The following is a 230686-nucleotide window of genomic DNA, read 5'->3' on the forward strand; positions in this document are numbered from 1 at the left end:
GTGAATAGTCAAGCTATTTGGCAGGGAGTGCTGGGTGAAATTGAAGTTTCAATTCCGCCATCATCATTTTCGACTTGGTTTAAGTCGACTGAGCTTGACATTATATCTGATAATGAGGTGGCTGTCCTATCACCCAACCCTTTCGTGTTGACACAACTAGAGAGACGCTATTATCAACGCATCGCTGACGGTTTGAAACGAAATGGCCTTGCGGTCTCGACGATTCATTTTCGACCCAAAAAAACAGCTGCTCGAAAGCAACGCCTCAGCCGCGATGAACCAAATTCAGCGGCCGCCGCCCAACCGATCATTAAGCAGTCTAAAAAATCAGTAACCAACCTTAACCCGCGCTACACCTTTGACAACTTTATCGTCGGCTCAAGTAATGACCTGGCGCACGCCGCTTGTCAAGCGATTGCCGCTAACCCTGGCACCAAGTATAATCCGCTCTATTTGTATGGCGGTTCGGGGCTTGGTAAAACCCATCTGATGCAAGCTGTTGGTAATGAGATTATCAAACGCCAACCCTCCGCTCGCGTATTATATACCACTACCGAGACCTTTGTCAGTGAATTTCTCGACTCGATTCGTTTCAAGAAAAAAGGATTTTCCGACAAATATCGTAACGTCGATGTCTTGATTGTTGACGATATGCAGTTTATCGCCAACAAGGAAAAGACCCAAGACGAGTTCTTTCACACCTTTAACGACCTACACCAAAACGACAAGCAGATCATCATCAGCTCTGACAAGCCGCCGAAAAGCATCCCCACCCTAACCGACCGCCTGCGCAGTCGCTTTGAGTGGGGTATGACAATTGACGTGCAGATGCCTGATTATGAAACTCGCTGTGCTATCGTTACTGCTAAGGCTGGCCTGAGCAACATTGAATTATCCGCCGACGTTGTCGAATACCTCGCCACCAATTTCAAGACTAATATTCGCGAACTTGAAGGGGCGCTCAATCAACTCCTCGCCTACGCCGAGATGCAGAACATCACACCCGATGCCGAAACCGCCGAGGGATTACTTGGTAATATCAAGCGCTCTCGCCCGCAACATATCACCGCCAAACAAATTATTGACAAAACCGCTCGCCACTTTGGCGTTGAGGTCAAGGATGTGTGTTCGCCAAGGCGCGATAAATACATCATGCAGCCACGCCAAATTGCCATGTACCTGCTGCGGAGCGAGCTCAAGATGAGCTTTCCAAAAATCGCCCAGGAGCTTGGCCGCAAAGACCACACTACTGCTATTCATTCGGTTGACAAAATTAGCAAGGAGATACTCATCAGCGTCAATATTCGTGAACAAATTAACGACATCCGAGACAAGCTCTATGTGTAAAACCTGGGTAAAACGTGCGTATAACCAGCGACAAACGTGTGAACGACTATCCACTAATCTAGTTGTTATCAAATGGGCCAAGCAGCATCACGTGGACAATCAGCGTCTTATCCACGACACCATACCCAGCAAATCCACCGTCTTTTCCACTGACACAATGCTACTATTACCCCTGTTTGAGCACAATATTTACCCAGTTTCCACAGCGCCTATTATTACTAATTACTGAATAAAATTAAGAAAGGATTTATAATAAGAATATGAAACTCACCGTCACCCAAGAAAACCTCGCCAAAGCCCTCGCTAGCGTTGGGCGCATCGCCGCTAGTCGTAACGAACTAGCAATACTGAACAATATTTTACTACGAACCGATGGCTCTCGGCTAGTCGTAGCGGCGACGAATCTGGAGATCGCCTCTACCCAGTATGTTGGCGCCAGGGTCGAGAAGCCCGGCTCGATAACTATCCCAGCTCGACTGGTGAGCGAATTCGTCGCCAGCCTGCCGAGTGGTACGGTCGAATTGGAGGTCAAGGACGAGCACCTACACCTGACCGCAGACAAGTTTTCGTCAGTTATCAATGGCGTCGTGGCGGATGAGTTTCCAGAGCTACCGACGGTGGACGAGCAGACGGCAGTGCGACTGGATATGAGTGCCGATGAGCTAAAAAAGGCAGTTTCGCAAACCATTATTGCGACGTCTAGTGATACCACGCGGGCGGTGTTGACTGGTGTGTATTGGCATACCTACAACAGTGAGTTGTATCTAGCGGCTACGGACGGTTATCGGCTAGCGGAGAAACGGCTGATGAAGTTTGATGGCGAAATTGCGGCCATCGTGCCGGCATCGACATTGCAGGAAGTACTGCGGAGCCTCGACACCGAGACGAGTGATGTGAGTTTGTTTTTTGATGAAACGCAGGTTGGGTTTCGGACGGATCACTTAGAAATTGTGAGTCGGCTGATCGACGGTAAATTTCCCGACTATCGTCAATTGATCCCTAAGCTCGCCGAGACCGATGTGGCGATCAAGAAGGCTGATTTCCTGCGTATTACCAAGGTTGCCAGCCTCTTTGCGCGCGAATCGGGTGGTGGTATCACCCTCAAGGCTAGTCACGAGCAAGCGCTACTATCAATCCATTCAATCGCTTCGGAACTCGGCGAGAATACTTCTGAGGCCAGCGCCGAGGTGTCGAGTGACGGCGAAATTACGCTTAATTCTCGCTATCTGATCGAGTCACTTGGCGCTACTGATGGCGAGACTGTTACCTTCTCGTTTAATGGTAAACTGTCGCCATGCGTCATCCGCGAGCAGACCCCTACGCCAGATTGCATGCATATTGTTATGCCGTTGAAGCGCTAGGCTAGTTGAGCGATCGACCATCTTGAGTAATAGTAATTCGTCGATTATTATCGTAATCAATAGTGATATTGTAGGCTAATTTATCCTCGACGGTAATAGTAAACGATAGTGTATTTTTTCCTGTTGATGTATCGCGTGTAATATTTTTTATCGTTGTTTGCGTGGCGATGCGCGATAGCCTATGGTCATAAGAATAATCACTCATGATTAGCTTTTCAATGTAGTCAGTGTCATTGCCGGTTAGTTGGTCGGATAATGAATTGCCGTACTGATCCTTTTGGCCGCTCCAGTTGACAACCAGATGCGGACTTCGTAGTCCACGCATTCGCGAAAAGTCATCATTACAGCCAAAATAACCGTATATTAGCTGATCGGTTGGTAAACATGAAACGGTTGTGCCATATTGATACTGAGCATCATCGTCAAGATTGGTCTTTTGTGACCACGTATATTCAACGAGATACGACTGCTGTAGGCTTTTAATATCAACAATGAAGTTAACAGTGTGGATATCTTTTGCTTGATCATGAGTTTGCTTAAACGACCCGTCGCGGATAAGGATGTCTTTGATGGAGTTGTTTGGTAAATCACCCGTGTAGTTGTTGCGGATGGTAGTATATAATGCGTGACGAATTGTTTCGAGGGTTTTAGCGTCGGTCGGTTTACCATTTGTATATGTACTGAGATTTTCGATATGCATTTCTCCACCAAGAGGGTTGCGTAGCAGTAGTATATAAGCAACCGTAGTGATAATAACAACACCAATAAACCCCAAGATAATGAAAATTAGTTTTTTATTATAGTGCAACATTACCGCCACCTCTACTTGTATTTGCTCCAACATAGCTCGCCACTGCTGACATATCAACTTCTGGTAGGCAAACTCATCCGGAAGATGTCCGAGCCAAGTTTTTGGATCATTAACCTTACCCGTAAGGATAAATCCAGATCCGCCACCTCGTTGCGTGCCATCACCGCGGCCCTTACCTGAATTACCACAACTTGCGTGGCCAACGATGACATTATCGCCCTGAATGCCGAGGACAACTCCGGTGTGACCATAGCGTCCACCAGACCAACTAAACACAGCGCCGACTTTTGGTGTTTTACCGGTCGGTAGCTTTCGAGCATTTCTTAAGTGCTTAACAACGTGTTCGCCATTACCTGTGGTGCCGAGGTTTTTTGTTGAAGTAAATTTTTCAAGGAAGAATACAGAGAACGACACACAGTTTGATCCCCCACCATTACAAGTATTCCACAAGTAGTCACCCATAGCTTTGCGGCTTTCATTATTTTTATTTTCGCCGTAATTCATCATGAATTTCTTCGCTTGCTCTTCGTTGAGACCGCCTTCGGAGATGGTGCCGCCTCCACCTCCACTACCGTCACTACAGTTAGTGGCAGCACCAGAAGCGGCAGCGGCCGCGCTAGACGGATCTGGTTCCCAACTCATAGCTTTCATGGTATAAGCTACGCGAACTATAGTCTGTGGAATGCCAGCACCAAAAAATTTCTTTACCATAATAACAGCAGCAGCTGCGGCGTTGCCTGATGCTACCATCTCAGCTAACACGTTTTTACGTGAAGTTGGTGCAAGGTTCTGGAGTTGCCACCAGACGATAGCTAGTTGCACCTCGAGACTGGTAACATCACCCTGGACGCCAGCCTGCTGTTGCCAGTAGAGGACGGCTACGCCAGGGTCCCATTGGGCGATTCCCCAGGCATCGCCCATACCAGCCGGTTTACTCGGGTTCCACGGGTGATACTTACCGCCGGCCTTGAGCGGATTTGGCTCGGAGCCTTTATTTTGACGAAGAATTGGGTTACCTTTTGACTCCTGATATAAATTACCAACGATTGCTGCTGCAACAAATTTTGGCGCACCTTTGGATATAAAGTAATTAAATGCTTTCTTTAGATTATCTTCGCCGACTAGCTCGCCTGCCGCCCCACTCGCTGACTGTGCGGCATTTGGTGAACAGTTTGTATCCTCAGAATTATTGCTAAAAAGAATGTTGTTGTCTTCAAATGTTGCCCGCAGCTGATCGGTATTTAACTCGGCAAATACTGGTGAACTCCCAAAAAGAAGCGAAATGATTGATATAATAACAGCGACTCTTTGAAAGGCTAATTTTCGTTCCATAATTTTCTCGCTCGCTCTCTTGCGTTATCTGGTAATGTGTTACCGCTGGTTGTCTGCCACGCCTCTTTGCCGGTTGAGTATGCGATGAGCTGCAAATTGCCGTGACCATCTTTCTTTAATATGACATATAATGTGCGCGATGGGTTGTTGGTCGCAATATTGGCGGCAATTGCTTTCAGAAAAATCCACTCATTTTCGAAGTCAATTTTTTCGAGAAATGTTTGTCGCGGTGTTGTCGTAACTCGCAGGTCAGCAAAGGCAGCGGAGGCTGATTCGCGCAACGTTTTTTCTGGGATTGTGAGGTTTTTGGTTGACATTGGATTTAGCGGGGTGTTGTTGTGGACAACAACCAAGACAATGGCGGCTATTAGCACGATCACTGCCACGCATAACCCGGCCATAATTATCAACGACCGCTTATCGTCACGTGGTTGCCGGGAGTAATAATTCATGTTATCTATCACAATGTTACTGGCTCCCCGCTTGCGGTCCGAATGGTGACGGCGTTATCCGCGATAGTAAACTGTACAGCATACGCGGCGGTGTTCTTAACGGTCACGGTGAATGATATTACCTTTTCGTTAAAAACCACATTAGTGATCGTCCCAGACACAAGGGCATCAGAGGTCACATGTTTACTTACGTAGTGGCGAAGAATTGCTACAACGAGCGAATTTTGGGTGTCATCATTGATGAATGCGGCTAGTGTTTTATTGGCACTATTCTTCGTATCCCACCCACTGAGGACTAACTGCTGTGTGGTTGGCTGGCCACTGCCACCGGTTGGTCCCTCGTACTGCCCACCTCCCGACCGGGTAGAGCTATCATTAGATGACTGCGGCGGAGTCGATGGGTTGGTTGGTGGTAGCAGCAGAATGACGACAACGACCGAGGCGGAGAGTATGATGAATGATAACGTAGCGATAATTGCTGTTTTGTGTGCTAAAAGAAACTCTCTCACGTCGCCCGCCCTCCAACCTTTTTCGGTCCAGTGATCACCCACATGCCTGTTGTGCCATCATCCTCTTCATTTTTACCTTTATCTGCCTTTTCACCAAAGTGAAATTCGCTCGCCGCAAAACCAGCTTTATTTTCGGTGTTGGAGCGCTTATTCGGGTCACCAACGAGGAACTTACCATCAGCAGTCTTTCCGCGAATAAACATAATGTGACCACCACGAATAAACGGTGTTTTTCCACCAACCGATATGAGAACCAGGCCACCCTCGGACAGGCCTCTTGAGGCATTCTCGGCGCTTGGCTGTACTGCCTTAATCGTGACGCCAAATTTATCCTTAAATAGCTGGGCCTTACTTTCCCATATCCAATTCGAACCACAGCGTCCGCCACCCCTCTGGCCATCGTTTTGATAGAAAAACTCAGCCATTTTTTCTGGATCAACGGTTGTATTGCCGACAGTCGAGACAATAGCAGCCATAGAGGTTGGCGCGCAGCCACACTCACCAATATTACCAATGCCGTATTTTTTATTCTTCCACGGCTCTTCTGACTGATAGTACATCTTGATCTGGTCGAGATTTTCGCCAGTTTGGGAGTTTGAGGCGTTATTAGACTGATTGCTGCCAACAAGTTCCTCGTCGTCTTCACCGTTGATGGAGTTTTGGATCTGATAATCCATTAAAAAGACGGAGATGGCGGCGAGGGTTCTGCTGTCGGCGGTGTCGATTGAGCCAAAGTCGGTGTCGGCGCTTGTTTTGCCATTTTCGCTTTCGACAACAGGACGATAACCGCCACTGGAGAGTTTGCCAGTACTTTGCCTGGTACTAGATTCATCGAGAACGCAGCCGGTCATATTGGTCGAGTATTCTGCTGAGCTGACATCGCTACAAGATTCAATAAACGATTTTAGCGGCGTATTGTCTTTTATATATCCTTTACTGACCAATGCCTCAATGTCGTCTTCTTTTTCTATATCAACACTTTCATCAATCCACCCAGCCTTTGCCAGGATCTCTCGTGCCTCCTCAACACCCATATCATCCTGCTGTTTAGTGAAGCCCGTACACCCAGCGCCGGCAAAGTTCACTGCCGGGGTAACGTCGCGGCCATTAACCTCGGACTTTAAGCCAAAGTCTTCGGCATAACCACAGTAATTTGCCGAGTAGTTATCGCTCGCGTTGGCGGCGGTTCCAAATGAAAGCGCCATTGCTGGGAGGCGGATAATATTAGAGAAGATTGAAGCAAAAGAATTATTGTAACTGCCAGATTGGAGCATCATCTGACGTAAGTTAAAGGTAAGGCTACCAAGGAATGTGTGGCGGCTGGAGGTGTCGAATGGGCTGAGCGAGGCGAGGTCGTATTCACGTTGTTGTCGCTCGTTAGCGAGACGAACTTGATTAAAACTAGAGAGGCCTTTTTTAGATAATACCGGCAGATGTTTTGCTGAATTTGCTGCAGCAAAAAATGCACCAGCCGATGTTCCGAGCATGTCACCAAACTCCCTACCCTTGGCATTAGCAATATCATTATCACCGACGATGGCTTTAAAAATTGCCTGAACTGCTGCACTTGTGGCTGCTTTGGTTATTTCGCCTACAATGACAGAGGTGATCTGAGAGATTGCGAAATTACCCACTGCCTTGACAATACCACCGATAAGTGTCGGCGCTGCTAAGGCTGTCGCTGCTGCATCGACGGCCATAGCAGAATACATAGCCTGATCGCTCATGATGACGTTGCACGCGCCCTTGGTGGCATCTTTGTATTGATACATTGCCTGGATGGCTGGGTGGCGACGAACCTTAAGCCCGGGGGCAAACTTTTCAGATAGCGGAACTTTATTTTTATTGACACCCATAGCGGAGAGCAGAAGTGGTGAATCAAGAGCCGACTCGGCTTTGCCATTGCTGCCTTTGTGGCGAGAGGTCAACATTGTACCAACGAATTCCATACCGGCAGCAGTCATTGCGAAACGCGGATCAAGGCCTGAAGCTTTTTGTTGTGATCCCGGCGAGAGAACCATATTGGCTATTGGTGGAATAAGTGCTGCCATTTGCGCTCCGGCAACACCTCCAACAACAAAATCAGGTATGTGTCCGGCGATACAGGCGCCTGTTGCGAGGGTATAGGCCGAACCAGCACGCCGCGCACGCTTTAGTTTTTTATCGGCATGTGCTTTGGCTTTGTTGCCCGACTCTTCAATGTCTGATTGGTTTATTTTATCATCAGCACGATATTCTTCGGATGGGGTCTTCTTTTTTTCACCGTCAGAGCCTGTTGAGCCTTGATTTTGTCGGTTATTCTTTTTGTTTTCTTCGGCCCATGTGGCCGCTCCTCCGTTTCGTTTTATACGCTTAAACTTACTAAAGAACTTTTTGGCGAGATATTTACTTGACCAGACACGAAACCGCATATTAAATGCACCCGATCGACCAAGAACCTTGGCGGCAAGGCCGCGGTTTTCTTTAGCGCTTAAAAAACCAGGCAAGTCTTGAGCCTTGATGTGTTTGCCGTCAACAATAAATTTTTCGGGGTTACCATCGGGGTAGCCAAATCTTTTCAGGTTAAGCGGTTTGCCTTTAGTATCGGCCGCCACGACACCGTGCTTTGCGAGACGGCGTAAACCTTTATTTGAAATCGTGCCGGCCTTGCACTTCATCTTTTTACTATTGCAAACGCCGGGCTTTGTGATCATATTCGCCAAGTTTTTTGCGAGACGTCGTTCAGAGACAACTGAACTAGAATCGTTGCCAAGAGTTAGGTTTTCCATGAGATTGATGAGCATTGATGCCGGACCAAACACCGAAGCCAGCAAACCACCACCAACACCAAATAATATCATTAAACCAGCGATACCGCCGCGTTTTTTAGCAAGAGCGATGAGCTTAGCGGCTTGACTTTTGGGCATAGTTCGATTAGATTTTTCTGGTTGATAAAAACCACTTTGTGGTCCTTGATTTGCAGTACCATTCTCTTTGTCTGTTATTTTTTGCGCGGCATCTTCAACACCGGTATCTCGATCCGACCGGTAGCTGAACTGGTCACCGTCAAGGCCATCATCCCTTAAACCAGCCTCTATCTGGTCAAGTGCTGCCTGCTCACCAGCATTCAGTCGCTCCGATGAATGCTCAAACGGATTTGCTCGCCCATCAGCATCGGAGTCGGTCGTGGTGTCAAATCGTGGCGGTCTTGTTTTTGTTGCCATATGCCTCCAATTATACTACACTGCCCCGTACCCGCCGAGCGGCGTTTCTGATGGTAGTTGGTGTCGAGAGATCGGCGAGGTGTTGATGAGTTCGTATTCGGTATCACTGGCCTGAATCTGGATGTGAACGTGGTTTTGTCCGGCAAAGAATAGCCCCTGCCCCACCGGGAAATTGGCGAGGCGTTTTTGCTCCTCCTCGGTTAGTTTGAAGACACTGGAAAGGACATCAACGGCGCTGGTTGACTGCTTGAGCAGCAGCTGCATCGACGAGTTAGCGACAATGGCTCGGCCCATCTTGCTACCCATAAAGTCCTCGACGTCCTGGGTGATGGTCGTGAGACCGAGCTGGTATTTGCGGGCACGCTTGGCGAGAGAAAATAGGAAGTTGGCTGAGTCGTCGTAGCGCATCAGCTGCCACGCCTCATCGACGATGAGCATGCGCCGTTTCTGGTCGGTACGCGTAATATTCCAGATGTGATTGAGCACAATATACATGGCGATCGGCCGCAGTTCGTCCTCGAGGTCACGGATATTAAAGACCACCATGGTGTTATTGATATCAATATTTGATTGCTGGCTAAAGATACCGGCGAAAGTACCGGAGGTAAATTTGCGCAGCCGCTGAGCGAGGCTTGGCCCGGTGCCGCCCATATGAAGCAGCGTATCGTAGAGGTCGGCGATAGTTGGCGGTGTCGAGTGATGTGTCAACGGGTCAGCGGTGATGCCGACGCGGGCGTAGGTGTCGATCAGCGCCTGGTCAATATCAGCCTCTTCAGCGGCTGTCAGTCCAGCGATAATCTGCCCGCCCGCCGTCGTCTGTGAGCCACCCAGCATCTGCCGCAACAGTCCATGCAGCGTCACCAAATTCGCCCTCAGTGCATCGTCCGCCTCATCAGTATCAATCACTCGCGGCAGATCAAACGGATTGATACGAGTATCACTATTGAGGCTCAGTCGAATATAGCTACCGCCGACGGCGTCGGATAATTTCTGGTATTCGTTTTCTGGGTCGATAATCACGATGTCTGAACCAAGCATCATGCTGCGCAGCGCCTCTAGCTTCACGGTAAACGACTTACCAGCACCAGATTTAGCGAACACTACCATGTTGGCATTCTCGAGGGAAAAGCGGTCAAAAATCACCAGACCATTATTGTGCATATTGATACCATATAACACACCTTTGCCGTCGGTCAGGTCGGCCGAAGTAAACGGAAAGCTGGTAGAAATGGCGCCGGTATTCATGTTACGGCGAACCTGGAGCTGGTCGGTTAGCTGCGGAATGGTGCTATTGAGGCCCTGCTCTTGTTGGGCCGAGGCAACCTTAGAGAATACCAGCTGCTGGCCAAAAATTGTCTCGATCTTGTGCTGGATAAAGTTGAGTTCATCAATACTGTCGGCATAAATCGTGATGTAAAGGCCAAAGCGGAAGAACTTTTCCGAGCCGATCTGTAGCTGGTTGCGCAGTTCCTCGGCATCCTGTAATGCCGCTTCCATCGCTGGGTCGCGCACCTTGCCCTTCTCAGAATTAATGCTGAGGCTAGCCTCGAGCTGAGTCACTTTCTTGCGTAAGTTGTTGAGCACCACCTGGGTGTCAACTGGATAAATGAACATGCTAATATCTAGCACCTCGTCGATGTTGATCACCGAGCTGAGCCAACCGGTGTATAACTCGCGCGGATAGCCGTAGACGTACATGGTGCGCCCATACTTTGAACCGAGGCGGAAGTGGTCGGATTTGAGCTCGAGACTGCTCGGGGCGATGAAGTCACGCAGGGTTCTCACACCGGTGAGAAAAGCCTGCTCAACCTCGGCCTGCTCGCGGGCCCGCTGTTGGGCGGCGATATCAATGGCGTCCAGCTTCTTTTTTCTAGCCATGTCGTACTCCTCCATATCCATGTGGCGATTCGCCTCGTCCCTTGCGGACATAGGTCGTCGCTAGTTCATCGGCGCCAACGCTCAATGGTTGTTGCGGTGCCACGTCAGGGTTGTATGAACTGTAGAATAATTCGCCCAGCTGTTTGGTATTAAGCTGCGCGCTCTTTACGCCCATCTGAAACAGCCCGCTCATTACTGAATCAACTCGGTTCTTGATTTCATCCTTGGCCTTTTCGTAGGCGGTCTGCTCGATCTTGGTGACGGTGTTGTCTTTCTTGCCGCCGAAGAAGCTGTCGAACAGACCCTTGGCCTGCTGCTTGATAACTTGCATGTCGCCGCTCTGATAATACGGCACAACGATATAAAAATCCTTGTCCATAATATTGGCTTCTTGGGCGAGGACATCGATGAAGTTGATATAGTCATCCATCAGCACGTTCAGGAGCATATTGTCTTGGTTGCGGCGGATGTCAATCAGGCGGTCGATATACGGCCCGATGTCAACGCGACGCGAGCGAATGAGCACTTGAACCGGAAAATATAACGAATTAAGGAAGTTTTGGTAGCTAAACTCAATTCCTTCACGCTCGCGGCCACTCATCAGATCGAAGTTGATTGACTGACATTGAACAATCGCCCGAAAGCTGCCGTCATTCATGATAATCATATTCTCGCGCATCTCAGAAAATAGCAGCGTGTTCTGGGTGCTGGTCGGGCCTTTTTGTTGAGGTTTTGCCTGACTGGCCGGCTGCTTGGCGGGCTGTTGCAGGGCTGGTTGTGGCTGGTTGGACTCGGGTGCGGGCGGCAAGTTGGGGGTCGGTTGTGCCGCGGGTTGCGTGCTTGGCGTCGGCTGGGTTGGCGTTTGGGGTAACTGCTGCGGCAGTGGGCTGAATTGATCAGGATACTGGGCGTACGGTGAGGTTGGTTCTGCGGAGACTGGGTCAGGCCCAGAGGCAATGACCCCCGGCATGGTCGGCGGATTTGACGGCGCACCAAACTGTGGTGCAGCGGCTGCATCCGGTGGATAGTGATATGGTTGCTGTTGCTGATCTGGTTGCATAGACATCCCACCTAGTGAAGCGAAATCACGACTTCCTTATCATGTTCTTTTTGGATGCGACCGGCCTCTCGTTGGAGCGAGGCGACCGACAGATCGCTGTGATTACGCGCTAAGTCCATTATAGCAGGCGAGATGGGTGCTGTGCTAGGGGGCGCCTGGTCGGTGTGGGCCGTCGCGGTCGTCTGCTCGCTGATGGGCGTGATGATGGACTGCTGCATAGTTGGATAGGGGTCGAAGGTCGAGGGTTGCGGCGAGAGGGCTTGGTCGTCTTGGGTAGTCGGGGTGGTTTGGGCTCGCTGCATTTGCTGGACAATGTCATCATGACGCTTTTCGTCGGCCCGCTCAATCAGTGTTTCAAAGGCACGGGCTGTCTTGCTGCTTGGGTCGAGCGGGTCTTGGGCGGTTTGGGCCTCGTTGTACCAATCCGCCTGCATCGAGCTGTTCATCACCGAGCTGTTTGGATTATCGACACCGCGCACCGACCAACCGTGCGTGTCCACCAGCGTCGCCAGATATGACAGCCGGCGATTGACCTCGGCCTGGTCATACCCCTTGCCGTATTGCTTTTCCTCAACTCGCGGGGCGATCACCTCGACCATTCGCTCAATGCCATCGGCTCGCCACAGTCGCTGCTTGGGCTTGAGAATGAACGAAATAACCGCTGCGAGGTAAACCTCCATCGGCTGATCCTTGCGCAGCGGCAAGGCTAACGCCCCAAAAAACAGCGCAACCGGCACCGGGATAATCGCCAGTGGCGGCAGCACCGAGAACAGCCCCCACGCCAGCGCAATCATACCGATCGCGACGATCAAGAAAATAAACTGCTTGAAACTAAACGGCCCGAGCAGCTTGTCTTCAGCTTCCACGTCCTGGGGAACTTTGTAGACGGCCATTGGGTATTATTATAGCAGATTAGCTTAGGTTTCTGTTGGCGGCAGATACGAAAGGGCCGCCTCCATTCGCTTAATTGCACCGATACTTTCGCCAATACGACCACTATATTGTGGAGTCGTCCGTACTTCATTTATTCGATCGCGCAGAATCTGAAGATGCTGTTGTGAAATTTGTCCTCGGAAGTTCGAATTTTCAATCATATCAGCCAGGGTGTTAAGATAGACGGCGTCTTGCGTGACCAGGCCTTCGGTCGACAATTTATCCTCGCTAAGCGCCTTGATGGTCGTTTGGGTGATAAATTCTTGGCCAGACCACGGCATATTATTAATCTTAATCTTATTAGCAATTGAAGATCCAATCCAGAACGGTCGTGCCGGGTTGTTCTTGAGAGCGTCGCCAGCTTCTTGGGCAAGGGCATCGTCAAGGTGGGCAAAGTCAAGCTGGCTGGTCAACGACTTGATAGCCTTAATATTCTTACCGCCAAGAACACGACGAAGTGACGCAGCCTTGACATCCCTGGTAACGGTAATGCCTTTGACCTCGCTACCGATAGCACCAAGAGCCATATCTACCATGTCAAACTCATCGGCATTGTATCGATCAAGCAAGCGATTTGCGCTCTCGACGCCTTCGTTGTAGGCATTGCTGAGTGTTTGTTCTGCCATGGCAATCGCTCGATCGGCACCGCGACTGTCACCGAAGTATATTTGTTCGACTTGTCCAGCCAGATTGCGCATCGTCTCGTTTTCTTTCAGTTCATTTGCCCATCGATCATCGGCAACACGCTGCGATGAAGCGTTCTGCAGGCCCTGGAGAGCCACTTGCTGCGCCGCTCCTCGGGCACGCTCCAAGCTTTCTTGGAATGACGAAGACAACTCATTGGTCTGGGTAGGCTTGAGTGCCCGCATCGACTTATAATAAGTGTCAACCGCTCCCTTAGAAGCCTCAGCCTGCTCAGACCATGATTGTGCTTGTGCGTATCGGTCAAAGGTGGCGGAATTAGACATCAGATGATTGCCCCAAGCGGCCTCTAGCCGACCCTCGATAGCCTTTTTGTCTTCGTTAACCATCCGTCGGTATTGATCAATCTTAGCATAGGAATCAGTCCCCTTTCGTATAACATCAGATTGATCTTGCAACTCTTTGAGCCTATCCTTACGATTTTGTGATGACTGCGCCAGCCTGCGTCGCCATGCCGTTGGGGTAAATTTGCTGTCTGGACGTTTGTTGAGTTTTTTGCGTTTCGTAATCTCGCTTTGCTCTTTTGCCCAGTTCTTAGATCGGTCGAATAATCCCTTACTGCGGTCATTGACGAGACCGGTGAATTTGCCAAGGAGTCCGCCGCCCAACTTGATCATCAACGGTGTTAGGGCGAGTGGCGCGATCTGGACCGCCATACCGAGGATATACATCACTGCCCCGTTCGGGCCCGCGGCGTTTTGCATAATGACTGAGCCCGCCAGCTGTGCCCCACCGAAGGCTGCCGCAAACCCCGGGAAGAATATCAGCATCGTCAAGAAGATATCCTTCCACTTATCAAACCACTTTTCTGTGCCTGGCAACAAGTAAGCCACAAAAGCCAACGGCGAAATGATAATCAAAATAACGATCAACGCCTGACGGGCGGCCATAATGATAACAACGAGAAGGATAACGAGTCCAATACCGCTCAAAAGTGGCACAATAAAAGGAAGTAGCTCGGCCCGCATGACGATTCCGGCAGCCAGCGCCGCACCGCCGGCGGCATCTCCCAAAATATGGAAGGTGACCTCTTGCCAGGTCATGGGTTCAGATGCTGGTGCAGATCCGCCCAGGGTGGCGACTGTGTTACGAATATTCATGAACATGTCTTGGAGTGCACTTCCGGCGATGTTTGACAGGTCGAGGAGTATGGCGCAGACGTGGAACGACAAATTGACTAGTACCGCCGCGACAATTAAGCGAGGCAACATCTTTTTGATGCCATAATTGGAGATGCCCATAGAAGTAACTTGTGAATAAATAATGACTATGAACATGACGATAAAGATACCGTTGGCGATGTTGCGAACGATATTCCAGGCTAGAAAGATGCCACTGGTCTGATTACCCGTCTGAAGCGGCGGCACCACGAGAAAGCTTTTAAGCACCCCAAACATCCAGTCGATGGAGCTAGCTAACCACGCCGAAACGGGACAAAGGATCCAGCCGATACCGCCAGCAACTTCACACGAAAACGCAGAGTTTTGGCTCGGTGGGTCAATTGATAATGTGGTTGATTCTTTCTTTGTGTAAGTGTTTGGCGAAGTGTACGTGAATGTTGTTAGGGACACTGAGGTCATTGATCCGAGATCGCCTGTTGACGGAAAGTGAATGACGCGGACGTCTTGATTATTGGCTACAGTTTTCTTTGACATGTAGACCACTTGGTCAGACCCTAAGTTGAGGGCTTTTAGTTTGTCGACGTCGGAAACTCGCTCAAATGTCTCGTTGTCGTAGGATATTTTGCTACTATCCCACTTCGCGTCCGCCGCCAGCGCCTGGCCCGAGGTTACGACCGTACTCAAAAAAACACTGACTAGGAGGCCCACCGCCAGCAATATAAACCATTGCAACCATCGCATTGACGATCGCCCTTGTGAACGTAACCACTCCATTACCAGCAATGGTAGCATTTTTATAGAGAAAAGTCAATAGTTTCTAGCTGGTGGCAGGTGGATTATTGTTTCGATTATTGCGATTATTTTGATTATTTGGCGGTGCTGAAGGTGGGGATTGTGGTGGAGCTGGCCCTCTGCCTGTTCCGGCAACGAATGTTCTCCCCGTCGGGGTGTCTGACGGAATTGCTTCGGTAATATTGTTTGACGGTGCAGTATCGTGAGGTATTCTGATCTCATTAGTTCCTGTGCCGCCGTTTCGTATATTCTCAAACTCGGCACGAGTGCTGCCTGATATTGAAGTATTAACGCGCTTATTATCCAGCAATGAGGCTGCCCGTTCGGCAGAAATACCAACCATCCTCTGGCTTCCCTTGGTAAACTCGGTTTCACCAGCAATCTTAACTGCACCAGATGCCTGTCGTGCCAGTTTTTCATCGCTTAATCCGTTAAGCCCCTGGGCGGTCAACTCAGCCATTTGTCGCTGGCTAAAGCTAACTGAATTTACACCATGTTGCTCCATTTGATCGATGGCGTTCGTACCCATCTCGAATAGCCCCGCGTGATACTCCTGCATATCGGTAAGCGTTTCTGCCATGCGGCGGTTACTAATAGTTCCGCCACTTTGGAGGTAATCATACATCTGCTGGGCGCCGTGTTTGCCGGTTGATGCGAGCTTTTTAGAAGCAACATACTTGAGCATTTCATTATCTCCTGCACCCCTCAGCGCAGCGGCGGCATCACCGTTGTACTGATAGTCGAGCATGCGCTTTGCTGTCTCGCGCTCTTCGTCATCAACGGCATCTTGACCTTCGGCAGCTAGCCTCCTACCCAAATCTCCTCCGATCCAGCGATTGTTTGTAAGATCACTTTCATTGAGCGCCTTGCTGCGTTCGGCGCTTGCATTTCTTCCAATCCAACGCATCTTGTCGAGAACTCCACTGCCCTTCCAGGCCCCGGCTCGTATAAGCTTTTTGCGGCGTGCTATTTGCTTCTTGCGAAAATCTTGCATCTGACCAAGTCGTGAATTGGCATACCTATCTTTTGCCCAGTTTTTGGCGCTGCCACCGAGGCCACCGAGGCGACCGCCGGCGTTGTTGATGTGCTGGCCGATTGCCCCAGCGACATCAATGGCTTTTTTGAGGACACTCCACACGGCGATGAGCGGCAGAACTTTGATGAGCTCGCCAACAATCTGCATGACCGTATTGTCGGCATCTGTAGCCCCTGCTTTAACAATTGATCCCGCCAATATACCGCCACCGAATAGCAACCCAACGATTGGAAAGACCATGAGTAGCCCCACAAAGGTTGAGCGCCATTTACTAAAGAATTTTTCGGTGTTTGGTAGCAGAAAGGCAACAAAAGCCAACGGTGAGATAACGATAAGGATGACGATGAGAGCCTTGCGGGCGATCAACAGGGCGGCAATAGTCACCATGACGACCAGTCCGGAAACAAGCGCTCCGATTAGAACCGCAAGAGCGAGAACTGCGGCCGTAGCCCCAGCGAGGACGGTTAATGCTATGCCTCCCCAGGTTTCGCCTCCCTGTCCTGACTTTAGGACACTATTAGCAGCACTAATACCGTCACCGATACCACCCAGGCCTGCTCGCAGGCCGTAGCCGAGGATATTAGACAGGTCAACGGCAATTTGACAGATGTAAATTGATAAGTTCACCAAGATTGCGGCGATGATGAGCCGTGGCAGCATCTTTTTGATGCCGTAGTTCGAGATGCCAAAGCCGGTGAGCTGAGAGATGATGATTGCCAGAAACATAATGATGAACGCACCATTGGCAATGTTACGCATAATTCCCCAGGCTGCCTGTACTTCACCCCCAGAGGCAAGATCCGGCTCAATCTTTAGAAAGTTGTCAGCGATCATGGCGAAAGCCGCGTCTGCTATACGCGCCATAAAATTAATCACCGGGCAGACGAGCCAGCCGAGCTCCTTAACGGCGCAGTCGGGTCTGTCGCTACTACTATTCTCGCTCTGACCGGATGGGGGGTCGGCGGTTATATTAGAAAGAGAGCTTTTTATATCATCTTCAGAATACCCTGATTGTTTTTTCAGACAATCAACATATTCACTAGAGTTTGCCACGTTGCCATTTGATGGCATCTTGTCCTTACAAGCGTTCATCCAGCTGTCAACCTGGCTTTCACAAATTTGTTGTGCAGGTCCGCCACCACGTGACTGGACACACCTCTTTATGAGGGCGCTACGAATAGCCTTACGGGTATTTTCAGTAGATTCGGTTTTTGCCAACTGTGCCGCCGCTCCAGCGTTATCTGAAGCCCACTTGGCTATTTCACCGCAAGACATTCCGGAGTCTTTTGGTGGCTTATAGGGTTGCTTAAGGCCGCTGTAGAACAGTGGCATAAGACCCTTAAGCCTTGTTTCTTTTGGGATATAGAAGAGTCCTTCGGCCGCCGTACCATCAGTTAAAGCAACATTTACCCGTGTATTGAACTCGTGTTTTAAGAGGTCTTTTATATTGCTTGGGGCGCCTTCGCCGCTCGTAAATCCTCGCCACTCGGCCTTACAGCCAGTTTCTTGGTTTGATAAAAGTACTGCCATGGCCATGGAATAATTGACGAGTGCTGAGTCAAATTTGAGGCTTTTGCCGGTCTTTTTTTCGAGGACCCCAACGGCATATGTACCCCTGTCCTTTGGTATATTCCATCGATTGCCACTGTATTCTGGTTTGTCTATATTGCCGAGACAATCTAGATTAGCGTTATCTCTCCATTCTCCCTTGAGAGCACAAAACATCTCAGTAAAAGAGCTATAACCAAAGATCTCTCGTGCTGCCGAAGTCATCTCTTTACAATCAAACTTTCCGTCTTTGGGATCGACCACACCGCTGACGATAGGGGTATTGCTGCCAATATTCCAGTCGCCACTCGCAACGTTCTGTGGAGTTAAGTTATCACCAAACCCTTTAGTTCCTCGGGCTTCGATACAGCCACCTATGCCAAGGGCAATGGCGCGTTGCTTGACTTGGGTAAGGTATGGCGAATAGCTAAGTTGTGTTCGAGCTGCGTTAGCAGTCGGCGACAGCGCAAAAAACGTCATGAGCATCGGAACGACTAATAGTGCGGCAAGTCCGATTAGAACGGGGCGAATACGTTTATGCGAGGTTTTCTTTTGCGCAAGCATTATGTATAGTATAGTATCACGCTTATACTATGATTTCAAAAGAGAGGCTCCGAGTGGCCTCTCTTTTGAGGTGTTATTTAATTGTGGCGATACGGCCATGCCTTTTAATTAATCGAGAGTAGACTTAAGATCGCTAACCTCGTTGTCAACGATTCGCCACAAGCCATTGTCTATCACAACCCTCCAAGCCATACCAAGAATTGTGCCGGTGGTTTCTGCCTTGGTAAAAATCTGGAGCCCTTCTGTTGGTAGCGCTTTACCAGTCTTTGTATCCACAACGGGTTTGGCACTACAAAACCTTGGCTTAAGAATCGGAAACATATTTGAGCCGGGCACTTTATGTTCGTAGCCCAACTTTTCTTTCTCGTCTTTAGCCGCTAGAAGCGTCGCTATGGCCTTTTTGCCGTCGTACTCTGGGCCTGGTATCTTTCCATTGCGCAACATATCGTTCAGGACGGATATTCTTAACTCGGGATTGCCATAGATTGCCGCGGATGCTACATATCTTGCAAAGTTAGGGTCCCACGGGCCAACATCAAAAGCCGCGACCACAGGAAGAAATAGCTTGCCCGCGACTTCTTCGGGGGAATCTGTTGGTGATGCGGGTTTTCCGTAAAATTCACCAGGTTTAATCCCCGTTGATGGATTATATAAACTATTATTTGGGTTATGTATGATTCCCCACGCCTCTGCAAGAAGAAACTCTTCCCTACATGGTAACAAGCGCTCTTCGTCCGTAAGTCTAGCAAACCCTTCGGGGGTCATGTTTGCATACTTTTCTCTAACCTGCTTATATCTTTTTTCAGCCAAGTCTTTTGGATCAATAGTCTCAGACGGTGATGGTGAGGCGGATGGTGACTCTGATGGTGAGGCGTTCTGTGTAGAGTAATCTGGGGGAACAGCTGTCCGATCTCTTTCACCCCCACAACTGACAAGCAGCATAGCTACTCCAGCTGCTCCGCCAACCAGTCCGGCCAACACTCCGCGACGAGATAAGTCTTTTGTTTCTAATGAACTACTTGGGTCATGGTTGTGCTTTGCCATAACGCTTGGAGTCCTTTCTCTGGCCGGTGGCCAGTCATAGAGTAGTTTTAATCCACCTCAGAGTAGATAATTAGAACTCTGAATAGCATCATTGTAACACATTCTGTATATTTAGCAATACCCCACAGCCATAAACAAATAAAAATAGCCCTTAATTCTACAAAGAAACGGGCTGCTAGGTGACAATATTCTGATTCTGGCGCGCCCGACCGGATTCGAACCGGCGATCTCCTCCGTGACAGGGAGGCGTGATAGGCCAACTTCACTACGGGCGCATAACCTCCCGTATGATAGCAAACTTTTATGGCTTTTTCAAGAAATCGTTTGCATTTTTCCTGCCACTATTTTACAATTTAGGGTAAGAGATCCGTTATGACAAAAAGAAATATTTTCATCACCGCTATCTTTCTCGCAACTGTTATGTGTGGCGTCGTGCTGTCTGGCATACCTGTGTTCGCTGATACTGAATGCGGCGGCGCAAAGACCTCGATCATTAATTGTGGCGGTGCGACTGGCGATACTGCTATTCTCGGTATCATCAAAATGGTTATCCAGATCATGACTGCTGGTATCGGTATCTTGGCGGTCGGTACGGTGATATATGGCGGCATTCTCTACTCTGCGTCTGGCGGTAGCCCAGACAATATCAAAAAAGCCAAAGAGCTCTGGGTCAACACTGCCATCGGTCTCATCATATTCGCGTTTTTTGTGGCTATCACTAACTTCCTGATCCCTGGGGGGGTGTTCTGATGAAGCACATTGTGATCGCGCTGGGGCTGATGATCGCGGGGTCGTTGATGTTGTCGGTGGTTCAGGCAACACCGGCCAGCGCAGCTTGTGGCGGCAACATCTTGACACTCAAGCCGTGGTACGACGGGCTGACCAAGTCGGATTGTAATCTCAAGGCGATTGTCGACAATAACGATAAGCGCGCCCAAAACGACCCGGGTAATTACGCCACGCTCAACGGCTTTATCTGGCGGGCGATATTGAATGTTGTCGAGGATCTGTTGCAGCTGGCGGGCTTTGTGACGGTCGGCTTTGTGATATACGGCGGCTTCTTGTACTTGACGAGCAATGGTGAGCCGGGACAGATGGCCAATGGCATGAAGACGGTGATTAATGCGGCGATCGGCCTAGTGATTGCTATTGCCTCGGTGGCGCTGGTGAATGTCGTGGCTGACGGATTGGGGTTGCCACGGTCATGATGCGATTTGTAGCCGGTGTATTGGGGTCGCCAGATTCGCTGGGCATTCCGACGAACAGTGCTTCGGCGGATGCACTGGGTAACATCCTCAATACGGTGTATTTCTTTGCCGGGGCGATCGCGATTTTGATGTTGGTGCTGGCCGGTATCAATTACGCCAATTCGGGCGGCGACACCAATAAGCTCACCAAGGCGAAAAACACCATTCTCGGTACCATTATCGGCATCATTATCATCCTCTCCGCATTTCTCATAACTAACTTTGTCATCAGTGGCATGAAAGGATCGGCAATATGAAAAAACTCATAGTCATTATCGGCGTGATAGCGGCGCTCATCGCCCCGTTGGTAGTCACCTCAAGTGTATCCGCCCAGAGTGTCGACATTTACGGTGCCTGCTCGGGCTCCAGCGGTGAAGTCTGTAAAAACCGTGGCGCGACGGTGCAACCACTGTTCAAGAACCTCATCAATGCTATCTTGCTCATCCTCGGCGCCATTTCTGTCATCATGATCATCATCGGTGGCTTTCAGTATGTGACCTCGGCCGGCGACTCTAATAAGGTTAAAACTGCCAAGTCGACCATTATGTACGCGGTGATTGGTGTCGCCGTAGCGCTTCTATCGTATGCCATTGTTGATTTTGTGTTTGGCAAAATATAAGAAAAAAGGAGAAATGTATGAAACGATATAGAAAAACCCTCGTAACCGCCGTCTTGTCATTAGCGGTTGCTGCCGTGGCTGTCGTCATGCCGATCGCCCTGCCATCCGCGTCGGCCCAATTTAAGAGCGGTTTGGATGCAGCTCGAACACAGGAGATGAGCACGAAGCCTATTGGTACAACCATTGGCGAGGTGGTTAATATCTTTCTCTACTTCGTCGGTGCGGTGGCGGTTATTGTTGTGATCTGGGGCGGTTTTCAGTACATTACCTCGTCAGGCGATAGCCAGAAAGCGACCACTGCTAAAAACACCATCATGTACGCGGTGATCGGTATCGCTGTAGTGGTCATGTCGTATGCCATCGTTAACTGGGTCTTTGGCTTGTTTAAGTAGCTAAATGATGATAGAATAACAGCTGAAATGACATTAACCCTAAACAAGGAAGCAATAAATGAACAAACTTAAAGTTATCATCGCTGGTGTGCTCGCTGTGACGGTGCTGGCATTTGCGACAGTGCCGGTGGCGAACGCACAATATAACCTTAGAAATGGCGCAGATGCCGCCAAGGGCGACGGTGCCGCTAACGGTGTTGATAGGCCAAATGATCTTGTTAAGAATGTTGTCAATGGCATCCTCTACTTTGTTGGTATTCTGTCGGTGATTATGTTGATCTGGGGCGGCATCCTTTACACGACTTCATCTGGTGACTCGAGTAAGGTGACTACTGCTAAAAATACTATCATGTACGCGGTGATTGGTCTGGTGGTGGCGATCTTTGCTTATGCTATCGTTAACTTCGTACTGGTTACTTCCACTGGCGTTGGCTCGTAGGGATCACGTTAGGTCTTTATAAACCCCCGGCGCTTCCGGGGGTTTAGTTTTTATTGCGGTTTTAACAATTAAACGCTGGTTCGTCTTTTGAATTAGAGAACCTGGATTTTCTTGGCACGTTCTTGTTTAATTTTCTCAAAAGTGATGGTGAGCACGCCGTCTTTGAGTTCGGCCTTGACGCCTTCTTCGTTGACCGCGACGGGCAGCGCCAGGGTACGGCTAAATTCGCCCCAGTAGCATTCTTGGATATGCCAGTTCTTGACATCGGTCTCGTCGCCGCTTGATAGGGTGCCGCTGATCGTGAGGATGCCGTCCGAGATGCTGACATCTAGGTCGTTACGATCAACACCAGCCGTCCGGGCTTTGATAATAAGTTCGGTTTCTGACTCAAATACATCGACCGCTAGCTGCCCCATCAGATCATCGGCCTCATCCTCCCAGTCATCCTCAGGAGCGGGCGCTGCAGTAGCCGGTGTTGCTGCAGGAGCGGCTGGTTGTGGTGCGTCGTTAGCCAGATCATCATTCAAGAAAGCTGCAGTTAGCTCATCCTCAATTAACAAATCGTCGTTTTTGCGTGCCATGTTTCCTCCGCCTTTATAGGCTGATTGACAATATCATCTATTAGTATAACGGTTATGTGCGCTATAATCAAGAGTGAAAGGCGAAAAAGCGAAAAATGCCTATTGATACGCTATTATCATATATCGCGCCACATTATTGTTATGGTTGTGGTGCAACTGGCTCGCTTTTGTGTCGGTCGTGTCTTGAGGCGGTAAAGCGGCATCATTGTCGAGCCTGCGTTATTTGTGGACAGCCGTGCGCCAGTGGCAACGTGTGTCGGCGACATGCCCTGCCCTACGAGGCGCTAGACTGTGTGCTGTGGCGGCGAGGTGCGGTGGCGCGGCTGATTGATGATTATAAGTTTCACCGCGTACGTGCCGCCAGTAGGGTGTTGGCTAGGACCCTAGACGAATTGCTCCCAGAATACGAGGTCTCGACGGTGGTTGTACCGGTGCCGACGGCTCCTGCCAATATTCGTAAGCGCGGCTATGATCATATGTTGCTGGTTGCTCGGCAATTTGCTCGGCGGCGGGGATTGAGAGTCGAGCGACCCTTGGTCAGGCAGACGAATGTGACGCAGCATTATGCTCGCTCGGCGGCTGAGCGTCGAAAGCAGGCGCAGCAGTTTTTCCGGGCGCGCAGTGCTCAGGCCGATGTTCCCTATCTGATCTTGGATGATATTTTCACCACTGGCTCAACGATTACAGCGGCGGCCCAGACACTACGAGCGGCTGGCGCGCGGGACATTCGCGTGGGGATTGTCGCTCGCCATGGGAACGATAAAAAGGCTGCTGCAAAGACGCCGCCACATCCTAGTCGTGATGATACGAACCGCCTCGAGCGATCTCTTGGGCGCGGTACAGCTGCTCGGCGAGAATGAGCCGTACCAGCTGGTGCGGAAACACCAGGCGTGATAGTGACCAAACGATGTCGGCTCGCCGGTGAAGCATCTCGGTGACGCCATAGGCCCCGCCAATGATGATAACGATGTGCTGATCGGTGTGATCGAGAATGAGCTGCGATAGTTCTGGCGAGCCCAGGTTGCGGCCGCGCTCGTCGAGGAGGATGACGAAGTCGTGCGGCTTGAGGCGAGATATCAGGCGTTCTGACTCGTCCTGGCGCGCTCTGTCGCTGATTTGGCCGGAATGTGGGATGATGATCATTTCTGCGGCGAATGGCGCTCTAAGGCGCTCTAAAAAGCGCTTAATGCCTGGCTCTACCCAGGGCTCGTGCCGCTTGCCAACGGTGAGGATGGTAATTTTCATGTGCGGGCTTTCGGTGGGGCGTTATTATCATGCAAGATGGCTTCGGCGGTTGTCTTGGCGATTTGGTGGTGGACATGGGTGGTCGGATGGCCCACGTCGTCACCTCCAGTTACCACACCAAGACCAAACGTGGCGCAAGCATCGACGTTCTTTGGCGGCTCGACCAAGGTGATCCGCGGTTCGTGCATGCCAGCCACAACGTCGCGGATAGCTTGATTGACCGTCTCGATAAAGCTGGCGACAAAATGTCGGTATCGTTATTGATAATCGTTGGACAGATGTCGCGTGGCTGAATGGGTGTGGTATAGAGGTTGATGTATAGCTGGGCGTTGGGGGCATGTTCAAGGATAGAGCGGTAGGCTTGCTCGAGCGACTGACGATATTCGTCTGAGTACAGTCGGCGAAAGACGTCGATATACATCTCGCTGCGCGTCCCGCATCGTTCGTGCAAACAGGCGTCGAACACTACGTTGAGGTCAGCCATGTTGGCGCCAAGTGTCAGTGTGACGATATCGGTTTCGGGGCCAAGGGCATTGATCTGTGGTGGCTGGTCGTCAAACTGCTGGCCGGAGATATGCTCTGGCCCGGCGCCGCGACAGGCTACGAGGGTAATGTTACCCGGGGGAATGCCAGACGCTTCGAGTTGCCGCGCATAAGCTTCTGGTGAGCGCCGGCACTCCTTTGTTGTGTCGTCGTAATTTCCCAGCCCTGCCCCACTGGCGACTGAATCGCCCATGCCGACGACGTAGGTGTGCTTCGCCTGCTCGGGCGAGATGCTCGGGCGGCTGGACGCTGATAGCGCTAATGAAGCGAGGGCCGCTATAGTAGCGACCCCCCGTTTGGCTAATGTTTCTAATCTTTCTTTCATGATGTCGTGTCTGGCGGAAGGGGAGGGATTCGAACCCTCGGTACGTGTTAGCGCACGCCGGTTTTCAAGACCGGTACCTTCAACCACTCGGTCACCCTTCCAATTAATCGTAGCGACTGGATTCTGGCGGAGAGAGAGGGATTCGAACCCTCGATGGGTTGCCCCATACCGCTTTTCGAGAGCGGCCAGTTCAACCACTCCTGCACCTCTCCAAATAAAAATGGTACACCCGGCACGATTCGAACGTACGACCTTTGGCTCCGCAAGCCAACGCTCTATCCAGCTGAGCTACGGGTGCATACAGCCTTTCGGAAATCCGATTGGCTATAACAAAAATATAAAGAACTTTCAATGCCAGTGGCAATGAACTTTTGTATTCTAGCACACCTGTTAGCTCGGGGCAAGCTATAGCCTGATGATCCGAATGAGCTTCTCCAGTGCATCTGGCGCGATTTCTTGCATCGGCAGCCGCGCCCCCAGCATGTCGACAATGGCCTCGCCTTCGGCCTCAGAAAAATAGATGGTCAGTGCTGGCGAGAACCGCTTGACCGGTAGTAAAATCGCCGAGTGTTGATCACCGTCTTGGCCCAGCCCAAAGGCCCGAAACTCACTAAAATCATACAAACGGTCGGCGACGTAAACGCCCTTGGGGCTGATGGCGTAATTGACCATCACCGATGGCTTGGATCGAAGTAGTACGAGCGCCACCGCCATAATCGGCAGCAAAATCGCGAACGTCCAGCTATTAAAAACAAAGATCGCCAGCGCCATCAAGGCAAGCACCACGAAACTAACAGCAACATACCAGCCGGTCGTACGGTGAGCCTGCACGCCCTCGGGAGCCTGCCAGGCGATGGGCTGCGATAAGTCAATCATCGGCTGGGCCGCGTCTTGCTGGGTGTTTTCGGTGTCGGTTGCGTGTGGCTGCTCTTCCATATGTCTAGTATACCATGAGCGGTATGATCTGCTATACGTCGGTAGAGTTACCACCGAGACCAATTACGGTATTGAGGACAAATTGAATGATGGCGTAAGCAAATAGGGCGATGAGCAGACCAATGACCGCATAGAGAATGGTGTTCTTTGCCGAGGTGACCGCGTCTTTGTTACCACTAGAAACAACGTAGCGAAAGCCGCCAAAGATCAACATTACCACAGCGAGGATACCGATGAAATAGAGCATGATGTTGATAATTTTTTTCACCAACGAGCTGTCACCGTTAGTTAAGTTGGTTGGCACGCCGTCGCCACGCGCGTCATTGATGCCACGAGTAACACCGCCCTCGCCGAGTGCGAACGCTGGAGTGCTCAAAACTACCGTGCCGACACCGATGGTCAACATGATACTAACGATACTTGCGAAAAACCTCTTCATGCGCGTTATTATCCTCTTTCTTGGGTTTATTGTCAAGTTTTGCGGCCCGCCTGCTAGCCACAGGGCTAGCCAGGCCACTACTTCTATGATACACTATTTTTGGCTCATGGAGGAGTACCCAAGTGGCTGAAGGGGACGGTTTGCTAAATCGTTAGTACGGAGAGATCTGTAGCGGGAGTTCGAATCTCCCCTCCTCCGCCAGAGTTATGCCGCTCTCGTCTCGGTTTATCCGGGACTTATTTTATTTTGTCAGTATGCGGAATGGGTGTCGATCGGGAATTCTGGACAGACGGCACCATCTAAATCAGGAAATATTATTGACAAATTAAAAACCTTATGCTATTATCCTAACATTGCTATGGTTAGGTCCATAGAGATAAACATAAAAATAATATGAAATATTTATCACACATTCTCACTACTGCCACCATGGCACTCGGCCTATCGACCAGCCTCGGCGTGTTTTTGCATGACACGAATGTTGACAAAGCAGTTATTTCTGCGTGGCGGGTTATGAAAGATGCATATCAGGTCGATGACGACCACCACGCTAAGCCGCATTCCTCACCGCATACTCACTCTGACCATCATGACTTTTCGGGGGCGCTAAAAGACGGGCAAACCCACCCGCGGACGACGCCGCGCAGTGCTGATCGTAAGCACCTACACACCAAGCTTGTCAGCCGCGGTGGCGATGGTGACATTGACGGGCATCGACTGATGGTCGATCCGATTAGCGTGAGCTGATGACTTCGAGCTCACTGATAAAGCGCTGGATGAGCTTTTCCTGCTCGGCTAGCTGCTGGCGAGTTTCCTCAACGAGATGGGCTGGTGCCTTTTCGATGTAGGTTGGGTTATCCAGTCGTGCTTGGAGGTTAGCCAGGGTTCGCCGCGCCTCGCTTAGCCGTACTTCCAGATCGGTCTGGTGCTGATAGAGCGTCTTCTCGTCAATATCCAGCCACGCTTCCCTGTTTGCTGCCGCTAACCTAAGGCCCCGTGGCTGGTCGGTGTGTGCAATTGACTCCAGGCGCATGAGGTGTTTGATGGTGTCTTGATTATCGGCGATGAGGCTGTCATTACCGTATAACAAGCGGTATTTCTTATTGCCCGGCAGTTCAGCGATCACCCAGCGGCCTTCGGCGACCAGCGTCTTTAGCTGCTCAAACTGCTCAGCGGCGATGGGGTCGAACTTCTCTGGGGTTGGCCAGTGGTCACGCATCAAAATGCCATCGGTGTAATTAAGCGTCTGCCAAATCGTCTCGGTGACGAATGGCGCGAATGGATGAGCGATTTTCAGGCTGGTCGCTAGCGCCCATGACAGCAATGGGCGGTTGATAGCGGTTTTTGACGATTCGATGTACCAATCAGCTAAGTCGTCCCAAATAGCGTGATAGACTGTGTCTGCAGCTTCAGAAAAGCGGTATTGCTCCAGGCGGACGGCAACGTTATTAGCGGCGTCGTTCAGCTGGCGGATAATCCAGTGGTCGGCCGGTGTCTGCGGCTCTAGGTCAACGATTTGGTGTTCGTCGCCGATTTGCGCCTCGACGAAGCGTGCGATATTCCACAGCTTATTACAGAAATTACGGGCAGCGATGACCGCGCCCTTGTTAAAGGCTTGATGCTGGGCCGGCGCCCGGCCAGCGATTATACCCATGCGGGTGGCGTCCGAGCCAAATTCTGAAACTAGCTCCATTGGGTTGATGACATTACCTTTGGATTTGGACATTTTTTGATTATGTTCGTCGTTGACCATACCGTGCAGATAGACGTCCTTGAACGGTAGTTTGCCAGTGCGGTACAGGCTGAGCATAATCATGCGCGCTACCCATGCCCGCATAATGTCCATGCCAGTTTCCATCAGGCTGGTTGGAAAATATTTGGCTAGTTCCCCGCCGTTTAGATAATCGGTAACAATGTATGGCCACTGCCCAGACGAGAACCAGGTGTCAAAGGTGTCTTCTTCTCTGATATATGTTGTGCCATTTACAACTATCTTTCGTTCGTCAGTGCGGATGTTGAATATCCAATCGCGCGGGTCGCTTTCATTGACAAATGCTGGAATCGGGATACCCCATGGGATTTGCCGGGAGATATTCCAGTCTTTCAGTTGTTTAAGATAAGCGATGAGTTCTTTGCGCTTAGCGGCTGGATAAAAGGTAATCTCTTCCCTCTCTAAGGCTTCGATGGCTGGCTGAGCCAACGGCTGCATTTTAATAAACCACTGCTCCTTAACCATCGGCTCAATCACGCTGCCGCATTTATAACAATGTCCGACGGCATGTTCAATGTCTGTTTCGCCGCGGCGCAACTCCAAAGATTCCAGAGCTGCTAAGACACGAGTGCGGGCTTCTGCTGGCGTCAGGCCTAAGAATTGCGGCGGTACGTTGACCATGGTGCCCTCTTGGCTGATGATTTGTTTGAGCGGCAGATGGTGGCGCTGGGCCATCTCGAAGTCGTTCGGGTCGTGTGCCGGTGTAATTTTCACTGCGCCAGTGCCATAGTCCATATCGACGTACTCGTCGGCGATAATCGGGATTTCCTCGTCGGTGATTGGCAATAAAATTCGTGTGCCGATGAGGTGTTTGTAGCGCTCATCGTCCGGGTGGACGGCTACTGCCACGTCGCCCAGCATGGTCTCTGGCCGCGTGGTGGCGACTACGATTTCGCCGATTTTATCCAGCGTCGGGTAAGCGATTTGCCACAACTTCCCTTTTTCATTTTTATGTTCAACCTCAATGTCGGCGAAGCTGGTTTGGTGTTTGGTGCAATAATTAACGATCCGCTCGCCGCGGTAAACTAGCCCGTCATCCCACATCTTTTTGAATGTCTCGTACACCGTAGCGATGACTTTATCGTCCAGCGTAAAGGTTAAATGCTGCCAAGAAGCGCTGACGCCCAGAGCGCGCAGCTGCAACTCCATGTTGCCGCGTTTTTCTTCCACAAACTTCCAAACCTGGTCGTATAGTTGTTCACGTGAAAAGTCAAAGCGGCTTTTCCCCTGTTTGGCTAGCTCTTTTTCATAAACTACCCATGTCTCAAAGCCAGCATGATCTGCTCCAGGAATAAATACCGCGTCGTCGCCCTTCATGCGGTGATAGCGGATCATAATATCCTTCAAATTCATGTCTAGGGCATGGCCAATGTGCAAGTTACCATTAGCGTTGGGCGGCGGCATGACGATGGAGTACGGTTTGCCGGTGCCGGTCGGCTCCAATGCACCGCTGGTTTCCCACATGGCGTAAATATTTGGTTCGTAATCGTTTGGGGTGTATTGTTTGGCTAGTTGCATGAATAATTCCTACTTTTCACGTGAAAAGCGAGCATCGCTACCGTCAAGATTTTTCACGTGAAAACTCAGACAATAGGCGTAAGATATCTCTCCACGCGGTTATATTACCAAGCCAATTATACCACAGAAAAAGGGGCGGCAAAACCGTAGATAATGCCTGGTTAGGGGCGTTTTAACGCAGCGTTTGGTAGGCGCGGTACAGCCAGTAGCGGCTGCGCTGTAATGGCAAATCCCAAGCGCCGGCAAAGGCAACGTCGTGTCCGCCAAATGAGCGTTTGAACTTAGTGAAGCCAGTCCACGGATGGTTTTTGTCGGCGCCGTCGGGGGCAATGCCGTAGAGGTCAGCGGTGGTTAATCCGCGCTGCTGAGCGTTAATAATTGCCTCGGCCAGCAGGGCAGTGCCAGCGTTAAGTTTGCGGTGAGCTGGGTCTGATGAGGCGCCAGCGTGGGCGTAATATAGCGTGTCGCTGCTGTGGTAAAACAGGGCAGCGGCGATGGGCTGATCATCAAGCGCGGCGTAATACAGCGTGGCCGCGCCGAGCGGGAAGAGAGTGGCGGCTTGCTGGCGAAAATAACTATCAGGATGTGGCGTAATGCCGCGCTGCCGGGCGACCTGGTGGACAAATTTCAGTAAGATATCAATGTCGTGCGGGTCAGTCGAGCGGTGGACGGCAACGCCTTTTTTATGATAATTGCGGTACACATTACGAACTGGCTGCGCCATATGGGCGATCAGCTGGTCTTGCGGCTGAGTCAAGTCAATGACGTGCGAGTGCTCGGGCTGGAGCTTTTGGTAGGTGACTTTTTTCCAGCCGTGAGTTTGCAGATAGGCGGTAAACGCGCGGTTGGTTGGCTCAGCGCGCAGGAAAGTAACGCAGTGTTTTTTACCAAGCTGAGCTAGGGAATCAAGAGATGCCGCTAGCGAATGTTCGTCATCGGCAGTCGGGCCATACGGGCAGTACAGGCGGGAGTTGCCGGTGCTGCGCTCCAGGATAGCTAGATATTCCCAGCCCGGGCCGCTATTGCGAAAGGTGGTGCGCCCGAGCGATTCTTGAAAGGTTTGCCAGGCGGTTGATTGTAAAAAATGTTGGTTCATGTTGTAATCCTCACAACGTTAGATTGCTGTCATTGATAAACTTGGCTGCACTTCCAGGTCGTACGGGTCAGCCGGCGGGTCGATTTGAGTACGGAAATAGCCGAGCGCAGCGATCATGGCGGCATTGTCGGTGCAGAGCTGGATCGGTGCATATTCGATGTCGATTGGCAAGACATCACGCAGTTGGCGGCGTAATTCTTGATTGGCGGCGACCCCGCCGGCGATGACGACGGAGGCGGGCTGGAAATTGTCATAGGCTTTCTTAGTCTTGTCGACCAGGGTTTTAACGGCGGTGTACTGGAAGCTGGCTGCCATATTATGCCTCAGTTCATCGTTTACTAGGGCAGGAAGCTCATGCGACGGGAAGGTGAAGTCTTTGCCCTCTTCGCGCTGAACAGCTCTCAGAACGGCTGTCTTGAGGCCGGAGAAGGAAAAATCGTACTCGCCGGCGAGTTTGGCGATGGGCAGGTGAAAGGCGTGAGGATCACCGAGCTCGGCTGCCTTGGCGATGGCCGGGCCGCCAGGGTAGGGCAGGCCAATGATTTTGGCGACCTTGTCGAACGCCTCGCCGACGGCATCGTCTTGGGTCTGGCCGATGAGCCGGTAGTCGCCGTGATTCTGGAAAAGGACGAGCTGCGAATGCCCGCCAGAGACGATGAGGGCGAGGAGGGGGAAAGCGGGTTGATGATATGGTAAAGACAGCACCAAATCGCTAGAATTAACAACGGCTTCCGCACGCCGAGATGCTTTCTCGTCAGATTCTTTGGCGACTGCATTGAGGACGTCGCCAACCTCAGCAATCATCTTTTCGGAGTACTCTTTACGGGTGGCTTCGCCAGCCCGTGGCGTTCGGCTGACGGGGCTTGGCGCGCCCATCACAGCCTCTTCAAAGACGACTGCTGAGGTTGGCTCGACAGTTTTTGACTTATCAATAATATGGCGAGATCCTTGTTTTGTAATGAAATTAGCATACACATGCGCCTCGACGTGGTGTATCTTGTAAAGCGGTTTGTCGTGAATGATGGCGAGGGTACGGGCGGCGAGAGTGCCGATGAGCAGCGAGCCGATCAGCCCGGGCGCGTAGGTGACGGCGATGGCGTCGATATCGTCCCAGGTGCAATCAGCGTCGGACAGGGCTTTTTTGATGACCGGGTTAATAACCTCCAGATGGCTGCGGGCGGCAATCTCCGGGATGACGCCGCCGTATTCGGCATGGATGTCGATTTGGGAATTGACCACATTAGAAAGCAAGCGTTCGCCGTTTTCAACGACCGCCGCCGCTGTTTCGTCGCAGCTAGACTCGATTCCCAAAATCCTCATTTGCTTTTATTATAGCAAATATAAGTGGTAAAATAGGGACATGAAAGCCACATTGGTGAAGTTTGTGAGGAAAGTGCTGCCGGGCGGGATGCTGCGGCGGTTAGAAAATGGGTATCGGCGGTTGCGCGTCAAGCTGGTTAGCGCGCGGTATGGTAATCCGTCAAAGCACCTCAGGGTGATCGCGGTGACTGGGACGAATGGCAAGACGACAACGTCGTGCTATATCAATGAGATTTTGAAAGAAGCTCATTTCACGACCGCGATGTTCACCACAGCGGTGATCGAGGTGGCGGGCAAGCGAAAACTCAATGACCTCAATGCCACGGTGGCGAGCACAGCGCGAATGCAGCGGTTTTTCCGCGACGCCAAGCGGGCGAACGCTGACTACGTGGTGCTGGAGGTGACGAGTCATGCGCTGGATCAGCACAAGCTGGACGGCGTGCCGATCGAGGCGGCGGTGATGACGAATTTGACGCAGGATCACCTCGACTATCACAAGACGATGGAAGAGTACGCGGCGGCCAAGGGCAAGCTGTTTCAGCTGCGGCCGCGGTTTATCGTGCTCAACCGCGATGACGAGTGGTATGATTATTTCAATCAGTTTGTCGCCAGCGAGCAAAAGATGACGTATGGCCGAAGCGTGGAGGCTGAGGCAAAGATTACCCACGTCAAGTTGTACCGCAAGGGCACCGAGGCCGACGTAGTGCTGGATCATCAGACACACTTGGAGTTGGCGACGAATCTGCCGGGCGAGTTCAACGTGATGAATATGACGGCTGCGACGACGCTGGCGTATTTATTGGGCGTCAAGCTGGAGGATATCCAGGAGGGCGTAGCCAATGTCGAGGCCGTGCCGGGGCGGTTTGAGCGAGCGGTTGAGGGTCTGGGCTATGACGTGATCGTTGATTATGCTCATACGCCGGATGCGCTGGAAAAACTGTTGGCGGCGGCCCGCGGCATCACCAAGCAGCGGGTGATCTTGGTGTTCGGGGCGTGTGGCGATCGTGATCAGGGCAAGCGACCGATTATGGGTGAGATCGCGGCGCGTGGGGCGGATCGGATTTTCCTGACTGACGAGGAGAGTTATAACGAAGATCCGGAGCAGATCCGGCGGATGTTGATGGAAGGAATTGAGCGCGGTCGTGGCGACGCGAAAACGACGGAGATTGCCGATCGGCGTCAGGCGATTGAGCGAGCGCTCGGCTGTGCCAGGAAGGGCGACATGGTGCTGATCACTGGCATGGGTCACGAACAATATCGGATCGTCAATGGCCAGCGGCTGCCGTGGAATGATGGCCAGGTGGTGCGCGAGATCGTTGGTCGGGAACGGGCGGCGTGAGGTATGCGGCTACTATTGGTAACCAGAGGGATTCCCGGCTCTGGTAAGTCGACGTTTCTCGCGGAGCAGGGGCTTGATAATTATACGTTGTCGCCGGACGTGATACGGCTGATGCTGGCATCGCCGCAGCTGACGCTTGACGGGCAAACGACTATGCCGTCGCGTCAGGATGCAATGGTGTGGCGGTTGCTACACGAGATGCTGGAGCAGCGGATGACGCGGGGTGAGACGACGGTGGTTGATGCAACGCACACGACGCCAAATTATTTCAAGACGTATGGCGAGCTATGCCGGAAATATCGCTACCGGCTGGTGGTGATTGATTTTGCTGATGTGCCGCTGGCGGTATGTCAGCAGCGTAATAAAGAGCGGCCGAGCTATAAGGTGGTGCCGGGTAGCGTGCTTAAGCGTATGCATCGGCGACTACAGCAGAGTTCGCTGCCGAAATGGGTGACGGTGGTGCGGACGGCTGAGGAGGTGAATCAACTGCTTACTAATCAGCCGGAGAACGTTGATAGGTATCGGGCGATTCATCATATTGGCGATGTGCAGGGGTGTTTTACGCCGCTCAAGGAATATTTCGGGCGGTATCCGCTTCGGGATGATGAGCTGTATATTTTTGTCGGTGACCTGTTGGATCGCGGCACGGAGAATGATGCGGTGATGCGATTTGTTTGTGACGAGTTACTTGAGAGGCCAAACGTACGGTTCGTCGAGGGTAATCACGAGCTATATCTCTGGCAGTGGGCGACCGATCAACCGGTTGCGGCGCGGGTATTTAGCGAACAAACCCAGCCACAGCTGGAGGCGGCAGGCATCGATAAGTGCAGGGTAGTGCGGCTAATGCGGCGGATGGATCAATATATTTTATATCAGTTTCGAGGTCAAACGGTCTTGGTGACGCATGGTGGACTTAGTACGCTGCCGGAGCGGTTGCCGCTGGTGGCGACCAGCCAGCTGATCCATGGCGTGGGGGCCTATGACGAGGTTGGGGCGGTGGATGATGCATTTTTGGCGCAGACTGATGACGCGACGTTTCAGATTCACGGGCATCGCAACAGGCAAAATTATCCCATGCACTACAACGAACGGTGCTACAATTTAGAGGGAAAGGTTGAGTTTGGCGGCGAGCTGCGAACAGTGCGGTTGGACGAGAACGGCATGACGCCGATTGCTATTCGAAACCAACAGGCAGCAGCGCGGCTGTATCCAGAAAACGCAGCGTTCCTAAGCCAGCTGCGGCAGAATCGCTACATTCGTGAATCAATCCTGCCAGGGGACATCAGCTCGTTTAATTTCAAGCCCGAGGCATTTTATCGCCAAGCATGGACGACGCAGACGATGCGGGCGCGCGGACTGTTTCTCAATACGCTGACGAACGAGATCGTGATTCGGGCCTATGATAAGTTTTTTAACATTGGCGAGCGGCGCGATACTGAACTAGCGGCGCTGGAGCAGACGATGGCCTTTCCGGTGCGGGCGTGGGTGAAGGAGAATGGCTTTTTGGGGTTGGTCGGGTATGATTCGGCAGCGGGTGGGCTGGTGATGGCGTCAAAGTCAACGACCGAGGGTGACTATGCGGCGGCCTTTCGGCGAGAGTTTTTGGAGCAATTTCGAGCCAAGCTACCGTCCATCACTGATTATCTGCGCCGGCATAATGCGTGCCTATTGTTTGAGGTCGTGTTGCCGCGATTTGATCCGCATATTATCGCGTATGAGTCGGATCAGCTGGTGCTGCTCGATATCGTCAAGCGGCAGGTTGCATACGAGGCGGTCGACCGGCAGGAGCGGGAGCGATTTGCGCGTGAGATCGGGGCGAACAGCAAGCGTCTGGCGGCGGAGTTTTCGTCGTGGAGGGAGTTTGCGGCGTGGCTCGATCAGCTTCAAGGCATGATGTATCAGTGGCGGGGCGAGTGGATTGAGGGCTTTGTGCTCGAAGATGCTGGTGGTCATCATGTCAAGGTCAAGCTTGATTATTATACCTTTTGGCGGCAGATGCGAACAGCGCTGGAGGCACTGCAGGCTGGTCGGCGGCCATCAACGAGGCCCGATTGTCCTGATCCGGCGCTGGCAGCCCGGGTGATTGAATATATGCGGCAGCTACCCGCCGAGGACTTAGCGCGGATGGACATTATCGCGCTGCGGCGACGGTTTAAGTAGGTGAGAGGTTGGTTTCTTGTTCTACGCAGGGCGGTCTGGTACAATTTTGACATAAGCATAACGGAGGGGGCGCTTATGTGGAAACGTATTATTAGTGTTATTGGGGCTACGTTAGCGGCGTGCATCGCGGTGCCGGCGATAGCTGGAGCGGCTTCTGAGTATGATGACATTATTGATAAAGTCTCAACAAAAACACTAATTCATCATATTGATAATTATCATGGCAAGACCTGCGGAAGTCCTGATGACGATTACGCGAAGAAGTGGCTGTTTGCCTTTAAGCAAAAGAGATATTATTCAGGCGACCCCAAAGATCATCAGGCGGCGGTAGAAAGTTTAGAACGCGCCATATCGTCGCCAAAGGGTGCGTAAGCGGTTGTTTATGAGCAGAATAACAAGCATAACAATACGTCAAACCCGTATTTCATAAAAGTTTTTTGGACAGAGGACGGTAAGGATGATTATACGTATCGTTTTTATAAAAATCATCAGACAAGCGGGATTGCTCTAGCGAGAAGGGAAAGTAGTCAGTCAAAACTTTATGTTGCCACTGTGGCCAGTCCTAAGTTGGTTTTGGGAGGTAGTAATTGTGCCCCTGAATATTTATGGGGACATAAACATTCGCAGGCTTTTATATTTGATATGAATATATCTGTAGAATCAAATAAAAAACTCTTTACGTCTACGTTTTCTGTTGATTATCCAAGTGGCTATGCAGGCCCCAAATTTCCGGACAATCGCTCAGCGATCGGATGGTGGCCAGACTCGTCTCAATATGATGATTTTACAGACAAAATAACAGTAAAAAAATTAATAAATTACATAAATTATCACAAGAAATTTTGTGCACCGTCAGACTATTCTAACAGTTGGTTTACAGCGTTTAAGTATCCCAATATTCCTGACAATCATAAGTATCATAAAAGTTATATGGCAAGTCTCGAACGGGCGATGGCGACAGGAGCGTATGCTGTTGCCTATGGACAAGTTACAGTCAACGGTAAAACAGTAGACCCTCATTTCATAACGGTATTTTGGTCAGAGAGCAGAGATGATTTCTACATCAAGTTTCTCGGTGATGCTCCATATAGAACTGCCTTCATTACACATAAATGGGGTAGCAGAGCAGAGTTGCATGGCATGATCGCGGGCAGTGTTAAACCGCTCCAGGCGCGCGGCGGTTGTGAAGTTGAGTTTTTACAGGGAAATTATCTAAATGGCTATGTGCCTACTGCTCGGTTTAACGAGTCGTATATGCCGTTGAGCGGTGGTAACGATATGAAAATCTTCACCTCAACCTTCGACGTCGAATATCCAGACGGTTACAAGGGTAAGCCGATTCCTGGCGATCGACGCAATGTTAAGTATCTCGCTCTCGGCGATTCCTTCTCCAGCGGCGAAGGCGACACTGATAAAAATCCAGCGACCGGTCAGAAGTATTATCGCCAGTGGACGGATGTGAATGAAGATAGGGCGAAGGGTGCGCCAAGGGAAAAGTGCCATGTCAGCACGCGTTCGTATCCGTACAAGCTGGCGAACTGGATGGGGCTGGGTAGCGGCCCGTCGGCAGAATGGGCATCGGTTACGTGCAGCGGGGCGACGGTGTACGACATGAATTGGGATAGTTCGGGCGGCTATGAAGGGCAGGGCAACCCGCTCGGACGGCTGCATGGTTATGACAATAAAGGAGTGTTGCAGAAGATGGCGCTCAACGAGATGATTCCAGGGCGCGTCAAGCAAATCGAGTTCGTAAAGAAATACCAATCAAAGGTGATCACGCTGACGGCGGGCGGGAATGATGTGGATTTTGGTGGGAAACTAGAAACCTGTGTGGGTTTATTTTCTCCGAATGACTGTATGTGGGCAAAGGTTAAGAATCGAAGTAGATTGAAGAATGACCTAAAGGGTCAGTTTGATAGGCTAAAATCCCTGTATGAGGAGTTAAAAGCTGCTACGAACAATAGGGCGAAGATCTACGTACTAGGCTATCCTCAATTTATAAATGGTGCTCCAGGTGCTCCGTGCGTGAGCACTTTTAATCTAAATCCTCGTGAACGAGAGATGATTACTAATTCAGTTATGTATTACAACAGTGTTATTCGCCAAGCGGCAAAGGCAGCTGGAGTCAAATATGTTGACATTGAAAATGCCTTTGGCAACCATTGGCTATGTGGAGACAAAGATAATCATGTAACGGCAATAACAAATATATTTGGAGCAAATGGCAATGAGCGACAAGAAAGTTTTCATCCAAACAGTAGGGGTCACGCCGATATTGCCCGCGCCTTCAGAAACGAACTTGGTGGTACTAATCCGATAGACTACAAAATATGCAAAGACGGTAGAATAAGCTGCCCTGACACAAATGCGACCAAAGACAAAATACCAGATATTCCCTATTTCAAAATGACAGATGAACAGGAAGATGTCAAATTTATTCATTACCAACTATCAACCGGACAAGCCGTTAAGAAACAGAGTGAGAATTTGATGTTTGCCCCTCTTAAAATCACGACCGGTATCAATTTATTCAAGCCAAATTCGAAAGTCGAAGCTAACCTTTATTCTGAACCAACGAACCTCGGCGATATTGACGTCAAAGATAATGGTTCTATTGAGAAATCTTTGAAGATTCCTGCCAACATCCCTGCTGGCCACCATACTATTGTTGTTTCTGGTGAATCGTCAGCGGGCGAAAAGATCGAATTATATCAAACAATTCTCATCAAAGGTCCAAACCCAGATGATATTGATGAAAATGGTACGCCAGACAAACTCCAACCCTGCGGAGCTTTCGCTCAAGCCGCCAACAAAGACGAAGACCTTGACGGCATCGACGATGCCTGCGACCCTGAAATCACCGACCCCATCCTCTATACTGCTCGCAATGGTAAACCAGAGCTTAACGAAGATAAAGAAGATGATAAAGATAATAATATTTCAAAAGGCATGCCTATAGTTTTGGTAAAAGACATAAACGAGAAGTGCTACGCTTTGGGACCTGAAGACTACTTGTCGCCTGTATTGAGGCCAGGATCAAACGGTTACAAACCACGAGGATTAATAAAATTAAATAGACTACCGAAGGGGGTGAGTTGTGAGAAATAAATTTAGGTGCAATGATTTGGTAGCTACTTGGTTGCGGTGATAGGTTGATTAACTAGTGTAGCCGATTTATCATGAAGGGGTAGGTTATGAAAGATGATGTAGCGACGACGGACAAGCCATACTTAAGCGATACAGTAGTAGTTTTGCTGGTAGTCGCACCGATAGCTTTGTGCGTGCTGCTCTTTATTGTGGCGAGGTGGGATACGTGGTGGATTCGTGAATATCATGTCATCGAGATAGCGGCAATGGCGCTGCCGATGCTGTTATCGGCGGCGGGAGTGTGGATGGTGGTGTGGCTGCGGGGTGTATATAAACTCTGTGCGCTGAGCAGCCTCGCGGTAGCGGCGTTGTTCTGGCTGGCGTTCCTCTATAAGCTATCGCAGTGATTTTTTACGACTCTGGCGGTACTTGGTGCGGCGATTGATAGTCATAAGAGATGTTCCGCAGATGAAAAGCGGTGGCATACAGAACAGGTATACGAATTCCCCGAGTCCATCAGCCAGAAAGCAGTTACCTGTAGAAAATCCGCTGCCGCAGTGCCCGGGAATACCCCACCCGCCGATTGTCACATCGAGAAGCAGTATCAGTATTGCGAGGTAAAACAGAATACCCGTTATGACGAGCGGCCAGCGATTGCGTAGATTCTGGTGGCGGGCGGCGGTGATTGACCGGTCCGTTATCCCTATCATCAGCAAAGTGATAAGCATGGCCACCATGAACCACATTGAGTCGTGCAGATAGTAATCATAATAATAGTCAGGCGGACCAAATTGGTCGGAGTTGAGCTTGTGTAGGTGGTCATTATGGGCAGTTGCAAGTACAAAAACGAGAATTGTCAGACCGTAAATAAGCCAGCGCACAATGCGGGTGGCAATTGATTTTTTTGATGTGGCATTTTCGGTCATCAATGGTTGCTTTCAAAAAACTTCCGTTTCTTTTCGAGCCACGCGTCTGATTGGCGGACGAGTTTTTGGCTATCCGCGGGGTTTTTGAGAAGCGGCTTGATAGCCTCCTCGAGGTAGATGCCGCCCTGAGAGCCCTTGAATAGGAGGGTGGTATCACTATTGGCCAAGCGGGTGAGGAGTTCAGTAGTGTCAGTGGCCTTAGTAAACGAGGTGACGGTGCAGCTATTTTGCCGAGCAACTGGAGCGAGAAATTGCTCGGCCAGGCGGCCGACGGTGATGACGTGATTGAGCTGCTTTGGGTCGCATAGCGCGCCAACGGCGGCGTGTTCGGCAGCCGTGGTCTGGCCCAGCTCGTTCATGTCGCCAAGGACGGCGATTTTGGTTTTGGCGGGCAGCTGGTAAAGTGTCGTCAGGGCAGACTTTACGGCGAGGGGACTGGCATTATACGAGTCATCGATGATGGTTGCATTGTTGATGCCAGGCAGGATATTCATGCGGCCGCTGACTGGCGTGAAATTCTCGAGCATGGTCATCACACATTCGATGTCAAGCCCCAGCTCTAAAGCCACCGCCGCCGCGCCGCCGGCAACGCGGAGTTGATGCGTGCCGACAACAGGGATGATGAATGGACGCGAGGTCTGGTCGGCGTGGATGAGCTGGCACTGAAAGCCCTTGCCGCTGGTAAATTTACCGATAGCCATCTGGTAGTCGGCGCCCGGCTCGGTGCCGTAGGAAATGATTTGGCCGCAATCGGCGAAGTCCACGAGCTCGGGGCGAATGTCATCGCGGTTGTAGATCACTTTTTCGCTATATTCAGCGAGGGCAAATTCCTCGCGGGCGACGGTTTCTAGTGAGCCAAAAAACTCCATGTGTTCGGGTGCGATGGCGGTGACGATAGTGATGTCGGGGCGAATATAGCGGCCAAATGCAGCCATTTCACCGGGGTGATCAATGCCAAATTCTTGGACGATAACGTCGAGGTCGTGCTGGTGGCGGGCAGCGCGGCGGGCTCGGCCCAAGACCGATAACCAATTCCATACCGAGCGGGGGTTCTGTGGTGAATCGACACCGAGAATTTCCAGCGGCGCGCTAAACTCGGCATTGAAGTTGCCGCGGTTGGTGCGGACTTTGTAGCTGGAGTTCAGGACGTTGACGAGAGTTGATTTGGTAGTAGTTTTGCCGACACTGCCGACGACGGCAACGAGCTTGATGTGCGGATTATGCAGGAAGAATGTAGTGACAGAGCGGGCGAGAATGCGCGAGATGAGGGTTTTGAAGAGTCTCATGGATATAGTATAGCACTTTTCAGTGGGTATAGTGAATCAGGGACTTGATTTTTTATCAAGTTTATGCTAATATTCACCGTATGGGTAGTAAAGAAAAATTAACAAGTCACACTGATTCTATTACAACCGGCCTAGAAGATAATGAAGCGGTCTTAAGCTATCTCGATGGGGGGGTACTTGAACAGCAAGGAACTTGGGATGCTCCTATTGGTAGCGAACTCAATGGTCGGTGGAGCAGAGAGTGGATATTGTCAGCCTACCTTGATCTTACAGATGCAATGATTCAGCGTTTTGGAGGCTATAAAGGCGAGCAGCCAGACTTTGTGCCAGATGAGGTGTTGTTTTTAGATAAGTCTGCTAGACCTGTTGCGTGGCTTGTCGATTCATTATGGGAAGTAATGGCCGATAAGGAGACAAAAAAGCCTCATTTTGATTTTATTCATATTGATCGTAAAGAGTGGTGGGCACGTGTCGGTCGTCCGCTAGTTCGTGAAGAAAATCGTGACCCACTTGAGTTTAATGTCAATGAAATTTCTGACGAAACCATTAGTGCCATTCGTGCCAAGTTTGTAGTTGGTGATCTGACGCCTGATAACTATAAGACCGAGGTATGGAAATTACCCACTACACTTGATGGTAAAAAAGTGTTAATCGTAGATGAGATTAAAAGTAGCGGTGCAACAGCTTATATGACTCAGCAGTTACTGTCTCGCGCAGTCCCAGATGCTGAGTTTACAAATGAATATTTTTGGTCTGTGCCATACAGTGAGGGAAAATCTATAGAGATTGATAACAAAGATGGCACAAGATCGGTGCAGCGTCAGATGTATAATACACCGGTGTGGTACGATAAAACCTCACCGGCCGGAAGGGAGGTTTCGGACCCTTCTTTGGGAGTAATGGACAGGCTGTATCATGAAAATCCTACGCAAGAAAACCTGAGAAGGCGAATAGCATGGTTCGTTGAAAGTGTAACACCAGAAGATGTCGGCGCTGATGTCGATGAGAGGACGAAGCGGCTGAAGAGGGATATAGCCACGCTAAGCTATTTGAGCATCAATGATTTTATGATGACGCGCAGTGATACGAGAGCGAAGAGAAAAGCAGAATATCTAAAGAGCAAACAGGGGGCATCCTCCGGAAATAAGAACAGTAATCTGCTACTGCGTAAGCATAATAAGGGTATTAGAAAGGCTCAGAAAATAAGAACCGTTTAAGCCTGTAGTTGTCTTAATTCTCCTACTATATCGTTGTGTGTGTCATCATATATTGTTAGAGAGAAGGGTGCTAACTTAATTTCATGACCAGAGTCACTGCTGTCATCTTCTGGAAATATTGCGACTCCCTCATAGTGTATGGTTTGCTCAAGTCGCATTGAACTAGTAACTTCGAGGGCTACATCGCCTAGTCGAGTTTTAACACGGGTAGGCAAGTCATGTTCGTTGTGCTCTATCACGCGGAGCACCTCCTGTACGTACCTAGAAGCTTTTCTACCGTCTGGAGTTGTTGTTTTTTCTAAACACATCTTGTGAATTCTAACATAATATATCTATAAAGTCAACAGCATGCCCTTACATATCTTATAAGATCAAGTCTTGTCGACATTGGGGTTAAATAGATAAGACTTTTATCGTTTCCGAGCGGTAGCACTTGCCTGGTTTTGGGCATTGATGACGACATCTGCAAGTGATTTGAGCTGATTAAGATGTAACCATAAGAGGTTTGGTGGAAATGAATATTCTACCATTCCGTCTGGATTCCGTATCAATACAGGTCTTATGTCATGCGGAGTTCTTTCTTCTAGGTCTGCGAGAAACGTTATAGTATCGGGGTTGCCACTGTCTATTTTGTCCTTAAAATATTCCAATACAGCCCAATAAGGAGCAACTAATTCATCTGCATCTTTTCTGCCACATTCAGATAATACTTGATAACGTTGTTGAGTTGCTTCTATTGCGCACATGAGCCAGCCCGCGGCAAGTTGGTGTTGTCTTTTTGTTACCTCTGGTGTTTCATATATTTGGTGTGCTTCAGTTGTAGCAACATACTTCATGAGTTTTATCATATCAATTTTTATATAAAATGTCAAATATTCTTGTAGGTGTTTAAATTCTTTGTAATCAAAGCCAATCCCGATACGCTGTATTAGGGCGGCATCGTGATATTAGCCACTGTGACGAAGGAGCAATATAGAGCCTTTGGATTTTATGGGGGTGCTGGTTCTATCTTCTAGCACTCGCCCTTGACGAGTGCTAATTTAGTGCGGTACAATGGGTGTATTGTTAACGAAATGGAGGATGATATGGATACACCTATCAAGCCTCTCGGCGACCGCGTGGTAGCGGTGCGCGAGGAGGCGAAGACGCAGACGGCCAGCGGATTATATTTGCCGGATAGTTCAAAAGAAAAGCCGGTGGTGGCTGAGGTTAAAGCAGTTGGCGGCGACGTCAAGAATGTAAAAGTGGGCGACAAAATTGTTTACAAGGAATATTCGACCACGGATTTGAAAATAGACGGCACGGAATATTTGATCGTCCGCGAGGAAGATATTTTAGCAACGGTTGTTTGAGAAAAGAGGAGTTTTTAGTATGGCAAAAAAAGTTTTTTACGATGACGATGCGCGCGCTCGCGTGTTGGGCGGTGCCGAGGCGCTGTATAACGCAGTTAAGGTAACCTACGGACCAAAGGGCCGCAATGTGGTGATCGCCAAGGGGTTTGGCGGACCGACGGTGACGCACGACGGTGTGACGGTGGCGGAAGGCATTGAGCTAGCGGAGAACGACGATGAGACGCTGGGTTATAAGGTCGGCGCTGATTTAATCAAGCAGGCAGCCAAGAACTTGAACAAGCAAGCTGGTGACGGTACTACGACCGTGACGGTGCTGACTTATTCGATTTTGAAGGAAGCTAACCGGCTAATCGCAGCGGGCCATAACCCAATGGAGCTGCGCAAGGGTATCGAGCAGGCCGGCGCGGAAATCGTCAAAGAGCTAAATAAATTAGCGGAGCCAATTGAGGGCAAGTCTGAGCGCGTGGCGGAAGTAGCGACCATTTCGGCGGGCGACGCGGAAATTGGTAAATTGATCGCTGGTGTTATCGAGAAAGTTGGCAAAGACGGCGTAGTGACAGTTGAAGCTGGACAAGGCTTGGAGTTGGAGGCTGAGGTCGTTGAAGGCTTTAGTCTAGACAAGGGCTGGGTCAGCCCGTTCTTCGTCACCGACACTGGTCGGCAAGAGGCGGTTTACGAAAAGCCGGTGATTTTGATTACCGATAAGAAAATTTCTAGCGTGCAAGAGTTCCTGCCAATGTTGGAGAAATTGGCACAAAGCGGCAAGAAGGACGTGGTGCTGATCGCTGATGAGGTTGAAGGCGAGGCGCTGAGCATTTTGGTACTGAACAAGCTCAAGGGTGTATTTAATACCGTGGCGGTCAAGGCACCAAGCTTTGGCGACCGCCGCAAGGAGATTTTGCGCGACATCGCGGTGCTGACCGGCGCAACGGTGATTTCTGAAGATCATGGGTTGACGTTTGAGAATGCTGGCCTGGAAGTGTTGGGTTCAGCGCGCAAGGTGATTGTCGGTAAAGACGAAACCACTATCATTGAGGGCGCGGGCAAGCCATCTGGTGTTAAGGAGCGAATTGCTGAGATTAAATCGCTATCCGACAACGCCTCCAGCGAATACGAAAAAGAACAGTTCGACAAGCGAGCAGCTGCTCTGAGCGGCAAGGTGGCAGTCATCAAAGTCGGCGGCGCGACCGAGACCGAAATTGACGAAAAGAAGTTCCGTGTGGACGACGCCGTGGCAGCCACCAAGGCAGCCTTGGCCGAGGGAATCGTCGCTGGTGGTGGTGTGACGCTGGTAAACTTGGCTAGTGGCCTGAAAGTGAGCGGTGCAGACAGCATCGCGGCTGGTCGGCAGATTCTGAAAGACGCCCTGAAGCAGCCGTTCCTGCAGATTATGCGTAACGCTGGCTTGAACGCCGACGCGCTCCTAGCGCAAGTCGAGGCGGGCAAGGCTGGATGTGGTGTTAACGTGATGGATCCGGAAGCAGGCCTGGTGGATGTCAAAAAAGCTGGTGTCATCGATCCGGCGCGCGTCACCAAGGAAGCAGTGCAGAACGCAGTATCCATCGCCTCAACCGCAGCGACCATGGGTGCACTGGTCGTCGACATTCCAGAGCCAGAAGCTCCAGCTGCACCTGGCGGCATGCCGGGTATGGGGATGATGTAAGACCCTTGCCTCTACCAGCAAAATGTCCCGTATGAAGCGGGACATTTTACATTGCTCATGTGGGTATTGAATGACTTTGAGCCTGTGCTAGATTGTTCTCGCGGCTGCAGTCTCAGCTCTGCGACAAGAAATCAATTTCCTTGATAATATCAAGCAGCGCCTGCGCTTTGCGGGTTTCGTCAGGGATGGCGACGGCAGCTTCGTGTGCCGGGGCGATCAGCGAGGTGTCGTCAGTCGAGCGCAGCAATAGGAGGTAGGTGTCGAACTTTTCCTCGGGCGAGACGTTGAGCTTGCCAACCAGTGGCCGAAGCTCGCTGAGGGCATTTTGCTTGATATCATCAAGCGACATATCGGTCGGCGTGGCATATGACCGACTAGTGCTGTCGGTGGTTGGCCGTGGTGCTGATGCGGCTGGCCCGGGTGCGGCGCTGGTTTGTGGCTTGGTCGGGCGGCTGGTCGTGTCAGCATCCTGAGCGCCGGTTTCTTCAAATCGTAGATTGTCATCACTGCCACCAGAGACGCCCGCCAGCACGCTAGCTAGATCTTGATCGCTGTTGACTTGTCCGCTGTCTTGAATTGTCATACCCCACCTCTTTTCACATTACGATTATGCTTGCTTTCTATGCTATACTGTAACACAGGAAAAGGAGGAATTTCAAGATGCTTGACGATAAAAATCTTTTAGCGCAGCGCGATCCGGGTAGTACACGAACGAGTGCGGTGGCGGTAACGATGCAGACGGACTTTGCGGCCGAGGTAGAGTCACCGGCGAGCCCCGGTGAGGTGGCTAATGTGGTGCTGGCGGGTATGGGCGGCTCGGCGCTGGCGGCGGATATGGTCAAGGTGCTGACGGCGGATCGGGTCACGGTGCCGCTTGAAGTGACAAAGGGTTATCAGCTACCGCATTTTGTGAATGAAAAAACACTAGTTATTGCTATCAGCCACTCGGGAAACACCGAGGAGACGATAAGTTGCTATCAGCAGGCTCGTCAGCATGGCTGTCAGTTGGCGGTGATGGCGACGGGCGGAAAATTGTTTGCGGCGGCCGAGGCAGATAATCTGCCGCGGGTGCGCGTTCCGTCGGGCGGTCAGCCGCGGATGTCAACGATTTATCATTTGCGCGGGCTGCTAAAGCTGCTCAGCCAGTTTGAAGTGATCGACGATAGCCTGTACCACGCGGTCGCAACCAGTGGTGCGTGGCTGAAGGATCAGCTGAGCCAGTGGGCTGAGGAGGCGCCAACGGCGGATAATTATGCCAAGCAACTGGCGCTCAAGCTCGTTGGTTCGACCCAAGTGTTTTATGCGGGCGAGTTGACATGGCCGCTGGCGTATAAGTGGAAGATTAGCTTTAACGAGTCAGCGAAAAACGTGGCGTTTTGGAATCAATATCCGGAGTTCAGCCACAATGAATTCATCGGCTGGTCATCACATCCGGTCGATAAGCCGTATAAGGTCGTGGATTTTCGGAGCAGTCTTGAGCGTCCGCGAATTCGGGAGCGGATGGAGCTGACCGATCGGTTGCTGTCGGGTATGCGCCCGAAGGCCGAAGTAGTCGAGCTACAGGGCGAGACGCTGCTCGAGCAGCTGCTGTGGGGTCTGGCGCTGGGTGAGATAGTCAGTATCTATGCGGGTATTCTCAACGGGGTCAATCCAGAGCCAGTGGCATTGGTGGAGCAGCTAAAGAAAGAATTGTCGTAATCAATTTGATCTAGAACATGAAAAGCGACGCCCGAGGGAGATGGGGCGTCGCTTTTTATTTTAGAACCAGGTGGATTTATTAGTGGCGCAAGCTCTCAATCGGATCTTTACCGGCAGCGCGGCTGGCTGGATAGATGCCAAAGAGCATACCGATAATCAAGGCTCCACCGATGGTCAGGGCGGCTGCTTGCCATTCGAGAACTGGGGTGAATGGCAGATACATACCAAGGAGGAATGACGCGCCGAGACCGATAACGTAGCCGAGAACACCGCCAAATAGACCGATGATGGCTGATTCGATGAGGAATTGGGCGACAATGGTGCGGTTGGTGGCACCAACGGCCTTGCGGATACCGACTTCGCGCTGGCGTTCGGCAACCGAAACTAGCATGATGTTGGTGATGCCGATACCGCCAACTAGCAGCGAGATGCCGGCGATGACCGCCATGGCTGTTGAGAGCGCGTTCACTAGGTGTGAATTTGGTGCGGTGATGGCCTGACCGACCAGGGTGTGGTAGTCGGTATCGCCCTGATGCTGCTGGGCGAGGACCTTTTTGGCGGCATCAATTTTAGTTTGCAGCGCCGTACCGTTGTCAGCAGTGATGAGGATTTGCTGGATTTGGGCGGTGTTTTGTGTGAACTTTTTACTAACGGCTAGTGGCAGGATAATGGAGCGATTAAAATCAACGCCAAGGTAACTAGGCGCAGTTTCCGGCTCGTCGAGGACGCCGACGACTGTGAGTGTTTCGCCGCGGAGCTTGAGGACGCTGCCGAGGGATTTTTCAGTGCCGAATAGGTCAATTGACAGCTGTTTGCCGATCACGACGCCGTTGGCTTCGTCGATGAACTGCCCCTCGCGCAACTTGAGGCCGGCGAGTTTCGCCAGCTCACCCGAGCTACCGATAATGGTGATGCGTTCTAGTTTGGTCTTGCCGTCCGGTGTCAATAAATTAGCATGAAACGTTGCCAGTGGTGCGGCGCTGTTGTTGGTCGCCTTGGCAATTTCTCGGGCGTCCTGTTCGGTCAGTGTGTTCACCATTTGGGCGGCGTGTCCGGAGCTGAGTGACAGCAATGAATCTGGCCGCGCCTCGCTACCAGACCGAATTAGCGCAGTAGTGTCAGAGATCTTGGCGGATTGATCACCAAATAGGCGGCTCGTGCCGGTCAGCAGCGACAAGATAATAGTAATGCTGGCGATGCCGACCATGATGCCAAAAATCGACAAGTAGGTGCGGACTTTATTTGACTTGAGCGATTCAGTCGCGTTCTCGAAGTGATTATTGAGGAGCATTTTCATGACTTTTTCGTAGCTTTCCGTTCTTTTTTGGCTGGTTTCTTCGTTGATTTGGCGGCATCAGTTTTTGCGTCGTCGGCTTTATCGGACTTAGGGGCGGGTTTCTTTTCGGTTGGCGTGCTAGAACTTTTTGCAGTATCAGGGTCAGCTGATTTTTTACTCTGTTCAGTAGTTGAAGTGGCGCCAAGCGGTCGCTTTGGCGGGAGGTCATCCGGGGATTTCACTGGGTCAGCTGGTTTGTCGGGCATAGTCGCTATGGCCGGCTGTTCAGTTGTTTGCTTCTCGGGAGTGGTTTTTGTTGGCTCGGCTGGCTTGGCTTTTTCCTCCGACTCATCTTTTGCGTCCTTGGTGGTTGCTGTATGTGATGGAGTCGATTTAGCTGGAGTTGCTGGCTGGTCATCACCGCCCAGCTTTTGCTTAAAGATCTTCTTGATATGATGGGTGTCGGTATCAATACGCCCATCGAGCATAGAAATCACCCGGCTGGCATAGGACAGCAGTTCTGGATTGTGCGTCACCATGATAATCGTGTTGCCTCGGCGGTGAATATCGGACAGCTCCTCCATGATGATGTGGCTGGACTTGGAATCGAGGTTGCCGGTCGGCTCGTCGGCTAGGATGATTGATGGACTGTTGACTAGTGCTCGGGCGATCGCTACACGCTGAACTTGACCGCCGGATAATTGATGTGGCAGATAATATTCGCGCTCGCCCAGATGGAAGTTGCGTAAAATCCGGCTGGCTTCTTGGAGGCGCTTGGTTTTGCTGATGCCTTTATAAGTAAGCGGCAGGGCAACATTATCAATCACCGTCAGGCGTGGAATGAGATTGAAATGTTGAAAAATAAAGCCGATATCGCGAGAACGAATCGTGGCGTGGTGTGTCGCTGTCAAATCCTCGACCGATTTATTGTCAAGGTAATATTCGCCCTCTGACGGGTGGTCGAGCAGCCCGAGGATGTTGAGTAGGGTCGTCTTGCCGCAACCGGATGGGCCAACGATGGCGATAAACTCGCCCTTTTTGACCTCGAGATTGACATTGTCCAGCGCCACCTGCTCGGCGTCACCAAAGCCAAATCGTTTCGTTACATTAGTAAGTTTAATTCGCGTTGAAGGATCGTTCATCATTGCTTTTTATTATAGACAAAAAGCCGCTCCGGTTGCAACCGCTAGCGGACTTTCTGTTATAATATGCATCACGGAAGGATGCAGGAGTGGTTGAACTGGCACGCCTGGAAAGTGTGTAGGCTCTTCACGGGGTCTCCGGGGTTCAAATCCCCGTCCTTCCGCCAGGGGAGACGTACTCGCCCCTAGGGTTTCTAATTAATTTACAATACTAACATCCATGCTCGAAGCTTTCTACCACCGCCATCGCCGCCTCGTCAAGTGCGCCATTGTCGCCGCAGTTGTTGTGCTCATTTATATTGGGGCAGGCTTTCTCATTACGCTGCACCCTAATTACAAAGTTTATGAGCCACGCGAAGTATTCCTCAGTCGCTTTGATATGTCAACGGTCAAGGCCGCCCGCGTTATCCACTCAGAGCACCCATTTCTATATATAACCCGCGGCGAGCATCCGTACGGCTCGCTATTTGGTGTCATTACCGATGACTCCATTCGTCGGCGCCTGCTGACCATCCAGCCCTTCGCCAACTGCGCTCAGCCATATCGCTGCACGGATTGGAAATCGTACAAAGAAATCGGCGTGGAGCTACCATTTGTTGGCATGCGTAACGAAGTGGCCGGTTCAGCACGACCGACGTTTGATGCTGCGACCAGCAGTGATGCTAAATGCATCCTCCGCTATGCTCCCGGCGACCGACCACTAGACGTCACTTCTAGCAGAGAAGCCTTTTGCTTCCTGCCACGAAGCGGAGAGTTTGTGTATGATTTTATGGATACTGCTCATACAAGACGTCGATATTAGCGAATGACCATCCATAACCACGGACGATACCCTCGTTGATATTGCCTTGAGGGCGACCATGAACGACCACCTTTGTGGTTAGTGGGTGGAGAGTAATCAGTTAGCGAGTTGCTTTCATTGTAAAATTAACAAAACCTCTTGTCGCGCCACATCTAGTGCTTTATCATAGTATACATACACTAAATGTGTAGAGGGTACTAAACAAAAAGCAAATAGACGAGAGGTGTCAGTCGCCACCGCAGAGAGGTCGGCGGTAGTTTTGCTGAGCATCAAGGAGGGAAATAGGTGCAACAAATTAACGTCGTCAAACGCGATGGGACGAAAGAGCCGTTTGATGCAAATAAAATTAATGCGGCAATTTTAAAGGCCTGCGACGGGCTGCCAGATCAGGTTTCTAAGGTGGTGCAGGTGGCGACCGAGCTGCAGCTGACGCTATTTGACGGGATTACCACCGAGCAGCTCGATCAGGCCGTCATCCAGACGACACTACAGAATGTCAAGGATGATCCAGATTATGATAAGATCGCAGCGCGATTATTACTGAAAAATATTTACAAAAATACACTAGGTGATTACGAGACAGCAGACGAATTAAAGAAATTGCATGCACGGGAGTTTCCGAAGTTTGTTAAAGCGGCGGTCAAAGATGGCTTACTTGATAAGCGGATGAGCGACGGGCGATTTGATTTGAAAAAATTGGGCGAAGCATTACAGCCAGAACGCGACAATCTCAGTAAATATCTCGGTGTGATGACAAATAAAAACCGCTATGCCTTGCGCAAACAAAGCGGCGATCCGCTGGAAACACCGCAATTTACGCATATGCGCATCGCTATGGGACTCAGCTACAATGAGCCAGATCCAACTGCGGCGGCGATTGAATTTTATGAGCACATGAGCAAATTAGAATATCTGCCGGGCGGCTCGACACGGGTCAATGCCGGCGGCTCCTTCCCGCAGCTCTCTAACTGCTTTTTACTAAATGTCGACGATGACATGGAGTCAATTGCCAAGAGTGTGCGCGATACGATGTTTATCGCCAAGGGCACTGGAGGCATCGGCATCGGTTTTACCAAGTTGCGGGCAGCTGGCAGTCCGGTCAAGACAACCAACACTGAATCAACCGGTCCAATTCCATTTATGAAGATGATCGATACGGCACTGTTTGCGGTTAGTCGTAAGGGCAAAAAGGCGGGTGCGGCAGCCATTTATATGGAGAATTGGCATCTTAATTTTGGGCAATTTATTGATCTGCGTTCTAACTCTGGCGATCCGTATATGCGCACGCGCTTTGCCAACACCGCGGTATTTATCTCTGATGAATTTATGAAGCGGGTGCAGAAAGATCAAGATTGGTATCTGTTCGACCCAGCGGAAACGCCAGATTTGCCAGAGTTGTATGGTGAAGAATTTTCCGTGCGCTACAAAGAGTACATCAAGTTGGCTGAAGCTGGTAAAATGCGCGTCTTTGAGAAGACATCAGCTCGCCAGCAATTTAAGCAGATTTTGACTAGTCTGCAGGCCACTAGCCACCCATGGCTCACCTGGAAGGACACTATCAATGTGCGGGCGCTGAATAATAACACCGGTACAATTCATTTGTCCAACCTCTGTACGGAAATTACCCTGCCTCAAGACAAGGATAATATCGCCACCTGTAACTTGGTTAGTATCAATCTGTCAGCGTTTTTGCGTGAGGATAAGACATGGGACTGGGAGCGGCTACAAGAGGCAGCACGGGCAGCAACGCGCCAGCTCGATAATCTGGTGGACATTACCCAGACGCCAATTCCAGAGGCGATGCACTCAAATCAGCAGACGCGGGCAATTGGTATCGGCGTTATGGGCTTTACCGATGTGCTGGAAAAGCTCGGCTACTGCTATGAGTCAAACGAAGCGTATGAGTTAATTGATCAATTGACGGAATTTATCAGCTACCACGCCATCGACCAGTCGGCGGATTTGGCGGCTAAGCTCGGCAGTTATCCGACATATAACGGTAGCGGTTGGAGCAAGGGGCTGCTGCCGATTGATACACTGGATGCATTGTCTGATGATCGCAAGCTAAAGGTAAAGATTGATCGCAAAACGCGCCTGGACTGGGATGGTTTGCGCAAAAAAGTAAAGAAAGGTATGCGTAATGCGACGCTGATGGCTATCGCCCCGACCGCTAACATCGGTCATGTGGCGGGTACGACGCCGGGGATTGATCCGCAGTTTGCCCAGATTTTTAGCCGCTCAACACTGAACGGTAAGTTCTTAGAGGTAAACAATAATTTGGTGCGTGACCTTAAGAAATTGAACTTGTGGGACGAAATTAAGGAAGAGGTTTTTGCAGCACAAGGCGACATTCAGCACATCGACGCCATTCCGCAAAAACTGCGCGACGTCTACAAGACTAGCTTCCAGCTCAGCCCGTATGCGTTCATTGAGGTGGCAGCCCGGGCGCAGAAGTGGGTGGATCAGGCGATTAGCCGCAATATGTACCTTGAGACTCGTGATATTGATGAATATGTGGAGATTTATTCTGAAGCGTGGCGACGCGGTTTGAAAACCACCTATTACTTACATGTTAAGCCACGCCATCAGTCAGAGCAGACCACAGTGTCGGTGGAAAAACTAGCAGAACAGAAGATTCGAACTGGTGCTAAAACGCGTGGTTTTGGATTTGCCAAAGTTAATAAATAAAATAAAGGAGGAACGATATGGAAACATTGCCAGGAATTGAAGGAGCTGATCCATCGGCAGAAACACCGGATACAAGCTGGGGCAATCTACAATACTATGTACAAGAGGCACTGCCCGGCACTGTACAGGATGAATTGCCGATTGAGGAGGTAGCATAATGGGAATCTTAGGTTCAGGCCTACGCGACGGTTTATCACTGCATCCAATTCGCTACCCATGGGCATACGATTTATACAATCAGGCAGTGGCTAACACCTGGTTTCCTAACGAGGTGCAGTTGGTGCAGGATTTGGCGGATTTTGAAAAATTATCGGACGAGGAAAAGCACGCGCTAAAAACGGTGATTAGCTACCTCAATCCAAACGAGTTATTGATCAACAAATCGCTGGCGTTTGGTATTTATCCATATGTTAACGCCGCTGAAGCACAGCTATATCTGTCAAAGCAAATGTGGGAAGAAGCCAACCACTTTATGACCTTTGAATACATTATTGAGACGTTTCCGTTTGATCGTGAGGAGATTTACGCGGCGGGCTTTGGCAAAAAATCATTGGCCGACAAGGCAGATTTCCAGAATAAGCACCTCGACGTCATGCTTGATCCAAACTTGGATATTTACTCTTTGGAGGGTAAGAAAGATTTTGTCCGCTCACTGGTGGCCTATAACATCGTGCTGGAGGGCATTTGGTTCTATTCGGGCTTTATGGTCGGCATGAGTTTTCGTCAGCGTAACTTGCTGCGCAATGTCGGTACGTTGCTGGATTGGATCACCAAGGATGAGAATCTGCACTTAACCTTTGGTATTAACTTGCTGCTGACTATTTTGGACGAAAACCCAGGACTGCAAACCCAGGAATTTGCCGAGGAAATTCGTGGGCTTATCCTGCAGGCGGTTGAGTTGGAGAAAGAGTACAACAAGGATATGCTACCAAAGGGCATCTTGGGCCTAAACGCTGATTATGTTAATCAATACGTCATGCATATGACTGACCGCCGCTTGGTTGAGCTTGGTTTTGAGCCAGAGTACAACGTCGCCAACCCGGCCAAGTGGATGGCTACGGCAAATGACACTTTGGAGCTCGTCAATTTCTTTGAGAGTACCAATACTAGCTACGAAGTAAACACCACGAAATAACTACTATGGACAAAATTACAACAGATATTTTAGACACCGTGGAAGTTGGCGCCTTGGCAACCGTCAATCGTGACAGAACACCATTGATTACACCACTTCACTTTGTTCGTTATAAAAATAACAACATTATTTGGATTTCTGACCGACAATCTCGTCACGCTGTTAATGCCTATCGCAGCGGTGTTGTCGAATTTGTGGTTTGGAACGATCAAAAGAGTGCTGTCTTTTTGACAACAAAAGTACGAGAACTACCAGAGGAAGAAGAGGCGGCGGCTTTGGAGACCTACGCCAATAAGTTGGGCGACTTTATGCCGCGCGTGGAAAATAGACAAATTTACATCATGCCAATCGGTAATCTTGATGAAAAAACTACAACAGGAAGTTGGCGGCACTATGTTGCATAGGCGCTACATATAGCGTATTATAAGCGTAAGCGATACTAAATATATAGAAAGACAGGAACATGAACGCAAGTCAAATTATTTCTGACGACATGACTTTGGAAGAAAAATTGAATGCCATTGACGCGGCGATGAAGGCAGCGCAGGCGGTGGCGGACGAGCAGGCTAAGGCGAGCGGGGGCGTCGCTGCGCCCATTGATCCGGCAAATCTGACGATTTGCGATGGCTGCGAATAGAAATAAAAGGGCGTCAATTCGGCGCCTCTTTTAATTAGAATAATGGAGAAGCAATGACGAGGAAATTTATTTTCGTAACTGGCGGCGTGCTGTCAGGCGTTGGCAAGGGCATCACGGCCGCCAGTATCGGTGCGGTGTTGCAGGCCAAGGGCATCGCCGTGTCGGTACAAAAGTGCGATCCGTACCTGAATGTTGATGCCGGACTATTGAACCCGAAAGAGCACGGCGAGTGCTTTGTGACCAGAGACGGCGCTGAGACCGATTTGGACCTGGGACATTATGAGCGGTTTTTGGATTTGGAATTGACGCGGAAAAACACTACGCTGTCGGGCCGATTGCTGCACGATTTGATCGCCGATGAACGGGCTGGTAAGTTTGGCGGCCAGACGGTACAGATGGTGCCGCATTTGACTAACTCTATCAAGGCGGCTATCCGCGAGGCGGCCGAAGGCGACGTCCACATCGTGGAGATTGGCGGTACGGTCGGTGACTACGAGGGCCTGAGTTTTATCGAGGCGATCCGCGGTTTTGCGCTGGATGTGGGACGGGAAAATTGTCTATTCGTGCACGTGGTGTATGTGCCGTTTTTGGAGGCGTCGCACGAGTATAAGACCAAGCCAGCTCAGAATGCACTGGCGGATCTTCGCGGTTTTGGGATTATGCCGGACGTGGTGGCGGTGCGGACTGAGGGCCATGACAAGCCGCCGCGCAGTATCGGCGAAAAAATTGCTATTTCATCTGGCGTGCGCCGCGAGGGAATTATTATGATGCCAAATGTTGACATCGTGTATGAAGTGCCATTGACGGTGCACCGTGATTTGGGCAAGCTATTGGGCGAATTTACCGACAATTCAGTGGAGCCAAATTTACAGCGGTGGAAGCGTCTAGCTCGGCGTGATACTACTGAATATGCCAAGCGGGTAACCGTCGGCTTGGTGGCTAAATACATTGATAATTCTGATACCTACTTGTCGGTGACTGAGGCGCTAAAGTCTGCCGCTTGGGCGAACAAAAGCGAGATTTCTATCAGGTGGATTAATGCCGAGACAGCTGCTGAGGCTGATTTTGCCGGCGTTGACGCTATCGTGGTGCCGGGTGGTTTTGGTACGCGCGGCGTGGAGGGCAAGATCAAGGCGGCTGAGTATTGTATAAAAAACAACAAACCATATTTAGGAATTTGTCTTGGCCTGCAGGTGGCGGTGATTGCGGCAGTGCGTTTGGGCGGCGTAGCAAATGCTAACAGTGAGGAGTTCGGTGCTGAGCCTGGCGCAAATGTGGTGTACATCATGGACGGCCAGCAGGGCAAGCAGTCAACCGGCGGGACGATGCGCCTCGGCGATTATCCAGCGGTGCTGAAATCTGGGTTGCTCGTTGCTAAAATGTACGGCAAGACAGAGGTAATTGAGCGACACCGCCACCGCTACGAAGTGAACCAGGAGTTTATTCAGGCGATTGAGCGGGGTGGTTTGGTAGTTTCCGGTACGTCGCCGGACGGTCAGCTGGTGGAATTTATTGAAGCGCCGCATCATCAGTATTTCGTAGCTACGCAAGCTCACCCTGAATTTAAGTCGCGCCCGTTCCGCCCGCATCCGCTGTTTGATGGATTGATCCGGGCCGCCTTGACAAAGTAAAAAACTTATGCTAACATACGGCCAGATAGTACCTAAAACAAAAAGGAATAAAAATGGCTGAAGAAACAATTGAAACACATGATCCGCTTGACGGGACGACGTTGAGTCATGACGATGCCTCGGCGCTTGGGTATGTTTTGCGTCACGTCAAGGGTTCGAGCCCGAGTTCGGTGACGCTGCTGCAGCTCGAAGAAATGAGTCAAGAGTAAAACTGCTTGTCGTCTGCTATACTGGAAGGTATGGAACAGATTATTTCTCAGGTGGTGAAGCAACGTTTTGATCAAGATGTATCGGTGCAATTGACGCGTCCTGATCCAAAGTTTGGTGACTTTGCGACGAATGTGGCGCTACAATTAGCCAAGCCGTTGGGTAAAAACCCGCGTGAGATTGCCGAGGCAATCGCCAAAGAGCTACGCGGCCACCAGGAACTTAGCGAGGTTAGCGTGGCTGGGCCGGGCTTTATCAATGTGAAATTGAGCGATCAAACGGTGCTGGAGTCGTTGAAAGTGCGGCCAGCGACTAATCGTTCAGGCCAAACGGTCGTTATTGAGACTAATTGTCCGAATCCGTTTAAGGCTATGCACATTGGCCACGCGCTGAATGCGATTACCGCCGACACTATGGCGAATTTGTTGGCGGTTGATGGCGCGGCGGTGCACCGGGTGAGTTATCATGGCGATGTCGGCACGCACGTCGGCAAGAGTATGTGGGCGATTTTGCGCGAGATTGATGGCGATGTCAGCAAACTAGACGCTATTCCGGCTGATAAGCGCAACGAATTTATGAGCCGTATGTATGTTGAAGGCGCACGGGCAGCTAAGGAATCGCCAGAGGCACGGGCGGAAATTGATGAGCTGGCCAAGCAGTCTTTCGTGCTGGATGATCCGCTGTATAAGCAGGTGTACGAGATTTGTAAGGCGTGGAGCTTTGATGAGATTGATGCCAATGTGGCGCGGCTGGGAAATGTACCAATTGAACGGCGTTATGTCGAGAGTGAAACCGAAGTGCCAGGCAAGGCCTTGATCAAAGCAAAAACCCCAGAAGTCTTTACCAAATCAGATGGTGCGTATATCTTCAAAGGTAGCCAATACGGTGCGTTTGACAATGTGTTTATCGGTTCGCATGGCAACGGGTTGTACGGTGCGCACGACATGGGGCTAATTCAGCTGAAGCACCAAGCTTATCCAAATCTGGACCTGTCGATTACGGTCAATGGCGAAGAGCAGGCGGCGTATTTCCGCGGGGTGATCGCGGCTAGTGAATTGGCGATTCCAGAACTGAAGGGTAAATTGTTTAATTATGCGACTGGCCTGGTCAAATTAACAACCGGCAAGATGAGTTCGCGTACTGGTGAAGTGATTACTATCGATTGGTTGTTTAACGAGTTCAAGAAAGCCATTACTCAAGCTGGCGGTGAGCCGACTGACGAGGTGGTGGCGGGTGCGCTGCGTTATCAATTCTTGAAGGTGAAAATTGGTAGCGACGTGGTATTTGATATCAACGATGCAGTCAGTTTGACTGGCAACACTGGCAGCTATTTGCAATACGCGCATGCTCGGGCACGGGGTATTTTGGCGAAATCCGAGCAAGCGGTGGCATTTCCGAAGGAGCTGTTTGACGAAGATCGGCTGCTTGTTAGGAAATTGAGCGGATATGCGGAGGCGGTTAACCGCGCTACTGAGAGTCTGGAGCCGCACCATGTCTGTACCTACCTATTCGAGCTAGCACAAGAATTCAACCGCTACTATGAGAAAAATCAAGTTGTTGGCAGCGACAAAGAAGCACACCGCGTCGGCTTGGTAGCGGTGTATGCTGACATCTTGAAGGCGGGGCTTACCGTTCTTGGTATCATCGCCCCTGATAAGTTGTAAAATTTGAGCAAATATTGTATGATACATCAGAGATGGAAGAGTATCTTTCTGCTAATTTGATGACGCCTAAACGGCAATTAGTTAAGGCCGAGTCAGGACTACGGCGTGAGTTTTTATTAGATTCGCAGCAGCTGAAATTAATTCGTGCGGTGTATGAACAGTCTCCGCAGACGTTTGATGATGCGACGAAGGCAGCGGTTGACATAGCACGGGTGGTACGATAAACGGTGGATTTTGCTCCGACTTTGGCTAACTCACCGCTACTCGATGCAGTTGAAGTTGCCAATCGTGAGGCTACAAACTGTTTTGGCCATGTCATTATTGCCTCAGAATGTCTGGAGCAGCTCGGCATTGAGCATTTTGTCAGTTATGCGAATCAGCACGCCATGGTGACACTATTTGATCGGAGCAGTGAGCGAGCTTTTTTGCTGGATGTAGCGACGGAGGAGTTGTGCTGTGATATGACTGGCGTAATTGGCAGCGGTGCGCCCAACCCGCTTGACCAGTTGGCGATGGGTGAGTTGCGGGCAGTGAATGCGTTTTTTTCAGAGGAACTCTTGAAACGACTACCGCCGTCGATTGATAGGCAAAAGTTTATGAGCTCAAGGCCATGGCTGTCATTTGATGCTATTGATGCGGCACAATCTCACGAATATAAGCCCCGAAATCGGATATTACAGTTCTTAACATTACCCTCAGTACCGGGGCGTATGTTGTTGATTCAGCAGTATAATGCTGCCCGACGAGCGGGGTCGGGCGACATTGAAGCAGCAAGTGAAGAGCTGTCAGAATTATCAGGGATATATCTTGATGTTGATTCGCGAAATGGCCTGAAAGAAGTTGATGAGTTGTGCCGTCGGCTAATATCGGCGGGAAAATATGACGAAGCAATTGATTTGGCGACTATGGTGGACGAGAGCCTGGTCCCAGACGACAAATCGAAAAATAAGTTATTTTTGCCAGATATCATGCGAAAAATTGCTAGACAGACAGGAAACAAGGAGCTTGCCTGGCGGGCTATTAAACTATACGGGGAGAATCCACCAAATAGCCTGCGCAACGGTAAGCTTGCTGCAGCCAGAAAACTTTTAAATAATTTGTAAAGTTTTATGCTACAATCAAGATGTTACTTAACGTAAAGGAGTTTTTATGGCAGAGAAGAAAGTAGCCAAGAAGGCGGCTACCAAACAGACGACTACTAAGAAATCGATTGTGAAAAAACCAAGCGTGGCAGCGCTGAAAGAAAAGGCAGCGGCGGTCAAGGGCCATGGCGGCGGTTTTATGACATTTATTCGCGAGCAGGGCGTGGTTGGCTTGGCTGTCGGTCTGGCGATCGGTACAGCGGCTGGCGATACCGTGAAAAAGTTGGTGACAGCGTTTATCGACCCGCTGGTGCAGCTGATTGTCGGCTCGCAGGAAGGTCTACAGGCGGCATCATTCTCTGTTGAGATTGCTGGTCGTAAGGGTGAGTTTCTGTACGGCGCATTCGTTAGCTCGCTGATCACTTTGTTAGCGGTGGCGTTTGTGGTGTATGCAATTATTCACTTTTTGAAGCTGGATAAATTAGACAAGAAAAAAGACTAATTGGGCCTTAAAAACAGATCCGCCGGATAAATACGGCGGATTTTTTATGTAAAACGATTTATGCTGGAACAAGATGCGTACCGTACTCAGGGCTAGGAAATCAGCGTGCCGACTATCTCGCCGCGAGCGGCCCGGGCGATGTTGCCGTCGGTGAGCAGGTCGCAGATGACAACTGGGATGTGCTCGTCCATAGCCAGGCCGATAGCGGCCTTGTCCATGACGGCGATATCGGGGTTAGTGAGGACGTCCTGATATGATAGCTGATCAAGTTTAACAGCGTCTGGAAATCTCACCGGATCCTTATCATATACGCCGTCGACTTTCGTTGTTTTGATCACAATGTCGCACTGCATCTCTAGGGCGAGGTTGAGAGCGGCGGTATCAGTAGTCAGGAAGGGCCGGCCAGTGCCGCAGGCAACGATGACGATACGGCCCTTTTTGATATGACTAAGAGCACGGCGGAAGGTGTATTGGTCGATGAATTGATTGACCTCAACAGTAGAGAGCGCGCGGGTCGGTAGGTCGGCGTCATTAAAAACGTCGGCTAGAGCGATGGCGTTCATTAGAGTAGAGAGCATGCCGATATTATGGGCCGAGACGGGCTGGATGCCGTGACCAATGATTTGGTTGCCGCGGACGTAATTGCCGCCGCCAACCATAATGACGACTTCGGCGCCGGTTTCTAGCGCTGGTTTAATTTGTTCGGCGATCCAACGAGCCCGCTTGGGATCGAAGCCGCTGGCGAACTCGCCCTGGAGCTGCTCGCCGGAGAGTTTGAGAAGGATACGTTTGGTCATGGTATCAGTGTATCATATCTTGGTTTCTTAGCACCGACCTACTCTATTATTAGATGAATGGTTAGTAATAATGACGGCGGTTAGGGCGGTTTATTGTGTCAGAGGGTAGTGGTGGGGAGCACCATCAGATCCATTGATCTATTGACTTTCCCCCCTAAATCTGCTACCATTCAAAACATAAGCTAGTCGGTAGCAAAAATGCCGACCGTCGTATCCCCCCCAGAAAGGAACCACCACAATGCTCAAAAACCCAAACCGCCCACCAGCACCCTCCCCTGAGTCTCTCGGCCCAGAGGCTGCAACCTCCTCGTCATATTCCCTAGACTCAGACGATCGCTTCAAAGGAAAGCTTAATGCCAGTGACCTCGACGCCAAAGCACTCTTTGATCCAGCCCGACGAAAGCAACTGGAAGAAGCTCAACTCGCACAAGATGACTTGGAAGCCTATCTCAACCAACGCCCCGACGAATACGGCAAAGATCCAAATGGCAACCTACTTCCATCCGAAGAAGACCTCTATAACCAAACCCTCAACGAAGCACGCCGTGAGCGTGAGGCCACGAGTCTCACTGACCTCGCAACCGCTGCCGGAGAAGCCCTTGCTCGTGGCGACAAGACTATGGCTGATGATCTCCAAGACGAGATCCTCCAAAGACTCATTGAACGAGCCGAAACCTACGATCTAAGCCAAGAAGCCATCGACCAACGTATCCGTCAGCTTACTAAGATCATGGATAACGCCGAAAATGTCGCTAAAGAAAAAGCCACCAAAGCAGCCACCCAGCGAACCCTTTCTTTCCCAGCTACACCTCAAGCCCCAGAGTCTGCCCCGGTGACACAGTCCGAGCCAACCCAGACCGTGCCAACAGCTCCGGTGAAGCCGGTGCGGCCACGATCACCGCTACAGACTTCATCAGGGCCAGGTTTGGGGTTGGGACTTCCTCCGGTCCCATCTCGTGCATTAGCGTCACCAACGACTCCGCCACAAGATAGTGTAGAGTCAACACCGCTACCACCAGCCCAGAGTGCGCCGGGTGAGGGAGGCGCATTGAACATGCCGCCCACTTCTAATAAGGAGCTAACAATAGGAGAAATAACAGAACCAACCCTCCCAGCTCAACAGAGTCCAGAGAGGGTTAGTGAGGATGTTAAGCTTATCACAATAGAAGAGGCTGCGCAGATAATGCAGGCTGCGCGTGTGTTAAACGGAAAAGATGCCTCCTCCGAGCTTACGCTACTCCAGAAAGACAAGAAAAGGAAAGAGGCCCTTAAGTGTATTAAGGTAATTATGGGTAGGCTTGAAGGCCTACCGCTAATTGGTGAAGATCCTGATAAAACTAACCGTAAGACGGGCTCTATCCCAAGCAGGCTTTTTGAGCAGATAACTAAGGCTGCGCAGGCATTAAGCATATTTGCCACTTCTCCCGAGGAGAGGCGAGAGGCGATGAGAATCATTCGGGAAACTGTGGACGCTCTTGACAGCGGTGTAATTCGGGCGGGAGAAGTTGATACTGAGTTTGAAGGGCTGAGGCCGAGCAATATAGTGCGAAAGGGGCCAGAAGCTCCGCAGGAGTCGGAATATATGCCGGTTCCAGGGAGTAGCAATAGTGTCATTTTAGGTGATACGGTGACAAAGAGGGAGGGTGGTGTTCTCGGTGGTCTAAAGCGGGCTTTTGAGTCGCTACGAGAGCATCCTTATTTCAAGAATTTTCGCCGGCTTGTTGTCACGGATAAAGATATTTATGAGGGTAGAAATTCTTATGTAGATCGTCTACAGTATTCTCCTGCTGATTTGAATCGTGGATTGGCTGCTGGTGCGCATAGCATTGATAAGGCAGCAAAGATAAATAGGGAATTCCCAGACAGTAGCGAGCAACCTAGTAAAAATGAGGATAGTTTGATCTCACTACCGAGTTCAGGGGTTTTTGGTGTTTTTGATGGAGTCGGTGGTGAGGTAGGAGGCAGGGGGGCATCTCATACTGCTGCGCGAGTACTTGAGCGGAAGTCGTCTGCAATGAGCAAGATTAAACAAACTACTTCCGAGGACGTTGTGGAGTGGATGAGACGTTACTTCTCTGAGACAAGAAATACTTTAGATAAAAGTACGCGAGGTGATACGACTGGTGTCGTCGCGCGGTTGTATATTAATGAGACCGGAGACCCAATGATATGTATAGGCCACCTCGGCGATAGCCGTGCTTATATTGTCGATAAAAACGGTTGGGCATCGCGGCTGACAAATGATCATGGTTATAAAAACGTAATTTATAAGGCCATAGGGGAAACTGATTCAACAAGAGCGGATATTGTCATTGTTCCATTTGCAGAGGGCGATCGCTTGGTACTTGTAACTGACGGTGTCACCGGTGACAGATATCCTGATTTAATGTCGACTGATGCAGTTGGTCGTATAGTGCATAGTTCATCATCACCCAAGAAAGCTGCTGAGCAGCTTGTAAAGGCATCTACAAAGTTGGATGACACGACCGCCATTGTGATTCAGCCCCCTGAATCTGCAGCTTCATTATTTTAATTACAGTTAGGTTAAGGACACTACCAAACGTTTAGTGCGAGGTGTTTTCTCGAGATTACTACGACGCCAAAAAGTGGTAAAATAGAAACATGAAAGCGAAATTCAAACCGCAGCGGATTTTGTGGCTGGACATGGAAATGACGGGGCTAGATCCGGTGGAGGATTTTCCGATTGAAGTGGCGATGATTGTGACCGACTGGGAATTCACCGAGGTTGCTCGTTTTGAGGGTGCTGCGCATTGGTGCAGCAAGAAAATGCAGGCACGATTTGATAAGAATAAGTCGTTTTGGTATGGCGATGGTGCGGCTGCACGAGAGCAGCTGATGGCGCAAAACAAGATCACCAAGACAACCAAGGCGCAGCTCGAGCGCGATATTTTGGCATTTTTGGATGAGCATTTTGATAATGCACCAATTTTGCTGGCGGGTAATTCAATTCATCAAGATCGGCGCTTTATCGACCATTGGTTCAAGAAATTTTCAAAACGTCTCCACTACCGAATGCTGGATGTTAGTGCCTGGAAGGTGGTGTTTGAGGGCAAGTATGGCAAGAAATTTGCCAAGCCAGAGGATCATCGGGCGCTGGAGGATATTCGCGGTAGTATTATGGAGTTAAAATATTATTTGAAAAAGGTGAAGAGCTAGGTCTACCAGCTGGCATATTCATGGTCGCTGAGTTATTTGACAAGAGTGCACTTATCTGATAATCTCCTGATAAAAGGAGTTGACGGAAATGTGTGCAATGAGTTCTGAGTTACAGCAATATATGACCGGGCTAACGAATGAGATTTCGCGCGGTCATTTTGATGAGGCTGTGCGGCTTGGTGAGAAAGCGCTGGCGATGAAGGAGTTGCGTGATGAAGGTAATGAGTTGTTACTGGGGGAGGTATATCGCAACATGGCCGCCGCGAGTGATCGTTTGGGTCGAAATGATGAGGCGCTTGAATATATTGATCAGGCATATGATATTCACGATACAGCGGTCAATGAGAATTCTGGAGTTGAGACGCTACGCGAGCGGTCGGCCACGGCATCATATGTTGGTATATTTGCATTAAAGGCGTATCTATTGGCAGATAGTAGGGATGAAGCGTTGGCAGACAGGGCGCGACTCATGACGCGGCAAGCTGAGCAGGACATGGCAAAAGTAAATCAGCTTTCTAAAGAAGAGGACGCTGACCAGTATGAGATAAATATGGCATCTCGCTGGGGTATGACCGAAAGTCTAGTGGGTGACAAGCAGCGAGGTTTGGCGTTGGCGGGCCGGGCAATCCGATCAGCGTGGCAATCAGAGCGGAATCAGCAAAAGGGCTTGACTGGGCGAGATGTCCTCAGGGCGCGAACACGAGCAGCGCTTCGTGGTATGGCGGCTGTGGCGGTAAATGCCGCAAGTCGATTTGGCGTGACGCGGGGTATGGCTGAGAAAATTGCTCTTAAGACATTGTGATTGTATACTGAGAGCATGACCCATAAACAATTTGAAGAGTTCATCCTCAGTTTGCCCGGTGTGTGGCTGGATTATCCGTTTGGTGAGGATGTCGCGGTATATAAATTTGGCAAAAGCAATGAGGGTGTGGGGAAGATGGTGGCGCTAGTGACGGAGGGCTCAAAGCCACTCAGAGTTAGTCTGAAGTGCGATCCGCTATTGGCTGAGAATCTCCGCGAGAAGTACGAGACGGTGCTGCCGGGGTATCATCTGAATAAGAAGCACTGGAACACCATCATTTGCTCGGGGCAACTGAGTGATGAAGAAATTTTTGATTTGGCGCGGCTAAGTTATCAGCTGGTGGCGGAGTAAGTAAGGCAGCAGGGGTTAATCGCTGAGAAAAGTAGCGCTGATTTGTTCCAGCTGGTGACAGAGTGAATAAAACTTATGATTTTTCCGAATCACCGGTGATCGCCATGAGCTGCTTGCGCACGTTGGTGAGGTCGGAAATGGTTTTCTCGAGAAAGTCAATTGTGCTTTTGCTGCGCGATCCCTCTTTGATACGATTCATCATCAACAGTGTGTCGGCCAGTTCGGTATTCATGGTGTAAGCATAAGTGTTGTCGAGATCAGCGTTGAGATAGGCCTCCTCAAATTTTTCCTCGAGTTTTGTTGGTGGGTCGAGCGCGGTGATGTTTTTGAGGTCTTTTTTGACGTCGATATTCTGGGCAGCGGCCGGTGTCTCGATGGACTTATTGGCAGTGGTGAGAACGGCAGTGAGCGAGCTATTAGCGTCTTGGAGCTGGCTGGATTTGAGGCGGGAAGTAAATTTCTCGGAGACAGTTTGGAGTTTTTGCAAGCGGGCGACGAGATTGGTTAATGAAGGGCCGCGGGAAGCGTTTTGGGCGGCATTAATAATAAAGACCAGACCGAGCAGCCCGATGATACCGAGAACGAGCAAGATAATCTTTGACTTTTTATCAAAGCCCTGCGGCGCTGGCGGTGCAGAAATTTGATTGAGATAATCGATACCGGTTGGCACGTCATAGTCATTGTGTGGCTGCATACACCCATTAAAGCATAAACAACAACAGAGGTAAAGAGTGATATAATAAAAATTATGAATGATGCCAAGGAAGAGGTGCGGGCGCGGCTGAATATTGAGGATGTAATCGGCGAATATGTTCAGCTGAAGCGGGCGGGTCGTAATCTGAAGGGGCTCAGTCCATTCACTGATGAGCGGACGCCAAGTTTTATGGTGAGCCCGGAAAAACAGATTTGGCATGATTTTTCTTCGGGTAAGGGTGGCGATATTTTTACGTTCGTGATGCTGGTGGAGGGGATGGATTTTCGCCAAGCGTTGGAGCATTTGGCGCGCAAAGCGGGCGTGGATTTGAGCTTGTTTTCCCGCGGTGATGGACGGACAGCCAAGCGGCGAGCGCGGGCGCGTGAGGCACTGAAATTAGCAGCGAATTTTTATCAGCAAAATTTGGTGAAAAATTCGGCAGCACGAGAATACGCGGTGAAAAAACGGCGGCTGAATCGGCAGACGATCGGTGATTTTATCATCGGCTATGCGCCAGATCAGGGCGATGCGCTGACGAAGGCGCTGGAGAAGCGGGGGTTTTCGCGCCGAGAACTGGCTGACGCAGGGCTGGTTAATCGGTTCGGCGGTGATCTGTTTCGGGGACGGCTGATGGTGACTTTGAGCGATAGCAGCGGCGAGGTGGTCGGCTTTACGGGGCGAATTATTCATGATGATTCGCGCGCGCCAAAGTATTTGAATACGCCACAGACATTGCTATTTGATAAATCGCGCCATATTTTTGGGCTGTATCAGGCGAAAGAGGCGATTCGTAGGAGCGACGCTGCGGTGATTGTCGAGGGGAATTTGGATGTGGTTAGTAGCCACCAAGCCGGCGTCAAAAATGTGGTGGCGACGGCAGGGACGGCGATGACGCTGCAGCATTTGAAGGCGCTGAGCCGGCTGGCGGGGCGGATTCGTGTGGCGTTTGATGGCGACCGGGCGGGCGTGAGCGCAACGGAGCGGGCGATCAATTTGGCGCAGGAAATTGGCGTGGAGCTAGAGGTGGTGAGTCTGCCGGATGACGTAAAAGATCCGGACGAATTGATCCAAAAGGATGCGTCGTTATGGAAAGCGGCGGTTGAGCGGGCGCAGCCAGCGGTGGACTGGGTGATTGCTCGGCACGCTGAAATGGAAGATTTGGCGACGGCCGAAGGCAAGCGGCGATTTTCGACAACTGCATTGAGAATCGTGCGCAGCTTGAAAGATCCGGTGGAACAAGAGCATTACTTGGCGGTAATTTCTAAAGAAACTGGCGCTAGTCTCGCGGCACTGCGAGCGAAGCTTGGTGCTGAGAGACTGGCGCCGCCCGCTCAGCTCAAAAAACCAAAGATTGAAAAGGTGACTCCAGGTAAACCTCGTGATGAATTAGCGGACATCGTCGTCGGTCTGGCGCTTAGTCAGCCATCAACGCGGCGCTGGGTCGGGGCGCTTGAGGCGGCAAGCTTGGACGAACCAGCTCGAGCAGTGGTGACGGCGCTGCAGACTGAGCCGCTACTTGATCGAGAAAAATTGCCACGCCCCTTGCAAAAATTTGAGCAGTATGTGAAAATAGTACAGTTAAAAAGTGAACGCCGCTACATGGACTGGGAGCCAGAAGCTCTGGACAGTGAAATGGCGCGTTTGGTAAAGCAATTGATACGTAAACACCGCGACACAAAAAAACAACAATTATTAGAAGATTTGCGTGAGGCTGAGGAGCTCAGCGATGAGGCGCGGGCGCGCATCTTGCGGCAGCAGCTGAACGCACTGATTAAGGAGAATGCGTGAACAACGACCAGCAATACACCCCGACCAATGACGATCCACTCGAGCCAGATTTGACGGCGGTACATGATGACGAGGAGATAGAAGACCTCGAGGCGTTGAGCGCTGGTCAGTATCTGGATGACATTTCGGACGATTCGGTGCGGCTGTATCTGCGTGAGATTGGTAAAATCCCGCTGTTAAGTTCGGATGAGGAAATGGAGCTGGCGCGGCGGATCATCGAGGGTGACAAAAAGGCCAAGGACAAGATGGCTGAGGCGAACATGCGTTTGGTGGTGTCAATTGCCAAGCGGTACTCGGGCCGTGGGTTAGATTTTTTGGACTTGATCCAGGAGGGAAATACTGGCTTGCTGCGCGCCGTGGAGAAATTCGATCCGGACAAGGGCTTTAAATTTTCGACCTACGCGACGTGGTGGATTCGCCAGGCGATTACCCGGGCGATCGCTGATCAGGCGCGGACGATTCGCATCCCCGTGCACATGATCGAGACGATTAACAAGCTGGTGCGGACGCAGCGACGGCTTACCCAGGAGTTAAACCGCGAGCCGACGATGGAAGAATTGTCCAAGGAAATGGACATGGAGCCGGAAAAAATTGAGTATATCAACAAAATTCGGCAAGAGACGTCGAGTTTGGACGCCGGTATCGGGCGTGATGGCGACGAGGAAGATTCGGTGCTGGGTGATTTTATCGAGGATGAAGATACGATTTCGCCAGAAGAATCAGCGACCAATCAGCTGCTGAAAGAAAAGGTCGCCGAGGTGCTGTCGAGCCTGTCTGATCGCGAGCAAAAAATTGTGCGCATGCGGTTCGGGCTGGACAATGGCGGCAAAAGCCATACGCTTGAGGAAGTCGGCCAACAATTTGCCGTGACGCGCGAACGAATTCGCCAGATTGAAGCCAAGGCTTTGGCGAAGCTAAGGAAGCACAAAGACGCCAAGAAGTTATATGAGTATTTGAGCTAACTATCGTCCTTACCGCTGCTTAGCTACTGTTTTGCCGCGGACTAATGTGTACCCGGACGGGACCTTTCGTAGATCCAGTGGTGGTATGCCTCCTGTCTCTACTGGCTTCGTGAAAGAACGGGATTCCATGGGTGGTGTTTGACCTGATTGGTCAGCTTCGCCGCCGCTTGCCTGCATGGCGGTGTCACCTAGATCTCTCACCGTTTTCTCCGAGAGCGTTTCGGTGTTTAATGTTTGTTCAGGTGTAGATAGTTCTGCTTTGCTCAGAAATTATATTATAGCACATAACATACTTTTATGCAAGTATGAACGATACAATAGTATCCTTTAACAGGGCTCAACACTGCTCGGGCACCTTACAAAAATGCTCGTGGTGAGTGATGGCCTCCAGCTGAGCGTACAGCTCATCCAAACCGCGGTCATTTGTTACGAAATAGTCGGCAATGGCGATTGGCCCGCCTTTTTCCAAATTTTCAATTTCCGACCAATCACGTTGGTCAACTTCGCGTGGCTGCATCGGCCGCTCGGGGCGTTTGGCCATGCGTTGATAGCGCAGGTGTTTTGGTGTGACAACGGCGATGACGGACATCTGACCAGGGAATTCGTGCTTGAGGATTTTATATTCACTCCAGGTGTACAAACCGTCCAGGACGATGAGTTTTTGACCAGCGTCAATCAAGTCATGTGCGGATTTGACGACGCGCTTGACGACGAAATCTTTGCCTTCGCGTCGGCGAATTTCCTCGCGGAATTTTTGCTGATTATCCCAGGTTGGTTCGATGCCAGCTTCTTCCATGGCTTTGTAGATGATGCCACCAAAGTAAATTTTTGGAATGCCCTTTTTGGTGAAATATTCGACCGCCGAACTTTTGCCGCTACCAGCCAGACCGACCAGGGCGATAATTTTTGCGTGTGGTTGTATCATGTTGTTAGTATAGCAAATTTGCTATACTGAGTATATGAAACGTTTGGCGGTCATCGACGGAAAATCAGTTTTTTACCGAGGGTATTATGCCATGCCGGGGCTCAGTACGGCGGATGGTACGCCGACCGGCGGGGTGTATGGATTTGTAAGTTTGGCGATTGAGCTGATCAAGAAATTAGAGCCGGATTATGTGGCGGTGGCGTGGGACAAGCGCGGTACTAATATCCGCAAGCGGCGGGAACTATATCCAGAGTACAAGGCGGGTCGCAAGCCAGCGCCTGATGATTTTTATCAGCAAATTCCGATTTTGATGGAACTACTGGACGCGTTCGGCTGGCCGCTGTATGAACTCGATGATTATGAGGCGGACGACATCATGGGTGCGTTTGCCAAGCAAGCGGAAGCGCGCGGCGTGCAGACCTGTCTGCTGACGTCGGATTTGGATGCGCTGCAATTAGTGTCGCCCCTCACCAAAGTCTACGCCATGAAAAATGGCCTGAGGAACATAGAGGAATTTACGGCGGAATATTTTGAACAAAAATATGGTATTCGGACGGATCAGTTTTTGGATTTGAAGGCGCTAAAAGGTGATTCGAGCGACAATTTGCCGGGTGTGCCGGGCGTTGGTGAAAAGACGGCGGTGAAATTACTACAAGCATATGACACGCTGGACGGCGTGTATGCGCATGTGGATGAGCAAACAGGCGCTCTACGGACAAAGCTAGAGAACGGCCGCGAGTCGGCGTATTTGACCAAGCAAGTGGCGGAGCTGTGGACGGACGCGCCGGTGGAGCTGGACTGGGAGGTGGCGGATGTTAACGACTGTGACTTTGCGCAGGTGGCGGAGATCTTGCGGAAATTGGAGTTCCATTCGCTGATTGGGCGGCTGCCAAAGACAATGCAGGCGTCGGATGAGGCAGTGGAGACGGCGGAGTTAGAGCTGTCACGTGTCGAAGACTTGCCGACTGAACCATTGTTTGAAACGGAAAATAGTATCTATATTGATCTATCGGAGCCGGACACGGTCTATATTAATTCCAAGCCTGGCGTGGCGTGGCGGGCCAAGATGAGTGAGATTGGTCAACATGTTTGGCAACTGTTGGCGCAGGGCGTGGTGATTGCGGCGGACGTCAAGGAGTTGTATCATGCGCTGGATGCTCACGGCGTGACGGTGCGGTTTCATGAGGTCTGGGATGTTGGGCAGGCGGCGTTTTTGATCGATCCGCTGAGGCGCGATCGTAGTTTAGCGGCGCTGGCTGGTGATTTTTCTGAGGATAATTCCGTGTCGCGACAGCTGGCGTGGCTTCGTCAGATTTACCGCCAGCAGCAGGATTATATGGCGACGCATCAGCAGATTGCCCGAGTGCTTCGCGACTTTGATTTTCCGGTGATTTGGCCGTTGTTTCAGATGGAAAAGCGCGGTATGAAGCTGGACACGGCACTCCTTGAACAGATGGGCGAGGAGCTGAGGACGGAGGTGAGTCAGCTTGAACAACAAATGTATGCGATGGCTGGGCGCGAGTTCAATGCCGCTAGTCCGGCACAGCTGTCTGAGGTGTTATTTACCAAACTGCAGCTGCCGACAACTGGTATCAAAAAGGGCAAAACTGGCTATTCGACGGGGCAGAAAGAGCTGGATAAACTGCGCGGGTGGCACCCGATCATTGAGCTGATTGAGCGGTATCGGGAGCTGACTAAATTGATCAGCACCTACATTGAAGCGCTGCCGAAGTTGGTGGCCGAGGACGGGCGGATTCACACCACCTTCAACCAAGATGTCACCAGCACCGGGCGGCTGAGCAGCACCAATCCTAACCTACAGAATATTCCGGTGCGCACAGAACTGGGCCGGAAAATTCGCCAGGCGTTTGTGCCGAGTGAGGATAAGGTCTTCGTTGGCGCGGATTATTCACAATTTGAGCTGCGGCTGGCGGCGGTGTTGGCGGGCGACGAGCAGTTGATTAACGATTTTAATAGTGACGTGGATATTCATACCAAGACGGCGGCTGAGACCTACGGCGTGCCGATGGCTGAGGTGACGAAATTGCAGCGCCGCGCGGCCAAGGTGATTAACTTTGGCGTGCTGTACGGTATGAGTCCGCATGGCTTGGCGGCGGCCACCGGTATGACGTTCACTGAGGCGAAACAGTTTATTGAACACTATTTTGCGGTGCGCCAGCCAATCCGCCAATATCTGGATACAATTTTAGTTCAAGCGCGCGAACAAGGTTTTGTCGAGACTTATTTTGGCCGGCGGCGGCCCACACCAGACGTTAAGTCGAGCAATTTTATGGTGCGTTCAGCGGCCGAGCGGGCGGCGATGAACATGCCAATTCAGGGAACGGAAGCGGATTTGATGAAACTGGCGATGATTCGGTTGGAGGACAAGTTGGCTGGGCTGGCCGAGCCAGTCCTGCAGGTTCATGACTCGATTTTGGTGGAATGTTTGCCGGAAGACGCTGAGCGAGTCGGTGAAATCATGCGCAGAGAAATGGAAGGTATTTGTCCAGAACTGCCAATTCGATTGAAGGTTGATATTGAAGTGGGGTATAATTGGGGCGGTCTATAAAAAGGAGGGTTAGACTAGTGTCTGGATTTAAGGCTCGTGAAGCAACATTACAAAATTTATTTGATAGTGGCGACTATGATCAGTTTGTAATTCCGCATTATCAACGCAGCTATGTGTGGGGCCAGGACGAATTGGAGAATTTCTGGAATGATTTTATTGAACGCAAGGAAGTGGGACAGCTTTATTTACTTGGCTCAATCATTGTCAGTAGGACAAAACAAAAACGTTCTTTTGGGGTTGTGGATGGTCAACAACGTCTTATTACGAGCTCGGTGTTTATAACAGCCTTGAAAGATGTTTGGAGCGAAAAGTTTGGTCGTGATGAAGAACATTTCTCTTTAGAAAGATTTATTAAAAAGAGGGTATTAGGTAGCAATAATGCCATCTTTAAGATAGATGTTGCGGGCAGCTTGAAGCAATGCTATATTGACATGATTATTTCAGGAAGTACTAAAAAGGAGTATAAGAATGAAGATCAGAAAAATCTTCATCGTGCATATAATTACTTCAAAGATAAGTTACGTGACTCGTATGATGCAAATAAAGCTAATGATAGCCAACGGAAGAAGCTACTGCTACAAAAACTTGAGAACCTCCTAGATACCAATCTAGTGCTGGTCACTCTTGATGATGAGGACGATGCTTACGAAGTGTTTGAGGGGTTCAATGCTCGTGGCGTAGATCTTTCTATCTCGGACTTGTTTAAAAACCTTTTTCTACAAAAGATAAAAGGGACAGAAGAAGAAAAAACAAGAGCGCTTGAAGAGTGGGATAATATTATTCAGATAGTTACAGAATTGCGGATTCCAAAGTTTACGATCAATACGTTTATTAGGTACTATTGGATAAGAAACCACTCGTTTATAGGCGAGCGTCAGCTTTACAAGAAAATTAAGAAAGAAACGAAGAACTATAGGGAATTGCTTTCTGATATGTATCAGATTGCGGAATCTTTACGGGTATTATTTAATGGATCGCCTTATGAGATAAGGGATTTTCTTGGACACCCAGAAGCAAAAGCAGAATATGCAAAATCTATCAGTGACTCATTATGTGCTTTGAGGGTTATGAATACTCAGAGCTATATGGTTTGGCTAATGTCTATAGCAGCTAAGCGAAATAAAGAGTTTATTAGTCTTAAAATGTTTGCTCGATCGCTTGGTCAAATAGAAAGGTTTTCATTTAGGTATTTTGTAGTTTCAAAATTACCAGCAAATCGTGTTGAAAAAATGTATGCTAAATTTTCAAATGAATTATTTAAATTGTCCGATACTCGAGATAAACAAAGGATAGCAACCTTATTAGATAAGGAGCTTTTGAGTAGAATTGAACAAGATAAACTTCTACCTCCACGAGAGCAGTTTATTGCTGATTTTGGTTTATTGTGCCTAAAATCTAATAATAAAAATCTTGTTCGGTACATTTTAACTCAAATAGAAAATCAGTTAAGCAGCGGCGAGAAGGGCGTTACTCAAGAAGTTGTTACAATTGAGCATATTATGCCCCAGAGGTTAAACAAGGGGTGGAATATATCGCAAACCGATCATAAAAACTGTGTTAATATGCTTGGTAATTTGACAATCCTAAAAGGTGCGTTAAACTCATCTGCAAGCAATAAAGCAATTAACGAAAAGGTTCGTCATTTTAAAGATTCAGACTTAAAGATGAATGGTGATTTGGTTGATCTAATAAATAAAAAAAGCGACTGGGGTAAAGACGAAATAATAGAAAGACAAAATGCTTTTGCAGAAGCATCTGATTATATCTGGTCTGTAGATAAAAGATAAATACTGCCCTAAGTAGAGTAATATTAAGGTATTAGTATGCTAATCTGACTGTACTAAATAATGTAGGATATCCCCGGTGACTAGTGCAAAAACCTAATATTATGGTATAATCAACCCATGAGGCGTACGTATAATTCGTTTAATTCTTTTTCCCGGTTTGTGCCGATTTTACTAGTCATTATCATCACCATCGTGACCATTGTTGCGATTATCAGCATCAGCCGGTCGATATTTGGTGGCGACGAGCAAAAACAGCAGCAGGAGACGACTGAGCAGAAAAAAAGCGACTTGCTACAAACCGACGAGAGCCGAGCGGTCAGGCTGACAGTGCGTGGCCCGATTGTCGCTAATGAGAAATTCCGTTCGTATCAAATAACTATTGCGCCGTCGTCGCGGGTGATGACGACGTATGAAGGCTATGTCGAGAAGCAGCTGAACACCAAGCAGCTGAATAATAACGCCAAGGCCTATGAAGAGTTGGTGTACGCACTGGACAAGCGCAAGATGATGGAGGGCCGGCAGCTGAGCGATGAGCAAAATGACCTGCGCGGTATTTGTGCGACAGGCAAGGTGTATAAATTTGAATTGTTGATGAATGGAACAGCGATCAAGGCACTATGGACGTCAGATTGTGGCGGCTCCAAGGGATCAGCCGTTGCTAATGTCGAGGAAATCGTCGATATGTTTATCAAGCAAATCCCTGACGGTAGCAAAATGGCCACCTCTATCGGGCTGTACCAGCGGGATACGTTGTTCAAGTTTTAGGAGCGTTCTATGCCGGAACTTCCCGAAGTTGAGACAGTTCGCCACGGGTTGGCAGAGTTACTGCCGGGCCGAGCGGTGGCGCGGGTGTCAGTGTTTGATTCGCCAAAAAGCTTTCCGAATGCGCCGGCTGATGTTGAACAATTTTTATATAGCGCGTGCGTAACGGCGGTGCGGCGGCGGGCAAAGGTGCTGATGATTGATCTGGATACGCGCTATTCGCTGGTGGTACATTTGAAGATGACGGGGCAGTTGGTATTTCGTCAAGGCTCTCGCCATGGCGCTCGGGTATCCCCAAAAAAATCTCGGGACCCACGTAACGTTGCCCACAATTTTTCTACGGATACCGCTCGCGAGATCGACGACTTTGCTGGCGGCCATCCGAACGATAGCTTGATTGGCGAGCTGCCAGATCGGTCGACGCGGGTGCAGGTTGATTTTGTGGATGGGTCACGGCTGTTTTTTAACGATCAGCGCAAATTTGGCTGGGTGAAGTTGCTGCCGACTGATGAGGTGAAAAATTTGCCGTTCATGCAAAAAGTTGGGCCGGAGCCGCTTGATCCTCAGACGCGCGCCGAGGATTTCATCCAGCGGATTCGCCGCCGCCAGAATTCGATGATCAAGCCAGCTTTTCTTGACCAGACAGTGATCGCCGGGGTTGGTAATATTTATGCTGACGAGGCGTTGTGGGCGGCGCGGATTCATCCGCAAACGCGGGTGAAAAATGTCAGTGATCAGCAGCTGAATACATTATTTACTGAGCTACGGCGCATCTTGCAACTCAGTATTGATCAGGGCGGCTCGACTGATAAAAATTACGTTGATGCCGAGGGTCGAAGGGGGAATTATCTGACATTTGCTCATGTGTTTCGCCGCGAAGGCCAAGCCTGCCATCGCCACCCCGACCAAGAGGTCATTAAGCTAAAAGTCGGCGGTCGTGGTACGCATGTGTGTCCGGTGTGCCAGAAGCCACCAGTATTTGACAAATAGTTATTTATAGTGTATATTACAGGAATATGGCAGGAATAGATCAACCACCACGCAATGGTCAATTTGGTAAAGAGTCGGATTGGGAGCGGTCGGAGATATTGGGCGATCCAGATGACATGGATACTGAACTGGCGGCCCTAGTAGAGAAAGCAGAGCATGCTTCTGAGGTTAGAGATAATGTTGCTTTTTGGATCAATAACATGCTAGAGAAGCATGGCGTGAACACAATTTATCAGCTGGGATTGAGTGATGAAGAGTCGTCCAAAAGAGAGGATGCTGTCTTTGAGGTCTACCGACAAGATGTAGAAAACGGTGATTTTAGCAAGCTAGATATTTCAGCTCTTGATGAGTGTCGAGGTGATGAGTTAGCACTGGCCGAAGCAATTGATTTGCAGCTACAAGTTTACATTGAAAAGCGTATTGCGAGTGAAATGTTCGTGATGATGTGTGTGTCGACTGAGCTGGATTCTCAACGCGTGATGGATGGCACCGAGAAAACAGACATGATCGCAGACCATCTGCTGGTGCTTGATGAGACGTCCCACTCGCCTTGGTTTGGTTTTCTCAATGAAGCACTTGGTGGTGAGGATGTTTCACCAGAACAGGTGGAGCGGGTAATGGATGCTCAGACTACTGCTAATAAAACAGGCGATCCATATGAGAAATCTCGTGAGTTTTATGACCGCATATTTATGGAAACTGGCGGTGGGCTTTCTGCGGTGCAAACAGCATTGGTAGCGTATGATATTGCTGGCCTTGCTATGAAAGAGATGACTGATCAGGCTAGTGGCGGGGAATACGCATACTGCATAGAGAAATTGCAGAGTATTGGCTTATCTGATGAGCAAATAACTACATTGATAGCTGCATATAAAGAGATTATGCGAAGGCCGCCTAAAGCGGAAGAATAAATCAGTACACCGAAAGGCATGGCCTAAGGGGGTGTTTGGTATAATTAAGTCGTGATCTATCTCTTTCACGGCGACAACGAATTTGAGAAACGGGCGGCGCTTGCGGCGCTGGTTGGTGATATGGAGGTGGTGCGGCGCGACGGTGAAGAACTGACGGCCGCCGAGGTCTGTGAGCTGGTGATGGGGCAGAGTCTATTTGCCGCTGAGCAGGTAGTGGTCATTACTGATGCGAGTCAGAATACGGCACTGTGGCGTGATTTACCGGAGCTACTCGGTGATACGGCGACTATGGTTATCCTTCTGGAGACAAAGCTTGATAAGCGCACAAAAACGTATAAGTGGCTGAAAAGCCATGCCGAGGTAAGGGAATATGCTTGTTTCACTGAACGCCAAAAGCCGCAGCTAAGTGCGTGGTGTGTTGAGCGGGCCACGGTGCATGGGGCCGTGTTGACGGCGGCACAGGCGACGACACTAATCGATCGGCTGGGGTTTGATCAGCTACGGCTTGATCTGGTGTTGCAGCAGTTGGCCTTGGCTAGCGAACTGAACGATGAGCTAATTAATGTACTGGTGCCGCTGGCTCCGGCTGAAAGTGCGTTTGAGTTGTTTGCGGCAATGCTGGATGGTGACCAGGGAAAAGTGCGCGCGATCACCGCCTATCTCGAGGCGGAGAGCGGTGATGATGGGGCGTACCAGACGCTGGGGCTATTGGTTTCACAATTGGTGCAGCTGAACGCGTTGGTGCTATCTGGTGGTAACACGGGGGCGGTGGCTCGTGATTTTGCGGCCCATCCGTATGCACTGCGAAAGATAGCATCGTATGCAGGGCGGATAACGCCGGTGCAACTTGCGGTAATTAATTCTGCCTTGGCGCAGGCTGATGAACATATGAAAACGACTCGTGTGTCGCCGTGGCTGTTGGTTGAGGTGGCGCTGGTTGATATTGCTGGACACATAAAATAGTAACAATACTCCCGCCGGCCGACGGGAGTATTGTTTATGCAAACGTGAATGGTTATTTAGTCTCTTTGGCAGCTGGCTTTTTTGCAGCGGGTTTTTTGGTAGCGGTTGATTTTGCGGTGGTTTTTGCTGTCGTCTTTGCTGGGACTTTGGCGGCGGGTTTTTTGGTCGCTTCAAGCTTCACGCCGGCTTTTTTCGCGATAGCTGAGAGGGTACTCTTGCGCCGGGCAGCAGTATTTTTCTTCAGCAGGTTCTTCTTGACAGCGGTGTCAAGTTCACTGTGAGCAGCGGCTAGCGCCTCAGCACTCGGCTCAGCCATGAATGCCTTGACGGCTGACTTGATGTCGCGCTTGATACCGATATTGCGCTCGCGGCGTTTTAGGGTTTGTTTGGCCCGTTTGATGGCGGATTTGATGATTGGCATAGATTTCCTTTACCTCTATAAATTTGTTTCGCTAATCAAGGATGGATTATACAGAAAAACCCAATAAAAGTAAAGAGTGGCTCGCATTGACGATAATCTATTGACTTTCCTGAAATGCTTATGTATAATGTGACTCAACGGTATAAACAAAAATAAACAGGGACACAACAATGGCGAGCCAGTCACAAAAGCAGCAGATCATTCAGAGCATCAAAGATGTGACTAATATCTTGGTGACGGTGAGCGCTGATCCATCGGTGGACGAGCTGTCGGCAGCGCTGGGGCTGACAATTTTCCTAAATAAACTGGGCAAGCACGCCACGGCTGTTTTTAGTGGCAAAGTCCCGCCGGCGATTTCGTTCCTCGAGCCTGACGAGACGTTTGAAGCCACGGCGGACAGCCTGCGTGATTTTATCATCGCGCTTGATAAGGAAAAAGCCGACCATCTGCGCTACAAGGTGGTTGATGATGCAGTGAAGATTTTTATCACGCCGTACCGGGCGACAATTACCGAGGCTGATCTAGAGTTTTCGCAGGGCGATTATAACATTGAACTGGTGCTTGCGCTTAATGTTGAGAGCCAGGATCATCTCGACAAGGCGCTGACGGCTCATGGCAAGATTTTGCATGATGCGGTGGTGTCGACGGTGACCGCCGGTATGGTGAGGAGTAGCCTCGGGACGGTTGACTGGCATGACGATAAGGCGTCAGGTGTCAGCGAGATGCTGGTTGACCTGATCGATGAGTTACGAACACCGAAAGTAACCATGGATGAGCAGATCGCAACGGCGTTGCTGACAGGTGTTGTGGCGGCGACGGAACGGTTTAGTAATAATTTAACATCGTCGCGGGTGATGACGTTGGCGGCAGAGCTGATGGCGGTTGGCGCGAACCAGCAACTGATTGCTACCAAGTTGGCCGAGGGGCAGGCGATTAAAGCCGAGGAGCACTCAGAGTCAGAGCAATCAAAGCAAGCGGCTGATGCAGCTGATGATAAGACGGATGACGACGATGGCCAGGATGGTGCTAATTTTAAGGTCGAGCGGGGAAAACGCTCAAAGCCGGCTGAGTCAAAAAGAGATGATGGTGCGTTGTCAATTAGCCACGAGCGGCGGGGTAGCCTTGATGATGTGGCCAAGCAGACTCGGGCCGAAGAGCAAGATGCGGCGGCCCGTGTGGCCACGGCGCAGCTTGATCGCCTTCGAGCAGCGTCAGTGACGAGCGGACGGAGTAGTACGCCATCGACATCGCAACCAATCAGTGCGTCGGTGTCGGCTGAGCCAGAAACGGCCACGCCACTACTAGGTGGAACGCTGAACGCGACGACGGAGCGGGCGGCTGAGGATAAGCGCCGCGATCTTGACACTGATCAAAACAAGACCATCTTGCATCACGGTACCTATGTCGGTGCGTCGCGGCCGGCCCTCGGCGAATCGCCGTTGAATGCCGCCATGGGGAAGTCTGATGAACCGCTGAGCGTTGACCCGTTTGCGACCACCAATAAGGACGAAGCGGTCATTGCCGCACTAAAAGAGGAGACGCAGGCGCTGGCTGACAAGCAGACTCAATCTACCGCGCCGCCATCGCTGCCAAATTCTGAGCGCGATGCCCGCGCGGCAATTACCGAGGCGCTGGCTGCTGCACCACCGCTTGAACCCGCAGCCTCGCCCGCTCCGGTGGTTTCATCTTCGCCGCTACCGACAGTGACATCTGCTCCGGTTACGCTCGCTGATATTGAGTCTAATGTGATGCATGGCCTGCCACCGCTGCCTGATTTCTCTGACTTTTCAGGATCAGGCTTGCCACCGCTGCCACCAGCTCCGATCGGTACTGCAGACGGGGGACTGCCAGCGTTGAACACACCGCCTTCAGCACCGTCCGCCCCTGTACAGCCGCGCACCTTTAATCCGTCCCAGTTCCAGATCCCGGGGCAAAAATAGCCCATGGACGAGGTGCTGCTCATTGATAAGCCGGCTGGTATAACGAGTTTCGGGGTAGTAGCGCGGTTGCGGCGAGTGCTCAGCCAGGCGGCGGGCAAGAAAGTGAAAGTTGGCCATACTGGTACGCTTGATCCGTTCGCTACGGGACTGATGATTATCGTGACGGGCAAGAAGTGCCGTGAGGCTGATACCTTTACGAAGCTTGATAAGTGGTATGAAGCAGAAATCATGCTTGGCGAGACGTCGACGACCGGTGATCCTGAGGGTGAACTGACTCGCGTGTCGGAGCGGCAGCCGCCTCGCAGTGAGGTTGAAGCGGTACTCGGTACGTTTGAGGGTGAAATTAAACAGCGCCCACCGATATTTAGCGCCATCAAGATCAATGGCCGTCGGGCCTATCAGCTGGCACGTCAGGGTCAGCCGGTCGATATGCCAGAGCGCACCGTGTCGATCTACGCCCTGGAGCTTGTCGCGTATGAGTATCCTCGTCTGGTGATTCGAGCGCATGTTTCGAGCGGTACGTATATTCGGAGCTTAGCGGTTGATATTGGTCAGAAGCTGGAAACAGGGGCCTACTGCCGCCAGCTGCGCCGCCAGGCTATCGCTGAATATGACGTCGCTCAGGCAAAACCATTAGCGGATTTTGGGATTTTGTCTTGAAGTGCTATTATCAAATCATGGGTAGGCAGACAGGTTTTACAATCGTTGAACTATTAATTGTGATGGTCGTGATCGCGATTTTGGCGACCATCGGTATTGTGGCGTATTCGGGCGTGCGCCAGGACGCTACCGATACCAAGATCCGTTCCATCGTCAAGATTGCTGGGGATGCGCTGCAGATATATGATACACAGAAGCGAACACTGCCGTCAGGACAGGGGACGTTCAATAACGCTAATGGCGTTGACTCGCTTGTACCACAGTATATCCAGCCGGGGTATCGCGAGGGTGTCAGCAGCAAGAACGCGTCAAATCCAAACGATATTTTTGTTTGGTATCCGTGCAAAGATACCTCTGGCAAGATAACAGGTATTGCGGTATTTGCAGCTCTAAATTCCGCCAAGCCGCAGGAGTCGGCCCAGGTTAATGCGGTCAAGGCGACCTGCAACATTTCGAGTGCAGCCGTGCCGACTACCGGTAAGCCAGCGTATAATTATGTACAGACATTTTAGCAGTGTAGTTGATTTGCGTTTTTAGTGTAGCATTGGTATAATGACGAAGCTATGATTAGCAAAGACGATAAAGCGAAAGCAATTGCTTTGACTCAGGTCAATAAGGACGACGTCGGTAGCCCGCAGGCACAGGTGTCGATCTTGACGGCTCGTATCAAAGAGGTCACCAAGCACTTGAAGGCGAATAAACACGACTTCATGGCGCGCCGTGGCTTAATCCAGATGGTTGGCAAGCGCAAGCGCCTGCTAAAATATCTGGAGCGAACTGATTTTGAGAGTTACAAAGCGGTTGTGGCTGCCCTGGGTCTGCGTAAATAGTCGCGCCGGGTAGTTGTACGGATATCCACCTTGATATATCACGAGGTGGGTATTTTTATTTAGCGCGGTGTGGCTACAAAAACCGTCCGACCGTCAGCCGCGCCACCAAGGGTGCATGAATAGAGGGTGAGCTGTGGTTTGTCAGTTCGGTTTTCGATGTGAACGGCATTCGGCTTGACATCAAATAACTGGGAGATGACGTAGGTGTAGCGCTTGCCGTGGTAGTCAATGATTATTTCATCGCCAATGCGCAGCTTATCAATATTGTAGAATGGCGATTTTTGGATGGTTTGCTGCGGCGTCAGGCCCATGATAAATCGATGGGCCGACAAGACGAAGTTGCCGCCGTCGACTGGATTGCCATTCTCTGGCCGACGCCACCAGGCACCCCGCTCCATAATTTCGGCGCCGCCAGTAGCGTACGGCACGTTAATATCAATTTTAGGAATATAGAGGCGGTCCTCGGTGATGCTGGTTTCCGGCGTAGCGGCGAGGAGCTGGGTGGTTTCATTGCGTACTGGGTCAATGAGCTGAGCGCGAAAGAATGGACTAAACACTGTGATGAGTGTGTAGCTGCCGCCAGCGATCAGGACAAGAGCCAGACTCATACTGAGCCATCGGCGGCGGTTTTTGGCGTGGATTATCTGCTTCACTTGGTATATTGTAGCATGAGCGGGTCAGCCTAGTAGTATGGGTCGTTGTTTCATCAGCATGTGCCGATCTGTTTGACGGGGCGCTGATTGACTTTTTATAATTTTTATGCTAAATTACAGAGTATGAACGAACACGCACCGCGGGCTGATAAATTACCATCAGATGTGGCTGACCAAGTGATGAAGGTTAGTGAAGTTCTGGCTGCTGTTAGGGAGCGGATTGGTCCGTCCGGTGAATGGTTGAGTGATGACTTAGTGCATATCGAGGGGCAGTTGGACCCAGAGTTACGCGCTTATGATCATAACCCAAGATTTACAGATGCGGATGACTTTTGGAAAAACGGTATGGATCCGTCGCAAGACGGCTCTGATACGTCGAGTAAATTTGTTAATAATTTTTGGCAGTACTTTTTTCCGGATGAAATGTTTAAGGATGACTTGTTGGGGCCAACGGTCCTGAATAAACCGCCGCGAAAGCTGCTTAAAGAAACAGGAGGAGAACTCCTCGCATCGGTTCAGCGGCTGTTTGGGATGTTATTTAAGGATACCAATATTGATAGTCACAAACTTGCTGCCTTGGAGTCAGCAGCTGGTGAGGAGCACCTTACCGATCTTAAGGAGGCAATGTTTATACTCTATGAGCTGGCACTGCGTACGGTTACTCAACAAAATGTTATTGAGGCTGAGTGCTCAAGTGCGCATGAGTATTTGTGCAAATAGGAGTTCGGTATGGTAAGAAACATAAATGCAGAGCCATCAAGGATAAGTCGGCGCGGTCTGTTGTTTGGTGCGGCTGGAGCAGTGGCGGCTACGGCTGGTGGGCTGCTTATGAATCGTGGCGATGAAAGTCAACGGAGAGTATCGGTAGAGACGAATGCCTCGAAGCTTGACCTTGAAGGGGCGTATGAGATATATGATCAAGCCCGTGACATGTTTCGGCGATGTATTGAGGGTGCGCCTGTGTTTACGAGCGAAATGCCGCCGATATTACCACCACCCGCATCGGTATCTGTCTCTCGAGGCGGAGGTAAGCGCGGTTTTATGACGGGGAGTGCGCTACTGCGTAAGGCCGGTCATTCTGAGCGAGCAGTGATAGGCACGGGAGTCTCTTCGGATTTGGGTGATGATAGTAGGGTGCGCGTAGCCGTCGCGTTTGAATTGTTGTCAGGTAAGCCCGAAGCTAAGATCGCTGAGCTGATGGCGGTTTGGGGAGTATCGAGGCGAGGGTTACCGACAGAACGTGCCTTTCGGGATATACTGTATGAAATTGATCCGGAAGAGCTGATGCTATCCTTTGTGCCAGTATCTCAGAGGCAACCGACAGCGCCAACTAGTGAGCAGCCGTATGAGTGGACTGCTATGCTGCCGGGAATGGAGAGTTTTAATGTGATACAACAAGTCATTGGTGCGGCTGGCGGTAGCTCACCGGAAGTGTTGTTACCAACGCCAAAGGTTTTGGACCGAGTAAGTGAGCAGCTCGCTGCGGTTCGGGATGCGTTTGGTCGGGCCGGCTTCCTATAAAGCATGCGGCCCTGTGATATAATAGAAAGTGCGAATATAACCCGCAGACGGTGATGGATGTGTGGTGTGTTGATAATAAACCAGCACGCGTACACCTGTTACTGTCTTTGCGAGAAAGAGAGGATCTATGGCAATTATTAATCCAAGTGGTAAGGAGATTTTTAGCGTTACCACCGAGCTGTGCGGCCGACCGCTGACGCTGGAGGTCAACCGCGTCGGTTTTCGGACGACTGGCAGCGTGCTGGTGCGCTATGGCGATACAGTGGTACTGGGCAGTGCCCAGGTGGGCAGCCGGCCGGTGCAGCTGGATTATTTCCCGCTGTCGATTGATTATGAAGAAAAGTTTTATGCGGCGGGTAAAATTTCTGGCTCGCGGTTTATCAAACGCGAGGGCCGGCCGAGCGACGAGGCGGTGCTGATCGGTCGGTTGATTGACCGTCCGATTCGGCCGCTGTTTCCAAAGGGCTACCGTCAAGAGGTGCAAGTCGTGGCGACAGTGCTGAGCATGGATCCGGATTTCCGTCCGGATGTGGTGGCGATGATTGCGGCGTCGAGCGCCTTGATGCTGACCGGCACGCCGTTTGACGGACCGGTGGCGGGCTTGCGGGTGGGCCGCGTGAATGGTGAGTTTAAGGCCTTTTTGACACCAGAGGAGCGTGAGCAATCTGATTTGGACCTGGTGGTGGCGGGTATCGAGAGCGGCATCACCATGGTGGAGGCTGGTGCTAAGGAAGTGTCAGAAGAGGTGATCGTCGACGCCATGGCCTGGGCGCACCAGATGATGCAGCCAGCGATTCAGTTGCAGCGCGAACTAGCTGCCAAAGTGGCGCCAGCCGCGCAAGAATATGAATTAGTCTTACCCGACGAAACAATTCAGCAGACGGCTGATGAGTGGGTTGATGGTAAATTGGGTGAGCAAATCCGCCGGCCGTATCCGGAGCGCAACGAAATGATTAGCAATATTCGTGCTGAATTTCATCAAGCGATGGCCGAAAAACTTGGCATAGGCGAAGAAGAATATAACGAAGTTCGCAATGATTATGACGAGGCGTTCACGCTGGCATTGCACAAAGATGTTCGCCGCGGTATCGTCGAGGATAATATGCGTCCAGACGGCCGCAAACTAACTGAAATTCGCCCGTTAAGTTCAGAAGTTGGTTTGCTGCCACGAGCACACGGTTCAAGCTTGTTTACCCGCGGCGTGACGCAGGGTATGAATATTGTCACCTTGGCGCCGCTGAGTTACGCGCAGCTGGTTGATACTATGGAAGTTAACGACGGCGAGCGGCGCTACATGCATCATTACAATGCGCCGGGCTATACGGTTGGCGAGGTTAAGCGGATGGGCAGCCCGGGCCGGCGCGAAATTGGCCATGGCTACTTGGCGGAGCGAGCCTTGACGCCAGTGTTGCCGAGCGAAGAAGACTTCCCGTATGCCATTCGCAGCGTTACCGAAATTATGAGCCAAAACGGTTCGACATCGATGGCAGCAACCTGTTCAAGTTGTCTGGCACTGATGGACGCTGGCGTGCCTCTCTCGGCGCCGGTTAGCGGCATTGCCATGGGCCTAATGATGGACGGTGATACGCCGTACGTACTGAGCGATATTGCCGATGCTGAGGATTTTGCCGGTGATATGGATTTCAAGGTGACCGGTACAGCCAAGGGTATCACGGCGCTGCAGATGGATATGAAAGTGCATGGCTTGCCGGTGGCAGTGCTGCGCCAAGCGATTGAACAGAGCAAGGCGGGCCGGGCACATATTTTGCAGCATATGCTGAGTGTGCTGCCAGCGCCGCGCGAAGCACTTAGCCCGTACGCGCCGCGGATTGAAAAGCTAAAAATTGATCCAGATAAAATCGGCGCGGTCATCGGCAAGGGCGGCGAGGTGATTAACAAGATTACCAGCGAGACTGGTGCTGAGGTTGATATCAAGGAAGACGGCCTGATCACCATTGCCAGCCCGAACGGCGAATCAATTGAGAAGGCGCTTGCCTGGATTAAAAGCTTGGTCGAAGAGCCAGAAGTTGGCAAAATTTACGAAGGCAAGGTCGTCAGTATCAAAGATTTCGGAGCGTTTGTAAATATTCTGCCAGGAGTTGACGGCATGGTACATATCTCGAAGTTGGCCGATCACCGCGTGGCTAAGGTGACTGATGTAGTCAAAGAAGGACAAACCGTTCGCGTGAAAATCACCGGTATCGATGAACGCGGTAAAATTAACTTGACGATGATCGGGTTATAACTTTTGCTTTTTAGCAAAATACGATACAATGAGAGTGTAAGAGTAATTGAGGGGGATTATGGACGACAAGAATAATAAGAACGTACCACAACCGACAGCAACATCGCCCGTGGCGACCGAGCAGACTGCTCCGGCGCCCTCGCAGCCAGTACCACCGGTGCCGCAGCCACAGCAGCCACTGCAGCAAGGTGTACCGATACAGCCCAAGAAAGGGTTGAGCAAGGGTGCGCTATGGGGTATCATTGGCGGTTCAATAGGTTTGATAGTTATCGTGGTTGGCATTGTGCTGGCTGTTATATTCCTTGGTGGGCCATCAAAAGCCGACTACCAAGAAGCTGCTAAGACACTGAAGGAGTTTGACGGCAACAGCCTCAACTCGGCACTCAAGTCGTCGAATGCTGATAACGCAAAGAAGCTGATTGAAGAGGCGGTGGGACGTGCTGATTTGATGATGAAGAAGCTTGATTCATCGAAGATTATGCGCGACGAGGAGACCAAAAAATCCTTTGGCGAGTACAAGACTGCCTATGAAAAGGTGCGCCCAAATATGCTTGCCATTGCCAGTCTGATAGGAGATATGAAAGACTTCTCCAAGAAGTGTTCACCAAGCTATTTTAGCTATATCGGTAAGCCAGCAGATGAAGTTAGGAAGCTCTACGATGAAAAAATGAGCGGCTGCTATCAGTTACTTGATAACATTATCAAATCAGAGCAAAAAGAAGTGCAGGACTTTGGTAAGCAGATGAAAGAGTATTACAAGGCGTTAGGTGATTTCTTTGTAGCACGCGCCAATAAAGATTACAGTGTTCAGGCACCGCGCCTGTCGTCAGGCAGGTCAAACCCGCTATCCAATTTTGCCAAGAAAATCCAAGAATCAAATTTGCAGAAGCACGAGAAAGACTTCGTCAATCTGGTGAAAGAAAAAGCTGAAAAGTAATTTTCGCCTCAGCATCAAGCAAAACACCTCGCATAGTGACGAGGTGTTTTGTATAATAGAAATATGGATGAGGTAGCGCAACTGGAGGTTTTGGCGGCAGAGATTATCGCTGGTGATGTTTGTCATGACTTGGCGCTACAGGCAACGCAGCTGGTGATGGGCGACGGTCGAGCTGACGCGGACATTGTATTTATCGGTGAAGCGCCGGGAAAAAATGAAGACCTTCAGGGTAAACCATTCGTTGGGGCAGCTGGTACATTTCTTGACGAGATGTTAGCCGCAGCCCAGTTACGTCGTCAAGATGTCTATATCACCAATATCGTTAAATATCGGCCGCCAAACAATCGTGACCCGCTGCCGGAGGAGAAGCGCGCTTTTTGGCCGTATTTGATGCGCCAACTGCAAATTATTCAGCCAAAGGTAGTCATCACATTGGGTCGGCATAGCGGCACGGCATTCATTCCTGACTTGGCGATTTCGCGTGATCATGGTAATCCGCGCTGGGCACAATTCAACGGTTTGAAGTTCTTGGTAATTCCGCTGTATCATCCGGCAGCAGCGCTGTATAACGGGGCATTGCGGCAGACGTTAATTGACGATTTTGTGCGGGCGGCGCAATTGGCCGCCCAGGCGAGCGCCTGAGCTATTTTTGACAAGAGCTGGCGCCCCGTGCTATAATGAACACAATTGTTAGGGGATAGATTTGTCGTACGTTGCCCCCGTGTCTATCACCTGTCATTCTAATTTTGCAAGGTATTTATTTTTATAAAAGGAGAACAATACGCATGGGCCAGAGACGACTTGCGACGCCGAAGGGCGATGATCAGTCAAAACGACCAGCTACAAAAAAAAGTAACACAGCGGTGATGAATAGTACCACCACTCGTAAGGGCGAAGTGTTTCGGGCGCAGCGGCGCACGAGTGAGAACGTTAATCTCAGGGCGTCGCAGCACGTGATCGATATTCCGGTCAATAAATCAGTTTACAACGGCTATGGCGGCGAGCAATTTAGCGCCAAAATGCAGCCAAAACGCACTCGCGGTGGTAAGCCAAAGTTGAGGATCATCCCAATCGGCGGTGTCGGCGAAATGGGCATTGGTAAAAACATGAACGCCATTGAGTACGATGATGAAATTATTATTGTGGATATGGGCTTCCTGTTTCCGGGCAGCGACTATCCAGGAATCAACTACATCACGCCAGATATCACCTGGCTGGAAGAAAATAAGCACAAGATTAAGGCGCACGTGTTCACCCATGGACACCTTGATCACATCGGCTCCTTCCGGCACTTTATTCACCGAATTCCAGCGCCGGTGTATGGGTCAAAGTTTACTATCGGTATGCTAGATAAGTCGATGGCTGACGCGGATACTGATTTCCAGCCAGACTTTCGAGTGATGGACCCATTGAGCCATGAAATTGTTCAAGTGTCGAAGCACTTTTCGGTAGAATTGGTGCGGGTGAATCACTCAATTCCAGATTCAACGGCGGTGATTATTCGAACCCCGCTGGGTGTGATTATTGACTCTGGCGACTGGCGATTTGAGGAAAGCCCGGTTGACGGTCAGAAATTTGACCTCAAGCGGATGACTGAAGTGGCGTCCAAAGAAGGCGTCTTGATGTTCATGAATGAATCGACCAACTGTGAGTCGGCCGGTACGCATACCCATACCGAGTTTGATATTCAATATTCTATCGGCCAGGTGATGGATAAATTCAGTAACAGCCGGGTGATTTTAAGCTGTTTCTCGTCGCAGGTGCACCGTTTGCAATTAATTTTAGAGGAAGCGCATAAGCACGGCCGCAAGGTGGCATTTGCCGGCTTTTCAATGATTCAGAACCTGGAAGTGGCGCTGCGCTCAGGAACCATTAAGATCCCGAAAAATACCGTCATGAAGATGGAAGATATCATCAAGCTGCCGGATAGCCAGATCACCGTGGTTTGTACCGGTTCGCAGGGTGAGTTTAATGCCGTGCTGAGCCGTATGGCGACTGGCGCGCATAAATACATGAAGATCAAAGGCTCTGACGTGGTGGTGTTTAGCTCCAATCCGATTCCGGGCAATGAGAAAAACGTGGTGCGAACAGTGGACGGCTTAATGCGCGAGGGTTCTGATGTGATTCAGAACGGCAAGACGCACTTGACGGGGATTGGGCCGCTGCACTTATCGGGGCATGGTTATTACGATGATCACGTCAAGTTGATTAACGCGTTGAACCCAACATACTACATGCCAATTCACGGCGAATTTCACATGTTGGTTTATAATGCTCGGTTGGCAGAAAAAGAGTGCGGTATTCCGCGGAAGAATATCTTTGTGTGCGACGCCGGCGATATTATTGAAATTGACGTTGAACGGCAAGCTAAGAAAGCCGGTCGAATTCAGGCTGGCGGTGTGATGTATGATGATACGGGCGCTATCGTTTCTGAGGTGGTATTGAAAGACCGGATTCATATGTCTCAAGAGGGAATGTTTGTAGTAGTCCTGACGGTGCAGCGCGGTACAGGACGATTATTGACCAGTCCAGATATTATTTCTCGCGGCTTTATTTATCTGCGTGATTCTGAGGAATTGATGAATATGATTCGCCAGTACTTGAAACAGAAGGCAGCACGCAGTTTCAGCGGTAAATATGACCTGGATGTTATCAAGAAAGAAATTAAGGACGAGGTCACGCATATTTTGTACGATCAGACGCGTCGGACACCAATTGTCATCCCAGTCATTAACGAGGTTGGCGGTCTAAAAACGGTAAAATCGACTACTACTTCGAGTACCTCTACTATAAAGACGCCGGTGCGCAGCAAAAAACCTACCGTTGCTTCAGCGGCGGAGCCGAAAATGACTTTGCCGACTATGCCGCGCCGCCGTTTCCCGCGCCGCCAGGTGCCAGACACCGAGGCGAATGACACCAAGGCTCGAGAGGTCGGCCGAGTGCGCGCGTACTAGCCACGCTTGCTATTTGTTGTAAAATATGCTACAATGTGAATGTCGGTAAAGTGATATAATAAAAATAGTTATGCCAAAAAAACGAAAATCTACCCGCAAGAAATCAGTTTCCACAGCTCCAAAGCATGATGTGCCGAGCGGCTTTTGGGCGCAAGTTGGCGCGGTACTGCTCGTTGTGTTGTCGCTTCTTCTGGTGGTGGCGTGGTTTGGCGTTGGTGGTCCGGTGCTGGGGTGGCTACACAAAGCGACTCTGAGCATGCTTGGGTATGCGATGTATGGGCTACCGATCTTGCTGATATATATTGCTGTGGAGATTTTCCGCGCGGAGAATAATCGGTTACCGCTGGCGATGAAATTAGCAGCTATCCTCGAAGTAGTGTGGCTGTCAGGGCTGTTTGGTCTAGTAAAAACACCGGCCCGCCCGGAGGCTGGTGGTTTCATCGGCGATACGGCTAATCAAGCGATGAGTGCCATGGTCGACCCGGGCATCGCTGCTTTGATATATGTGGTGCTCATCATCATCACGGCGTTATTTATTACCCAGACGTCGCCGTTTACGGTGATTAAGAAAGTAGCCGAGGCGCTCAAGCGCGACCACTCTGAGGATGACAACAATGCGGCGGTGATGAAGAAGGCGGCTCGTGAAGATGTGGCCAGCGCCAAGTCATCGAGTAATATCAAGCTCAATGCCGGCGTCCCGACCGTTGATCCCGTCACACCAAAAGATAGAAGGACGTCACCGCTGAGCAGTCTGCGCGGTAGCGTGGCGCGGGATAAGGCAGCTGAGGAGCAAGCAGCACTAGTGGCGGCACACGACCCGAACTGGCAGGCGCCGAGCCTTGATCTGCTAGAGAAAAAGCAAAGTCCAGCTGACGCTGGTGATATTCGGCAGAATGCGCAGATTATTCATGATACCCTGGCAGAGTTCAATATTGATGTGGAGATGGAAGACGCAAATATTGGGCCGAAAGTGACGCAGTATACCTTGCGACCGCCGAGTGGTGTGAAGTTGACACGCATCACGGCGCTGGAGACGAATATTGCTTTGAATTTGGCGGCGCAGAGCTTGCGGATTGAAGCGCCAATTCCTGGGCAAAAAGCCGTTGGTATTGAGGTGCCAAATCGCCGAGCGGCTGATGTGCGGCTGTATGGCGTTCTGGATTCTAAACAATGGAAGAATGCTCGTGAACCATTGAGCTTCGCTATCGGTAAAGATATTTCTGGTGAAGCAGTGGTCGGTGAACTGAATAAAATGCCACATATGTTGATCGCTGGACAGACTGGTTCTGGTAAGTCGGTAATGATTAACACCTTGCTGACGAGTTTGCTATATCGCAACAGTCCAAGCGATATGAAGTTGATTTTGGTTGACCCGAAGCAGGTGGAAATGGCACCGTACGAAGACATCCCACATTTGCTGACCCCGGTGATTACTGAGCCAGAAAAGACTATTTCGGCCTTGAAATGGGCGGTCAATGAGATGGAGCGGCGCTATAAATTACTGGCGGCCGAGAAGATTCGCGATATTAAAGGGTATAATCAACGGCTAGCTACGCGAGCTAAAAAAATCCCGGTAGCGGACGCCGATGGCAACATTCAACAGCACGAAGACGGAGCGATGCCGTACATCGTTATCGTAATTGACGAGCTAGCCGATTTGATGATGGTGGCGGCACGCGACGTTGAGGCGCTGATCGTTCGCTTGGCGCAGAAAGCGCGGGCGGTGGGTATCCACCTGGTCTTGGCAACGCAGCGGCCGAGCGTTGACGTGATTACTGGTTTGATCAAGGCGAACGTGCCGGCGCGTATCGGCTTTACCGTGGCGTCGCAGGTTGACTCGCGGACCATTCTTGATCAAATTGGGGCTGAGAAGCTGCTTGGTCAGGGTGATATGCTGCTGTATACGCCGAGTATGAGCAAGCCAAAGCGCATTCAAGGTGCGTGGGTGACCGATGATGAGGTCAATAAAATTACTGACCATTTGCGGATGCAGTCAGCACCGCAGTACAATGATGAGGTGGTGGCGCAGCCGGTACAATTAAATGGCAAGGGCGGCCTGGCGGTTGATTTTGGCGGTGGCGGTGAAGACGAAGCATTTATGGACGCGGTGCGAGTAGTGATTGAGGGCGGCAAGGCCTCTACCAGCTATCTGCAACGGCGGCTACGGATTGGCTACGGCAAGGCAGCGCGACTGATTGAAGAGATGGAAGAGCGTGGCATTGTCGGCCCAGCGAACGGCTCAAAAGCTCGTGATGTTTTGGTCTCAAGTGTCGATGAGCTAGGGCAATAGCTAGCTTGACATAATTATTTTATAGGTTATAATACGCTAAGTGAGAAGTTGATTTGTATGTGGAAGGATGGCTACATGGCGCACATAAGTTGTAGAAATAATGGAGAATTATCTCCTGATAGTAAAGGCGACAAGTTAAGGAAGCTTCTTGTGCTGGGGGTTGCTGCAGTCACGTTAGCCGTATCGGGTATACTTGGGTATAGTCTTGGCCGGTCACACGATGTTCCGCCCGCACCATCAGTAGAAAATACCGATGGTGGAATATCCAAAGAGTCCAATGATAGTTCGAGAGTGGAAGAAATTACACTTACGCTACCAGACACCGAAGGCCGTCGAGAGGCAGAGGTCTTTTTAAAGGATCCCAATATAGTCCAGTCTGCGCGCGATGTTGCTGGACGAGTGCTTACTGCTGCAGGGAAGTCGGTTGATAGTAATGCTGCTCGACTCGTTCGCCAAGATTATTATGATGATCACAATAGGCCTAAACAGCAGTCAATAACAATTACAGATGATAAGGGACACGTGGTATCGGTTGATGTTGCTCAAGGCGACAAAAGGTTTGGTGGAAGTGAGATCGCAGTAGAAGTTACCACTGATATAATTGAGGTCGGCGCAAAGAGTAGACAGACGGATCGGATAACGTGGCGGTTGGATTTTTTGTCTCCAGAACCTGTGGCACATCAGCATATCGAATCTCCAGAAGCACTACTACCGGCTCTAGAAGGCGTGTTACCGACGAAAGTGGAATGGTCGCACAGACAGACTGCTGATGGTTGGTCGGAGACTAAGGAAATTACAATCGTTTCACCAAAGTCTGTCTCGCCATCGAGACCAGATTATGAAAGCATAGCGGCGGTACCGGCTAAGGGAGAGATTAATGGTCGGGCCGTGGAGAGTGCTAAGGTATATGATGCGGCAAAAAGCCTATTTGATCGGCTCGCGACCGATGGTGATATATCCGATATCTTGCCCTCTCAGTAAACTAACGTGCCGCCAGATATTCACCAAGTAGTGTTATTTTGTGGCCAGTTGAGGTAATTTTATTAATGGCGCGATGTAATGACGGGCCGGCAGCGTCAACGGTCATAAAGAATTTATAGTTCCACGGCTGGCCGACGATGGGCTGGGACTGGAGGCTGGTGAGGTTAATGGACTGATCGGCGAATGTGCGGAGTATCTCGAGCAGGCTACCTGGTTGATGGGTGGTGGTGACAACAAGGGTTGCTCGATCGGCATCAGTCACTGTGGCGTTTGGGTCAAGGATAAGGAAGCGAGTGATATTATCTTGACCGTCTTGGATGTGTCGCTTGAGAATTGGCATATTATACAGTTGGGCAGCGGTTTCACCGGCGATGGCTGCCAGGTGTGGTGAACCCTGTTGCTTGATGAATTCGACAGCGCCAGCGGTATCAAAATGTTCAATTTGTGCGGCTTGTGGCAGGTGTTTTTGGAGAAATTGGCAGCACTGCGACAGAGCGACAGGATGTGAATAGACAGCGGTAATGTCTTCAAGTGTTGTGCCTGGATTGGTGATAAGGGTTTGTTGAATGGTAAGCGTCACTTCACCGACGATAGGAGCACTACAAGATTCGATGTGACGGTAGGTTTCGTTGATGGTGCCGTAAATAGTATTTTCTACCGCCACGACAATGGCGTCAGCCTGGCCACGAGCATAGGTTTGAAAGACATCGCCAAAGGTCACGCACGGAACAATGGTAGCCTCGGGTCCGTACCATTGTTTTGCTGCTTGTTCATGAAATGATCCAGCTTGTCCTTGAATGGCGATACGCATGAACTCTATTGTAGCATGGTCTGGCGGGGTGTATCACTGGACTTTTGCATCAGATTACCGTATAATACGAGAGAATAATAACCTAAGGTTATGTGCGATAACATAACCATCCGTAATGGATTCCAAAGGAGGAAACATGAACGAATACGAACTGACCGTTCTTATTCATCCAGATTTGGAAGCAAATTTGGACGCGGCGCTGGACAAGGTTCGAGCGTTGATCAAAGACAATGGTGGTGAAATCACCAAAGAAGACAACTGGGGCAAGAAAAAACTAGCCTATGCGATTCGCCGTGAAGACTTTGCGGTGTATGTTTACTTTGAGGTGAAGTTGCCAAGCAGTGCACCGCTCAAGATATCAAATGTTCTGAATATCACCGACGAGGTACTTCGTTATTTGTTGGTTAAGACCGACGAGAAGACACGCCAGGCGCTTGCTGAGCAGAAAGAGCGCGAAGCTAAGGTTGCTACCGAGGCGGCTGATAAAGAAGCCTAATATTCGACGCGATACATAATAAAAAAGGAGGGTCATCATGGCACGAAGTATCAACCAAGTTATTTTACTGGGACGGTTAACGCGCGATCCAGAGCAGCGGACAACGCCATCAGGTCGGACAGTTGTTAGCTTTAGTATCGCGGTTGATCGTGCCGGACAGGATGATCAAGCTGATTTTTTCGACGTTACCGCGTGGGAAAAATTGGGCGAACTGGTGATGCAGTACCTGTCAAAAGGCCGCCGCGTGTTGGTGCAGGGTCGGTTGCGACAGGACAGCTGGGATGATAAAGAAACCGGCAAGCGCCGCTCGCGTATTGAAGTGACGGCGACCGACGTAACATTCCTTGACGCCCCGAGCGGTGATAGCGCGAATACAACCGCATCACGTAATACTAATACCAAGCAGGCTGAGACCGTAGCGGATATTGATGATAAACCGATCGATCTTAGCGAGATACCGTTCTAAAGGAGAACAAAATGGCAAAACGATTAAAGAAAGATACCCCAACGGTTTTTGACTATAAGGATGTCAAAACATTAATGCGCTATGTTAATGCGTATGGTCAAATTGAGCCGATAGCGAAGACGGGTCTCAGTGTCAAGCAGCAGCGTAGCTTGGCAGTGGCGATCAAGCGTGCTCGGCACTTAGCACTGCTGCCGTTTGTGTCGCAAGGGCAATAAGTATACGTTGAGAGAACTCTCTAATCCCAAACGTATTTATAGATAGGAGAGAAAGTCGAGTGGTCTGTGCAGGGGTAAGGCACAGGCCACTGTTGCTTGTGGGCTGCTGTACAGTGCGTTTTTATTTTTGATGCAGGATAGTATTATAATGCCAAGCCCACTGTGGGATGTTTGAGTAAAAAATATGTTCAGCCGACAAGAAATACTCTGCCGTCCGAAAGAATGTTAGAATTAGGTACGGTAGCTTAATAGTTATAGGAAAGGAAAAACAATATGTATCAGCCGACAGATCTTAAAAAGGGTACGGTTTGTCAGATTGACGGTAAGCCATATCGCGTTATTGAATATGGACAGAAGGTTATGGGGCGTGGAGGCTCTATTGTGAACGTTAAATTGAAAAACTTGCTGGACGGAAGTGTCATCCCGAAAACCTTTAAGGGTCAAGACAAAATTGAGCCAGCTGAGGTGACTAGCAAGACTGTTCAATATTTATATCATGACGGAGATATGTTCTGCTTCATGGATCCAGAAAGTTTTGAACAATTTGAACTGTCTAACGATGTGGTAGATGAGGCAAAAAATTATTTGAAAGAAGGTTGTGAGCTGAATCTCCAGGTGTTTGACGGGCGAGTGATTAATGTTGAATTACCAAAAAATCTTTATCTCGAAGTTACGTATACCGAAGATGTCGTGAAGGGCGATACAACTTCAAGCGTACTTAAGGGTGCAACGCTTGAGACGGGCCTTGTTATTAAGGTACCAGCATTCATTAAACAGGGCGATATTGTCAGTGTTGACACAGCGACGGGTGAATATCGAGAGCGCAAAAAATAACAAAAGGGCCTTCTTGCCGGAAGCGTCGCCCAGGGTGTTCGGGCGACGCTTTTTGTTGTTATGAATACATCAAATAACGATAAAGAATAGAACGAGATTTTAGGTATTGATGCTAAAAATACAACGTAATGTATGTATAGCTGGTAGGGTGTTTTTGGTGATACATACGACAGTTGTTTTCATGAAAAATATGGGCCTATTTGCGATAATGGTGAGAGTCTTCTTAGCCACTACAGGGGTAAATATAACTATTGATGTATAAATTACACTGATGCGTAGTATACAACGTTGTATTTTAGTTAACGTAGAATTAACGATAGCGAAGATCGGCCCATAGGTAAAAAAGAGAATAACTATTGATGTATTTATAACAGCAGTTTCGCTATCGCAGTAGGTCGTTAGTTGTTGAGAAAAATATGTATTCAGGCTACAATGAGAAGTGACATGAAGCAGCGATTAGATAAAATGATACTAGAACGCGGGTTGGTTGAATCGCGTTCAGAAGCAGAGAACTGGATAGGCTTAGGGCAAGTCATGGTCAATGGTAGGGTGGCGACGCGTCCCGGATGTTTCGTTAATGAGACAGCAGACATTACATTGCTGACTCGTGAGCGGTACGTTTCGCGTGCAGGCCTCAAGCTAGCGGGCGTGGCGGATAGTTTTCGGTTGGACTTTCAGGGGAGAACAGTGCTGGACATAGGGTCGAGTACTGGTGGATTTACTGATTTTGCGCTGCGTCATGGCGCCCGACGTGTGTATGCTGTTGATGTGGGCACGAATCAGTTGCACCATCGACTGCGTGACGATCGGCGCATAATATTACACGAAAAGACAGACGTTCGTGACTTTGAGCTTGATTGTCCACCAGACATTATCGTGGGAGACGTGTCATTTATTAGTCTGCGCGACATTCTACCACACGTTGCAAAACGGCTGATGGGCAGTGCGACGGTGCTTGTAGCGATGGTAAAACCGCAGTTCGAGGCAGGGCGTCATTTGGTACAAAAGGGTGTTGTAAAAAATGCTGCTATACGACGAAAGATCCTGACCGATTTTGAGCAATGGGCAAAACAGTATTTTGTAGTTCTTGATAAAAAGGATAGCACCGTCGCTGGTAGTAAGGGTAACGTTGAGCGCTTTTATAAGTTACAACTAAAAAATAACAGAGGTAATAACTGTAGTAAAAAGGGCATCGTTGTACTTAAATCAACGTAGTATAATATACAATAATGTTAGACATTGAACCGAAATTCGACAACATCGTTAGGCTGCATGATGTAATTTTTACCTTCAGTACGTATTTTACCCGCTTCACGGGCCTTAGCTTCTGAACCTGCGGCAACAAGGTCGTGGTAGCTAATGACTTGCGCGGCGATGAATCCGCGCTCAAAGTCTGAGTGGATGACGCCAGCAGCCTGTGGCGCCGTCCAGCCTTTATGTATTGTCCATGCCCTGACTTCCTTCTGACCTGCCGTGAGATAGCTTTGTAGACCAAGTGTGTCGTACGCGGCATGGATAAGCTGCGACAATCCGGTTTCGGAAGCCCCGTAGCTATCAAGTAGCTCCAAGGCGTCATTATTTGATAATTCTCTGAGCTCTTCTTCAAGCTTGGCACAAATAAATAATACTCGGGCTGGCGCGACGAGTTTGGCAAGCTTTTCCTGCAGGGCATGGTCGCCGAGTCCCGCCTCGTCGACATTAAATGTATAAATAATTGGCTTGGCAGTGAGTAAATGAAGATCATTAATTATCTCATATTTGATATTTTCTATGGATGCTATCGGCATACCTGAATTAAGTGACGTCAGGAGCGTTTCAAGGTATGTAGCCACCTGTCGTGCCTCCGGCTTGGCTTTGGCTTCTTTCTGGAGACGAGGTAGACGATGTTCTATGGTTTGGATGTCGGCAAGGATAAGTTCGGTATTGATGATGTCAATGTCGGCCTGAGGGTTAATCGGAGTATTGTCGTGTCGTAATATATCTGAGTTTTCAAAGGCGCGAACGATGTGGATAATGGCGTCGCATTCACGAATATTGTGCAAGAATTTATTGCCGAGCCCTTCTCCTTTTGAGGCGCCAGCTACCAATCCAGCGATGTCGACGAACGTTACGGTCGCGGGGATAATTTTTTGCGTATCATACAGTTTTGCGAGTACGTCGAGCCGCTCATCGGGAACCGGTACGATGCCAGTATTCGGTTCAATGGTGGCAAAGGGGTAATTAGCCGCTAGAATATTATTGTTAGTAAGTGCATTAAATATGGTCGACTTACCGACATTTGGCAGGCCGACGATTCCGATTGATAGACTCATATCGTGTATTATAACAAATTACACAAACTTGCCTCAGTATATAATATGTATTAGAATAAGCAGTATGAATAAGGTTATTGTCTCGCGAATATTTATGATAGTGGGTATCGTGTTGAGTGTCGGTGCGATAGTCGCCATTATCATGATGGTGATGGGGCGATTGCATGTTGGACTAAAAGAGCCGAGTCAAGATATCGCGCCAACCGCCAAGATGATATGTGACGAGGATATGATAAAAGAATATCGGTCAATTATCGCTGCGCCAAATGGGTATGGTCCGATAGCGCTTGAGGGGTTAGTGAAGAAGATCTCAGAACGTGGCGGCCCGGGTGACGATACGGTGTGTCACTATATTATGCTTCACGATGCATCGCTACGGAATGATCGCCAGCGGATTGATCAGATTCATCAAGGGTTGATCAACTCGATGAAGATGCGTCAGGCGGTCGAGCCGTTTTATCGACTGGGTATTAATCAGGATACGGTAAAAGCACTGGTCGAGATCGGTAAGGCTGATGCGGGTGCGGGGAATAAGGATGGTACACCGGGTCAGGGTTAGGGTCGGACTACGGCTCGTTATTGGCTATATGCTGGCACTTGTGGTTGTCGCATCGACGTTGGCGATTATTGGTGCGGATAGAGCAGAGGCGGTAGACTGTAGCGGTTTGAGCGGTCGACGACGTTTGATGTGTATTAATGCACGCAATGATGGTGAACGGTTTGCGGTGCAATATATCTGTAAGGGCGGTGGAACGCGGTGCGGTGCGATGTGGATGTCGTCGCCTGGGACGTCGTATACGAATGATGTTATTAACACCGTTAGCTGGAATGCGACGTCATTATCACTTGACTTGAGGGGGTCGGTGAACGGCAACGGTCAGTCACGAGCACGGGTGTGGGCGACAAATGTAACGGTTAGTCAGAATGGTCGGACATTACTGTCTGGCGGTACGCTTGATCGGGGGACGCATCCATCAGGCGCGTACCACTGGGTTGATGGCGGTAGCAGCATTCGAGTAAATGGAATTGACATATCTGGTGTAGTTGCGCCAGGAAGTTCCGGCCGTATCATTTTGCAGGTGCGGCGCTGTTTCTATAGTAGTCCAGGCGGTAGCGGTGCTTGTGCGACACAAGATGTCGAGGTGTGGATTAAGCGTGAGCAGGCGCCAAACCAATGGACTGTTGAAGGGCAATCGCGAGTGTCAATCAATGGTGGCAGTTTAGTGCAAAACGCGACTGCTGCACCAGGACAGCGCGTACGATTTTTTCATTACCTGCGGAATAATTCTTCGTACACGATTCCTCCCTATACCCTAAAGCGCATAGGAATTAATCAGGATATTAATGGTACGACAACGCATCATGCGTGGGCGTCGCCGTATACGCGTAGTGCTAGCCCGTGGAATACATTTTATGAGCCAAGCGATGTTAAGCCATATAATAATGTCTTTGGGGCTGAGGGGATCGTGACGCAGGATGATGTCGGTAAAACAGTATGTCAAAAGATTTTATGGCTGCCGGGTGCGTGGAATACTGATGGCTGGGGGGTTTCATCAAATGCCTGTGCATCGGTGCCGTATGATTATGAATTGCGACCGGAGGTGCAGGCACCAGATTATATTAATGAAGGAACGATTGAGGTGAGTGGCGTGACCGCGCGAATTAATCATACAGGATCGACACGGTCAAATCGGGCAAATTATGCTGTAGTGCGGTTTGTGTTAAGGGGTGGTGGAAATTATACCGTGCCGGGCGGTGAGGGAGTTGTTGTGCCGTATGATAGACGTTCGCCGGGTAATTTAGTGAGCGATTGGGATTGTTATATCGCCAAGAACACGATTAAAAATAGTCGACCGGGTTTGCAGGTGGCAGATTGTACATCAAATAATTTGGCACGTAATGGTGCGGGAACAATTATCCAGCGAGGTGGGCTGGAAATTCCGCTTGGCAAGGATAACTTGAGTGGAGTGACGATGACGACTGGTGACCAGTTGTGCTATATGACTATTGTAAGTACATACAACCAACATGTGAATACCAGTACGTTTCGCTATGCGGTAGATTGTGCAAAGGTTGCCGGACGGCCAAAAGTTCAGTTTTGGGGGGCGGATGTGCGAGTTGGTGTCGGGATAGACGGCAGTGCGGGTAATAATAATGCGGAAGTCAGGACATCACTGACGAGGGTGAGGCGATAGATGGCGCTGCAGTTAAAAACCCAAAGGTGGTGGATCGGAGTCGGTGCCGTTGGGCTAGTGGTATTCGGAAGCCTTGGAGTGTATATCTGGCGTCATTATATCAGCGTAACGGCACAAGTAGCACCTGACGTAACTCACGTCGAGAGGGCGGTGCTAGCAGCCAGCACGACAACGCCACCGGGCGGCAGTAGTTATGGCCCAGCCACGTCATATCACATGCCATGGGAGAAATATCCGGTTGGCGAGAGAGAGCAGATCGGCGGGACGCCAGAACGGATTAGCAATTGGCCAACGGCTGGGGATGGTGGGTCTGACTGTCGTGTGAACATAAATGCCACAACAGTGGTCGATGGTGTTGGCGGGACATTTAATTATGGTGGGTTTACGATGATGCCATCACCGATGTCTGGTAATCGGACAGTTGGTCAGGATAAGTGTAGCGGATCGGTGTCAACATGGACGGCACCGGACGGTGAAAATAGCACATCTTCGGCAACGCCAGCACCGAGTTGGTTTGACGACGTGGTAGCGGCCAATAGCGGTGGTCTAGCGGGCGGAGCATATGTTAATCCACGAGCGTATGGTGGCTGGGCGACGGATGCTAATGCCACGACGAAAGTACCATTTGGTGTACCTGCCCAACGATCGGGCGCGGCTGGGGCGGCTGAGTTTGCCGAATGCGGCGGGGTTGCTAAGGAATCAGGAACATCTGCGTGGGCAACTGATGGAGCGTTTCGGCAGTCAATGTATGATCAAGGCGGCCAGTCGAAGCCGCTCTGGGGTGCGCGTTGTAAGGACGAGACAAAGTTGAAAGAGACACTGACCCGGCGTCACAATGCGCCGCAAACTGATACCAATGGTGAGAATTACGTGAAGTCGTCTGGCGTAACGCTATTTCGGCAGAAATTCCGGCTGACGAGCCAGCAGCTCGAAGAGATTCGTCAGCTGGATTTGTTGAACGACGGACGATCAGGACTGTACTTACGTTTGGCGGTTGATGATTATGCTGCGGTATACATTAATGGTAAGCCAGTCTTTACCAATCCGAAAGCGTCGTCTGGTGTCGAAATGAAGAGAATCATCGCGGATTATTTACGGGCTGGTGATAATGTGATTGCTCTAGAGGTGCAAGATGCGATTGCTCCAACTAGCCTCGCCAATGCTAATGCGGCTGCTCGGTGGCTGCTCGGTGTGTATGCGCCAAAGGGGTGGCAGCCAGTACCGGGGGAGCCGCGGCTGTACGGATCGTGGGCGGAATATGCCGTTAGTGCGCCTGGACAAATTATTTCTTCCTCGGGGGCAGGCTTGTCGTCTGCGCCGACAGGGCGAACGGGGGCGATTGAGGCACGGCAATATAATGATCTGACATTTCAAAACACTAACACCCCGTTTGGTAATTTTCGCGACAAGATGCCGACTGTACGCACACCTGATGCCTATTTTACGAACAAGGGAACTTTGTCTGGGGCGGTGTCTATGAGCGACGTGGCTAGTGGTGTGTATCAGGCTGGCAACCTGACGATTACCGGTGGAGAAATTAAGCGTGGCCGGCAAATTGTTATCAAATCGGGCGGCGTGGTGACTATCAAGGGTGACGTAAAACAGGAGGGCGGTAACTATTCGGCGGCTCGGGATCTGCCGCAGTTGATTATCAGTGCTCAGCACATTATTATTGAGCCAAATGCTACACAGGTTGATGCTTGGCTTATCGCTAGGAGCGGGGCAGTTAACACCTGCGATACCATAGTTCGCGATAGTCGTCAGTGGTTGTCGGGTCTGGACGCGAAAACGTGTGAAAAACAGCTGCGCATTAATGGTCCAATTATCGCGAAGCACCTCTTTTTGCGCCGTACATTTACGAAGGGTGGTGATACCTCTGGCAATAATCCGGGCGAGCCGGCGGAAATATTGAATTTGCGTGCCGATGCATATTTGTGGGGAAATGAGCGGTCGAAAGAATCGGGGGCTATCAAAACGATGCATCTAAAGGAATTACCGCCACGTTTTTAAGGGTTTTACATTTTACTATGCTTATGTATAATAGAATAGTATGAAAATAGCAAAAGGGCTGGGCGACTTTTTCGGATTAGACATCGGGACGAATGCGGTGCGCGTGGTTCAGCTGGCGCGAACGAGTAACGGGTGGAATCTGCTGCACTATGGTTATGCGCCTGTCGACCCGAAGATTACAGGTAGTGATTCGCCAGAGGCGCAGCGTAAGCTTGGTGAAGTGATCATGACCGCTGTTGGACAGAGCGGTATCAAGACGCAAAATGTAGCGATTGGGTTACCGTCGAGCAAGACCTTTACGGCAATTATTGATGTACCAAAAGTGTCAGACCAAGAGCTAAAGGCGACCATGAAATACCAGGTTGATCAGTACATTCCTATGGCGATTGAGGACGCCAAGGTTGATTGGGCGCTGCTCGGCGACAGTTTGCGTGAGCAGGGTCAGTACGAAGTGTTATTGACGAGTGCGGCGATTAGCTATGTCGAGGAACGACTCGAGTTCATTGAAGGGCTTGGCTTTAATGTGGTCGCTGAGGAACCGGATCCGATCGCGATGCTTCGGGCATTAGCGCCGACTGATGGAGCGACCGCAAAGTTAGTACTGGATATGGGCGAACATTCGACTGACTTGGCAGTCATTTATGGCGATATGCCGCGGCTAGTGCGCACGGTGCCGAGCGGACTGCAAGCGTTGGTGCGGGCGGCAGTGCAAAATCTCAACGTGCAGGATGATCAGGCTCGCCAGTTTATTATCAAGTTTGGCTTGGCACCTGACCGGCTCGAGGGGCAAGTTCTCAGGGCGATTGACGGCGTGCTGGATAATTTTGCAGCTGAGCTGACCAAATCAATCAAGTTCTTCCAGACGCGCTACCCGAGTATTTCCGTGTCAGGAATTCTGCTGTCGGGCTTTGGCGCGGCAATACCGATGATGGATAATTATATTGCCAGCAAGACTGGTATACCAGCGACTACGGCTGATCCGTGGCAGCATGTCAGTCTTGGGCAGGCTGATCAGCAAAAATTAGCACCAATTGCCTCGGAGTTTGCGACGGTCGTTGGTTTAGCGCAGCGGAGGAATGGGTCGTGATTGAGATTAATTTGATTCCTGACGTCAAACGCGAGTTACTTCGAGCGAAAATGATGCGCAACGCCGTGACGGCGATGTCAATAACCGTTGGCATGATTGCGGTCGGAGTGGCGGTTGCGCTTGGCTTGATCTTTGGCGGCCAGATAGCCCTGGAGGCGCTCCATGATGGGACGATTAAGAGCAAGACACGTGAACTGACGTCGATTGAAGACCTTGATAAGCTAGTGACCATTCAGCATCAGCTGGCAACAATCAACAAATTATCAAGTGAGCGTCAGGCTGATTCGCGACTATTTGACGTGATGACGGCGGTCAATCCGGTGGCGCCAAATAGTATTAAAATCGCAACACTAAAGCTCAAGCCAGAGTCGCGGACAATTACTATTGAGGGCTCAGCCGAAAACGGCTATATTGCACTGGAGATATTTAAAAAGACGATTACTAATACGACTGTGCAGACAACACAAAATGGGCAAGAGGTTAAACAACCGCTGGCTGAGAATCTGCAGGCGGGTGAGGCCAGCTTTGGTGAAGATGCCAACGGTAAGAAGGTGTTGCGCTTCTCGTTCACGTTTACCTATCCGGCAGAATTGTTCTCGAAAACGAGCGGCTCAGTGGTGATTGCGACGCCAAACGGTAAAGTTGATGTGACTGATTCGCGGCTGGGGGTGCCAGAGAGCCTATTTGCCAAGAAGCCAAAAGATGCTTCAAATAAGGAGAAAAACTAATGCCTGAGAATAAAGATGTCGCTATTCGTAAACGCCAGCAGATTGATTCATCAAAGAAAACCATGTTTCTGTTCGTGGCGGGCGCGGCGTTTGTGAGTGGCGTGGCAATTGTGGTGTCGTTCTTCCTCGTGCGGCAGATTTTGTTTCATGGCGCAGTGGTGCTCGCGAAGCAAGACACCATCAATACGCTGGAGAATAATAAAAAGGCGGCCGAGTCGCTCAAAGATAATGTGCGTTCACTAGAGGCGAATGAAGCACTTAACTCAGTGAAGTTAACGGATAGTAGTAGTCCATTGCAAACGATTCTTGATGCGCTGCCGGCTAGTGCGAATGCCGATGCGCTCGGTGCGTCTATTCAGAAGAAGTTCGTCAATGGCATCGCCGGTCTGTCACTAGAAAGCATCTCGGTCCACTATACGGCGAATGAGTCGGGTGCGGAGCAAGAGGACGCTGGTGATGGTCGCTCGGCGGTGAGTTTCACCATGACAGTGAGCGGTACGTCGTCAAGCCTCAAGGAGCTGTTAACGCGCTTTGAAAAATCAATTCGGGTTATCAATATTACCGAGATTGAGATGCAGGCCAGCGAGGACGGCAAGATGACGATGGATATCTCTGGCAAGGCCTATTTTGAGCCGGCGCAAAAAGTTGGATTAGGAAAGAAGGTGATCAAGCCATGAAGAAGAGCGATATAGCGATGATCGTGTTGATAGCCAGCCTTGGCGTTGTGGTGGCATATTTCGTTGCCAGCAGCATTCCATTCTTGCGCGTACCATCATCGGGTGTGGAAGTGCAGACGATATCAAAAATTAGCCCAGATATTGAGCAGCCAGATAAGGCAGTATTTAATCGTGATGCTATTAACCCAACGGTGGAAGCAATTGTTGGCAAAGCGACTGGTAGTTAGCGCGGAGGTGATATGGCGCTACTGACGGATGATATGCAGGGAAAATTGATTGGCTTGCTGACGAGCGAGGGCTTGATCGAGCGGTCGGTTGTTAAGGAGGCGCAAAAACGCGCCAGCGAGTCGGGTAAGCCGCTACTGTCGCTGTTGACCGAGGAGCACCTTTTGGAGAATGAATTATTGGTGCATGCGGTGGCGCAATTGTCTGGTGTGCCGTATGTTAATCTCGCAAGCAGCGTGATTGAGCAGCACATCTTGAACCTGCTGCCGGAGGATGTTGCCGAGCGATTTATGGCGGTACCACTGGCCGAGGTGCAGGGGCGCTTGGCGGTGGCGATGATTGATGCTAATAATGTCCAGGCGGTTGACTACCTAGCAAATCGTATCCAGCGACCGCTCAAGGTATTTATGGCCTCCGAAGAAAGTATCCGTCACGTCCTTGGTCAGTACAGAACAGACTTATCATCGGTCAATGAAGCAGCGGAGGACTCGCAGCGCGAAGCACTGGATGAGTCGTCGCAGAACATTGTGACAATCGTTCAAGATTCACCGATTTCGCGGGCGCTTAGTACGATCCTAGAGTATGCAGTAAAGAGCCATGCCTCGGACGTACACATTGAGCCATTAGAAAAGGCGTTGAAAATTCGCTGTCGTGTTGATGGCGTGTTGCGGGAAATTATGCAGCTACCAAAAAGTATTGAGCCAGCGCTGGTCAGCCGCATTAAAATTCTGTCAAATCTCAAAATTGATGAGCATCGGATTCCGCAGGATGGCCAGTTTGCAGTCAATGTGGCTGGCAAGGATGTCGATCTGCGTATTGCGATTTCACCGGTGGTATGGGGAGAGCAGGTGGTGATTCGTCTGCTTGATAAGACAGGTAACTCGTTTGATCTGACTGATATGGGGTATGCTGGGCGCGCACTGAGAGCCATCCAAAAAGGCATCAAGCGGCCAAGCGGAATGATTTTGACGTCTGGGCCGACTGGTTCGGGTAAGTCAACTAGCTTGTATGCGCTGATCAAGGAAATCAAGGACGACTCGATCAATATTGTGACACTGGAGGATCCGGTGGAGTACAAGATTGACGGCGTTAATCAGATCCAGGTGCATGCTGATGTTGGACTGACGTTTGCATCGGGCTTACGGTCAATTCTCCGGCAGGATCCCGACGTGGTGATGGTCGGTGAAATCCGCGATACCGAGACAGCGAACTTGGCGGTGCAAGCGGCATTGACCGGACACTTAGTCTTCTCGACGCTGCATACCAATTCGGCGGCGGGTGTGCTGCCGCGGCTGTTGGATATGGGGATTGAACCGTTCTTGATTGCTAGTACCGTGAACACCATTATTGGTCAACGGCTGGTCAGGCGGGTGGCGCCAAAGTATGATTCATATCAATCGTCACCACTTGAAACGGAGACTATTCAGTCAACGGTTGGCCACCTCCTGCCAAAAACTCAGGCTGACATATCGACCGTTTCGCAGGATTTGGGCTACAAGGCCTTGCCATTATCTGGTCAAGCCGCTTATACTTTAGTCAGGGGCCGCGATATGCCGCAGACGCCGCAAGGTTACTCAGGACGATGTGGTTTGTACGAGGTGATGGACGTCACTGAGGAAGTTCAAAACCTGATTGTCAAGCGGGCGACGAGCGCCGAGATTCAGCGGCTTGCCATTCAGCAGGGCATGATAACGATGCGTCAAGACGGTTATCTCAAGGCGCTCAGTGGCGTGACAACATTAGAGGAAGTAAATCGGGTAGCAGCCGATACAGCATAAAAGAAAAGGGGGACGATTATGAATAATCAAGAATTACGCATCGAAATTTTACTCGAAGAGGTGGTCAAGAAGCGAGCCTCAGACCTCCACATTCAAGTGGGCCTGCCACCGATGCTGCGCATTGACGGAACATTGGTCGCAGCAACGGGCACACAGCCGCTTGATGAGGCGACCGTGGAGCGGCTGGTATTTCAGATTCTTGATGAGGATCAGCGGCAAATTTTGCTCAAAGATAAGGAATTTGATTTTTCGTTTGCATTCGGTACACTGGGGCGATTCCGGGTGAATGCCTTTCATGAGAGGGGTAATTTGGCGGCGGCGCTGCGCTTAATTCCAAACGAGATCAAGACTGCGCAGGAGCTGGGCATGCCGCCGATTGTCAATACATTTGCTGATTTTCCACGCGGTTTGGTGCTGGTGACTGGGCCGACTGGCTCTGGCAAGTCGACAACTTTGGCGGCGCTGGTTGATAAGATCAACGCCGAAAAGTCGCAGCACATCATTACTATCGAAGACCCGATTGAGTTCACGCACAAGTCAAAAAAATCGGTGGTAGTGCAGCGCGAGGTTCATTATGACACCTATTCGTTCTCAGCGGCGCTGCGTTCTAGCCTGCGCCAAGACCCAGACGTGGTGCTGATCGGCGAGATGCGCGACCTCGAGACAATCTCGGCGGCGATTACCATTGCCGAGACCGGGCACTTGGTGTTTGCGACGCTACACACCAACTCGGCGGCACAGTCGATTGACCGTATGATTGACGTCTTTCCGCCGCATCAACAGCCGCAAATTCGTGCGCAGCTCAGCAATATTCTGATGGCAATTTGTTCGCAGCGGCTGGTGCCGTCTATCGGTGGCGGTCGGGTGGTGGCGGCCGAGATCATGATTGCTAATCCAGCGGTGCGTAATATTATTCGCGAGGGCAAGAGCCATCAGCTGGATGCTGTCATTCAGACGGGTGCTGATCAGGGTATGCAGACGATGGATCGAACGCTAGTGAATCTGGTACAGAACGGTACGATTACGTATGATAGTGCCCGTGAGTTTGCGGTTGATCTAGCGGAGTTTGAGCGGCTTATTCGAGGATAGTGCATGAAAAAATATCATTATGAGGCCAGGGATTCAGCCACGCAAAAGATTACCAAGTCGGTTGTGCAGGCTGAGAGCGAGGTTGCCGCGGCGAAATTGCTGAGCGCTCAGGGCTTCGTGCCGCTGAAAATTGAGCTTCAAGATGAGCGTGAGGGCTTCTTTCAGCGATTGTCAAATAAAATATCGTCCAAGGACAAGATCGTCTTTACGCGGCAGCTAGCGACGTTGATTGGTGCGGGGTTGCCGCTGGCGCAGAGCATGCATACCGTACTGGAGCAGACGCAAAACAAGCGGATGCAGAGTATCATTCAGGAGATAATTTCCGATATTGAGGGCGGTCGGCAACTGTCAAGTGCGTTCGAGAAGCATCCAGAAGTATTTGACAATGTATACGTGGCGTTGGTGGCGGCCGGTGAGGCGTCAGGAACCCTAGATGAAGCGCTCAAGCGCATCGCATCACAGCAGGAAAAAGACGCAGCAATGATTGGTAAAGTACGCGGTGCTATGGTCTATCCAGCAATTGTGCTGTTGGTAATTATCGCGGTGGTGGTGTTCATGCTCGTGATGGTAGTGCCGCAGGTCGAAGGACTGTATGGCAGCTTACACAAAGAGCTACCGTTCACAACGAAGGCCATGGTCAGCGTCGCTGGTTTTTTGGCGCAGTTTTGGTGGGCGTTGGTGATTTTACTTGGCATCGGTTTATATTTCTTTCAGCAGTATCTCAAAACCAAGGCTGGTATTCGTGCTAAAGATACGTTCAAGCTGAACATACCAGTGTTTGACGCCATGTTCCGCAAGCTGTACATGGCTCGCTTTACCCGCACCGGTCAAACACTTCTTAATAGCGGGGTGGCGATGCTGGACATGTTGCGCATCACTGCTCGGGCGGTCAATAATTCAGTTATCCGTCAAGGCATTGAGCATGCTAGCGAGAAGGTGAAGGGCGGCAAGGCGCTGTCGGTGTCCTTAAAAAATGAGGATTATATCTTGCCGATGGTGCCGCAGATGATCAAGATCGGTGAACAGTCGGGTAAGATTGATGAGATGATGGGCAAGTGCGCGCAGATTTACGAAGATGAGCTAGATGAGGAGATCAAGGCGATCACGACAACGATTGAACCAGTGCTGATGGTGGTCTTGGCGGTCGTGGCCGGCGTGATGGTGGGTGCGATAATCTTTCCAATTTATAATCTGGTCGGAGATATTAGCCTCTAGACAATCCATAAGCAGTACGGTACAATAACGAAAGAAAGTTAAGTCACAGAAAGGTGGGCAACTTCATGGCTCAGCAAAAAGCAAATCGAGGGTTTACAATTATTGAAGTCGTGTTGGTGCTGGCGATCGCCGGACTGATATTTTTGATGGTATTCTTGGCATGGCCGGCCTTGCAGCGCAGCCAGCGCGACACACAACGACGCAGTGACGTGACTCGGTTCGTCTCGCAGGTGAATAGTTATGCAACAAATAACAAGGGAAGCATCCCGAAAACCGATACGGGATCGATCAATAGCTTCCTCGATTCGTATATGAAGCGTGGCAACGGTGAATTTAAGGACCCACAGACCGGCAACAATTACAGCGTTGTAACTGGTGTCGCTCAGCAGGGTTCGGCAACGACCGAGAAGATGGTCTATGCCACGAGCGCTCAATGTGATGGCGAAAATATTGTCGCCAAAAGTGGTTCGCCGCGCTCGTTCGCCGTCAAGGTGCAGCTAGAAGGAAGCGGTGCGTTTTGTAAAGACAATCAAAACTAAGTCAGCAGTGATATGATTGACAGCCTCCTACTATTAGGGGGCTGCTTTTTTCATGATTTCTTGTTACCATTAACAGTATGATGGTAGTGACAATACTGGTGGGTGTGGCAATTCTTGGCGCAGTGATGGGGAGCTTTATCGGTGCTCAGGTGTGGCGAGTCCGTGCTCGGCAGCTCGTTGAAGACAAGCAGGCCGGCGAACCGGTTGATACGCTGGAGCTACGCCGCCTGAAGCCGCTCCTCAAGCCTCTCAAGAAAGATCGATCGCAGTGTCTTTCTTGTGGGCACGAGCTACGCTGGTATGATTTGCTGCCGGTAGTGAGCTGGCTGGCTGCTAGAGGTCGCTGTCGGTATTGCCAGGCACCGATTGGCTGGATGGAACTGGGGCTCGAAGTGGCGATGGCCGGGCTGTTTACAGTGGTGACGTGGCATGGCATGATGACGTTTACGGCGCCACTAGTAACAACGAAGGTCGCGATTATGCTGATGGGGCTATCATATCTAGCGTTCCTGTTCGTGTATGACAAGCGGTGGTTTTTGCTTCCGGACGTGGCGAATTGGCCGTTCGTGATATTGGGAGCACTATTTGCTGGGATTCATGTGGCGACTGGTCAGCTACCGGGCGGAGTGCCTGGACTGATGGCAGCGGTCGTCATTCTCAGTGGCGTGTACGCATTGCTCTACGTCGTGTCGAGTGGTCGCTGGATAGGATTTGGTGATGTCAAGCTGACGCTCGGTCTCGCGCTCTTTTTAATGGATTGGCGGCTAGCATTTCTCGCACTCTTTTTAGCAAATTTACTCGGCACGCTACTGGTACTGCCGGGGATGCTTCGGGGCACAGTGCAGCGTGGAGCGCGAATCCCATTCGGGCCGTTATTGATCGTCGGCTTTCTTATTTCGTGGTTTTTTGGTGCCAGGATCGTGGATTGGCTTATCGTGATTTGATAGTGCTTATGCTATAATAATGAACATATGAAGCGGTGGCAATCCGGGTTTACAATCGTTGAAGTGGTGTTGTTCTTGGCGATCACTGGCCTATTGACCGTTGGCTTGTTAGTTGGCGTGAGTGCTGCACTGCGCCAACAACAATATCATGACGCTGTTCAATCGTTCGCCGGTTTTATTCGTGATCAGTATAGCCGAGTGATTAGTATCGAGAATGATCGGGGCGATCGCGACACGTGTCCTGTTAAGGGTGCAACAAACGACGGAGCTCGGGGCCAGTCGAATTGCGTTGTCGTTGGTCGCTATGTCAAGTCGACGAATTCCGAGGCACGTTCATTTACCGCCTATCCGCTGTACGCCCTGAAGCGCTCGGGAGTGTGGACGTATAGTTACAGTGAGAGTGAGGCAAATACCTATACGGTTGGCTGGGGTGCGCAGGTACGCTCGCTCACGGCAACTAATACCATTGGTAGAGAACTGGCTCTATTAATATACCGCGATCCAGATAGCGGGCAGGTTATCGTACGCACGAATGACGCGCCGTATTCACCAGCTAATATTAATAATTTTATTCGCAATATGCAGCCGAATGGCGGTATGTATACGGCCGATTTACAGCTGCGGCAGCGAGAGTTTTGTATCTATGATACTGGCTGGTCAGTTGGCCAGAGACTGTCAGTCTTTTTGGGAGCAAAGGCTGGCTCGAGCGAGGCAGTGACGGTCGGTCATGCGACAAAGGGGTGCGATAATGAAGCGACGGCATAGCGCGCGCGGCGACACGATCATTGAAGTGGTAATGGCGGTAGCAATGTTTAGCATGCTGGCGATCGGTATCATGGCACTCATGAACAGTGGTATTGCTATGGCGCAGCGATCATTAGAGTTGACGCTTGTGCGGCAACAGATTGATAGTCAAGCAGAAATGCTGCGCTACATTCACGACAAGTCGTCTCAGGCCGGCAGCTCATTTGCTACCCTCTGGGACGCGATGAAAGGTCGGACCATTGACCACGCTAATTCGCTATTGAATGTTAATCGATGTCCAGAGGCAATGCCGAGTGGGGGATTTGCACTAGCGCCCAGCAAAAACACCTTTCAGTTGATTACTAATAAGTATGAATTATCGCCGACATATGCCAAGATTTCAACTGCCCGAAATCCAATTTCTTTAGGTATTTCAATTCAGCTGGTGCGTGTTGAAGGCGGCCGCGCCTATGATGCGTATATTCAGGCCTGCTGGATGAGTGTGGGGACTGACCGGCCAATGACCACGGGGACGATTGTGAGGATGTATGACACAGCGGTATAGACGATACGGGTTTACCTTGATTGAACTGATGCTGGCGATGGCATTTGTGTCGGTGTTGCTGCTGGCGATTGCTACGATAGCGATCCAGGCCGGCAAGCTGTATAATCGAGGTCTCACGCTCAAAAGTATCAATCAGTCCGGCCGCGAAATTAGCGATAGCTTGCGGCGCGACTTTTTGCAGGCTAATGCCGGCAAGATAAGTGGTAATGCTAATTCGGCCGTTGTCATGGTGCAGGCGGGGGGTGCCGATCGGAGTGGCCGACTCTGTCTAGGTGACTATTCATATGTTTGGAATGTGCCAAAAGTTGTCTCTGGAGAAGTGAAGGCCGGTGCGGGTATTATTACCGAAGTTGGCGGGCCGCATTCTGGTCGTCCGATTAATTTTGCTCGAGTGATTGACCCAGATGGCATGCTGTGCCAAAAAAATGAAACAACGGGGGCGTATATGTCAACGGTCGCGACGGATAAAGTGACGCATCTTCTCAAGCCAGCCGGGTCGAATGATGTGGTGCTGGCAATTCATCAAATGAAGGCAGCGCGAGTGGTGGGTGATAGCGGGGCAGACAGTCTGTATCGTTTGGAATTTGTCCTTGGAACCAGTCAGCTTGAGGCGGTCAATACAGCTAACGGTACCTGTAAGCCACCGGCGGATAACAGTGAGAATCTCGACTTTTGCGCAATAAATAGCTTTGAGATGATTGTGAGGACAAATGGATAAAATAGCGAGAAATAATCAATTAGGCGCGGTGTCGTTATTTGCAGTGATTTTTGCGACACTGTTACTAACGGTTTTGATGCTCGGCTTCATGCGGCTCATAATGGTTGATCAGCGACAAGCCCTGAATAATGAGCTGTCACAAAGTGCGTACGATGCGGCCCTGTCCGGTGTTGAAGACGCCAAGCGAGTCGTGCGTGCCTGTCAAAAAGGAGATAACGGTGGCAAGGCCTGTGAGCAGTTACGATTGCCTAATGATTGCAAAGTAGTCGCACGTGCGGGCGTTGCCGGTAGTGTAGCCGCTAACGAGACACTGATTCAATCGCGTCGCTCAGGGGACGGTAAAGAGTTCAACCAAGCCTATACCTGTGTCAATATTACGATGGATACGGAAGATTTCCTGGTTAGCATACCCGAAGGATCATCTCGTCTCGTACCACTGAAAGCCAAAGCTGAATTTAATAAAATTGTCCTCGAGTGGTTTACTAAAGAGGATGCGAATGGCAATGTGGCCGCTGGGCGAGTAAAAAATGCTGCCTCGGCGTCAACCTCGCTGCCAGCGTACAGTGACTGGGATGAGTCGCCGTCCCGTCCCGCACCCGCGCTACTACGCACTCAGATGATTTTTCCGGGTGATACATTCGACCTTGCTAGTCTCGATAGCTCTCGCGTTGCGACGATGTTCCTCTATCCACGGACGCTGAGTGTCCCCGGGCCGACGAACGGAGGTGTATCGGCAATTAATCTACCGCGAGCGGGCGGTGGTGGGCAATTTAACAATGCTCCGACACCGGTGAGCTGTTCTCTAGATTTTGCGAACAGTGGCTATTCGTGCCGAGCCACAATTGATATATCGCCTGTTACGGCCGCCGCCAGCGTTAATTCATTCTTGCGTTTGACGCCGCTATATCGCATGTCACACGTGCGAATTGCCCTATATAATGGTGCAGAACCGGTCAAGTTTGATGGTGTTCAGCCGGCGGTCGATGCGACTGGTCGTGCCAGTAATGTGTTTCGACGGGTTGAGGCGCGTCTCCAGATAGGTGACGATTTCCCGTATCCTGAAAATGCTATTGACCTTGAGAACAGCCTCTGTAAAGACTTTTCGGTGACCGAAGGCAGCGTAACGCCGGGTAACTGTCGGCCGTAGTGTCTTAGGGGTCTATCTCGTATCACTGTGAAAGCGTTCGTGGACGTCTTTGAGGTGCTGGTCGGTGACGTGTGTGTAAATCTGGGTCGTGGCGATATTGCTATGACCAAGCATCGATTGTACCGCCCGTAGGTCCGCTCCATTCATCAGAAGGTCGGTGGCAAAGCTATGACGCATAGTGTGCGGGCTAACGTGCTTGGTGATGCCAGCAAGTCGGGCATAGTGCGATACCATCCGCTGGATCGAGCGAGCACTCAGCCGACGATAATCGCCGGAAACTGACGGCTTTGCTAGGCGCCTGCTATAGCTGATGAATAGAGCCGGCAAGCTGTCACTTCGCGCATCAAGGTAGTTTTTGACGTGCTCGGCAGCGGACATTGAAACGAATACCGGCCGGTCTTTCTGGCCCTTGCCGCGCACCATAAACTCGCGTCGAGTGAGATTGATGTGGTCACGGTTCAAGTTAACAAGTTCCGACACGCGCAGTCCGCTCGAAAACAAAAGCTCAATGATTGCTCGGTCGCGAAGCCCCGGCTCATTGTTCAGCGGGATCTGCTCAATGAGTCGCACCACCTCGTCGTAGTGAAGAAATGTGACTTGTTTGCGAACGGTTTTTGGTAGGGTAATCTTGTCGGCTGCCAGTGATGAGATATCCCGTTGTGATAAATACGTCAACAATCCACGTAGGGCGATCAAGTGATAGTTTTGTGTAATTAACAACAATTCTTCACCGGTGTTGCTATTTTTATAACGGTTTAACCAGAGGCGATACTTACGAATTGTCTCTGATGTTATTTTTGCAACATCAATATCACCAGCAAAATCAATGAAGCGTTCAAGGTATAATTTGTAGTTCTCAATGGTGCGAGGACTACGGCCACCCTCAACTTCTAGGTGCTCCAGGAAATCTGCTAATGCTTCGGAGAAATACATAGTTTAATTTTAACAACATCTATACCGTTTATCAAATGAATACTTTTTGCTATGATGAAGAAAATAATACACGAAGGAGGCGTATGGCTGAGTCAAAAAAGAAGAATATGTGTGGCATTGAGCGAACACTGATTGTGTTCAAGCCTGATGCAGTACAGCGGGGAATCGTCGGTGAAATCTTGCAGCGATTTGAGCGCGTTGGCCTCAAGATTATCGGTGTCAAGATGGTGGCCCCGGGTCGTGAGCATTACTTTGCGCACTACGAAACGATTGGCAAGATGGTAACGCGCCGTGGTGAAGAAATCTTTGATATGACGCTCAATATGATGATGGATGGGCCGGTTATCGCTATGGTTCTTGAAGGGGTCGAAGCGGTCGCTGTGGTGCGTAAAATTGTCGGCCCAACTGAACCGAAATCTGCCGACATGGGTACGATTCGTGGTGACTATTCACATGTTAGCTTTGGCTATGCTAACGAATGTCGGAAGGGCGTGCCAAACCTGATCCATGCGTCGGGTGATCCTGACGAGGCAGAGCAGGAAGTCGCTCACTGGTTTAAGCCCGAAGAATTGATGGACTATGTTACATTAAACGAAAAGTTTACTCGATAGCATTCTCGTCACTCAAAACTACCCGTGCTATAATTGACACGGGTAGTTTTTGTGTATGCCTCGGTAGCTCAACTGGATAGAGCAGATCCGTCCTAAGGATAAGGTTGCAGGTTCGACTCCTGCCCGGGGTACCAAAGCATTATGACAAAGAAAGTCAAATCAACCAAAGCATTTGATGGTCAGCGCGATGGCGAGGAGCTGTTGTTCGTGTTTCGTCGACATATTATTGCTATGCGCAAGGGTTTTTACTTACTGCTCGTTCCGATGACGATTGGCGCGCTACCATATCTTATCTGGCAGGATAATCTCAATCTTTTATGGGTATTTCTTGGTAGCTTTGTTTTTGGACTCGTTCTGTTTGGTTATCATTTTTTGATGTGGTTTTATACGTATTACATTGTGACAAATCAGCGACTTCGCCAGATAACGCAGCATGGTTTTTTTGGTAAGGATGTAATTGAACTTAAGCTAGCGAAAGTCCAGAATATCAGCTACGTTGTGCCTGGTTTTACGGGCGAAATGTTCAAATTTGGTACAATAGTTATTCAGACGTTTGTTGGTGATCTTGTCATCAAAAACGTTGAACATCCAGATAAGATTTATAATAAGCTGCAAGATGCGGTGGATCTCGCCGCTGAAAGGAGTGATCGTGCTAAAGAAAACAACGAAGGGTAAAAAAAAGGACAAGCGTTCACTGCCGTCACGGATTACCAATGACACGGTCGCGGAGCATCGCGAAAAAGTGCTGGCTGGGGGGCGTAAACACAAATATCCGATACAGTACTCCAAGCATAAGCTAGTCTGGAACACGATTTTTATTAGCATAGCCGGGCTTGTGACAGTGATTGTTTTATTATATCTTCAGCTCTATGTTTGGAAGGACACAAGCGATTTAGCATATCGTATTACCAAAATTTTGCCGCTACCGGCCGGTTCAGTTGAAGGGGAATTTGTGCGCTATAGTGATTATTTACTATATAACCGCGGTAATATGGCGGTGCTTAAGACTCAGGGTCAAGATCAAGCGGGTGATAAAGTTGCTTTTCAGCGGCAGCGGGCCATGAACCAAGCGGTGCAGGATGCATATGTGCGTAAGCTAGCGAGAGAAAGGGGTATATCAGTTGATGATCGAAAAGTTGATGAAGAGATGGACCGCCAGCAAAAGGATGCCGGCCTGTCAAAAGAAGCCTACCGTTCGGCAGTAAAAGATATGATTGGCTGGTCGCTTGATGAGGCGCGTGATGGTATCAGGGCATCGCTGCTGCGCTGGGAAGTATCGTTTGCTGTTGATGAAGCGGCGGCCAATCTTGTTAAGGAGGTCGAAGCGCAGCTCAAGGCCGGTAAATCGTTGACCGATGTCGCAGCGGCGTTAGGTGAACGAGTACAATTAATGCCGGAGACGGTTGTTCCGAAGACCAACAAGGATGGTGGCTTGACCGAGGCGGCGATTAGAACCGCAGATGGCACGATCTCTGGGGTTATTAAACCGCTCGGTGGTGATGGCTACTACTTTGTTCAGCCACGCTCGCGAGACGATAGTTCAGTCACTTATTCATATCTCAAGATTCCACTGACGACGTTCAAAACTAATTTTGATAAGTTGATCAATGGTAAAAAAGTCACTTACTATGTCCATCTTGACCAGCCGGCTGAACAAAAGTCAAGTGAGCAGAAATAGCCTTCTGTTATCCATTGTCATCTTTGCGAAAGCCTTGCCCATCTGCTATAATCCTTGGGGAGGTATGCCGCTGTAGCTCAGTTGGTAGAGCGGCGCTTTCGTAAAGCGTAGGTCACCGGTTCGAATCCGGTCAGCGGCTCCAGAGTAGTATGAAGAAGCATATCACAAGCACATTACGACAGATGATGAAAGATCGCTGGCTGTTTGGTCTCGTTGTTGCTAATGTCTTGCTGGCGTTAGTAATCATTATCTCCTTTGCTATTACTATTAAGCCCAAAGAAACTCAGGTCATTGTTCAGCACAGTGCGTTTAGTGTGACGGGGCTATACCGTGGTCACTGGTATTCGCTCTGGGCGTACGGCGTGCTGCAGCTTATGATTACGGTTGGGCACATTATGTTGAGTGCCAAGCTTGCTGCGGCCCAGCGTCGTGATTTAGCATTGGCGTTCCTTTGGTTCACAATTGCTATATCAGTTATGCTAGCACTGTTCGCCTACTCAATAATCGTAATTGCGTCGGTGGTGTAGGGTTATGGATATAGAGATACCACTTGGTAAACGAAAGCCATTCTATCGATTCTTGGAGGTCCTGCCGGGTCTGTTGAGCTATGGCGCAGTTATTCTTCTTATCGTGTTGTCGATATTTAGCCCGCTGATCGCGTCGCTCTATCTGCTCATCATTATTCTGTCGATGATGGTGCGCGTTGTCGGTATCACGTATCATATGGTTGCTGGCCGCGCCAAAATGGATAAAGCGAGTCTGATTGATTGGCATGCGCGTCTTGAGGATCTTGAAGATGCACAGGCGGTATATGCACGTATTCGCGACCAACGACATAAGGAGGTTGGTTTTGCGCAGCATAAAGAAAACGTACGCCTCATCGCTTCCGCGCAGCCAGGGTTTTTCCCGAAGCCGTCAGAAATTTATAACGCGGTTATCATGCCCGCCTATAATGAGAGTATTGAGGTAATTGAACCAGCTATTCAATCGGTGATTGCCACTACGTACGACAAAAAACATATGATTATGGTGTTTGCGTATGAGGAGCGGGGCGGTAAGGATATTGACACAACTGCCAAGACACTACAAAAACGCTATGGCAAGTATTTTCACGCCTTTCACATTGTCAAGCATCCAAAAGACATTCCGAATGAGGTGATCGGCAAGGGTGGCAATATTACGCATGCCGGGCGCTGGCTGAGGGGGTGGATCAAGGAGCAGCATATTCCGTATAGTAACGTTATTGTTACGACGATGGATTGTGACAACAAGCCACATGAAACCTACTTTGACTACCTGACATACGAATATATCGTCCGCGAGGACCGTAAGCACTACTCGTATCAACCAGTGTGTCTATTCACTAGTAACATCTGGGACGTACCGGCGCCGATGCGTGTGGTCGCGACGGGTAACTCATTTTGGAATATCATTAGCTCAATGCGCCCCCATTCGCTACGTAATTTTGCTTCACATGCTCAGCCGATGGATGCGCTCGTTGAGATGGACTTCTGGAGTGTTCGAACGATCGTCGAAGATGGTCACCAATATTGGCGCAGTTATTTCTATTTTGGTGGTAACTACGGGGTCGTGCCGCTCCATGTACCGATTTATCAAGACGCGGTATTGTCAGCCACGTATATGAAAACGCTCAAAGCGCAGTTTATTCAGCTTCGTCGCTGGGCGTATGGAGCATCTGATGTCGCGTATGTTGGCGAACGGGTCTTTACCAAGCAGCGTAATGTACCATTTTGGGCTGGCTTTTCGCGATTTGTCAGGTTGCTTGATGGACACGTGACGTTAGCCTGCGTTTCAATTCTGATCGCTTTTGGTGGCTGGGTACCACTTATCATTAATGCCGAGGCCGCCCGTAGTGTCGCCGCGCATCAATTGCCTGATACGGTGAGCACGCTGCAGCAAATTGCGCTAATTGGTATGGCGATAGCGATTTTTAGTGCCTTCAAGCTTTTACCGTCACGTCCAATTCGCTACACGCGCCGCCGGAATATCTGGATGCTCTTGCAGTGGGTGCTGATGCCAGTGACGGCCATTGTCTATAGCTCCGCCGCAGCATTCACTGCACAGACCCGTCTGTTAGTTGGGCGGTATCTTGATAAGTTTGACGTCACCGAAAAAGCCACAGCGGCGATTAATGCTCGCCAGAAGGCGACTGCACGTAAACGGTCGAAGGCCTCCCGCGTCGCCGAGAAGTGATGAGTCGGTGCTGGGCAGCGTACTGGAGTGCTGCTACTGGGTCGTAACGTTGGAGAATCATGTGTGTTATTTGAGCGATGATTTGTGTAGATAGCGGCTTACCTTGCTTGATAATCTGTTCCTGCGCAGTTTGTGCAAGGAAGTAGCTATCATGTGCTGCAGTATGCTTATTATGCTGAAAGCTACGGCTAATGCTTATGATGAGCTTTCCTAAATTGAAAGGGGTGGTTGACCCGTCGTGTGTTAGCACCATGCGCCCGTCTAGCGTAGCCCGTTCGTATGTCGTAAAGACTGCGCCACATTCTGGACAGGACCGTCGCCGCCAGACGCTGGGGTGTTTCGTGTGCTTGCGGGAGTTTTTGGTAGTAGTTTTATCGTGAAAACAATTTATACAAATCATATCAATATATTGACATATCGCTATAAAAAATACTAGTGGAAAAGTATATGAAAATGTGTAAAATAGAAAAAACTAAAAACCCTCCGTACTGCGAGGGTTGTATGCAATAATGGTGGGCAATAGAGGATTCGAACCTCTCACCTCTTCAACGTCAATGAAGCGCTCTAGCCAAATGAGCTAATCGCCCGACTATCATCAATAATAGCAGGAATTAGTGGTGAATGCAATTACCTCTTGCGGAGAGTGTAGGGGTTGGCCGTCACGTCGTTTCTTGGTGTAGTATTACGAATCCGCTACCTAGTCTATGCGTCGTAAGGGTTGCCCGGAACTTTTAACTATGCTACGGTGAGAGTAGCGAAGACAGAGACTAACCACCTCTCGAGCAACGTGAAAGCGGTTGCGGCGCACGAAACCAGCCGGAGCAAGAGTCATCGCCAAGGTGGAACCTCCTGGCTCGTCCCCAGGACCGAGGCACGCACGCTATATGCGTTGGGCGTGCTTTTATAATTACTTAAAAGGAGGTTTTATGAGCGAAGATAAACTCTATGCAATGCGACACAGCTTGGCGCATATTATGGCGGCGGCTGTGCAGCGGGTATGGCCAGACGCCAAATTCGGAGTCGGTCCGGTCGTTGAGCATGGGTTTTACTACGATATTGATCTTGGTGAAACGAAGATCAGTGAGCAGCAGTTCAATAAAATTGAAAAGGTAATGCGACGAATCATTGCCGAAAAGCAAGATTTTGTGTGCACAAAATGCCCAATTGATGAAGCAATTCAATGGGCCAAAGATAGCCATCAGCCGTATAAAGAAGAACTTCTTAATGATCTAAAACGTGCCGGGACAACGGTAGCAAAAGATCTGGACGCTGCAGAAATGGGTACAATTGCTGAAGGTGATAGTGCGCTTGATGAAGTTTCGTTTTATACCAACGGATCATTTAAGGATTTGTGTCGTGGACCACATGTTGCAAATACCAGTGAGGTTGGCGCGTTTAAGCTGATGCGGATTGCGGGCGCCTATTGGCGTGGTAATGAAAAAAACCCCCAGGTGCAACGGCTGTACGGTGTGGCTTTTGCCACGCAGGAAGAGCTGGATGAATATTTGGAGAAATTAGAGCTAGCCAAACAACGTGATCACCGAAAGCTAGGCAGAGAACTTGATCTATATACAACCTCACCGTTAGTGGGTGTAGGCCTGCCGTTATTTACACCTCGTGGAACTGTTCTGCGTGATATCGTGGCCCAATACTCAAACCAACTGCGTCAGAGGTTTGGTTTTGAAAAAGTCTGGACGCCGCATATTACCAAAAAGGATCTGTATGAAACGTCGGGCCACTGGGCCAAATTTGGCGAAGAGCTGTTTTTGGTTAAAAGTCAGGAAACCAGTGATGAAATGGCGTTAAAGCCGATGAACTGCCCGCACCATACGCAGATTTTTGCTTCACAACCTCGTAGCTACCGCGATATGCCGGTGCGCTACTTGGAGACGACCACTGATTATCGTGACGAGAAAACCGGTGAGCTTGGTGGTCTGAATCGCGTGCGCTCATTAACCCAGGACGATAGTCATGTTTTTTGTCGTCCAGATCAAATTGAGCAAGAGATCAATAATTTATTGTCTGCCGCCCAGGAACTGTACAATACTATTGATATGAAATTGCGAATTCGACTGAGTTATCGTGATGATTCTGATGCATATTTGGGCGAACGTGAACTGTGGACTTCCGCACAAAATCAGTTGAAGTCAGCAGTTGAAAAAGTTGGTTTGGACTATTTTGAACAGGAAGGTGAGGCTGCCTTTTATGGTCCAAAGATTGACTTTATGGCGACTGACGCTATTGGCCGTGAGCACCAAGTTGCGACGGTGCAACTGGACTTCGTGCAGCCGCAACGGTTCGGCTTAGAGTATACCGAGAGTGATGGTAATTTTACAACACCTGTGATGATTCACTGTGCGCTGCTCGGGTCGATTGAACGATTCTTGAGTGTCTTCATTGAACACACGGGTGGCTGGTTCCCGTTTTGGGCGGCACCGGAACAAGTACGTATTCTAACGATTAATGACACTGTCTCAAACTACGTTGATGAAATTACATCGATTTTATCAGAGGTGACCTTAATGAAACCGATAAAATACAACGATGTAAGATTTACAATAGATAGTCGTAATGAATCCCTCGGGAAAAAGATTCGTGAGGCGACTGTTGTAAAAATACCAATACAGATTATTGTTGGGCCAAAGGATCAGATAGCACGTGTCGTAAGCATCAGGACGCATGCGGGTGAAGAGCAAATTCCGCTTGAACAGCTAGCTGAGTATGTACGGGGACTGTAATCTTGTGCGTAGGCTAAGAATTGCAATTGATATCGACGATGTTCTAGCAGAAAATACAATCGGGTTTGTGGCGTTTAGCAATGAACGGTGGGGCACACGATTGAGTGTTGATGACTATAGCGAACATTGGTCAGAGATGTGGCATGTTGACAGCGAGGAGGCAGAACGGCGTGCTCATGTCTTTCACGACTCTGGTGCGATAAAGGGATATGCTCATATAGGGGGGGCGGAGGAGGCGCTTAGAAACATGTCGCAGGTGCATCATCTCATGGTGGCTACTTCGCGTCGCTTGCAGGTGCAAAGCGATACACTGCTTTGGATCGAGGAGCATTTTCCAGGGATTTTCGCCAGTTCTGCGGTCTACTTCTCTGGCCTATGGGATACAGTGCACGAGGGCTCTCATAAACTGACAAAAACAGAGTTAATCACGCAAATTAATGCCGATGTTTTAATTGATGATCAGTTGAAACATTGTTTAGCTGTTTCCGAGTCTGGTCGTAATGCTATCTTATTTGGTGATTATACTTGGAATAGAGCAGATAGTTTGTCGGATAGAGTGGTGCGATGCCATTCGTGGTCAGAAGTGGAGGTGGAAATTGAGCGAATTGCCAATAGCTAGCTTGCGAGACCGGATCTATATTCTCATGGCGCAGCTACCTGACGACAAGGTGACGACGTACGGTGACTTGGCAGCACTGTCTGGACACCCATACGCAGCGCGAATTGTGGGCGGGATAGCGCATGGTGGCCCAGAGAATTTGCCGTGGCATCGCCTAGTGAACGCGAAAGGTGGCTTGGCGGTAGGTTTTCCGGGTGGGCAAGCTGTGCAAAGGCAGCTACTTGAACAAGACGGTATTTATTGTGATGAGAGGTGGCGGATAATTGATTTTGAGGAACGACGATGGCGGCCGAAACTATAAAAGCAAAATTACCCCTAGTTGTTATCACGGGGCCGACTGCTAGTGGTAAGACCTCGCTAGCGATTCGTCTGGCAAAACAATATAATGGCGAAATAATTTGTGCCGATAGCAGAACAATATATCGAGACATGAATATTGGTACGGCAAAGCCAACTATGGCTGAGCGAGAAGTAGTGCCTCATTGGGGCCTTGATTTAGTTAGTCCGGGCGAGACATTTAGCGCCGCACAGTTTAAGGAGTATGCTCTGCAAAAAATAAGTGAAATTCGCTCTCGGGGGCGGTTACCATTTCTTGTCGGCGGCACGGGTCTCTATATTGATGCGGTAATTTTTAATTTTCAATTTGGAGATCCTCCCGATTCTGCTTTACGGCGTGAGCTAGAAAAAAGGACAGTAGCCGAGCTACAATATTATTGTCTTATACACAACATAAAGTTGCCAGAAAATAATAAAAATAAACGTTACCTTATACGCTCTATTGAACAAAAAAATAGATATAACAGGGGTGGATCTGTAATGCAAGGCAATAATATCGTTGTAGGTATAGCAACGAATAAGAAAACACTACGAACAAGAATTGTGCTCAGGTCTGAACAATTATTTTCAAATAATGTTGTGGGTGAAACAATGATGTTGGCCCAAAAATATGGCTGGGATAATGAGGCCATGACAGGTAATGTCTATCCGTTGGTCCGAGAGTTTTTGAATAAAAATATTACCGAAAGTGAATTAAAGCGGCAATTTGTTGTAGCTGATTGGCAGTTGGCGAAGCGACAGATGACGTGGCTGCGGCGCAATCCGTTTATCATGTGGGCGACGCTTGACTCTGCTGAACACTATTTGTCACAACTTTTGGCTCAGGCGTAAAATTTATGGTACAATTTTTAATACATGATTGATGCGCTGTTTGGCTCAAAAACGAGGGTGAAGTTACTACACCTGTTTTTAGCGAACCCTGAAAAATCGTTTTATGTTAGAGAGATTACGCGATTGATCGGCGAGCAAATTAACTCGGTACGGCGTGAACTATCAAATATGCTCAGAGTCGGAGTCATTGTTTCGAATAATTATGACAATAAATTGTATTACGCTGCGAATCAGCAGTATGCATACTTCACGCCACTAAAGATGATTTTTGCCGATGAACGACCGAGTGAGCAGGCTGATCATGACAAAAAGAACAGTATACCATGGGTGAGCGATATTGCTCGGCTGTCCGGACTGAAGATCGCTATAGTTGCCGGTGCGTTAGTGCGTGGATCGACGAGTCGGGTTGATATACTGTTAGTTGGTCGACTATCGGAGTCGAGAGTTGGTGTCGCTATTAAGAAAATTGAAAAAGCCGAGGGGAGAGAGCTGAATTATGCTGTAATGAGCTATGATGATTTTTACTATCGTCTGAGCGTTAGAGATAAGTTTGTGATGGAAATAATGAATAGTAAGCACTCGGTTGTGGTAGATGCAGAGAGTATACTAGGATAAGGAGACGTATATGTTTGAAGTAGAATACAAAGGTGCAAATAACGTTATTTTTACAACGAAAATGGTAAAAATTGCGTTTGACCCAGCGTTATCGCTGGTTGGTCTTAAGGATAATCTCGGGGGGCAGGATGTTGAGATATTGTCAGAGGATAGATTTGCCGCAAGTAATGTAACACCACGGTTGCTCTTTAGCGGCCCGGGTGAATATGAGGTCGGCGACGCATCTCTGAAAGGGGTGGCAGCCTGGCGACACATTGATACGGAAACTGATGTTAAAAAATCAACGATTTACCGTTTAACAATTGGTGGTGTGCGTGCTGTGATTATAGGTAACGTTGCCCCAAAATTGTCAGAGTCTCAGCTGGAGGAGATTGGTGTCGTTGATATTGTTGTGATACCGGTTGGCGGTGGTGGTTACACGCTTGACGCAACATCTGCGGCTCATATGGTACGCCAGCTGGAGCCGAAAGTAGTTATCCCAGTGCATTATGCTGATGGCGCGCTACACTACGAAGTGCCGCAAGACGACCTGTCGGTGTTTGTTAGCGAAATGGGCGTGGAGGCTATTGACGCTGGGCCAAAGTGGAAGGTGAAGGGGGTGGCATCTTTACCTGAACAACTATCAATCATTACTGTCGCGCGGAGCTAGGCTGGTCGATACGTTGCACTAATAATCCCCCTCCTTGTCAGGAGGGGGATTGAGCTTAGGCGGTTTTTGTCTGTATCGGGCGTAACAGCCCTTTCTTTTTAAGAGTACGAATTGCTTGAGTACTCAGAACCAACGTGACTTTTTGACCATCTACTACAAGAGTTTTCTTCTGTAGGTTTGGCTTAAAAGTGCGCTTGGTACGGCGAAGGGAAAAGCTAACGTTGTGACCGTATTGCTTGCCTTTGCCGGTTAGTTCGCATCGTGATACCATTTCCAACCTCGCTTTATATTAACTAAACAATCTATCGTATTGTAGCGGTATTTCTATAATTAGTCAAGGTGTTATAATGGTAATTATGGATTTGGCATATTTAGGTATGGTCTTGGTGGTCATTCTCGTCTCAATGACGCTACACGAGGCGATGCATGCGTTTATGGGCTATTTCCTTGGAGATGATACAGCCAAGGCAGAGGGGCGGCTGACATTAAACCCGCTGAAGCATATTGATCCGTTCATGACGCTTTTGCTGCCATTATTACTAGCTATGCTAGGGCTGCCAATTTTTGGTGGTGCTCGACCGGTGCCATTTAATCCTCAGCGCGTACGACACGGTGAATGGGGCGCAGCGTTTGTAGCGCTTGCTGGGCCACTGACTAATTTGTTTTTAGCGTTTTTAGCGTTTGGCGTGGGTGTCGTCAGCGGGGTTATTACTAGCGGCGGGCTGATTCAAAATACATTAGTGGGGCAAATCATTAGCCTCGTCGTGTTGGTTAATTTAGGTTTTTTCGTGTTTAATATGTTGCTGCTGCCACCACTTGATGGGTCGCGGGTGCTGTACGCGCTTGCTCCAGAGGGTGTGCGCCGTGGCATGGAGTGGATTGAGCGCTACGGGGTAATGGTGGTGTTCATTATCATTATGATCGGACAGGCGGCAATTGGGCGAATTATGACGTTTGCTACGAACGGTATTATCCAATTCTTTTGCGTGATTTTTGGTGTATAATAGAGATAGCCTCAGGTAGGCGGGCGCATATGATTTTCCTAACATCATATGATAGGGAGTCCTAATGGTCAGTCATCGTGGTGACTGGTTGCGGATACCCACCTTGCATTTATGCGGGGGAATATCACGCGCTTGCGCTGCTTGGGGCTTTTATGATGTATAATAATAGGGCAGTCTACTAAGCGATCGCTTGGCAGTGAAGCCAAGAGGAAAGTCCGGGCAGTAAAGGACACCGACAGTCGCTAACGGCGACCGGGGGTAACCCTAGGGAAAGTGCCACAGAAACAAGACTACCTTTGTGGCGATAGACACAAAGGAAAAGGTGAAACGAGTAAGGTAAGAGCTTACAGTCCTCGGTGGTGACACAGAGGAGAGGTAAACCCTGTCGACTGCAAGGAGGCCTACAAATGAGTTGTCCGCTCGTAGGCCGATAACCGCTTGATTTACCTGGCAACAGGTAAACTAGATAGATGATCGCTCGCGACAGAACCCGGCTTATCGGTAGGCTGTAAACTAAAACCTTCTCTCAGCGGAGAAGGTTTTAGTTTACTGAAAGCACTTTCTTATAGTGCTGCTTTAACAATCGCGGTAAAGGCCGTAGGTTCGTTAACGGCTAACTCTGCCAACACTTTTCGATCAAGCTCAATATTCTTTGCCCTGAGAGCAGCCATGAGCCTACCGTACGTTGCGCCCTCTCGGCGAGCGGCTGCATTAATGCGGGTAATCCACAGGCTGCGGAGGTCTCGTTTTTTATTGCGTCGATCACGGTAGGCATATTGCAGAGCTCTAATTACCCCCTGCTTCGCTAAGCGAAAACTACGAGTTCGATTGTGCTGCATGCCTTTAGCGGCTTTTAGAATTTTCTTGTGCTTTGCGTGTCCAGGGACGCCTCGTTTCACCCTCATAAATTAAACTCCCATTGCTCGTCGGGCATTTTTTGCCATCGAGCCTGTTACCTTTGCTGTTGTATTAATTGCCCGCTTACGGCTTTTTGACTTCTTGGCTAAGAAGTGACCGCCAAATGCACGTTGACGAGTTAACTTGCCAGAGCTCGTTAACTTAATGCGCTTCGCGGTACCTTTGTGGGTCTTTAGTTTTGGCATTATTTACTCCTTATTACCACACTCAGATTGCGACCAGCCATCTGAGGCTTTTGTTCCAGAATTGCTTCCTCCTCAAGCTGATCAGTGATTTTTTGGATCAATTCGTAGCCGATTTCTTTATGCGCCATCTCGCGACCCTTATAAACGACTTGGATACGGACCTTGTGTCCATTGGCGAGAAAGTCCCGTATTTTGCGCAGCTTGACTTCGAGGTCGCCAGCGCCAATCTTCAGGCCAAAGCGCATTTGCTTAAGATCGCCGACTTTTGCCGCGCGCTTGTTGCGCTGCTGGTCTTTGATCTTCTGATATTGGAACTTGCCCCAGTCAATAATCTTGGCGACTGGTGGATTGGCATTTGGTGATATTTCAACGAGATCAAGTCCCGCATCCTCCGCCGCCTGAAGGGCGTCGCGCAGGGACATTATCCCCAGCTGTTCACCATCAGAACCAACAACGCGCAGTTCCCGAGCACGGATCGCTCCGTTGATACGAATTGATTTATTAATCTCCTAGCTCTCCTTTTGAAGCAATTTTAGATTAATTTCACCAGTCATTGTATCAGGTATAGGGGTGGATTTCAAGCACTAGGTCGGGATAATCTGCCGGTATTGTAGGCTTTCGGCGACATGAGGAATGGTTATTTCTAGTGATGACTCAAGATCAGCGATAGTGCGGGCAACCTTGATAACTTTGAAATAGCCACGAGCGCTTAGGTCAAGCTTTTTGGCGGCTGCAAGGAGAAATTGCTTAACCTCAGTCGTTAGTACAGTTATTTTATCAACACTACTGCCATCTATATCAGCGTTGTATTTATTACTATTACCGTATCTGTTAGTTTGTAGTGTACGAGCTATCTTAATCATATTTTCAAACTGTTTTTGTTGTGGATCCGACGATGAATTACGGGACAATAAATCTTTATGTGCGACGCGGGAAACATTGATTGTTAGATCAATACGATCAAGGAGCGGGCCGGATAATCGTTTCTGATAGTTCAAGATTTGAGTCGATGAGCAACGGCAACTTTTTTCTGGATCGCCCAGATAACCACATGGACAAGGGTTCATCGTGGCAACTAACATAAAATTGGCGGGATAGTAGTATTTACCTTGGGCGCGGGAAATTGTGATCTGCTTATCCTCAAGCGGCTGACGAAGCGACTCCAATGTCGTCCGTGGATATTCTAATAATTCGTCTAAGAACAGTGTGCCGTGGTGCGCGAGACTAATTTCGCCGGGCGTGGCCTTTGCGCCACCACCAATCATTGATATGCGGCTTGCGGTGTGGTGTGGTGTGCGAAACGGTCGGTCGGTAACGATATCATGACTAACTTGATTGCCGTCAAGATTGTGGAGTTTTGTCACCTCGATAATTTCAGCGTCAGATAGCGGCGGCAGGAGTGAATTGAGTGCGCGTGCTAGCATGGTCTTGCCGGATCCCGGTGGTCCGGACAGCAAAATATTGTGCCTACCCGCGACGGCAATGGCGACGGCTCGCTTGGCTTGCTCCTGGCCGCGGATGTCATCAATGATGATGCCGCGTTTCTTTTGGCGATATTGCTGCTTTGTTTTTACTGCGGGTTGGATGAGTTTTTCTTGTTTGAGGTGGAGGAATAATTCCGTTAGATTATTGATGGGGATGATAGTAATGTTGGGGATGAGCAGGGCTTGTTTGCTGTTAGAGGCCGGTAGGTATATGGTTGAGATACCGTGTTGTTTGGCGGTTTCGGCGATGGTGATGGCCGAGCGAATAGGGCGAAGACTACCATCGAGTGCCAATTCACCAGCAAATAGCGCTCCCTCCAGGGCGGTTTGAGGAAGTTGCTTGCCAAGGCAGAGAATTGCGAGGGCTATCGGTAGGTCAAATTGCGTACCGTCTTTTGGCAGTTCCGCCGGGGCGAGGTTGATGGTAATTTTGCCTTTTGGAAAATCGAGTAATGAGTTTTTGATGGCGCTGCGAACGCGATCACGTGATTCATCGATTGCTTTGTTGCCGAGTCCGACGATTTGTAGTCCAGGTAGTCCTTGTGATATGTCGCCTTCAATTTCAATAAGCTGACCGTGAAAGCCATATGGTGTCGCTGAAGCTACCTTGCTAACCATATACCTAGTAAAACATAGATAGCTAGACTTGAAAAGGGAAGGTTGCTATAATTGAGGTGGATTGATGGGGCTGATATAGCTTTCGACAATTGGACTTTATCAAGGTATTCTGCGGGCCGACGATACGCGTAACGTATGCTTTAGTTGCAAAGTCTAAACTTGCAGGTGTATTTGCTAGCTTAAAGAGCGTTTTCACTCCGATGGCTGCTGCACCAGTCGCTGCTTAATTTAAGCGACCGTCCTTGCTTTGCGGCAACAGGCAAAGCCTAGGGTGTCATATATATGTTGCTGGCTGCATGTTCGGAAGCGGCGGACATGCGGGACTTTTTCCGCGTAACGAAGCTTGATTTTTTCGACTCATTTTTTAGTCGGGTAACGTTATAAAATTTTAAATGAGACTATGCTCGTAGACGAATATCATGATACCAGTTGGACCCGGGGGCGGTACCCGGCAGCTCCACCACATAGTTACATATCGACCCGAGGAGGTCGATTCTTTTTGTCATAAAACTAGTGGCAATGCGGCTATAAATATATTACTAAAAATGAAAACAACCACCTGCGAGTAGTGGTTGTTTTCAAAAAGTGGAGTTTTACGTGTGCTGTTTATTTTTGGCCCCTGACAAGTTTGTGCATAACTTTTTTATTCAGAAGCTACCTCTATAGTAAATGATAAAAATGGTTATGTCAATAATCTTTGAGAAAAAATCTAGGTAAAAAATACCACATAATTTAGAGAGTTAGTGAAGCAGTTTGATGAAAAATATAGGTTGTTGCCGGACGAGACGGTTGAACCCTGGCGGTTCTTGGTTGGTACCCCGCACAGCCGGTGTTTTACCCGCGAGATGGCGAAACGGGATATGCTGAGGGCCTGGTTGTTTTGGCGTTTTATTTGTATAAACGTTCAGCGAGCTGTATCAATTACTAGATTATTTGTTGGATTCATGAGTCGTATGGGGTGACTATACAAGAACTATGAATTAGCGGGCGGTACAGCAAGCATATGTTTATATTACAATGTTGTGTATAAAACATTTTATAAAATATAACAGATGAAAATATATAAAGATTATTACAAAAATGTTATAAATACAACATATTTTTTATGTGAAGTATTGACCGATAAGCATATACATGATAGTATTAGTACAAGCTTTTAAGAAAATAAAAAGCAAAAATCAGTACAATAATAATAACATTAACAATTTACGTGACCGAATTCACAGTAACGCATGTCGTTTGGCGTATAGTCGGCAGCAGTATGAAGCCGGAATAACAAAAGATTATTCCGCCATAGTGTTGCCGATGCTCCGCCGAACTTGTGATTATTAACGTGTAGTTAATAGTTGCGATGTAACGCGTTGAGCGCGCGTATAATTAGTACCACTGCGCATCCAGTTAATCCTTGTTAGGTGATTAGCGATGAGACTACTGGATGTGCGGGATGAGGAACGTTGCGCAAGGACATGCTCCGAAATTCGGAGCGGTCAGTTGCCCTGAGCGGCGGACTTTGAACAGGTGACCGCGCCCTAATAGTTATTGAATGCGGCGGATGGTTCACTTGATCATATAATGGTTCGTCGCCTGGGCTCCCTTAGTCTATGGTATAGTGTGAGTATGAAGTATCGGTATGTTGCTATGGTCGCGGCGCTGGCTGCGACGGCAGATGTCGTATTGGTGCACACGGTGACGCCAATGAGCGTTGGTCCGTTGGGCGTCCTAGCGTTTTTCGTGTGTCTGTATGTAGCAACTGCGTCGTGCTGTTATTTAGTGATGGTCGCGGCGCGGCGTGTAGCGATGCGTGTTGTTCGACATAATATGTATCGTGGCCTGGCTTCGGTAACGCCGTTGAAATTATATTATTATGCGAGTATTATCGGGCTGATACCGGTTATCTTACTTGGTATGCAGTCAATTGGTGGTGTTACGGCGTGGGATATTTTGCTTTTGGCGCTTTTTTTGGGCCTTGGTTGTTTTTACATACACAAACGGTTTTAGAGCGTAGGAACTCTATCGGTAACGTGGTACAATATAGGTATGAATCCAGAGTTGCCTCAGGTGCGTCCACCGGTTGAGAGTTTACCGCCTGCTTCAAGCGGTGAGTTTCGGCTGGATGGTGATGCAAATCAGGTAGAGGCTGAGAGACGCTCTGCCGAACGCCCAGCGGTAAATGTAGCGAACTCACCGATGCCAGCAACGGTACTACCGACCGTTCCGGTGCCAGCGCCTCCAGCGGTACAGACTCCTGCATCGACGACGTCAACTGACGATACGCCGCTGATAGCTGGTGATGATGATTTGATTGAGAAGGAGTGGGTTGACAAATTGAAGCGGATTATTACTTTGACAAAAGATGATCCATACGAGCGAGCGCGGGTAATTGCGCAGCTACAGGCTGATTATCTCAAAAAGAGATACAACAGGGAGATGGGCCAATCGAACGGATAGGAATATGGATAGCGGGCCGTTAATTACTGGTTTTATCGTCGTCGTAGTATTAGCGATCGGTGTGACGATTGTTACGCTGCAGTATCGCAAGATGCTACGTGAAGCAAAAAATTATGAGCGCGGGCTAAAAATGGTGCCGCTGCTCATTCACTTGCCGCCATCGAGTGAAGATATTGATGGGGCGAGTCGTGACCAGCGTGATTTGACGGAAGAAATTCTTAGCCAAGCGCAAGTGATGTATAACATTATATCAAGTACGGCAACGAAAGGATTTAAGAGTCGACTCTATGGACAGCGCCATTTGTCATTCGAGATTATTGCGCGTGGCGGTTTGGTGCATTATTATGCCGTGGTACCGACGGTATTGGTTGATGTAATTCGCCAAGCGATCGCGGCGGCCTATCCGGCGGCGCGGCTGGAAGAAGTGGCTGATACGAATGTGTTTAGTAAAATTGGCAAGATGAGCGGGACGATTGGCGGCGAATTCTCGCTCCGTAAGTCGTTCGTCTATCCTATCGCGACCTACCAAGAGTCAAAGCGAGATGCGTCGCGAGCATTATTGAATGCCATGTCGGCGGCGACAAAAGATGATGGTATCGGCTTGCAATTCTTGGTTCGGCCGGCACGGGAGGGCTGGTCGCGCGCTTCAGAAGAGCATGTTGAGAAAATGAAGAAGAACAAGGGAAAGAAGTCGACGAAGGTGGCGGGCGTTGATATCTCAATGGTCGGGGACATTTTTGAGGCGTTGTGGAAACCACCACAGTCAGCAAAAGAAAAAGAAGGCGAGATCAAGCCCGAGGATAAACAGCTATCGTCACTAGAGCAGGCAGAGGTTGATGCCGTTAGCGAGAAAACCCGCTATCCGGCGTATGAGGTATTGGTGCGGGTGGTAATTTCATCAAATACTGCCGCTCGTTCACAGGTGCTACTTAAAAATATTATCGCTGCGTTTGCGATGTTTGACTCGCCACGCAATAACGGTTTTCGTTTTTCGCTGACAAATAATATTGAGGAAATGACTACGGCGTATATTATGCGGTTTTTCCCGCAGCATATTCGCAGTAATATCCTTAATAGTGTCGAGATGGCGACTCTGTTTCACTTGCCGAGCGCAACTGCCATTCCAACTTCACAGGTTAAGCGGCAGATGTCTAAGCAGGTTGATGGGCCGACTGATGTCTTGGACGAGGGATTATTGATTGGTTACAATGAATTTCGTGGTACGAAAAAGCCAATTCGTATCGGTACGAAGGATCGCCGCCGCCACGTTTACATCATTGGTCAGACTGGTGTTGGTAAGTCGGTATTGCAGGAAAATATGGCGTATCAAGACATGATGGATGGCCGAGGGTTTGCGCTGATTGATCCGCACGGTGATTTGGTCGAGTCGCTCATGGGGAAGGTGCCGAAAGAGCGAGTGGAAGATATTATCTATTTCAACCCCGCCGATATGGAAAACCCGATTGGTCTCAATATGTTTGAATTCGACAGTCCGGATCAAAAGGACTTTCTGGTGCAGGAGGCGATTAACATGCTGTACGGGCTGTACGATCCGGGGCATACCGGTATTGTGGGGCCACGGCTTGAGCATATTTTCCGTAACTGTGCGCTACTGTTAATGGCGGATCCGGCTGGTGGAACATTTATTGATGTGCCGAAGTGTCTCATTGACCCAGAATTTGTGAAGAGTAAGCTGAAGTACGTCACTGATCCGCAGGTGATTGATTTCTGGACGAAGGAGTTCCCGGCCTCACAGCGATCAAATGAGGCCGGTGAAGTGATATCGTGGGTGGTCTCGAAGTTTGGCCCATTTATCTCTAATGATTCAATGCGTAATATCATCGGTCAGACAAAGTCAGGGTTTAACATCCGTGAGATTATGGATAATAAAAAGATTCTGCTAGTTAATTTGTCGAAAGGTAAGCTTGGTGAGCTCAACGCTAAGCTACTAGGGATTATCTTTATCATGAAGTTCCAGGCGGCAGCTATGTCGCGGGCTGATATCCCGGAAGAGCAGCGTGAAGACTTTTCACTATATGTTGACGAGGTGCAGAACTTTGCGACTGATAGTTTTGAATCAATTTTGTCTGAGGCGCGAAAATATAAGCTGAGCCTGATCATGGGTAACCAGTTTATGACGCAGCTAACAGAAAAGATTCGTGAAGCTATCATCGGTAACATTGGTACGGTTATCTCGGGGCGTATTGGTATCACTGACGCGGAATTGATGGTCAAGAAGTTTCAGCCGGTGTTTGATATTGATGACTTATCAAAGCTACCAAATTTCCAGTCGATTGCTTCGGTGATGATCAACAATGTGCCGTCGGCGCCGTTTAGTATGAACTGGGTGCCGCCAATGGGGCAGGTGAACAATCAGCTTCGCGATGCGTTGGTACGACTATCGGCAGCGAAGTACGGCAAGCCACGCGCGGTGGTTGAGAAAGAGATATTTGAGCGGCTTGGTCGTAATAAAAAGCCAGCGACTTCGTCGACTGGCCCATCGCTCAATCGGCCGACTGCAAAGAGCGGTTCGTCTTTCCTGGACGAGTGGTTGTCAAAACGTCAACAACTTGGTGGTGGCAAGCCGGGGGCTATGGGCGCTGCTGCTCCGGGTGCGGGGCAGTCTCGGTTGGGCGTGCCATCGCCGCTAGCTCCACAGCCAGGCCGTCCAGCTACGTCGCGACTAGCGTCGCCGACCTCAGGCTTGGCGGGCACACAACCGCAGTCGGCTTCTATGCGGCCGTCACAGATTGGGCAGGGCGCTGCGCCACAAGGTATCGCTATGCCCGCCCAGACGGCTGGCCAGATGCCGCAGGGAGTTGGTGCTTCGTTGAACAGGCCATCGGGGCAGCCAGCGAGTGCGCCTCATGATAGTTTGCGATCGCCAGATCAGCATCCGGTGTCTGCGCCGACGGTGGCTGGCTCGGATGTGGCTGCGCAGACCGCGCCGCTATCAATTGCTGATAGAATGGCGGCAGAACTGCAGCAGGCAGAGCCGCAAAACCGCCTCGACCTGCGTGGTGATAATAACGATAATGGCGAGGTGTCGATTAAGCTACGCTAGGCGTGGGCTAGCTATCTTTTATTGAGGAAGCCAACGCGAGCGTACTCAATGATGGCGCCGATAACCCAACCACAACCAAAGAGAATGATCGTTTCTGATCCAGAGAGAACGTAGCCGTAATGCCGGGCAACGAAGTAGATGATAACTGAGGCAATCGCACCGAGTGCGCCGGCAATAATGAGGTTCGGGCGCGCGATGGTGCTGCCGATAGCTTCGCTGGCTTTTTCAACAGCTGGGTTGTGAATGACTTTACTAAAGGTGCGTGACGCTGGCGGTAGTTCGCTTTGCATTTTTTTCATGGTTTTCCGGTAGCTGTCAGTACGGTCGGCTTTGGTGATCTGGCGAGGTGTTTCTGAGGCTGCTGGCTTCTCCGTTTCAGCGGTTTGGCTTGTCTCGGCTTGTTCTAATGCCTCACGGTGAGCTTCATCGATACCTTCGTGTTGCTGTTCGACGGCTCGTTCAGCCCGCTCCTTTAATTTTTCAGCCGCTGAGCGTTCTACTTCGCCGGCTGATCGCTCAAGTTCGCGAGCGTTCTCTGTTAACTCTGGATTAGCCCCATGAATTTTTTCTGACATATTTACCCTCCCTATGTTATAACGTTCCCGCCGTAATATCACGGCGAATGATGCGGACCTCTTTACTCAGTTGTCGCGAGCGGCAATAGAAGAAGGTGACAATAGCTGCAACAATACCGGCAAACAACATGTTTTCTCCAGGGCCGGTTCGCGGCAGGGTAGCGACGGTCTGCTCGACGACCTTTGGCGTTGGGCAGTTGACAACGATTTCGACACTGGTGCCAAAGACGTTTGTCATACGGCAGTCATACGATGACGGGTCACTGGTGCCACGTGGTTTAGCCGAAAGTTGACCCTTGAGCTGGACGACGTAGGTCATAACCTTTTGCTCGCCTGGTTTAAGGGTGACTCGTGGCCAAGAAAGGGTGCGCTTTTCCTTATCAAAGGTGCCACCACCATTATCATAGATATCGGCATATTCTAGTACGTCCGATAGTTCGTCCTTCAGATCAACTGTTGCTGGAGCTTTGCCTTCGTTTTTAGCGGTTAGCTTATACTCAATGCGGTCGCTGGTGTTGGCTTTTTTCTTGGTGGCATCGCCGCCGGAGGTTAGGTTATGTGCTGCCTTGGTGCGGGTAACCTGGGCTTTACAGGTTGTGTCTTTGACCCAAATTGTAGCATCGCCTGGGCACGGCTGGCAGTCGGGATGGTCTATCGGCAGGCTTGGGTTAAGTGGACAGCGTGGTTTTGGACTGATCGTAACGGTTGAAGCACAGGCACTATTCGTCTGGTCACCGAGGCTGGTGTGGACAATAACGGACACGGTATACGTGCCATCCTTGTCGAGTGTGTGTTGTAATGACGTGCTCGTAGCGGTGGTATTGACACGTTTGCGGAGCACCTCTGTGCCGGCTGAGTTTTTAATGATGAAGGTATAGCCAGCGATCGTTGCACCGTTTTGGACATCACCATACGCTGTCATCGAGACTTTGGTACGGTCGGTGACGACGGGTCGCTCAAGTAATTTACAAGCGGCGGTTGGTTTCGGTTTTTGTTTTGGCAACTCTTTGAGCATGATGTTAGCGCAGGCCTTCATGATGGCAAACGGTTTGCCCTCGCTAGTCGTGCCGACGAATGATTTATACCATGAGCCTGAGCCGCTGCGGTTGCGCCCGGTGTCAAATTCAGCCATTGGTCGCGAATACAGCGTTAAGCTACCAACCTGAAACTGGACTTCTCCGTGCTGAAGGCCGAAGCGTGAAACTCGGCTCCATGACTGCCAGCCATTATCGCGGCCGCTGCTGCGAGTACTGATCTCAGAGTCGCGAGCACTCGCCAAGTTCTCGCGTGTGATGCCAGCGTGCTGCAGCATGTCACGATAATTTTGCGAGTTATTGTCCCACGCGGCGAGCAGCTGTGATTTCGTATGAATACCGCCATAAACGAGGTCTGAAGCATTGGCGGCATTGGCAGATTCAGGTGGTTGGAAAACGGCAAATGACTGCACAATGAGCGCTAGGGCGGTCAGAATGAGACCGGTTTTGCGAGTGATTTCCTCTTTGTGGAGGCGTTTCGCGTAAAAGCCGAGCTCTTGGATGAGGCTTGGGCTAAACGCGAGGTGGGAGACGATTTTCTTAAACATGCCGTTCCTTATTTTTCATTAGTTTTATGTTTTCGTAAAAATTCCGTCTCCACTATAGCACAGTGATCGCTTTTACGCAAATAGCTTGAGTGAACACTTTTTTTGCGGTATAATGGGGGAGTTGTAAATAGCTGACAAATCAGAAATAGTGAGGGAAGCATGGCTAAACAAACAGATAAGCAAGCCTACGATGGCTCGCAAATCCAGGTTTTGGAGGGTCTCGAACCGGTGCGTAAGCGGCCGGGGATGTACATTGGTAGCACGGGATATGATGGTATTCACCATTTGATCAAGGAGATCGCTGATAACTCAATTGATGAGGCAATCGCGGGCCATGCGACGAGAGTAGAGGTGGTGCTGCTAGAAGACGGTGGTGTGCAGGTGACTGATGATGGGCGCGGTATTCCGGTTGATAAACATCCAAAAACTGGTTTGTCTACCCTAGAAACCGTGCTGACAGTACTGCATGCTGGTGGTAAATTTGGCGGCGGCGGCTACAAAGTGTCATCTGGACTTCATGGCGTGGGTTCGAGCGTGGTCAACGCGCTTTCAACTAAAATGATCGCTGAAGTGGTGCGAGACGGGCAGCTATACCGCGTGGTGTTTGCGACTGGTGGTATCGCCGAGCCGCTAAAGAAGGTTGGCAAAACCGATCGGCCAACCGGGACACGCATAACCTTCTACCCAGATCCAACGATTTTTAAGGAGACAGTGGAATTTGACTACAAGTGGGTGGTTAGTTATTTGCGCCATCAGGCATACCTCACCAAAGGCGTGCACACCTCGGTTATTGACAATCGAACAGGTGAGCGACAGTCATTTTACTTTGAGGGTGGTATTCAGAGCTACGTGAGACACCTCAACATTGGCAAAGATGTTTTATCAAACGATGTCTTTTATGTTGAGAGACAGGTTGAAGATTGCATGGTCGAGATTGCCGTACAGTATAATGATACTTACATTGAGACAGTAAAGCCGTTCGCCAATAACGTGCTGACACCAGATGGCGGTACACACTTGATCGGTTTTCGCTCAGCATTAACCAGGGTCATCAACGACTACGCGCGTAAGAATGGCCTACTGAAAGAAAAGGAAGATAACCTGACCGGTGACGACATTCGCGAGGGCTTGACGGCAATTATCTTAGTCAAGCTGCCCGATCCGCAGTTTGAAGGTCAGACCAAGAACAAACTTGGTAATCCAGAAATGCGTCGCTATGTCGAGCAAGTGATGAACGAGTATTTTGCATATTATCTCGAGGAAAACCCGAGTACTGCTAAGAAAATTGTCGGCAAGGCAACCTTGGCGGCCCGGGCGCGTAAGGCGGCGCGAGCAGCTCGTGACAATGTGATCCGTAAGGGCGCACTTGATGGTATGGGGCTGCCGGGTAAACTGTGGGATTGTTCAAGCAAAAGTCCAAGCGATAGTGAAATTTACATCGTTGAGGGTAACTCAGCAGCGGGTTCAGCCAAAGAGGGCCGCGACAGTAGAACTCAGGCGATTTTACCGCTCCGCGGTAAGGTGCTGAACACTGAGCGGGCGCGACTTGATAAAATGTTTGCCAATAAAGAAATTGTGGCGATGATCCAGGCGTTTGGTGTCGGTATCGGTGATCAGTTTGACATCAATGGTCTGCGTTACCACAAAATTATCATCATGACCGATGCTGATGTTGACGGTAGTCATATCGCGACGTTGCTTTTGACATTCCTGTTCCGCTATATGAAAGAGGTGGTTGAGGGTGGCTATGTGTACCTTGCCAAGCCACCGTTGTACTCAATCAACCGTGGGCAGAAGAAAATTTATGCGTATGATGAGGATGAGAAAGACAAAGTATTGGCGAGCCTAATTGCCGATAAGAAAAGTCGTGGCACAACAATCGATGATGAACAAGATGTCACCAAGCAGGCTGGCGTGACAATTTCACGATTTAAGGGTCTTGGTGAGATGGATGCCGACCAGCTGTGGGAGACAACGATGAATCCAGAAAATCGTGTATTGATTCAGGTCAGTGTGGAAGACGCCGAAGAGGCGGATGCGATCTTTACGCGGTTGATGGGCGATGACGTGAGTTTGCGCAAAAACTTTATTCAAAGCTGGGCAAAAAATGCTAACTTGGAGGATTTGGATATTTAATCATGAGTGATCAGGACAAACAGATACAATCAACCAGTGACCACGAGTCAATTGAGGCGACGCCGGACATGGCAACCGAGACGCTAACAGGCTTGGAGCGACGTCGACTCGAACATGTGATGCAGGATAATTTCTTCCGCTATTCAATGAGTGTCATTGTTGACCGGGCATTGCCGGACGTGCGCGATGGTCTAAAGCCGGTGCATCGCCGTATTTTGTATTCAATGAACCAAAACGGCAACCGTAGTACTGCAAAATTCGTCAAATCAGCGCGCATCATTGGTGACGTGATGGGTAAATATCACCCACATGGTGACTCAGCGATTTATGATTCGATGGTGCGTCTGGCGCAAGATTGGGCGATGCGCTATACCCTGGTGCAGGGCCAGGGAAACTTTGGCTCAATGGACGGAGATCCACCAGCCGCTCACCGTTATACTGAGGCGCGACTCGACAAGCCAGCTGAAGAACTACTAACTGACATCGAGAAAGAAACGGTTGATTTCAAGGATAACTTTGATGGTTCAGAGCGTGAGCCAATTGTGTTGCCGGCAAAATTACCAAACTTGCTATTGAACGGCCAGATCGGTATCGCTGTTGGTATGGCGACGAGCATTCCGACGCATAACCTGGGCGAGTTGGTGGATGCGACGGTTGAGCTGATCAATAATCCTGAGGCGACGGTTGATGATTTACTGAAGCACGTTAAGGGCCCGGACTTTCCGACAGGGGCGATTGTCTATGGAGGCGCGCCGATGCGTCAGGCATATGCGACTGGTCGCGGTAGTGTAATGATGCGGGCGGTGGCGGAGATTCAGGAGACCAAGAAGGGTCGACATCAGATCGTCGTCACAGAGATCCCGTATGGTGTAAATAAAGCAACACTAATTGAAAAGATTGGTGAATTGCATAAAGAAAAGCGAGTACAACTGGCTGACCTGCGCGATGAAAGTTCTCGAGGTAAGGTCCGCATTGTCATTGAGCTGAAAAAAGATGCGTATCCAAAGAAAGTATTGAACCAGCTGTACAAACTAACAGCGCTCCAGACGAGTTTTAATTACAACATGTTGGCATTGGTCAACACTATGCAGCCACGGATCTTAGGCTTGCACGATATTCTGAGCGAATTTGTGAAACACCGTCAATCTGTGGTGCGTCGCCGTACTGAGTTTGAGCTGAAAAAAGCCAAGGCGAGGGCGCATATTCTGGAAGGCTATAAGATTGCGCTGGATCACATTGACGAGGTGATTAAGACGATTCGTGCTTCAAAAACTCAGGATGAGGCAGAAAAGAATCTGCGCGCTAAGTTCGGACTGAGCGAGATTCAAGCCAAAGCTATCTTGGCAATGCAGCTGCGACGCCTGACTGGGCTTGAGCGTGAAGCGGTTGAAAATGAGCTGCGTGAACTCTTGAAGCTGATTGCACGACTAGAAGCTATCTTGGCTGATGAGCAAGAGATTTTGAACATCATCAAGACCGAGCTTCTAGAGATGAAGGAAAAGTACGGCGACGAGCGGCGTAGTAAAATTATCAACCATGAACTGGGTAAGTTCTCTGATGAGGAGCTAATTCCAGATGAGGAAGCGGTCATTTTGCTAACCGGCGAGAATTACATCAAGCGGACCCTGCTCGGTGACTATCGCAAGCAGAACCGTGGCGGCAAGGGTAAGCGCGGCATGACCACCAAAGAGGAGGATATCATTGACCAGGTGGTGCCAGCAAACACCCATGACTATTTGTTGTTCTTTACGAATCGAGGTCGGATTTTCCGTCTGAAAGCGTATGAAGTACCAGCTGCCAGTCTCAGTGCCAAAGGTGTGGCGGCGGTGAACCTGCTCCAGCTACAGCCAGAAGAGAAGATCACCGCTATCATTAAACACGAGAAGAACGCTGGTGACCAGGGCTACCTATTTATGGCAACTAAGCATGGTACGGTGAAGAAGACTCCGCTTGGCGACTATGCCAATATCCGGACGAACGGGCTCATTGCTATTAAGTTAGACGAGGGTGACGAGCTACGTTGGATCAAGAAAACAGATGGCAAAAGTGATGTAATTATTTCAACATCAGCTGGCCAGGCGATTCGTTTCAACGAGCAGGATGCCCGGCCGATGGGTCGAGCGGCTCGTGGCGTACGCGGGGTGCGTCTACGTCCGAACGATTGCGTTGTTGGCATGGATATCGTTACCAGCGATGAGCAGACACTATTGGTCATTAGCGAAAAGGGCTTTGGTAAGCGTACGAAAGTGACTAACTTCCCAAGTCATAAGCGCGGTGGTGTCGGGATAAAGGCGGCAATCGTGACGGCAAAGACTGGCCCAATTATTTCAGTACAGACGATTGATCCGACGATGAACGAAGCACTGTTGGTATCGCAAAATGGTCAAACAATCCGTCTGGGCTTGAGTGACATCAAGCTGCTCGGTCGAACAACTCAGGGTGTGACGATTATGCGGTTGAGCGATGGCGATGCGGTGTCGTCGATTGGCCTAATGGAGAAGCGTTCAGACGAGGAGGATTAGCCAAGTGCCGATGCAATACATCCTGATACCGGGCATCGCGTGGTTTGTAGCGCAGTCATCAAAGCATCTGGCCCGGCTGTTTGGCCGTAATCGTCGAGTTACACAGTCGAACCCCCGTTCGCCGGTATTATTTTCGGGTGGTATGCCGAGTGCTCACAGTGCAACAGTGGTGTCACTTGCGCTGACTATCGGCCACTACCAGGGGTGGGGAAGTCCGCTGTTTGGCCTGGCTGCGTGGTTCGCGGCAATCGTATTGTATGATGCGGTGATGGTGCGATTTTCCTCTGGACAACAAGGTGACTTGCTAAATAAGGTGGTGCGAAAAGATTATCCAAAGCTGTCGACGATTAGGGTGGCACATGGTCATACACTGCCAGAAATGCTTGTCGGGGCGGCCGTGGGCACGGTTGTAACCTTTGTTGTAATTTTCGCTACAAGATAATTGCTAATAACCCTTGACCTGACCACTAATATCAGGTAAGATGAATATCAGTCTGGTTGCTGGAGTGCGAGCCAAGCGACAATCACGCTAATTTGTTAGGTGAAGCGAAAGCGGTACACAAACCCGACTATGGTCTTTAACAATTTGATTGTGCAATATCATCGTCAGTTTATATTTTTGTAGAGCCTTAATACTTTGACACAAAGTAGATTTTTAACGGAGAGTTTGATCCTGGCTCAGGATGAATGCTGGCGGCGTGCCTAACACATGCAAGTCGAGCGGCAGCGGGTTCTGCACTATCAACTTGAAGCCTGGACGCGGAGATTTCCAAAAGAAATCAGCCGCATCATTTCGAAAGAGATGAGTGTCTGGGGTGACTTCGAACTGATAGTGCAGAGTGCCGGCAAGCGGCGGACGGCTGAGTAACACGTAGGAATTTGCCCCAAAGTGAGGGATAACTGCCCGAAAGGGTAGCTAATACCGCATATGGTCTTCGGATTAAAGGATTTATCCGCTTTGGGAGAAGCCTGCGTTGGATTAGGTTGTTGGTAGGGTAATGGCCTACCAAGCCGACGATCCATAGCTGGTCTGAGAGGATGATCAGCCAGACTGGAACTGAGACACGGTCCAGACTCCTACGGGAGGCAGCAGTGAGGAATCTTCCACAATGGGCGAAAGCCTGATGGAGCAACGCCGCGTGAAGGATGAAGGCCTTCGGGTTGTAAACTTCTTTTATGAGTGAAGAATATGACGGTAACTCATGAATAAGCACCGGCTAACTACGTGCCAGCAGCCGCGGTCATACGTAGGGTGCGAGCATTATCCGGAGTGACTGGGCGTAAAGAGTTGCGTAGGCGGTAAGTCAAGTGAATAGTGAAACCTGGTGGCTCAACCATACAGACTATTATTCAAACTGGCTTACTCGAGAGTGGTAGAGGTCACTGGAATTTCTTGTGTAGGAGTGAAATCCGTAGATATAAGAAGGAACACCGATGGCGTAGGCAGGTGACTGGACCATTTCTGACGCTAAGGCACGAAAGCGTGGGGAGCGAACCGGATTAGATACCCGGGTAGTCCACGCCGTAAACGATGGATACTAGCTGTTGGAGGTATCGACCCCTTCAGTAGCGAAGCTAACGCGTTAAGTATCCCGCCTGTGGAGTACGGCCGCAAGGCTAAAACATAAAGGAATTGACGGGGACCCGCACAAGCGGTGGATTATGTTCTTTAATTCGATGATAACCGAAGAACCTTACCAGGGCTTGACATCCAGGGAAGGTCTGCGAAAGTAGACTGTGCCTTTTGGAACCCTGTGACAGGTGATGCATGGCCGTCGTCAGCTCGTGTCGTGAGATGTTAGGTTAAGTCCTTCAACGAGCGCAACCCTTGCAAGTAGTTGTATTTTTCTACTTGGACTGCCCCGGTAACGGGGAGGAAGGAGGGGATGATGTCAGGTCAGTATTTCCCTTACGTCCTGGGCTAGAAACGTAATACAATGGCTAGTACAATGCGCAGCGAAGCCGCGAGGTGAAGCAAATCGCATCAAAGCTAGTCCCAGTTCGGATTGCAGGCTGAAACTCGCCTGCATGAAGTCGGAATCGCTAGTAATCGCAAATCAGCAAGTTGCGGTGAATACGTTCCCGGGTCTTGTACACACCGCCCGTCAAACCATGAAAGTGACCAACACCCGAAGTCCGATTCGTCGGCCTAAGGTGGGGGGCATGATTGGGGTTAAGTCGTAACAAGGTATCCGTACCGGAAGGTGCGGATGGATTACCTCCTTTCTAGGGAGAATAGATGCCAATTTGTCGAGTAATCACAAATTGAGCTAGGTCGGTCTCGTAAATATGCTGAGCTTACATATTTACAACAGTCCTTCTAAGGACGAGACAAAGTTCAAAAACCTTCTCTACGATAAGCCGATTGATGAATTGCACAATCAAGTTGTTAATATAAAAACGCCCTCCTGTTTGGAGGGTGTTTTGTCGTCTATGACTAATGACGGGGCCTTTCCTTTCAGTGTGGCTGAGCATAGGCAGAACGCGATATGGCGATGGCTGCGGAACTATCGGCGACCGAATAGCGATTCTGCCAGCCAGCCTAGCGGGATAGTGTGGAGACACAGCATAATCCCAAAGCCAACTCCACAGACGACCAGACCCCAGAACTTGAAGCGCTCGTAGCTACTGATGCCGCTCGCGAGATTGTCCGCTAACTTTTGGTGGTAGACAGTCATGACGGCGCCGATAATCAAAACGATGAGGCCGACAAAAAAAGATCCAAAGGTAAATTTATAATACATATCTCCATTATACACTTGCCAGAATAAAAAAGATACGGTACAATGAATAAAGTCTTGGCGAGATGGGGGCATAGCTCAGTTGGCTAGAGCACCTGCTTTGCAAGCAGGGGGTCCAGGGTTCGAGTCCCTGTGCCTCCACCATATGGGGTGGAGTAGGCTTACGTCTACGACACTCCACCAAGACTGCAATGAGGGCGATTAGCTCAGCTGGTTAGAGCGCGTCACTGATAATGACGAGGTCGGAGGTTCAAGTCCCTCATCGCCCACCATAACGTCATTATATTGAGCAGCGTGAGGTATAATGATCGTCTAGAAGGTAGTCCTTCCTATCGTACTTTTTGACAAGGGCGACTAGCTCAGTTGGCTAGAGCATCTCGTTTACACCGAGAGGGTCAGGGGTTCGAGTCCCTTGTCGCCCACCAAATAAACAGTCATCCCGTTTGGGGGTGTTTTTATTTAGAGGTGTCGAGATTGACATATGCGGTAAACTATGCTACTATACCAAACGTATATGGTAAAGAATAAACATAATTTAAAAAGTAACCCATATGGTGAACGCTTAGGTTTTGTGCAGCAGTTTTCTGCCTACGGTGATCTTGACGACACTAACAAGAGTACTATTGCGCACCTTGCGTTTGATCAGAACCTTAACGATGCAGATTTTTATAAGTTAGCACATGAGATCGCCCATGAAAAACAGGCGATGGGGGGCACCGCGCTCAATGCGTTTTCTGCGGAGCGATACGCTGGACTCCCTCGATCGTTTGATGAGGCAAGAAAGATGCCAGGTAATTCTATAGAAGAGGTGCTGGGGCGGCTTGATACCGACACGTCAGTGAACGACCCCGATGATGTCGAGTTTTATAGGACAGGAGTGCGCCGGCATATCGAAGAGCTCTATGCTTTTTCTGACAAATATCGACAGCGGTACGGTGGGGGTAATCAAATAAAGGAAAGAATGTTGGCAGATGAATGCAGTCTGCTTTGGATACAGCATAATTCTTTGAAGTTTCTGCAGGAAGATGGTAAAAACCCTAACAAATACCCAACGGTAAGAATATATCTTAATCCTCAGTTACGAGATAGCCTTGATATCTATAAAAAGATTTTTGCGAAAGCTACAAGAGAGGGGCTTCGCTTTCAGGCAAAGATTATGGCGCCAAGTGGTTACACCAAGCACCTTGTAGACAAGGCAGTTGATTATTGTGCTAGACTAGCCGCTGGGCGACTGGAAACAAGACGAGATCCGATAGTATTTTATGGCTTTGAGGAGTCTAAAGACAAATTACTGAGGATAGTTGAAGAAGTTTATTCTCAGTATGAGAGTGCTTTTGAAGGTAGGGAGACGGGAGCTATCCCATTAGCCATCGCTCCTGGTTTTGCGGTTGGGGAAAATCCAGTGGGGTTGGATGGCGAAGAGTCATTAACAGATCATAGGCAGCGGGTCATCAAGGAGGCTGATTACGATGCCAAGAAGTTTCGGATGAATGCTACCTCACGGAATATAAACCCGGATAATATCGCTTTTAATAGATAATTACCCTATACTGTAAGTAGATGTATAAGCATGTTATCAAACCGTTATTATTTTTGCTAACGCCAGACTTTACGCATAAGCTGATTGTTTTTTGCGGCCGCATGGCGCAGGCATTGCCGCCTGTTCGGTGGGCTATTCGTAAGTCATGGAGTTTTCAGGATAAGTCGCTCCGACAGGAGATTAATAGTGTCACTTTTTCTAATCCAATTGGCTTATCGGCAGGGTTTGATAAAAATGTCCAGCTGTCGCCGCTGATGGAGGGCGTTGGTTTTGGGTTTGCTTCGGGCGGATCGGTGACGCTAGAGCCGAGAAAGGGAAATCGACGACCGTGGTTTCATCGTTTGCCTAACACAAAGTCGGTGGTGGTGTATGCTGGTATGCCGAATTATGGCCTACGAAAAATTAGCCGCTATGTCCGCTGTAATCAGTGGCGGTTAGATGATATGCCGACGGTTATGTCAGTAGCAGTTGTGGCAAATAAAACAACGATTGAACGGGCTGGCGGTTGTCCAGCCAAGCAGGCAATTATTAATGATGTAAAAAAAGCAACAGAATATATTAATAATAACAAATTGGCGAGTATTGTAGAAATTAATATCTCCTGTCCTAATGCTGGCAAAGAGCCGTTTATTGAGGCAGAGCCGCTTGATGCATTATTAACAGCGCTTGACAGCGTGCCGCGCGATGTGCCGTTTTGGGTGAAAATGCCGCATTTGTACGATATAGAACGATTCGATTCGCTGCTGAAAGTTATTGTTCGGCATAATATTCAGGGCGTGACGGTGGCTAATCTGGTGAAAGACCGTAGTAAAATTGACATCAAAGATCCGTTGACTGATGAAATCCGCGGCGGGTTGAGCGGCGAGCCGACGCGCGAGCATAGTTTGGAGCTGATTCGCCATGCGTATAAGAAATACGGCGACAGATTGACGATTATTGGCGTGGGCGGAGTGTTTTCGGCTGAGGATGCGTATGCCAAGATTAAGGCGGGCGCCAGCCTGGTCGGGCTGATTACCGGGTTGTTTTTTGAAGGACCGCAGCTAATTGGACAAATCAATCGCGGGTTAGTGGAGCTATTGAAAAAGGACGATTTTTCTCATATTTCCGAGGCAGTTGGCGCGGATTTTCGCAGCGAGCCAAAAAAGGCGAAAAAACTTTGAAAAAACTCTTGCAAAACAACTTCGGCTGCTGTATAGTTGATTACTAGTTACGCGAATGTTCAGGAGAACCTCTGGCAATACACTGCAAAAACGTGCGAGGGCAGTGAAGCATGATTAGTTGAATGCAGACAGATGTGTTAAGTTTTTAACAAATCTATTGTGCACTCAAAATGCGAGGCATGATCATTAACAATTTGAGAGTAAAAGAAATTGAGTTTTTAATTGACGGTAATAGTGATTGCAAAGTAGCAATTACTAGTTAAGTCAATGCATAAAAAGGTACTCAAGGGCGCTAAATGGATGCCTAGACGTATATTACCGAAGAAGGACGTGGAAGACTGCGATAAGCCTCGGGAAGCTGTCAACAAGCTTTGATCCGGGGATTTCCGAATGGGGAAACCCAGCATGAGTCATGTCATGTTGCCACTTGCTGAACACATAGGCAAGCGAGCGGGAACCATCTGAACTGAAACATCTTAGTAGGATGAGGAAGAGAAAGTAAATAACGATTGCGAAAGTAGTGGCGAGCGAAATCGCAACAGCCCAAACCTTTTAAGTTTTTAAATATGAGACTGAACTTAGGGAAAAAGAGCAGCCGATCCCGGCGGATTTATTCCGACGTACCGCGCGATGAGAAATCGGGATTCCCGCAAAATCGAGAGATTTTAGAGGGATTTCAGATAAAACCGTAGGTTTTGTCTCATATTTAAATAAGTTGATAGACGAATACTTAATAAGGGGTTGTGATATTACATATGACCAAGTCAGAGAACTTCAGAGCAATTTGAAGGTATCTGATTTGCGATACCAGGCTATCAGCTGGTAGTAAGGTAAGAAAATGGCGTGGTTAGCAGAATAGTTTGAATGACTAGCCAAAGAGCGTGAAAGCCGTGTACGCGAAAACGACGCTGACCTTATGTATGTTTTATCGAGTAGGACGGGGCACGAGAAACCCTGTTTGAATCTGGCTGGACCACCAGCCAAGGCTAAATATAATATACGATCGATAGTGAACTAGTACAGCGATGGAAAGGTGAAAAGAACCCCGGGAGGGGAGTGAAATAGATCCTGAAATTTAGTGCCTACAAGGAGTCGGAGCCGGCTTGTCCGGTGACGGCGTGCTTTTTGTAGAACGATCCAGCGAGTTAATTTTTACAGCGAGGTTAAGTCAATTGACGGAGCCACAGTGAAAGCGAGCCTGAATAGGGCGTTTAGTTGTAAGGATTAGACCCGAAACCGGGTGACCTAACCATGAGCAGGTTGAAGCCACTGTAACAGGTGGTGGAGGACCGAACCAGGATACGCAGCAAAGTGTTTGGATGACTTGTGGTTAGCGGTGAAATGCCAATCGAACTCGGAGATAGCTGGTTCTCCTCGAAATAGCTTTAGGGCTAGCGTCGTGTTAGTAGCACATGGGGGTAGAGCTCTGTAAAGGACTGGGGCGGGCAACTGTACCCACCCTTAACAAACTACGAATACCATGTGTGTAACCACGGCAGTTAGAACATCGGTGCTAAGATCGGTGCTCGAAAGGGAAACAGCCCAGACCATCATCTAAGGTCCCTAAATTAACGTTCAGTGGGAAACAAGGTGAGATTTCTTAAACAGCTAGGATGTTGGCTTAGAAGCAGCCATTCATTTAAAGAGTGCGTAACAGCTCACTAGTCAAGAGATCTTGCGTGGAAAATGTAACGGGGCTAAAACGTTATACCGAAGATATGGATGTCAGATTTATCTGGCGTGGTAGAGGAGCGTTCCTATCAGCAGTGAAGTCGAATCGGAAGGTTCGGTGGAGCGGTAGGAAGTGAGAATGCTGGAATGAGTAACCATAAGAGAGGTGAGAATCCTCTCGGCCGTAAGAGCAAGGTTTCCTGAGCCATGGTAATCATCTCAGGGTTAGTCGGGCCTAAGCCGAGGCGCAGAGCGTAGGCGATGGACATCAGGTTAATATTCCTGAACCGGTTAAGTTTTGTACACTGTTCACGGGGAAGTAATCGAAGCGGATTCATGGTTTATCCGTCCAACCGAGCGGGAACGCAAAGGGAGTGAAAGTGATTCTTCAGAGTCGCGATTTTGGTGAAAGCCCTGGCTAGAAAAGCAGGTGTACCTAGTGGACTTAGCCGCCCGTACCGCAAACCAACACAGGTGCTCGAGTCGAGTAGACTCAGGCTTACGAGCGAACCTTCGCTAAGGAACTCGGCAATACAGCGACCGTAACTTCGGGATAAGGTCTGCCCCCACTTCGGTGGATATCAGCCGCGTTCACTCAGTGAATAATAGGTTAAAGAGTACATTTTTAATCACAAAACGAATTTTCTGAGACACGAGCAAACGAATTGTTCTTTGAACGCGAATCTCTGATATCTAACGATGTGGGGGCCGCAGCAAAAGAGCCCACGGAACTGTTTATCAAAAACACAGGTCTCTGCTAACATGAAAGTGGATGTATAGGGGCTGACTCCTGCCCAATGCTGGAAGGTTAAGGGGAGCGCTTCACGGTGCGAACTGAAGCCCTAGTCAATGGCGGCGGTAACTATAACCGTCCTAAGGTAGCGAAATTCCTTGTCAGGTAAGTTCTGACCCGCACGAATGGAGTAATCATGTGGGCACTGTCTCAGCGAAGGACTCGGTGAAAGTGCATTGGCGGTAAAGATGCCGTCTGTCCGTACCAGGACGAGAAGACCCCATGGAGCTTTACTACAGCTTTACATTGAATACGGTTTCAACATGTGTAGCATAGGTGGGAGACGTTGAAGCAGATACGCCAGTATTTGTGGAGTCACCAAGTGAAATACCACCCTTGTTGTGATTGTGTTCTCACGCTGACCGTTATCCGGTTAGCGGACCGTGTATGGTGGGTAGTTTAACTGGGGCGGTTGCCTCCTAAAGAGTAGCGGAGGCGTTCAAAGGTTGGCTAACTTCGGATGGAAATCGAAGTGATAGTGTATGCGCATAAGCCAGCTTGACTGTGAGGAGTACATTCCAATCAGAGACGAAAGTCGGAGCAAGTGATCCGCTGTACGTACATTTGTACATGAATGTGGGATCGACAGCGCAAACGGATAAAAGTTACCCTGGGGATAACAGGCTTATAGCGCCCAATAGTTCACATAGACGGCGCTGTTTGGCACCTCGATGTCGGCTCATCACATCCTGGAGGGGGAGCACCTTCCAAGGGTTCGGCTGTTCGCCGATTAAAGTGGTACGCGAGCTGGGTTCAGAACGTCGTGAGACAGTTCGGTTTATATCCGGTATGGACGATAGGAAACTTGAGAGGATCTACCCCTAGTACGAGAGGACCGGGGCGGACGCACCTCTGGTGTATCGATTGTGGCCACCTGCTGCATTGTCGAGTAGCTATGTGCGGACTAGATAAGCGCTGAAAGCATATTAAGCGCGAAACTAACCTCAAGATAAGGTTTCCCTATGAGGACACAGAAAGACTATCTGTTTGATAGGCGCAAGGTGGAAGTGCAGCAATGCATGGAGCTAAAGCGTACTAATAGTCCCATTGCCTTTTTATGTCCTTGTCTGCTAGCGTTTATGCTTGCATAACGCTCGCGGATAAGGTAGGCTTAACTAGTAATTGGTGCTTTTCAGTAAGTGCCAGTCAATTAACAATTCAATTCCGTGCAGAAAACTGGACATCGAAGAAAGGGGTTTGGCCCACCACGCGAGTATATGTGGAACCAAGCGCTTTAAACCCCCTCCTTCGGTGCCCATGGCGAGGAGGAAACACCTGTTCTCATCCCGAACACAGAAGTTAAGCTCCCCAGCGGCGATTATACTGCGAAAGTGGGAAACTAGCACGGTGCCGAATTATAAAAAAGACTTCCGAATAGGGAGTCTTTTTTCGTTTTTGCCGGAGGTGCTTGCGAGTAGCATAAGTATGATATAATGATGGGGAAATGGATAAAAAACAAACAGAACAGCCAGAGTCCCTTAGGCCGGAGCGTGGGGGGTTTGTGGCGATGTGCGCGTCTTGGTTAAGGCGGCCAAAATCGTGGGTTATTATTGGTGGCGGTATCGTTGCGTTGACGGTGATAGTAGTTGGAGTGCTATTTGTTATCACAACGCGCGGTAACGTCGGCGCTGAGCGCGTGTCCGACGAGGATTTGCAGGCGATTGACCGGCCGATCCGCTTGAAGTTTAATCAACAGCTTGGCGAGGTGAGGCCAGAGATTAAGCCGGAAGTGCGCGGCGTGTGGCGCGAAAAGCGACAGTTGTTTGGCGTTTTTGAGATGGAGTTTACGCCCGACCAGCCACTGGCAGCTGATACAAATTACACCGTGGCGTTCCCGGGAGCGAGACGTTCGCTGTTTGGTAATGCGACAATCCATGATGTATCGTTCAAGACGCAAAAAGCACCACGAGTGGATACGACATCACTGGACGGCAAAGAAGTGATCGCAATGGACCAGGCGTTGACGGTGCGTTTGGGGTCGCGGGCGAGTAAATTGCGCGATCTAGAATTGACGACCGAGCCAGCGCTTGAGCTGAAGCGTGAGTCGTCTGATGATCAAACATTTTCATGGAAATATGCTGGCCTATTAGCACCTGATACACAGTATACTTTCAAATTATACGATAAAGCCCAGAAGGAAGAGCTAAAACGTTTTACGGTGAAGAGTGCGTCACTACCGGCGATTGGGTCACCGATTAAAGAGCATTCAGTGACGCCATCAGACGAATTGAAGTTGACATTTCAGGAAGCAATTGATGCGAAGAATCGGCCAAATATAGCGGTTGACACGGCTGGTAATGGTTCGTGGCGGAGCGATACCGAGTACGTATTCAAGGCAGATAAATTGGAGCCGGGCAAGACATACACATACACCATTCCGAAAGGCCTACGGACAGCTCGTGGAGGTGTTCTCGTCGAGGAAGTAAAAAAGACATTTACCACTAATGGGCATGTGCGTGGTGTGGGGGCGTCCCCGTGGCGAACCACGGTTGATCAAGCGGTGCAGGATGTATGGATAACCTTTGATCAGGCAGTTGACCACAAGAGCGCCCAGGATCGCCTTAGGGTTTCATCTGGTACAGTTCAGAGTATTTCCTGGCGTGGTAATACGATGGTTGCTCGGGTGGTCAATATGGGCTTTCAGCGGCAAGTCCAGGTTTGGGTAGAGCCAGGCGTGCAGCCAGTATTTGGACTGCCGAGTGTAGAGCGAATTGCGACATCGTTCACAACTAATTCACGGGTCGTCAAACTCAATAACGTACCATTCTATCGTCAGGCGTACGCCCAAAGCTGCGAAGCGGCCTCGCTGCGTATGGCCTTGGCATATCGTGGTGTACATGATAATGATTGGAACATTTTGCAGCGTTTCGGGTACCGTCCACGACCACGAGACAAGGCGACAAATGAGTGGGACGATCCGAATGCGCAGTTTGTGGGCGACGTAAACGGCAACCAAGGTGCGGGAACGGGCTGGGGTGTATATGCTGGTCCGGTGGCACGGGCGGCTGGGCAGTATGGTCGCAGGACGTCAGTGGCATATGGTGCCAATGCGAATTTCGTAGCACAGCAAATTCATAACGGTAATCCAGTCATTGCGTGGGGCGTATGGCGGATTGGTGCAAAAATTGATAGTTGGAGGACGCCGTCAGGTCGGATAGTCAGTGGGCCAATACCGATGCATGTACGCCTCATTGTTGGGGTTCGCGGTGAGCCGCACGATCCGCTCGGGTTCTATGTTAATGACCCGATTGCGGGACGACTCTATTGGACGAGAGCGCAGTTTGTGGCGATGACAGCTGGTGCTGGACCGGCGGCGCAGCTGTTGGCGGTGCATTAATCGGTACTGAAGTGAGGACGGTATAGTCAGGGGCCCCGCGTCTTTGTTATTGAGCTAGCTCTATAGACGCGGGCTTTGTAGTCGGAAAGTTGAAGGTGGGTATACGTATTTTTCTTGTCGTCGAGGTAATTTTCGATGTAGACAAGTTTAGCTATTGGCGAAATTCCTTTCACAATCAAAAACCACCCATCTCGCAGAAAGGGTGGTTTTTGAGTGGTGGAACTCATCATTTCTAAGCTCCAACAGGTGCCGTCACAAAGTGACAGGTTCTATTATAGCGAAGTAAATCGCTGATTGCAATATTTTATTCACAATAAAAATAGCTTATGTAAATGTTGACAAAGTATGAGCAGTATGATAATATGCATACATAACACATATCATGTGTGATATATAAAGGCGAGGGTTTCCATAGTAAATGATGTGGAAATCTTTTTAATTAGGGAGGAAAACTCACATGGCAGGTACAAAAATTGGCGGTATGAAAGCGGCAGCGAAAAACTTAGCGCGTGACCCAGACTTTTATGCCAAGATCGGCGCGAAGGGCGGTCGGAACGGACGGACCGGTGGCTTTGCGGCAAACCCAGCTCTGGCGCGGATCGCTGGTGCTAAAGGTGGTCGCATTTCTCGTCGGCGTAAGGTAACGACGACGGCCACGACAACCGTCAATCCAGTAACGACGGCATCAACCGTACAGGCAACGACTCAAGACGACGTGACACTGGCCGCGTAGCCGAGTTGCTTAAAATGCGCGGTAGCCCTCTTTTCGTAGAGGGCTATTTGCGGTAGCGGCGGAGTTCGCAGGATCGAGCTTCGTTGACGCGCCAGTTGCTAGCGCAGTGGAGGCAGCGATAGTGGTGCTTGGCGATTTCTATACCGACAGCGCTACATGTCGGGCACGTGCTGCGGGCGTGTAGCCACTTGCGGTAGCTATCAAGCGCATCCTGAACGACGTCGTCATTCATAGTTAGAGTAATGTTATAGCGCGGGGCTAACTGATGGACAGCTAGCTCCCAGGCTTGGCGTTCCATGGCGATTAGGTCGATGTCACGAGTATAGTGATGATGGTCTAGGATGGCGTGGGCAGTTTCGTGGAGCAGCTGGGCGGTAGCAGCTGGTGACGCCTCGTTGATATAAGTGATAGTCCGTGAATGGTGTGACCACGAAAAAACATCGCCAGCTCGGAACTGATACTCTGGGTAATCGCTGGCCAGCTGCTTAACGATGGACGATAGCGTTATCGTAGCAACCATAGAGTACAGACTCCTCGGGGTGTGCTGCACCAACGATGTGCGGGCAGGTGATAAATGACGGTAGTTTCTCGGTGATAAGTCCGGCTAGTGATGCAGAGAATTTGTCGGTGTAGCGGCCGACACCGCCGCCGATAACGATAACGTTTGGCTGAATAGCAGCGATCAACGCCTGCAGTCCTAAGCTGAGTCTCTTGGCAGCCTCAAACCAAGCTTCGGGCGGTGTTGCGTCCGATAATTCACCAAACTGTTGACTGAGCGCTCGTCCGGAAGCGAGGTTTTCCCACGAATCGATGGTTGACTGATACGCAACTTGCATATGACCGGCTTCGCTGCTGCGTAGGCTGGGGTGGAGTGTGCCGTTGAGGATAATGCTGGTGCCGATGCCTGTACCGATAGTGACATAGAGGCCGCAGGCTGGTTGTGGTTCAAGGCGACGTATGCTGGCGAGGCCGGCGAGGTTGGCGTCATTTTCGAGGATGATTTGGGCGTCGGGAAAGTGCTCGGCTAGGAGGTCGCGGATGGGCACCTCGCACCAGCCGAGGTTAATGCAATATGTAGCGACACCGTCAGTGACGGTACCGGGTAGGCCGATCGAGATGTCTGTAACAGGTGCGCCCTCGGCGATCACGGTGATAGTGTCAACGACCTGTTTGATATACGCCGTAATGTCTGTTGGGGTGGCAAACCGAGTTGTTGTCTCTAGTGTGCCGTTATCGGTAAATCGTCCGACTAATGTTTTTGTGCCTCCAGTATCAATCGCAATAATCATGAGGCTAGTATACCCCTTTACGAGAGCGGTGACAATATGGTACAGTAAGTATTAGTAACGTCAGGGAGATAATAGTATGAAGCAGAACCGCCAGCGAGGATATGTTGTAATCTACGTGATTGTAGGGGTTATTTTGGCGGCGATCGCTTTGGCAACGTTATACGGGTTGCGACAATTATCAGCACAGAATCAGGCCGCCTCATCGACGGAAAATGCTGCGACGAGTGAGCAGCAAAAAGAGACGAACAACACGAAAACTGACGATAAATCGGCCGACAAAAAGAAGAACGAGAAGAGCGATGAGAAAAAAGACACTTCTTCAGCTGAGTCAAACAAGTCCGCGCAGCAGCAGCCTCAACAACACGCGCAGAATCAACCAACGCCGCCAGCTCAAAACAATAGCCGTGGGTCATCCCGCTTACCAGCAACTGGGCCGGCTGACTCGTTGGCAGTTGGCTTCGTGTTGGGGCTGATTGTGGCCGCGGGCTTTGCTTATCGCCGGTCAATGTTGGTAGTTTAGCTTCCTTCTCTTTACTCGAGGCGTTATCTACGATATAATAAAGCGAGACCTCCAAGAGGTGACTGTTTTGGCAGGCCGCTTGGATAAGAATATTAACGTAATACGGGAGTCTATTTGGACGTATGGCGAATCCATTGACCATGGACGATCTGCTTGCTCAGGCGAGCGACTCCGTGAAACAACTGACCACGGGCGAGGTTGTACACGGAACTATTTTATCAATAAAGAAACACGAAGTTCTGATTGATCTAGGGCCTTTGGGCGTTGGCTTGGTGCCGCGCCGTGAGGTGAGTATGTCGAACAATTACGCAGAAGGTGACGAGGTAACTGCGAGTGTTGTCGAGGTTGAGCTGGACAACGGTTATTCACTTTTGAGCATGCGTAAAGCGGCGCGCGATCGTGGCTGGGACGAGGTCGCCGCCAAATTGGAGAGCGGTGAAATTGTAACGGTGACGCCGTACGACGCCAATCGTGGTGGTCTGTTGGCTGAATATGAAGGGGTGCGCGGTTTCTTACCGGTATCGCAGCTATCGGCTGAGCATTACCCGCGAGTTGGTTCAAGTGACAAGGACGAGATCTTGCAGCGGCTTAACGTGCTGGTCAACAAAGAGATTCGCGTTCGGATTTTGGATGCTGATCGCAAGGCGAACAAGCTCATCTTTTCCGAAAAAGAGGCCATCAAAGAGGGCCTGGCGGAGCGGTTTGAGAAATTGTCGGTTGGTGATACCGTTAAGGGTATCGTGACTGGCGTGGTAGATTTTGGTGTATTCGTGAACGTTGAGGGAATTGAGGGACTGATTCATATCTCAGAAATTAGCTGGGAGCGGGTCAACAATCCGAGCGATTACGTCAAGGTTGGTCAGACCGTAGAGGCAAAGATTATCGCCATCGACAAGGAGCGCCTCAGCTTAAGCATGAAGCAGCTAACGAAAGACCCATGGCTCGATGAGGTAGAACAGTTCAAGTCAGGCGAGGACGTCGAAGGTACGGTCACGCGGATCACGCCGTTTGGTGCGTTTGTACAGTTGAGTCCGGCCGTCGAGGCTCTCGTTCATGTTTCGGAGCTAGGTGGCGATGGGACTGACCCGGAGAAAGTCTTTACATTAAATGAGCGCAAGACCTTTACCGTGCTCGAAATTGATAAAGATAATCGCAAGATTTCACTGTCGCTGGCTGGCGGCAAGAAAAAATAGCCTATAGAAAAAGAGTAATGTAAACAGTTCGCCGAGGTGTCACGCTGGCGATGAAAGGAGCACGAGCAGATGACAGAAAAGATTGTCGCAATTGCAGATTCAGTAACCGTCGGAGAGCTCGCTACCACCTTGAATCTACCGGTCACGACGCTCATTGGCGAGCTGTTTAAGAATGGTATCGCGGCGACGATTAATCAGCGACTGGACTTTGAGACGGCGTCGATCATCGTTGAAGAGCTGGGCCTTGAGGTAACGCTTAAGAAAAAGGAAGCTGTTGGCCGCGCCCGCGTGGAACATACACTGTCGGAAAGGGCGGTGCCGCGCCCACCGATTGTGGCGGTGATGGGACATGTTGATCACGGCAAGACGAGCTTGTTGGATGCGATTTTGGGTAACAAGACTGCTGCGGGCGAAGCCGGTGGCATTACGCAGCACATTAGCGCCTACCAAACGAAGCGCAACGGGCGGATGATTACGCTGCTTGACACACCAGGGCATGAGGCATTTGCAGCGCTGCGGCAACACGGCGCGGTGCTAACTGATGTGGTAATTATTGTGGTAGCGGCCGACGATGGCGTCAAGCCGCAGACGGTCGAGGCGATTCGGTTTGCCCGTTCGGCTAATGCGAAAATCGTGGTGGCGATCAATAAAATTGACAAAGATACCGCCAACCCACAGCTGGTAAAAACACAGCTGGCATCTGAGCATGGCCTCAATCCCGAGGAGTGGGGCGGCGATACGGTGATGGTGGAAGTTAGCGCTAAAACTGGCCAGAATTTGGATAAGTTGCTGGATATGGTGCTACTGGTGGCAGATATGGAAGATTTGCGGGCGGATGAGGATGTGCCGGCAGAAGGCTTGGTGATTGAGGCGCATATGGAAACCGGGCGCGGCGCAGTGGTTGGGCTACTCGTCGAGCACGGTCAGCTGAAACCAGCGCATTATCTGGTGGCCGGCACGGCGTACGGTCGAGTACGGACAATGTCGGACTTTCGTGGTCAGACAATGAAAATGGCCGGCCCGAGCACACCGGTTAACGTAACTGGATTTAAGGAGCTGCCGCAGTTTGGTGATAGCTTTCGGTTGGCCAAAAACGAGAAAGAAGCACGGCATCTGGCGCAGGCGGTGCGCCTAGAGCAGGAAAAGATGGCGGCCAGCACCAATGTCACCAGCTCAGATATTTTGAAGATGATGAGTCAGCAGCATGACGCGGAGTCGTTCAATGTTCTCGTCAAGGCTGATGTTCAGGGGTCGCTCACATCGGTGATTGATAGTCTGAAATTGATTGATACGGGCGGCTTGGTAGATCTGCACGTCATCGGTAGCGGGGTTGGTAACATTTCAGAAAATGATATTCATCTGGCAGTTGGCGAGAACACGGTTATTTATGGTTTTAATGTCGATCTGCCGCCAGCAGTAAAGCGCCTGGCAGCACGTGAGCACGTTGAGGTGCGACTATACCGGGTGATTTATGAACTACTTGATAATGCCAAGCAATCCATGGAGGCATTACTGGCCCCAGAGGTCGTCGAGACCGAGGTCGGCCAACTGAGCGTTAAGGGTGTGTTCCGAACGGTGCGCGAAGAGGTGATTGCCGGTGGTGAGGTGACAACGGGTAAGGTCTATAAGGGGCTACTGGCACGCCTAAAGCGTGGTGATGAATACATTGCCGAGGTCGAAGTATCATCCGTCCAGCGTCAACATCAGGAAGCCAAAGAGGTGTTTGAGGGTGAAATGTGTGGACTTAGTCTCAAAACTACGCGAAAAGTTGTTGTCGAGGAAGGTGACACGCTGGAGTTCTTTACACGGGAGCTGGTGAAGAAGACGTTGTAGGACAATATCTATCATATTTCTGTCCGACGGGTAGCAACCTATTGACTTTCCCCCCTAAATCTGCTACCATTCAAAACATAAGCTAGTCGGTAGCAAAAATGCCGACCGTCGTATCCCCCCAGAAAGGAACCACCACAATGCTCAAAAACCCAAACCGCCCACCAGCACCCTCCCCTGAGTCTCTCGGCCCAGAGGCTGCAACCTCCTCGTCATATTCCCTAGACTCAGACGATCGCTTCAAAGGAAAGCTTAATGCCAGTGACCTCGACGCCAAAGCACTCTTTGATCCAGCCCGACGAAAGCAACTGGAAGAAGCTCAACTCGCACAAGATGACTTGGAAGCCTATCTCAACCAACGCCCCGACGAATACGGCAAAGATCCAAATGGCAACCTACTTCCATCCGAAGAAGACCTCTATAACCAAACCCTCAACGAAGCACGCCGTGAGCGTGAGGCCACGAGTCTCACTGACCTCGCAACCGCTGCCGGAGAAGCCCTTGCTCGTGGCGACAAGACTATGGCTGATGATCTCCAAGACGAGATCCTCCAAAGACTCATTGAACGAGCCGAAACCTACGATCTAAGCCAAGAAGCCATCGACCAACGTATCCGTCAGCTTACTAAGATCATGGATAACGCCGAAAATGTCGCTAAAGAAAAAGCCACCAAAGCAGCCACCCAGCGAACCCTTTCTTTCCCAGCTACACCTCAAGCCCCAGAGTCTGCCCCGGCGACACAGTCCGAGCCAACCCAGACCGTGCCAACAGCTCCGGTGAAGCCGGTGCAGGGGCCAGAAGGAGCTTCGGGTAGTGAAGGGGAAGGGTCTGGAAAAAAAGAGTTGATGAATGAAGCCGTTGGCTTTATGCGCGACGCGCAAGCAGTTATTAGCAACCCAAATATTGATCCTGTAAGCAAAGCTGCACTGATGCGTGAAGCACGACAGCTGATGAAGAGTCTAAACGACGCTCTCGACAGTTCGGCTACTGATCCATTGAAAGCTGGCGGACGACCAGCACCGGCGACCAGTGAGAGTGGCGGTGGTCAAGGTGGGCCGGAGAGCGCAGGTGAGCCATCCGAGGAGGAGCAGAGAATCAAGATGCTGAAGGATCACCGCGGTCGATTAGAGGCCCGGCGACGTGCTTTGCAGAAAGAGTATGATGATCTTAAAGATAAGGAGAGTGAAAAGGGGCGTCGGCTGCTACATCGTATTGGAATAGTAGATGGTATGATTGATAAGCTTAATAAGCAGCTTGATATATTTGGCGGCGGTGCTTCAGGCGGACCGGATAATAGTGATCAGTCACGACGGTCTGGCGCTGCGGGACCAGAGGGATCTTCGGGTAATGACGACGGTGAAAGTAGCGGTGAAGACGATGGCGGTGAAGGCGGTGAGAGTAATAATGAATTGCACGCGGGTGAGTATGAGATGTTGGCTGATTGGGGGGAGACCGTGAATGAACGGGCTCTATTTGAAGCACATGCTCGTCGAGGGACTATTGATAAGAAAGATAAGAAAGATGGCGAAAACGGCGCTAAGGACGAAGAGACCCTTGCCTATAATAAAAAGAATGCAGAGGCAGTAAGAGAACGCTGGCGTGACGGTGCAAAGAGATTCGTCGATTATTATTTGAATATCTTTGAGCAATCGCTTGACGAGAATATGAGTCAACATGATCGTCAAGTAGCTATAGAGCAAAAAAGGAAAGAGCTTGCGCGTGAAGCTTCTATGATGACAATGAACGCGACTGCAGAGCTAGAAGAGACCATAGCTCCGAAAAGGGGCAGTATGCGTAAACCGCTGAACTTGGCGGCCAAGGTTGGCCTACTCGGCGTGGTGCTTAATAAGATACCATTTGTTGGACATTTTGTTAGTGGCGTGGCTGGTGGTGCTCTTGGATTCTTCCATGACATGCATAATGTGAAATACCGTCGCTTGCGTGAAGCAGGCCAGGATAAACGCGGTGTTGTGACTCAAGCGCGTGCCGATGCAAAGGAGGATATGGTTCGGCTTGACCAAGCTGAGCAAGATCAGACACTTGAAGAAGCTGATAATGTTATCGCTGAACGGACGCAGGGAATCCGCCGAGAAAATATAAGACGGCGCGTTGGCAATGTGGCCCTCGGTGTAGCTTCAGGTATTGCTGGCGGCTTCCTCTCGAATCTATTCCAGGGTCCGGCTGGTGCCGAGGGGCCGCAAGGTCCGACTGGTGTCGAGGGACCTCAAGGCCCGGCAGGCCCACAGGGACCAGTTGCACCACGAGGTCCGGTAGGTCCACCTCGCGCGGGGGTATAGATTATAATTGGCAATCAGATAAATATAAATAAGAAAGAGTAAAATATGGATAATTTATCGTCAGAAAGAATACGGGAAGATTTTGGCATAACCGGTAATAACGAGTATGTCGAAAGTGAGATTGACCGTATCTTGCGATCAATCATCAACGCAGTGATAGTGCGGGTAGGTAATGAGCTAGACCAGAATCAGTTGGATGAGCTCAATGAAATGACTAATTCTGGCAATCAAGAAGAACTATATAGTTGGTTGAGACATCAGGGGGTTGAAGTTGGCGATATGTTTATGAGCGTATACAGTGAACTGCTCGGTAATTTTCATGCCTTGACAGAAGATAGTTAGGGACAGAGTATTGACTTATATATAAATATATGATAGCATGGTAACCGTTAGATTGTAATCCCCCCCAGAAAGGAACCACCACAATGCTCAAAAACCCAAACCGCCCACCAGCACCCTCCCCTGAGTCTCTCGGCCCAGAGGCTGCAACCTCCTCGTCATATTCCCTAGACTCAGACGATCGCTTCAAAGGAAAGCTTAATGCCAGTGACCTCGACGCCAAAGCACTCTTTGATCCAGCCCGACGAAAGCAACTGGAAGAAGCTCAACTCGCACAAGATGACTTGGAAGCCTATCTCAACCAACGCCCCGACGAATACGGCAAAGATCCAAATGGCAACCTACTTCCATCCGAAGAAGACCTCTATAACCAAACCCTCAACGAAGCACGCCGTGAGCGTGAGGCCACGAGTCTCACTGACCTCGCAACCGCTGCCGGAGAAGCCCTTGCTCGTGGCGACAAGACTATGGCTGATGATCTCCAAGACGAGATCCTCCAAAGACTCATTGAACGAGCCGAAACCTACGATCTAAGCCAAGAAGCCATCGACCAACGTATCCGTCAGCTTACTAAGATCATGGATAACGCCGAAAATGTCGCTAAAGAAAAAGCCACCAAAGCAGCCACCCAGCGAACCCTTTCTTTCCCAGCTACACCTCAAGCCCCAGAGTCTGCCCCGGCGACACAGTCCGAGCCAACCCAGACCGTGCCAACAGCTCCGGTGAAGCCGGTGCGGCCACGATCACTACTACAAACCCCACCGAAGCCAACCCAGGATGTCTACGACGTTCTTGAGTCATTAAAGGATAGCCAACCTGCTCCCGAACTACCGGAGGGTGGAGAACCAGGTCTTGGTGAAAATGGCGCCGGCGCCGGCCCGGATCTGGAGGCTCACGCGGCAAAACAAGCTGAATATAAGCGTAAAGTAGACGACTATGCGGACGAATCGGAAAAAATATTCGACGGGCGCGAAGAGTTCATCCGATCTCTCCCTGACGAACTTAAAGAGCAGGCTAACAAGGATTTTGACAGGTTAGCAGATTGGTTCATGGAAATGCTTGCGTCCTGTAGGCGGTTGATGTGGACAGAAGAGGCTCTCGCCAATCCTGCCACATCGGCTGAGAATAGACAGGCGCTCCTAGAGGAGGAAGAAAAGCTTATTGCTAAGATCGGTGAGATGGAAAATAATAAGCCGGAGATTAAGACGATGGGGCGTCCAGTTTCTGGCGAGGACGGAAATGATGACGAGGTATTAGATGTAACTCGTTTGCTGGCGGCTGAAGAGTATAGGAAGAATATGGGCTTTGCTAACTGGTATAGTAATGCCTACAAGTCAGCTTCTGAAGATGCTTCTCCAGAGAAGCGGTCGCAGCTGCTAATGGTGAGTAAGTGGTATAACAACCGTGGGACTATTTACGCTGGATTAAGGGATACGCAATTAGCACTTGCTAATCCCTCAATATCCAGTGATGTGAGACAGGCTCTGATAGGCAAGGAAAGGACACTTATTAACTTGCTTAAAGATTCTGAAAACTACAAGCCAAAATACGACCCGTCCTTGGATCTTGCTGTTTATAATAATGGAGAGCCTAATTCACAGTCAGAACAGAATAAGAATGGCGGTGGGGAGCAGCCGGAAAGTAGTAGCAGTGAGGCGGACAAGAAAAATGTGGAAAAAGGGCGTATGCTTAAGAAGCTTGGTGGATGGCTTATTCGAGTGTTAGCCATCAACGAACCAACTTCGTCAATAGATACGACCCCGAAGTCATCTGATGGCGCGGGCAATACGGTCGATCAAGAACAACGAGTCAAGGTGAAGGTGTCTCGAAAACAGCCACCGAACCCAATCCCGAAACGTCAGGTAAGGCGAAAAAGTAGTACAAATGCTACAAACTAAGGTACATTAACCTCGTAGAGGGGACGGTATTACGTAAAAGCCAGTGCTGTTTGTTGGAGCTGGCTTTTACTCGTCATAAGCAGTGAGTTGGTATAAACATGAAGAATTGATATAATAGACAAAAGAGCAGTGAAGCAAAGGAGACGATATGTTCCAACTAGACGATAATTTTTTGAAAGAATTAGGACTAGATCAGCTGCCAGATGAGCAGAAGAAGCCGTTTTTGCAGCATATTTACAGTGAGTTGGAGCTACGGGTCGGCGAGCGGCTGAGTCAGGGGATGACCGACGCGCAGCTGGATGAGTTTGCGAACATTATCGACAAGGCGCCGGGCGCGGTAGATGAGTTTCTCGCCAAACACGCACCAAATTACCAGCAGGAGCCAATGTTCCAGCGGCTGGTGCAGGCGACCAAGGCTGATCCGAATAATCCTGGTCTAAAAGACGAGTTTGCGGCGACGAAGTGGCTGGAGGTAAACCGGCCTGATTATCGCGACGTGGTGGCGGCAACGATGGATGAGCTGAAGAAGGAGATTATAACTAACCGCGAGGCTATTTTAGGCGGTATGAGTGCATCCTCGGCGCCGGGGCAAGCTTAGAGCGAGCTTTAGCTGCCTTAGATCATGAACTTAGCCTTGATGGCCGCGGAGAAACGCCTCTGCGGCCATTTGTTTGCCGCTCGGGGCAATCAGCTCGAGGACGGCAAGATATCGTCCATCACAGCACTTAACGCTCAGCGGCGATTCTGGAGCGTCTGAGACGTGAGTTTTGGTAATAATGAGCTCACGGTCATGAATGCGCAGACGACTACGTGGAAAGCCGAGATACGCCCGCACATGGGCATCGGCGGCGGCTGCGGTCATTGCCGTCGGGTCAATGAGTGACATATCCTTGGAAAGCAGCTGGCAATACGTGGCATCGGTGTCGTTTTGCGGGGTCGGCTGGAGCGTACCGGTGAGGATACTTGGCAGCGTGCGCACGAGCAGGTCGCTGCCGGCAGCAAACAGTTCATCATATAGCTGCGGTTTGGTTTCAGTGCCAGTGAGCGGGTGACGGTGTTGGGTGTAAATTGGGCCAGCGTCCATCTGGGCGTCAAGTTGCATAATGGAGATACCGGTTTCTGAATTTTGGTGTGCAATGGCGGCCTCAATGGGCGAAGGGCCACGCCATTTTGGCAGTAGCGAGGGATGGAGATTAATAATACCAGGAGTGAAGAGGTCAATGATTGACTGGGGGATAATTTTGCCGTAGGCGACGAGGACGCCAGCGACAGGCTGGAGGGCGGTGATATCGGGGATAATGTCGCGGAGCTTGTTGGGCTGCCAGACGAGGATGCCATGTTGGCGGGCAAAGGTCTTGACTGGTGGTTCGGTAAGCTTATGGCCGCGGCCGCTACGCATATCGGGTTTGGTGATGACGGCGTGAATGGCAAATCCTGCCTCGTAGAGCGCCTTGAGGGTAACTAGACTGTACGCTTCGGTGCCGAAAAAGATGATTGGCGGCATGTTAGTCCCACAGCTGAGCATTATCTTTGATGTCGGCTTCGTAATCAAGCGGCTGCAATTCACCAGAATCATCGAGCGTGTAAAAAGCGTCGTGCTGGTCGCGGATATGGTCGATAAAGACGACGCCGTTGGTGTGATCGATCTCGTGCTGGATGACACGGGCGAGGAAACCTTCGGCCTTGAGGCGAATCTCGTTGCCGTCGAGGTCAAGAGCCCTGACGCGGATTTTAGAATGACGGGGAACTTTGCCGTAGACGTGCTTGACGCTGAGGCAGCCTTCGAAATCGGCGACAATTTCTCCCTCGTATTTGACAATTTCGGGGTTGATCAGGGTGGTGAATTCGCGAGTGGCTTTGTCATCAAAGTCGCTGCGGACGATGATGACGCGCTCGAGATGATCAACCTGGATGGCAGCGAGGGCAGCGCTGATTTCATGAGGGCGAGAATCTTCCCAGTCAAGAGCAGCCGCGATCATGTCGGCTGATAACTGGCGCACCTCGTCAGTGATGACGTGAATTTTAGCTGATTTTTGGCGGAGATGTGGATTGGGTAGGGCAATAATATCGTCTTTAGTCATTGTGATTATTATAGCACAGGTGGTTAGAGGAGGCTGGTTGGGTCGAGCTCAGCCTGCCAATGAGCGGGTGGTACGAGATCAAGGAGACTGACGAGGTCGCTGCGGCGGGGGCTTTTGAGAATGAGCTGCCAGCGGTACGTGTCGCGGACTCGCTCATAAAATGCCGGTGTTGGGCCGAGGATGTGTACGTCGGCTGGGGCAGCTGCTCGCAGTGTCTGGGCAAGCTTTTTGGCGTTGCGGATAGCGGCGGCTTCGGTTTTGTAGACGCAGGTTAATTTGAGCAGATAGACAAACGGCGGAAATCCAGTAGCGCGTCGTTGGGCGATAGTGCGGGTGTAAAAATCGGTGTAGTTTTGGGCGAGTCCATCACGGATGGCGGGATGATCCGGCTGAAAGGTCTGGACGATGACGTCGGTGGCATGATGGGAGCGGCCAACGCGGCCAACGACTTGGGCCAGTAGCTGGAAGGTGCGCTCGCTCGAGGAAAAGTCAGGCAGTGTCAACCCGGCGTCGGCTTGGACGACACCAACAGTGCGTAGGTGCGGTAGATCGAGGCCCTTGGCGATCACTTGGGTGCCAATGATGATGCCAATTGAACCGTTTTTGAGCTCATCGTAGCGCTTATCAGCTGCGTCGTGGGTACTTGTATCAGCATCGAAGCGGGCGATGGTGCTTGCGGGAAAGAGCTTGCGTAATTCTGCCTCAATGCGCTTGGTGCCGAGGCCTTTATGAATGATATCGGCATGACGACACTCGGGACAACTGGTGGGTACAGGTGCAGCAAACCCACAGATATGACAGAGGAGCCGGTGCTGGTCGGCGTGTAGTGTGAGTGGCACGAAGCAGCGCGGACAGCCGGCATTCCAGCCGCATTGTTCACATAGGGTGATAGCGGCGGTGCCGCGGCGATTGTGAAAAACGAGGGCTTGATTACCGTCATTCAGCGAGTTAGTGATAGACGAGAGCAGCTGGTCGGAGAGAAAGAAATGCTGAGTAAAGTTTGTGCGCTTGGTCATGTCAACCAGCGAGATGCGCGGTTTAACGGCGTCTGAGCGGGCGGGTGTGGGCATGGTTATGATGGGCCGGCCAGCGGTTTTTGCCAGAAAATAATCGCTGATCGTAGGGGTGGCACTGCCGAGAACGAGCTTGGCTTCATGCTGGCGAGCGAGAATAGCCGCAGTACGCAGCGCTGAGTAGCGGGGCGATTGCTCTTGTTTAAAGCTGGGTTCGTGGCATTCATCAACGACGATGAGGCCCAGTTGCTGGACGGGCATGAACAGGGCCGATCGAGGGCCAATGACGATGAGTGGGTCGCGTGAATTGATAACACTTTGCCAAGTCACGTGCCGCTTGGCTTCAGTCTGGCGCGAGTGGGTGAGGATAACATTGTCGAAATACCTCGCAAATTCGGTAACAAGCTGTGAGGTGAGGGCAATTTCTGGCACCAGAATAATTGACGATAAGCCCTCGTCCATTAGCCGCCTGGCGAGCTCGATGTAGACACGCGTCTTGCCAGATCCAGTTACGCCATGTAGCAGCGCGCTACCAGGGAGCATGTCGTCAATGGCGGTGACGGCGGCTCTTTGGTCGAGCGTGAGCGCTGTCGTCGGTGGCTGTGAGGCCTGCGGACCGGTGGTGTGTGAGGGCGGGTGACGGCGCTTTTTCGTTAAACCGCGTGGCAGAATGGTTTGCCAGATGGTCGCGAGATGCGTATGATAATAGCTGCTCATCCACAGAGCCGTTTGGATGAGCGGTAGCGGCACGGGAGCGTCATCTAAAATCTGGACAATTTCTTTAACCGTAAACTCAGGCTTAACGACTGCTGACATAATGATACCAACACAATGAGCCGAGCCAACTTCTATAACGACCAGCGCACCGACTGGCAACCGCTCGGGGTGTGCATAGGTAAACGAATGCGCATCGGCACGAATGATCTTGATTGGTGATACCAAATAGTAGTGCATGTCTTGCTTTATTATACCGCGCTGGCTGGTTGAATATAATCATGAGCGTTTTAGGGTGTAAGCACGTATGCTGAAGGGTAGGGCGTATAATTGTCAAAAAAGCTTGTCGGGTGTTGTAAAATTGTGATACACTGAGTGATAGCGAAAGGGAATATGGGGAGAGAATGCTTGACATTTTTATTACATCACGAGTGAGACGCAAAATCGTAGTTGTGTATGCCAAGTATCCTGATTTTCATACGCATGTTCGGGGGCTAGCCAAGCTGATCAAGGAAGATCCGGGTAATATTCAGCGCGAGCTCAAGCGGCTGGAGAAAGTTGGTTTCCTGAGGAGTGAGAAGCAAGGCAATTCGCGGGCATACTTTACGAATAAACAATTCCCAATTTTCAAGGAATTACAGAGTATGGTGATTAAGTCGCAGCAACATGCGGCCCGGCCGAAGCGCGGCTCGGTTGATAGAGATTGATGACATTATTTGAGCAGATTTTGACAGCGCGAGGCCTGACGACGCGGGCAGCGCGCGAGGCTTTTTTGCAGCCGGATTATACGGCGGTGAAGCATGATCCGTTTTTGCTGCCGGACATGAAAAAGGCGGTGGCGCGGTTGAGGCAGGCGTGGGAGCACGGTGAAAAAATCGTCATCTACGGTGATTATGATATTGATGGGCTGAGTGCCACGGCGCTGCTGCTGGATGCGTTTGGCAAGTTTGGTTTTGAGGACGTCGACGCTTTCATCCCAAATCGGTTTGTCGAGGGCTATGGTATGACTATGGGTGCGGTGGACAAGGTGCGTGATATGGGCGCGGACTTGATTGTGACGGTGGATACTGGTAGTTTGTGCCATGCGGAAATTGCATATGCTAAGAGTCTGGGGATTGATACGGTGGTGACGGATCATCACAACGTTGCCGAAACGCCACCGCCGAGTGTGGCAGCGGTGAATCCGAAATTTCCAGGGCACAACTATCCGTTTCGTGATTTGTGCGGTGCGGGCGTGGCGTTCAAGCTGGTGCAGGCGCTGCAGACTGAGCTGGATGGTTTGCCGGATGGTTATGAAAAATGGCTGCTGGATTTGGTGGCGCTGGGGACGGTGTGTGATATCGTGACGTTGTCTGATGAAAATCGGGCAAATGTGTATTGGGGTCTGGAGGTGTTGAAAAAACAACAACGTCCAGGACTGAAAGCGTTGATGGCGGTGGCGGGTATTGAACCGGGGCAGGTTAATGCCAGGCATCTGGGGTTCGGCTTGGGGCCGCGGATGAATGCAGCGGGGCGGTTGGAAACAGCGCAGCACGCGTTGGATATGCTGACGGCGCGCGATGGGCTGGCGGCACTGGAGGCGAGTGAGAAGTTGGAGGAGTTAAATGTTAAGCGGCGTGGTATTCAGGACGCGATTTTTGAAGAAGCGTGTATGCAAGCTGAGGAGCTGGCTGATGATCGAGTGTTGGTGGTGAGTAGTGATGGTTGGAATCACGGTGTTATCGGCATCGTGGCGTCGAAACTGGTGGAAAAATATAAAAAGCCAGTGTTTATCATTGGCGAGCGCGGCGAGGAAGCAACGGGTTCGGCGCGCAGTTTTGGTGATTTTTCAGCGGCCGATGCAGTGCGGGCGGCGGATGACATTATTATCAAAGGTGGCGGGCACGGAGCGGCAGCGGGCGTGACGCTAGCAACTAAAAAGATTGGTGATTTTCGTCGTCGCGTGAATGAGTTTTATGATTCGCTGCAACTAGCAAATCAAGAGCGATATTTGCTGCCGCGAGCTGATGTAGAAATTGATGATTTTTCGGAAATTGATGAGGAATTGGTGGCAAATCTGGCGAAAATGGAGCCATTTGGCAATGGTAATCCCGAACCAGTGCTAAAAATTACCAGGGCATCAGTTTTGAGCATGCGACGAATGGGCGCGGACGGGCAACACGTTAAATTAGCGCTGCGTGATAAAAATGGTAAAGTGTTGCAGATGCTGGCGTTCAACGCGCCAGAGGAGTTTTTCCGCGAGCCAGGCGACGAGGTGGCGGCGTGGTTCCAGCCGACCATCAACGAATGGCAGGGAGTGCGGACGGTCGAGGGGCGGCTCGTTCACGTGGCTTTGTTTGATTGATGTGGTAATTACAACTTTTGTTTGAATGTAGCAACTAGTCGCTTGAGCATGGTAGATTTTTCGTTGTGAAATTAGCAACGATGTTATGTATCGAAACTACGCGCTTCCCTCCGGTAATGTCAGTAACTTGACAAATAACAAAAAAGAGAGTAGCATGAATTCGTAATATAAAATTTGCTAAACACAAGAGGGAAACAAACATGACACAAAATTATGAGCATACCGATGGCAATGGAAGTCCAAATCCAAACGCTGCTAATTGGGCCGAGGTCGATAGGGAGAATGGACCAGTTCATCTGGACTTATCTACATTAGATTTTTCTAAAGTAAAAGATACTTATAGTAAGATCAAAGATCCCAATAAGGCTATTGAGGTTGAGATTTCAGAAACCACTCAGAAGGTAGAAACAGTTATCACAGAAGAAGACGGAACAGAGCGAGTTGAGACGGTTAATATAGCGAATCCTGGTGATGCAATCGTTACGGGCGAGAAAGGCGAGCGTTATATTATAAATGCCAAAGATTTTCATAACCTCTATGAGCCACTTACGGAAGAGAATGGTGTAGCTGCTAATGGTAAGTATTTGCCTAAAAATGTTGTGAAGTGTATGGAGAACCCAGAGGGTAAAGAGATTGTCATTGATGCGCCGTGGGGTGGTCAACAGACAGGTGGGGCTAATTGCATAATTGTAGAAAGTCAAATTGAGAACAGTAATGGTGAAAAAGAAAGATATATTATTGAAAGAGGTGCGTTTGAGGCAACATACAAAAAAGATAGCCAAACCTCTGAAGAAGAGCAGCTTTAGTTGGCTGGGCTAAAATTAGTTGCCGGACGCCGCACGGATAAATATCGGGTGGCGTCTTTTCGTGCTCAGTCTAACCGATCTTAGATGCTAATTTGTCAAATATTTTCTCATCTGTTATAATGCAAAAAGTATGGTTCAAGTTACACGTAAAGATCAGAAGGAAGCGAACGAGAATGTGATTCGTCGCTTTAATCGCAGGGTGCTGCAGAGCGGTGTCCTTGCGCGGGCAAAGTCGGTGATGCGATTTGCCAAGCCGATTTCCAAGGTTGAGCGCCGCAAGAAAGCTATTATTCGCCGTGAGCGCCGGGCCGAGAAAACAGCCAGAATGCGTATGGGGGCAACGCGTTAATGTCGGCGCTAAAAGCGCGTATTGCTAATGAGATGAAAGCCGCTCTTCTAGGGCGGCATCGTTTTCGGGGTGATGTCCTGCGTAGTTTGAAGGCGGCAATTCTTAATGAGGAGGTGTCGCTCGGTAAGCGCGACGAGGGCCTAAACGATGCAGAAGTCGAGAAGGTTATTGCCCGTGAAGTTAAAAAACGCAAAGAAAGTGCCGCGTTATACTGGGCAAATGGCCGGGCGGAACTAGCTGAGCCAGAGGAGAAAGAGGCGGCAATTTTACAGGAATTTTTGCCTAAACAGCTGAGCGAAGACGAGATTCGGGCAATGGTCGAGGCAGCGGTTGCTGATTTGGGTGCGACGATGCAGCAAATGGGTCAGGTGATTGGCGCGGTGAAGACTAAAGCCGGCAATGCGGCTGACGGCGCCTTGATTGCGAAAATTACCAAAGAAACGCTAGCAAAACAATAACAACACAGAAAAGGAGCAAAGGATGATCTTATTATTTGGGCCGCCGGGGGCTGGTAAAAGTATGCAGGGGCAGATGTTAGCGGCGCGCCAGGGTTGGAAGTGGCTGTCGACTGGCGAGATGCTGCGCCGCAGTAATGATCCGGCGGTGATTGATATTTTACGCTCGGGCGAGTTGGTAAGCGATGAATTGATTTACCAAGTGTTTGAACAGGCGGTGCAGGAGGCGCGCGATAAAAAATATTCGAATATTATCGTTGATGGTTTTCCGCGGACAAAGGAGCAGGCGGCGTGGCTGGATGATTACATGGCGCGGATGAATGAGAAAATTGATACAGTGATTTCACTGGAAGTGCCGGAGGCGGAGATTATGCGGCGGCTAGAGAAGCGCGGCCGGCTGGAGGACACGCCAGAGGCAATTGCCCGGCGAATGACGATTTATCGGCAAAAAATGTATCCGGTGTTGGGGATTTTTGCTGAGGCAGGCGTTAGGATTGTTCATTTGGATGGCGTCGGTACGGCTGGCGAAGTGCATGATCGGATTTATGAAGAGGTGGCGTACGCATGCCAACTCTAATTACTGGCGAAAAAACGCCGCAGCAGATGAAGGATATGCGCGAATGCGGGCGGATGTTGGCGACGATTTATGATGAGTTGCGCCAGCGGGTGACGGCTGGAATGAGCGAGCTGGACGTTAATGCGTTTGTGGATGGGCGAATTAAGGATTTCGGCGCGGAAGCGACATATTTGACAGATGAGGTAAAATTCCCAGGGGTGATCTGTGTGTCGACCAATGAGCAATTGGTGCACTCATTTCCGACAGGCTATGTGTTTGAGAAGGGTGATGTGGTGAGTTTTGACCTGGTGATCGGCTACCGCGGCATGAAAACTGACAGCGCCTTTACCATGGTGGTTGATGAAGAACCGCGTGGTGCTAAAAAACATTTGCTGCACGCGACGGAACAGAGTTTGTATGCGGGAATTGATGCGATTTCCGGTGACGGGACGCGCGTTGGCGATATTTCGGCGGGCGTGGAAGCGGTGTTGAAGAAAGCTAAATTGGGTATCATTCGCGAGCTGGTTGGCCACGGCGTGGGGCTGGAAATGCACATGAGCCCAGAGATTCCAAATTATGGCCGGCGTGGTACCGGGCCAGTGCTGCACGCAGGCGACACGATTGCTATTGAGCCAATGGCCAGCCTCGGTAGTGAGAAAATTGTGACCGAGGACGACGGCTGGACGATTAGCTTGAAAGACGGCAGTTTGGGTGCACATTTTGAACACACCGTATTGATTACTGAGACGGGTGCGGAGATTTTGACGACACTCTAGGCTATCTGGTATACTAAGCATATGCAAGAACAATCTCGATATGTGGTAGGAATTGATGTTGGTACGAAGACCGTGCGCTGCGTGGTTGGGCATATCGGGGAGTCGGGGCTGCCGAACATCGTTGGTGTTGGCGTTAGTGAGAATAGCGGCATGCGTAAGGGCGCGGTATCGAACTTGACGGGGCCGGCGGCAGCGATTGACAAGGCGCTTGAGGCGGCCGAACGCATGAGCGGTCATCATATTAATGCAGCGGCGCTGAGTGTCAATGGGTCGCACATTCTGAGCACCAAGGCCGATGGTATGATCGCGGTGGGGATGAGTGGCGGTGAAGTGACGGACGAGGACGTGCTGCGGATTGAGGAGGTAGCAACCACTGGGAAGGTGCCGGCGAATCGAGAGATTTTGGAGATTGTGCCGCATGCCTATCGGCTGGATGGGCAGGACAATATTAAGGATCCGGTGGGGATGAGCGGGACGCGCCTGGAGCTACGAGCAAATGTGGTCTCGGGCTTGACGCCGTATGTGGCGAATTTACGCCGCTCGGCCGAGATGGCGAATGTCACTGCCTCAAGCCTGACACCAAGTGTGTTGGCGGCAGCGCGAGCGGTGCTCAGTGAGTCGCAGATTGAGAACGGCGTGGCGGTTATCGACATTGGTGGCAGTACAACTGGCGTGGCAGTATTTGAAGAGGGCGACTTGCAGCACGTGGCGGTGATCCCGATGGGAGCGCAGAACGTGACAAATGATGTGGCGATTGGGCTAAAGACTGACCCGGAGATCGCTGAGGCAGTCAAATTGGCGCATGCCCGGCTGGGCGGCGGTAAGGCTGGTTGCGTTGATACTAAGCATGACAAACAGGTATACACATTTGAACAAAGCGAGATTGATGAGATTGTCGAGGCGCGCTACGAGGAGATTTTCGAGCTAGTCGCCAAAGAATTGAAGCGGGCCGGCGGCATTGGACGGCTGCCGAGCGGTGTGGTGCTGGTTGGTGGCGGCGCTAAGGTTAAGGATCTGGTCGAATTTGCGAAAAATAGCCTCAGCGTGGCAGCTAAACTAGGTGTACCGGCAGGATATGCGGGCGTGAGTGACGAGGCGAATGGGCCGGAGTTTGCAGCGGCAATTGGTCTGATGCTCATTGACGGGGCAGGGGCCGAGCGGGCTGAGCACGCGCAGAGCAAAGTGGGTTCGGTGACAAAGAAAGCCGGCGGAATGATTAGTCGATTGCTAGCGAGGTTTAAGTAGGAGCTAGTAGACAAAGATGGTATACTTGATAAGAGAAAGATAGGGAGAGGAAAATGCCGCAGATTACACCAAGTGAAGTTCAAACGTTTGCCAGTATCAAAGTTGTCGGTGTCGGTGGAGCTGGTGGTTCGGCCATCAATCGGATGAAGGATGCGGGGCTCACTGGCGTGCAGTTTATCGCCATGAACACTGATGCTCAGGCGCTGCACAATTCCAAGGCGGATGTCAAGATTCATCTCGGGCACACTACGACTAATGGGCTGGGTGCCGGTGCTGATCCGATGGTTGGTGAGGCGGCAGCCAATGAGTCACGCGAGGAGATTCGCCAGGCGCTTGAGGGTGCGGACATGGTGTTTGTGACGATCGGTGCGGGTGGTGGCACCGGATCGGGCGCTGGGCATATCGTGGCGGAGATCGCTCGCGAGATGGACATCCTAGTGGTTGGTGTGGCGACGCGACCGTTTAGTTTTGAAGGCGAGAAGCGTCGGGTGAATGCAGACTGGGCAATTACTCACCTGGGCCGCCAGGTTGATACTTTGATTACTATTCCGAATGACCGATTGCTGCAGACGATTGATCGGCGGACGCCGCTGCTCGAGACGTTCAAGATCGCTGATGACGTGCTGCGCCAAGGTGTGCAGGGGATATCAGAGCTGATTACCGAGCATGGTTTGATTAATCTCGACTTTGCTGACGTCAAGGCGGTGATGAGTCGGGCTGGTTCGGCGCTGATGGGGATCGGTCGGGCCGATGGCGAGAACCGTGCGGTGCAGGCCGCTCAGCAAGCGATCGAGAGTCCGCTGATCGAGGTGTCGATTGATGGTGCGAAGGGTGTGCTGTTTAACGTGACCGGCGGTTATGACATGAGCATGGCGGAGATTCAGGAGGCGGCTGAGGTAATTACCAGCGCGGTCAGTCCTGATGCCAATATTATCTTTGGAGCGACGCTCAAGCCAGAGCTCGAAGACGAGGTGATCATCACGGTTATCGCCACCGGGTTTGATAGTGAGACCTATCATGATCACGAGGTGAGTTTGACGAGTGAAGCGTCGCATGAATCAGAGACTGAAGTTGATGATGAGGTGGTTGAAGGGATTGATCTGGAGCTCAGTGAGCAGAGCGGAGCGACGGACTTTACGTCTGAGCAGGAAAATAACATCTGGGATCAGCCAGCTGAGGATGAGGCGGACGAAGATGATACGCCGGCCTTCCTTCGCCGCCGCAAAAAGAACAAGGAGGAATAAATGAGCGGATTTAACATTGGTGATAGCCGCGTGATCGAGTCGCGAGAGGTTTCTGATGGCGTGGCGATTCGCCGCCGCCGCGAGACGCCGGATGGACGGCGTTTCACTACGTATGAACGAGTAGAAAAGCCAAACCTCATTGTGATCAAGAAAAATGGTAGTCGTGAACTGTTTGACCGAGTCAAGCTCGCGCATGCGGTGCGCCAGTCGGTCGGCAAATTCCTTAAATCCGACGAGGAAGTCGAGTCGATTATTACGGCTGTTGAGGATAAATTGTATGCTCTGGGCGCCTCAGAAGTGCCGTCGCGGCAAATAGGCGAGTTTGTGCTGGATGAATTAGCTAAGCGTAACGAAGTGGCGTACGTACGTTTTGCCAGCGTGTTTCAGAAGTTTGAGACGCTGGATGATTTCGTCAAGATACTAGAACAACGCCGCCAGAAAGGACAAGAATAATGCGAGTCGTTGTCGTATATCGGGCAGAAAGTGATTACGCGCGCCAAGTCACTAGTTTTCTGCATGACTTTAGTCGGCAGACGGGGCATACGATTGAAGAGCTTGACCCAGATTCGGCTGAGGGCAGCGATTTTTGCCGGACATACGACATCGTTGAATACCCAACCGTTATCGCGCTGAGCGCTGATAGTCAGATGCAGAATATGTGGCGCGGATTACCGCTACCGACGATTAGTGAGGTGAGTTTTTATGTTTGATATGCTGCGCAAGTGGCTCTCAAACAAAGATTCAAAACGCCAGCAGTTCGCAGCATTAGCGCTGCTGCTCGGCAGCGGCTTGGGCTTGTTAGCTTCGTTTGTGCTGTCGATCGAGGCGCTGACGCTTGCTAAAAATTCGCATGCTGCATTGAACTGCGACTTGAATTCGGTGATAAGCTGCTCGGCGGTGGCAAACCATTGGTCGGCGACACTACTCGGCTTTCCTAATAGTTTTATTGGTATGATGACGCTACCAGTGATGGTGACAATTGTGGTGGCGTTGCTAGCGGGTGCGAAGTTCCCGAAGTGGTTTATGTGGGGCGCGCAGCTTGGTGCGGTGGCGGGCCTGCTGTTTGCTGGTTGGATGTTTTATATGAGTTATGTTGAAATTGGCGCGTTGTGTCCGTGGTGTTTGACGCTGGACGCAGGTATGCTGCTGGTCTGTTACGGACTGACTAGATATAATGTGGTGACTAGGATGGTTGGCGGTAGGCGTATGAGAAAATTTGTCGACCGGGGATTTGACACGTTCCTGTTGGCGCTAGTGACCGTTGTGATCGTTGTTGTTATTTTGGCAACATTCGGGCGTGAGCTATTCGCATAAATTAAGAGTAGGCGTATTGAATAATGGTACTAGTATCCGTATACTAGGCATATGAAGAAAAATTTTCTCATCAGAGCGTTTTTGGGCATTACCATCGTGGCGCTCGGCGGGATTCTGCTGCTGCGGAATCTCGGGATTATTACCTTTGATAACTGGCACCTATTTTGGGGTACTTTTTGGGCAGGTATATTTCTCCTGGCTGGTTTATCAGCATTATTCAGCTCCCGTAGACCAGCGGCCTGGGTGTGGGGGTTACTGTTGATAGCTGTTGGTACGGCGATCGGACTGAACACCTATAATGTGATTAATGTTAGTGTCTGGAAGCTATTTTGGCCAGTGATATTAATCATTGTTGGCTTGGTAATCATGCTGAGTATCGGGTCTGGGGGTCGCAGACGATCTAAAAAGCTGGCCGCTGATGGTAGCGATAACGAAAAAGTTGCAATTTTTTACGGCGAAGAATCGCGGGTGAAAGGCGATTATACTGGCGGCTCGGTGACGGCGATATTTGGCGGTGTGGAGTTGGATCTACGTCAGGCAAAGATTAAGGACGGTGCAATGATTGATGTGTTTACGTTTTGTGGCGGCGCCAGCATTAGTTTGCCGGACGACGTAATTGTCCAAAATGATGTTCGCGGTATTTTGGGCGGCAGTGAGGATAAAACTGCGCCGAAGTCTTCTGCTAAAAAGACAATCCACCTGAGGGGTGAGTGTATTTTGGGCGGCTTACAGGTTAAATAGTCCTCTTGGAGTTTTGGCGAAAACGCGCTACAATTGTCGTAGGGCGTTTTCGCGTGTGTCAGGTGAATGATCATCTTGGCGATACCGGCGCGAAATGAGCGGCTATCAACCGCGAAGCCTGCGGGAAGAAATCAGTTTTTATCGGCTGAGATTAGACCCCGCCGCGACTCACTGCGACAAAGTGAACGATTAAGCGCTAAAAGAGTGCGTGGATACCGATCAACTCGGCGAAACCCACGGAAGAATCACTTCTTTTGGAATCGAGATGGTACCGTCCGTTTGAAGCACCTCCAGCGGATTCTCGAAGTCAAGAGAGGTGATTTTTGTTTGAGAGAGTTCTCGTTTGATACTAATAGGAGCTGCTCAATATGAAGGGATGTATGTGTAACAGTCGAGTGAACAATTTTGTCATTGATCAGACACATGATTATATCATGTATGATACGACTGATTTGGTGCGTGCGATAGGTTTTCCACGTCGGGTGGTGGGGTTGTTGCTCAAAGATGATGAATTCCATTTGTCGTTATTTGCGGTGCGTGAGGAGTACGGGTTCGATGAGGCCGGCTATGGACGACTGGAACAGGTGTCGTGTCAAGCTGGTGCGGCAATGACCACAGAGCCAGAATTGACCGGTGATTTTCTTAAGCTAAAGGATGACACGACTAACCGACAAACGATTATCGCGCTCGCTCGATGGGATGAACTAGAGACTTGGCGTGATGCAATTCGTGAGCTGATCCCGCGGGCAGAGTTTATCATTCCGCACATAACGCTCTATACAAATCAGAAGGGTGCGCTTGGGTATAGTGATCGACATAGGGATCGAGTGCGAGTGCTGGATGATACAGTAGCGATGACACTAAGAAATATATTATTAAGGAGTAAATTGTGACCAACCAACAACAAGAATGGCTTGATTTTGCAAAAAGTGTAGCGCACGAAGCGGGCGACATTATGCAAAAATATTTTGGTAAAAAACCGAATGCTCACTTTAAAGCCGACAATACGATCGTGACCATTGCCGATGAGGAAATCAACCAGCTTGTGATCCAGCGAGTAACCGAGCGATATCCAGACCATGATATTGACGGTGAAGAAGCGAGTGCTCGCCGTGGCTCGGACTATGTGTGGGTATGTGACCCGATTGACGGTACGGTACCTTTTGCGATGGAGTTACCGGTATCGGTGTTCTCGTTAGCGCTAGTGATTAATGGCCGGCCAGAAATTGGTGTCATTTATGCGCCGTTTAGTGACCATTTGTATTGGGCGGTCCGTGGCCAGGGTGCGTTTATGAATGGTAAACAGATTTATGTGAATAAGAAGAGTTTTGGTGGGATGACCGGGATGAATGTGGATTGGTGGCCAAGTGCAGAGTGGGATGTTATGCGGGTGATTCACAAGTTAGCGTATGAGAAGGGTGCATATGTCACGGCGCTAGGAAGCACGACGCACGCGGCAGCCTTAGTAGCGCGTGGTGGATTCGCCGCGTCGGTCTTTGCTGGCACGAAGGGTAAAAATGTTGACATTGCGGCAGCAAAAGTTATCGTTGAGGAAGCTGGCGGCAAGGTGACTGACCTCTTCGGCCGGGAGCAGCGGTATGATCAGGATATTTGCGGGGCGGTATTAAGCAATGGAATCGTTCATGAGGAGATAGTGGAGGCGATGAGGACACTAAGAGAATGATGATCAGGGAATAGGAAAACTTGAATGAACGACTTAAGCAGAGTAGTGAACGTAAGGTAGATAAGGAGGAAGTATGAAATTCACACACGGCACACGCCGCCGGGCGGCAGAATACGAAAAGGATTGGGTGCAGCGCTGGAAGGATGGCCAGACGTTTGAAAAGTCGGTGGCGCAGCGGCCGGCGGATAATGCCTACGTTTTTTACGACGGGCCACCGTTTATCACTGGTGTGCCGCATCATGGTACGTTGCTCAGTAGCATCGTTAAGGATGCAGTGCCACGCTACTGGACGATGAAGGGCAAGCGTGTGGAGCGCCGCTGGGGTTGGGACTGTCATGGCCTGCCGGCGGAGAATTTCGTCGAAAAGCAGCTGAATATCGTGGATCGCCGGCAGATTGTGACGAATAGTGTCAAGCGAGTTAAACTGGTAAATGATTTCGATAACGCAATGAGAGTTATTACTAAAGTTGCTGGCTGGATGGGGCAGCGAGGCTATGGTAGCAGTAGCTGGGGTGCCAACAATCTAACGTCAGATAAATTAGCAGAAGAATTTGGGAGAGATAATTTTTATGTAGCTTACGATGACGATAAGCTAGTAGGGAGTGTCGTCATAAGTGATGAGGATAGTTATAATTTTTTTGCAGGAAAAAAGGATAATGACACGTCGGTTGGTTATCTCTATAAAATGGCGGTACTACCGGAATTCCAAAAGCAAGGTTATGCGGATGCGATGTTAAAAGAAGCTGTTCGCTTAAGTAAGCAGGAGGGGGTCAAAGAGATTCGTATAGAGGTTGGCGAGCATCAACCTAAATTGGTGAACTTGTATGAGCGTAATGGATTTCAAAGAGTTGGTGAGCACATATCCACCGAAACAGGAGCTAACTGGTTGCTATATAGTCTCGAAGTGAGTAGTTATCCGGATGCTGTATATAATCAACCAGTGCCACTTGATAAAGACGGTAACCCACTGCCGACCATTAGCCTAGAAAAATACATCACCAAGGCGCGCGAAAGCATGGTGGCCAACAGCGAGACGTGGCAGGGCGTGATCGACCGCATCGGTCGCTGGGTGGACTTTGCGGGTGCCTACCGCACCATGGACAAGGACTTTATGGAGAGCGTCTGGTGGGCCTTCAAACAGCTGTATGAAGCCGGCAAAATTTACGAAGGTGAAAAGGTTTTGATGTACGACACCAAGTTCGCTACCCCTGTCAGCAAGGCTGAGGTGACTATGGACAACGATGCCTACCAAACGGTGACTGACCCGAGTGTGTATGTGAAGTTTAAGCTGGATGATGAAGACGCTGCTGTTTTGGCTTGGACGACCACCCCATGGACGCTGCCAGCCAACCTGATGCTGGCGGTCAACCCGGAGATGACGTACTGCGAAGTAAAGGTACCAAAGGGTACAAAAAATGTGTTCTTGCTCTCGGGTAAGCATGCCTACGCGTCACGTGAGTACTACCCGCAGCTGAAGCAGCAGCTTGAGCAACAGGGGTATGCGGTGACGATTATTGATCATGTCAACCCCGATAGTCCAGACTTAGCAGAAAATGTAGAGCGGTTGGCACAATATGACTTTGCCAATGCGCATATGGTGACGCATTCGCTCGGTGCAGCGACGTTCTTGAAGTATCTGCAGGATGCTAATGTGACGGTTGCATCGCTGACGATGATCGCGCCAGCGTATGGTGTGTCGAATAGTAGTGATGAGCAATGGAAGCAAGAATCGGGCTATGTTGGTCTTGCGGTTGATCTTGCTCAGGTGCGACGGAAGATTGATCAGCGGCCGACTATTGTCTATTCGGACGATGCTGAGGTGCTTAACCAGGGTTTTGCGCAGCTTGGCACAGAGCTTGACGCAGTGATGCAACATGAACCCGGTAAGGGGCACTTCTTTGCGACGGAGAAGAGTTTGGCGCCAGAGATTACACTGCCGCTAAGTGAAAAGTTCATCCTTGCCGAAGAAGCCCTCGAGCGCACCCTGCAGGATGAAAAGCATCAGTCACTTGATTACGACGTGCTGCGTACTTTCCCAGGCAGTGAATTAGTGGGTAAGAAATACCAGCCGCTCGACACCGGCTCGACCTGGCCGCAGAATGATAAAATTCACACTATTTACGCGGCGGATTTCGTTTCGCACGAGTCGGGTACGGGTATTGTGCATATCGCGCCGGCCTATGGTGAGGATGACTTTGAACTTGGTAAAGCCAATGGCATCGCGCCCTTCCATGTGATTGATGATAACGGCTACTACACTGACACCAATTACAAAGGCCTGGAGGTATGGGAAAATAATAAATTCATCGCCAAAGACCTGAAAGAAAAGGGTGTGGTGTGGAAGATTGAGTACATTCGTCACGAATATCCGTTCAATCCGAGAAGCAAACAGCGCATCATGTACCGGGCCATCCCAAGCTGGTTCTTCGACATCCAGGGCCAGAAGCCGCTGATGTTGGAGCAAAACGAGCATATCAATTGGTTCCCGGCTCATCTCAAGCACGGCCGCTTTGCCAAGAATATCGAGCAAGCACCAGATTGGAATCTCAGCCGCGACCGCTTCTGGGCGACGGCCATGCCGGTGTGGAAGGGCGACCGGGGTACGGTCAAAGTGGTCGGGTCGTATGCGGAGCTGAAGGAGCTCAGCGGCGTGGAGCTGGATGATTACCACCGCCCGTGGGTGGATGACATCACCTTTGAAATTGACGGCGAGAAGTTCACGCGCATCGACAAAGTGTTGGACTGCTGGTTTGAGAGCGGCAGTATGCCGTTTGCACAACTGCATTATCCGTTTGAAAACCAGGCCAAGTTTGAGCAGAATTATCCGGCGGACTTCATCGTTGAGTACATCGGCCAGGTGCGGGCGTGGTTCTACTATGTGCATGCCGTCAACACTGCTTTGGCGGAGATTGGTGCCTTTGGCGAGGCTGGTGAGCAGCATAAAAACGCCTACAGCAACGTCATCACCACCGGTGTGGTGGCGGGTAATGACGGCCGCAAGATGAGTAAATCCCTCGGTAACTTTACCGACCCGAACGAGCTGATGGATAAGTTCAGTGCCGATTCTTTGCGCTTTTTGCTGCTATCCAGTCCGCTGCTCAATGGCGAGGATTTTGCCTTACATGATAAAGATGTCGGCGACGTGGCGCGCAAACTTGCCATGATTTGGAATATGTACGACTTCTTTACGATGTATGCTGAGGTTGATGGTTGGGAGTTTGACGGCGAGTTGGTTGATCCGCTGAGCGGTCAAGCGATATCTGGTGACGAAGGCTTTGCCTTTCCGGCAAAGCGAGGCCAAGAGCGCCAACTGGATCAATTGGCGGCCGAGCGGCCTGAGGCAACGGATATCGCGACCGTAGTTAACGTAGTCACGAATCCACTTGACATCTGGATTGTCAGCCGCTTGCATCAGCTGGTCGCAGAAGTTGAAAAGAATATGGGTGCCTACAACATTCCTGATGCGCTTAGTCCGATTTTGCCGTTCCTCGACGACGCCTCCAACTGGTATGTTCGCCGCAGTCGCCGCCGCTTCTGGAGATCGTCGAAAGGGGCCGCGGGCGCTGAGGATGATGGTGATAAAAATGATGCTTACCGCACGCTTCACTACGTGCTGGTGCGCTTGAGCTACATTTTGGCGCCGTTTACGCCGTTCTTAGCCGAGGAGTTGTATCATAATCTGACGGGCGACGATGAGTCGATTCATCTGAAGGATTGGCTCACGGCTGGGGCGGTCAATGAGCAGGTGCTGGCCGATATGTCCCGGACGCGCGAATTGATCAACAACGGCCTTAGTTTGCGGATGAAGCAGGATGAGCATCAAACATCGATCAAGGTTCGCCAGCCGCTGCAATGTGCGGCATATGCGGGTGCAAAGCTGGCTGAGTACTACGAGCAGATCATGGCCGAGGAGCTAAATGTTAAGGAAATTCGCTGGATTGAGAATCTAGACGAACACCTGGCGGACTATGACGTGACCGAGGGCATGATCAAGCCAGAGAATTGGATCGAAATTAGCAAGCAATTGACGCCCGAGCTCAAACGCGAAGGCCTGATGCGTGAAGTCATTCGCCACGTCCAAAGCGCGCGCAAGAAGGCGGGATTGCAAGTGGACGATCGGATTATGCTGCAGCTGACGACGAATGACGAGCAGCTCCGCCAAGCGATTGATGAGCATGCTGAGGTGATTGCTACTGAGACGCTGGCGGTGTTTGGCAAGGTACATGACAATCAGTCGACAGTGATGGTTGAAGGGGCTGAGCTCGAGATTGCTCTTGTTGTTGTAAAATAGTCATCATGATAAAAGTTACTACCTCAAAACTAATGCGTGACAAGCGTTTGCTCGGTCTCGCGCTGATCGGGCACTCATGACCTTGGCGATCGCCATGCAACGCGGTACAATGGGTCTATGTATGGTTTAGCAGTGCTCAGTCAGTTACTCTTTTTCGCGCGAGCCGGTGGCGGCGGGTCAAGTTCTGGCGGCGGTGGTGGTGGCGTTGCCCTTTTCGGGATACCGATGGTAGTTGCAATTTCGGTAAGTGGTTTTGTGAAAAAAACCACTCAGTCAAAGATGGCCGCCATAGCGGTCGGGTTTTTGGCCGGTCTACTCGCTAGCTTGTTCTACCTACTCGGCGGTGTTGTTATATTTACTCTGGTGGCTATCTCGGCATTAGTCGGTGCGATTATCGGGGCATTTACGGATAAGATCAGCCGTTTTCGCAAAGGCAGCGAGGCTGCAAAACAGGCCGTTCAGCAAGCAGCTACCCAGGACAGCGCCTGGAATGAGCAGGGTATTGTCAATTACGCAACGACGGTGTTTAATCGGTTTCAGTATGATTGGGAGCGGATGGATTTGCCATCAATTCAGCAATACGTTACGCCGAATTATGCGCGGCACATCGGACTAATGTTGTACGCTTTACAACAGATGGGGCGAGTCAATCGTATGAAAGGGGTGGCGATTGATGAGGCTGTTATCACACGGGCGTATGACGATGTGAATGATCAGAATGATCGAGTGAGCGTGAGCTTCATTGCTTCAGCTAATGACGAATTGGTTGATGTTACGAGTGGTGCAGTGCTGTATCGTGACACTAGTGAATTTGGTGAACAGTGGAACTTTGTGCGCTCAGGCAACGGCTGGCTACTAGATAGTATCGACCAGGCAACAGAAGACTCTATGCAGCGTATCGCGTCTATGCAGCAATTTGCAGCGCAATATAATATGTATTTCAGTCCGGATTGGGGACGGTTACTACTGCCAACTAGGGGTGAGTTATTCAAGAAGGGTTTTGAGGGTACTGATATCAATAACCATATCATTGGGTTTTGGACGGGTAATTTGCTGGTGCAACTGTATACGTATATGGCCGATACCTCAAATGGTGATTCAGCAGTTACCTATATTATTGGGCAGGTTAATTTGCCAAAGTCGTATGGTGGTATTTTAGTGGAACGTCGGGATTCACGTTTCCTGAAACGGTTTAGGGCGCCATCAGGCTATAAAAAAGTAGAACTGGAATGGGGCGACTTTAATAAGCGCTACCAAGTATATGCCACCGATGAGAATCAGGTGACGAGCTTTGAGCTGCTCAATCCAAGTTTCATGGCATGGTTGTATGATCAAGACATTAAGGTTAATATTGAGGTGGTAGATAATATTGTTTATCTCTATGCCAAAATTTCCACTGGCGAGATGCGCTACGCGGAGATGATGGATATTTTGCAGAAATCACATAAAGAACTCAAGATGTAAGGAGGAAATATGATTACCAAAGCTATTATTCCGGTCGCTGGTTGGGGCACACGAATGCTACCAATTACTAAATCGATTGAAAAATGCATGCTGCCAATTGGCAATCGACCGCTGATTGATTATGTGGTGCAGGACTGCTTGGCGGCCGGCGTGCGTGAGCTGATTTTTGTGGTTGGCGAGCAGAGCTCACAGTTAGAGAGCTATTATCGGAGCAATATTTTACTTAATGATTATTTGCGGAGCAAGGGCAAAGATGACAAGTTGGCTCTGGTGGCGCCGATTGATGCGAAGCTTCACTTTGTGACGCAACCGAGCTACGGTAAGTACGGATCAGCGGTACCGGTGGCCTTGGCAGCGGACTATATCGAGGACGGCGAGTCGGCAGTGGTGCTGATGGGCGATGACTTTATATATAATGCCGACGGCTCAAGCGAGGTAGCGCGGTTGATAGCAGCAACACCAGACGGTCAGTGCAGTCTATTAGTCCAGGAAGTGCCGGGTGATGACATTAGCCGATATGGGGCGATTATGATGGATGAGGATGGTAACTTTGTAGAGATTGTTGAAAAACCGAAGCCAGAAGAGGCGCCAAGTCACTTTGCCAACACCGGTAAGTACGTTCTCACCAAACAAGTGATTCAGTCTTGTGCCGATGTTGAAATATCGCCGCGTGGTGAGTATGAATTAACTGATGCAGTCAGTAATTATGCTCGGGCCGGCGGTGTCGTCAAGGTTGTGCCAGCGGTAGGTATGCATTTGGACGGCGGTAACGTCGATGGTTGGCTGCATGCGAACAATGTAGTATGTGGGCGATCTGGATCATGTTCGTGTGAAATCTGATCGAACATGATCTTTACTTGCCAGACGCTTATGCTTAACGTATAATGTAGGCGTTAGTACTCTAAATACCGAAATATACAATAATAACAGGGGGCATCACGCATGAAGATAACACAAAAGACAAAGCGATTGTTGCTGGCGAATGCTGTAGTTGCGGCTATTGTCGGCGTGTTGACAATGCACTACCTAGCATCAAGCCAGTTGGCGAAAGCTGATCCTATCAATTCAACTGACTTCGTCATGACTATTGATACGCGAAAAGGAGCTGGCAACACGTTTACCATACCGACATTTGGTAGTGGTTATAATTACAACGTTGCATGCGGTAATGGTGTGACGCTGACTGGTCAGACGGGTAATGCGGTATGTTCGTATGCAACAGCTGGTGAGTATCAGATTCGCATTAGCGGCGCTTTCCCGCGCATATTCTTTAACTTTACCGGTGATAAGCTAAAAGTTATTTCGATTGATCAGTGGGGTACGAATGAGTGGCTGAATATGGAGCATGCCTTTGATGGTGCCGAGAATCTCGATGTGAAGGCTACCGATAAACCGCGGATGGGCAAGGTGGTAAGTCTGGCGTATATGTTTCGAGATGCCAAGAACCTAAAGGGTGTGGGTGCTGACTGGCAATGGGACACCGCCAATGTCCAGAGTTTGAATAGTACGTTCTCTGGAGCTCGCCAGTTTAACCAAGACATTTCTAATTGGAATACGGCTAAGGTAACTGACATGGATAACACGTTTACCAATGCCTACGAGTTTAATCAGCCGATTCAGAAATGGGATGTTAGCAAAGTAACGACGATGGTGGCAGTATTGGCATACGCCAAAAAGTTTAATCAGCCAATTGGTGAGTGGAATACCGCACGATTGTCGGATGCTCTCCTAGCGCTTGCTGGTGCTGAGAAATTTGACCAGTCACTGGCACATTGGGATGTCCGTCAATTAACAAATGCAGACGGATTACTCAATGGAATAAAGATATCGACTCCAAATTATGATGCAACATTGATGGCGTGGCAGGGACAGACAGTAAATAATAACGTCAAGCTCGGCGGTGGTAATAGCAAGTTCTGCCTGGCGGATACGCAGCGCAGCAACTTGGTGAACGCAAAAGCATGGACGATTGCTGATGGCGGTAAAGACTGTACAGCATATGCAGTCACCGCGGTAGACTATGCCGGTGCTGCCAATATTGATGAGAACAGCGCAGTCGGGACAGTGTTGGGTCGGCTGACGAGTACTGACGCTGTCGGCTCACCACAGGGTGATTTCACCTATACGCTTGGCTGTGCTGGTGCGCAAAATAATCTTGTGACGATTGATGGCGACACGATCAAGCTAGCACGGTCACCAGACTATGAGCAGAATGCCACGCTGGCAATTTGTATTCGCGCTACCAACAAAGCAGGGCAGACATTTGATAAACACCTAACGATTACGGTGAATAATCTGTTCACCCTTTCGTATAATGCAAACGGTGCTAATGCTGGTACAGTGCCAGCCTCAACAGGAGAGACGCTTCGTTCTGGTGCTACAGTGGCTGCGGCAGCAAATACCGGTAACTTGGCAAAAACCGGCCATACTTTCACTGGTTGGAATATGATGGCTAATGGTGGTGGCACAGCATATGCGACAGGTGCAACAGTGACGATAACGGCCGATACAACGCTATATGCGCAGTGGCAGGTCAACAACTATACATTGCATTTTGATACCAAGGGCGGCTCTACTGTACCGGATCAAACAGTGGTATTTGGTGCGAAGGCAACAGCACCAGCAGTGCCAACTAAAACAGGTCACACGTTCGCTGGTTGGTACAAGGACGCTGGATTTACGCAACCCTGGGATTTTACGACTGACACGATGCCGGCAGCTGACACAACACTTCATGCTAAGTGGACAGTGAATCAGTATAAGGTGCACTATGATGCAAATACTGGTAGTGGCGCAACGCCAGATACCGTTGGTAATTATGATGCTACGGTACAGTTGGCGAACAGTAACTTTACAAAAACCGGTCATGCCTTCACTGGTTGGAATATGATGGCTAACGGTGGTGGCACAGCATATGCAGCTGGTGATAATTTCCACCTAACTGGCGACGTAACGTTGTATGCCCAGTGGCGCAAGAATAACTATACGCTTACTTTTGATTCACGGGATGGTTCACCTGTACCGCCACAAACGGTAGAGTACGGCGCCAAGGCAACTGAGCCAACCCCGCCGACCAAAACCGGTCACACATTCGCTGGTTGGTATAAAGATGCCGGGTTCACTAATCCATGGAACTTTGGCACTGACACGATGCCAGATGCCAACACAACACTGTATGCCAAGTGGACGATTAATCAGTATAAGGTGCATTATGATGCAAATACCGGCACGGGAACGATGAGCGATACAGTCGGTAACTATAATAGTACTGTTCAGGCAGCGGCAAATAGCTTCACGAAAGCGGGCCATGCCTTCACTGGCTGGAATACTGAGGCAAATGGTACGGGCACGCCGTATGCCGCTGGCGCTAATATTCAGCTAACAGGTGACGTGACACTGTACGCTCAGTGGCGCGATTCACAGCCACCGGTAACACCGGCTGCCGCTCCAGATATGACCGCCGCTTCAGACACTGGTGATAGTAACTCAGACAATATTACGAATAAAACCAAGCCAGCCTTTACGCTGATGTGTACCGAGGCAGGCAGCACCTTGACGCTATATGTAGATGGGGTTGCAAATGGGACGGTGAACTGTACTGGCCCCGGTCCAGTTGATGTAGTTCCGACAACACCACTGCCTGAGGGTAATCACGCGATAACATTTACTGAGACTGATGCGGCTGGTAATGCTTCGCAGGGCTCACCGGCACTAACGGTAACAATTGATACGACTGCTCCGGCCGCTCCAGCGGTTACGGTTGATTCGGTGACTGCTGATAATACAATTAATGCCGCTGAAGCAGCTGCGCCGCAAATTATTCGTGGCTTGGCTACTGGTACTCGTCCTGGTGATAAGGTGAGGGTAACGGTTAATGGTACGACGTATGAGACGACTGTTGATGGGACCGGCGCCTTTGCAGTGACAGTTCCGGGTGCTGAGCTAGTATCAGACCCCGATCATACGATTGACGTAACGGTAATTGCTTCTGACGTGGCTGGCAATACGACTAGTACGAGTATGACAAAAACCTACAACGTTGATGCTGATGTTGTTGCGCCACCAGCGAAAGCAACGCTTAAATCATCTTCTGATTCCGGTGCGAGCGACTCAGATAATATTACCAACAACACGACACCGACGGTAATACTGCAGTGTATATCAGCTACCGACAAGCTGCATCTTATCGTTGATGGTGTTGAGGTGCAGACTATCAACTGTACAGCAGTGGGACCGGTTGAGGTGACTTTACCGAATGCATTAAATGATGGCAATCATACCGTGGTGTACCGCAGAGAGACGCCAGCTGGTAATATATCAGCACCGTCAACACCGCTAACACTGACGATTGATACGATTGCGCCGACTGGCACGCTTGGCACGCAACAAGCCACGACTGCTTCGCCTGCTTTGAGCGGTACGGTAACTGATTCTGCTGCTAAGGTAACTGTAACTATTAATGGTGTTGATTATCCGGCGACGGTTGCAGGAGGAACTTGGACACTGCCGGCGAATGTTATCGCTGCGCTTGGCAATGGAGTGCACACGGTCAAGCTAACCTTTACCGACATCGCTGGCAATACCTCGACCGTGACAAAGCCATTCACAATCACTTTACCAACACCACCGGCTCCACAGCCGCAGCCGGGCAGTCCAAATCCAGCTCAGAGCCAGAATCAGAAGAAATCTGGCACATCACTAGCCGACACTGGTGATAATGGTTATCTACTTATTGGCATATCGAGTCTCGCGGTTGCCGCTGGTCTGATCGGTATTTATCGGTTACGGCGTTTGTAGGTAGTAGCGCTAGAATTTGCTGGTGGGGATACATTAAAGCCAGTAGTGTTACGACGGGTAGGATATTTGAATTACTGACACAGAACTACCGGTTAATATAGAGTATACCATATGGTGCAGCACGGATGTGATAATGTGATTGATTTATCACCATATCTCTGGTACAATGGAACAGATTGGAAACTAATTTTTAAGGAACGAAATGAAAGCAGTCGTAAAAATCTCTGGCAAGCAATACGTTGTCAGTGAAAAAGAGTCCCTCTTGGTGGATCTCCTCCCTGAAGGCACAAAAGAACTCACTCTCGACGCACTTTTAGTGATTGATGGTGATAAAACAAAAGTTGGCACGCCGACCGTAAAAGGCGCGGTGGTGAAAGCGAAAGTCGTTGAGGCGGAAGTCAAAGGCGACAAAATCCGCGTCATTCGCTACAAAGCTAAAAAACGCGTTCACAAAGAAACTGGCTATCGCCAGAAATATACCAAGATTGAGATTACCTCGATCAAATAACCGATGAATTAGCATGCCGCCCCGCGATGAGGGCGGTATTTTTATGGTCGAAACTATGGTACAATGAGGTAAGCAGAAGGGGTATCGATGACGAAGATTATTGCGGTGACAAATCAAAAGGGTGGCGTCGGCAAGACGACGACTTCAATTAATGTGGCGTATTTTTTGGCAAAAGCCGGCAAGCGGACGCTAATCGTTGACTTTGATCCGCAGGGAAATGCTACCAGCGGCCTTGGCATTGATAAGCAAGAATTGGGCATAACGATGACCGAGGTGGTGACTGGCCAGACGGCCTTGAATAATATAATTATTCAAACTGACATCAAGGATCTATCGATCGCACCGGCCACGCCACACCTAGCAAATACCGAGGTTGAACTGGCCCAAGCTGAGGGGCGGTTTGTGCGGCTGCGCCAGGCGCTGGCGAGCCTCGCTGGGTATGATTATGTGATCATTGATAGTCCGCCGAGTCTGAGTCTGCTGACCGTGAATGGGCTGATCGCAGCACAGTATGTCTTGCTGCCAGTGCAGGCAGAGTTTTATGCGCTCGAGGGGCTGGGGCAGCTGATGGAGACGATGAAGTTGGTCCGCAAGGGGCTCAATCCGCATCTGCGCTTGCTCGGCGTGGTGACCACCATGGTTGATTCGCGGACAACTCTGTCGAGTCAGGTGTACGATGAAATTAAAAAGCATTTTGCTGATACGATTTTCAAGACGACGATTCCGCGTAACATTCGCCTTGCCGAGGCGCCAAGCCATGGCGTACCAGTTGGCGTGTATGATCGTTTCTCAAAGGGCTCGCGAGCCTACCACGCACTGACCAAAGAAATTATCGAGAGGATTGAAGGATGAAAAAGGGACTTGGGCGGGGATTTGATTCGCTGATACCGACAAATTTGTTTGACGAGGCTTTTGACCCGACGGCTGGTCAAGATGCGACAATGTCGCAATTACGCCAGATACCAATTACCGATATTACGCCAGATCCAGATCAGCCGCGGCGGTTCTTTGATGAGGAGGCGCTGCGTGAACTGGCCGATTCGATTCGTCGTCACGGCGTGGTACAGCCGATCGTCGTGACGCCACGTGGGGCACAATTCATGATCGTGGCTGGCGAGCGGCGCTGGCGAGCGGCGCAGCTGGCTGGATTAGTAGAGATGCCGAGCATCATTCGCAGTTTGAGCGATCAGCATCGGTTAGAGGTGTCACTGATCGAGAATCTGCAGCGACGCGACCTCAATCCGCTAGAGACGGCGACGGCGTATATGAAACTGCGCGACCAGTTTAATATGACCTTGGAGCAAATCGGCCAGCACGTTGGTGGTAAATCGGTCAGCGCCATTAGTAATACGCTGCGCCTCCTGAAATTACCGAGCGTGGTGCGGACGGCGTTGTTTGAAAATAAGATTTCTGAAGGGCAGGCGCGAACATTGGTGGGGCTGCCAGATGACGTGGCGGAGGATTTATTGCAGCAAACGATTGATCAGGGCTGGAGCGTGCGTAAGCTCGAGCAGATGATTGCTGCCTGGAAGCGGGCACAGCAGCCGTTGGGCCCCGCGTCAACTCCAAAGCCAGCCCGCTCGCCGCACGCCTCGTCGGTAGCGCGCCTGTCGAAAAAACTTCGTGCTGACATCACGGTTCGCACCAGTAAGCGCGGTGCCGGTCAGATTATCATCCCTTTCAAAGACCAAGCGGATTTTGAGCGGATCCGCGACTTGATTGGCTGATTACTAAAATCCTCTGATCTGTGTGAAGGGGAAAATACGGGCGATGACCGGCCCGACGATGTCGTACAGCGGAATATTACCCATGCAGTTACGCGAGTCACACGAAAAATTACCCTCGCGATTATCGCCCATCACGAAAACCGTCCCCTCGGACACCTTGGTGTCGACATCACCGGAGGTGGGTGACTTTGGTTCGTTTTTGTTGACGGTTGTATCGGGGTTAAAGCCGTTCGGATGTTCGCTGTTATAAACGGTGACAACGCCGTTTTTGACGGTGACGCGCTCACCCGCGAAAGCAATTACCCGTTTGACGATATATTCATCGTGACCTAGGGTCGGATTGTAATTAGGATTCTTAAAGACAATAATTTGGCCGCGCTGGGGGATGTACTGTTTATTTTGCAGCTGTTTGATCGTGACTGATAGTCGGTCGACGATCAGGCGGTCATTGGTGTGCATGGTGTTTTCCATACTCGGCCCCTGCACGCCAAAACTACGAAAGACAAAGGTATTGATCAAGATTGTCCCGATGATCACTCCGACCACAAAAATAATCAGCCCCAGACTGTCCCTCAGGCGCGGGTGTCGATCGAGAAAATGAGCATCCATCCGCCTTATTATACATGGTTTGGCGGCGAAAACCAAAAGCTTGATCAATAGAGAAGTGTGCTATAATAAGGAGCAGTGAAAATTTCAAATAGGAATTCGGTCGATGGATTTGTACCGCGAAGGGTTCAGCGGTCTCGTTTGGGTGGTGTATCGCCAGAGCAGGTAGCCGCTCATCCTCGTCGGGCGGAGCAGTCTACCCCGCAGACACTTGGGCAGCAGCCGGTCCAATTACCGCGCCAGTCACTGTCACAAGCTGATCGGGTGCGCCTTGCGACTTCGTCAACTGCTGATATTGACGAAGATATCAGCGATTCGCTCAAAGATCTTGACCTCCAAAAGCCCGAAACACCTCGCGAAAAGCGCAAGAAATCGCATAAAAAACGTCGCAAGCTAAAGATTATTATCCTGGTGATCGTGGCGCTGATAATTCTGGTGGGTGGATTTTTGCTGTACAAGGCGTGGGTCAATGCGGGGCGAGTGTTTGGTAGCGGGAATCTGATTGACTTGTTTCAGAATCAACCGCTGAAAGTGGATGCACACGGGCGAAGTAACATGCTGATTCTCGGTACGACGGATGACGACCCGGAGCACCCGGGCGCGACATTGACTGACTCGATGATGGTGCTCAGTATTGATCAGAAGAAACACGACGCCTATATGTTCAGTATTCCGCGCGACCTATACGTGCAGTTTGGGCGGGTTTGTAATTCTGGTAGCGCAGGCAAGATCAATGAGTATTTTGACTGTATTGCCAAGGGTAATGATGAGCAAGCCGAGAGAAAGCGGATGGAGGCCAGTCGCGAGTTTGTTGGCAAGATCTTTGGTATGGACCTCCAGTATGTGGCGCATGTGAATGCTCAGGTGATCAAGGATGCGGTCAACGCGGTCGGTGGTGTGACCGTGAATGTACAGAGCGATGATCCGCGCGGTGTGTTTGATCCGAGCGTCGACTGGATGTGTCGGGAAAAGGGTCTGTCGGCAGAGCAGCGGAAACGACGCTGTCCGACGGGGCACTACATTCATTTCAAGAATGGGCCAAATGAGATGGACGGTGACAAGGCGCTGTATTTCTCGCGAGCGCGTGGTGCGCTGGGCGGTTCGTATGGGCTGGATAAGTCGAACTTTGACCGCGAGAAAAACCAACAGTTGGTGCTGATGGCGCTCAAGAATAAAGCAGCCTCGACAGGTACGCTGACTGATCTTGGCAAGGTGACGGCGCTGATGGACGCCATGGGTAAGAACTTACGCACTAACGTTGACGCCAAGGAAGTTCGTACGGTGATGGATGTTGCCTCCAAGATTAAAGATTCTGATATTCATCGTCTCAGCTTTATTGAAAAAGATAATGTCTTGCTCGGTACGAGTAGCGTTGGTGGCGCCAGTGTGGTTGTGCCAACGGCTGGCCAGTTCGACTACTCGCAAATCCGATCATTTATCAAGGTGGAAATATACGGTGATGCACTTGCCAAGGAAAAGGCGCGCGTCCTGGTGCTCAATGGCAGTGGCGTGGTCGGAGCCGCCAAATCCGAAGCTGATCGCCTAAAGGCGGCATCGCTCAACGTGGTGAGCGTCGGCAATTCACCACAGAAAATTACCGAAAAGTATAAGGTTTATCAGCTGGAGTCAGGCAAGTCTAAGCAGGCTTCTGCCAACAAGATTAAAGAACTGTATGGTGTAACATTAACCGAAGGCAAACCGCCATTTAACCTGCCAGCCGAAGCTGACTTCGTGGTGATAATCGGGCCGTAATTTGGTATAATAGGGTGGCAATGGAGTTTCTGAAAAAAACAGCCAGGCGACGGTCGCTTCTCAGTAATATCGCTTATTACGCGCTCAATCTAGGGATGGTGGCAGTCTTGTTCTGGATGTCGCAGGAAATTCATTATCCGTTGGCGGCGATTGTGTTGGTACTCTTAAGCAAGTGGCGGACATTGTCGGTACGCCCTAAGTTTTGGCTAACGAATATTCAAGGAAGTCTGGTTGACGTGGTGGTTGGTCTCGGTGTGGTGGCGCTGATGTACGCGCCGCAGGCGACGCTGGAGCTACGAATCGCACTGGCGATATTTTATGCAGCGTGGCTTGTCGCTATCAAGCCGCTGTCAAAGCGCTGGCAGATGACATTGCAGGCGGGCCTCGCGGTGTTTATCGGTACAGCAGCGCTGTTTGCAGTGTCACATGAATGGCCGGCCGCGGTGGTCGTGTTGAGTGCGCTAATTATTGGGTATGGTACGGCTCGGCATTTTCTATCGACGTTTCGTGAGGAGCAGATTACTGTACTCAGTCTAGCCTGGGGGCTGGTGTTTGCGGAGATTGGCTGGCTGGCGCATTACTGGACGTTTGGCTATGCGCTGCTTGGGGTAAACGCGCTGCAACTACCGCAGGCGACGATTATCTTTATACTGCTGTCATTCGTAGCTGAGCGTGTCTATACCTCTTGGCATAAGCATAAAACGATCGTTATTGCTGAAGTTGCTGGCCCAGCTATCTTGGCGTCGGCACTCATCCTGACTATCTTATTATTCTTTAACTCGGTGACACTATAAATTATAAAATTGGAGTAAACCTATGGAGCAAGAAGCGAATCTAACCAACCAGCCAAAACCGAACCGCCGCAAGAAGATTGCGCTGATAAGTATATGTATCATTGCGGGCATATGGCTGGCGTTTGGTTCAGCGGCATTTGGGTCGTGGTTAACACTTCAGTTGACGAAGCAATCTCCGCAGCCAGTGGCTGATGGCAACCGGGTTATATCGCGAGACGAAGCCGATGTTAGCGAGGTGGTACAGCGTGTTTCTAAAAGCGTAGTCTCAATTGTTACAACCAAAAACGGTCGGTCCTTTTCGTATAGCGACGTGCGGCAGGGTGCTGGTACGGGCATTATCATTAGTAAGGACGGCTATATTTTGACAAATAAACATGTTGTCAAGGACGCTGATCGTGTTGAAATTGTGAGCAGTGACGGCACGCAATATACCGATGTCAAGTTTGTCGGAGCCGACCCACTCAACGACGTGGCATTTCTCAAGATTAACGGCGTTAATGATCTGCCAGCGGCCACCCTGGGTGACTCAGGTACCGTTCGTGTCGGTCAGAAAGTGATTGCAATCGGCAATTCATTGGGTCGTTACCAAAATACTGTGACGATGGGTATTATCTCGGGCAAGGGTCGGCCGGTTCAGGCGTCCACTAGCGAGCGAAGCGGCGAAGCCGAGAGCTTGACTGATTTGCTCCAGACCGATGCCGCGATCAACCCGGGCAATTCTGGTGGGCCACTCCTCAACATGTCGGGCCAGGTTATCGGCATCAACACGGCGATTGTCTCGGATGCACAAAGCGTAGGTTTTGCGATTCCGATCGGTGCTGCCAAGGGGCTAGTCCGCAGCGTATTGGCATCTGGTAAAATTCAGAAGTCGTATATCGGCGTGCGGTATATCGCTATCACACCTGAGGTGCGTGCCGAGTATAAACTATCCGCCAAAAGCGGTGCCTATGTCGGTGGTTCACGCGACAAATCGGCGGTCGTTGCTGGCGGGCCGGCAGATAAAGCAGGCATCAAGGACGGCGACGTCATTACCAAGGTAAACGACAAGCTGATCGGCGAGCAGGGCGGCCTCGGTAGTCTCATCTCTGAGTTCCTGCCGGGCGAGACAGTAGAACTGACTATCCTGCGCGACGGCAAGGAACAGAAAGTCAAGCTAACGCTTGGTGCTTACAAAGCGTAGGACGATGATAAAGCCGCGCGTCTCTACCTCGTGAAAGCCGTGGTGCCTTGCTTGATGGAGAATTGCCTGGTGCTGTCGCGGGTCGGCCTCTAGAAAGAGCAGACCGCCCGCTGTTATGTGGCGCGGCGCTTGCTCAATCAGTGTCTCGATTAACCTCAGCCCATTATCCGCTGCGAATAACGCCTCGGCGGGTTCGTGGCGCAGTTCTGGTGAAACATCCCAGTCCCGATCAACATACGGCAGATTAGCAAAGATATAATCTACCGGCTCAATCTGCCCGGAAAGGAGCGATTGTTGCTGTAGCGTCACCCGCGCCTGCAAATTGCTCGCGTTTTTCTCGGCAATTTTTATGGCTCGTGGACTAATGTCCGATAAAATAACCCGCAGGGATGGCCGCTCTAGCGCCGCTGTAATACCGAGGCAGCCCGAACCAGTACCAACATCAATCAGCGTCTTTGGCGCGATTTCACCGGCTGTCAGCGCCAAGAACAGGGTAATCATCTCCTCCGACTCCGGCCGCGGCACCAGGACAGCTGGCGAAACAATAAATTTCCGTCCGTAAAATTCCTTACAGCCCAAAATATATGCCATCGGTACTCGATCAAGCCGCAGGCTCAGCCTGGCATCGGCGATATCAACCCGTCGCGGATCAATCTCCTCATCCAGGTGCGCATGAAGGTACGTCCGGTTTTTCCGGAGGGTGTTAGCCAGTATCAGCTCGGCGTCCAACCGCGCCGATGTGATACCGATAGCTTTTAACTGTTTAGCGGCGTTCTTTAGCCAGGTTGCTATATTCATGTTGTTAATTATACTACATAGCTAGGAATGAGTAAAGTGGTTGCGGTTGCAAAATAGCTAGAAAGTTGTAAAAAGTATTGACAAATCAAGAGAGAGAGAGAGTAATATACGATTCGTGCAACAAATTATATTTTTAAATGAAAGGATGTGAACACGTGGCACATTATAATCCTGACTACTATAATGGCTATAACAGCAGTCTCTATCTTACTGACGACCCAAATGATTTTGAGCTTCAACAGGATCTTTTTCTTGAAGAGGGAGAGAAGTACCTTGAAGGAGTGGATACAGGCTTTACTGAACTCCCCATCTCAGCCCCTCCTGGCTTTGATGGCCCTGAGTTGGATGCGAGGCGTAGGGCACGCCTAGTGAGAGAATCAGATAGTGAAGATCATGCTGCTGCTGGTCTTCCTGAGCTACCTTATTACGCTTCTCAGCAGGTACGGGAAGAGATTATTGCGCAATTGAAAGATATCTACAAGAGAGAATATGCCGAGGGAATAATGTACCCTAAGCGGGAACGGCAGATACTCGCAAGAATTGCCCTATTACGCAATGCAGACGACAACTAATAATTAATAAGTAAGCGGGTCACGCTAGGTAGTGTTCTTCGCCTTCAACTCCCGCTCATACCGCTGCAATTGCTCAATCAAATCGTCAATATCCCCGTTCATCGCCGCGGGGATATTGCTGCGGCTGTAGTGGATGCGGTGGTCGGTGATGCGGTCTTGCGGGAAGTTGTAGGTGCGGATTTTTTCGGAGCGGTCGCCAGTGCCGACTAATGAGCGCCGTTCAGCGCTTAACTTGGCGTTTTCCTCATCAATTTTCATCTGCAGCAAGCGCGAACGCAGCACGCTCATGGCTTTTTCGCGGTTCTTGATCTGCGACTTCTCGTCTTGGTTAGTGACGATGATGCCAGTCGGCAGGTGAGTGATGCGCACTGCTGAGTCGGTGGTGTTGACACTCTGACCGCCGTGACCAGAGCTGCGGTAAATATCGACGCGCAGGTCGTTCGGGTTGATTTCGATGTCAGTCTCCTCGGCTTCTGGTAGTACCGCCACGGTGACCGTCGAAGTGTGGACGCGGCCTTGACTTTCGGTAACTGGGACGCGTTGGACGCGGTGGACGCCGCCTTCAAATTTCAATTTGGCATATGGCGCGTCGCCCTTGACCATGAAAATGACTTCTTTGTACCCGCCGGAATCGTTAGCGGACTCGTTGATAAGCTCGGTTTTATAGCCATTAGTCTCGCACCAGCGTAGATACATGCGGTACAGTTCCGCAGCAAATAGTGATGCTTCGTCGCCGCCAGCACCAGCGCGGATTTCTATGATGATATTCTTCTCATCATTCGGGTCTTTAGGCGTCAGTAGGATAAATAGCCCCTCCTCCAGCTCTGCCAGGCGGGCTTCGGTTTCAGTGATTTCAGCTTTCGCTAATTCCGCTAATTCGCCGCCGTCATTCGCTAATTCTTTGGTATCGCGTAGATTTTGCTCTAACGTTGCTCGCTCTTCGCCCTTGGCAATAAGCGTCTCCAGTTCTGAGAACCGCTTATTTTTACTTGTGAAATCCGGCGAGCCATACGCGTCGGGACGCGCCAAAAAATCACCCAGCGCTGCCCGCTCCGCCTTCAACGCCTCGAGGTCAAGAGAGATTTTTGTCATATGGATTATTATAGCATATTGGTGGGGGCGGCGGGCTTACTAGTAAAATACCGATAGTATGATAAAATACTTGACAAATAAAGAAAAATAGAGTAATATGTAGACCATTGGTACATCACGTATTGCAGTAGCAAAGATAAGGAAAATAAAAAGTATGGGCAAATTATTACAAGCAACACGACGTATGGTCAACGAAACCTTCGGGACAAATTTTGGGCGGATTCGTGATGTCAAGAAGGCCTGGGAGATGGCACAAGAAGAAAATGCTGAACATACACGCCGGCAGACAGAAAGGAAGTTAGCGAGTTTAGCCCTTGACGAGCCGCGCATAGCAGAACTGAAAGATGGCTCAGGCCTCCCAGAGACAAAGGTGGGGTCCCCTGAGTTTGTTGCTAAGATGGTTACAAGTGCCAGTGAGTATATATTAAAGAAGAAAGGCGATGCCTCGACAGAGAAGTGGCTACCAGCGATGTATGACCTTTCATCTCTAGCTGAGGAGATGATAGTGAAGCAGGTTTCGCGTTACGGTGATTTTATCGCTAAGGGGCTCAACGGTGGATCGATTATTGGTATGGTTGAGGAGCGTAGCGTTGGAGGTACGGATCATGACGCTCGGCGTGTTCGCACGTCAACTGCTTATGACTCCACGACGGGCTTGATAAAGGAGGTTGAACTCACAAATCACCTACGAAGAGAGAAGGATGGTCGTGGGTATACTGGTGATTATGAGGTGACAAAAACTGACGGTGCTATACGATGGATTTCGCCTGATGGTATCGTCGAATATGTTGCTATTGATGAAAATGGCGTGCGGCAACCAGGTACGTTGTATCGGAGGGACGTGGGAGAGCTGGCGTATCTACGGAGGCTTGAGCATATGATGGAGCACTTTAATAACGGACTCAAAGAAGCTAGCAAGAGCTAGCATAGACCGACGTAACGCAGCCTAATGTAATAGCTCCGTTTTGGCGGAGCTATTACGTGATACCAAAAGTATTGATAAGTTAGGGCTATTTCTTAACCTTCTTAGTTTTTACTTTAGGTGCAGCCGCTTTCTTCTTCGTGTCGTCTGTGTCATCGTCTGCTGCCTTGGCGGCTTTTTTGGCGGCAGCCTTCTTGGCTTTATTTGCTAGAGCTGCCTTGCGAGCCTGGGCGGCTGCTTGGCGTGCCTTGAACCGGTCAACACGACCTTCGGTGTCGATGATCTTTTCTTCGCCGGTGAAGAATGGGTGCGAGGCGCTGGAGATGTGCACCTTGACGAGCGGATAAGTTTTGCCATCTTCCCAAACGATGGTGTCCGTAGTTTGCGCTGTTGACTGAGTCAGGAACGCGAAGCCCGCTTGATCGTCGCTAAATACGACCGGGCGATAGTTCTGTGGGTGAATACTGCTTTTCATAACCTTGGTATTTTAGCAAAAAATGAGGAGCAATGCAAACTTAAAACAAGTGACGGGGCGCTAGTGTCTACGAGAGGGCCAGATAGGCATAAATGCAACAAGGACTCGTTACGACGTAGTTGCGTCTGATGTTTACTAGTGGTATAATTAGCAGGTAACTAAACATAACGACACAGCCCGTCGCAGCTCCAATAAGCGGCGGGCGAGGAAAAGGAGTAACCTAATGTCTGTAACAGTAGACATGAAAGCTTTGTTTGAAGCTGGTGTTCATTTTGGACACAAAACCAGTCGCTGGCACCCAAAGATGGCGCCATACATCCATTCAAAACGCCAAGATAGTCATATTATTGACTTGGCAAAGACGGCTGAGGCGCTGGAGAAGGCGCTGCCGGAACTGACGAAAATCGCCGCTAGCGGTAAAAAGATATTGTTTGTCGGTACGAAAAAGCAAGCCAAGGACGTGGTGCGCCAAGCGGCCGAGAGTGTCAATCAGCCGTATGTAGTTGAACGCTGGATTGGCGGTATGCTAACTAACGGCGCAACGATTGCCCAGCAAATTAAAAAGCTGAAAAACCTCGAGAAGCGCATGGCGTCGGGCGACCTGGAAAAGCGCTACAACAAGCTGGAAGTGCAGCGTTTTCAGGAGGAAATTGACAACCTGAATTTCAAGTACGGCGGTATTAAGAACTTGATGGGCAAGCCGGGCGCCGTGGTCGTGGTTGACGCGCTGACTGATGCGAACGCAGTGTGCGAGGCAGAGGCTCTGGGCGTGCCGGTGTTTGCCGTGGTTGATACTAATGTCAATCCAACGGGTATTGATTACGTCATCCCAGGCAACGACGATGCGATCAAGAGTATCCAGCAGCTACTTGACTACTTCACGGCAGCTGTAGCTGAGGGTGCGGGTAGCGTGAAAGCTGAAGAAAAACCAGTGAAAAAAGAGGGGAAATAGGATGGGAGTTTCAGTTGATGATATTAAGAAGCTGCGTGAATTGACTGGCGTGGGCTTGACTGACGCAAAGAAGGCGCTGGTCGAGACTGATGGCGATTTTGACAAGGCGCTGGAGGCGATGCGTAAAAAAGGCTTGACCAAGGCTGAGAAAAAGGGTGACCGCGAAGCGCGTGAAGGCCTGATCGAGGGTTATGTACACTCGGGCCGAATTGGCGTGGTGGTTGAAGTGAACTGTGAGACCGACTTCGTGGCGCGGCTGGATGATTTCAAGACATTGGCGCACGAAATTGCTATGCAAATTGCAGCCATGAGTCCGAAGTATGTTTCTGAGGCGGATATTCCGACTGAGGAAATGGAGCGGGTTAGGACAGAGCTAATGGCCAGCGAGGCATTGGCAAGCAAGCCTGAAGAAATGCGTGAAAAAATCGTTGAAGGTCAATTGAAAAAGCACTTTGTCGAACAGGTATTGATGAGCCAGGCATACATCTTGGACGATTCTAAGACAGTTGAGCAGCATATTAAGGAAGCGATCGCTAAACTCGGCGAGAACATCGTGGTGCGTCAGTTTAGGCGAATTGAGCTGGGTGTGAGCGAGTAACATCGTTACGCTTTGGCTCAGCATGATAAATCCCGCCAAAATGGCGGGATTTTAGCGTGTTGAGATTATTAGGCAATCATCCCTCTGGTGGCGGGCGTCGGTGGTGGTGACCACGAATTGATGATGTTGGATGGTCTCTTGGAGCAGCTTTTCGCGAGTGGCATCCAGTTCAGAAAACACGTCATCCAGGAGGATGAGCGGCCGTGATTGGCTAGCTTTTGTTTGCAGTTCCAGCTCGAGTAGCTTGAAGGCCAGCATAATGGTGCGCATTTCGCCGCGCGAGGCGACTTTGATGGCTGACTGACCGTGGAGGAAAATAGTAAAATCTTCGCGGTGCGGGCCGGTCGAGGTGTGGCCTGTAGCGACTTCGTAATCGCGGGCACGTTGGAGGCAGTCGAGGAGCGCTTGTTCATATTGATCAAGTGAAGCACTGGCTTGATAAGCAGCTGCAAAAGCTGTCTTGCGTCCCGCCAGTGCTGCATATAAACTACTCAGCGCCGCCTCGTGCTTGGCCAAGAATTCAGCGCGAGCCTGGGCGATGTGGGTCGCTAGCTGAACGAACTTAATATCCCAGGCAAAGAGATGATCACGCCAGTTTTGGGTCGTCTCGCGGGGGTGCTTGAGCAGTTCATTGCGCTGGAGCAAGGTTCGATGAAAGGCGCGGAGGGTGGCTTCGTATTGAGCATCCAGCCGAGATAACATACCGTCCAGAAAATCCCGCCGCCGTGATGGCGATGAGGAAATGAGTCGTAGCTCGCTCGGTTCAAACAGAACGACCGGCAGGCGATGTTTGCGGGGGAGGAGCTTGCTGCGGCTATCGTTAATCGTAAATTCTTTATTTATCGTGCCGTCGGTTGTGCGGAGCAGCTGGAGGCGTCGAGAGGCATTGTCGGTTTCGAGGTGGATGATGGTTTGCGTTTGGTCGTGCTGCATGCAATCAGCAAGGCTGCCGCGAAAGCTACTGCCGCGGAGGGCGACGTATATCGCTTCGAGCAAGTTTGTCTTGCCCGTACCGTTTGGCCCAACGATGACGGTGCCGCCTGGCGCCAGTGTCGTCTCATAGAGGCCGTAGGAGCGAAAATGATATAGTTTGATTTGTGTTATCACTGATGATAATTATATCACGCGGCTTCTTCTGGCGAGGTTAGTTCCGCATAAGGATCGGCTACCCGTCGGAGATTTTTTTGGTCTTCTGGATCGATGAGCTCTGGATGAGAGAGAATACTATGTTTGATATGGGTTTCATGCAGCGAAAGTGGACGTTGCATGTTTCTATATTCGGGCGGTAGGTCTTGCTCGCGACCACTAGTAATATCGTTTTTGATGACACATTCCCACGTGTCGGGCGCGCTTTCGATGAGCTTGACATGGTGAGTGCCAGTGACGCCCAAGTAATCAATAGGCATTGGCGGAAATTCAATGGCTACTCGTGGTGTTTCGGGGTGCTCCTCCATATACCAGGCTTCTGCACGGCGGATGGTGAATTCCTGTCCCCCGTATTCAACTTTTACGGTCTTGAAGCCATTGGGGTGTTCCTTGTCGGCATCAAGAGTGTCATTATTTTCAGCGGCGATCGCGGTAGCCTCACCGAAGAACTCACGACTTTCGTCTTGGTCGCCTGGTGTTTTCATGTCGCCAGTAGGCTCGTTGATACCATCCGGTAGATTACCGTAAAGCTCTGTATCATAGCCACTGTTACGTGCTGCAATTTTCTCAGGATTAAGCGGGGACGCTTCCGTCTCTCCAGTTTGCTTTAGTCGTTCAATATCGTAGGCCATCTTCTAAGTTTCTGCTTAGTTATACGTTAACGTTTTGATTTTAGCATGAATATTTGGATAAGTCAAGCAGACAACCTTGCCACTAGTCTGTTATAATGGATGACAGATAACGGGAGGAAATATGTTTGACACACAACCATATGAGGATAAAATGGCGCAGGCGTTTAGTCATTTTCAGGACGAGCTAAAAAAGGTGCGGACGGGCCGGGCGCATGCCGGAATGCTGGACGGCGTGATGGTAGAGGCGTACGGGACGCGGATGCCGCTGAACCAGGTGGCAAATGTGACGGCGCCGGAGGCGCAGATGCTGCTGGTGACGCCATTTGATCCGAGTAATATTATGGCGATTTCGGCAGCGATTCGCGATAATCAGAGTTTGGGCTTTAATCCGTCCGATGACGGGCGAGTGGTGCGCGTGCCGGTGCCGGCATTGACCGAGGAGCGCCGCAAGCAATTAGTCAAGCAAGTGAGCGAAAAGGTCGAAGAAGCGCGGATCGCTATGCGAACAATTCGCCAGGATGCTCTGAAGGATGCCAAGCGGATGAAGGATGCCAAGGAGCTTGGCGAGGATGATTATAAGCGAGTCGAGAAGGAGATTGATGCGCTGATGAGTAAGGTGCAGGCACAAATTGACGAAGCGTTTAAGGCAAAAGAAAAGGATGTGTTGACGGTTTGATGAATCAGACGTTTGCCAAGCGCATAAAAGAGTTAGGGCTGCCGCTGGATCAGATCATTATCATTGGTAGCGGTATTTTGGATCAATTAGGAATCCGCCAGTCTATTGATATTGATGTGGCAGCTCGTAGCGAGGTGCTGGAAAAGCTTGCTCATGATGATGGCTGGATTGAAAAAGTCGATAAACATCAACGCCAGTATTTGGTGAAGTGTGATGGATCAGTGGAAGTTTGGGATGGCTGGGAGATTGACGGGCGAGTCGTTGAGTACGACGAGCTACTGGACTACGCGGTGGAATATGACGGTGTGAAGTTTGTCAATCTAGATTTTCTGCGCCGCTGGAAAAACTGGCGCGGGCGCGAAAAAGATATACAGGATGTGAGGTTGATTGATGAATATCTAAAGAACATCGATGTGGCAGCTGTTCTCGAACAATGCGCCCCAGAGATTAATGAGTATATCGCGAACGTTTTTGAAGAATTTCAAGCAGATTTGGCGAACGTTTCTTTTACTGATTTATCGCGGTGGGCGCTTGAAGAGTCAAAAGTATATGCACTTGGTCCAGGTAAGCGGCTGCGCGGCGCGCTTGCCATGCTGATGTGCGGGGAGCTGTCTATTGATAAAGAAGCAGCGGGCTACTTAGCAGCAGCAATTGAGTTGATGCATAGCTATCTGCTTATCATTGATGATGTGATGGATAAGTCGCCAATTCGTCGGGGTCATCCAACAGCGCATGAGGCGTACAAGGCTACGTTTTCTGATCTGCGACCAACGCAGTTTGAGTCGGACTTTGCTGCTGTTAATGTCGGCACCTTGACACAGCATGTAGCGAACTGGGCGATTATGAAAGCGGAGCGTGTGGCCGACGTACCTGCGGGCACTGTCGCCAAGATCATGCACCGATATATTGCTATTACTAACTTGGGGCAATTGGATGACCTGGCTGCTTCGGTTGATCGGCCAAGCTCGACCGAGCAGGCGCTTGAGATATATCGCAAAAAGAGCGGCTATTATAGTTTTATCAATCCTATCGCGTGTGCTCTGGCGCTTGCGAATCGGCTCGATGATGAGGCATTGGCTCAACTTGAGGCGTTTGGTTTACCGGCTGGAGTGGCTTTTCAGCTGCGTGATGACTGGCTGGGTGTATTTGGAGATAGCAAGGAATTCGGCAAGGCAAATCTTGACGACATTCGTGAAGGTAAGAACACGTTTTTGGTTCAAGCGACTTTGGCTAATGTCAAAGAGGAGGACAGAGCGAGACTTTTGGCTATATTAGGGAACAAGGAGGTTACAGAGGGGTCGCTACAGCTAGTGCAACAGATGATGATTAGCTCTGGAGCAGTAGAGGCATCTGATGCTATTATGAGAGATGCTGCTCAAACAGCAATAGGTGCAATTGATAGAGCTACTTGCTTTAGCCGGCACTTTGCAGGGGTAATGAAAAGGATAATACAATACACTATGGAGCGTAGAAAATGAAGAGCGACACACCGACTCATATAGGATTTATCGTTGATGGCAATCGTCGCTGGGCAAGACAGCATGGGCTGCCGGCCTATGAGGGACATTTGGCGGGATACAATAGTCTGAAGGATGTGCTACTAGAGACGTTGCGCCGTGGCGTCAAGTATGCCAGCGCGTATGTGTTCAGTACAGAAAATTGGAAGCGCTCCGAGGAGGAGGTCGGGCATTTGATGGGTCTGCTACTCAAGGTGCTGGAGTCGGACGTGCCAATATTTTTGGAGCATAATGTGCGGATGCGGGTGATTGGTTCACGCGAGGGGCTGTCAGAGACCTTACGAAAAGCGATTGAGCGAGCCGAGGAGCGAACGCGGAATTTGACGGGTGGCGAGCTGCTTTTGTGCCTCAATTACGGCGGACATTTGGAAATTGCCGACGCGGTTAAAAAAATTGTTCAGTCGGGCGTGGCGGCCGAAGCCGTGACGCCAGAACTGATCGCTCAGAACTTATATGCGCCAGAAGTACCGCCGTGTGACCTTATTGTGCGAACAAGCGGCGAACAGCGATTGAGTAATTTCATGCTGTGGCGGGCGGCATATAGCGAGCTAATGTTCATCGAGAAAAACTGGCCAGACATGACAACAAAAGATGTGGAGTTCATTCTGGACGAGTACAAAAAACGTAATCGGCGCTTTGGAGGGTAATAATGGTGTTCATTGGAATTTTGGTTGGGCTGATCATACTGGTTTTATTGGTAGTGGTGCATGAATTGGGTCACGCGATCGTGGCGCGGCGTAATGGTGTGGTGGTTGAGGAATTCGGTATCGGCTTCCCACCGGCTGCAAAAAAATGGCGGCCTAAAAAGAGCTTTCTCGGCAAGAATGTGGTGTTTAGTCTAAACTGGCTGCCGCTCGGCGGGTTCGTCAAGCTGAAGGGTGAATACGATTCGGCCGAGGGCGCGGGGACGTATGGCGGCGCTACCTTTTGGGTAAAGACCAAGATTTTGCTAGCTGGCGTGATGATGAATTGGCTGACGGCCGTCGTGCTGTTCATGATATTGGCGCTCGTGGGGATGCCAAAAATTTTACCACAGCAAGTGGTGCTGCCGTTTGATTCACGAGTGGAACGTTCGGCGCTAACGGTGGCACGAGTGACGCCAGGTTCGCCGGCAGAGAAGGTTGGCCTCCAGCGTGGCGATGAGGTGCGAACGATCGGCGACCACGGTGTAAAAACGCCAGCGGAGCTGTCGGCAGCCACGAAGGCGCAGGCTGGCCGCGAGGTGACGATTGAGCTGGTGCGTAGTGGTCAGACGCTCACCAAGCAGGTCAAATTGCAAACTGCCGACCAAGCAAAAAATGGTGGTTACCTCGGCGTCGGCCCGCAACAGACGGAAACGATTCACAGTACCTGGTCGGCGCCAATCGCAGCAGTGGTGACCACGGGGCAGTTGACGTATGAGACAGTGGCGGGCGTTGGCTCGATCCTCATAAAAACGATCAACGGGACGATCGGGCAATTATTTGGTTCGTCAGAATCTCGCCAGGCGGCCAAGGCTGATCTGGCGGCGGTTGGTGAAAGTGTGGCCGGTCCGGTTGGCATCCTGGGTGTGCTGTTTCCGTCAGTGCTCAGCTCTGGTCTGACGCAGATTTTATTGCTGGCGGCGATCATTTCGTTGACGCTAGCGGTGATGAATGTACTGCCAATTCCGGCACTAGACGGCGGGCGGTGGTTTACGATGGCGGGCTTTAAATTATTCAAGAAGAAATTAACTAAAGAGCGCGAGGAAACGATTCAAGGCATCGGTTTTTTGGTGCTAATGGCGCTGACGGTTTTAGTGACATGGAGTGACATCACGAAGGTATTAAGGGGATAAAATATGAGAAAGCTCGCGAGAAGTGAAAAAACCCAGTCGACAAAGGGGCGGCTGAATAAAAATAATTGGTGGTTGCTCATCGCGCTGCCAGTGTGGACGTATGCGGCGTTTTGGATGGCGCAGTTAATTGTGCTTGGCCTAGTGTGGGTATTGCATCGGGTCGGCGTGCCGCTTGGTTCGGTGAATGAGGTGCTGCTGAACGCGACGGGCTCGGTCGTTGTGTATGTACTGGCGGTGACCTTGGTGGTGGGCCTGCCGTTTTATGTCCGTCGCCGCCGGACGACGCTGAAAGAAATGGGAGTGACCGATTGGCCGTCGTGGTGGGACGTGGTGATTACACCGGCGGCCTTTATTGTATACACGATTTGTTCAGCGGTGTTTTTAACAGTGGTGACTAAACTGATAGCAATTGATATTCACCAGCCACAAGCACTGCCATTCTCGCAGTCAATGCTCGGTACCCAGTGGCAATATATCGCGGCATTTATGACGATAGCGGTGTTGGCGCCAGTGGCGGAGGAGCTACTCTTTCGCGGTTATTTGTATGGTAAATTACGGCGGACGGCACCAGTTTGGATGGCGGTTTTGATCACCAGCCTGACGTTTGGGGCAGCGCATTTGTGGGGAGGCAGCGGGTCGCTGCAGTGGGCGGTCGCGGCAGACACCTTTGTGCTGAGTATTGTGATGAGCCTAGCGCGGGAGTATACCGGCGCAATTTGGGTGCCGGTTCTGATGCATATCGCGAAAAACAGCATTGCCTTTTATGCGCTATACGTTAATCCAAACCTTTTAGAGCAACTAAAGTCGGCGCTGCTGCCGCTTATCGGAGGAATGTAAGATGCGAATGAGTCAACTATTTACCAAAACGGCCAAGACCGCGCCGGCGGACGAAGTCTCGAAAAATGCCCAGCTCCTCATCCGGGCGGGATTTGTGTATAAGGTGATGGCTGGGGTCTATGCGTATACACCGCTGGGGCTGCGTGTGCTGGAAAACATCAAACAAATTGTCCGTGAGGAGATGAATGCGATTGGTGGCCAGGAGTTGATCATGACGAATTTGCAGCGCCGCGAGACCTGGGAGGCGACTGGTCGCTGGAGTGATGAAGTGGTCGATGTATGGTTTAAAACTCGCTTGCAAGACGATACTGAGCTGGGGTTGGCCTGGAGCCACGAAGAAGCGATTATGGAAATGATGCAGCAATATGTTAAAAGCTATAAGGATCTACCGGTTAGCGTGTATCAGTTTCAGACCAAGCTGCGCAATGAACTCCGATCAAAGAGCGGTATTATGCGTGGCCGTGAATTTGTCATGAAGGACATGTACAGCCTGCACGCCACACAGCAGGACATGGATCAGTATTATGAGCGGGTTATCGAGGCGTATAAGCGCTGCTATGCGCGGTTTGGCATTGGTGATAGCACATTTGTGACGTTTGCTGGCGGTGGGGCGTTTACTAAGTTTAGTCACGAGTTTCAGACAATATGTGAAGCGGGTGAGGATACACTGTACGTCAATGCTGACCAGACGGTAGCTGTCAACGAAGAAGTGCTAGATGATGCTACTAAGGAATTGGGTATCAGTAGAGATGATCTACTACCAGTTGTCAGTGCGGAGGTGGGTAATATCTTTAAATTTGGTACTGAAAAAGCTGAGCAGATGGGTATCATGTACACCGGTGAAGATGGCAAGCAGCATCCGATTTACCTTGCAAGCTACGGCATTGGTATCACGCGGGTGATGGGTGTGATTGCCGAAAAAATGTCGGATGATAAGGGGTTGGTCTGGCCGGAGAATATCGCACCGTTCAAGGTTCATGTGGTGGCGATTGGTGATAAGGGTCAGGAGCTAGCGAGTACATTATATACCGAGCTGGCGGAAAAGAACGTGGCAGTGTTGCTGGACGATCGGGCCGAGCGGCCAGGCGTCAAGTTCGCCGATGCGGAGTTGATGGGTCTGCCGTGGCGGATTACGATTGGTGAGCGAGCGATTGATGGCGATGGACTATTTGAGCTGACCGAGCGGGCGACTGGCGAGACGAAGAAGTTGGATTATCAGCAGCTGCTTAGGTTTTGTTTGGAGCGCGGGTGATCACATTGTCTGATATGTGCGACGGAGGCCAGATTGCACCAGGGGCTCCGTCATGTATTGACATGGTTTGGGGTGATTGCTATACTCGTAGAGACTTAAATAACCATATGGATAAGCGCTATATATAGCACTTTTTGTTTTTGTAGACGCTATATATGGAGTGAGGAGAGTAACATGAATAAGGTATATCAGATTACCGAGAGTGGCCAGCGTGAACTAGAACGAGAGCTGGAGGAGCTAAAGAGTCAGCGCGGTGAGATCGCTGATAAAATCGCGGCGGCGCGGGATTTTGGCGACTTGAGTGAGAATGCAGAGTACGATGCGGCGCGTGAGGCTCAAGGACTGCTAGAAACGCGCATCACTGAGATCGAAACAATTTTGCAGAATGCGAGCATCATCCGGGCTGGCAGCGGTTCAACAGTGGCACTGGGTAGTACGGTAGAACTGGAGGCGAATGGTAAGGCAGTGGTTTATACCGTCGTTGGGCCGGTCGAGGCGGATCCGCTAGAAGGGAAGGTCTCGAATGAGTCGCCGATTGGTCAGGCGCTGATGGGCAAGGCGGTTGGTGATACGGTAACGATCAGTACGCCAAAAGGCGAGTTGGCGTATACGGTCGTGGCGCTGCGGTAGGATCTTGAGGTGGTATTTGCGACAGTTTGTTACTTAAAATACGTTGCGAAAGATGCAATATAGTATGCGCGACAGTGTATGTTGCTTTCTAAATATGTGCTGCCTCGTCGTTTTTTCTAATTTATTCTGCACAGCTTGACGTGCTTGCTGTCGTACTTCTTCCAGCGTCAGTCGCTGAGACCCACTTCCAGATAACTGGTTGAGAATGATGTCATCTTCTACTGGCAGGTTCTGTTGATTAAACTGCTCCATGATCGTTTTTGCCGGTGCAGCATCAGTTTTTGGATGGTAAAAGTTGTGTATCGCGAGAGTTACTCGGCCGAGACACCTTTGCATTTCTTTAGAAAGCTCACCGGGTTCAAGCTCCAATTCCTTGAGCGCATCCTCGAGAGCGTATGCTTCCTCTGGATATTTTTCACGGAGTAAATCAGCTACATTAACCACGCTCATCAGTGTATGGAGTGGATAGGCTGGGGGTTCCGTCCCGCTCCTTAGTTCTTCTATCCACGAATGAGCATTATGGCAGAGCTCCTTTGCTTGATTACCGTAGGTATACTATCTTTGAACATTGCCCCCTAATTATTCAATAGTTATCTAATTTTTGCAATACCTTGAGTTGCAAATATCACTAAGGCAAAGTGCTGTTGAGTGATATAATATAGCATATGAGACGATTTTTCTTTGGGATAGTCGCGGTGATTGTGCTGTTGGTTGGGTTCGGGTCAACGGCACAGGCGGCAAATAATTTTACGATTAGTAAGTATACTGTCGACATGGAACTGGGGCGCGATAGTGAACAGCGTTCGACACTGCGTACTAAATTGACCATTACTGCAGATTTTCCGCCGCGGCAGAATCATGGCATTGCACCGGTGTTCGTCAAGCAGTATGATAAGCATCCGACTCACTTTACGCTGGAGTCAGTGACGGATGAGCGAGGTGCGCCGCTGGAGTATAGGTGGCATAATGATGAGCTGAGAATTGGCAATAAAGACACCTACGTCAAGGGCAAAAAGACCTATGTCATTACCTATACGCAGCGGGACGTGACGAAATCATATCACGATACGGGTAAACAGGAGTTTTATTGGGATGCGATCGGCACTGCTTGGCAGGTGCCAATTCAGTCAGCATCGGTGACGCTCAAGCTGAGTCCCGAGCTGGTGGCTGCTAAACGAACGAACCTCCAGTGTTATCAGGGTCGGTTTGGTAGTAATCAGCGCTGTGAGGTGCGTGAACAGGGTGATACGTTGACGGCAACAGCCCGCGCACTGCCAAATCAGGCGGGCGTGACGATCGCGGTCGGATTTGCACCGGGGACATTTGCGGCGTATCAGATGTCATTCATGGAACAGCTGATTGATTGGTGGGCGAAATTACAATTGGTGTTGCTGGCGGTGGCGCTGATATTGGTGGGGGTGATCATCGTGGCTTATTATCGGTCGATTGGTCGCCGTAAAGAACTGGAGCCAATTCCGCCAGAGTATTTGCCACCGCGAGGTACGAGCGTGACGACGTCGGCCAAGCTGGTGCAGCCGTTTCATATGGTCAAGGGGTCGGTGATGGCGGCACAAATGATAGACCTGGCGGTGCGCCACTACATTCAGGTTATTGAGGTGAAGCCGCGTACGACATGGCGAACAGCCGAGTACGAAGTGAAAGTGATACAAGCTCCGGGCAAACTCCTGGCCGAGGAGCAAGAAATGCTGAGGAATATATTTGGCTCCTTGCCGAGAGTTGGTAAGCGGTTAAATCTAAAAACGCTGCGTAACAATGCGCCATACGCAGCGCGAGTACGCTACAGCGCAAAGCAAATGAAAGGGCGGCTCATTGACGACTATGGTTTGCAAGCGCGCGAGCCGCAGCATACCCGACGATTTCGACGGTACGCGATAATTATCAGTATTTTTGCGGTGCTGTTGTTGTCGCCGGTGCTCTTGGTGTTGGCGGGGATGGTGTTTTATCTGTCGTTTGGTAAGGTGCTGACCGACAAGGGTCTGGCGCTCAGGCGGTATCTGGCGGGCCTGAAAAGGTATATTGGCGTGGCTGAGGTCGAGCGTTTGCAGATGCTGCAGAGTCCAGAGGGCGCGGAAAAAGTAAAGGTTGACGCGGCTGATGAGAAACAGCTGGTGAAATTGTACGAGCGGGTACTGCCGTACGCGGTGTTGTTTGGACAGGAAAAAGAGTGGAGTGCGCAGCTGGGCAAGTACTATGAGCAGGTCGGCGAGCAACCGGATTGGTACAGTGGCCAAGGTGCGTTTAATGCGGCAGTATTTTCGGCAGGAATGAGTAGTTTGTCGAGTACGGCCGTAAGCGTCAGCTCCTTTGAATCCTCGACGGGTGGCTCAACTGGCGGCGGCTTCGCTGGTGGCGGCGGAGGTGGCGGCGGAGGCGGCGGCTGGTAACCGTGTCTGATGTTTTATTATTGGCGATGGCGGCGGTGCTGCTGGTGCTGTCGGGGTCGTTTTCAGGTCTTAATATTGGGTTGATGATGGCACGGCCGGATGATTTGCGGCGTAAGGCCCGGCAGGGCGACGCAATCGCTGCACGAGTCTACCGCTACCGCAAAGACGGCTATTACCTGATTTTTTGTATCTTGCTGGGTAATGTTGGCGTCAATACGGCAATGTCAATTCTACTGGGCAATATGACGAACGGCGTGATTGGCGGGTTGATTGCCACGTTGCTGATTACGATGTTTGGCGAGATTTTACCGCAGGCGATTTTTACTCAGCGCGGCTATCGTTTTGTGCGGCATTTCTTTTGGCTACTGGATGTGATTTATGTGCTATTTTGGCCGCTGGCCCGGCCGATGTCTAAGCTGCTCAATCGCTGGGTAGGCAAGGAAGCACCGCAGCTGTACTCACACCAAGAGCTAGAGCAGATTATTCACGAACATGCTGAGCGGTCGGATAGCCCGGTTGACTATGACGAAAGTCGGATCGCGGCGGGAGCGCTGCAATTTAGTAAAAAGACGGCTGGTGATTTGGTAACGCCGATGGATGAGGTATTTACCGTGGATCTGGATGATGAACTGGACGCCACGCTACTAGCGCAGATTAAACACGCTGGACATTCGCGGATCCCGGTGCGTGATGATGAGCGGCTGGTGGGGATTTTATATATCAAGGATGTGGCGGGGCGCGAGCTGCCGCTGCCAGTCAGTCAACTGTATCGAGACAAGATTCATGATATCGACGCGCGGTCGCGGCTGGACACAGTGCTCAGCCGATTTATCCAAACCCGCAATCATTTGTTTGTGGTGATGGATGATGAAACGGAGCTGGGGATTATCACGCTGGAGGACGTGATCGAAGAGATTTTAGACCAGGAGATTGAGGACGAGTACGACGAAGTACGATAAGCTGATTTTAATTGTTTTTGCTGCCTATGCTTGACAAACGAGGGGAGTGGAATTGCAATGATTTTTGACTACCGAAACCGCGGTAGTATGTGGATTGAGAATACATCCGCATAAGATCGACTACTCAAGGAGAGTGGTTACTATGTCCAACTCTTCCGGAAGCGAGTACGGCGGCACGCTGTACGATCGTGGAGCTAGGACTGGCTCTGAGCCTGCTGGGGCTAGCGGAATCTTCGCTCGTCGTGACGGCGGTCGTGAGCACAGTACCCAGTACTACTCTGACGGATACCGTCTCTCGCGAGACACTGGACAGGGCGGCGACAGGGACGTCCACTGGACTAACCAGAGAGTGGCAAAGGGTTCGCCCTCGCGCCACAACCCGCCTCCCCACTCGACTCTTGAATTTATGAGTCTGGATCTGGAATTAGAGATGTTATTCTTTGATATAATTTTTCTATATCGCTAAAGGATGTGTGGTTATTAGTGTGTGCAAGCTGATCAAATAGTGTCGCTAAAAAATCCCAATCAATTACGGAGTGTTTTTCAGTGAGGCGAGCCATGGCAAAACAAAGTACGTCTAACGATTCTGCGACATCTGTTTTGTTTGGTGCGAATCTGTAGATATCAATAATCTCACGAGCAATGATTGCCTGGTGTATCTGATGGTTCTGAGTACTATCCATGATATTAGTGTAGCATACCGTATCTTCTATTAAATGATAAGAATACATATTTCTAAATAATTTATTTTCTCAAAACTACTTGAATTTTTATAGTACCTTGTATAACATAGTACTATGTATAATGAAAATGCAAGGAGTATAGTATGAGGAGAATCGACATCATTAAGCGGGCGGGGCGGAATCTTCGCCAGTCAAAGGGTCGGACAATTTTGACATCGCTGGCGATTTCGGTCGGGGCGTTTACGATTGGCTTGGCGCTGATGGCTGGCGAGGGTGGCCGTTTGTATACCAATAGCATAGTCGATGCGGCTGGTGACAAGAAAGTGATTATGGTTGGTAAAAAAGTTGAATCCGAAAAGAAGGATCAATTACCAGAATATGGCAATTCGGCAGAAGAAGCTGACAAAAATAAAGCATCGGCGGCGCGCAGCAAATATGTGCTCAACGACAAGGACTTGGAAAAAATCCGACAAACGCCGCATGTAAAAACGGTAACACCAGCATATTCAACTGATGGCGTGGCCTATGCCAAGAGCTCGGCGAATGGTAAGAAATTTGCGCTGACTGTGGCTGTTAAAATGGACAGTACTCGGGCAGAATTGGCGGCAGGGTCACTGGAAGGTTTCATGCCAAAGCCGGGTGAGATTATCATCCCGGAGGCTTATGTCAAGCAACTGGGCTTCAAGGACGCGCAGTCGGCAATTGGTCAGACGATAACCTTGGGTGTGCGTAGCGCAGCGCGGGGCGGCAATGTCGCCAAAGAGGTGTCGTTCAAGATTGCGGCGGTGGACAAAAAATCAGACACCATTTTGTTTTATGAACCAATGCTGAGAATTTCGACGGCTGATGCTAAAGCTATTTACGAATTCAGCCATAATAAGAGTCAGCCACATCAGTATTCAACGGCGATTGCTTTGGTGGATGACGAGAAAAATGTTGATGCTGCTAAAGATGTGATTGGCAAAGACTATAACGCGTACTCAATTCAGGATATTCGGAAGGCGCTACTAACGATGGTTAATGTAGCGCAGGTGGCACTGGCAGGATTCGGCGGCTTGGCGCTGCTCGCCAGTGTATTCGGGATTATTAACACTATGTACATTTCGGTACTGGAGCGAACTAGCCAAATTGGCTTGATGAAGGCGTTGGGGATGCGCGGCCGCGATATTGGTAAATTATTCCGCTACGAGGCGGCATGGGTTGGTTTGCTGGGTGGTTTGATTGGCGTCGGACTGGCAAGTTTGGTGACGCTGCTGAATCCAGTAATTACCAGTGCCTTAAAATTAGGCGTTGGCACGAATCTTCTAGTAATTAATCCGCTGCAAATCGGACTGTTGGTAATCGGACTGGTGGTGATGGCAATAATTTCTGGCTGGTTGCCAAGCCGCAAAGCAACAAAATTAGACCCAATTGAGGCGTTAAGGACGGAATAGGAGAGAAATCATGATTGAACTGAAAAATGTGACAAAAGTTTACGGTAAAAAGAAAAACCAATTTACGGCGCTGAAAAATGTCAGCTTGACCATCCCGACGGGCGCCAGCGTGGCAATCCTCGGTAAATCTGGTTCAGGAAAATCGACGCTGATGCATGCTATCTCGGGTTTGGATAAGCCGCAAAAAGGTCAAGTTATCATTGACGGACAAGATATCTTGCAACTAAAGTCAAAGCATGTCGATGAGTTTCGCGCCAAGAAAATCGGTTTTATCTTTCAGAGCTTTTTTGTCCAAGGCAATGAGAGCGTGGTTGACAACGTCAGTTTGCCGCTGGAAATTGCGCGGCTGCCGCGGAAAAAACGAGCGCATAAAATCAATGCAGCGCTTAAGGCGGTGGACTTGTACGACAAGCGCAAGAATCGCGCCAAAGACCTGTCGGGCGGGCAAAAGCAGCGTTTGGCAATCGCCCGGGCGATTGTCGGCGATCCGCAAATCATCTTTGCTGACGAGCCGACCGGCAACCTGGACAGCGAAACTGGCGCTAAGGTGGAAGGATTGCTATTTGATTATAATAAGCAAAAGGGTGTCACGCTGATTGTAGTGACACACGACGTCGACCTGGCGAAGAAATGCGATTATCAGATCATCATTAAAGACGGTCGGATTGAAAAATCAACCGTGCCAGGAGGGATAAGGCATGGACGTTAGTGCTTACGCGGAGAGTTTGGCGATTCAACTGCGCAAAGGTTTTTTGGTCTACTGTGTGCTGCTGGTTTGTGCCAAACAACCGCAATATACCGGCGACATCGTCAAGCAATTGAGCGAGTCGGAGCTGATGGTGGTTGAGGGGACAATTTACCCGCTGCTCAGCCGCTTGCAGAAATATGGCTATCTCAAGCACGAATGGCAAGAGAGCGAACAGGGGCCGCCGCGCAAATATTATTCGCTCACTGACGTGGGCGCGCAGCTGGTGGATGAATTGAAAAATCGTATCAAAATGTTGAACACTTCGCTAAAAAATCTCGAGAAAGGAGCCAAGCGATGAAAGAAATAACCAGAATTCATTTGGCAAAGACGCCGTTTAGCGTGGAAGTTGATGCTAAAAAATCATTGGAAAAATACCTGAATTTAATTCAGAAAAACATGCACGCCGAGCCAGAGGCTATGCGGGAAATCGAAGCGCGAATGGTGGAGCTTTTGGCGGAGCGCGGCGTGGCAAAGGACGGCGTGATCAGTCACGACGACGTCCTGGCGGTGCAGAAACAAATGGGCGAACCGCGTGATTTTTCGGACGATGACGAGACGGTGGAGACCGATGACGAGCCCGAGCGTTCAGAGCGTTCGGAGCGACGGCTGATGCGCGATACGGAACATTCGCTAATTGGTGGCGTATGTGCAGGCATTGCTGCCTATTGGGGAACCAATCCCTTGTGGGTACGATTATTGTTCATTTTCTCGCCATTTATTACCTTTGGTGCAGCGGTACTGATTTATATTGTGATGTGGCTGTCAGTTCCAGAGGCGCGGACTGCCTCTGATAAGCTCCAGATGCGAGGCAAGGCGGTAACGTTTGATTCGCTGAAGCGTCAGGCCAGTCGGAATGAGCCATCCGTAGGGCGGAATAGTAACACGGGTCATACGGCAGCAAAAGTATTTCGATTTATTCTTGGGGTTGGTATTCTCATGGTAACACTGGGGCTGTTGGTGGCGCTGATCGTGGGGGCGGTCAGTGGCATCGCGGTGATTGGTTTGCTGGATGGGCTTTATGCGCAGTCGTGGGCGTGGGGTCTATGGGTGTCCTTATTTATTGGCGGTGTAGCGGCGGTGTGGCTGGGCGCGATATTGAGCCACGGTGTTTTTACGTGGACGTTAAAGCGACTATCGGTGATTATGATGGTGGTGGCGCTGATCGTAGGGGCGCTGTCGGTTTCAGGGATGACGCTGTTTGGTGTAGGTATGGCGAATGAGCTAGCACGTGACGAGGAGCGCTTGACAAAAATCGTGCCGGTTGAATTGCCAAGTGATATGAAGGGCGTGAAATATGTCCATGTCGAGGGTGAGGATGTGTCGTTACATTTTGGGGATACGACCCGAGGTGATATCAAGGTTGAGCTGCGCTATATAGACCTCAAGGGCAAGCGCCAGCAACCGAAGGTGTCGGCGGTGCGTGATGGTGATAAGCTCGTGCTCAGAGTTGAAAACCAGCGTAATCGCTGTCGCACGACGTGGTTTGGCCTCTCGCCGGAGCTTGATGTCAACTGCTTCGGGTTTGTGCGGCTGCATGTGTCCGGGCCGCTGTCGCCATCGCCCGCACCACAATCAAGTGACGCATAGTGAGCGTGGAGGTTGGCGAATGCTTACTGAGCTGCTACACTGAAGGGATGATAGGGAGCTATTAAGTAGTGGCGTGGTGGCAAGCGATCATCCTCGGTATTGTTGAAGGCGTGACAGAGTTTCTGCCGGTTTCTTCGACGGGACATTTGACGATCGTCGAGAAGTTGATGGGGATGAGAATTGATGATTCGAGTCTGACGGCGTTCACGGCAGTAATTCAGGTCGGCGCGATCTTGGCAGCGATTATCTATTTCTGGAGCGATATCTGGCGGGTGCTAAGCGCGTGGTGGCGCGGTCTGTGGTGGAAGCGGGCGCGACGACAGTTTGATTATGTGTATGGCTGGGCGATTATCATCGGTTCGGTGCCGATCGCAGTGATTGGACTACTGTTTAAGGATCAGGTCGAGACGGTGCTGCGTAGTTTGTGGTTTGTGGCGGTGGCGTTGATCGGCTGGAGCCTGGTGATGTGGTGGGCTGATAAGCGTTCAGAAAAGGCCAGTCACCGCAGCGAGCAGCAAACGACGTGGCGAGATACGCTGGCGATTGGTGTGGGGCAGTGCCTGGCCTTGATACCGGGTATCAGTCGGTCGGGAGCAACGATCTCGGTGGGGCTGCTGCGGGGATTTGACCGAGTGACGGTGACGAAGTTGAGCTTTTTCCTCGGTATCCCGGCGCTGGTGGCGGCTGGGCTGCTGGAGATGCTGACCGCCTCAAAGCACATTGCCGGCGGTGTCGGCTGGACAGCGACGGGGCTTGCGACAATTGTGTCGTTTGTGGTCGGCTACCTTGCGATATCGTGGCTGCTTAAGTTTGTGGCGCGGAATGACTTCTCGTTATTTATTTGGTATCGAGTCGGGCTGGGCGGCCTGATCATTGTTTTGCTGATGAGCGGCGCGATCAGTGCGGTTTAGTTGTCGTTAAAAGCGTATGGTCACTGGGGCGAGTGTGACGATTTTAGGCAAATCTGGTTCGGGCAAGTCGACGCTGACGCACACCATCTCGGGACTGGGGATAAGCCTGAGCAAGGCGAAGTGTTGGTTGATGGCGAGGGAATGACTGGCCCGTACTACTTAATTGTGGCTGACCTGTCGTAATTACCCGCGATTTTTGATAAAAATTATGGCTTTTAGAATGTGCTCATGCTATAATCACGGTAAATAGGCGTATAGCAAGATCAAATAGGGGATATAATACAATATGAACGAGCGCTCAGACAAGACATATGCGAGTCGTAAACTGGTAATATGTTTGTTTATCGTCACGATACTAATCATTCTACTGCTGTGGTGGTGGCCATGGGGCGGCGGCAATCGCTTTTACAAGGGGGTTCGTCCAGATCAGATTAGCTTACGCCAGAGCAATGGCAAGGTGCAGTGGCAGTTTATGGACGGCGACTGGCAGGATATTGTCTCTCTTTCTGAATAGCGAGGTGATAAGGGCGAGAAAGGCGACAAGGGTGACAAAGGTGACACTGGTGAGGCTGGAGCTGCTGGTAAAGACGGTAAAAACGGTGTGAACACAGGGCAGCGTGGAGCCAATGGCCGTGATGGGGCGAATGGTAAAAACGGTGCGACCGGGCCAAAGGGCGATACCGGCGCGACCGGTGCTCAGGGTCCAGCTGGTCCACGGGGCCAAAAGGGTGACAAGGGTGAGAAGGGTGATGCCAACGGTATCGTCGGTCCGGCTGGCCCACAGGGTCCCAAAGGTGACACCGGCCAGCAAGGACAAAAAGGTGACAAAGGCGATGCCGGTGCTAAAGGCGAAAAGGGAGACGCTGGTGCTAAAGGTGAAAAGGGTGAAAAAGGTGACAAAGGTGACACTGGTGCAGTGGGCGCCCAAGGCCAAAAGGGCGATGCCGGTAATGATGGACGAGAGATTGAGCTACAGAAAACTGCACTATATATACAGTGGCGCTACAGAGGCGATGCCACTTGGCATAACCTCATCGCATTGTCTGATCTAAAGGGCCCGAAGGGTGACAAAGGTGATACCGGTCCACAGGGTGCAACGGGTGCCCAGGGCGCACAAGGTGCTCAGGGGCCTGCCGGTGCCCAAGGCCAAAAGGGTGAAACTGGCCCTGCCGGCCCGCAAGGCCCAGCTGGTCCCCAAGGCCAAAAAGGCGAGAAAGGTGAAAAAGGTAATGATGGCCCACAAGGTCCTGCAGGTCCTCAGGGAGCCAAAGGTGATACCGGTCCAATCGGTCCCGCCGGCCCGCAAGGACTCAAAGGCGCTAAAGGTGATACTGGAGCGACAGGCGCTCAAGGTCAAAAAGGCGACAAGGGCGACACCGGCCCAGTAGGTCCTCAGGGCCTGCCCGGCCCCCAGGGTATACCAGGTGTTAAGGGGGATAAAGGTGACACTGGTCCAGCGGGGCCACAGGGTCTTCAGGGTGCTAAGGGTGACAAAGGCGAGCCAGGGGCTAAGGGTGAAACTGGCCCTGCCGGCCCACAAGGGGCCAAGGGAGATGCCGGTGCACCTGGAGCTAAAGGTCCGAAGGGCGACGCTGGTCCCCAAGGACAAAAAGGTGATAAAGGTGAAAAGGGTGAAGCTGGTGCAAATGCAACAGTCAATGTGACAAATAGTACTCAGCCATGTTCGACCAAACTCAACGTTACGGGCAATGGTACACCAAATATTGGACTGACGTTTACCGGATCAAATATTCCGGCTGGTGGGTCAATTGGTCAGGTACTGATGAAAAAATCGGCGGCAGATTGTGATGTTGCGTGGAGAAGTTTGCCGCAAGAAACGATGTTTGCTGGCTCGATCGGTGTCGGTAATGGTAACATCACGGCGGTGAATATTAATGCTGACACTTATACAGCCATTCCGATGACAACGATCACCACGAATACCGGCGGTGGCACCTGGGATCCAGTGAATCACACGTATACCATTCCAAGCGACGGTGTATATTTCATCCGTTCCAGTATTCGTACCGTTGACAACTCGCCGATGCGTAACATTTACCAAATTGTTAATGATGTGAACGGTGATCGTCCAGAGGGCACGTGGTCGTCTAATCAAGCCGGTGTTCGTCGTTCGACACTGCCGTATTCACGGATGATGCGGGCCACGGCTGGCACCAAACTAAAGTTGATCGTCGTATCAGACCTCCAGAGTGTGCAACTCAGCGACGCAAGCCTGACAATCACCAAGCTTTCAAACTAGTGAAGTTAGCGAGATAAATTATCGTATATCTGCTACAATGATACCATGTTAGATATTCGCTTTATTCGAGATAACGCCGAGGCAGTGCAGACTGCGGCGAAACACAAGGGGTGTGACGTGTCTATTGCGACATTGTTGCAATTAGACGACGAGCGTCGTGAGGCGCAGCGGCAGGTTGATGAGTTGCGCCAGCAGCGTAATGAGATTGCTGCGCAGATGAAGGGAGGCAAGCCTGAGCCGGGTCTGATTGAGCAGGGCAAGGCGATCAAGGCTAAGCTGAGTGGGCTCGAGACTCGGCTGAGCGAGATCGAGGAACGATACACGGCACTACTAAAGCAGGTTCCTAATATGCCGCACGCCGATGTACCAGTTGGTCTGAGTGAGGATGAAAACGTTGAAGTAAAGGTCGTCGGTGATATTCCAACCTTTGATTTTGCGCCGAAAAATCACTACGAAATCGCCGAGGCAAAAGGCTGGCTCGATAAAGAGCGGGCCGCCAAGGTTGCTGGTGCTCGTTTTGCTTATATCATGGGGGATTTGGTGTTGTTGCAACAGGCGATTATCCAGTTTGTGATCACATCTCTCACGAACCCAGCGGTGATCAAAGAGATCGCCGAAAAGGCTGGCCTTGATGTCAATACAAAACCATTCACCCCAGTGCTGCCGCCACTGATGATCCGCACCGAACCGTATGATCAGATGGATCGCCTCCAGCCGAGTGACGATCGCTACAAGATCGAGGGCGAGGAATTATGGCTCCAGGGAAGTGCTGAGCATGTGCTCGGCAGCATGCACGCGGGTGAGATCTTTGACGCCAAGCAGTTACCGCTACGATACTTGGGTTTTGCGACTAGCTTTCGAAAAGAGGCGGGGACCTATGGCAAGGATATGGAGGGGCTGATCCGGATGCATCAGTTCGACAAGCTCGAGATGGAGAGTTTCACCGAGGCTAAGGACAGCTATAGCGAGCATCTCCTATTTATTGCCATCCAAGAGTGGTTGTTGGCCCAGCTGAAGTTGCCATACCACGTGCTGATGAAATGTACGGCCGATATTGGTAAGCCAAATGCGCGCGGTGTTGACATGGAAGTCTGGCTACCGGGTCAGGACAAGTACCGCGAGACGCATACCGCTGACTACATGACTGATTATCAGGCACGCCGCTTGATGACGCGGGTGCGTACGGATAACGGGGTTGAATTGATCCACACGAATGACGCGACGGCCTTTGCGCTGGGGCGCTGTATGGTGGCGATTATTGAGAATTACCAGACCGCCGAGGGTGATGTAGTGGTGCCAGAAGTACTTCGTCCATATATGAATGGCCGCGAGATGATATAATGGAGTCTAGGAGGGTATATGGCACTGACGAACGATGACAAGCAATGGATCAAGGGCGCGATCGCTGATGGTGTGGTTGAAGGCAGACTACAGGCACTAACGAACGACATTAAAGAGATATACGATGTTATTTACGGTAAGCCGAACAAATCATTTATGAGCGCCAGCTTTGCCAAAATGTCGTCGAAAGAAAAGCTGCTCGTGATTAACGAAGAATTACTAAAAATGGCGAAGGACGCGGGTGTTGTTTTGCCGCGCTAGCACGTGATAAGAGGAGGAACCATGATCAAAGATATTACCATTACTGGCGTCAAATACGAATTGACAGACACCACAAAGAAATACGTCGAGCGCAAAATTGGCGCGTTGGGCAAGTACTTGCCGCGGCATGCCCGCAAGAGCGCTACCGCTGATGTAAAGATCAAGCAGATTGATCATCCTGGCGGCAACAAGTACGAGGTTGAGGTGATTATCAATGTGCCAGACAAGAAAATCACCGCTAAAGATTCGACAATGAACGTGCTAGCAGCAGTGGATATCGTTGAGGCGAAGCTGAATGGGCAGCTACGTAAGTATAAGGATGATGTGTTGGCGCACGTTGGCAGCAGCCGCAGCGTACTGGCACGGTTCAAGCGCGGTTTCCAGCGCGAGCAGTAGAAGGGGTTTAAATCAACCCCTTTAATTTTCTAGCCCTGCACGGTATAATTGTATACAGTTTTTGAAAATGCCTGAAAGTGAGGGAGTTTTGAGTTTATGGCAATGACACAACAAAAGGCGCTGAGTAAGATTTTTGGCGATCCGCAGAAGAAAATTTTGAAACGGCTGCGTAAGCAAGTTGACGTAATTAACGGTCTGTCCGAAAAATATGAAACAATGTCGGACAAGGAGTTGCGGGCGCAGACAGAGGCGCTGAAAAAGCGTCTGACGAAGAAAAATGTAACACTGGATACGATTTTGCCGGATGCCTTTGCGGTGGTGCGCGAGGCAGCCAAGCGTGTCATTGGCGAGCGTCCGTACGATGTCCAGCTGATCGGCGGCATGGTTCTTCATGAGGGTAATGTGGCTGAGATGAAGACCGGCGAAGGTAAAACCTTGGTGGCGACGCTGCCGACCTATCTGAACGCATTGGAGGAAAAGGGCGTTCATGTGGTGACCGTCAATGATTATCTGGCGCAGCGCGACGCCGGCTGGATGGGCCAGGTGTATGACTTTTTGGGCTTGACAACTGGCGTGATCATCAACGAAGCGTCGTTTATCTATGACAAAGAGTATGATAATGAGCATCACGACGATCCGCGCATGCGCAAGCTCCGCCCGGTCACTCGTAAGGAAGCCTACGCGGCCGACATTACATATGGCACCAACAACGAGTTTGGTTTTGACTATTTGCGCGACAACATGGTTAATGACGTTGATTTGCTCAGGCAGCGCGAGCTGAACTTTGCTATCGTTGACGAGGTGGACTCCATTCTGATCGACGAAGCGCGTACGCCGCTGATCATCTCGGCGCCAGCAGCGGAAAACCCGGACAACTACTACACTTTCGCCAAAGTTGCCAGTAAATTAGTGCCAGATGACTATGTTTTGGACGAAAAGCGCCGCAGCGTGGCCTTGACCGACGAGGGCGTGGAAAAAGTCCAAAAACTGCTGGGAATAAAAAATTTGTACACACCAGACCACGTGCGCAGCGTTTACCACATGGACCAAGCTCTGCGAGCACAAACATTGTTCAAGCGCGACAAAGACTACGTGGTAACTAATGACGGCGAGGTGATCATCGTCGATGAGCACACCGGTCGTTTGATGCAAGGACGCCGCTACAACGAAGGCTTGCACCAGGCAATTGAGGCGAAAGAAGGCGTGCCAGTGCTGGAAGAAAGCATGACGCTGGCGACCATTTCGTTCCAGAATTATTTCCGTTTGTATAATAAACTTTCCGGTATGACTGGTACGGCATTTACCGAGGCTGAAGAGTTTCAGCAAATTTATTCACTGGACGTCATCCAGATTCCACCGAACAAGCCAGTGATTCGCGATGACAAAGAAGACCTGATTTTCAAGACCGAAAAAGGCAAGCTGAAGGCGGTGGCTGAAGCCATCAAAGATTATCACAAGCAAGGCCGGCCGGTATTGGTTGGTTCTGGCTCGATCGCCAAGAACGAGCAGATTGCCAAATATCTGGAAAAAGAAGGCATCAAGTTTGAGATTTTGAACGCTAAGAATAATGAGCGCGAGGCGGCTATCATCGAGAAGGCTGGTGAAAAGGGTGCGATTACGCTAGCGACAAACATCGCCGGGCGTGGTACCGACATTAAACTTGGCAAGGGCGTTAAGGAATTGGGCGGTCTGGTGGTGATCGGTTCGGAGCGCCACGAATCACGGCGTATCGACAATCAGTTGCGCGGTCGTGGTGGTCGTCAGGGTGACCCGGGTGAGACGCAGTTCTATGTGTCGACCGAAGATGATTTGATGCGAATTTTCCAAGGCGAGCGAATTGCGGCGCTGATGGATCGGCTGGGCGTGGACGAAGATACGCCGATTCAAAACCGCGCTGTGTCAAAGACGTTGGAGGCAGCCCAGAAGCGTGTCGAAGGTTACAACTTTGATACGCGCAAAAATGTTGTTCAGTACGACAATGTGATTAATCGCCATCGCCGGGTGGTCTACACGATGCGCCGAAAAATCCTTGAAGGCGACAATATTCAGCCGGAAATTGAGCGGTTGTTGCGAGACAGAGTCAAAGAGCTAGTGACGCTACCGACAAAAAACAACCCGAAGTTTATCGAGGAATTTACCTCGGCCTTTCCGGTCGATGAGGCGGCCGTGCGCAAGGTTGGCCGCGAGAAAAAAGACCGTCCACGCCTCCAAAAAGCTCTGAAACTAGCACACCAGGCCTACCGGGAAAAAGATGAAGAAATCGGTACTGAAGAGTTGCGCGGTGTGGAGCGCGAGGTGTATATGGCGGTGCTCGACACCCTGTGGATGCAGCACCTAGAGAATATGCAACACCTACGCGAAGGGATCCACTGGCGCAGCGTTGGCCAGCGCGATCCATTGGTAGAATACCGGGCGGAGTCACAAAAATTGTTCACCAGCCTCCAGGAAAATCTGCGTAACGAAGTTCTGAACACAATTTTTCATATTCATAAATCTGACGCAGTGATTCGCCAGTCACAGGATGATGAGTATGATACCGAGCTAACGCGCCTAGCCGAAAGCGCAGTTGAGCGTGGCGTTAATGAAGTTGGTACGGGCGAGGAAAATCGTGACGGTGACTTTTCGGTGAAAAAGGGTAAATCTAACGCCGAGTCGAACCGCGCTAAAAACCAAGCACGCAAGAAGAAAAAAGCGCAGCGCCAAAATCGCAAAAAGAATCGCAAATAAATCTAAAACCGGTGGGCAGAGAGCGACAGACAGATGAAACATACGGTCAAAGAAATAAAATTGAAAAACGGTGCGAAAGGCCTGTTCATTGATGTGCCGGACGCGACAGTGATGAGCTTTCAGGTGCAGTTTCGAGCGGGCAACCGCTATGTCCGCGACAAGGACATCTACGAGACGGCGCACATCATGGAGCACATGGCGTTTGGGGCGAATGAGAAGTTTCGTTCGGAGCACGCCTATGAGCAGGAATTTACCAAGAATGGTGCGTACCATAATGCGTTCACCTCTGATTATTCAATGGTGTACGAGGCGGCCTGCGCGGATTTTGAATGGGATCGGATTTTAGAATTACAGCGGTTGGCGATCACCACGCCGCGCTTTAACGCCGAGGAACTAGAGGCCGAGAAAGGCAATGTCCGGAGCGAGCTGACCGGCTATCTCAATAACCACAACCGCGTGATGTGGCCGCGGGTGCAGCAAGCACTGGGCGAGGATATTTTGACGTATAATCAGCGGCTGAAAACCATTGACGCGATTACTCTAAAGGATATTAAGGAGCATCATCGGCGGACACATACGCTCAACAATATGCGGTTTGTGGTGGCCGGTAAGTTGACTGGGCGGATGGCGACGATTCGTGAATCGCTGGAGCAGTGGCAGCTAGAGCCGGGCGAGCGGTTTGCTATCCCACACGATAAGCTGTCGAGTGCCGCACCGATTTTTGTCCGCCGCAAGGAGGCCTCGAATCTGACATTTGGCTGGTCGATGAATCTGCCGCGCGAGCTGAGCGATGAGGATTCTGACGCTATGGGCTGCTTGAACCATATCTTGACCGGGACGATGAGCTCGCGGATTTTCGGGGCGGCGCGCAAGAAAGGGCTGGCTTACGGCGTGTTTAGCGATACCTCGGTTGGGTTTTATGATTCGGCGTGGGATTTTGGCGGCCAGGTTAACCTCGAGACAGCAGAGGCGCTGTTCGATATCATCGTGCGCGAACTGCGCCGAGTGCTGAACGGGACGATCACCTCGGAGGACATCGAGAATGCCAAGTCGTATGCGCTGGGCCGCTATCAGATGGGGGCACAAACGGTGGCACAGGTCAGCAATTTTTATACCGGGCGTTATTTTGCTGATGATTTCGTCAAGGATTATGAGGGCGTGCCGACAGCGATTTTGGCGGTGACTGCTGATCAAATTGTTCGGGTGGCACGAGAGTTTTTTGCGGCAAATACCTGGGTGCTTGCTGGCGTGAGTAGCGGCGATAAAGAGCTGCTCGGGCGACTGCAGGAGAAGCTTGAAGGGTTGTTTAGGTAGGTAGTATAGAGAGGAGACGAGATATGGGTAAGGGTAATACGAGCGAGACATGTGGACATATCATATCGACTCAGGGGGAAAGGACTGATATTGATCCAGTAATGTCGGAGCAGGAGCGGGCGGAGCTGCTCGGGCGGATGATTGCTGATCAGGAGCGTAGTGATGCGGCTGCTGAAACACTAGAGCGGGATATTGATAAGGGCCGCATACTAGAGGGTCGAAATGTGTTGGCACTCGTCAGTACGATCTATCGTGAAGTGCGTGATCTGCGCAGGAGTATTATAGATGGCTCGCGGCCTATCGATCCTTCCGCTGTTCATCTTGTGGCGAGTATGCCTCTTGATTATACCGACAATCTCAACAATAGGCATAGGGATGATGCGATTTGTTTATATGAAGTATGCAAGGCGACTGAGACTAATAGGAATTCGTTGCGTCCAAAGGATGAGGAGGAACTTATCGAAATCCATATGAAAAAGCGGCTTCAGCCGTATATCGACTCTGAGCTTATTCCCGAGAGCATTATCATTGAAGCGCATACAGTTAAACCGTCCTATGACGATCGGCTTCCGGTGCTTCCGTATGGCTCAGTAATTTTTAGGGCTAACGTGTATCCACAACAAATTGATGAAGGAGTTAAAGAGGGGGCCGTTAGTGATGCAGTGTTGCGAGTGATAGGCGAACACGCGATTCGGAGTGATGCTCCGCAGCATAGTACCGCTGGTTCTGAAAAGTTAACTCCAGAGAACGATGAGGTTATTTTACAGCCAGATGACCTCGCTATATTGCATTGGTGCTCCAAAATTGCTGAGTTTGCACGAATTGTACGCCAGGACGCCCTGGATAATCGGCAGAACGAGGATGGAATATACCCTAGTGTTGCCGTCCAAGAACGGGAGATATTTATTAATCAAAACAGTGATGACAAAAACCCAACAGTTCCATCCCGGTTCCCACGCAGGCCTTTGCTACGCTATGATTTTGTGCCGCAGGTTACTGGTGACTATATCGTCGACTTTATCCGAGACGATCTTTTGCATCGCCTTCAACCCCATATAGATTCCGGATTAATCCCTCCAGTTGCTGTTAATGTAGAGCTACGTCGGCATAAAGCGGAATCGTATGTGGTTGCCCGAGTTAGTTTTGATACTCTTAGTAAAGAGTGGGGCAAGAAGCTGCAGGAGAGAGATGTAGTCAATCCAGCGCTAGATGTTCCAATATCTCGAAGTTCTTGATGGTATAATAGAAACTATGAAGATCATTATCGCTGGCTATGGCCTTGAGGGTATATCAAGTTTGAGATATTTTCGGCAGGCTTTTCCTGATGCTGAGTTTGTCATTGCTGACCAGAAAGCGGTTGAAGATGCGCCGGATGGCGTGGCAGTGCGGACTGGCGAGTCAGTGTTCGCCGAGCAGCTGCAGGATGCCGATATGGTGGTGCGAGCACCGGGTGTGCCACCGCGGCTACTCAAAACGTCGGGCAAAATATGGTCGGCGACCAATGAGTTTTTCGACAAATGCCCAGCGCCGATTATCGGCGTGACGGGGACGAAAGGTAAGGGTACGACTTGTAGTCTGATCGCTGCAATCTTGCGGGCGGCCGGTCAGACGGTGCATTTGGTGGGGAATATTGGTGTGCCGGCACTGGACGCGCTACCAAACATCACAAAGGACGACTTCGTTGTCTATGAGCTATCAAGTTTTCAGCTGTGGGATCTCGAGAAATCGCCGACCATTGCCGTGGTGTTGATGATCGAGCCGGATCATTTGGAGGTGCATACGGATTTTGCCGAGTACCTCGATGCCAAGAAAAATATTCATCGTCACCAACAGGATGGTATATGTTTATATCACCCAACGAATAAATACTCACGGGAGGTAGCCACCGCGCCGCTTGATAGGCCGTTGTATGGGTGTGACTGTGAGACATGTAGCGAATACTGCGGAGATGATGAGTTAAATTTCGCGTACCGCTATGCTGTCCCTGACGAGGATCAGGTGTATGTTCGGGATGGCTACTTCTGTGTGCAAGATCGGCGGATTTGTCGCATCGATCATTTGCGACTGGCGGGCGCGCACAACCTCGAGAACGCCTGTGCGGCGATGAGCGCAGTGACAGAATTGCCGATCACGGTGACCGACGAGCAGTATGCGGCTGGACTAGAGAGTTTTACGGGACTACCACATCGATTAAAATTCGTTGCTGAGAAAAACGGCGTGAAGTATTACGATGACAGTATCGCTACCACGCCAGGCAGTGCCATCGCGGTGCTGCGGGCGTTTGAGGCGCCGAAAGTGTTGGTCATCGGCGGGTACGATAAAGGGGCGGATTATGATGAAATGGCCACGGAGATTACCAAACAAGCGGTGCGGGCGGTGATCATTATCGGGGCAAATGCGGCAAAGATTGAACAGTCGCTGCGCCAAGCATCGGTCACGGCGACGATAGTAGTGCTCGGCCAGACAACGATGGTGGATGTCGTCGCCCGGGCCAGTCAATTATCTCGCCCGGGCGATGTTGTCATCCTCAGCCCTGCGGCTGCTAGCTTTGGCATGTTCAAAAATTACGTCGACCGCGGCGAGCAGTTTGTGACGGCGGTGGAGAAGTTGTAGGTGGTAGTTTTGTTATAACGATCTGCCGTAGTTGAGCAATATCTTAGACCAAAACGTTGACATGTTACAATAAAATATGTATAATATTTGTTATGTCAGAAAAAGATAGGTCTATTGAACAACATCATCAGCCGCGTCTTTGGGGTGAAACGACTGATCCGAAAGAACATAATCCAAAACATTTCCGATATCTTGTTCACGCTATTAATCCATTTGCCAAAATGAGCGCCACGGCTGGTTGTGCCTTGGGCTCAATGGAGGGGTTTGGTCCTGAGACATCAGGAGACCAATCTATATCTATGTATAAACAACCTGAGCGCATTGGAGATAGGGTTTCCGCTAGTATGTCATTGATCGACCAAGACCACACCGCCACTTGGGGAGCCGGTGGGCTTATTATTGATGCTCCTGAAGGGAATATAGTCATAACTTCTGGAGCTGATGCGAGTGCTCGTAACAATAATCGAGATCTGCTCATAAAACAGGGTCATATTTGTGATATTATAGATCCGAATGAACTTTTAAATAGGACTTCACAGTATGATCATAATGAAGTCGTGGCTCTCGCCGAACACGAGGGTCACCAGCTGCAAACCGTTGGTTTTTTCTACAAAGTAACACCAAAAGGTGAGCCGGTAAATCATCGTCTTGCGCAGGTAATGCATATGCATGCCGATAGACTGCAGTTACCGATTGTAGAGATACCTGAGCCTCGTTGTGCTGACTCTGAGAATAAAGTACATCGTACCATCCGTCATGGGAAAGAGGAGGAGAGTATCATCGTTAGCTTAGATGGATACAATTTCTACCTTAGGGGGTTTGATGATATGTCCGGATGCTCAACTTATTGGATGCTTGATAAAGATTCTCTTCAGGCCTGCTTTGCATCTCCTTTTCAGTTTAAAGAAGCCGTTGAGTTTGCTGTTGGTATGGGAGAATTGAGTGATGAAGATGCTCGGCATGTTCTGAGGGGCTATGAAGAAGCAGATTTGCAGCGAAAAACCCCGACTGCGTATTATGATAAAAATGGAAATTTTGAGAAAATAGAATATTTTGAAGGTTATGGTAGCGAAGAGTATTATATCTCTATTAGGAAAACAGGCTATAGCGCTAGGGGGAATACGATAGACGCGAGGAGGTTTTATGGGGCATTACTTTGTGATGATCAGTTGGCAACGGCTGGGCCGATCGAATCTCCACTAAGTCCTGCTGATGCAGAATTCGTGATTAAGGAAGCTATCGGTAAGCTTGACCCGGCCAGGGCTGTAGAATTAGAAAAGTGGCATGAAGATCATAAGTCGGTCATTGAAAGAGTATGGCGTGATCATGTACAATCGGCCTCTAGGCTATCTGGTCAGATTGCCGTGAGACACCACTCTATGAGTAATGAACCTTTTCAGACTCATCATTAGTAGCGTATTACTTTATCCCTGATACACCTCAGGCTTCAACACTCCGATATACGGTAGGTTTCGGTATTGTTGGCGGAAATCTAGGCCGTAGCCGACGACGAATTCGTTAGGAACTGACAGGCCGACGTAATCGGCGGTAACGTTGGCGATACGTCGTTCGGGTTTGTCGAGTAGTGAGCAGACTTTGATTGAGGCCGCGCCGCGACTGGCGAATAATTCTAGCAATTTTTCTAGCGTTCGGCCGGTATCGACGATGTCTTCGACCAGCAAAATATGCCGCCCAGTAACGTCGCTATCAATGTCTTTGAGGATAGTGACCGCGCCGGATGATTCAGTTGCGTTGCCGTAGCTAGAGACGTCAATGAAATCGATTTCCAGGTAACAGTCCATCGCTCGCACTAGATCAATCATAAACGGTGCTGCACCGCGCAGTACACCGATGACCAGCGGGTTTTTGTCACGATACTCTGCCGTCAGCTCTCGGCCCAGCTGCGCCACCGCATTGTTAATTTGCTCAGTAGTCACGAGGATTTTAGCAATGTCTTGATTCATTAGGATAAGTATAACAATTAGCTAGCAAAATCGCTAATCCGCTTGGCGATAATTGCAGTAGGTTCAAGAATGCGGCATTGCGGGAAAAGGCGTTGTAACCGTCTCTTAAGCGCCAGATAATGCGTGCAGCCTAGAACAATAACATCGCTGCCGTCCGCAACACTGGTCGATACTTCATCAAGCACAATATCGTCGGCCAAACCTTGATCAATCATCTGCGCCCACGCACGGGTGTCTGGCGTGTCGATGCGAACGCCAGTAGCA

210 protein-coding genes, 12 tRNA genes, 3 rRNA genes, 2 other RNA genes and 3 pseudogenes (1 of these 230 cut by a window edge) are annotated in these 230686 nt (G+C 50.2%); 170 read left to right on the plus strand and 60 right to left on the minus strand.

The genetic code is table 11. From position 1 onward, the window contains the following. Both dnaA and dnaN read left to right on the plus strand, forming a co-directional pair. A complete protein-coding gene (dnaA, locus tag GWK78_00005; GenBank protein QHU93439.1) occupies positions 1-1347 on the plus strand; it encodes a chromosomal replication initiator protein DnaA in 1347 nt (448 codons plus the stop codon). Between the two features lie 260 nt (positions 1348-1607). Then, positions 1608-2708 (plus strand): DNA polymerase III subunit beta, encoded by a 1101-nt coding sequence (dnaN, locus tag GWK78_00010; GenBank protein QHU93440.1) that lies wholly within the window; start codon positions 1608-1610, stop codon positions 2706-2708. Between the two features lies 1 nt (position 2709). Here dnaN and GWK78_00015 read toward each other — a convergent pair whose 3' ends face one another. The 11 genes and pseudogenes from GWK78_00015 to GWK78_00065 all read right to left on the minus strand — a co-directional run bounded on the left by GWK78_00015 (position 2710) and on the right by GWK78_00065 (position 19968). After that, positions 2710-4851, minus strand: a complete 2142-nt coding sequence (locus GWK78_00015) for a CHAP domain-containing protein (protein ID QHU93441.1) — start codon at positions 4849-4851, stop codon at positions 2710-2712. After that, on the minus strand, positions 4836-5252 hold the full coding sequence (locus tag GWK78_00020; GenBank protein QHU93442.1) for a hypothetical protein: 417 nt from the start codon (positions 5250-5252) through the stop codon (positions 4836-4838). Before GWK78_00020 ends, GWK78_00015 begins: the two co-directional genes overlap by 16 nt. Before the next feature lie 59 nt (positions 5253-5311). Then, positions 5312-5812, minus strand: a complete 501-nt coding sequence (locus GWK78_00025) for a hypothetical protein (GenBank protein QHU93443.1) — start codon at positions 5810-5812, stop codon at positions 5312-5314. Next, the gene (locus tag GWK78_00030) at positions 5809-9015 is read right to left on the minus strand and encodes a hypothetical protein (GenBank protein QHU93444.1); all 3207 of its coding nucleotides are present in this window, start codon (positions 9013-9015) and stop codon (positions 5809-5811) included. The genes GWK78_00025 and GWK78_00030 overlap by 4 nt, the downstream gene beginning before the upstream one ends. A gap of 15 nt (positions 9016-9030) precedes the next feature. Further along, entirely contained in the window at positions 9031-10893 is a 1863-nt protein-coding gene (locus GWK78_00035) for a DUF87 domain-containing protein (GenBank protein QHU93445.1), read from the minus strand. After that, positions 10886-11323 (minus strand): hypothetical protein, encoded by a 438-nt coding sequence (locus tag GWK78_00040; protein QHU94248.1) that lies wholly within the window; start codon positions 11321-11323, stop codon positions 10886-10888. Before GWK78_00040 ends, GWK78_00035 begins: the two co-directional genes overlap by 8 nt. Positions 11324-11964: 641 nt before the next feature. Further along, positions 11965-12846 carry a hypothetical protein gene (locus GWK78_00045; GenBank protein QHU93446.1) on the minus strand — a complete coding sequence of 294 codons (882 nt, stop codon included), beginning with the start codon at positions 12844-12846 and terminating at the stop codon, positions 11965-11967. 24 nt (positions 12847-12870) lie between these two features. Further along, positions 12871-15450 (minus strand): hypothetical protein, encoded by a 2580-nt coding sequence (locus GWK78_00050; GenBank protein QHU93447.1) that lies wholly within the window; start codon positions 15448-15450, stop codon positions 12871-12873. A gap of 1291 nt (positions 15451-16741) precedes the next feature. Further along, a pseudogene (locus GWK78_00055) lies at positions 16742-17011 on the minus strand (hypothetical protein). Between the two features lie 1746 nt (positions 17012-18757). Next, entirely contained in the window at positions 18758-19693 is a 936-nt protein-coding gene (locus GWK78_00060; protein ID QHU93448.1) for a hypothetical protein, read from the minus strand. 197 nt (positions 19694-19890) lie between these two features. Then, positions 19891-19968: transfer RNA gene (locus GWK78_00065), tRNA-Asp, on the minus strand. Between the two features lie 97 nt (positions 19969-20065). Here GWK78_00065 and GWK78_00070 point away from each other — a divergent pair. From GWK78_00070 to GWK78_00095, 6 genes are read left to right on the plus strand one after another with little or no spacing between them, the layout of a single operon-like run. Beyond that, positions 20066-20443, plus strand: a complete 378-nt coding sequence (locus tag GWK78_00070) for a hypothetical protein (GenBank protein QHU93449.1) — start codon at positions 20066-20068, stop codon at positions 20441-20443. Continuing rightward, the gene (locus tag GWK78_00075; protein QHU93450.1) at positions 20443-20901 is read left to right on the plus strand and encodes a hypothetical protein; all 459 of its coding nucleotides are present in this window, start codon (positions 20443-20445) and stop codon (positions 20899-20901) included. Before GWK78_00070 ends, GWK78_00075 begins: the two co-directional genes overlap by 1 nt. After that, complete coding sequence (locus tag GWK78_00080; GenBank protein ID QHU93451.1) at positions 20898-21197, plus strand: hypothetical protein; 300 nt, start codon at positions 20898-20900, stop codon at positions 21195-21197. The genes GWK78_00075 and GWK78_00080 overlap by 4 nt, the downstream gene beginning before the upstream one ends. Continuing rightward, positions 21194-21559, plus strand: a complete 366-nt coding sequence (locus GWK78_00085; GenBank protein ID QHU93452.1) for a hypothetical protein — start codon at positions 21194-21196, stop codon at positions 21557-21559. The genes GWK78_00080 and GWK78_00085 overlap by 4 nt, the downstream gene beginning before the upstream one ends. Positions 21560-21576: 17 nt before the next feature. Then, positions 21577-21951: a hypothetical protein gene (locus GWK78_00090; protein QHU93453.1), complete on the plus strand. Its 375-nt coding sequence runs from the start codon at positions 21577-21579 to the stop codon at positions 21949-21951. Positions 21952-22009: 58 nt separating this feature from the next. Continuing rightward, positions 22010-22390, plus strand: a complete 381-nt coding sequence (locus GWK78_00095) for a hypothetical protein (GenBank protein ID QHU93454.1) — start codon at positions 22010-22012, stop codon at positions 22388-22390. 92 nt (positions 22391-22482) lie between these two features. Here the strand turns inward: GWK78_00095 and GWK78_00100 are convergent, their stop codons facing one another. Further along, on the minus strand, positions 22483-22971 hold the full coding sequence (locus tag GWK78_00100; GenBank protein QHU93455.1) for an Hsp20 family protein: 489 nt from the start codon (positions 22969-22971) through the stop codon (positions 22483-22485). A gap of 251 nt (positions 22972-23222) precedes the next feature. Here GWK78_00100 and GWK78_00105 point away from each other — a divergent pair, with 251 nt between their 5' ends. Beyond that, complete coding sequence (locus GWK78_00105) at positions 23223-23831, plus strand: hypothetical protein (protein ID QHU93456.1); 609 nt, start codon at positions 23223-23225, stop codon at positions 23829-23831. Here GWK78_00105 and GWK78_00110 read toward each other — a convergent pair. The 7 genes from GWK78_00110 to GWK78_00140 all read right to left on the minus strand — a co-directional run bounded on the left by GWK78_00110 (position 23764) and on the right by GWK78_00140 (position 26459). After that, positions 23764-24216: a 50S rRNA methyltransferase gene (locus GWK78_00110; GenBank protein ID QHU93457.1), complete on the minus strand. Its 453-nt coding sequence runs from the start codon at positions 24214-24216 to the stop codon at positions 23764-23766. The two genes, GWK78_00105 and GWK78_00110, sit on opposite strands and share 68 nt — an antisense overlap. A gap of 109 nt (positions 24217-24325) precedes the next feature. Beyond that, positions 24326-25084, minus strand: a complete 759-nt coding sequence (locus GWK78_00115) for a hypothetical protein (protein ID QHU93458.1) — start codon at positions 25082-25084, stop codon at positions 24326-24328. 11 nt (positions 25085-25095) lie between these two features. Beyond that, positions 25096-25185, minus strand: a tRNA-Ser gene (locus tag GWK78_00120). Between the two features lie 23 nt (positions 25186-25208). Further along, positions 25209-25296, minus strand: a tRNA-Ser gene (locus GWK78_00125). 9 nt (positions 25297-25305) lie between these two features. Beyond that, a tRNA-Arg gene (locus GWK78_00130) sits at positions 25306-25382 on the minus strand. 107 nt (positions 25383-25489) lie between these two features. Beyond that, the gene (locus GWK78_00135) at positions 25490-26020 is read right to left on the minus strand and encodes a hypothetical protein (GenBank protein QHU93459.1); all 531 of its coding nucleotides are present in this window, start codon (positions 26018-26020) and stop codon (positions 25490-25492) included. A gap of 31 nt (positions 26021-26051) precedes the next feature. Then, complete coding sequence (locus GWK78_00140; protein QHU93460.1) at positions 26052-26459, minus strand: hypothetical protein; 408 nt, start codon at positions 26457-26459, stop codon at positions 26052-26054. A gap of 108 nt (positions 26460-26567) precedes the next feature. On the opposite strand from GWK78_00140, the gene GWK78_00145 reads away from it, so the two are divergent. Then, positions 26568-26660: transfer RNA gene (locus GWK78_00145), tRNA-Ser, on the plus strand. A gap of 192 nt (positions 26661-26852) precedes the next feature. Next, positions 26853-27206, plus strand: coding sequence for a hypothetical protein (locus GWK78_00150; GenBank protein QHU93461.1), 354 nt, complete (start codon positions 26853-26855; stop codon positions 27204-27206). On the opposite strand, the gene GWK78_00155 is transcribed toward GWK78_00150, so the two are convergent. From GWK78_00155 to GWK78_00165, 3 genes are all read right to left on the minus strand, one after another. Then, a complete protein-coding gene (locus tag GWK78_00155) occupies positions 27193-29748 on the minus strand; it encodes a valine--tRNA ligase (protein QHU93462.1) in 2556 nt (851 codons plus the stop codon). The two genes, GWK78_00150 and GWK78_00155, sit on opposite strands and share 14 nt — an antisense overlap. A 172-nt stretch (positions 29749-29920) precedes the next feature. After that, complete coding sequence (locus GWK78_00160) at positions 29921-30844, minus strand: peptidoglycan bridge formation glycyltransferase FemA/FemB family protein (GenBank protein ID QHU93463.1); 924 nt, start codon at positions 30842-30844, stop codon at positions 29921-29923. Between the two features lie 18 nt (positions 30845-30862). After that, a complete protein-coding gene (locus GWK78_00165; protein QHU93464.1) occupies positions 30863-32164 on the minus strand; it encodes a hypothetical protein in 1302 nt (433 codons plus the stop codon). 40 nt (positions 32165-32204) lie between these two features. On the opposite strand from GWK78_00165, the gene GWK78_00170 reads away from it, so the two are divergent. From GWK78_00170 to GWK78_00190, 5 genes are all read left to right on the plus strand, one after another. Continuing rightward, the gene (locus GWK78_00170; protein ID QHU93465.1) at positions 32205-33503 is read left to right on the plus strand and encodes a UDP-N-acetylmuramoyl-L-alanyl-D-glutamate--2,6-diaminopimelate ligase; all 1299 of its coding nucleotides are present in this window, start codon (positions 32205-32207) and stop codon (positions 33501-33503) included. Between the two features lie 3 nt (positions 33504-33506). After that, positions 33507-35663 (plus strand): AAA family ATPase, encoded by a 2157-nt coding sequence (locus GWK78_00175; protein ID QHU93466.1) that lies wholly within the window; start codon positions 33507-33509, stop codon positions 35661-35663. Positions 35664-35738: 75 nt separating this feature from the next. Further along, positions 35739-36035 (plus strand): hypothetical protein, encoded by a 297-nt coding sequence (locus tag GWK78_00180; protein QHU93467.1) that lies wholly within the window; start codon positions 35739-35741, stop codon positions 36033-36035. A gap of 180 nt (positions 36036-36215) precedes the next feature. Next, the gene (locus GWK78_00185) at positions 36216-38771 is read left to right on the plus strand and encodes a hypothetical protein (GenBank protein QHU93468.1); all 2556 of its coding nucleotides are present in this window, start codon (positions 36216-36218) and stop codon (positions 38769-38771) included. 86 nt (positions 38772-38857) lie between these two features. Next, entirely contained in the window at positions 38858-39157 is a 300-nt protein-coding gene (locus GWK78_00190; protein QHU93469.1) for a hypothetical protein, read from the plus strand. On the opposite strand, the gene GWK78_00195 is transcribed toward GWK78_00190, so the two are convergent. Together GWK78_00195 and GWK78_00200 are read right to left on the minus strand one after the other, a co-directional pair. After that, entirely contained in the window at positions 39146-39676 is a 531-nt protein-coding gene (locus tag GWK78_00195; protein ID QHU93470.1) for a hypothetical protein, read from the minus strand. The genes GWK78_00190 and GWK78_00195 overlap by 12 nt on opposite strands. Continuing rightward, entirely contained in the window at positions 39676-40962 is a 1287-nt protein-coding gene (locus tag GWK78_00200; protein QHU93471.1) for a hypothetical protein, read from the minus strand. The genes GWK78_00195 and GWK78_00200 overlap by 1 nt, the downstream gene beginning before the upstream one ends. Before the next feature lie 44 nt (positions 40963-41006). Here GWK78_00200 and GWK78_00205 point away from each other — a divergent pair, with 44 nt between their 5' ends. Beyond that, complete coding sequence (locus GWK78_00205; protein QHU93472.1) at positions 41007-42179, plus strand: hypothetical protein; 1173 nt, start codon at positions 41007-41009, stop codon at positions 42177-42179. 410 nt (positions 42180-42589) lie between these two features. On the opposite strand, the gene GWK78_00210 is transcribed toward GWK78_00205, so the two are convergent. Beyond that, positions 42590-43027, minus strand: coding sequence for a hypothetical protein (locus tag GWK78_00210; GenBank protein ID QHU93473.1), 438 nt, complete (start codon positions 43025-43027; stop codon positions 42590-42592). A gap of 237 nt (positions 43028-43264) precedes the next feature. On the opposite strand from GWK78_00210, the gene GWK78_00215 reads away from it, so the two are divergent. Further along, positions 43265-43531 (plus strand): co-chaperone GroES, encoded by a 267-nt coding sequence (locus GWK78_00215; GenBank protein ID QHU93474.1) that lies wholly within the window; start codon positions 43265-43267, stop codon positions 43529-43531. 19 nt (positions 43532-43550) lie between these two features. Further along, a complete protein-coding gene (gene groL, locus GWK78_00220) occupies positions 43551-45194 on the plus strand; it encodes a chaperonin GroEL (GenBank protein ID QHU93475.1) in 1644 nt (547 codons plus the stop codon). 112 nt (positions 45195-45306) lie between these two features. On the opposite strand, the gene GWK78_00225 is transcribed toward groL, so the two are convergent. Beyond that, on the minus strand, positions 45307-45777 hold the full coding sequence (locus GWK78_00225; protein QHU93476.1) for a hypothetical protein: 471 nt from the start codon (positions 45775-45777) through the stop codon (positions 45307-45309). 77 nt (positions 45778-45854) lie between these two features. On the opposite strand from GWK78_00225, the gene GWK78_00230 reads away from it, so the two are divergent. After that, complete coding sequence (locus GWK78_00230) at positions 45855-46892, plus strand: hypothetical protein (GenBank protein QHU93477.1); 1038 nt, start codon at positions 45855-45857, stop codon at positions 46890-46892. Positions 46893-46971: 79 nt separating this feature from the next. Here the strand turns inward: GWK78_00230 and GWK78_00235 are convergent, their stop codons facing one another. After that, positions 46972-48189, minus strand: coding sequence for an FtsX-like permease family protein (locus tag GWK78_00235; protein QHU93478.1), 1218 nt, complete (start codon positions 48187-48189; stop codon positions 46972-46974). After that, positions 48186-49310, minus strand: a complete 1125-nt coding sequence (locus GWK78_00240; GenBank protein ID QHU94249.1) for an ATP-binding cassette domain-containing protein — start codon at positions 49308-49310, stop codon at positions 48186-48188. The genes GWK78_00235 and GWK78_00240 overlap by 4 nt, the downstream gene beginning before the upstream one ends. Positions 49311-49385: 75 nt before the next feature. Here GWK78_00240 and GWK78_00245 point away from each other — a divergent pair. The 13 genes from GWK78_00245 to GWK78_00305 all read left to right on the plus strand — a co-directional run bounded on the left by GWK78_00245 (position 49386) and on the right by GWK78_00305 (position 59658). After that, positions 49386-49477, plus strand: a tRNA-Ser gene (locus tag GWK78_00245). Positions 49478-49530: 53 nt separating this feature from the next. Next, the gene (locus GWK78_00250; protein ID QHU93479.1) at positions 49531-50112 is read left to right on the plus strand and encodes a hypothetical protein; all 582 of its coding nucleotides are present in this window, start codon (positions 49531-49533) and stop codon (positions 50110-50112) included. A 285-nt stretch (positions 50113-50397) separates the two neighbouring features. Beyond that, a complete protein-coding gene (locus GWK78_00255; protein ID QHU93480.1) occupies positions 50398-52800 on the plus strand; it encodes a ribonucleoside-diphosphate reductase subunit alpha in 2403 nt (800 codons plus the stop codon). 17 nt (positions 52801-52817) lie between these two features. Further along, entirely contained in the window at positions 52818-52958 is a 141-nt protein-coding gene (locus tag GWK78_00260; GenBank protein QHU93481.1) for a hypothetical protein, read from the plus strand. After that, the gene (locus tag GWK78_00265; protein QHU93482.1) at positions 52958-53935 is read left to right on the plus strand and encodes a ribonucleotide-diphosphate reductase subunit beta; all 978 of its coding nucleotides are present in this window, start codon (positions 52958-52960) and stop codon (positions 53933-53935) included. The genes GWK78_00260 and GWK78_00265 overlap by 1 nt, the downstream gene beginning before the upstream one ends. A gap of 5 nt (positions 53936-53940) precedes the next feature. Continuing rightward, positions 53941-54339, plus strand: coding sequence for a hypothetical protein (locus GWK78_00270; GenBank protein ID QHU93483.1), 399 nt, complete (start codon positions 53941-53943; stop codon positions 54337-54339). A gap of 59 nt (positions 54340-54398) precedes the next feature. After that, positions 54399-54572, plus strand: a complete 174-nt coding sequence (locus tag GWK78_00275; GenBank protein ID QHU93484.1) for a hypothetical protein — start codon at positions 54399-54401, stop codon at positions 54570-54572. 53 nt (positions 54573-54625) lie between these two features. After that, complete coding sequence (locus GWK78_00280; GenBank protein QHU93485.1) at positions 54626-56203, plus strand: CTP synthase; 1578 nt, start codon at positions 54626-54628, stop codon at positions 56201-56203. Between the two features lie 53 nt (positions 56204-56256). Beyond that, positions 56257-56412 (plus strand): hypothetical protein, encoded by a 156-nt coding sequence (locus GWK78_00285; protein ID QHU93486.1) that lies wholly within the window; start codon positions 56257-56259, stop codon positions 56410-56412. Positions 56413-56442: 30 nt separating this feature from the next. Continuing rightward, positions 56443-58074, plus strand: coding sequence for an arginine--tRNA ligase (gene argS, locus GWK78_00290; protein QHU93487.1), 1632 nt, complete (start codon positions 56443-56445; stop codon positions 58072-58074). Positions 58075-58088: 14 nt separating this feature from the next. Then, entirely contained in the window at positions 58089-58298 is a 210-nt protein-coding gene (locus tag GWK78_00295; GenBank protein QHU93488.1) for a hypothetical protein, read from the plus strand. Between the two features lie 3 nt (positions 58299-58301). Next, positions 58302-59177, plus strand: coding sequence for a hypothetical protein (locus GWK78_00300; protein QHU93489.1), 876 nt, complete (start codon positions 58302-58304; stop codon positions 59175-59177). A 46-nt stretch (positions 59178-59223) separates the two neighbouring features. Continuing rightward, positions 59224-59658 carry a hypothetical protein gene (locus GWK78_00305; protein QHU93490.1) on the plus strand — a complete coding sequence of 145 codons (435 nt, stop codon included), beginning with the start codon at positions 59224-59226 and terminating at the stop codon, positions 59656-59658. A 92-nt stretch (positions 59659-59750) separates the two neighbouring features. Here GWK78_00305 and pyrH read toward each other — a convergent pair whose 3' ends face one another. Continuing rightward, positions 59751-60455 (minus strand): UMP kinase, encoded by a 705-nt coding sequence (gene pyrH / locus GWK78_00310; GenBank protein QHU93491.1) that lies wholly within the window; start codon positions 60453-60455, stop codon positions 59751-59753. Positions 60456-60693: 238 nt separating this feature from the next. On the opposite strand from pyrH, the gene GWK78_00315 reads away from it, so the two are divergent. From GWK78_00315 to GWK78_00330, 4 genes are all read left to right on the plus strand, one after another. Then, the gene (locus tag GWK78_00315; protein ID QHU93492.1) at positions 60694-62988 is read left to right on the plus strand and encodes a SpoIIE family protein phosphatase; all 2295 of its coding nucleotides are present in this window, start codon (positions 60694-60696) and stop codon (positions 62986-62988) included. A gap of 89 nt (positions 62989-63077) precedes the next feature. Then, the gene (locus tag GWK78_00320; protein ID QHU93493.1) at positions 63078-63632 is read left to right on the plus strand and encodes an oligoribonuclease; all 555 of its coding nucleotides are present in this window, start codon (positions 63078-63080) and stop codon (positions 63630-63632) included. Positions 63633-63729: 97 nt separating this feature from the next. Continuing rightward, a complete protein-coding gene (locus tag GWK78_00325) occupies positions 63730-64434 on the plus strand; it encodes a hypothetical protein (protein QHU93494.1) in 705 nt (234 codons plus the stop codon). Positions 64435-64449: 15 nt separating this feature from the next. Then, positions 64450-64785 carry an MmcQ/YjbR family DNA-binding protein gene (locus GWK78_00330; GenBank protein QHU93495.1) on the plus strand — a complete coding sequence of 112 codons (336 nt, stop codon included), beginning with the start codon at positions 64450-64452 and terminating at the stop codon, positions 64783-64785. A 73-nt stretch (positions 64786-64858) separates the two neighbouring features. Here GWK78_00330 and GWK78_00335 read toward each other — a convergent pair whose 3' ends face one another. Next, positions 64859-65479, minus strand: a complete 621-nt coding sequence (locus GWK78_00335; GenBank protein QHU93496.1) for a hypothetical protein — start codon at positions 65477-65479, stop codon at positions 64859-64861. 54 nt (positions 65480-65533) lie between these two features. On the opposite strand from GWK78_00335, the gene dnaG reads away from it, so the two are divergent. Both dnaG and rpoD read left to right on the plus strand, forming a co-directional pair. Further along, positions 65534-67267, plus strand: a complete 1734-nt coding sequence (gene dnaG, locus GWK78_00340) for a DNA primase (protein QHU93497.1) — start codon at positions 65534-65536, stop codon at positions 67265-67267. Continuing rightward, positions 67264-68229: an RNA polymerase sigma factor RpoD gene (gene rpoD, locus GWK78_00345; GenBank protein QHU93498.1), complete on the plus strand. Its 966-nt coding sequence runs from the start codon at positions 67264-67266 to the stop codon at positions 68227-68229. The genes dnaG and rpoD overlap by 4 nt, the downstream gene beginning before the upstream one ends. 337 nt (positions 68230-68566) lie before the next feature. Here the strand turns inward: rpoD and GWK78_00350 are convergent, their stop codons facing one another. Continuing rightward, positions 68567-69154 (minus strand): AAA family ATPase, encoded by a 588-nt coding sequence (locus tag GWK78_00350; GenBank protein QHU93499.1) that lies wholly within the window; start codon positions 69152-69154, stop codon positions 68567-68569. A gap of 34 nt (positions 69155-69188) precedes the next feature. Between GWK78_00350 and polA the strand changes: the two genes are divergently transcribed. From polA to GWK78_00380, 6 genes are all read left to right on the plus strand, one after another. Further along, positions 69189-71723: a DNA polymerase I gene (gene polA / locus GWK78_00355; protein ID QHU93500.1), complete on the plus strand. Its 2535-nt coding sequence runs from the start codon at positions 69189-69191 to the stop codon at positions 71721-71723. 17 nt (positions 71724-71740) lie between these two features. Continuing rightward, a complete protein-coding gene (locus GWK78_00360) occupies positions 71741-73510 on the plus strand; it encodes a DUF262 domain-containing protein (protein QHU93501.1) in 1770 nt (589 codons plus the stop codon). Between the two features lie 117 nt (positions 73511-73627). Next, positions 73628-74275: a hypothetical protein gene (locus tag GWK78_00365; protein QHU93502.1), complete on the plus strand. Its 648-nt coding sequence runs from the start codon at positions 73628-73630 to the stop codon at positions 74273-74275. Between the two features lie 9 nt (positions 74276-74284). After that, entirely contained in the window at positions 74285-75262 is a 978-nt protein-coding gene (gene mutM / locus GWK78_00370; GenBank protein ID QHU93503.1) for a bifunctional DNA-formamidopyrimidine glycosylase/DNA-(apurinic or apyrimidinic site) lyase, read from the plus strand. 26 nt (positions 75263-75288) lie between these two features. Beyond that, positions 75289-76173, plus strand: a complete 885-nt coding sequence (locus GWK78_00375; GenBank protein QHU93504.1) for a hypothetical protein — start codon at positions 75289-75291, stop codon at positions 76171-76173. Between the two features lie 51 nt (positions 76174-76224). Continuing rightward, positions 76225-77136, plus strand: coding sequence for a hypothetical protein (locus tag GWK78_00380; GenBank protein QHU93505.1), 912 nt, complete (start codon positions 76225-76227; stop codon positions 77134-77136). Between the two features lie 52 nt (positions 77137-77188). On the opposite strand, the gene rpsT is transcribed toward GWK78_00380, so the two are convergent. Then, entirely contained in the window at positions 77189-77557 is a 369-nt protein-coding gene (rpsT, locus tag GWK78_00385; GenBank protein QHU93506.1) for a 30S ribosomal protein S20, read from the minus strand. Positions 77558-77727: 170 nt separating this feature from the next. On the opposite strand from rpsT, the gene GWK78_00390 reads away from it, so the two are divergent. Genes GWK78_00390 through rpsO form a run of 4 tightly spaced genes read left to right on the plus strand, consistent with a single transcriptional unit; the run spans position 77728 to position 80987 of the window. Further along, complete coding sequence (locus tag GWK78_00390) at positions 77728-79497, plus strand: hypothetical protein (GenBank protein QHU93507.1); 1770 nt, start codon at positions 77728-77730, stop codon at positions 79495-79497. A 3-nt stretch (positions 79498-79500) separates the two neighbouring features. Next, positions 79501-80157, plus strand: a complete 657-nt coding sequence (gene truB, locus GWK78_00395; protein QHU93508.1) for a tRNA pseudouridine(55) synthase TruB — start codon at positions 79501-79503, stop codon at positions 80155-80157. Positions 80158-80174: 17 nt separating this feature from the next. Then, on the plus strand, positions 80175-80669 hold the full coding sequence (locus GWK78_00400; protein ID QHU93509.1) for a prepilin-type N-terminal cleavage/methylation domain-containing protein: 495 nt from the start codon (positions 80175-80177) through the stop codon (positions 80667-80669). Between the two features lie 51 nt (positions 80670-80720). After that, complete coding sequence (gene rpsO, locus GWK78_00405; GenBank protein QHU93510.1) at positions 80721-80987, plus strand: 30S ribosomal protein S15; 267 nt, start codon at positions 80721-80723, stop codon at positions 80985-80987. Between the two features lie 59 nt (positions 80988-81046). On the opposite strand, the gene GWK78_00410 is transcribed toward rpsO, so the two are convergent. Beyond that, complete coding sequence (locus GWK78_00410; GenBank protein ID QHU94250.1) at positions 81047-81595, minus strand: sortase; 549 nt, start codon at positions 81593-81595, stop codon at positions 81047-81049. A gap of 168 nt (positions 81596-81763) precedes the next feature. Between GWK78_00410 and GWK78_00415 the strand changes: the two genes are divergently transcribed. From GWK78_00415 to GWK78_00450, 8 genes are all read left to right on the plus strand, one after another. Then, positions 81764-82360 (plus strand): hypothetical protein, encoded by a 597-nt coding sequence (locus GWK78_00415; GenBank protein QHU93511.1) that lies wholly within the window; start codon positions 81764-81766, stop codon positions 82358-82360. A 9-nt stretch (positions 82361-82369) separates the two neighbouring features. Then, the gene (locus tag GWK78_00420) at positions 82370-83161 is read left to right on the plus strand and encodes a hypothetical protein (protein QHU93512.1); all 792 of its coding nucleotides are present in this window, start codon (positions 82370-82372) and stop codon (positions 83159-83161) included. 127 nt (positions 83162-83288) lie between these two features. Then, positions 83289-85406: a polyribonucleotide nucleotidyltransferase gene (pnp, locus tag GWK78_00425; GenBank protein QHU93513.1), complete on the plus strand. Its 2118-nt coding sequence runs from the start codon at positions 83289-83291 to the stop codon at positions 85404-85406. Positions 85407-85464: 58 nt separating this feature from the next. After that, positions 85465-86343 (plus strand): hypothetical protein, encoded by an 879-nt coding sequence (locus GWK78_00430; protein QHU93514.1) that lies wholly within the window; start codon positions 85465-85467, stop codon positions 86341-86343. A gap of 63 nt (positions 86344-86406) precedes the next feature. Further along, positions 86407-86985 carry a uracil-DNA glycosylase gene (locus GWK78_00435; GenBank protein QHU93515.1) on the plus strand — a complete coding sequence of 193 codons (579 nt, stop codon included), beginning with the start codon at positions 86407-86409 and terminating at the stop codon, positions 86983-86985. A gap of 143 nt (positions 86986-87128) precedes the next feature. Next, positions 87129-89297: an RNase J family beta-CASP ribonuclease gene (locus GWK78_00440; protein QHU93516.1), complete on the plus strand. Its 2169-nt coding sequence runs from the start codon at positions 87129-87131 to the stop codon at positions 89295-89297. Between the two features lie 70 nt (positions 89298-89367). Then, positions 89368-91587, plus strand: coding sequence for a cell division protein FtsK (locus GWK78_00445; protein QHU93517.1), 2220 nt, complete (start codon positions 89368-89370; stop codon positions 91585-91587). 75 nt (positions 91588-91662) lie between these two features. Beyond that, entirely contained in the window at positions 91663-92568 is a 906-nt protein-coding gene (locus GWK78_00450) for a hypothetical protein (protein QHU93518.1), read from the plus strand. Position 92569: 1 nt separating this feature from the next. Here the strand turns inward: GWK78_00450 and GWK78_00455 are convergent, their stop codons facing one another. Further along, positions 92570-93379 carry a hypothetical protein gene (locus GWK78_00455; protein ID QHU93519.1) on the minus strand — a complete coding sequence of 270 codons (810 nt, stop codon included), beginning with the start codon at positions 93377-93379 and terminating at the stop codon, positions 92570-92572. 136 nt (positions 93380-93515) lie between these two features. On the opposite strand from GWK78_00455, the gene rpsF reads away from it, so the two are divergent. The 5 genes from rpsF (at position 93516) to GWK78_00480 (ending at position 96605) form a co-directional block, all read left to right on the plus strand. Continuing rightward, positions 93516-93875 (plus strand): 30S ribosomal protein S6, encoded by a 360-nt coding sequence (gene rpsF, locus GWK78_00460; protein ID QHU93520.1) that lies wholly within the window; start codon positions 93516-93518, stop codon positions 93873-93875. Positions 93876-93912: 37 nt separating this feature from the next. Continuing rightward, a complete protein-coding gene (gene ssb, locus GWK78_00465) occupies positions 93913-94341 on the plus strand; it encodes a single-stranded DNA-binding protein (GenBank protein QHU93521.1) in 429 nt (142 codons plus the stop codon). Between the two features lie 11 nt (positions 94342-94352). Beyond that, a complete protein-coding gene (gene rpsR / locus GWK78_00470; protein QHU93522.1) occupies positions 94353-94556 on the plus strand; it encodes a 30S ribosomal protein S18 in 204 nt (67 codons plus the stop codon). A gap of 273 nt (positions 94557-94829) precedes the next feature. Beyond that, positions 94830-95390 (plus strand): elongation factor P, encoded by a 561-nt coding sequence (gene efp, locus GWK78_00475; protein QHU93523.1) that lies wholly within the window; start codon positions 94830-94832, stop codon positions 95388-95390. A gap of 444 nt (positions 95391-95834) precedes the next feature. Then, a complete protein-coding gene (locus GWK78_00480; protein ID QHU93524.1) occupies positions 95835-96605 on the plus strand; it encodes a TlyA family rRNA (cytidine-2'-O)-methyltransferase in 771 nt (256 codons plus the stop codon). A 17-nt stretch (positions 96606-96622) separates the two neighbouring features. Here the strand turns inward: GWK78_00480 and ychF are convergent, their stop codons facing one another. After that, the gene (gene ychF / locus GWK78_00485) at positions 96623-97702 is read right to left on the minus strand and encodes a redox-regulated ATPase YchF (protein QHU93525.1); all 1080 of its coding nucleotides are present in this window, start codon (positions 97700-97702) and stop codon (positions 96623-96625) included. A gap of 64 nt (positions 97703-97766) precedes the next feature. Here ychF and GWK78_00490 point away from each other — a divergent pair, with 64 nt between their 5' ends. The 16 genes from GWK78_00490 (at position 97767) to GWK78_00565 (ending at position 113363) form a co-directional block, all read left to right on the plus strand. Then, on the plus strand, positions 97767-98261 hold the full coding sequence (locus tag GWK78_00490; protein QHU93526.1) for a hypothetical protein: 495 nt from the start codon (positions 97767-97769) through the stop codon (positions 98259-98261). Continuing rightward, a complete protein-coding gene (locus tag GWK78_00495) occupies positions 98239-99897 on the plus strand; it encodes a hypothetical protein (GenBank protein ID QHU93527.1) in 1659 nt (552 codons plus the stop codon). The genes GWK78_00490 and GWK78_00495 overlap by 23 nt, the downstream gene beginning before the upstream one ends. Further along, the gene (locus GWK78_00500; protein ID QHU93528.1) at positions 99898-101907 is read left to right on the plus strand and encodes a hypothetical protein; all 2010 of its coding nucleotides are present in this window, start codon (positions 99898-99900) and stop codon (positions 101905-101907) included. Between the two features lie 40 nt (positions 101908-101947). Continuing rightward, the gene (gene pilM, locus GWK78_00505; protein ID QHU93529.1) at positions 101948-102994 is read left to right on the plus strand and encodes a type IV pilus assembly protein PilM; all 1047 of its coding nucleotides are present in this window, start codon (positions 101948-101950) and stop codon (positions 102992-102994) included. Beyond that, positions 102991-103722, plus strand: a complete 732-nt coding sequence (locus GWK78_00510; protein QHU93530.1) for a hypothetical protein — start codon at positions 102991-102993, stop codon at positions 103720-103722. The genes pilM and GWK78_00510 overlap by 4 nt, the downstream gene beginning before the upstream one ends. After that, the gene (locus tag GWK78_00515) at positions 103722-104399 is read left to right on the plus strand and encodes a hypothetical protein (GenBank protein ID QHU93531.1); all 678 of its coding nucleotides are present in this window, start codon (positions 103722-103724) and stop codon (positions 104397-104399) included. Before GWK78_00510 ends, GWK78_00515 begins: the two co-directional genes overlap by 1 nt. Beyond that, positions 104396-104626, plus strand: coding sequence for a hypothetical protein (locus GWK78_00520; protein QHU93532.1), 231 nt, complete (start codon positions 104396-104398; stop codon positions 104624-104626). Before GWK78_00515 ends, GWK78_00520 begins: the two co-directional genes overlap by 4 nt. A 12-nt stretch (positions 104627-104638) precedes the next feature. Continuing rightward, entirely contained in the window at positions 104639-106402 is a 1764-nt protein-coding gene (locus tag GWK78_00525; protein QHU93533.1) for a type II/IV secretion system protein, read from the plus strand. Between the two features lie 18 nt (positions 106403-106420). Then, a complete protein-coding gene (locus tag GWK78_00530) occupies positions 106421-107491 on the plus strand; it encodes a PilT/PilU family type 4a pilus ATPase (protein ID QHU93534.1) in 1071 nt (356 codons plus the stop codon). 3 nt (positions 107492-107494) lie between these two features. Beyond that, complete coding sequence (locus GWK78_00535; protein ID QHU93535.1) at positions 107495-108706, plus strand: type II secretion system F family protein; 1212 nt, start codon at positions 107495-107497, stop codon at positions 108704-108706. Positions 108707-108771: 65 nt separating this feature from the next. Next, positions 108772-109245, plus strand: coding sequence for a prepilin-type N-terminal cleavage/methylation domain-containing protein (locus tag GWK78_00540; protein QHU93536.1), 474 nt, complete (start codon positions 108772-108774; stop codon positions 109243-109245). Between the two features lie 77 nt (positions 109246-109322). Further along, complete coding sequence (locus GWK78_00545) at positions 109323-110189, plus strand: hypothetical protein (protein ID QHU93537.1); 867 nt, start codon at positions 109323-109325, stop codon at positions 110187-110189. A gap of 27 nt (positions 110190-110216) precedes the next feature. Further along, a complete protein-coding gene (locus tag GWK78_00550) occupies positions 110217-110954 on the plus strand; it encodes a hypothetical protein (protein QHU93538.1) in 738 nt (245 codons plus the stop codon). Next, the gene (locus GWK78_00555) at positions 110938-111498 is read left to right on the plus strand and encodes a hypothetical protein (GenBank protein QHU93539.1); all 561 of its coding nucleotides are present in this window, start codon (positions 110938-110940) and stop codon (positions 111496-111498) included. The genes GWK78_00550 and GWK78_00555 overlap by 17 nt, the downstream gene beginning before the upstream one ends. Beyond that, entirely contained in the window at positions 111482-112216 is a 735-nt protein-coding gene (locus GWK78_00560) for a prepilin-type N-terminal cleavage/methylation domain-containing protein (protein QHU93540.1), read from the plus strand. The genes GWK78_00555 and GWK78_00560 overlap by 17 nt, the downstream gene beginning before the upstream one ends. Beyond that, positions 112209-113363: a hypothetical protein gene (locus GWK78_00565; protein ID QHU93541.1), complete on the plus strand. Its 1155-nt coding sequence runs from the start codon at positions 112209-112211 to the stop codon at positions 113361-113363. The genes GWK78_00560 and GWK78_00565 overlap by 8 nt, the downstream gene beginning before the upstream one ends. A 12-nt stretch (positions 113364-113375) precedes the next feature. Here the strand turns inward: GWK78_00565 and GWK78_00570 are convergent, their stop codons facing one another. Continuing rightward, positions 113376-114296, minus strand: coding sequence for a tyrosine-type recombinase/integrase (locus tag GWK78_00570; protein QHU93542.1), 921 nt, complete (start codon positions 114294-114296; stop codon positions 113376-113378). A 107-nt stretch (positions 114297-114403) separates the two neighbouring features. On the opposite strand from GWK78_00570, the gene GWK78_00575 reads away from it, so the two are divergent. From GWK78_00575 to GWK78_00605, 7 genes are all read left to right on the plus strand, one after another. Continuing rightward, positions 114404-114907 (plus strand): nucleoside-diphosphate kinase, encoded by a 504-nt coding sequence (locus GWK78_00575; protein QHU94251.1) that lies wholly within the window; start codon positions 114404-114406, stop codon positions 114905-114907. Between the two features lie 57 nt (positions 114908-114964). Further along, positions 114965-115041 (plus strand) — tRNA-Arg (locus tag GWK78_00580). A 7-nt stretch (positions 115042-115048) separates the two neighbouring features. Beyond that, the gene (locus GWK78_00585; protein ID QHU93543.1) at positions 115049-115582 is read left to right on the plus strand and encodes a PH domain-containing protein; all 534 of its coding nucleotides are present in this window, start codon (positions 115049-115051) and stop codon (positions 115580-115582) included. Continuing rightward, positions 115557-116585, plus strand: coding sequence for a hypothetical protein (locus tag GWK78_00590; protein QHU93544.1), 1029 nt, complete (start codon positions 115557-115559; stop codon positions 116583-116585). Before GWK78_00585 ends, GWK78_00590 begins: the two co-directional genes overlap by 26 nt. Before the next feature lie 66 nt (positions 116586-116651). After that, positions 116652-116727, plus strand: a tRNA-Thr gene (locus GWK78_00595). A 7-nt stretch (positions 116728-116734) separates the two neighbouring features. After that, positions 116735-117112, plus strand: a complete 378-nt coding sequence (locus GWK78_00600) for a hypothetical protein (protein QHU93545.1) — start codon at positions 116735-116737, stop codon at positions 117110-117112. Between the two features lie 4 nt (positions 117113-117116). After that, on the plus strand, positions 117117-118799 hold the full coding sequence (locus GWK78_00605) for a hypothetical protein (GenBank protein QHU93546.1): 1683 nt from the start codon (positions 117117-117119) through the stop codon (positions 118797-118799). Positions 118800-119309: 510 nt separating this feature from the next. On the opposite strand, the gene GWK78_00610 is transcribed toward GWK78_00605, so the two are convergent. Then, positions 119310-119386 (minus strand) — tRNA-Val (locus GWK78_00610). 339 nt (positions 119387-119725) lie between these two features. Between GWK78_00610 and GWK78_00615 the strand changes: the two genes are divergently transcribed. From GWK78_00615 to GWK78_00640, 6 genes are read left to right on the plus strand one after another with little or no spacing between them, the layout of a single operon-like run. After that, positions 119726-121537, plus strand: a complete 1812-nt coding sequence (locus GWK78_00615) for a threonine--tRNA ligase (protein QHU93547.1) — start codon at positions 119726-119728, stop codon at positions 121535-121537. Positions 121538-121541: 4 nt separating this feature from the next. After that, entirely contained in the window at positions 121542-122156 is a 615-nt protein-coding gene (locus GWK78_00620; protein QHU93548.1) for a hypothetical protein, read from the plus strand. Then, positions 122134-122457 (plus strand): cysteine methyltransferase, encoded by a 324-nt coding sequence (locus GWK78_00625; GenBank protein QHU93549.1) that lies wholly within the window; start codon positions 122134-122136, stop codon positions 122455-122457. The genes GWK78_00620 and GWK78_00625 overlap by 23 nt, the downstream gene beginning before the upstream one ends. Further along, positions 122439-123323, plus strand: a complete 885-nt coding sequence (locus GWK78_00630) for a tRNA (adenosine(37)-N6)-dimethylallyltransferase MiaA (protein ID QHU93550.1) — start codon at positions 122439-122441, stop codon at positions 123321-123323. The genes GWK78_00625 and GWK78_00630 overlap by 19 nt, the downstream gene beginning before the upstream one ends. A 24-nt stretch (positions 123324-123347) precedes the next feature. Beyond that, positions 123348-123938, plus strand: a complete 591-nt coding sequence (locus tag GWK78_00635; GenBank protein ID QHU93551.1) for a transcriptional regulator — start codon at positions 123348-123350, stop codon at positions 123936-123938. A 10-nt stretch (positions 123939-123948) separates the two neighbouring features. After that, a complete protein-coding gene (locus GWK78_00640; GenBank protein QHU93552.1) occupies positions 123949-124587 on the plus strand; it encodes a Zn-dependent hydrolase in 639 nt (212 codons plus the stop codon). 55 nt (positions 124588-124642) lie between these two features. Here GWK78_00640 and rpmB read toward each other — a convergent pair whose 3' ends face one another. Then, positions 124643-124858, minus strand: a complete 216-nt coding sequence (gene rpmB / locus GWK78_00645) for a 50S ribosomal protein L28 (protein QHU93553.1) — start codon at positions 124856-124858, stop codon at positions 124643-124645. Between the two features lie 76 nt (positions 124859-124934). Here rpmB and GWK78_00650 point away from each other — a divergent pair, with 76 nt between their 5' ends. Both GWK78_00650 and rnpB read left to right on the plus strand, forming a co-directional pair. Then, on the plus strand, positions 124935-125591 hold the full coding sequence (locus tag GWK78_00650) for a site-2 protease family protein (GenBank protein QHU93554.1): 657 nt from the start codon (positions 124935-124937) through the stop codon (positions 125589-125591). A gap of 170 nt (positions 125592-125761) precedes the next feature. Beyond that, positions 125762-126105: RNase P RNA component class A (rnpB, locus tag GWK78_00655), an RNA gene on the plus strand. A gap of 49 nt (positions 126106-126154) precedes the next feature. Here the strand turns inward: rnpB and rplT are convergent. From rplT to GWK78_00675, 4 genes are all read right to left on the minus strand, one after another. After that, entirely contained in the window at positions 126155-126496 is a 342-nt protein-coding gene (rplT, locus tag GWK78_00660) for a 50S ribosomal protein L20 (protein QHU93555.1), read from the minus strand. Positions 126497-126499: 3 nt separating this feature from the next. Continuing rightward, the gene (gene rpmI / locus GWK78_00665; GenBank protein ID QHU93556.1) at positions 126500-126694 is read right to left on the minus strand and encodes a 50S ribosomal protein L35; all 195 of its coding nucleotides are present in this window, start codon (positions 126692-126694) and stop codon (positions 126500-126502) included. Continuing rightward, the gene (locus GWK78_00670; protein ID QHU94252.1) at positions 126694-127188 is read right to left on the minus strand and encodes a translation initiation factor IF-3; all 495 of its coding nucleotides are present in this window, start codon (positions 127186-127188) and stop codon (positions 126694-126696) included. Before GWK78_00670 ends, rpmI begins: the two co-directional genes overlap by 1 nt. Positions 127189-127278: 90 nt before the next feature. Beyond that, positions 127279-128796, minus strand: a complete 1518-nt coding sequence (locus GWK78_00675) for a YifB family Mg chelatase-like AAA ATPase (GenBank protein QHU93557.1) — start codon at positions 128794-128796, stop codon at positions 127279-127281. Positions 128797-128862: 66 nt separating this feature from the next. On the opposite strand from GWK78_00675, the gene ssrA reads away from it, so the two are divergent. The 4 genes and pseudogenes from ssrA (at position 128863) to GWK78_00695 (ending at position 133831) form a co-directional block, all read left to right on the plus strand. Beyond that, positions 128863-129259, plus strand: a transfer-messenger RNA (tmRNA) gene (gene ssrA / locus GWK78_00680). Between the two features lie 1154 nt (positions 129260-130413). Continuing rightward, positions 130414-130794: a hypothetical protein gene (locus tag GWK78_00685; GenBank protein QHU93558.1), complete on the plus strand. Its 381-nt coding sequence runs from the start codon at positions 130414-130416 to the stop codon at positions 130792-130794. A gap of 39 nt (positions 130795-130833) precedes the next feature. Continuing rightward, positions 130834-131244, plus strand: coding sequence for a hypothetical protein (locus GWK78_00690; protein ID QHU93559.1), 411 nt, complete (start codon positions 130834-130836; stop codon positions 131242-131244). A gap of 4 nt (positions 131245-131248) precedes the next feature. Further along, a pseudogene (locus GWK78_00695) lies at positions 131249-133831 on the plus strand (DUF87 domain-containing protein). A 488-nt stretch (positions 133832-134319) separates the two neighbouring features. Here the strand turns inward: GWK78_00695 and GWK78_00700 are convergent. Both GWK78_00700 and GWK78_00705 read right to left on the minus strand, forming a co-directional pair. Beyond that, the gene (locus GWK78_00700; protein QHU93560.1) at positions 134320-134883 is read right to left on the minus strand and encodes a hypothetical protein; all 564 of its coding nucleotides are present in this window, start codon (positions 134881-134883) and stop codon (positions 134320-134322) included. Between the two features lie 16 nt (positions 134884-134899). Then, positions 134900-136465, minus strand: a complete 1566-nt coding sequence (locus GWK78_00705) for a hypothetical protein (GenBank protein ID QHU93561.1) — start codon at positions 136463-136465, stop codon at positions 134900-134902. Between the two features lie 159 nt (positions 136466-136624). Here GWK78_00705 and gyrB point away from each other — a divergent pair, with 159 nt between their 5' ends. The 4 genes from gyrB to GWK78_00725 all read left to right on the plus strand — a co-directional run bounded on the left by gyrB (position 136625) and on the right by GWK78_00725 (position 143351). After that, the gene (gyrB, locus tag GWK78_00710) at positions 136625-138601 is read left to right on the plus strand and encodes a DNA topoisomerase (ATP-hydrolyzing) subunit B (protein QHU93562.1); all 1977 of its coding nucleotides are present in this window, start codon (positions 136625-136627) and stop codon (positions 138599-138601) included. Between the two features lie 68 nt (positions 138602-138669). Beyond that, positions 138670-141123, plus strand: coding sequence for a DNA gyrase subunit A (gene gyrA / locus GWK78_00715; protein ID QHU94253.1), 2454 nt, complete (start codon positions 138670-138672; stop codon positions 141121-141123). A gap of 10 nt (positions 141124-141133) precedes the next feature. Further along, on the plus strand, positions 141134-141565 hold the full coding sequence (locus GWK78_00720; GenBank protein QHU93563.1) for a divergent PAP2 family protein: 432 nt from the start codon (positions 141134-141136) through the stop codon (positions 141563-141565). Between the two features lie 210 nt (positions 141566-141775). After that, positions 141776-143351 (plus strand): 16S ribosomal RNA (locus GWK78_00725). 279 nt (positions 143352-143630) lie between these two features. Here GWK78_00725 and GWK78_00730 read toward each other — a convergent pair. Continuing rightward, on the minus strand, positions 143631-143867 hold the full coding sequence (locus tag GWK78_00730; protein ID QHU93564.1) for a hypothetical protein: 237 nt from the start codon (positions 143865-143867) through the stop codon (positions 143631-143633). 64 nt (positions 143868-143931) lie between these two features. Here GWK78_00730 and GWK78_00735 point away from each other — a divergent pair. The 9 genes from GWK78_00735 (at position 143932) to GWK78_00775 (ending at position 153098) form a co-directional block, all read left to right on the plus strand. Then, positions 143932-144008: transfer RNA gene (locus GWK78_00735), tRNA-Ala, on the plus strand. Between the two features lie 51 nt (positions 144009-144059). Beyond that, positions 144060-144136: transfer RNA gene (locus tag GWK78_00740), tRNA-Ile, on the plus strand. 76 nt (positions 144137-144212) lie between these two features. Then, a tRNA-Val gene (locus tag GWK78_00745) sits at positions 144213-144289 on the plus strand. Between the two features lie 89 nt (positions 144290-144378). Next, positions 144379-145404: a hypothetical protein gene (locus GWK78_00750; protein QHU93565.1), complete on the plus strand. Its 1026-nt coding sequence runs from the start codon at positions 144379-144381 to the stop codon at positions 145402-145404. Positions 145405-145424: 20 nt separating this feature from the next. After that, positions 145425-146564, plus strand: a complete 1140-nt coding sequence (gene pyrD / locus GWK78_00755) for a dihydroorotate dehydrogenase (quinone) (protein QHU93566.1) — start codon at positions 145425-145427, stop codon at positions 146562-146564. 274 nt (positions 146565-146838) lie between these two features. After that, a 23S ribosomal RNA gene (locus GWK78_00760) occupies positions 146839-150085 on the plus strand. A gap of 190 nt (positions 150086-150275) precedes the next feature. Then, positions 150276-150384: ribosomal RNA gene (gene rrf / locus GWK78_00765) — 5S ribosomal RNA — on the plus strand. 88 nt (positions 150385-150472) lie between these two features. Beyond that, positions 150473-152365, plus strand: coding sequence for a hypothetical protein (locus GWK78_00770; GenBank protein ID QHU93567.1), 1893 nt, complete (start codon positions 150473-150475; stop codon positions 152363-152365). 457 nt (positions 152366-152822) lie between these two features. Beyond that, complete coding sequence (locus GWK78_00775) at positions 152823-153098, plus strand: hypothetical protein (GenBank protein QHU93568.1); 276 nt, start codon at positions 152823-152825, stop codon at positions 153096-153098. A gap of 43 nt (positions 153099-153141) precedes the next feature. Here the strand turns inward: GWK78_00775 and GWK78_00780 are convergent, their stop codons facing one another. Both GWK78_00780 and GWK78_00785 read right to left on the minus strand, forming a co-directional pair. Further along, positions 153142-153618 (minus strand): hypothetical protein, encoded by a 477-nt coding sequence (locus GWK78_00780; protein QHU93569.1) that lies wholly within the window; start codon positions 153616-153618, stop codon positions 153142-153144. Further along, positions 153584-154387: an ROK family protein gene (locus GWK78_00785; protein QHU93570.1), complete on the minus strand. Its 804-nt coding sequence runs from the start codon at positions 154385-154387 to the stop codon at positions 153584-153586. The genes GWK78_00780 and GWK78_00785 overlap by 35 nt, the downstream gene beginning before the upstream one ends. Positions 154388-154463: 76 nt before the next feature. On the opposite strand from GWK78_00785, the gene GWK78_00790 reads away from it, so the two are divergent. The 7 genes and pseudogenes from GWK78_00790 (at position 154464) to GWK78_00820 (ending at position 163062) form a co-directional block, all read left to right on the plus strand. Next, positions 154464-154907 carry a hypothetical protein gene (locus GWK78_00790; GenBank protein QHU93571.1) on the plus strand — a complete coding sequence of 148 codons (444 nt, stop codon included), beginning with the start codon at positions 154464-154466 and terminating at the stop codon, positions 154905-154907. A gap of 122 nt (positions 154908-155029) precedes the next feature. After that, complete coding sequence (locus GWK78_00795) at positions 155030-156100, plus strand: S1 RNA-binding domain-containing protein (protein ID QHU93572.1); 1071 nt, start codon at positions 155030-155032, stop codon at positions 156098-156100. A gap of 69 nt (positions 156101-156169) precedes the next feature. After that, positions 156170-157933 (plus strand): translation initiation factor IF-2, encoded by a 1764-nt coding sequence (locus GWK78_00800; GenBank protein QHU93573.1) that lies wholly within the window; start codon positions 156170-156172, stop codon positions 157931-157933. 2168 nt (positions 157934-160101) lie between these two features. Continuing rightward, positions 160102-160212, plus strand: a pseudogene (locus GWK78_00805) (DUF4183 domain-containing protein). A gap of 60 nt (positions 160213-160272) precedes the next feature. After that, complete coding sequence (locus tag GWK78_00810; GenBank protein QHU93574.1) at positions 160273-160569, plus strand: hypothetical protein; 297 nt, start codon at positions 160273-160275, stop codon at positions 160567-160569. Between the two features lie 83 nt (positions 160570-160652). Next, positions 160653-162464, plus strand: a complete 1812-nt coding sequence (locus tag GWK78_00815; protein ID QHU93575.1) for a hypothetical protein — start codon at positions 160653-160655, stop codon at positions 162462-162464. A 148-nt stretch (positions 162465-162612) separates the two neighbouring features. Continuing rightward, a complete protein-coding gene (locus GWK78_00820) occupies positions 162613-163062 on the plus strand; it encodes a hypothetical protein (protein ID QHU93576.1) in 450 nt (149 codons plus the stop codon). Between the two features lie 30 nt (positions 163063-163092). Here the strand turns inward: GWK78_00820 and fmt are convergent, their stop codons facing one another. From fmt to priA, 3 genes are read right to left on the minus strand one after another with little or no spacing between them, the layout of a single operon-like run. After that, the gene (fmt, locus tag GWK78_00825) at positions 163093-163968 is read right to left on the minus strand and encodes a methionyl-tRNA formyltransferase (GenBank protein QHU93577.1); all 876 of its coding nucleotides are present in this window, start codon (positions 163966-163968) and stop codon (positions 163093-163095) included. A 1-nt stretch (position 163969) separates the two neighbouring features. Next, positions 163970-164545 (minus strand): peptide deformylase, encoded by a 576-nt coding sequence (def, locus tag GWK78_00830; GenBank protein QHU93578.1) that lies wholly within the window; start codon positions 164543-164545, stop codon positions 163970-163972. 23 nt (positions 164546-164568) lie between these two features. Further along, complete coding sequence (priA, locus tag GWK78_00835; GenBank protein QHU93579.1) at positions 164569-166512, minus strand: primosomal protein N'; 1944 nt, start codon at positions 166510-166512, stop codon at positions 164569-164571. A 164-nt stretch (positions 166513-166676) separates the two neighbouring features. Between priA and GWK78_00840 the strand changes: the two genes are divergently transcribed. From GWK78_00840 to GWK78_00945, 22 genes are all read left to right on the plus strand, one after another. Further along, positions 166677-166979 carry an ArsR family transcriptional regulator gene (locus tag GWK78_00840; protein ID QHU93580.1) on the plus strand — a complete coding sequence of 101 codons (303 nt, stop codon included), beginning with the start codon at positions 166677-166679 and terminating at the stop codon, positions 166977-166979. After that, positions 166979-168616: a single-stranded-DNA-specific exonuclease RecJ gene (recJ, locus tag GWK78_00845; protein ID QHU93581.1), complete on the plus strand. Its 1638-nt coding sequence runs from the start codon at positions 166979-166981 to the stop codon at positions 168614-168616. Before GWK78_00840 ends, recJ begins: the two co-directional genes overlap by 1 nt. 200 nt (positions 168617-168816) lie before the next feature. Continuing rightward, positions 168817-169422 carry a hypothetical protein gene (locus tag GWK78_00850; protein QHU93582.1) on the plus strand — a complete coding sequence of 202 codons (606 nt, stop codon included), beginning with the start codon at positions 168817-168819 and terminating at the stop codon, positions 169420-169422. 130 nt (positions 169423-169552) lie between these two features. Then, positions 169553-169771: a hypothetical protein gene (locus GWK78_00855; protein QHU93583.1), complete on the plus strand. Its 219-nt coding sequence runs from the start codon at positions 169553-169555 to the stop codon at positions 169769-169771. Further along, positions 169771-170229: a GatB/YqeY domain-containing protein gene (locus GWK78_00860; protein QHU93584.1), complete on the plus strand. Its 459-nt coding sequence runs from the start codon at positions 169771-169773 to the stop codon at positions 170227-170229. Before GWK78_00855 ends, GWK78_00860 begins: the two co-directional genes overlap by 1 nt. 22 nt (positions 170230-170251) lie before the next feature. After that, complete coding sequence (locus tag GWK78_00865; GenBank protein QHU93585.1) at positions 170252-170803, plus strand: AAA family ATPase; 552 nt, start codon at positions 170252-170254, stop codon at positions 170801-170803. Further along, positions 170791-171558 (plus strand): type I methionyl aminopeptidase, encoded by a 768-nt coding sequence (gene map / locus GWK78_00870; protein ID QHU93586.1) that lies wholly within the window; start codon positions 170791-170793, stop codon positions 171556-171558. Before GWK78_00865 ends, map begins: the two co-directional genes overlap by 13 nt. A 21-nt stretch (positions 171559-171579) precedes the next feature. Next, on the plus strand, positions 171580-172803 hold the full coding sequence (gene ftsA, locus GWK78_00875; GenBank protein ID QHU93587.1) for a cell division protein FtsA: 1224 nt from the start codon (positions 171580-171582) through the stop codon (positions 172801-172803). A gap of 53 nt (positions 172804-172856) precedes the next feature. After that, positions 172857-174047 carry a cell division protein FtsZ gene (gene ftsZ, locus GWK78_00880; protein ID QHU93588.1) on the plus strand — a complete coding sequence of 397 codons (1191 nt, stop codon included), beginning with the start codon at positions 172857-172859 and terminating at the stop codon, positions 174045-174047. Beyond that, entirely contained in the window at positions 174048-174500 is a 453-nt protein-coding gene (gene nrdR / locus GWK78_00885) for a transcriptional repressor NrdR (GenBank protein QHU93589.1), read from the plus strand. Continuing rightward, on the plus strand, positions 174500-174757 hold the full coding sequence (locus tag GWK78_00890; protein ID QHU93590.1) for a hypothetical protein: 258 nt from the start codon (positions 174500-174502) through the stop codon (positions 174755-174757). The genes nrdR and GWK78_00890 overlap by 1 nt, the downstream gene beginning before the upstream one ends. Continuing rightward, positions 174750-175361, plus strand: coding sequence for a vitamin K epoxide reductase (locus tag GWK78_00895; GenBank protein QHU93591.1), 612 nt, complete (start codon positions 174750-174752; stop codon positions 175359-175361). The genes GWK78_00890 and GWK78_00895 overlap by 8 nt, the downstream gene beginning before the upstream one ends. Before the next feature lie 51 nt (positions 175362-175412). Beyond that, positions 175413-176102: a hypothetical protein gene (locus tag GWK78_00900; GenBank protein QHU93592.1), complete on the plus strand. Its 690-nt coding sequence runs from the start codon at positions 175413-175415 to the stop codon at positions 176100-176102. 395 nt (positions 176103-176497) lie between these two features. Beyond that, the gene (locus GWK78_00905) at positions 176498-176995 is read left to right on the plus strand and encodes a hypothetical protein (protein ID QHU93593.1); all 498 of its coding nucleotides are present in this window, start codon (positions 176498-176500) and stop codon (positions 176993-176995) included. After that, a complete protein-coding gene (locus tag GWK78_00910) occupies positions 176992-177786 on the plus strand; it encodes a hypothetical protein (protein ID QHU93594.1) in 795 nt (264 codons plus the stop codon). Before GWK78_00905 ends, GWK78_00910 begins: the two co-directional genes overlap by 4 nt. 73 nt (positions 177787-177859) lie before the next feature. Beyond that, positions 177860-182077 carry a GNAT family N-acetyltransferase gene (locus GWK78_00915; GenBank protein ID QHU93595.1) on the plus strand — a complete coding sequence of 1406 codons (4218 nt, stop codon included), beginning with the start codon at positions 177860-177862 and terminating at the stop codon, positions 182075-182077. Between the two features lie 117 nt (positions 182078-182194). After that, the gene (locus GWK78_00920; GenBank protein ID QHU93596.1) at positions 182195-183541 is read left to right on the plus strand and encodes a DUF3137 domain-containing protein; all 1347 of its coding nucleotides are present in this window, start codon (positions 182195-182197) and stop codon (positions 183539-183541) included. A gap of 9 nt (positions 183542-183550) precedes the next feature. Next, the gene (locus GWK78_00925; protein ID QHU93597.1) at positions 183551-184381 is read left to right on the plus strand and encodes an NTP transferase domain-containing protein; all 831 of its coding nucleotides are present in this window, start codon (positions 183551-183553) and stop codon (positions 184379-184381) included. 102 nt (positions 184382-184483) lie between these two features. After that, positions 184484-188338, plus strand: coding sequence for a BspA family leucine-rich repeat surface protein (locus tag GWK78_00930; protein ID QHU93598.1), 3855 nt, complete (start codon positions 184484-184486; stop codon positions 188336-188338). A gap of 202 nt (positions 188339-188540) precedes the next feature. Beyond that, a complete protein-coding gene (gene rplU, locus GWK78_00935) occupies positions 188541-188846 on the plus strand; it encodes a 50S ribosomal protein L21 (protein QHU93599.1) in 306 nt (101 codons plus the stop codon). 87 nt (positions 188847-188933) lie between these two features. Continuing rightward, the gene (locus tag GWK78_00940) at positions 188934-189698 is read left to right on the plus strand and encodes an AAA family ATPase (GenBank protein QHU93600.1); all 765 of its coding nucleotides are present in this window, start codon (positions 188934-188936) and stop codon (positions 189696-189698) included. Further along, positions 189695-190573 carry a ParB/RepB/Spo0J family partition protein gene (locus GWK78_00945; protein ID QHU93601.1) on the plus strand — a complete coding sequence of 293 codons (879 nt, stop codon included), beginning with the start codon at positions 189695-189697 and terminating at the stop codon, positions 190571-190573. The genes GWK78_00940 and GWK78_00945 overlap by 4 nt, the downstream gene beginning before the upstream one ends. Before the next feature lie 3 nt (positions 190574-190576). On the opposite strand, the gene lepB is transcribed toward GWK78_00945, so the two are convergent. After that, the gene (gene lepB, locus GWK78_00950; protein QHU93602.1) at positions 190577-191182 is read right to left on the minus strand and encodes a signal peptidase I; all 606 of its coding nucleotides are present in this window, start codon (positions 191180-191182) and stop codon (positions 190577-190579) included. A 75-nt stretch (positions 191183-191257) separates the two neighbouring features. Between lepB and GWK78_00955 the strand changes: the two genes are divergently transcribed. From GWK78_00955 to GWK78_00965, 3 genes are read left to right on the plus strand one after another with little or no spacing between them, the layout of a single operon-like run. Next, complete coding sequence (locus GWK78_00955; protein ID QHU93603.1) at positions 191258-192931, plus strand: hypothetical protein; 1674 nt, start codon at positions 191258-191260, stop codon at positions 192929-192931. 20 nt (positions 192932-192951) lie between these two features. Then, on the plus strand, positions 192952-193725 hold the full coding sequence (locus GWK78_00960) for a hypothetical protein (protein ID QHU93604.1): 774 nt from the start codon (positions 192952-192954) through the stop codon (positions 193723-193725). A gap of 22 nt (positions 193726-193747) precedes the next feature. After that, entirely contained in the window at positions 193748-194905 is a 1158-nt protein-coding gene (locus GWK78_00965) for a PDZ domain-containing protein (protein QHU93605.1), read from the plus strand. On the opposite strand, the gene prmC is transcribed toward GWK78_00965, so the two are convergent. Beyond that, on the minus strand, positions 194879-195703 hold the full coding sequence (gene prmC / locus GWK78_00970) for a peptide chain release factor N(5)-glutamine methyltransferase (GenBank protein ID QHU93606.1): 825 nt from the start codon (positions 195701-195703) through the stop codon (positions 194879-194881). The two genes, GWK78_00965 and prmC, sit on opposite strands and share 27 nt — an antisense overlap. Positions 195704-195858: 155 nt before the next feature. Here prmC and GWK78_00975 point away from each other — a divergent pair, with 155 nt between their 5' ends. Then, positions 195859-196275, plus strand: a complete 417-nt coding sequence (locus GWK78_00975) for a hypothetical protein (protein ID QHU93607.1) — start codon at positions 195859-195861, stop codon at positions 196273-196275. Positions 196276-196299: 24 nt separating this feature from the next. On the opposite strand, the gene prfA is transcribed toward GWK78_00975, so the two are convergent. Next, complete coding sequence (gene prfA, locus GWK78_00980) at positions 196300-197367, minus strand: peptide chain release factor 1 (protein ID QHU93608.1); 1068 nt, start codon at positions 197365-197367, stop codon at positions 196300-196302. 154 nt (positions 197368-197521) lie between these two features. Between prfA and GWK78_00985 the strand changes: the two genes are divergently transcribed. After that, positions 197522-198292, plus strand: a complete 771-nt coding sequence (locus GWK78_00985; GenBank protein ID QHU93609.1) for a hypothetical protein — start codon at positions 197522-197524, stop codon at positions 198290-198292. An 85-nt stretch (positions 198293-198377) separates the two neighbouring features. Here the strand turns inward: GWK78_00985 and GWK78_00990 are convergent, their stop codons facing one another. Continuing rightward, entirely contained in the window at positions 198378-198764 is a 387-nt protein-coding gene (locus GWK78_00990) for a type B 50S ribosomal protein L31 (protein QHU93610.1), read from the minus strand. A 241-nt stretch (positions 198765-199005) separates the two neighbouring features. Between GWK78_00990 and rpsB the strand changes: the two genes are divergently transcribed. Next, entirely contained in the window at positions 199006-199716 is a 711-nt protein-coding gene (rpsB, locus tag GWK78_00995) for a 30S ribosomal protein S2 (GenBank protein ID QHU93611.1), read from the plus strand. Between the two features lies 1 nt (position 199717). Further along, positions 199718-200314: a translation elongation factor Ts gene (gene tsf, locus GWK78_01000; protein QHU93612.1), complete on the plus strand. Its 597-nt coding sequence runs from the start codon at positions 199718-199720 to the stop codon at positions 200312-200314. A gap of 51 nt (positions 200315-200365) precedes the next feature. Here tsf and recF read toward each other — a convergent pair whose 3' ends face one another. Beyond that, entirely contained in the window at positions 200366-201421 is a 1056-nt protein-coding gene (gene recF / locus GWK78_01005; GenBank protein ID QHU93613.1) for a DNA replication and repair protein RecF, read from the minus strand. Positions 201422-201435: 14 nt separating this feature from the next. Then, complete coding sequence (locus tag GWK78_01010) at positions 201436-202092, minus strand: hypothetical protein (GenBank protein QHU93614.1); 657 nt, start codon at positions 202090-202092, stop codon at positions 201436-201438. 121 nt (positions 202093-202213) lie between these two features. Here GWK78_01010 and GWK78_01015 point away from each other — a divergent pair, with 121 nt between their 5' ends. The 7 genes from GWK78_01015 (at position 202214) to greA (ending at position 208820) form a co-directional block, all read left to right on the plus strand. Then, on the plus strand, positions 202214-202768 hold the full coding sequence (locus GWK78_01015) for a ribosome recycling factor (GenBank protein QHU93615.1): 555 nt from the start codon (positions 202214-202216) through the stop codon (positions 202766-202768). Next, a complete protein-coding gene (locus GWK78_01020; protein ID QHU93616.1) occupies positions 202768-204246 on the plus strand; it encodes a hypothetical protein in 1479 nt (492 codons plus the stop codon). The genes GWK78_01015 and GWK78_01020 overlap by 1 nt, the downstream gene beginning before the upstream one ends. Beyond that, positions 204243-204932 (plus strand): di-trans,poly-cis-decaprenylcistransferase, encoded by a 690-nt coding sequence (gene uppS, locus GWK78_01025; GenBank protein ID QHU93617.1) that lies wholly within the window; start codon positions 204243-204245, stop codon positions 204930-204932. Before GWK78_01020 ends, uppS begins: the two co-directional genes overlap by 4 nt. A gap of 2 nt (positions 204933-204934) precedes the next feature. After that, the gene (locus tag GWK78_01030; GenBank protein ID QHU93618.1) at positions 204935-206101 is read left to right on the plus strand and encodes a PDZ domain-containing protein; all 1167 of its coding nucleotides are present in this window, start codon (positions 204935-204937) and stop codon (positions 206099-206101) included. A gap of 3 nt (positions 206102-206104) precedes the next feature. Further along, complete coding sequence (locus GWK78_01035; protein QHU93619.1) at positions 206105-206938, plus strand: CPBP family intramembrane metalloprotease; 834 nt, start codon at positions 206105-206107, stop codon at positions 206936-206938. Between the two features lies 1 nt (position 206939). Then, positions 206940-208190: a prolyl-tRNA synthetase gene (locus tag GWK78_01040; protein ID QHU93620.1), complete on the plus strand. Its 1251-nt coding sequence runs from the start codon at positions 206940-206942 to the stop codon at positions 208188-208190. A gap of 174 nt (positions 208191-208364) precedes the next feature. Continuing rightward, positions 208365-208820: a transcription elongation factor GreA gene (greA, locus tag GWK78_01045; protein QHU93621.1), complete on the plus strand. Its 456-nt coding sequence runs from the start codon at positions 208365-208367 to the stop codon at positions 208818-208820. A gap of 33 nt (positions 208821-208853) precedes the next feature. Here the strand turns inward: greA and GWK78_01050 are convergent, their stop codons facing one another. Further along, complete coding sequence (locus tag GWK78_01050; protein QHU93622.1) at positions 208854-209264, minus strand: hypothetical protein; 411 nt, start codon at positions 209262-209264, stop codon at positions 208854-208856. 221 nt (positions 209265-209485) lie between these two features. On the opposite strand from GWK78_01050, the gene GWK78_01055 reads away from it, so the two are divergent. Continuing rightward, on the plus strand, positions 209486-211225 hold the full coding sequence (locus GWK78_01055) for a DUF2207 domain-containing protein (GenBank protein QHU93623.1): 1740 nt from the start codon (positions 209486-209488) through the stop codon (positions 211223-211225). A 2-nt stretch (positions 211226-211227) separates the two neighbouring features. Then, complete coding sequence (locus GWK78_01060) at positions 211228-212184, plus strand: DUF21 domain-containing protein (protein ID QHU93624.1); 957 nt, start codon at positions 211228-211230, stop codon at positions 212182-212184. A 404-nt stretch (positions 212185-212588) separates the two neighbouring features. Here GWK78_01060 and GWK78_01065 read toward each other — a convergent pair whose 3' ends face one another. Then, on the minus strand, positions 212589-212867 hold the full coding sequence (locus GWK78_01065; protein ID QHU93625.1) for a hypothetical protein: 279 nt from the start codon (positions 212865-212867) through the stop codon (positions 212589-212591). Positions 212868-213010: 143 nt separating this feature from the next. Here GWK78_01065 and GWK78_01070 point away from each other — a divergent pair, with 143 nt between their 5' ends. From GWK78_01070 to GWK78_01140, 15 genes are all read left to right on the plus strand, one after another. Next, positions 213011-214300 (plus strand): FtsX-like permease family protein, encoded by a 1290-nt coding sequence (locus GWK78_01070; GenBank protein ID QHU93626.1) that lies wholly within the window; start codon positions 213011-213013, stop codon positions 214298-214300. Between the two features lie 10 nt (positions 214301-214310). Continuing rightward, positions 214311-215009, plus strand: a complete 699-nt coding sequence (locus GWK78_01075; protein ID QHU93627.1) for an ATP-binding cassette domain-containing protein — start codon at positions 214311-214313, stop codon at positions 215007-215009. Next, a complete protein-coding gene (locus tag GWK78_01080) occupies positions 214999-215346 on the plus strand; it encodes a PadR family transcriptional regulator (GenBank protein QHU93628.1) in 348 nt (115 codons plus the stop codon). Before GWK78_01075 ends, GWK78_01080 begins: the two co-directional genes overlap by 11 nt. Continuing rightward, complete coding sequence (locus GWK78_01085; protein QHU93629.1) at positions 215343-216635, plus strand: PspC domain-containing protein; 1293 nt, start codon at positions 215343-215345, stop codon at positions 216633-216635. The genes GWK78_01080 and GWK78_01085 overlap by 4 nt, the downstream gene beginning before the upstream one ends. 68 nt (positions 216636-216703) lie before the next feature. Beyond that, positions 216704-217546, plus strand: a complete 843-nt coding sequence (locus tag GWK78_01090; GenBank protein QHU93630.1) for an undecaprenyl-diphosphate phosphatase — start codon at positions 216704-216706, stop codon at positions 217544-217546. 286 nt (positions 217547-217832) lie between these two features. Beyond that, positions 217833-218060: a hypothetical protein gene (locus tag GWK78_01095; GenBank protein QHU93631.1), complete on the plus strand. Its 228-nt coding sequence runs from the start codon at positions 217833-217835 to the stop codon at positions 218058-218060. Positions 218061-218147: 87 nt separating this feature from the next. Further along, the gene (locus tag GWK78_01100; protein QHU93632.1) at positions 218148-219806 is read left to right on the plus strand and encodes a collagen-like protein; all 1659 of its coding nucleotides are present in this window, start codon (positions 218148-218150) and stop codon (positions 219804-219806) included. A 45-nt stretch (positions 219807-219851) separates the two neighbouring features. Beyond that, on the plus strand, positions 219852-221147 hold the full coding sequence (gene serS, locus GWK78_01105; protein QHU93633.1) for a serine--tRNA ligase: 1296 nt from the start codon (positions 219852-219854) through the stop codon (positions 221145-221147). A gap of 18 nt (positions 221148-221165) precedes the next feature. After that, positions 221166-221408 carry a hypothetical protein gene (locus tag GWK78_01110; GenBank protein QHU93634.1) on the plus strand — a complete coding sequence of 81 codons (243 nt, stop codon included), beginning with the start codon at positions 221166-221168 and terminating at the stop codon, positions 221406-221408. A 21-nt stretch (positions 221409-221429) separates the two neighbouring features. After that, positions 221430-221804, plus strand: a complete 375-nt coding sequence (gene raiA, locus GWK78_01115; GenBank protein QHU93635.1) for a ribosome-associated translation inhibitor RaiA — start codon at positions 221430-221432, stop codon at positions 221802-221804. 102 nt (positions 221805-221906) lie between these two features. Next, entirely contained in the window at positions 221907-224531 is a 2625-nt protein-coding gene (gene secA / locus GWK78_01120) for a preprotein translocase subunit SecA (GenBank protein QHU94254.1), read from the plus strand. A gap of 33 nt (positions 224532-224564) precedes the next feature. Then, positions 224565-225845 carry a hypothetical protein gene (locus GWK78_01125; GenBank protein ID QHU93636.1) on the plus strand — a complete coding sequence of 427 codons (1281 nt, stop codon included), beginning with the start codon at positions 224565-224567 and terminating at the stop codon, positions 225843-225845. A 23-nt stretch (positions 225846-225868) separates the two neighbouring features. Beyond that, a complete protein-coding gene (locus tag GWK78_01130) occupies positions 225869-227080 on the plus strand; it encodes a hypothetical protein (protein ID QHU93637.1) in 1212 nt (403 codons plus the stop codon). Positions 227081-227096: 16 nt separating this feature from the next. After that, positions 227097-228458 carry a UDP-N-acetylmuramoyl-L-alanine--D-glutamate ligase gene (gene murD / locus GWK78_01135; GenBank protein QHU93638.1) on the plus strand — a complete coding sequence of 454 codons (1362 nt, stop codon included), beginning with the start codon at positions 227097-227099 and terminating at the stop codon, positions 228456-228458. 92 nt (positions 228459-228550) lie between these two features. After that, positions 228551-229870 carry a hypothetical protein gene (locus GWK78_01140; GenBank protein QHU93639.1) on the plus strand — a complete coding sequence of 440 codons (1320 nt, stop codon included), beginning with the start codon at positions 228551-228553 and terminating at the stop codon, positions 229868-229870. 12 nt (positions 229871-229882) lie between these two features. Here the strand turns inward: GWK78_01140 and hpt are convergent, their stop codons facing one another. Together hpt and GWK78_01150 are read right to left on the minus strand one after the other, a co-directional pair. Continuing rightward, complete coding sequence (gene hpt, locus GWK78_01145; protein ID QHU93640.1) at positions 229883-230422, minus strand: hypoxanthine phosphoribosyltransferase; 540 nt, start codon at positions 230420-230422, stop codon at positions 229883-229885. A 17-nt stretch (positions 230423-230439) separates the two neighbouring features. Next, on the minus strand, positions 230440-230686 hold the 3' portion of the coding sequence (locus GWK78_01150; GenBank protein ID QHU93641.1) for a hypothetical protein. The gene runs 383 nt beyond the window's last position; 247 of the gene's 630 nt are visible here — the last part of the coding sequence; its start codon lies beyond the right edge, outside the window — the gene reads right to left on this strand; it ends in the stop codon at positions 230440-230442.

This window comes from Candidatus Saccharibacteria bacterium oral taxon 488 (assembly GCA_010202845.1).
Classification (GTDB): domain Bacteria; phylum Patescibacteriota; class Saccharimonadia; order Saccharimonadales; family Saccharimonadaceae; genus Nanosynbacter.

Coding starts and splice junctions, on each gene's coding strand:
- map (QHU93586.1), top strand. CDS start 170,791: ATGCCAACTCTAATTACTGGCGAAAAAACGCCGCAGCAGATGAAGGAT.
- GWK78_00110 (QHU93457.1), bottom strand. CDS start 24,216: ATGAAAATTACCATCCTCACCGTTGGCAAGCGGCACGAGCCCTGGGTA.
- nrdR (QHU93589.1), top strand. CDS start 174,048: ATGAGCGGATTTAACATTGGTGATAGCCGCGTGATCGAGTCGCGAGAG.
- pnp (QHU93513.1), top strand. CDS start 83,289: ATGGCAATTATTAATCCAAGTGGTAAGGAGATTTTTAGCGTTACCACC.
- GWK78_00640 (QHU93552.1), top strand. CDS start 123,949: ATGTTTGAAGTAGAATACAAAGGTGCAAATAACGTTATTTTTACAACG.
- GWK78_01110 (QHU93634.1), top strand. CDS start 221,166: ATGGCACTGACGAACGATGACAAGCAATGGATCAAGGGCGCGATCGCT.
- gyrA (QHU94253.1), top strand. CDS start 138,670: ATGGCAACCGAGACGCTAACAGGCTTGGAGCGACGTCGACTCGAACAT.
- GWK78_00770 (QHU93567.1), top strand. CDS start 150,473: ATGGATAAAAAACAAACAGAACAGCCAGAGTCCCTTAGGCCGGAGCGT.
- GWK78_00060 (QHU93448.1), bottom strand. CDS start 19,693: ATGGCAAAGCACAACCATGACCCAAGTAGTTCATTAGAAACAAAAGAC.
- GWK78_00965 (QHU93605.1), top strand. CDS start 193,748: ATGGAGCAAGAAGCGAATCTAACCAACCAGCCAAAACCGAACCGCCGC.
- GWK78_00795 (QHU93572.1), top strand. CDS start 155,030: ATGGCGAATCCATTGACCATGGACGATCTGCTTGCTCAGGCGAGCGAC.
- GWK78_00365 (QHU93502.1), top strand. CDS start 73,628: ATGAGGCGTACGTATAATTCGTTTAATTCTTTTTCCCGGTTTGTGCCG.
- GWK78_00530 (QHU93534.1), top strand. CDS start 106,421: ATGAATAATCAAGAATTACGCATCGAAATTTTACTCGAAGAGGTGGTC.
- GWK78_01125 (QHU93636.1), top strand. CDS start 224,565: ATGAAACATACGGTCAAAGAAATAAAATTGAAAAACGGTGCGAAAGGC.
- prfA (QHU93608.1), bottom strand. CDS start 197,367: ATGACAAAAATCTCTCTTGACCTCGAGGCGTTGAAGGCGGAGCGGGCA.
- GWK78_00570 (QHU93542.1), bottom strand. CDS start 114,296: ATGTATTTCTCCGAAGCATTAGCAGATTTCCTGGAGCACCTAGAAGTT.
- GWK78_00135 (QHU93459.1), bottom strand. CDS start 26,020: ATGGAAGAGCAGCCACACGCAACCGACACCGAAAACACCCAGCAAGAC.
- GWK78_00435 (QHU93515.1), top strand. CDS start 86,407: ATGGATGAGGTAGCGCAACTGGAGGTTTTGGCGGCAGAGATTATCGCT.
- GWK78_00840 (QHU93580.1), top strand. CDS start 166,677: ATGCTTGACATTTTTATTACATCACGAGTGAGACGCAAAATCGTAGTT.
- GWK78_00175 (QHU93466.1), top strand. CDS start 33,507: ATGCGGCTACTATTGGTAACCAGAGGGATTCCCGGCTCTGGTAAGTCG.
- GWK78_00690 (QHU93559.1), top strand. CDS start 130,834: ATGAATCCAGAGTTGCCTCAGGTGCGTCCACCGGTTGAGAGTTTACCG.
- GWK78_00815 (QHU93575.1), top strand. CDS start 160,653: ATGCTCAAAAACCCAAACCGCCCACCAGCACCCTCCCCTGAGTCTCTC.
- GWK78_00520 (QHU93532.1), top strand. CDS start 104,396: ATGAAGAAGAGCGATATAGCGATGATCGTGTTGATAGCCAGCCTTGGC.
- GWK78_00495 (QHU93527.1), top strand. CDS start 98,239: ATGGTACACCGGGTCAGGGTTAGGGTCGGACTACGGCTCGTTATTGGC.
- rpsO (QHU93510.1), top strand. CDS start 80,721: ATGATTAGCAAAGACGATAAAGCGAAAGCAATTGCTTTGACTCAGGTC.
- ftsZ (QHU93588.1), top strand. CDS start 172,857: ATGCCGCAGATTACACCAAGTGAAGTTCAAACGTTTGCCAGTATCAAA.
- GWK78_00235 (QHU93478.1), bottom strand. CDS start 48,189: ATGAAAATGCTCCTCAATAATCACTTCGAGAACGCGACTGAATCGCTC.
- GWK78_00775 (QHU93568.1), top strand. CDS start 152,823: ATGGCAGGTACAAAAATTGGCGGTATGAAAGCGGCAGCGAAAAACTTA.
- GWK78_01020 (QHU93616.1), top strand. CDS start 202,768: ATGAATCAGACGTTTGCCAAGCGCATAAAAGAGTTAGGGCTGCCGCTG.
- GWK78_00750 (QHU93565.1), top strand. CDS start 144,379: ATGGTAAAGAATAAACATAATTTAAAAAGTAACCCATATGGTGAACGC.
- GWK78_00635 (QHU93551.1), top strand. CDS start 123,348: ATGATTGATGCGCTGTTTGGCTCAAAAACGAGGGTGAAGTTACTACAC.
- GWK78_00270 (QHU93483.1), top strand. CDS start 53,941: ATGGACAAAATTACAACAGATATTTTAGACACCGTGGAAGTTGGCGCC.
- efp (QHU93523.1), top strand. CDS start 94,830: ATGTATCAGCCGACAGATCTTAAAAAGGGTACGGTTTGTCAGATTGAC.
- GWK78_00945 (QHU93601.1), top strand. CDS start 189,695: ATGAAAAAGGGACTTGGGCGGGGATTTGATTCGCTGATACCGACAAAT.
- GWK78_00900 (QHU93592.1), top strand. CDS start 175,413: ATGAAGAAAAATTTTCTCATCAGAGCGTTTTTGGGCATTACCATCGTG.
- GWK78_00350 (QHU93499.1), bottom strand. CDS start 69,154: ATGATACAACCACACGCAAAAATTATCGCCCTGGTCGGTCTGGCTGGT.
- GWK78_00095 (QHU93454.1), top strand. CDS start 22,010: ATGAACAAACTTAAAGTTATCATCGCTGGTGTGCTCGCTGTGACGGTG.
- GWK78_00440 (QHU93516.1), top strand. CDS start 87,129: ATGGGCCAGAGACGACTTGCGACGCCGAAGGGCGATGATCAGTCAAAA.
- serS (QHU93633.1), top strand. CDS start 219,852: ATGTTAGATATTCGCTTTATTCGAGATAACGCCGAGGCAGTGCAGACT.
- GWK78_01095 (QHU93631.1), top strand. CDS start 217,833: ATGAACGAGCGCTCAGACAAGACATATGCGAGTCGTAAACTGGTAATA.
- GWK78_00160 (QHU93463.1), bottom strand. CDS start 30,844: ATGAACCAACATTTTTTACAATCAACCGCCTGGCAAACCTTTCAAGAA.
- GWK78_00335 (QHU93496.1), bottom strand. CDS start 65,479: ATGCAGCCACACAATGACTATGACGTGCCAACCGGTATCGATTATCTC.
- GWK78_00320 (QHU93493.1), top strand. CDS start 63,078: ATGAAAGCGAAATTCAAACCGCAGCGGATTTTGTGGCTGGACATGGAA.
- mutM (QHU93503.1), top strand. CDS start 74,285: ATGCCGGAACTTCCCGAAGTTGAGACAGTTCGCCACGGGTTGGCAGAG.
- GWK78_00305 (QHU93490.1), top strand. CDS start 59,224: ATGGCAGAGAAGAAAGTAGCCAAGAAGGCGGCTACCAAACAGACGACT.
- GWK78_00985 (QHU93609.1), top strand. CDS start 197,522: ATGGGCAAATTATTACAAGCAACACGACGTATGGTCAACGAAACCTTC.
- GWK78_00170 (QHU93465.1), top strand. CDS start 32,205: ATGAAAGCCACATTGGTGAAGTTTGTGAGGAAAGTGCTGCCGGGCGGG.
- priA (QHU93579.1), bottom strand. CDS start 166,512: ATGCACTACTATTTGGTATCACCAATCAAGATCATTCGTGCCGATGCG.
- GWK78_00730 (QHU93564.1), bottom strand. CDS start 143,867: ATGTATTATAAATTTACCTTTGGATCTTTTTTTGTCGGCCTCATCGTT.
- GWK78_00325 (QHU93494.1), top strand. CDS start 63,730: ATGAGTTCTGAGTTACAGCAATATATGACCGGGCTAACGAATGAGATT.
- GWK78_00090 (QHU93453.1), top strand. CDS start 21,577: ATGAAACGATATAGAAAAACCCTCGTAACCGCCGTCTTGTCATTAGCG.
- GWK78_00180 (QHU93467.1), top strand. CDS start 35,739: ATGTGGAAACGTATTATTAGTGTTATTGGGGCTACGTTAGCGGCGTGC.
- pilM (QHU93529.1), top strand. CDS start 101,948: ATGAAAATAGCAAAAGGGCTGGGCGACTTTTTCGGATTAGACATCGGG.
- GWK78_00050 (QHU93447.1), bottom strand. CDS start 15,450: ATGCGATGGTTGCAATGGTTTATATTGCTGGCGGTGGGCCTCCTAGTC.
- GWK78_00155 (QHU93462.1), bottom strand. CDS start 29,748: ATGCAACTAGCCAAACAATACACCCCAAACGATTACGAACCAAATATT.
- GWK78_00490 (QHU93526.1), top strand. CDS start 97,767: ATGAATAAGGTTATTGTCTCGCGAATATTTATGATAGTGGGTATCGTG.
- GWK78_00020 (QHU93442.1), bottom strand. CDS start 5,252: ATGGCCGGGTTATGCGTGGCAGTGATCGTGCTAATAGCCGCCATTGTC.
- GWK78_00030 (QHU93444.1), bottom strand. CDS start 9,015: ATGGCAACAAAAACAAGACCGCCACGATTTGACACCACGACCGACTCC.
- prmC (QHU93606.1), bottom strand. CDS start 195,703: ATGAATATAGCAACCTGGCTAAAGAACGCCGCTAAACAGTTAAAAGCT.
- GWK78_00040 (QHU94248.1), bottom strand. CDS start 11,323: ATGGATGACTATATCAACTTCATCGATGTCCTCGCCCAAGAAGCCAAT.
- GWK78_01130 (QHU93637.1), top strand. CDS start 225,869: ATGGGTAAGGGTAATACGAGCGAGACATGTGGACATATCATATCGACT.
- ftsA (QHU93587.1), top strand. CDS start 171,580: ATGCAAGAACAATCTCGATATGTGGTAGGAATTGATGTTGGTACGAAG.
- uppS (QHU93617.1), top strand. CDS start 204,243: ATGAAGAGCGACACACCGACTCATATAGGATTTATCGTTGATGGCAAT.
- truB (QHU93508.1), top strand. CDS start 79,501: ATGGACGAGGTGCTGCTCATTGATAAGCCGGCTGGTATAACGAGTTTC.
- GWK78_01065 (QHU93625.1), bottom strand. CDS start 212,867: ATGGATAGTACTCAGAACCATCAGATACACCAGGCAATCATTGCTCGT.
- pyrH (QHU93491.1), bottom strand. CDS start 60,455: ATGACCAAACGTATCCTTCTCAAACTCTCCGGCGAGCAGCTCCAGGGC.
- GWK78_01075 (QHU93627.1), top strand. CDS start 214,311: ATGATTGAACTGAAAAATGTGACAAAAGTTTACGGTAAAAAGAAAAAC.
- GWK78_00230 (QHU93477.1), top strand. CDS start 45,855: ATGCTTGACGATAAAAATCTTTTAGCGCAGCGCGATCCGGGTAGTACA.
- GWK78_01035 (QHU93619.1), top strand. CDS start 206,105: ATGAGAAAGCTCGCGAGAAGTGAAAAAACCCAGTCGACAAAGGGGCGG.
- GWK78_00330 (QHU93495.1), top strand. CDS start 64,450: ATGACCCATAAACAATTTGAAGAGTTCATCCTCAGTTTGCCCGGTGTG.
- GWK78_01080 (QHU93628.1), top strand. CDS start 214,999: ATGGACGTTAGTGCTTACGCGGAGAGTTTGGCGATTCAACTGCGCAAA.
- ychF (QHU93525.1), bottom strand. CDS start 97,702: ATGAGTCTATCAATCGGAATCGTCGGCCTGCCAAATGTCGGTAAGTCG.
- GWK78_00165 (QHU93464.1), bottom strand. CDS start 32,164: ATGAGGATTTTGGGAATCGAGTCTAGCTGCGACGAAACAGCGGCGGCG.
- GWK78_00400 (QHU93509.1), top strand. CDS start 80,175: ATGGGTAGGCAGACAGGTTTTACAATCGTTGAACTATTAATTGTGATG.
- GWK78_00615 (QHU93547.1), top strand. CDS start 119,726: ATGAGCGAAGATAAACTCTATGCAATGCGACACAGCTTGGCGCATATT.
- tsf (QHU93612.1), top strand. CDS start 199,718: ATGGGAGTTTCAGTTGATGATATTAAGAAGCTGCGTGAATTGACTGGC.
- GWK78_00915 (QHU93595.1), top strand. CDS start 177,860: ATGAAATTCACACACGGCACACGCCGCCGGGCGGCAGAATACGAAAAG.
- GWK78_01030 (QHU93618.1), top strand. CDS start 204,935: ATGGTGTTCATTGGAATTTTGGTTGGGCTGATCATACTGGTTTTATTG.
- GWK78_00390 (QHU93507.1), top strand. CDS start 77,728: ATGGCGAGCCAGTCACAAAAGCAGCAGATCATTCAGAGCATCAAAGAT.
- dnaN (QHU93440.1), top strand. CDS start 1,608: ATGAAACTCACCGTCACCCAAGAAAACCTCGCCAAAGCCCTCGCTAGC.
- raiA (QHU93635.1), top strand. CDS start 221,430: ATGATCAAAGATATTACCATTACTGGCGTCAAATACGAATTGACAGAC.
- GWK78_00605 (QHU93546.1), top strand. CDS start 117,117: ATGGATATAGAGATACCACTTGGTAAACGAAAGCCATTCTATCGATTC.
- argS (QHU93487.1), top strand. CDS start 56,443: ATGGAACAGATTATTTCTCAGGTGGTGAAGCAACGTTTTGATCAAGAT.
- GWK78_00525 (QHU93533.1), top strand. CDS start 104,639: ATGGCGCTACTGACGGATGATATGCAGGGAAAATTGATTGGCTTGCTG.
- GWK78_00555 (QHU93539.1), top strand. CDS start 110,938: ATGAAGCGACGGCATAGCGCGCGCGGCGACACGATCATTGAAGTGGTA.
- GWK78_00860 (QHU93584.1), top strand. CDS start 169,771: ATGTCGGCGCTAAAAGCGCGTATTGCTAATGAGATGAAAGCCGCTCTT.
- hpt (QHU93640.1), bottom strand. CDS start 230,422: ATGAATCAAGACATTGCTAAAATCCTCGTGACTACTGAGCAAATTAAC.
- GWK78_00535 (QHU93535.1), top strand. CDS start 107,495: ATGAAAAAATATCATTATGAGGCCAGGGATTCAGCCACGCAAAAGATT.
- groL (QHU93475.1), top strand. CDS start 43,551: ATGGCAAAAAAAGTTTTTTACGATGACGATGCGCGCGCTCGCGTGTTG.
- GWK78_00855 (QHU93583.1), top strand. CDS start 169,553: ATGGTTCAAGTTACACGTAAAGATCAGAAGGAAGCGAACGAGAATGTG.
- GWK78_00375 (QHU93504.1), top strand. CDS start 75,289: ATGGCAGGAATAGATCAACCACCACGCAATGGTCAATTTGGTAAAGAG.
- GWK78_00070 (QHU93449.1), top strand. CDS start 20,066: ATGACAAAAAGAAATATTTTCATCACCGCTATCTTTCTCGCAACTGTT.
- GWK78_00890 (QHU93590.1), top strand. CDS start 174,500: ATGCGAGTCGTTGTCGTATATCGGGCAGAAAGTGATTACGCGCGCCAA.
- GWK78_00515 (QHU93531.1), top strand. CDS start 103,722: ATGCCTGAGAATAAAGATGTCGCTATTCGTAAACGCCAGCAGATTGAT.
- GWK78_00260 (QHU93481.1), top strand. CDS start 52,818: ATGGAAACATTGCCAGGAATTGAAGGAGCTGATCCATCGGCAGAAACA.
- GWK78_00650 (QHU93554.1), top strand. CDS start 124,935: ATGGTAATTATGGATTTGGCATATTTAGGTATGGTCTTGGTGGTCATT.
- GWK78_00140 (QHU93460.1), bottom strand. CDS start 26,459: ATGAAGAGGTTTTTCGCAAGTATCGTTAGTATCATGTTGACCATCGGT.
- GWK78_00015 (QHU93441.1), bottom strand. CDS start 4,851: ATGGAACGAAAATTAGCCTTTCAAAGAGTCGCTGTTATTATATCAATC.
- secA (QHU94254.1), top strand. CDS start 221,907: ATGACACAACAAAAGGCGCTGAGTAAGATTTTTGGCGATCCGCAGAAG.
- GWK78_00585 (QHU93543.1), top strand. CDS start 115,049: ATGACAAAGAAAGTCAAATCAACCAAAGCATTTGATGGTCAGCGCGAT.
- GWK78_00410 (QHU94250.1), bottom strand. CDS start 81,595: ATGAGTCTGGCTCTTGTCCTGATCGCTGGCGGCAGCTACACACTCATC.
- GWK78_00150 (QHU93461.1), top strand. CDS start 26,853: ATGAAATATTTATCACACATTCTCACTACTGCCACCATGGCACTCGGC.
- GWK78_01055 (QHU93623.1), top strand. CDS start 209,486: ATGAGACGATTTTTCTTTGGGATAGTCGCGGTGATTGTGCTGTTGGTT.
- GWK78_00075 (QHU93450.1), top strand. CDS start 20,443: ATGAAGCACATTGTGATCGCGCTGGGGCTGATGATCGCGGGGTCGTTG.
- ssb (QHU93521.1), top strand. CDS start 93,913: ATGGCACGAAGTATCAACCAAGTTATTTTACTGGGACGGTTAACGCGC.
- GWK78_00430 (QHU93514.1), top strand. CDS start 85,465: ATGGACGACAAGAATAATAAGAACGTACCACAACCGACAGCAACATCG.
- GWK78_00210 (QHU93473.1), bottom strand. CDS start 43,027: ATGATAAAACTCATGAAGTATGTTGCTACAACTGAAGCACACCAAATA.
- GWK78_01010 (QHU93614.1), bottom strand. CDS start 202,092: ATGGCCTACGATATTGAACGACTAAAGCAAACTGGAGAGACGGAAGCG.
- GWK78_00280 (QHU93485.1), top strand. CDS start 54,626: ATGACGAGGAAATTTATTTTCGTAACTGGCGGCGTGCTGTCAGGCGTT.
- GWK78_00035 (QHU93445.1), bottom strand. CDS start 10,893: ATGGCTAGAAAAAAGAAGCTGGACGCCATTGATATCGCCGCCCAACAG.
- GWK78_00115 (QHU93458.1), bottom strand. CDS start 25,084: ATGAAAGAAAGATTAGAAACATTAGCCAAACGGGGGGTCGCTACTATA.
- GWK78_00820 (QHU93576.1), top strand. CDS start 162,613: ATGTTCCAACTAGACGATAATTTTTTGAAAGAATTAGGACTAGATCAG.
- GWK78_01040 (QHU93620.1), top strand. CDS start 206,940: ATGCGAATGAGTCAACTATTTACCAAAACGGCCAAGACCGCGCCGGCG.
- GWK78_01085 (QHU93629.1), top strand. CDS start 215,343: ATGAAAGAAATAACCAGAATTCATTTGGCAAAGACGCCGTTTAGCGTG.
- GWK78_00445 (QHU93517.1), top strand. CDS start 89,368: ATGCCAAAAAAACGAAAATCTACCCGCAAGAAATCAGTTTCCACAGCT.
- GWK78_00960 (QHU93604.1), top strand. CDS start 192,952: ATGGAGTTTCTGAAAAAAACAGCCAGGCGACGGTCGCTTCTCAGTAAT.
- GWK78_00600 (QHU93545.1), top strand. CDS start 116,735: ATGAAGAAGCATATCACAAGCACATTACGACAGATGATGAAAGATCGC.
- polA (QHU93500.1), top strand. CDS start 69,189: ATGAAACGTTTGGCGGTCATCGACGGAAAATCAGTTTTTTACCGAGGG.
- rpsT (QHU93506.1), bottom strand. CDS start 77,557: ATGCCAATCATCAAATCCGCCATCAAACGGGCCAAACAAACCCTAAAA.
- GWK78_01140 (QHU93639.1), top strand. CDS start 228,551: ATGTCAGAAAAAGATAGGTCTATTGAACAACATCATCAGCCGCGTCTT.
- GWK78_00315 (QHU93492.1), top strand. CDS start 60,694: ATGCTCAAAAACCCAAACCGCCCACCAGCACCCTCCCCTGAGTCTCTC.
- lepB (QHU93602.1), bottom strand. CDS start 191,182: ATGGATGCTCATTTTCTCGATCGACACCCGCGCCTGAGGGACAGTCTG.
- GWK78_00045 (QHU93446.1), bottom strand. CDS start 12,846: ATGGCCGTCTACAAAGTTCCCCAGGACGTGGAAGCTGAAGACAAGCTG.
- rpsB (QHU93611.1), top strand. CDS start 199,006: ATGAAAGCTTTGTTTGAAGCTGGTGTTCATTTTGGACACAAAACCAGT.
- GWK78_00550 (QHU93538.1), top strand. CDS start 110,217: ATGAAGCGGTGGCAATCCGGGTTTACAATCGTTGAAGTGGTGTTGTTC.
- GWK78_00420 (QHU93512.1), top strand. CDS start 82,370: ATGGTAAGAAACATAAATGCAGAGCCATCAAGGATAAGTCGGCGCGGT.
- GWK78_00800 (QHU93573.1), top strand. CDS start 156,170: ATGACAGAAAAGATTGTCGCAATTGCAGATTCAGTAACCGTCGGAGAG.
- GWK78_00195 (QHU93470.1), bottom strand. CDS start 39,676: ATGACCGAAAATGCCACATCAAAAAAATCAATTGCCACCCGCATTGTG.
- GWK78_00685 (QHU93558.1), top strand. CDS start 130,414: ATGAAGTATCGGTATGTTGCTATGGTCGCGGCGCTGGCTGCGACGGCA.
- rpsR (QHU93522.1), top strand. CDS start 94,353: ATGGCAAAACGATTAAAGAAAGATACCCCAACGGTTTTTGACTATAAG.
- GWK78_00675 (QHU93557.1), bottom strand. CDS start 128,796: ATGGTTAGCAAGGTAGCTTCAGCGACACCATATGGCTTTCACGGTCAG.
- dnaG (QHU93497.1), top strand. CDS start 65,534: ATGAATGATGCCAAGGAAGAGGTGCGGGCGCGGCTGAATATTGAGGAT.
- murD (QHU93638.1), top strand. CDS start 227,097: ATGAAGATCATTATCGCTGGCTATGGCCTTGAGGGTATATCAAGTTTG.
- GWK78_00700 (QHU93560.1), bottom strand. CDS start 134,883: ATGTCAGAAAAAATTCATGGGGCTAATCCAGAGTTAACAGAGAACGCT.
- GWK78_00265 (QHU93482.1), top strand. CDS start 52,958: ATGGGAATCTTAGGTTCAGGCCTACGCGACGGTTTATCACTGCATCCA.
- GWK78_00450 (QHU93518.1), top strand. CDS start 91,663: ATGGCGCACATAAGTTGTAGAAATAATGGAGAATTATCTCCTGATAGT.
- def (QHU93578.1), bottom strand. CDS start 164,545: ATGACTAAAGACGATATTATTGCCCTACCCAATCCACATCTCCGCCAA.
- GWK78_01015 (QHU93615.1), top strand. CDS start 202,214: ATGTTTGACACACAACCATATGAGGATAAAATGGCGCAGGCGTTTAGT.
- GWK78_00225 (QHU93476.1), bottom strand. CDS start 45,777: ATGACAATTCAAGACAGCGGACAAGTCAACAGCGATCAAGATCTAGCT.
- rplT (QHU93555.1), bottom strand. CDS start 126,496: ATGAGGGTGAAACGAGGCGTCCCTGGACACGCAAAGCACAAGAAAATT.
- GWK78_00215 (QHU93474.1), top strand. CDS start 43,265: ATGGATACACCTATCAAGCCTCTCGGCGACCGCGTGGTAGCGGTGCGC.
- GWK78_00895 (QHU93591.1), top strand. CDS start 174,750: ATGTTTGATATGCTGCGCAAGTGGCTCTCAAACAAAGATTCAAAACGC.
- GWK78_00560 (QHU93540.1), top strand. CDS start 111,482: ATGACACAGCGGTATAGACGATACGGGTTTACCTTGATTGAACTGATG.
- recJ (QHU93581.1), top strand. CDS start 166,979: ATGACATTATTTGAGCAGATTTTGACAGCGCGAGGCCTGACGACGCGG.
- GWK78_00480 (QHU93524.1), top strand. CDS start 95,835: ATGAAGCAGCGATTAGATAAAATGATACTAGAACGCGGGTTGGTTGAA.
- pyrD (QHU93566.1), top strand. CDS start 145,425: ATGTATAAGCATGTTATCAAACCGTTATTATTTTTGCTAACGCCAGAC.
- GWK78_00080 (QHU93451.1), top strand. CDS start 20,898: ATGATGCGATTTGTAGCCGGTGTATTGGGGTCGCCAGATTCGCTGGGC.
- GWK78_00780 (QHU93569.1), bottom strand. CDS start 153,618: ATGGTTGCTACGATAACGCTATCGTCCATCGTTAAGCAGCTGGCCAGC.
- GWK78_00565 (QHU93541.1), top strand. CDS start 112,209: ATGGATAAAATAGCGAGAAATAATCAATTAGGCGCGGTGTCGTTATTT.
- GWK78_00540 (QHU93536.1), top strand. CDS start 108,772: ATGGCTCAGCAAAAAGCAAATCGAGGGTTTACAATTATTGAAGTCGTG.
- GWK78_01070 (QHU93626.1), top strand. CDS start 213,011: ATGAGGAGAATCGACATCATTAAGCGGGCGGGGCGGAATCTTCGCCAG.
- GWK78_00920 (QHU93596.1), top strand. CDS start 182,195: ATGTATGGTTTAGCAGTGCTCAGTCAGTTACTCTTTTTCGCGCGAGCC.
- GWK78_00100 (QHU93455.1), bottom strand. CDS start 22,971: ATGGCACGCAAAAACGACGATTTGTTAATTGAGGATGAGCTAACTGCA.
- fmt (QHU93577.1), bottom strand. CDS start 163,968: ATGCCGCCAATCATCTTTTTCGGCACCGAAGCGTACAGTCTAGTTACC.
- GWK78_00575 (QHU94251.1), top strand. CDS start 114,404: ATGTGTGGCATTGAGCGAACACTGATTGTGTTCAAGCCTGATGCAGTA.
- GWK78_00250 (QHU93479.1), top strand. CDS start 49,531: ATGCTCGAAGCTTTCTACCACCGCCATCGCCGCCTCGTCAAGTGCGCC.
- GWK78_00720 (QHU93563.1), top strand. CDS start 141,134: ATGCAATACATCCTGATACCGGGCATCGCGTGGTTTGTAGCGCAGTCA.
- GWK78_00200 (QHU93471.1), bottom strand. CDS start 40,962: ATGAGACTCTTCAAAACCCTCATCTCGCGCATTCTCGCCCGCTCTGTC.
- GWK78_00190 (QHU93469.1), top strand. CDS start 38,858: ATGAAAGATGATGTAGCGACGACGGACAAGCCATACTTAAGCGATACA.
- GWK78_00790 (QHU93571.1), top strand. CDS start 154,464: ATGAAGCAGAACCGCCAGCGAGGATATGTTGTAATCTACGTGATTGTA.
- GWK78_00085 (QHU93452.1), top strand. CDS start 21,194: ATGAAAAAACTCATAGTCATTATCGGCGTGATAGCGGCGCTCATCGCC.
- greA (QHU93621.1), top strand. CDS start 208,365: ATGAATAAGGTATATCAGATTACCGAGAGTGGCCAGCGTGAACTAGAA.
- GWK78_00630 (QHU93550.1), top strand. CDS start 122,439: ATGGCGGCCGAAACTATAAAAGCAAAATTACCCCTAGTTGTTATCACG.
- GWK78_00865 (QHU93585.1), top strand. CDS start 170,252: ATGATCTTATTATTTGGGCCGCCGGGGGCTGGTAAAAGTATGCAGGGG.
- GWK78_00990 (QHU93610.1), bottom strand. CDS start 198,764: ATGAAAAGCAGTATTCACCCACAGAACTATCGCCCGGTCGTATTTAGC.
- GWK78_00810 (QHU93574.1), top strand. CDS start 160,273: ATGGATAATTTATCGTCAGAAAGAATACGGGAAGATTTTGGCATAACC.
- GWK78_00925 (QHU93597.1), top strand. CDS start 183,551: ATGATTACCAAAGCTATTATTCCGGTCGCTGGTTGGGGCACACGAATG.
- GWK78_00500 (QHU93528.1), top strand. CDS start 99,898: ATGGCGCTGCAGTTAAAAACCCAAAGGTGGTGGATCGGAGTCGGTGCC.
- gyrB (QHU93562.1), top strand. CDS start 136,625: ATGGCTAAACAAACAGATAAGCAAGCCTACGATGGCTCGCAAATCCAG.
- GWK78_00930 (QHU93598.1), top strand. CDS start 184,484: ATGAAGATAACACAAAAGACAAAGCGATTGTTGCTGGCGAATGCTGTA.
- rpmI (QHU93556.1), bottom strand. CDS start 126,694: ATGCCAAAACTAAAGACCCACAAAGGTACCGCGAAGCGCATTAAGTTA.
- GWK78_00240 (QHU94249.1), bottom strand. CDS start 49,310: ATGAACGATCCTTCAACGCGAATTAAACTTACTAATGTAACGAAACGA.
- GWK78_00850 (QHU93582.1), top strand. CDS start 168,817: ATGACACAAAATTATGAGCATACCGATGGCAATGGAAGTCCAAATCCA.
- rpsF (QHU93520.1), top strand. CDS start 93,516: ATGAACGAATACGAACTGACCGTTCTTATTCATCCAGATTTGGAAGCA.
- rpmB (QHU93553.1), bottom strand. CDS start 124,858: ATGGTATCACGATGCGAACTAACCGGCAAAGGCAAGCAATACGGTCAC.
- GWK78_00455 (QHU93519.1), bottom strand. CDS start 93,379: ATGCGTATCGCCATTCAAGGACAAGCTGGATCATTTCATGAACAAGCA.
- GWK78_00940 (QHU93600.1), top strand. CDS start 188,934: ATGACGAAGATTATTGCGGTGACAAATCAAAAGGGTGGCGTCGGCAAG.
- GWK78_00785 (QHU93570.1), bottom strand. CDS start 154,387: ATGATTATTGCGATTGATACTGGAGGCACAAAAACATTAGTCGGACGA.
- GWK78_00545 (QHU93537.1), top strand. CDS start 109,323: ATGATGGTAGTGACAATACTGGTGGGTGTGGCAATTCTTGGCGCAGTG.
- rplU (QHU93599.1), top strand. CDS start 188,541: ATGAAAGCAGTCGTAAAAATCTCTGGCAAGCAATACGTTGTCAGTGAA.
- GWK78_00275 (QHU93484.1), top strand. CDS start 54,399: ATGAACGCAAGTCAAATTATTTCTGACGACATGACTTTGGAAGAAAAA.
- GWK78_00705 (QHU93561.1), bottom strand. CDS start 136,465: ATGTTTAAGAAAATCGTCTCCCACCTCGCGTTTAGCCCAAGCCTCATC.
- GWK78_00415 (QHU93511.1), top strand. CDS start 81,764: ATGAACGAACACGCACCGCGGGCTGATAAATTACCATCAGATGTGGCT.
- GWK78_00285 (QHU93486.1), top strand. CDS start 56,257: ATGGCTGAAGAAACAATTGAAACACATGATCCGCTTGACGGGACGACG.